The sequence below is a fragment of the Streptomyces pacificus genome, assembly GCF_011766325.1.
Lineage (GTDB): Bacteria > Actinomycetota > Actinomycetes > Streptomycetales > Streptomycetaceae > Streptomyces > Streptomyces pacificus.
The window spans coordinates 1-230,686 of the sequence record NZ_BLLG01000002.1; the positions used below are offsets into that span (position 1 = coordinate 1).

Consider the following 230,686-nt stretch of genomic DNA (forward strand, 5'->3'; position numbering starts at 1 on the left):
CGCCCAACCCACCTCCACCGAACGACCCGCAACCCCCCCCAACGCCTCCAACCCCGCATCCAACGCCCCACCCGACCGCGCCGACACCAACCACGGCACCACCCCATCCCCAGCCACCCCAGACCCAGCCACCCCAGACCCAGACCCCGACACCACCCCCTCCCCCGCAGACACCCCCTCCACAACCACATGCGCATTCGTCCCACTCACCCCGAACGACGACACACCCGCCCGACGCGGCCGCCCCACCGAAGGCCACACGACACGCTCGGCCACAAGCTCCACCGCACCCGCCGACCAATCCACATGCGACGACGGCTCCACCACATGCAACGTCCGCGGCACCACCCCATGCCGCATCGCCATCACCATCTTGATCACACCCGCCACACCCGCCGCCGCCTGCGTATGACCGATATTCGACTTCACCGACCCCAGCAACAACGGCCGCCCCGCATCCCGCTCCTGCCCATACGTCGCCAGCAACGCCTGCGCCTCGATCGGATCACCCAGCGCCGTCCCCGTACCATGCCCCTCCACCACATCCACATCCGACGCGGCGAGACCGGCACGGTCCAGCGCCTGCCGGATCACCCGCTGCTGAGCGCGTCCGTTGGGCGCGGTGAAGCCGTTGGAGGCACCGTCCGAGTTGACCGCGCTTCCGCGCACCACGGCGAGCACGGGATGCCCGGCCTCCACCGCATCGGACAAACGTTCGAGCATCAGCATGCCGGCGCCCTCGGACCAGCCGGTGCCGTCCGCGTCGTCGGAGAACGCCTTGCAGCGGCCGTCGCGCGCGAGTCCGCCGGCGCGGCTGAACTCGACCAGGGAACCGGGTGTACACATCACGTTGACGCCGCCGGCGAGGGCGAGGTCGCACTCGCCGCCGCGCAGCGCCTGGGCCGCGAGATGCAGCGCCACCAGCGACGACGAGCACGCGGTGTCGACCGTGACGGTGGGGCCTTCCAGACCGAGGGCGTAGGCGATGCGGCCGGACTCGGCTGAGGCCGCGATGCCGGTGCCGACGTCGCCGGTGGCGTCGTCGAGACCGCGGATCAGCAGATGCTGGTAGTCCTGACCGTTGGTGCCGACGAACACGCCGGTGCGGGAACCGCGCAGCCCGGCCGGGTCGATGCCCGCGCGCTCGACGGCTTCCCAGGAGGTCTCCAGCAGCAGGCGCTGCTGGGGGTCCATGGTGATCGCCTCGCGCGGTGAGATGCCGAAGAAGCCGGCGTCGAAGTCGGCGAGGGCGGTCAGGAAGCCGCCCTGGATGCTCACGCTGTTGCCGCGTTCGTCGGCACCGCCGCCCAGCAGCGAGGCGATGTCCCACCCGCGGTCCGTGGGGAAGCCGGTGATCGCGTCGCCCCCGGAAGCGACGAGCTCCCACAGCTGTTCCGGCGAGTGGATGCCGGCCGGGAAGCGGCAGGCCATGCCGACGATCGCTACCGGCTCGGTGGCGGCGGCGACCAGTTGCCGGTTCTGCCTGCGCAACCGCTCCGCGTCCTTCATCGCGGCGCGCAGTGCCTCGACAACCTTCTCGCTGGAGGTGTTCATTCATCAGCTCCGTCGTCCGCAGTCATCCGACCGCCATTGCAGCAGCCGCGGCAGTAGCGTTTTCCTCAGAGAAACGGCAGCGGACAGGCGGCCGGGGGCTGTCCGTGCGGGACGACCCGGCCGCCGGCCCGTGTCAGTCGGACTGGCCCTCGAGCGCCGCCCGCACCAGGTCGTCGACGGACATGTCGTCGATCGAGCCGGACTCCTCGGCCGAGGACCTGCCGGCAAGGTGCAGCAGCGGTTCCAGCACGCCGATCTCCCTCAGCCGGGTGAGGGGCACCTTGGCCAGGAGTTCGCGGATCTCGGTCTCTTCGCCGTCGGCCCCGGCCGCTTCCTCGGGTACGAGCTGTTCCAGGACGTGCGCGGCCAGCTCCGCGGGCGAGGGGTGGTCGAAGACCAGTGTCGACGCCAGGCTCAGGCCGGTCGCGGCATTGAGCCGGTTGCGGAGTTCGACCACGGCGAGCGAGTCGAACCCGAGGTCGCGGAACGGGCGGTCGGGGCGGACCGCGTCGGTGCCGGTCCGGCCCAGCACCTCGGCGGCCTGGGTGCCGACCAGGTCGAGCAGCACCTCGTGGCGCTCGGCGGGCGCCGTGGCGAGGATCCGTTCGCGCAGCGCGCCCGAGGGCGTTGCCTGCGGTGCCGCAGCCTCCCGGGGGCCGGCGAGTTCGCGCAGCAGCGGGTCGGGCTGGTAGCCCCCGGAGAAGCGCCCCTTGTCGACGGCCGCGACGACCGCGGTGGCCCCGTCCTCCGCGGCGAGCTGGCGCAGCGCCGTGCAGGCGAGCGCGGGGTCCATCGCCGCGATACCGGCCCGCCGGGCTCCGGCCAGGGCGTCGTCGGAGCCCGCCATGCCCGCACCGCCCCAGGCGCCCCAGGCGATGGAGGTCGCGGCCAGGCCCTGCGCCCGGCGCCGCTCGGCCAGCGCGTCCAGTACGGCGTTCGCGGCGGCGTAGTTGGCCTGCCCGGGACTGCCGACCGCGGAGGAGGCCGACGAGAACAGGACGAACGCGTCGAGGTCGGAGGTCAGCTCGTCCAGCAGAAGAGCGGAGTCGGCCTTGCTGCGGAAGACGTCCCTGAACCGTTCGGGCGTCATCTTGTCGAGGACGCCGTCGTCGAGGACGCCCGCCGCGTGGACCACGGCGGTGAGGTCGGTCACCTCGGCCAGGACGGCCGCGAGGGCGTCCCGGTCGGCCGCGTCGCACGCGGCGACGGCGGCCTCGGCCCCGAGATCGCGGAGCTCGTCGCACAGCTCCCGGGCACCGGGCGCGTCCAGGCCCCGCCGGCTGAGCAGAAGCAGACGGGTCGCGCCCGCCCCGGCGAGGGCGCGGGCGACGTGGCCGCCGAGCGCGCCGGTGCCGCCCGTGATCAGGACGGTGCCGCGCGGCTCCCAGACACGGGCCGGGACGGGAGCGGGCGCCGGGACGAGCCTTCGGCCGAACACCCCGCTCGCACGTACGGCCACCTGGTTCTCGCCGTCGAGTCCCGCGAGCACGCAGGCGAGGCCCCGCACGACGCGGTCGTCGAGTTCGGCGGGCAGGTCGATCAGGCCGCCCCAGCGCTCCGGGTACTCCAGCGCCGCCACCCGGCCCAAACCCCAGACCGCCGACTGGGTCACGTCCCCGGGTGCCTCGACGGGGCTGACGGCCATGGCGGCGCGGGTGGCGCACCACAGGGGTGCGGTCAGGCCCGCGTCACCGAGCGCCTGGACCAGCGCCGCCGTGAGCAGGGTGCCCCGCGGTGTGCCGCCGGGGTCCGGCGCGGCCAGGCCGAGCAGGGAGACCACGCCGGTGAAGTCCGTGCCCAGGGGCGCCAGGGCCCCCGCCATCACGGCGCGGTCGGGGGTGCCGAAGGCGACGGTGACCACGTCGGCGCCGAGCGCCTCGAACAGCCGGGACGCCCAGGCGTCGTCGCCGTCCGGGATGACGGCGAGCCAGCGCCCGGCCGGGACGGCGGAGCCCGCGTCCAGGGGCTTCCAGTCGATCCGGTGCCGCCAGCCGTCGACGACCGCCAGGTCGCCCCGCTGTCTGCGCCAGTCGAGCAGCGCGGGCAGTACCTGCGACAGCGCGTCCGGGTCGACGTCGAGCACCTGCTCGAGGGCGCCGAAGTCCTCGCCCTCGACCGCGGCCCAGAAGGCGGCGTCGTCGCTGCCGGGTTCCGCGGCGGCGGCCGGGCGTTTCGGCGCCGTCGCGGACGACGGCCAGAACCTCTGGTGCTGGAAGGCGTAGGTGGGCAGCGCGATGCGGTTGCCGTCGCCGAAGAAGCCGGCCCAGTCGACGGGCACGCCCCGGGTGTGGAGCCTGGCGAGCGCGGTGACGGCGGTCGTCTCCTCGTCGTGGTTCTTGCGCAGCAGCGGGACCGCCACGACTGCGGGTGCGTTGTCCTGGGCCAGGCCGCAGAGAGTGGCGTCCGGGCCGAGTTCGAGCAGCGCCGTGACGCCGCGCTCGGCGAGGGTGCGCAGGTGGTCCGCGAAGCGCACCGCCTCACGCGCATGGCGCACCCAGTACTCGGGGTCGCTCACGTCTCCCGCGGCCACGACCGGGATGCTCGGCGCGGCGAAGTCGAGAGTGGAGAGGACCGTGCGGAACTCGTCGAGCATCGGGTCCATCAGCGGCGAGTGGAAGGCGTGCGACACCCGCAGCCTGCGGTGCTTCCACCGGCCCACGACGGCGTCGACCGCCTCCCCCGGGCCGGCGACGACCACCGAGTCGGGCCCGTTGACCGCGGCGATGGTGACACCGCCGGCGAGGTGGGGCCGGACGGCGTCCTCCGGTGCCTGCACCGCGGCCATGGCGCCGCCCTCGGGGAGCGCCTGCATCAGCGCGGCCCGCGCCGACACGAGCCGGCACGCGTCCTCGAGTGAGAGCACTCCGGCGACGTGGGCGGCGGCGATCTCCCCGATCGAGTGCCCGGCGAGGAAGTCGGGCTTCAGGCCCCAGGACTCGGTGAGGCGGTAGAGGGCGACCTCGATCGCGAACAGCGCGGGCTGCGCGTTGCCGGTCCGGTCGAGCGCCTCCTCGTCGTCGCCGCCGACCACACCCGCGAGGGCCGGGTCCAGCAGCGCGAGCACCCGGTCCAGCGCCTCCCGGAACACCGGGAACCGCTCCCGCAGCCCGCGGCCCATGGCGAGCCGCTGCGAGCCCTGTCCGGCGAACAGGAAGGCGAGTTTGCCCGACCGGGCGGCCTCGTCCACCACGACGTGCGGCGCGCGGGCGTCCTCCGCCAGCGCGGTGAGGCCGGTCAGGACGTCGTCCGGGGCGCCGGCCAGGACCACCGCGCGCTGTTCGAAGGCGGCACGGCTGGTCGCCGTCGAGTAGGCCAGGTCGGCGGGGTCCGCGGTGAGCGCCGTCGCCAGCAGGCGGGCGGCCTGGTCGCGCAGCGCGGCGGGGGTCCGGCCGGAGACGAGCACCGGCAGCACCGCGCCGGTGCGCTCCGCGGGCCGCGCGGGCTCGGGTTCGACGTGCTCGACGTGCTCGACGATCACATGGGCGTTGGTTCCGCTGGCACCGAACGACGAGACGCCCGCGCGCCGGACCCGGCCGGTGTCGGGCCACGGCGTCCGCTCCGACAGCAGCGCGACGGTGCCGGCACTCCAGTCGACGTGCGTGGTCGGCTTCTCGGCGTGCAGGGTCCTGGGCAGTTCGCCCGCCCGCATCGCCATCACCATCTTGATCACACCGGCCACGCCGGAGGCCGCCTGGGTGTGTCCGAGGTTGGACTTGACCGCTCCGAGCAGCAGCGGCTCCGACCGGTTCCGGCCGTAGGCGGCGATCAGGGCCTGCGCCTCGATGGGGTCGCCGAGCCGGGTGCCGGTGCCGTGCGCCTCGACCGCGTCCACGTCGCCGGGCCGCAGCCCGGCCGCCGCGAGGGCGTGCTGGATGACCCGCTGCTGCGCCGGCCCGCTGGGCGCGGTCAGGCCGTTGGAGGCGCCGTCGGAGTTGATGGCGCTGCCCCGTACGAGGGCGAGTACCTCATGGCCGTTGCGCCGGGCGTCGGACAGGCGCTCCAGTACGAGCATGCCCACGCCCTCGGCCCAGCCGGTGCCGTCGGCGTCGTCGGAGAACGCCTTGCACCGGCCGTCCTCGGACAGCGCGCCCTGGGCGCTGAACTCGATGAACCCGACCGGGGTCGACATCACGCACACACCCCCGGCGAGCGCCATGGAGCACTCGCCCGACCGCAGCGCCTGCGCGGCCAGGTGCAGCGCCACCAGGGAGGAGGAGCACGCCGTGTCGACGGACGCCGTGGGCCCCTGGAGGCCGAACGTGTAGGCGAGGCGGCCGGACAGCAGCGAGGCGGACTGCGCGGTCTGCCACTCCAGTCCGGTCTCCTCGGGGGAGGGCCGGTACTCGCCGCTGCCGCCGCCGACGAACACGCCGGTGTCGGTGCCGCGCAGGGCGGCCGGGTCGACCCCCGCACGTTCCAGGGCCTCCCAGGCGGTCTCCAGCACGATGCGCTGCTGCGGGTCCATGACGAGGGCCTCGCGCGGCGAGATGGAGAAGAAGTCCGGGTCGAAGTCGGCGACGTCGTAGAGGAAGCCGCCGCGTCGGGTGACGCTCTGCCCGTCGACCAGTGCGGCCAGGTCCCAGCCCCGGTCCGCGGGCATGTCGCCGGTGGCGTCCGTGCCGTCGAGGAGCAGCTGCCAGAGGTCCTCGGGGCTCTTGACGCCGCCGGGGTAGCGGCAGCCCATGCCGACGATGGCGACGGGCTCGTCCTCGGCCCCGGACCGGGTTGCGGCCGTCGGTGCCCCGGGGTCCGCTTGCGTGCCGAGCACCTCCGCGAGCAGGTGGTCGGCGAGTTCGCCGGGCGTGGGGTGGTCGAACACCAGCGTCGCGGGCAGGGTCAGGCCGGTCGCAGCGCCGATCTGGTTGCGCAGGTCCAGCGCGGTCAGCGAGTCGAAGCCGAGGTCGCGGAACGGCACGTCCGGCTCGACGGCGCCGGCCCCGAGGTGGCCGAGCACCACCGCCGCCCGCTCGCGTACGAGTGCGAGCACCTCGCCGTGCCGCTCGTACTCCGGCAGCTCGAGCAGCCGCCGGGCCAGGACGGCATCGGGCTCGCCGGCCCCGTGGCGGGCATCGGTGCGGGCCCCGTTGCGCGCCTCGGGCAGGTCGGCGAAGAGGGTGCTCGGGCCGAACGCGGGCGCGAACGTCTCCCAGCGGACGTCCACCACGGCGACCGTGGCGCGGTCCGCGGCACGTGCGCCGCGGTCCGCGGCTGCCGTGGCACGGTCCGCGCCGACCGCGCGCCCCAGCGCCGACAGCGCCTGCCGGGCCGGTATCGGCGGCATGCCGCTCAGCCGCAGGTGCGCGGCCATGCCCGGGTCGGTTGCGTCGGCCCACGGCCCCCACGCCACACACAGGGCGGTGCGGCCTCGGGCACGCCGGCCGCGGGCGAACGCGTCGGCGACGGCGGCGTGCGCGGCCTGCGGGCCCTGTCCGCGGGCGCCCCAGACCCCGGCGACGGAGCCGAAGACCACGAAGGCGTCGAGGTCCCGGTCACCGAGCCGTTCGTCGAGGTCGTACAGCACGTCGAGCGGGGTGTCCTCGCCGACGTAGAGGACGGCGTCGGCCTGCTCCGCGGTGCCGGGGTCGTGGGTCACGGCGACGTCGTCACCCACCTCCTGAAGCCAGCGCACCACATGCTGTCCCATCGTGCCGCCGGCGCCGACCACGAGTACCGTGCCGCGCGGGGTCCAGGACGGCGCGGTGGCGCTCGCACGCGCCACCCGCCGGGCGTGGACGCCGTCAGCGCGGACGGCGACCTGGTCCTCGCCGTCGGGTACCCGCGCGAACCAGCCGGCGGTGGGCTCGGGGAGGTCCACCAGACCGCCCCAGCGCTCGGGGTGCTCCAGCGCGGCGACCTGTCCCTCGCCCCAGACGGCGGCGTGGGCGGGCGCTCGCTGCGGCTCGCCGCCGACCGCGACCGCGCCCGGGGTGACGCACCACAGCGGGGCCGTGACACCGGTCTCACCCAGCTTCGCCAGCAGCTCGGCCGGGCCGGTGGGCAGCAGGGAGAGCACTCCGTCGTAGTCGCCGGGGCACACCTCGTGCGCCACCTCGGCGTCCCCGCCGAACGTGGCGACCGCCTCGGCCGCCCACGCGTCGTCCTCGGGCACCAGCGCCAGCCAGCGCCCCCGCGGGGCGGCGGTCCCGGCAGCCACCGGCGCCCATGTCACGTGGTACAGCCGGTCTTCCCCGGCACCGCCGGCAGGCTGCGCACCGTCGGGGGTGTGCGGCCAGTAGCGCTCGCGTTGGAAGGCGTACGTCGGCAGGTCCACGCGGCGGGCGCCGGTGCCCTCGTAGTAGCGGTCCCAGTCGATCCCGGTGCCGCGCAGGAACAGGCGGCCGAGGGCGAGGGCGAGGGCGGCCTGCTCGTCGCGGTCCTTGCGCAGCGCCGGCACGGCGTCCTCGACGAGTGCCGAGAGTACGCCGTCGGGGCCGATCTCCAGCCATGCCGTGGCGCCTGCCTCGCGGAGCCTGGTGACGCCGTCGTGGAAGCGGACGGTCTCGCGTACATGCCGCACCCAGTACTCGGGATCGCCCATCTCACCCGCGGCGACCACCGCAATCCCCGGCTCCCCGAACGACAACCCGCCCACCACCGCACGGAAGTCGTCCAGCATCGGCTCCATCAACGGCGAATGGAACGCATGCGACACCCGCAACCACTTCACCCTGCGCTCCCCCAACCGCCCGGCGATCCGCTCCACCACCCCCGCCACAGCGGCCTCGTCACCGGACACCACCACCGACGACGGACCGTTCACCGCAGCAACCGACACCCCCTCGCACAGACACGGCAGCACCTCCTCCTCCGACGCCTCCACCGCCACCATCGCCCCACCCCCCGGCAGCGCCTCCATCAACCGCGCCCGCGCCGACACCAGCACACACGCATCCTCCAGCGACAACACCCCCGCCACATGCGCCGCCGCCACCTCCCCCACCGAATGCCCCGCCACGAAGTCGGGCCGCACCCCCAGCCACCGCACCAACCGGAACAACGCCACCTGCAGCGCGAACAACGCGGGCTGCGCCCGACCCGTCCGGTCCAGCGCCTGCTGGTCGTCCCCCCACATCACCTCACGCAACCCCGGCTCAAGCCGGGCCAGCACCTCGTCGAGCGCCTCCGCGAACACCGGGAACCGCCCGTACAACTCCCGCCCCATCCCGGTCCACTGCCCACCCTGCCCCGAGAACAGCAGCGCCGTGGCGCCGGCCCTGCGGACGGTGCCGGTGGCGATCTCGGCGCCGTCGACCAGCAGGGCGCGGTGCTCGAACGCGGTCCGGGTGGTGGCCAGGGAGTGGGCGATGTCCAGAGGGTCGCCCTGGACGGCGCCGATCCGGTCGATCTGCGCGCGCAGGGCGCGTTCGGACCTCGCGGAGACCAGCCACGGGGCGCTCGCGGCGCGGCCGGGGACGGCCGGGGAGGCAGCCGGGGACGGGGACGTGCCGGCGGGTCCCTCCTCCAGGACGATGTGGGCGTTGGTGCCGCTGAGGCCGAACGCGGAGACGCCGGACCGGCGCGGGTGCCCCGTCCGCGGCCAGCCGACGGCCTCCCCGAGCAGCGACAGCGTGCCCGAGGACCAGTCGACGTGCGGGGTGGGCGCGTCGACGTGCAGCGTCCTGGGCAGTACGCCGTGCCGCATCGCGAGCACCATCTTGATGACACCGGCCACACCCGCGGCGGCCTGTGCATGGCCGATGTTCGACTTGACCGAGCCCAGGTAGAGCGGCGCCGGCCGGTCGGCGCCGCCGAACGCGGACAGCAGGGCCTGTGCCTCGATCGGGTCGCCGAGCGTCGTGCCGGTGCCGTGTGCCTCCACCGCGTCGACGTCCGAGGGCGTGAGCCCGGCGTCCGCCAGCGCCTGCCGGATCACCCGCTGCTGCGCAGGACCGTTCGGCGCGGTGAGGCCGTTGGACGCGCCGTCCTGGTTGACGGCCGATCCGCGGACGACGGCGAGGACGTCGTGCCCGTTCGCCACCGCGTCGGACAGCCGCTCGAGCACCAGCACGCCGGCGCCCTCGGACCACGCGGTGCCGTCGGCCGCCTCGGCGAACGCCTTGCAGCGGCCGTCGGGGGCGAGGCCGCCCTGGGTGGTGAACTCCACGAACGAGTCGGGGCTCGACATGACCGACACACCGCCGGCGAGGGCCATCGTGCACTCGCCGCCGCGCAGCGCCCTGGCGGCCCAGTGCAGGGCCACCAGGGAGGAGGAGCAGGCGGTGTCGACGGTGACCGCCGGTCCCTCGAGACCGAGTACGTAGGACAGCCTGCCGGACATCACCGAAGCGGTGTTGCCGGTCGCCAGGTAGCCCTGGATCTCGGCGACGGTGTCCGCGGTGGCCCTGCGCAGCACGTTCTCGTAGTCCTGGCCGTTGGTGCCGATGAAGACGCCGGTGCGGCTGCCACGCAGCCGCGACGGGTCGATGCCCGCGCGTTCCAGGGCCTCCCAGGCGGTCTCCAGCACCAGCCGCTGCTGGGGGTCCATGGACAGCGCCTCGCGGGGCGAGATCCCGAAGAAGCCGGCGTCGAAGTCGGCCACCGCGTCGAGGAATCCGGCCTCCAGCGCGGCGGAGGCGCCCGCGCCGAGTGCGTCGAGGTCCCAGCCCCGGTCGGCGGGGAACGCGCCGACGCCGTCCCGCCCGTCGGCCAGCAGCTGCCACATCTCCTCCGGCGAGCCGACGCCGCCGGGGAAGCGGCAGCCGATGCCGACGATGGCGATCGGGTCGTCGCCGACCGGCCGGGGCGCCTCGGCGGGTGCCGCGGTGCCGGTCCCGCCCAGTGCCTCGGCGAGCAGGTGCCCGGCGAGTTCCGCCGGCGTCGGGTAGTCGTAGAGGAGCGAGGCGGGCAGCGGCAGCCGCAGGGCCGCCTGGAGGCGGTTGCGCAGCTCCAGCGAGGTCAGCGAGTCGAAGCCCAGATGCAGGAAGGCCCGGTCGGCGTCGACATCGGCGGGGTCCGTGTGCCCGAGGACGGCGGCGATCTGGCCGCGCACCAGGTCGAGCACCGCACGGGCGCGTTCCGGTGCGGGCAGTGCCGCGAGCCGGCCGGGGCCCTGCGGCTGCTCCGCCGCGGCGGCCCCCCCGGTGGCGCGCAGGCGCCTGACGCCGGGCAGGTCGTCGACCAGCGGCGCGGGGCGCAGGCCGGTGAGCGCGGGCAGATACCGCTGCCAGTCGATGTCGGCGACCGTCACCGAGACATCGCCGTGCTCGACGGCCCGGCCCAGTGCGGACAGCGCCAGGTCGGGCGCCATCGGCGCGAGTCCGCCGCGCCGCAGCCGCTCGGCGACGCCCGCACCGGTGGCCATGCCGGCGTCGGCCCAGGGGCCCCACGCGATGGAGGTGGCCGCGAGGCCCTGCCCGCGCCGGTATTCGGCGAAGGCGTCGAGGAACGCGTTCGCCGCCGCGTAGTTGCCCTGTCCTGCGGCGCCGATGGCGCCGGCGGTGGAGGAGAACAGGACGAACGCGTCCAGGCCGTGGGTGAGTTCGTGCAGGTTGCGGGTGGCGGTCTCCTTGGCTCGCAGCACGCTCGCGAAGGCGTCCGGTGCCATGGACTCGATGAGCCGGTCGTCCACCACACCGGCGGTGTGGAACACCGAGGTGACCGGGTGCTCGGCGAGCAGCGCGGCGAGGGCGGCGCGGTCGGCGACGTCGCAGGCGACGATCTCCACCCGGGGGCCGAGTTCCTCGAGTTCCGCCTTGAGTCCTGCGGCACCCGGGGCGTCGGGGCCGCGCCGGCTGGTCAGGACGAGCGTCCCGGCACCGCGTCCGGCGAGCCACCGGGCGACGTGGGCGCCGATCGCGCCGGTGCCTCCGGTGACCAGGGCGGTGCCGGGGCGGAAGTCGCGTGCGGCGGCGGGGAGGGCCCGGTGGGTGAGGCGGCGGGCGTAGACGCCGCAGCGGCGCACCGCGACCTGGTCCTCGGCGCGCTGGGCGAGGATGCCGGCGAGCCGGTGCAGGGTGTGCCGGTCCGGGTGCTCCGGCAGGTCGACCAGGCCGCCCCAGCGGGCGGGGTGCTCCAGGGCGGCGACCCGGCCCAGCCCCCACACGGCGGCCTGTCCCGGCCGGTCGAGCGTCTCGGAGCCGCCGACCGCCACGGCGCCGCTGGTGGCGACCCACAGGGGGGCGTCGATGCCCGCGTCGCCGAGCGCCTGCAGGACGAGGGCGGTGCGGGCGAGCGCGGTCCCGGTGCCGGCTTCGGTGCCTGCGTCGGCGTCGGCGTCGAGCGCCAGCAGTGACAGCACGCCGGCATAGGAGCGGCCGTCGAGCCGGGCGGCGAGGGCGGCCCGGTCCGCGCCGGCTTCGAGCCGTTCCGTCTCGAGTTGCTCCGTGCCGCTGCCGAGCGCGGCCGCGATGCCGTCCGCGAGGCCGGCGGCGACCCGGGCGGTGGTCAGCACCAGCCACCGCCCGGCCGTCGTGCCGGTCGCGGTCAGCGGCTTCCAGGTGACGCCGTAGCGCCAGGAGTCGACGGTGGAGCGGAGCCGGCGCGTGCGCCATTCGGCGAGCGCGGCGAAGTCCTCGCGCTCGACGGCCTCCCAGAACGCGTCGTCGACCCCGTCGCCCGCGGTGTTCCCCGGCTGCGGTGCGACGGGCTCCGGCCAGTACCGCCGGTGCTGGAACGGGTACGTCGGCAGGTCGACACGGCGGTCTCCGGCCCCGTCGAAGTACGCCCGCCAGTCGACGAAGGTGCCGCGCACATGAGCGCTCGCCAGCGCCCTGAGCAGGGTCGCGGCCTCGGGCCGCTCCCGGCGCAGCGCCGGGACCAGCACCGCTTCCTCGGTCAGGCTCTCCGCCGCCATGCCGCACAGCACGCCGTCGGGCCCGAGTTCCAGGTACGTCCGCACGCCGCGGCTCTCCAGGTGCCGCACCGCGTCGGCGAATCGCACCGCCTCGCGCACCTGGCGCACCCAGTACTCGGGGTCGGTGACGTCCCCGCCGGCGGCCAGGGGGATGGCGGGCGCGGCGAAGGCCAGGTCCGCGACGGCGGCGCGGAAGTCGTCCAGCATCGGCTCCATCAGCGGCGAGTGGAAGGCGTGCGAGACCCGCAGCCGCGTGCTGCGACGGTCCCCGAACCGCGCAGCGATCCGCTCCACGGCCCCCGCCACAGCGGCCTCTTCACCGGACACCACCACCGACGACGGACCGTTCACCGCCGCGAGGGACACCCCGCCCCCCAGATACGGCGACACCTCCTCCTCCGACGCCTCCAGCGCCACCATCGCCCCGCCCCCCGGCAGCACCTCCATCAGCCGCGCCCGCGCCGACACCAGCACACACGCGTCCTCCAGCGACAGCACCCCCGCCACATGCGCCGCCGCAACCTCACCGATCGAATGCCCGGCGAGATGATCCGCCGTCACGCCCCAGGACTCGACGAGCCGGTACAGCGCCACCTCGAGTGCGAAGACCGCGGGCTGGGCGTACCCGGTGCGGTCCAGCGCGTCCTGGTCCTCGCCCCACATCACCTCGCGCAGCGGCCGGTCGAGGCCGGCGTCGAGGTGGACGCAGACGGCGTCGAGTGCGTCGGCGAACACGGGATGGGCGTCGTACAGCTCGCGGCCCATTCCCGGGCGTTGTGAGCCCTGCCCGGTGAACAGCACAGCGGTACCGCCCCTCGTGGCGGTGCCGCGCACCAGGCAGGCGTCCGGCAGGTCGTCGCGGAGCGCGGTCAGGCCGCGTATCGACTCGGCGCGGTCGTGTGCCACGATCACGGCGCGCCGCTCGAAGGTGGAGCGGTGCCGGGCGAGGGATCCGGCGAGGTCCACCAGTTGCGTGTCCCGTTCCAGCAGCCGTGCCGCCTGCCGGCGCAGCGCCTCGTCGCCACGCGCCGACACGAGCACCGGGACCAGCCTCTCGGGGGGCTCCGGAGCCGGCCGCCCGGCGGGGGGTGCCTGCTCCAGGAGCATGTGCACATTGGTGCCGCTGAGCCCGAAGGACGACACCGCGCCCCTGCGGGTCCGGCCGGTCTCGGGCCACGGCCGCTGCTCGGTGAGCAGTTCGACCGCCCCGGAGGACCAGTCCACCTTCGTGGACGGGCGGTCGGCGTGCAGCGTGCGGGGCAGGACACCGGTCTGGAGCGCCTGCACCATCTTGATGACGGAGGCGACGCCGGAGGCCATCTGGGTGTGGCCGATATTGGTCTTCACCGAGCCGAGCAGCAGCGGCCGGCCCCCGTCGCGGTCCTGACCGTAGGTGGCGAGCAGCGCCTGCGCCTCGATGGGGTCGCCGAGGTCCGTGCCGGTGCCGTGGCCCTCGATGGCGTCCACGTCGGCCGGTTCGAGGCGGGCGTTCGCCAGCGCCTGGCGGATGACGCGCTGCTGGGAGGGGCCGTTGGGCGCGGTGAGCCCGTTGGAGGCGCCGTCCTGGTTGACGGCCGAGCCCCGGACGACCGCGAGGACCGGGTGGCCCTTGGCCACCGCGTCCGACAGCCGCTCCATCAGCACCAGGCCGACGCCCTCGGCGAGGGTCATGCCGTCGGCCGCGTCGGAGTAGGCCTTGCAGCGGCCGTCCTTGGCGAGGGCCCGTTGCCGGCTGAAGCCGACGAAGGCGCCCGGGGTCGCCATGACGCTGACGCCGCCGGCGAGGGCGAGGGCGCTCTCCCCTTCGCGCAGCGACTGGCACGCCAGGTGCATCGCGACCAGGGAGGACGAGCAGGCGGTGTCGAGGGTGACGGCGGGGCCCTCCAGGCCGAAGAGGTACGACACCCGGCCGGACAGCACGCTGGGGAGCGTGCCGGTGATCATGTGCCCCTCGTCGCCGGCGGCCCCGCCGGCGCCGCCGGTGGAGTAGTCCTGGTAGCTGGCGCCGACGAAGGCACCGGTGCGGCTCCCCCGCAGGGCGTGCGGGTCGATGCCGGCGCGTTCGACCGCCTCCCAGGCGGTTTCCAGGAGCAGCCGCTGCTGGGGGTCCATGGCGAGGGCCTCGCGGGGCGAGATGCCGAAGAAGCCGGGGTCGAACTCGGCGACGTCGTGCAGGAAACCGCCCTGGACGGAGTAGGCGCCGCCGGGGGCGTCGGGGTCGGGGTCGTAGAGCGCCGAGGCGTCCCATCCCCGGTCGGTGGGGAAGCCGGAGATCGCGTCCACGCCGTCGAGGACGACGCGCCACAGGTCCTCGGGCGAGCCGACGCCGCCGGGGTAGCGGCAGGCCATGCCGATGATGGCGATGGGCTCGTCGGACGCCGCCGCCGCGACGGCCGGCCGCGGGACCTCCGTGTCGGAGCCGGTGATCTCCGCGAGCAGGAACCCGGCGAGCGCGAGCGGGCTCGGATGGTCGAAGACCATCGTGGTGGGCAGGGTCAGGCCGGTCGCTGCGGCGAGCTTGTTGCGCAGGTCCACGGCGGTGATCGAGTCGAAGCCGGCCTCGCGGAACGCCCGGTGCTCGGGGAGCGCGTCCGGGCCGGCCAGGCCGAGCACGCCCGCGGCCTCGGTGCGTACCAGCTCCAGCAGCGTCCGCTTGCGCTCTGCGGCCGGCAGGGCCCGCAGCCTGGCGGCGAACCCGCCGGACTGCGCGGCCGCGGCGGTCGCCGCGGCCGCCTCGGTGAGCGCCCGCACCTCGGGCAGTTCGTCGAACAGGGCGGTGGGCCGGGCCGCCGTGAACACGGGGTGGTAGCGGTCCCACACGACGTCGGCGATGGCCAGCTCGGTCTCGTCGTCCTCGATCGCCCGCTCCAGCGAGGCGAGCGCGAGGCGGGCCGGCATGAACTCCAGGCCGCTGCGCCGGATCTGCTCGGTGTCGACCCGGCCGAGCCCGAGGTCGTCGGACCAGATGCCCCACGACACGGCGGTGCAGCGCAGCCCCCGCGAGCGACGGTGGGCGGCAAGGGCGTTGAGGTAGGCGTTCCCTGCGACGTATGCGGCGTGGTCGCCGCTGCCCCACATGCCCGAGACCGAGGAGAACAGCACGAACGCGTCCAGGTCCTCGGTCAGCAGTTCGTCGAGGTGGCGGGCTCCGTCCACCTTGGCCGCGAGGAGCTCGGCCAGCGCCTGCGGTGTGGCCCCGTCGATCGGGTGCAGGCCGATGACGGCGGCGGTGTGGACCACCGAGCGGATGTCGTGTCCGTCCGCCCGCAGGCCGCCGAGCATCCCGGCCACCGCGTCACGGTCGGCTATGTCGCAGGCCACGACCGTGGTGGGGGTGCCGATCTCGGCGAGTTCGGCCGCCAGTTCACGGGCGCCGGGCGCGTCGGGCCCGCTGCGGCTGGTGAGCACCAGGTGCTCGGCGCCCCGGTGGGCGAACCAGCGCGCCACATGCGGGCCGAGTGTGCCGGTACCGCCGGTGATGATCGTCGTGCCGCGCGGTGTCCACCCGTGCGGCCTGTCCGGGCGGGCGGGGGCGCGCACGATCCGGCGGGCCAGCGTGCCCGACGCGCGGATCGCCAGCTGGTCCTCCCGCCCTGCGCCGGTGAGCGAGGCGACCAGGCGCCGCCCGGCGCGCACGTCGAGGTCGTCCGGCAGGTCGATGGACCCGCCCCAGCGCTGCGGGTGTTCCAGCGCGGCGGTCCAGCCGACGCCCAGGGCAAGAGCCTGGGCGGGGTGGGTGACGGTGTCAAAGCGGCCGGTGGACACGGCGCCGCGGGTGAGGTTCCAGACGGGGGCGGTGATACCCGCGTCGCCGAGGGCGTTGATCAGTGCGACGGTCAGGAGCAGGCCGAGCGGCGGCCCGAGCGCGGTCGGCCGCTCGGCCGCGGGCAGCAGCGAGACGACGCCGGCGAGGTCGCCGGGTTCCTCCGCGGTGAGCCGCCGGGCGAGCGCCGCGCGGTCCGCGTCCTCCTCGCCGAGCGTCAGCAGGCGAAGCTCGGCGCCCCCGGCCGTGAGCGCGTCGGTCACGTCGGTGATGCCAGCGCCCGGCCGGTCGTCGGCGCCCGGGGCGCCCTGGGCGGCGACGACCAGCCAGGTGCCGGCGAGCCGGCCGCCGTCCAGGCCGCGGAGCGGCTTCCACGCCGCCCGGTAGCGCCAGGCGTCCGTGGTGGAGCGGTCGCGGCCGGCCTGACGCCAGGTGCTGAGTGCCGGCAGGACGGCGGTGAGGGTCTCCTCGTCGAGGTGCAGCGACCGGGTGAGCGTGGCGAGGTCCGATTCCTCGACCGCCGCCCAGAACGCGGCGTCCGCCGGGTCCCAGGTGCCGGCCGGCTGCGGCGGCACGGCGGGGCCGGTCCAGTACCGCTCGTGCTGGAAGGGATACGTCGGCAGGTCGACGCGGCGCGCGCCGGTGAACTGCTCCTTCCACTTCACCGGGATGCCGCGCACCCATACCTCGGCGACGGAGGCGAGCACCCGGGCCGCACCGCCGTCGTCCCGGCGCAGCGTGCCGGTGACGACCGCGCGCCGGCCCGCGTCGGACACGGCGTCCTGCACTCCCGGCGTGAGCACCGGGTGGGGGCTGACCTCGATGAACGCCTCGTGTCCCGCCGCGATGAGCGAGTCCACGGCCTCCGCGAGGCGGACCGTGCGGCGCAGGTTGGTGTACCAGTACTCGGCATCGGCGGTGGCCTGGTGCCACTCGCCGGTGGCGGTCGACAGGAACGGGATCACCGGTTCCCGGGGACGGACCGGCGCGAGTTCCCGGAGCAACTCCTCGCGCAGGGCCTCGACCTGCGGGGAGTGCGAGGCGTAGTCGACCTCGATGCGCCGCACCCGGACGCCTTCCTCGGTGAGCGCCCCGCACAGGGCGTCCAGGGCCTCGCGGTCGCCGGAGACGGCCGTCGAGCGGGGGCCGTTGGTGGCGGCCAGGGAGAGCCGCTCGCCCCACTCGGCGAGGCGCGGCCGGATCTCGCCGGCGGGCAGGGCGACGGACACGATGCCGCCGGCTCCGGACATGGTGCGGCCGATGGCCCGGCTGCGCAGTGCGACCACCCGGGCGGCGTCCTCAAGGGACAGCGCCCCGGACACCGCGGCGGCGGCGATCTCGCCCTGGGAGTGGCCGATCACGGCGTCGGGGGTGACGCCGTACGCCTTCCACACCTCGGCGAGCGACACCATCATCGCCCAGGAGGCGGGCTGGACGACGTCCACCCGGTCCAGCGCTCCTCCGCCGCGGATGACGTCGAGCAGCGACCAGTCGGTGAAGGGCTCCAGCGCGGCGGCGCACTCGGCGAGCCGGGCGGCGAAGGCCGGCGACTCGTCGAGCAGCCTGGCCCCCATGCCGACCCACTGGGTGCCCTGGCCGGGGAAGACGAACGTGACCTTGCGTTCCAGGTCGGCGACGCCGCGGGCGATCTCCACGCCGTCGAGCAGCACCGCCCGATGGTCGAAGGCGGACCGGTGGGCGAGCGTGAACCCGATGTCGTGCGAGCTGCCCGGCGCCTCGCTCAGCCGTGCCACCTGGGCGCGCAGGGCGGCGTCGGACTTCGCGGAGACGATCCACGGCGCGGCGGTCGCGGCGCGGGGCGCCGGGGCTCGCTCGGCGTCCGGCCGTCCGGCTCCGTCCGTTCCGTGCCCGGTGTCCGGCCGTCCGGTCGCGTCCGGGTGCTGCCCGACCGGGGCGTCCTCGGCCGGCGCCTCCTCCAGGATCAGATGGGCGTTGGTGCCGCTGATGCCGAACGACGACACGCCGGCGCGCGCCGCCCGGCCGGTGTGCGGCCACGGCGTCGGCTCCGTCAGGAGCGACAGCGCGCCGGAGCCCCAGTCGACGTGCGTGGACGGGGTGTCCAGGTGCAGGGTCCGCGGCAGCACCCCGTGGCGCAGCGCCATGACCATTTTGATCACCGAGGCCACCCCGGCCGCCGACTGCGTGTGGCCGATGTTGGACTTCACCGAGCCGAGCAGCAGCGGCCGGTCCTCGTCGCGGTCCCGTCCGTAGGTGGCGAGCAGCGCCTGCGCCTCGATCGGGTCGCCGAGCGCGGTGCCGGTGCCGTGCGCGTCCAGGGCGTCCACCTCGGCCGGCCGCAGCTCGGCGTTGGCGAGGGCCTGCATGATGACGCGCTGCTGCGAGGGGCCGTTGGGCGCCGACAGGCCGTTGGAGGCCCCGTCCTGGTTGACGGCCGAGCCGCGGACGACCGCAAGCACCGGAAGTCCGTCGCGGCGGGCGTCGGACAGCTTCGCGAGGAACAGCATGCCGATGCCCTCGGACAGGGTGAAGCCGTCGGCGGAGTCGTCGAACGACTTGCAGCGGCCGTCCTTCGCCAGGGCGCGCTGCCGGGAGAACGCGATGAGCGGCTTCGGGTTGGGCATCACGGTGGCGCCGCCGGCGACGGCGTACGTGCTCTCCCCGGACCGCAGCGACTGGCACGCCAGGTGCATCGCGACCAGCGACGACGAGCAGGCGGTGTCGACGGTGACCGCCGGTCCCTCGAACCCGAACACATAGGACACCCGGCCCGAGAGCACCGACGGGCTGCTGCCGGTGACCGCGTAGCCTTCGCTGCCGCCGCCGTCACCACCTCCGTACTCGATGTAGCTCGATCCGATGAACGCGCCGACGCGGCCGCCGCGCAGCGTGGCGGGGTCGACCCCGGCCCGTTCCACCGCCTCCCAGGTGGTCTCCAGGAGCAGCCGCTGCTGCGGGTCCATGCCGGTGGCCTCGCGCGGCGAGATCCCGAAGAACGCCGGGTCGAAGTCGCCGGCATCGGGGAGGTAGCCGCCGGCGGTGGTGTACGTGGTGCCGGGCCGGTCGGGGTCCGGGTCGTACAGCCGGTCCAGGTCGAAGCCGCGGTCGCCGGGGAACTCGGTGACCGCGTCGGTGCCCGCGAGCACCATCTCCCAGAATTTCTCCGGGGTGTCCGAGCCTCCGGGGAAGCGGCACGACATGCCGATGATCGCGATCGGTTCGTCGGAACCGTCGCGCTGGGCGGTCCAGACCGCCTCCTCGCCGGTGGCGCCGAGCAGTTCGCCCAGCAGGTGGTCCGCGAGCACGGCCGGCGTGGGGTAGTCGAACACCAGTGTGGCGGGCAGGGTGAGACCGGTGGCCTCGGAGAGCCTCTTGCGCAGTTCCACCGCGGTGAGCGAGTCGAAGCCGATGTCGCGGAACGCCCGGTGCTCGCCCACCTCGTCGGCGCAGCTGTGGCCCAGCGTCGCCGCGGCCCGGGCCCGGACCAGGTCGACGACGCGGCGCCGCCGGTCGTCCTCCGCGAGACCGCGCAGCCCGCGTACGAAGTCGGAGTCGTCACGCGGCGCCTCGACGGCCGCGGTGAGCGCCTTCACCTCGGGCAGGTCGGCGAGCAGCGGGCTCGGCCGCACGGACGTGAAGACGGGGAAGTAGTTCTCCCAGGCCACGTCGGCGACGGTGACCTGGGTGTCACCGTGCACGAGCGCACGGTTGAGCTCGCTGATCGCGCGCTCGGGCGGCAGGAGGGTCAGACCGCGGCGCGTCAGGCGCTGCGACATCGCCTCGTGGGTCGCCATCCCGACCTCGGCCCACGGGCCCCAGGCGATCGACGTCGCCGCACGTCCGCGGGCCCGGCGGTGCTCCGCGAGGGCGTCGCCGTACGCGTTCGCGGCGCCGTAGGCGGCCTGGCCGCCACTGCCCCACACGCCGGCGATCGAACCGAACAGGACGAAGAAGTCGACGTCGCCGACCAGTTCGTCGAGGTGGCGGGCGCCGGCCACCTTGGCGGACAGCACCTCCGCGAAGGCCGTCAGGCCGGTCTGCTCCAGTGGCGCCTGCTGGGCGGTGCCGGCCGCGTGGACGACGCCGGTCAGGTCCTCGATGCCGGCCAGGACGCGTTCGAGGGCGGCGCGGTCGGCGACATCGCAGGCGACGATCTCCACCCGGGGGCCGAGTTCCTCGAGTTCCGCCTTGAGTCCGTCGGCACCCGGGGCGTCGGGGCCGCGCCGGCTGGTCAGGACGAGCGTCCCGGCACCGCGTCCGGCGAGCCACCGGGCGGTGGCGGCGCCGAGGCCCCCGGTACCACCGGTGATCAGCACCGTGCCGCCGGCGGGCAGGTCGGCCGGGAGCGCGTCGACCGGCCTGCGGGCGAGGCGGCGGCCCAGGATCCCGTTCGAGCGGACGGCGAGCTGGTCCTCGTCGGGACCGGCGAGACCGGCGAGGACGGCGGCCAGGCGGCGCAGGGCACCCTCGTCGGGGCTGCCCGGAACGTCGACCAGGCCCGCCCACGTCCGCGGGTACTCAAGCGCGGCACACCGGCCGAAGCCCCACACGGCCGCCTGCGCGGGAGAGCTGACCTCGTCGCCCGGGCCGGCGGCGACGGCCCCGGAGGTGACGGTCCACAGCGGCGCGTCGAGGCGTTTGACGAGTTCGACGGTGAGCGCGAGGCCGACGGTGAGCGCCGGGTGCGGGCGCTCGTCCAGCGCGAGCAGCGACACCGCCAGGTCGCAGTCGGGCAGCTCGCCGAGGGCCGCGCCACCGCCGGCGCCGTCGGACCCGGCAGCACCGTCCGGATCGCCGAGGACGACCACGGTGACGTCCGCCCCGTGTGCGGTGAGGGCGGCGCGATAGGGCTCCGGGTCGGTGGCGCCGGTCGTGAACAGGGCCACGCTGCCGGAGAGCACCGGGGCGGTGCCGGACCTGAGGGGGGACCACAGCACCCGGTAGCGCCATGAGTCGAGGACGGACTTGTCCTGGTTGCCCTGCCGCCAGGAGGACAGCACCGGGATCAGCGAGTCCAGCGAGGTCCGCTGGTCGGCGTCCAGCCCGAGCAGTGCGGCGAGTTCGTGGGCGTCACCGCGTTCGACGGCGGCCCACAGCGCGGCGTCGGCCGGGCCGGCGCCTGCCTCGGCGAGGACCGGCAGCGGTGCGGCGCCCCGTGGCCAGTAGTACTCGTGCTGGAAGGCGTACGTGGGCAGCGCGGTCTCGCGGGCGCCGGTGAACCACGTGCTCCAGTCGATGCGCACGCCGGACGTGAACATCCGGCCGAGTGCGGTGCGGACCGCCGCCTCCTCGCCGCGGTCCTTGCGCAGCAGCGGGAGGGCCCCGTCGACGAGTGCGGAAAGGGCGCCTTCTGGGCCGATCTCCAGGAAGGTGGTGACGCCCCGGTCGCGCAGCGCCTGGACGTTGTCCGCGAAGCGCACGGGCTCGCGCACCTGGCGCACCCAGTACTCGGGGTCGGTGACATCGCCGGTCGTGAGCAGGGGGGTCCCGGGCGGGTGGAACGACAGCCCGGCGAGGGCGGCGCGGAAGTCGTCCAGCATCGGCTCCATCAGCGGCGAGTGGAAGGCGTGCGAGACCCGCAGCCGCGTGCTGCGACGGTCCCCGAACCGCGCAGCGATCCGCTCCACGGCCCCCGCCACAGCGGCCTCTTCACCGGACACCACCACCGACGACGGACCGTTCACCGCCGCGAGGGACACCCCGCCCCCCAGATACGGCGACACCTCCTCCTCCGACGCCTCCACCGCCACCATCGCCCCGCCCCCGGGCAGCGCCTCCATCAGCCGCGCCCGCGCCGACACCAGCGCACACGCGTCCTCCAGCGACAGCACCCCCGCCACATGCGCCGCCGCGACCTCACCGATCGAATGCCCGGCGAGGGCTCCCGGCACGACGCCCCAGGACTCGACGAGCCGGTACAGCGCCACCTCGAGTGCGAACAGGGCGAGCTGGGCGTTTCCGGTCCGGTCCAGCGCGTCCTGGTCCTCGCCCCACATGACGTCGCGGACGTCGAGATGCCGCAGCACTTCGTCCAGGGCCTGCCTGAACACCGGGTGCCTGCCGGCGAGTTCGCGGCCCATGCCGAGACGCTGGGTACCCTGGCCGGAGAACAGGAAGGCCACCCGGCCCGGCGCGGCCTCGCCCTCGACGAGCGCGCTGTCGGTGTCTTCGGTGGCCAGCGCCGTCAGCGCCCGCAGCAGCGCGTCCCGGTCGTCGGCGGCGACGGCCGCCCGCTGCTCGAACGCCGAGCGGGTGGTCGCCAGGGAGTAGGCGAGGTCGTTGAGGTCCGCGGAGGGTTCGCCGGCCACGAAGGAGCGCAGGCGGGCGGCCTGGTCGCGGAGCGCGCGCCGGGTGCGGGCGGACAGGACGAAGGGCCCGCGCACCTGCCCCGGGGGCTCGCTGCGCGGTTCCTCGGCCTCGACGCCCTCGAGGATGAGGTGGGCGTTGGTGCCGCTGATGCCGAACGACGACACGCCGGCCCGGCGCGGGCGGCCGGTGCTCGGCCACGCGGTGCTGCCGGTGAGCAGCCGGACCGCTCCCTCGGACCAGTCGACGTGCGAGGACGGCGCTGTGATGTGGAGGGACTCGGGCAGCACGCCGTGCCGCATCGCCATGACCATCTTGATGACGCCGGCGACGCCCGCCGCCGCCTGGGTGTGGCCCATGTTGGACTTCACCGAGCCGAGCAGCAGCGGCCGGCCCTCGTCGCGGTCCCGTCCGTAGGTGGCGAGCAGCGCCTGCGCCTCGATCGGGTCGCCCAGCGTGGTGCCCGTTCCGTGGGCCTCGACCGCGTCCACCGCGTCCGCGGTGAGTCCGGCGGAGGCGAGGGCCGCCCGTATCACCCGCTGCTGGGCCGGGCCGTTGGGCGCCATGAGGCCGTTCGACGCACCGTCCTGGTTGACGGCCGAGCCGCGGACGACCGCGAGGACGCGGTGGCCGTTGCGCACGGCGTCCGACATGCGTTCCAGCACGACCACGCCGGCGCCCTCGGACCAGCCGACACCGTCGGCGGAGTCGGAGAACGCCTTGCACCGCCCGTCGGGGGACAGGCCGCGCTGCCGGGAGAACTCGATCAGGGCCGTCGGGGTGGACATGACGGTGACACCGCCGGCCAGCGCGAGGGAGCACTCGCCGGCGCGCAGCGCCTGCATCGCCCAGTGCATGGCCACCAGCGACGAGGAGCACGCCGTGTCGACGGTGACGGCGGGCCCTTCGAGACCGAGGGTGTAGGAGACCCGGCCGGACACGATGGACGGCGAGGTCCCGGCGCCCTGGAAGCCCTCGAAGTCGCCGCCCCCGAGCCGGGCGCCGTAGTCGTTGTACATGACGCCGGCGAAGACGCCGGTCTGGCTGCCCCGCAGCGAGGTCGGGGCGATGCCGGCGTTCTCGACGGCCTCCCAGGCGACCTCGAGCAGGATGCGCTGCTGCGAGTCGGTGCCCAGGGCCTCGCGGGGCGACATGCCGAAGAATCCGGCGTCGAACTCTCCGGCGTCGTGCAGGAATCCACCGGAACGGGAGTAGGTCGTGCCGGGGTGCTCGGGGTCGGGGTGGTACAGGTTCTCCAGATCCCAGCCCCGGTTGGCGGGCAGGCCGGTGACGGCATCGCCGCCCTCGGACACCAGCCGCCACAGGTCGTCCGGAGAACCGATGCCGTCGGGGTAGCGGCAGCCCATGCCGACGATGACGATCGGGTCGTCGGAAGGCCCGGCCGGGGCGGCGGGCGCGAGGGCGTCGGCCGCGTCGCCGAAGAGGTCTTCCCGCAGGTGGCCGGCGAGTGCTGCGGGGGTCGGGTAGTCGAACACCATCGTGGCGGGCAGCCGCAGACCGGTCGCTGCGGTGAGCCGGTTGCGCAGTTCCACCGCGGTGAGCGAGTCGAAGCCGAGGTCCTGGAACTGCCGCGACGGCTCGATCTCGGCGCCCGAGGCGTGTCCGAGGACCGCGGCGGCCTGGCTGCGCACCAGGTCGCGCAGGGCGTCGTCGCGCTCGTCCGCGGGCAGTGCGGCAAGGCGCCGGACGAGGGCGCCCGCGGTCTGCGAGCCGGTGGCGGCGCGCCGGACGCGGGTGCGGATCAGGCCGCGCAGCAGCGGCGGGACCTCGCCGCTTCGGCGCAGCGCCGCGAGGTCGAGACGGGCGGGTACGACGGTGGCGTGGCGGACGGCTGTCGCGGCGTCGAACAGCCGCAGTCCCTGCTCGGCGGTGAGCGGCGGCATGCCCGTACGGGCCGCTCGCTCGGTGCCGGTGCCGGTGCCGGTGCCGGTGCCCGCGAGCATGCCGGCCTCGGCCCACGCCCCCCAGGCGAGCGACACCGCCGGCAGGCCCTGTGCCCGGCGGTACTCGGCGAGCGCGTCGAGGAAGTGGTTGCCCGCCGCGTAGTTGGCCTGGCCGGGGGTGCCCCAGGTGCCGGCGAGGGACGAGAACAGCACGAAGGCCCTCAGGTCCAGGTCCCGGGTGAGTTCGTGCAGGTGCCACGCCGCGTCGACCTTGGGGCGCAGTACGGGGTGGAGCCGTTCGGGGGTGAGGGAGGACAGCACGCCGTCGTCGAGGACCCCGGCCGCGTGGACGACCGCGCTGACGCGGTGGGTGCGCAGCAGTTCCGCCAGTGCCGCGCGGTCGGCGACATCGCATGCGGCGACCGTCACCTCCGCTCCCAGCGCCCGCAGCTCGGAGACGTCGGCCGTGCCGGTGCGGCTGACCAGCAGCAGTTCGCCGACGCCGTGCGCGGTGACGAGGTGCGCGGCGATCAGCCTGCCGAGGCCGCCGGTACCGCCGGTGATCAGGACCTTGTCGCCCCATTCGGCCGGTGGCTCGGTGCTCTCGGCGCGGACCAGGCGTGCCGCGTAGGCCTCGCCGTCGCGCAGGGCGAGTTGCGGTTCGTCGGAGCCGGCGGCCAGCGCGAGGGCGGCCAGCGAGGCGTCGGTGCCGTCGAGTTCGACGAGGGTGTGGCGGCCGGGGTGCTCGGACTGGGCGGAGCGCACCATGCCCCATACGGCGGCGGAGGCGAGGTCGCCCGCGGCGGTGACGAAGACGAGCCGTTCCTCGCGCTCCTCCTTCAGCAGGCCCAGGACGCGTTCGGTGAGCGTGTGCGCGGAGCCGGTGACGTCGGCATCGCCGCGCAGGGGCACGACGAGAACACCCGGGCCGTCGGCGCCGCCCGCGGTGCCCGGGCCGTCGGCGCCGCCGAGCCCGAGCATGTCCTCGCCGAGCACGGCGTATCCGGTGGGCTCGGCGGGCAGCGGCACCGGCACCCAGTCGACGGCGAACAGCGCATCTCTGTCAGTGGCGGGGGCGGTGGCGGGAGCGGCGACGGGCCGGACGGCGAGGGAGTCCACGGTGAGGACCGGCTCGCCCGAGCGGTCGGCGGCGGCGATCGCGTAGGTGCCGTCACCGTCCCGGGTCAGGCGCACGCGCAGTTCCCGCGCTCCGGTGGCGTGCAGGGACACGCCCTCCCAGGAGAACGGAAGGCCGGCGTCGCCCTGCCCGGCGGCGAGCGCGGCGTGCAGCGCGGCGTCCAGCAGGGCCGGGTGGAGGCCGAAGCCGCCCGCGTCGGTGTCCTCGGGCAGACGCACCTCGGCGTAGACGGCGCCGTCGTCGCCCTGCCAGACCGCCGTGAGCCCCTGGAACACCGGCCCGTAAGCGAAGCCCATGGCAGCGAACGTGTCGTAGCAGCCCTCGATGTCGAGAGGGCGCGTGCCGGCGGGGGGCCATTCGGCGGTGTCGAGGGGCGTGGTGCGGGCCGGCGAGGTGAGGACGCCGGTGGCGTTCTGCGTCCACGGCTCGTCCTCGTCCCCCTCGGAGCGGGAGTGGATGGTGACGGTGCGGCGGTCGTCGGCGTCCGGCTTGCCGATCCACAGCTGCACCTGCACGCCGCCGGTCTCGGGCAGCGCGAGGGGCGCGGTGAGGGTGAGTTCCTCGACACGGTCGCAGCCGACCTCGTCACCTGCGCGGACGGCGAGTTCCAGGAAGGCGGTACCGGGCAGCACGACGGTGCCGCGCAGGGCGTGGTCGACCAGCCACGGGTGGGTCCCGCGGGTGAGGCGGCCGGTGAGGAGCACACCGTCGGAGTCGGCGAGTGAGACGGCTGCGGTGAGCAGCGGGTGGCGGGCGGCGCCGAGGCCCGCCGAGCGGGGGTCGAAGCCGGGTCCGCCGCCCTTGGGCCAGTACGGCCTGGTCCGGAAGGCGTACGTGGGCAGGTCCACCCGGCGGGCGCCGGTGCCGGTGAAGTACTCGTCCCACTTCACCGCGGTGCCGCGTGTGTGCAGTGCGGCCAGGGCCGCGGTGACGGTGTCGTTCTCGGGGCGCCCGGCACGCAGCAGCGGCAGCGCGGTGACGTCCTCGGTGCCGGCCTGCACCAGGGCGGACAGGACACCGTCGGGGCCGATCTCCAGGAAGGTGGTGACGCCGTGCTCGCACAGCCAGCGGACGCCGTCGTGGAACCGCACCGCGCGCCGGACGTGGTCCACCCAGTAGTCGGCGGAGGTGACCTGTTCGACGCGGGCCTGCTCCCCGGTGACGTGGGAGATCAGGGGGATGAGCGGAGGATGCAGGGTGAGGCCGGCGACGACGGCGCGGAAGGCGTCGAGCATCGGGTCCATCAGCGGCGAGTGGAAGGCGTGCGACACCTTCAGCCGTTTGGTCTTGCGGCCCTCGGCGGTGAAGTGCTCCGCTATCGCGGCCACCTCCTCGGCCGCCCCGGCGACGACGAGCGAGCGGGGGCCGTTGACGGCGGCGATCGAGACCAGGTCCGTCAGGCGCGGGGCCACTTCCTCCTCGGTGGCGTCGACCGCGAGCATGGCGCCGCCCGGGGGCAGCGCCTGCATCAGGTCGCCGCGCGCGGTGACGAGGCGGGCGGCGTCCTCCAGCGAGAGCACCCCCGCGACGTGGGCCGCGGCGATCTCGCCGATCGAGTGCCCGGCGACGAAGTCGGGTTTCAGGCCGAGGGATTCGACCAGGCGGTAGAGGGCGACCTCGATCGCGAACAGTGCGGGCTGGGTGCAGCCGGTTCGGTCCAGCCGCGCGGCGTCGGTGCCCCAGATGGTGTCGCGCAGCTCGGGGTCGAGATGGGCCGAGGCGGCGTCGAAGGCGTCTCGGAAGACGGCGAACCGCTCGTACAGTTCGCGTCCCATGCCGAGGTGCTGGGCGCCCTGGCCGGTGAAGAGGAAGGCGGACCTGGACCGGGCCGCGGTGGCCTGGAGCAGCCCGGGGGCGCTCTCCCCGGCGGCGAGGGCGGCGAGACCGGCCCTGACGTCGCCGACGACGGCGGCTCGGTGGTCGAAGCTCGCACGGCCGGTCGCCAGCGAGTAGGCGAGATCGAGGCCGGAGTGCCGGTCGACGACGTCCAGCAGCCGCGCGGCCTGGGCTTGCAGCGCCTGACGGGAACGGCCGGAGACCAGGACCGGCACGGCGCCTGCGGGTACTGCGGCCTCTTCCCCGGTCGGCTCCTCGACCGGCGGGGCCTGTTCGATGATGGTGTGCGCATTGGTGCCGCTCAGTCCGAAGGAGGACACCGCGGCGCGGCGCGGCTGCCCGGTCTCGGGCCACGGGAGGTTCTCCCGTACCAGTTCGACGGCGCCGGAGTCCCAGTCGACGTGTGTGGAGGGCGTGTCGACGCCGAGAGTCCGCGGGACGGTTCCGTGGCGGATCGCCATGACCATCTTGATGACGCCGGCGACGCCCGCCGCCGCCTGGGTGTGGCTGATGTTGGACTTCACCGAGCCGAGCAGCAGCGGCCGGCCCGCGTCGCGGTCCTGACCATAGGTGGCGAGCAGCGCCTGGGCTTCGACGGGGTCGCCGAGGGTGGTGGCGGTGCCGTGCGCCTCGACGACGTCGATCTGGTCGCCGGTGAGCCGGGCGCTGACGAGGGCCTGCTCGATGACGCGCTGCTGCGAGGGGCCGTTGGGCGCCGAGAGGCCGTTGGAGGCACCGTCCTGGTTGACGGCGGAGCCGCGGAGGACTGCGAGGACTTCGTGGCCGTGCCGCCGGGCGTCGGACAGCCTTTCCAGCACGAGCATGCCGACGCCCTCGGCCCAGCCGGTGCCGCCGGTGGAGTCGGCGAACGCGCGGCAGCGGCCGTCCGGGGACAGCCCGCCCTGCCGGGAGAACTCGATGAACGTCGCCGGGTTCGCCATGACGGTCACACCGCCCGCCAGGGCGAGGGAGCTTTCGCCTGAGCGCAGTCCCTGCATCGCCAGGTGCATCGCCACCAGCGACGACGAGCATGCGGTGTCGAGGGTGACGGACGGGCCGACGAGGCCGAGGGTGTAGGAGATGCGTCCGGAGATGACGCTGTTGGAGCTGCCGAGCAGGAGCATGCCCTCCCCGCCGTCCTGCGGGCCGAGCTGGTAGTCCTGGTTCATGGCGCCGGCGAACACCGCGGTCCGGGTGCCCTTGAGGGTGTGGGGGTCGATGCCGGCGCGTTCCAGGGCCTCCCACGTCACCTCCAGCAGGACGCGCTGCTGGGGGTTCATGCCCAGTGCCTCGCGCGGCGAGATGCCGAAGAAGTCCGCGTCGAACTCGCCCGCGCCGTCGAGGAATCCACCCTGGTCGGTGGCCGAGAGGGCGAGCAACTCCGGTTCCCAGCCGCGGTCCTGGGGGAAGGGGCCGATACCGTGCTCGCCGGCCTCGACCATGCGCCACAGGTCTTCGGGACTCCTCACGCCGCCGGGGAAGCGGCAGCCGATGCCGACCACCGCGATGGGCTCCTGGGCGGCCGCCTCCAGGTCCTTCAGTCGCCGTCGCGTGCGCTGGAGGTCGGTACTGGCCCGTCGCAGGTAGTCCCGGAGCTTGTGTTCGTTGTCCATCTCTCAACCCATCTCGACAGGCGACGGCGATGTGCTGCAAAGTCTCCTCGGGCAGGGGCTGGCATCCCCCTAGTGCGTGTGGCGAAAGTCCCTCCCGGGCGGCAGGGCCCCGCGGGCAGGTCCGCCGAATCACCGGTTCGCCCGGCTGCATCCATGTGCCTCCGGTTTCGGGGATGGTCTGCGGGCTGCGGGCTGCGGGCTGCGGGCTGCGGGCTGCGGGCTGCGGGCTGCGGCCACGCGTACCGGACGCCGCCGGCCCGGACCCGGCGGCCGGGCGGAGCCGGCTTCGTCACCCGCTCCCGTACCCCGGCAGCGCGGGCCCGGGGGAGCCGGGCCCGCGCCGGGTGACGGAGGCGCGCGGACGGAGGCACGCGGACGGAGGCACGCGGACGGAGGCACGCGGACGGACGGACGCGGCTCACCAGGTGACGGGCAGCTCCCGCAGGCTGTAGACGACGGCCCCGTCCCGGAAGCGCAGTTCGTGCGCGGGCTTGGCGAGCCTCATCGTCGGGATGCGGGTGATCAGAGTGAGGACCGCGACCTGCAGTTCCACGCGGGAGAGGAACTTCGCGACGCAGCTGTGCACTCCATGGCCGAAGGCCAGCGGGGTGCTGTCCTTGCGAGTGATGTCGAGCCGGTCCGCGTCGGCGTAGACGCTCTCGTCGCGATCGGCCGAGGAGAGCAGGGCGATGACGCCTTCGCCCGCCTTGATCAGCTGGCCGGCGATCTCCACGTCCTCCTTGGCGACCCGTCCGACCCCGCACTGCATGACGTTCTGATGGCGCAGCAGTTCCTCCACCGCACCGACCACCAGGTCCGGGTTCTCCCGCAGCTTGACCAGCTGGTCGGGGTGCTCCAGCAGCGCGAGAACGCCCAGGGCGATGGAGCTGGCGGTGGTGTCGTAGCCTGCCGACAGCAGCATCATGCCGATGACCACGGCCTCTTCGCGCCTGATCTCGCCGGTCTTGACCTGGTTCTCGATCAGGAGGCCGAGCACGTCGTCGGCGGGCTCGCGCTCCTTCCGCGTCACCAGCTTGGTGAGGTAGCCGAAGAGGGCCCCGGCGGCGGCGTTGCGATGGGCCTGGCTGGAGGTGGACTCGACGAGGGTGCCGATCCACCGGCCGAAGGCGAGCCGGTCCTTGTAGGGGACGCCGAGCAGTTCGCACACCACCGTGAGCGGGATCGGCCGGGCGAAGCCGGTGACCAGGTCCGCGGACCGCGGGCCGGCCAGCAGTGCGTCGATGCGTTCGTCCACCAGCTTCTGCACAGCGGGCCGGATGCTCTCGGCCTTCTTCTTGGTGAACATGCTCATGATCATGCGCCGGTAGCGGGTGTGCTCCGGCGGGTCGACGGCGACGAAGGCGCCGGGCTGCGGGTCGACCGGGAAGAGGTAGCGGGGGTAGCCGGGATTCCTCACCTCGGCGCTGAAGCGCGGGTCCGCCAGCAGGGCGCGCACGTCGGCGTAGCGGCTGACGACCCAGGCGATGTCGCCGGCCGGGGTCTCCACCCTGCGGACGGGTTCCTCCTCGCGCAGGCGCCGGTACTCGCCGGGCAGGTCCAGCGGCAGGCGGGGATCGCGCGGGGAGGGGAAGGGGGGGAGGGGGGGGAAGGGGCACCCACCCGGTACGGCTGCTGTGTCGTTCATGCTAAGGAGGCCCCGTCCTCGGAGGTCCGGAACCGGTTGATGGCCTCCAGGTTGCGCCTCCGCAGGCCGTGGTCGCGCACGCCGAGCCCCTCGGCGGGGGCGAGGCACAGCACCCCGACCTTGCCCTGGTGCACATTGCGGTGCACGTCGTAGGCGGCTCTGCCGGTCTCCTCCAGCGGGTACACCCGGGACAGCGTCGGATGGATCCGCCCCTGGGCGACGAGCCGGTTCGCCTCCCATGCCTCGCGGTAGTTGGCGAAGTGGGTGCCGATGACCCGTTTGAGGTGCATCCACAGATATCTGTTGTCGTACTGATGGAGATAGCCGCTGGTGGAGGCGCAGGTGACGATGGTGCCGCCGCGCCGGGCGACGAACACGCTGGCCCCGAAGGTCTCCCGTCCGGGGTGCTCGAAGACGATGTCCGGATCCTGACCGCCGGTCAGTTCGCGGATCCTCGCACCGAACCGCTTCCACTCCCCGGGGTCCTGGGTGTGTTCGTCCCGCCAGAACCGGAACCCCTCGGCCGACCGGTCGATGACCAGCTCGGCGCCGGCGCTGCGGACGGCGTCAGCCTTCCTCGCCGAGGAGACCACGCACACCGGAGTGGCGCCGCCGTTGAGGGCGAGCTGCGTGGCGTAGGAGCCGAGCCCGCCGGAGGCGCCCCAGATGAGGACGGTGTCCCCCTGCTTCATGTGCGCACCGTTGGCGGAGACGAGCTGCCGGTAGGCGGTCGAGTTGACCAGCCCGGGTGCCGCCGCCTCCTCCCAGGTGAGGTGTTCCGGCTTGGGCATCAGCTGGTTGGCCTTGACCAGGGCGAGTTCGGCGAGGCCGCCGAAGTTCGTCTCGAAGCCCCAGATGCGCTGGTGCGGGTCGAGCATGGTGTCGCCGTGGCCGTCGGGATGCTGCAGGTCGACATCGAGGCAGTGCGCCACCACCCGGTCGCCCGGCTGCCACACCGTCACTCCGGCGCCGACCCGCAGGACGACTCCGGCGAGGTCGGAGCCGAGCACATGGTGGGGCAGGTCGTGCTTGCCGCCGAGGCGCCGCAGAAAGGTGAAGGTGGAGAGCGGCTCGAAGATCGAGGACCACACCGTGTTGTAGTTGACCGAGGACGCCATCACGGCGACCAGCGCCTCGCCCGGTCCGACCTCGGGCGTTCTCGTCTCCCGGACGCGCAAGGAGGCGCGCGGGTCCTTGTCCCGTGACTCCAGCCCCTCGAACATGCCGACGTCCTCGCGGTGCACAGCCACCCCGAGATAGGTGTCCGGCACCCGCAGTGCTGCGAAATCCCCCGATCCCGCGTCCTCGGATTCGATGGCGCTCAGGATCTCGCTCATCCGGGCTCTCCTCACGATGGCCTCAGGGTCTGCCAGTCACCGTAGGAGCCGAGGCACTAGGGATTCTGCGAGTCCTTGCCGGTGCCCGGGTCCGTGGCGCGATCCCGCGCACGGCCGCGACGGCCGGCCCGTGGTCTCCGCCGCTCCACCCGCACCACCGGTCGGCCGGCCCACCGCACCACCGGTCGGCCGGCCCACCGCACCACCGGTCGGCCGGCCCACCGCACCACCGGTCGGCCGGCCCACCGCACCGCCGGTCGGCCGGCCGTCTCTCGGCGGCGCGACCGGGACCGGGGAAGTCTAGTGATCCCCACGCCCCGGGTGAGGTCTGCTGGGCGCGCAAGACGTGTGGACCCGGAACCTTGGGGAGTGCCGTGTGCTGATCGGATTCCTGAACACCCAGATGCGGCCCTATCGCCGGGGTCTGTCGGCGCTGGTGGTGCTGCAACTGGTGCAGACCTCGGCCTCCCTGCTGCTGCCCACCCTGAACGCCGCCGTCATCGACCACGGCATCCTGCAGGGCGACGTGGAGTACATCGCCTCCGTCGGCGCGCTGATGCTGGGCGTCGCCGTGATCCAGATCCTCACCGCGTCCGGCGCCGTGGTACTCGCCGCCCGCTGCGCCGCGCGCCTCGGACGCGACCTGCGCCGCCGGGTCTTCCGCAGGGTGCTCGCCCTGTCGGCGCGCGAGGTCGGCGATCTCGGTGCGCCGTCGCTCCTCAACCGCACCGTCAACGACGTCCAGCAGGTGCAGAACATCGTGCTGACGACGGCGGACGTGGCGGTGCCCGCGGTCGTCATGTGCCTGGGCGGTATCGTGCTCGCGGTCTTCCAGGACGTCGCGGTGTCCCTGGTCATCGTCGTTCTCGTGGTCGTCGTGATCGCCGCTCTCGCGGTGACGCTGGGCCGGCTCGGCCCGCTCTACACCCGCATGCAGAGGTCCGTCGACCGGATCGGCCATCTCCTGCGCGAACGGATCAGCGGGGTGCGGGTGATCAGGGCGTTCGTCCGCGACGATCACGAACGCGCCCGCTTCGACCGCACCAACGCCGAGTTGTCCGAGGCGGCGCTGCGGGTGGGCCGGATCATGGCCGGCATGCCGGTGATGGTGACGATCGTGATGAACATCCTCACCGTGGTGATCATCTGGATCTCCGGTCGGCGGATCGACGACGGCGAGATGCCGCTGGGCGCGCTGACCGCGCTGCTCACCTACGTCACCTTGATCATCGTCTCGATCATCATGGCGGTGATGGTGTTCTCCGAGGGCTCACGCGCGGCCGTCTCCGCCGGGCGTATCCAGCAGGTGCTGGACACCCGGACGAGCGTCCCGGCGCCCCGGCGCCCGGTGCGCGCCCTGGCCGCCCCCGGCGAGGTGGAACTGCGGGGCGCCACCTTCGGCTACCCCGGAGCGGAGAAGCCCGTACTGCGCGACGTCGACCTCGCCGTCCGGCCGGGACAGACCGTGGCGATCCTCGGCAGCACCGGCAGCGGCAAGTCGACCCTGCTCAACCTGGTGCTGCGGCTGTACGACGTCACCGCAGGCACTGTCCGGGTCCATGGCGTCGACGCGCGCGACATCGACCCCGCCCTGCTGTCCCGGACCGTCGGCCATGTACCCCAGCGGCCGCATCTGTTCAGCGGAACCGTGGCCTCGAACCTGCGCTTCGGCCGCCCGGACGCCACGGACGCCGAACTGTGGCAGGCGCTGGAGGTCGCGCAGGCACGCGAGTTCGTCGACCGGATCGGGCTGGACGCACCCGTGGCGCAGGGGGGGGCGAACCTGTCCGGCGGCCAGCGTCAGCGCCTGGCGATCGCACGGACCCTGGTGCGGCGCCCGGCCGTCTATCTGCTGGACGACTGCTTCTCCGCCCTCGACCACGGTACCGAGGCGCGGTTGCGGGCCGCGCTGGCGTCCGAACTGTCCGGCGCGACGGTGCTCCTGGTGACGCAGCGGGTCGAGGCGGCCGAGAACGCCGATCACGTCCTGCTGCTCGACGACGGTCGGGTGATCGGTTCCGGCACGCCCGACCGGCTGTCGCGGGACAACCCCGTCTACCGGGAGATCGCCCTCTCCCAGCCCGTCCACCAGGAGGTCAGATGAGCGCCCCGGCCCGTGCGGCACTCGCGCCGGCCGCACCGGCCCCGAAACCCCCCTCCACCACCGGGCGCGTGCTGGGCCTGCTCCTGCCCCATCGGGCCAGGCTCGTCCCGATGGCGCTCCTCGGCGCCGCCTCGATCGCACTGAACCTGCTCGGCCCCCTGCTGCTGGGACGCGCCACCGACCTGATCTTCGCCGGGCTCGTGGGCCGCTCGCTGCCCGCCGGCGCGACGCCGCACGAGGTGCTGGAGCATCTGCGCGCCGAGGGCAAGGGGACGCTCGCGAACGTCATCAGCACCGTCGACGTCGTCCCCGGCCGTGGCGTGGACATGCGGGAGCTCGCCGTGCTGCTGGCGGTCGTCGTCGTCCTGTACCTGGTGGGTTCGCTGTGCATGCTGGGTCAGGGGCGGCTCGCCGCGGTGGTGGTGCAGCGGGCGGTGCACCGGTTGCGCGCGGACGTCGAGGCCAAGCTGGCCCGCCTGCCGATGAGCTATTTCGACGCCAACCCGCGCGGTGAGGTGCTCAGCCGTGTCACCAACGACGTCGACAACCTCCAGCGCACCCTGCAGCAGACCATCGGCCAGGTGGTCAACTCGGTCCTCTCGGCCGTCGGTGTGCTGGCCGTCATGCTGATGATCTCCGTCGAGCTGTCGGTGATCGTCCTGGTCAGCGTGCCTGTGGCAGTGGCGCTCGCGGCCCTGATCGGCAAGCGGGCCTGGCCCCGTGTCCAGCAGCAGTGGAAGAGCACCGGCGAGCTGAGCGCCCATGTCGAGGAGATCTACAGCGGTCACTCCCTGGTGACCGCCTTCGGCCGCCGGGAACTCGCCGAGGAGCGCTTCGACGAGCACAACGAGGCGATGTGCCACTCCGGTCACCGCGCCCAGGCGGTCTCCGGTCTCGTCGCGCCCGCGACCCGCTTCGTGCTGGACCTCAACTACGTGCTGGTGGCGGTGGTGGGCGCGCTGCGCGTCGCCTCGGGCACCATGACCATCGGGGGCGTGCAGGCGTTCATCCAGTACTCGGGCATGTTCGGCCGCCCGATCGTCGACGTGGCGAGCTTCTCCGCCCAGCTCCAGTCCGGCATCGCCTCCGCCCACCGGGTGTTCGAGCTCCTCGACGAGCCCGAGGAGCCGCCCGCCCCGGCCGTGCCCGAGCGCCTGTCCGCGGTCCGGGGCCATGTCGAGTTCTCGAACGTCTCGTTCCGCTATCTGCCGGACGAGCCGCTGATGGAAGGGCTGTCACTCACGGCGGAGCCGGGCCGGCTGGTGGCGATCGTCGGCCCCACCGGGGCGGGCAAGACGACGCTGGGCAACCTGCTGCTGCGCTTCTACGATCCCGACGGGGGCCGCATCCTCCTGGACGGTGTCGACACCACCGCCATGACCCGTGAGGACCTGCGCTCCCGCATAGGCCTGGTGTCGCAGGACACCTGGCTGTTCCACGGCACCATCGCGGAGAACATCGCGTACGGGCGCCCGGGCGCCACCCGCGAGGAGATCGTGGCCGCCGCCCGCGCCATGTGCGTGGACAGGTTCGTCCGCGCTCTTCCCGACGGCTACGACACCGTCCTCGACGACGACCACGGCGGCCTGAGCGCCGGAGAGAAGCAGCTGATCACGCTGGCACGCGCGTTTCTCGCACAACCCGCGATCCTGGTCCTCGACGAGGCCACGTCCTCGGTCGACACGCGCACCGAGGCGTTGATCCAGCAGGCCATGGTGTCGCTGCGGGCCGGCCGTACGAGTTTCGTGATCGCGCACCGGCTGTCCACCGTCCGCAACGCCGACCTGATCGTCGTCATGGACGGAGGCGACGTGGTGGAACGCGGCACCCACACGGAACTCCTCGCCCGCGGCGGCTTCTACGCCCGGCTCCTCCACCACCGGCTCGACACACCGTAGCGGTCCCGCCGCGCGGCACACCGGCGGGGAGTGGGGCGGGGCGCCCACGGGGGACGGCGCGGGCGGCGGCGAGCGGGGCACGCACCGGGTGCGTGCCCCGCATCGGGATGCCGCGGGCCGGTCGCGTCGCGCCGGGTGGTGCATCCGTCCACATACGCGGAAGGCGCAGCCGGCCACCGCATCGACTCGCCCCGAAGCGGCCGGAGAGAGACCGACGGCAGACCGGCCGAGCATGCCCGGGGAGCAGCGAACCCGCCCGCGGCGGCACCGGCGCGCCGCATGCCGGAACACGTCGGGCACGCTCGTCCACGGCACGGGGCGGGACACGGCCCGCGGGCCGCTCCGGGCCGCTGCGGGGGCGGGCCTACCAGCTGGCGGCCGCCAGCAGGTCGCCGTACTCGTGCTCGGTGGCGACGTGCTTGAGATCGGCGTCCACCATCATCCGCATCAGCGAGGCGAAGTCGACCTCGGGCTTCCAGCCCAGCTCCTCGCGGACCCGGGTGGTGTCCGCGCACAGGATCTCCACCTCTGCGGGGCGCACCAGGGCCGGGTCGATGTAGACGTGGTCCCGCCAGTCGAGCCCGACGTGCTCGAAGGCGGCGCTCATGGCATCGCGCACCGAGTGCATTCTGCCGGTGCCCACGACGTAGTCGCCGGGCCGGTCCTGCTGCAGCATCAGGTGCATGGCCCGTACGTAGTCGCCGGCGAATCCCCAGTCGCGGAGCGCGTCGATATTGCCGAGCGCGAGCTTGTCCTGGAGTCCCAGCTTGATCCGGGCGACGCCGAGGGAGATCTTGCGGGTCACGAACTCGGACCCGCGGCGCGGGGATTCGTGGTTGAACAGGATACCGCCGACGGCGTACATGCCGAACGACTCGCGGTAGTTGCGGGTGATGAAGTGGCCGTACGCCTTGGCGACACCGTAGGGGCTGCGGGGGTGGAAGACGGTCGACTCGCGCTGCGGGGTCTCGGCGGCCTTGCCGAACATCTCCGAGGACGACGCCTGGTAGAAGCGGATCTGCTTCCCGGTGGCGTACCGCGAGTTGGAGAGGCCCGAGACCATCCGGATCGCCTCCAGCATGCGCAGCACGCCCATGGCGTTGACCTCGGTGACGAGTTCGGCCTGCTGCCACGACATCGGCACGAAGGAGATGGCGCCGAGGTTGTAGACCTCGTCGGGCTGGACGAGGTCCACGGCCGACACCAGGGAGGCCTGATCCATCAAGTCGCCGTCGACGAAGGACAGTTCGGACACAAGCCGGGAAACCCGCATCTTGTGCGGGTTGGCCTGGCCTCGCATCAGTCCCCACACCTGATAGCCTTCCCTGATCAGGTGCTCTGCGAGATACGACCCGTCCTGCCCGGTGATTCCGGTGATCAGCGCGCGCTTGGTCATCCCGTCTCCTCGTCATCGCCGGAAGGTCCGCGACGGGACGGACCCGTAACTGCCGTCACCATAGAGTTCTAGGCACTAGGTGTTTCGCCGGAAAGCAGCTCCACGACCGCCTCGCTGTGCTCGGCGAGGAAGAAGTGGCCTCCGGGAAACACCCGCAGCCGGAACGGACCCGTTGTCCGCTCCTCCCAGCCGGCAGCCTCCCCGACCGTGGTCTTGGGGTCGCGATCTCCGGTGAGGGCCGTGACCGGGCACGTCAGCGGCGGTCCCGGGAGATAGCGGTAGGTCTCGGCGGCACGGTAGTCGCCGCGGATCGCGGGCAGCACCATGCGGACCAGTTCCTCGTCGTCGAAGACGCGCGAATCGGTGCCGGCCAGCCGGCGCACCTCGGCGATCACACCCGCGTCGTCGAGGCGGTGCACCTTCTCGTCGTGGGGGTACTGCGGCGCGCGGCGCCCCGAGACGAAGAGGTGCGCCACGTCCGACGACCCGGCCTGCAGCGCGGTCGCGACCTCGAACGCCACCGAGGCCCCCATGCTGTGGCCGAAGAGCACCAGTGGACGGTCGCGCAGCGGGGCGACCACCTCGGTGATGCGCCGGGCCAGGACACGCACGTCGTCGACGAGGGGCTCGCCTCTGCGGTCCTGGCGGCCGGGGTACTGCACCGCCAGCACCTCTGCGCGCGGCGCCAGGGCGGTGGCGAGGGGCATGTACCAGCTGGCCGCACCACCGGCATGCGGGAAGCACACCACGCGTGGCGCGGCGCCTTGGGGCGCGTCGTGGAAACGGCGCAGCCAGAGATCGGTATCCGATACAGGGAGCATGTTCCCGGATCCAATCAGCACCGGGCCGAGGAAAGCCCTAGTTGTCCGCGGACCGGCCGCCCGTGAGCGGGTCCCTGGCACCCGGCTCGCGCCCTCCCTCCCGCCGGCCGCTCCCGGCATCCGCCGCGACCGCCGCGCGCCCTCGGCGACACCTCCCGATCAACGAGCCGGGCGCACGGTCGGCAGCCCGGATCCGGCCGCTCCCGGCGATCAGGGGATCGCCCGCGCGGGGGCGCACCGGAGGGGACCGGCGCGGACGGTGCACCCGCCGCCCCGGGCGCCGGCGCCCGGTCCGGTGCCGTCAGCGGTGCCGGAGTAGGGCCGGTCGGGCCGGTCGGGCCGGTCGGGCCGGTCGGGCCGGTCCCAAAGTGCCCGGATCGCCACCGACTTGTCCCTGACATGCCGTCACCAAGGCTTCCACGCTCAGTGTCGTCACCGTAATGAAACATTTTGCAACCTAGCGGTAACCCGCTGCCCTGTGCGACCTTTTGCGACGCCACCGGCCGGTGTCCATCCCCAACCCCCACCCACGCCGCTCCCGCACGGGACGCGGTGTGGCCGAACGCTGGAGACAGCCCTATGAAGCGCTCCGTTCGCACCGTGGCTCTCGCCGCCGCGGCCGCCGCCGTCACCCCCCTCATCTCGGCGTCGCCGGCACAGGCCGACACCCGCAACCCGGTCATCTTCGTCCACGGTCTGAGCAGTTCGTCCAGCACCTGGAACACCTGGGTGGGCAAGTTCAAGGCCGACGGCTACGACTCCTCGGAGCTGTTCACCTGGTCCTACAACTGGAAGCAGTCGAACAAGACCACCGCGTCCCAACTCGCCACCAAGGTCGCACAGGTACGCGCCGCGACCGGCGCGGAGAAGGTCGACATCGTCACCCACTCCATGGGGGCCCTCAACGCCCGCTGGTACGTCAAGTTCAACGGCGGCACCTCCTACGTCGACGACTTCGTCTCGGTGGCCGGTGTCAACCACGGCACGGACATCAGCGCCCTGTGCGCCTTCTACACCTCCTGCTGGGAGATGGTCCTCGGCAGCAGCTTCCTCAAGACCCTGAACTCCGGGGACGAGACCCCCGGCAACGTCGACTACCTGGCGCTGTACTCGACGTGCGACGCCCTGATCAACCCGGACTCGTCGGCGAAGCTGAACGGCGCGACGAACGTGTCCGTCGGCTGCATCGGCCACAACAGCATGAACGACAACGCGAGCAACTACACCAAGGTGCGCGACTTCATCGCCTGAGCCGGGTTCCCCGCGGGCGCCGCCCCACCGCGTCCGCCGGGGCGCATGGACGTCCGCTCCGGGAGGGGTGGGGGCGGCCTGGTCCCAGGCACCGGAACCGCCGCCCGTCCCCTTCGCGGCTCCGGGTGCCGGCACCTCCACCGGTCCACCGGGGTGCCTCCCGGGCTCGGGAGCCCTCACCGACGAGGCGGCCGCCCACGGGGCCCCGGCATGGGCCCCGTGGGCGGCCCGTCGACGAGGGCGGCCTCGTGCCCTTCCCCCTCTGCCGTCCCCTCCGCCCCGCGGGGCGGAGGGGACGGCGATCACGGGCAGGCGGCTACACGGTCGGGGATCCGGGCGGTCCGCAGACCGCCCCGGCCACCGACGGCGTCGTGAAGAGCCCGGCCAGGGTGTCGCTGCCCGGGGTGGCCGAGGGGTCGGGCAGCCGTCCGAGCGCGGCGGCACCGAAGACCACCAAGGACGCCGTGTTCGCGGCGTAGGTGTCCAGGTCGTGCGGCCACATCTCGGGCGGCTGCGGTGCGAGCAGGGCCACCGCTCCGTGAAGTCCGGCGCAGAGAGCGCGAGTCAGCTCTCCCACGTCGCCGCGCAGAGCGCCGGCCGCGACACACGGCTCGACCGCCTCGGCGAGGTAGCGGAAGCAGTCCGCGGCCACCTGCCGGCTGGCCTCGGTGGCACGGCCGTTCATGACGAGGCGGTACCGCAGGGGGTGCTCGAGTCCGAAGGCGATGTAGGTGACGCAGCGGCGATGGAGCGCAGAGAACGGGTCGTCGACATCGGAGGCGGCATCGCTCATACACCGGCCCAGTTCGTCCCAGACGCCCAGGCACACGGCGTGCAGCAGTTCGAGTCTGCTCGCGAAGTGCAGATACACCGAGGGCGTGGTCACCCCCACCGCGGCGGCCACCCCGCGTACGGTCACCGCGTCCTCCCCCTCGGCGTCCAGGATCCGTTCCGCGGCCGCGAGGAGTTCGGTGCGCAGCCGCGCCCCCTCCCCGGGCCGTGCCCGCTTGCGCCCGCCGGCGCGGGTCACGGGCGGCTCCCGACGAACACCGGCTTGCCCGCGGGAGGGTCGAGCAGGACATCGGGCGCGTCGTCGTAGTCGTAGGTGGCGATGAGCGGGCTCGGGTCGAGGGTTTTGGAGTCGATCAACCGCAGGACCTCCGGGGCGAAGGGGGTGATGTGCGGAGGCCCCGTCACGAAGGTGACGCCGCTGGAGTAGAGCTCCAGGTAGGGCAGCGCGGGTTCGGCGAAGAACACCGACCGGGACACGCAGGTCCCGCCGGGCCGGGCGGAGACCAGGGCGCAGCGCAGTCCCTTCGGGTGGGCCGAGGCGTCCACGGTCAGGTCGTAGATTCCCGGGATCCGCTCGGAGTAGGAGTCGATCAGCGTCGTCCTGGCACCCAACGCGGCCGCCTTCTCCACGGATCGGGGGTCGCGGTCCACATAGTGCACCGCGGTGCTGCCCAGTGCCGTGCAGGCGAGGACCGTCAGCAGCCCGAACGTGGGTGTGCCCCCGACGACCAGCACGCCGGCGTCCGGATCGGCCTGGAGGGTGGGGCTGACCGCGCGGTGGGCGTCGACCAGATTGTCCGAACAGGACGCCGCCAGCACCGGGTCCAGGCCGGGCGGCAGCGGTACGAGGCTGTGCCCGGCCCACGGCACGCGGACCAGCTCGTCGAAGAGCCCTCCCCAGGAACCGCCGGCGGGGGTGCCGTAACTCGCGAAGGGGGGCACGGCGCTGCACGCGCCCGGCATCGACCGGCTGCACTCCGGACACACACCGCAGTTGATGTGGCAGGGGATGACGACCCGGTCTCCCGGACTCAGGCCGCTGACGTCGCTGCCGACGTCCACGACCTCGCCGACCGCCTCGTGCCCCAGGGCGTAGGGCGGTTCGAGCGGGCTCGCATGCACCAGATGGCGGTCCAGATCGCATACGGCGGAGGCGATGGGACGTACGAGCGCGTCCGTGGCCTCCCGCAGCGAGACGGGCGGCAGGTCCCTCCATTCGACCCGCCGCGGACCCAGCACAGTCAGACTTCGCATCGCGATCACCCGAGCCCTTCGGCAGCAGCGGGGCACCGCCCCGTCCCATGGCACGCCGCGCTCCCGCCGACGGGCGGGGCGCGGTCGCCGATGACTAGGTTGACATGTCAGGTTGACGGTGACAAGTAGCGCGCCGCCGAAACCCACCGGGAGTGCGGGCCGCACCGCGCAGGACCCCGGGGGGGAAGACCCTGCGCACTTCGCGCCCCGGATCCCGCCCGCGCCCGGCGACCCGCGGCAGCGGGAGCGCCCCACCGGCTCCGGGCGGTCCCCGGGTGGCCCCCGGGTGCCGCCCGGCCCTTTGGTACCCTCTGGTGGTCCGTCCCGAGGGGGCCCGTCCATAGCCGGCGGCTCCGAGGCCCGCACCTCCCCCACCGGTGGACAGCCGGGAGAATCACCGGTCCCGGCGTTCGCCCGAGCGTCCGGCCGGGGCGGTTACGACTCAGGGAGAGAAGGGAGCGGCCGTGTTCCGCGACGGCGCAGCACTGCCCACCCGGGAGCCGTCGGACTCTCCGCGGGATCTGCCGGGGAAGCTGGGCTGACGTATGGACGCCGACCGGCTCTCCGAAGTCCTCGATGCCACCTACGCCTGCCTGGTCCGGCACGGAGTACGGCGCACCACGATGGACGACATCGCCTCCGCGATGGGAGTGTCCCGGTCCGCGGTCTACCAATACGTCCGCAACAAAGACGACGCCTTCCGCAAGCTCGCCGAACGCCTCCACACCCAGGCACTCCAGCGCGCCCGGCAGGCAGCAGCCGAGGACGCCCCCGACGCCCACCGCATCCGGGGCGTCCTCGCCGCCAAACACGACCTGGCCCTCCAACTCATCGGCGACTCACCCCACACCGCCGAACTCATGGACGCCAAAGCCCGACTCTTCGCCGAGACCTGCTCCACCTTCACCACCGAGCTACGCACCCTGCTCACCGACCTGTTCACCCAAGCCGGCACCACCGACCCCACACGAGCCACCGAAGCAGCCGACATCTGCCTCGCCCTCGTCATCGGACTCGAGACCGCCCCCGACAGCCGCCGCCTCCTCCCCCGCGCCACGGACGCCCTCATCACCGGCCTCCTCCAGCAGACCGCCCCGCACCCTCCCCCCGAACCGGACGACAAGAACCCCGGACCCTCCGGGGCCCTCACCGCCCGGGCGTAGCAGGGGCACGGCGTGCGGCCTCCGCCCGGCCCGGTGGCGCCGGGCGGACGGGCAGAAGGTCCGGGAGACCGAGGGCCTGAAGCCCCTGGGGCGCTTCAGCCGATGCAGGAACGTTCCGTGCCGGCGGCCGCCGGGGATGCGATGGCCGAACCGGTGCGGTGTGCGGGGGTACGGCGGTCGGCGAGGAGGCCCGCGAGGGCGAGGACGGCGAGCGCGATGACCGCTGCACCGTATCGGGCCGCCGTGGCCGGCAGGTCTCCGGAGCGCACGACGGCCGCGCCGCCGAGCACCGCCGGTAGGCCCATGCCGAGGTAGGACACGGTGTGGAGCAGGGACAGTACGCCTGCCCGCTCACCCGACGCCGCCAGGGGGACGACCATGCGGATGCCGCCGTGCAGTCCGCCGCCGAAGCCGATCCCGGCGATGCCTGTGCCGATGAGGAATCCCGCTGTCCAGCCTGCGGTGGTCGAGGCGATGGTGATCGCCGTCCCGGTGATCACGGCGATGACCGCGGTGCGGAGTACGACAAGGGCCGGCAGACCGCGGAGCAGCAGGACGGAGACGGCGGCGGCGGCCGCGAGCGTGAACAGGCTCAGCCCGCGGTAGACGGCCGAGTCGGAGTGAGCCAGTCGGGTGGTGAGGGCCGGCCCGAGTGAGCCGTGGAAGCCGGCGAGCGCCCAGACCGCGAGCAGCACCGGAGCGGTGATCGCGACGGGGCGCAGAAGATGCCGCGGAAGCGCCGGCCGGGGCACAAGGGACGCGAGTGCGCCCGGTTTGGGGCGCACGGTCTCCGGCAGGAGGAGAACACCGACCGCTTGCAGCGCGAAGACGGCGAGGAGCAGCACGTAGACCAGATGACCGGGGGCCGGCAGGTACTGGACGATCAGGGCGGAGGCCAGGGAGCCGGTGGCGGTGCCTGCGAGCGGGGCGACGGCATTGGCGAGGGTGCCCTTGGGCCGGTCGACGTCCACCATGGCCGCGCCGACGGCCGCCATCGCGCTGCCGGTGGACAGGCCTTGGATGATCCGGGCGACGAGCAGGGCCGTCACGTTTCCGGCGGAGGCGAAGACGAGCATGGCGATGGCCTGGCCGCCCAGCGCCGCCCACAGCACGGGGCGCCGCCCGAGGTGGTCGGAGACTTTCCCGAACACGAGCAGTGCGGCGAGGACGGCGATGGCGTAGGCACCGAAGACCACGGTGGTGGTGAGCGGAGTGAATCCCCATTGGGCCTGGTAGTGGGCGTACAGCGGGGTAGGTGCGCTGGACGCCGCCAGGAAGGACACGATGATCGAGGCCAGCAGGACCAGGGACGCGGTGTTCGGGAGCCGGCGGGGGCCGGGCGCCTGAGTGGGGGACTCGGTGAGGACGCCGGGGACGCGGGTGGGGCTCTTCATGGCAGCGGCTCCAGGCGGGCATTGGCACGGGTGGGGCCCTGCCGACGGGCGGTTGGGATGGGCGGGCGGGCGCGTCGCAGGTGCCTGGCGGGGGTTCCGGGTCAGGGCCTGCGGTACCCGGCGGAGGGTGCGTCTCGACGTGGCGGGGCGTTCGACGCGGCCGGGCGTGTGGGTGGCGGGCCGGTCGCTCCGGTCAGTGGGCGGCCGCATGCGGACGGGCGCCGCTCCCGGCGGGTCCGGGGTTCTTGTCGTCCGGTTCGGGGGGAGGGTGCGGGGCGGTCTGCTGGAGGAGGCCGGTGATGAGGGCGTCCGTGGCGCGGGGGAGGAGGCGGCGGCTGTCGGGGGCGGTTTCGAGTCCGATGACGAGGGCGAGGCAGATGTCGGCTGCTTCGGTGGCTCGTGTGGGGTCGGTGGTGCCGGCTTGGGTGAACAGGTCGGTGAGCAGGGTGCGTAGCTCGGTGGTGAAGGTGGAGCAGGTCTCGGCGAAGAGTCGGGCTTTGGCGTCCATGAGTTCGGCGGTGTGGGGTGAGTCGCCGATGAGTTGGAGGGCCAGGTCGTGTTTGGCGGCGAGGACGCCCCGGATGCGGTGGGCGTCGGGGGCGTCCTCGGCTGCTGCCTGCCGGGCGCGCTGGAGTGCCTGGGTGTGGAGGCGTTCGGCGAGCTTGCGGAAGGCGTCGTCTTTGTTGCGGACGTATTGGTAGACCGCGGACCGGGACACTCCCATCGCGGAGGCGATGTCGTCCATCGTGGTGCGCCGTACTCCGTGCCGGACCAGGCAGGCGTAGGTGGCATCGAGGACTTCGGAGAGCCGGTCGGCGTCCATACGTCAGCCCAGCTTCTTCAACAGTTCCCGCGCGGCGTCGAGGGAGGAGGCGGGGTTCTGGCCGGTGACCAGGTTGCGGTCGACGACCACGTTCGGCGCCCAGGCGTCGCCTTCCTGGAAGTGCGCGCCGATCCCGGTCAGCCGGTCCTGGAGCAGCCAGACGGCCTTGTCGGCGAATCCGGCCTGCTCCTCCTCGACATTGGTGAAGCCGGTCACCCGGAAACCGGTGAAGACGTTGGTGCCGTGCTCGTCGACGGCGGGGAGCATCGCGGCCGGGCCGTGGCACACGATGCCCAGCGGCTTGGCCGACCGCATGGCGGACACCAGCAGGTGGGCGGAGTCCTTGTCAACCGCCAGGTCCTCCATCGGGCCGTGGCCGCCGGGGTAGTAGACGGCCGCGTAGTCGTCCAGGGCGACGTCCTCGATGCGGATCGGGTTCTGCAGCTGGGCGATGCCGGCGAGCCGCTGCCGGAACCTGTCGGCACTCTCCTGCCCACCCGCCATCTCGGGGGTGAGGCTGCGCTGGTCCACGGTCGGGATCACGCCGCCCGGCGTGGCGACGGTGATCTCGTGCCCTGCGGCCGTGAACTCGTCGAAGGGGGCCACGACCTCCTCGGCCCAGTAGCCGGTCGGGTGCTTCGAGCCGTCCTTGAGGGTCCAGTACTGGGCCCCGCTCACAACAAAAAGGATCTTCGACATGATCGAACCTTCCTCTGACGCGGACCTCGGCGATCCGTCGTGCCTCCACCTTACACAATGACACTCTGAGCTCAAAACGTCAGACCGTCAGGCGCCGTGGGTCCGGAACGCCAGAGCCGCCCTGCACCTGGACGGCGCCCCGGCCCTGACGCACCCGGAGCCGGGCCCCTGCCCGGGCCGCGCCCGTCCGCTCCGGCCGGACGGGGCCACCCCGCCGGGCCGGGACCGCCCTCACCGCCACGGTGGACGGGGAACGCCTCGGACGGATCGCCCGCACCGGGTGATCCCCGGGAGCGGACAGTCCGCCGTGCGGGCGCCGGAGCACCGGGGCCCGCACGGGCCGGCGGAAAAGCCGCGGACTGCCGCGCCCCGCCAACGGCGCCTCGCCGCATGCGCTGGCGGGGAACGGCCCCGGCGGGCCGGGTACGAGGCGCGGCCGGGGCCTCGTACCCGCGGGCAGGACACCGCCTGCCCGCGGGTCCGCGCAGACGACGGCCTCACCGACGAGGGCGGGCGGCGCCACCGAGCCCGCCGCACCCATGCCGCCCCGCCTGGGCGAGGTCGACGAACCGTCCGGCGGCAGACGGGAGGTGACGGGTGGGGACGTTCCCCACGCGGTCGGGGGTGCGGGGCCACTCCCCCTCTGCCGTCGGCGACGGCCGAGGGCGGCAGCGGCAGCGGCAGCGGCAGCGGCAGCGGCAGCGGCAGCGGCAGCGAGAACGACGACGGCGTCCGTCCAGGCGCGGAAGGTCGGCGAGCAGCCCGGGGGCGGACGCCCCCTGTCGTCAGAGCAGTACTCAGAAGAGCGACTGGCCCTCGCCGTCGCTGTCCGCGATGACCGGCCGGAACCGGGTGGGGAGGCCGTCCAGGCTGTCCGGCCCGGCGGCGGCGGCCACGGCCGGGGCGGTCTCGGCCAGCCAGGCACCGAACCGCTCGACGGCCTCGCGGTAGGGGATGCGCGCCAGGACACGGTGCTCACCGGAAGGGCAGAAGTCGACGGAGACGGTGAGCAGGCAGGAGCGGGGCGCGTTCTGGCTGCCCGTCCAGGACACGCGCAGTACGCCGCAGGGCTTGCGGGCGCGAGAGCCCTGGGGGGCCCGATGGGTCGGGCGCAGTGGTCCGCAGGATATGCGGGCGGTCCAGGCGGCGAGGTGCGGCAGCGGAAGGGTGGTGCGGGCGCGGCAGCCGGGGCAGCGGTGCCAGTGGCGGAGCCAGTCGGCGGCGCGGGTGTGGAAGAGGGGGGTGTAGTGGTCGGCCACGCGGATGTCGTTGTCGTAAAGGCGGTCGGGCCGCTCTTGTGCGTTGCAGGAGTGACAGACGGGGGCGCGCACGTAGCCGTGCTCGTGGCAGTGGTCGAGTACGGAGGCGGGCGCGGTGCGGCAGAGGGCGCACATCCAGCCGGCCACCTTGCGGGAGATTCCGGGTCTCCTGCTGAGTACCGAGTAGACATGGCCCTGCAGTTCCCCGTGGTACGCACGCGGTGGGGCGATCGGGTGCCGCGGTTCCCCGGTGATCTGACGGCCGCCGGCAGCCGGCAGCCGCAGGTGACGGGAGGGCGGCTCGGCGGGCGCGGAGCCCTCCCGGCGGGTTCGCGCGGCCCGCGGCCACCGCGCTTCGGTGTGCTCGGCCGCGTCCAGCAGCCTGACCACGGCACGCGGCAGCCACCACGTCTGCTCCGTGCCGCCGCGGGTCCGCACGACGAGTACCCGCCGCCAGTCGATGCCCGCCAGATGGCACGGCCGAACCCCCTCAGACCGCGCTGTCTGCTCAGGGGCGCCCGACTGCCGCGGTTCCCCGGTGATCTGACGGCGCCATCGCAGCGGCGGCCCCTGTACGCACTCCTGCCTCGGTGCGCCGCGGAAGGGACGGAAGGAGCCGACGCGGACCAGGTCCCGTCGGTCCACCTCCACCGCGTTGAGCGCCGCTGCCGCCCGGCGCACCTCGGCCTCCGGGACGTTCCACCGCCCGCCGTCGGTCTGCACCGTCGCCACCGCACGGGCGCCCAGCAGGACGTACCCCACCCTGGCATCGGCAGGAGAGGAGGTGAGCGCTGCGGGAGCCGTCGGCACGGCGCTGCCGGTCGTCAGGCCGGCCCACAGAGTATCGGCGTCGCCCAAGGTGATCAGACCGCCCGCACAGCCCGGGATGACACGCTTTGACATACCGACAGGCTAGCGAGGGGCACCGGCATTTCGACAGTCGGCGGCGGACGCACCCGGGCACGGTCCGTGTCGTTCGGGCACCGGCATCTTCGGGGCTCTGCCACCGGCACTCCGGGCCCTCCGGCACCGGCGCCGTCCGGTTCTTCCCCGCCTGCACCACGCGGTCCCCCGACGGCGGCGCCGTCGGGGGACCGCGTTCCCGGCGTGGCGCGGTTCCCCCGCAAGAGGGGAAGGGTCAGCGGGAGTAGACGCCGTCGAGGCGGCCGCGCGCGAGAGCGGGGCCGCCCACCGCGTCGAGCACGTCCCGCGGGCGGGACGCCTCCAGGTCCGGCCGGCCGGGGACCGAGATGACGGCGGTGCGCAGCGCGAACAGCTGGAAGGCGTAGCGGTGTTCGCCGTGCCCTTTGGGGGGCTGAGGGCCGAGGTAGCCGCGGCCCATGCCGGAGCGCAGCACCCGGACGCCCTCGGCGGCGGTGTCCGCGTTCAGGGCCCCCGCAGCCAGTTCCCGCCGTGCGGGGGAGATCAGGGCCAGACAGTGGACGAACGGCCTGCTGGTGGGGGCGTCGGGGTCTTCGACGACCAGGAGGAGCTGGGCTGCCCCCTGGGGGGTGCCGGTCCAGGCGAGGGCCGGGGAGAGGTTCCGTCCTCCTGCGCGCGGGCCGGTGTGGACGGCGGGGATCGCGTGGCCGTGCGGGAAGTCGGCGCTGCGCAGGTCGAGTGTGTCGGGTCCGGACAGGTTGGGGTGGTGCCAGGCCAGGTGTGTTTCGCCGGCGCGCTTGTTCTTCAGGAGCGTTCCGAGAGTCAGCATGTCGTCGTCCCTTTCTCCGTTGGTGCGTGCGTGTCGCCGGATGCGGGGCGGGGCGCGGGCTGGTCCGGCACGCGGCCGGTCCGGGGTGCGTCCCGGACCGCCGGCGGCCATCGCTTGCATCCGTGACTCACTATATCTAGACTGACACTCAGTTCCACATCTGAAATACATATTCAACGCCGGATCGCGATTGCATCGATGGGGGATGCGGCGCGCGAGGAAGCTTCCTGAGGAGTTCACGATGAGCGACAGCAGCAGGGCCGACTTCACCGGCCGCACAGTGGTCGTCACCGGCGCGAGTTCGGGGATCGGCGCCGCGGCGGCCCGGCGCTTCGCCGCGCTCGGGGCGACGGTCGCCGTCGTCGGCCGGTCGCACCAGAAGACCGGCGCCGTCGCCGCGGAGATCGGCGCCGAGGCCCACCTCGTGGACTTCGGGCGGCTGGACGACGTGCGCCGCCTGGCCGGGGAGCTCCTGACCCGCTACCCGCGGATCGACGTCCTGGCCAACAACGCGGGGGGATTCTTCACCAGCCGCAAGGAGAGCGCCGACGGCCACGAGCTGACCTTCCAGGTCAACCACCTGGCACCGTTCCTGCTGACCAACCTGCTGCTGGACCGCCTCACGGAGGCACCGAACGGCTCCCGGGTGGTGAACACCGCCAGCGTGGAGTACCGCAAGGGCCGCCTGGAGCTGGACGACCTCGACCGTACGCGCGGCCGCTACCGCTGGCGGGAGACGTACGCGGCCGCCAAGCTCGCCACCGTCGTCTTCACCCGGGAACTCGCCCGCAGGGGCCAGGGCACGGGGGTGACCGCCTCGGCCTTCCACCCCGGCTCCATCGCCAGCGACGTCGCCCGGGACAGCACCATGATGCGCGCGTTCATGGGTTCACGCCTGGTCAAGAGCATGATGGCCACACCGGAGCAGGGCGCCGAGCCGCTGCTCCGCCTCGCCGGCACGCCGGACGCCGCCGCGGTCGACGGCGCCTACTTCGACCGCCTCGATCGCGAAGAGCCCCGCAACCCGCAGGCCACCGACCTCGCGTTCGCCCAGCGCCTGTGGGACCGCTCGGCACAGCTGACCGGTCTTGCGGCCACCGCCCCCGGGTGAGGAAGAACGGTCCGAGGCACACACTGCCCGCCGAAGTCGGCCCGGCGTCCTGCGACGCCGGGCCGAAGTCCTTTCCGGCACCTCGGCGGCCGTCCCACCGCCCACTTCCAGTACACCGCCGGCCTCCGCCAGGGCCGGTCACCGCCCGTGGCCGAACCGGTCGCCCCCCGCAGGGAGCCCCCGCCTCCGGCACATCGGCGGAACCGCCCCCCACCCCCCGCGCGCCGTTATCGCGAACCGCCCGCGACCGGTCGCGGGCGGTTCGCGATAACGGCGGTGACCACCGGCTCCCCGGACATCGCCCCCCGGCGCGGTCTGTCCGGGGAGGGCGAGGTGGGCGCGGCCGAAGCCGTCAACCGCTGCGCACGGGCGGGCCGGGCGCTTCCCGGGCGTGGCCACCGAGCACCAGCCGGGCGACGCCGGTCACGGCGAGAGGGCCGCGAAGGCCTCGTCGAGCAGGGCGATGAGATCGAGAGCGCCGTCCGACGCGGTCCAGTGGTCGACGGCCATGTTCAGGCAGTCCAGCGCCGCGGCGGCTTTCACCGACAGCGCGAGGACCGAGGCCCCGGAAGGACCCGCCCGCTCGGCGAGGGCCTGCTCCAGCAACGGGTGCCACGCGCGCTGCCTCTCCAACTGCCTTGCACACAGGGCGGGAGTCTCCCGCACAAGGCGGGCCAGCGCCAGCGCCCTCTCCGGATCCCGGCGGTAGGGCTCGACGACCGCGTCCATCGCGGACCGCAGCGCGCTCCAGTCGCCCTCGGCGGCCGGGCGGGCCCGCAGGGCCGCGGCGATCCGCTCGCCATGTGCATCGAAGGCGCTCAGGACCGCGTCCTCCTTGGTCCCGAAGTAGCGCAGGAACGTGCTGCGGGACACCCCAGCCGCAGCGGCCAGGTCGTTCACCGTGACATTGTCGAAGCCCTGCCGCCGGAACAGACCGAAGGCCACCTCGGCCAACTCGGCGCGCACGGCCTGCCGAGCGATGTCCCTCGTGTTCGTACGCGGTGCTCCACTCACCGGGCGTCCCGCCTCCCGTTCGGCATTCGACTCCATGGCACTTAGTACCACATATCAAACCTCATTCCGAATACAACATCAATGCCCATAGGTGAACCTCTTCCGCGCGGGATCCGTGGGCGGCTGCCACTCCGTCGCCTCCCGCCTCCGCGGCGCCGGCGGCGCGCGCCCGGCGCTGCGGGCGGGTGGCCGGGCGCGCTCCAGGCCGGCTGCGCCCGGTCACGCGCCACCCGACGCGCACTCCCGCCCGCGCCGCGGCGAGCGCCACCGGACCGGTTCCGGCATCGAGCAGGCGGCGTGCGGTGGGGCCCGAGGCGACACCGGGCCCCGCCGGCACCCGGGCGACCGTCCCATCCGCGGCACGGGCCGAGGCGTCGCCGACCGCGGCGCAGTCGCCGCCCTGCCAGGGACCGCTCACCGCGCGGCCCCGGTGACCGGCTGGACGGCACCGCCGTGCGCGGCGAGCCGCTCGGGCAGACCGGCCAGCGCGGGAAGTTGCTCGATGTGGTGGACGCCCGCCGGGACACGGCCGGTGAGCAGTTCGCGGGCCGTGTACGCGGCCATCAGACCGGTCGCACGGCTCTGTCCCCGCCCGACGAGGGCGCGTACGGCATGCCGGTCGCCGCGGTAGGCATCGACCCGCACCGCGAAGCCGTCACCCCCGACCCGCACCCGGCCGAAGGCCCCGGTCAGCAGCCGCCGCAGGCCCGGACGCCGGCCCCCGCGCAGCAGTCCGGTGCGGCGCAGCGCGAAGAGCGCGCCCGTCATCGTCCGGGAGTCCAGGCACAGCCGGGTCGCCGCTTGCGGGACGCCGAGCGTGCGGCGCAGGGTGTACTGATCGGAGAACGGGAACGGGTGGACGGTCCGCTTCCCGTAGCCCGGCAGCACCGCCCTGCACGCCGGCGCCGGGGCCGGTTCACCCAGTCCGGCGACGACCCAGCGCACCGCGTCCGCACCGTGGTGCTCCCCGGAGCCCAGGAGCACGGTGAGATCCAGCCGCTCGGCGCCCCCGACCGCCTCGTGGGCGCGGTGGGCAAGCAGGTTGGTCAGCCCGGGGGCCACGCCGACGCTGAGCACGGCCGCGGCACCCGCCGCGGCCGCGAGAGGCTGCAGGTCCTCCACGGCGCCGAGCAGCCGAGGCGTCGCTCCGATGTCCACCACATGGACACCGCGCTCCAGGCACAGGCGCGCGACCGCGGCGTCCCCGGGCTCGACGCACAGCACCACCGCCGCCACGTCCTTCAACTCGTCCAGCACCGAGCGGAAGTGGTCCGGGTCTCCGACGTCGAGCCGGACACCGCCCAGCCGCCGCGCCCGGGCCCCGTCCCGCCCGCCGGGCACCACCCGTCCGGGGAACCACTGGGCCAACGTCCGGCTCACCCCGGCTCCGACCGCTCCGTACCCCCCGGCGACAAGAATCCGCCCGGTCCCGCCACCCATTCTCACTGTAGTCATACTCCAATGAATACACTGTAGTCTTACTACAGTCAAAATGGACCAAGCGAGGAGGCGAACCCGGTGCCCGCACCCCTGACCCGCGCGGAGAAGACCCGACGCACCCGCCGCAGGATGCTCGACGCCGCCGCCCGGCTCTTCACCGAACGCGGCTGGGTGGGCACCACCGTCGAGGACATCGCCCGTGCCGCCGAAGTCGGCGTGCAGACCGTCTACTTCACCTTCGGGAACAAGCGGGCCGTGCTGAAGGAGGTCCTGGACACCATGGTGGCGGGCGACAGCGACCCGGTCGCGACACTCGACCGCCCCTGGGTCCGCGAACTTCTCGCGGAGCCCGATCCGGCCACCCAGCTCGTCCACCAGGCGGCCGGTGCCCGCCGCATCCTGGAGCGCGCGGCGCCCGTCCTCGAGGTGGTGCGCGGCGCCGCCGCCGCCGACCCCGAGCTCGCCGCACTCTGGCGCACCTCCCTGAACCAGCGCCACGCCGTCCAACTGCGTTTCGCCCAGGCCCTGACGACCAAGACCGGCGGCCGACTCCGCGACGGTCACGACGCCCGGGCGGCCGCCGACATCGCCATGGCCGTCCTCGGCCCGGAGACCTGGGCGCTCCTGGTCACCGAACGCGGGTGGTCACCCGCACGCTGGGAGCGATGGGCCTCGGACGCCCTGGCGTGCCAGCTCCTTCCCTGAGCGGTACGGCGCGGCACAGCGCGGTACGGCGCCATGCCGCGGGTGCCGGAGCGCGGGGCCGCCGCCTTGCGTCCGCGCGCTGCGCGCGGACGCGCCACGGCGGACCTCCCGCAGCCGGTGCCGGACGGGGCGTCAGGCCAGGCTGAACTTCTCGGCGTGCACCTGCCGGCCGGGAACCCTCAGCGTCCGCAGCGCGCCGAGCACCGCCGAGGTCATGGCCGGCGGCCCGCAGACGTACACATCGCGCTCGGTGATGTCGGTGACCAGGGCCCGGAGGCCGTCCGGCTCGAAGGGCCCCGCCCCCTCGGCGGTCCGGCCGGTGAGCAGATGCAGCCGGCCGCCGCGGGCGCCGAGCAGTTCCCGCACCTCGCCGATCAGTACGGCGTCCTCGGCGCTGCGCACCCGGTAGAGCACCACGACATCGCCGGATGTGTGCTCCTCCAGCAGGGCCCGGACAGGTGTGATCCCCACGCCGCCCGCGATCAGCAGGGCGCCCGGACGTGTCCGGTGCAGCGAGGTGAACGCCCCGTACGGTCCTTCCATGAAGACCCGGGTCCCGACGGCGAGATGCCGCAGGCCCGCACTGGTCGTGCCGGCCGCTCTCGCCGTCAGCCGCAGGGACCGCCCGTCGGGCGCCGCCGAGAGCGAGAACGGGTTCGCCGACCACCAGTGGTGGTGCCCGGGGAAGCGCCAGACGCAGAACTGGCCGGCCCGGGCGGGGAGCCGGTCCAGATGGCGTCCCGTGACGTACACCGACACCACCGCGTCCGACTCGGGCACCACGGCCGCGACCCGGAACCGGTGGTAGGAGTTGCGCCACACCGGCACCACGAGCCGCCCCCACACCAGAGCGCCGAAGGCGGACGACCACAGTGCCCACCAGTAGGCCAGGGCGGACCCGGACGCGCCGAAGGTCGTGGTCTCCAGCAGCTGGTGGGCGAACGACAGCCCTACGGCCAGGTACAGCAGCAGATGGAGGGCGTGCCAGGTCTCGTACCGCAGCCGTCGGCGCAGATATCCGGTGGAGACCGCGGCGACCAGGACGACGACGGCCGCGGCGAGCATGCCCAGCAGGGAGGCCGGCACCCCGCCCAAAGCGAGGAAGGTCTCCGGCATCGACGCGCCGTCGAGCCTCGCGTATCCGAGCACCACCAGCACGGCATGGGTGAGAAGGGTCCACAGCAGGGTGAAGCCGACCCACCGGTGCCACCGCGTCAACCGGTCCATGCCGATGCGGCGGTCCAGCCACGGCAGCCGTGCCACCAGCAGCAGCTGAAGCAGCATCAGCAACGCGGCGTGCAGGCCGAAGAACCTGGCGACCGTGAGAGTCCCGTTCTTGCCTGGACCGGCGGTGAGGAACAGCGCCTCGACGACCACCACGTTGACGACGGCGAACGTCCACAGCGCCCACTGCCCCGCGACACGCGGAGCCACGCTGCCCCGCCGGACCCGATGCCCCTTCGCCGAATCCCCCACCACTGCCTCTCCCCTCCGTCGCCGCGCCGCCTCGTCCCGGTCCCCGCCCCCGGTACCTCGGCCCGGGGCCCTGGCCTTGCCCCGTGGTGGAACCCTGCCGGCTCCACGGCACCGGGCCCGGTCGCGTCCACGGTACTCCCGACGCTCCACCCCCCGAGGGGGTTCTACAACGCCCTCGGGTGCTCGCACACGACTTCCGGCACACCGGGTGTCGCGCGCCCCTGCTCGCACATTCCGGGTCGGCGCCATGCGGGGTGCGAGAAGGCCGCATGCCCCCTCACACCCGGTAGAAGGCCGCCGCGTTGCCGTACATGACGCGATGCAGGTGCTCTCCCGCCGCCTCCGCCACGAGTTCGAGGTCCCGCTCGGCGAAGGGGCGCCGGGCCCGGGTGGAAGGCAGGTCGGTGCCGGCCATCAGAGCGGTCGGGTCGACGTCCAGCACGGCGCGGAGCGCCCGGGGGACGTCGAGTTCGACCCGGCCGAAACCGGTGGCCTTCACCCGGACACCGCGTTCGACGAGCGCCAGCAGGTGCGGCAGGCCGGCCGCGTGCAGGCCCAGGTGGTCGACGCTGACGGCCGGCAGTGCGGCCAGGACCCCTGCGAGCTCGGGCAGGTCGCGGGCGTCGGCGTAGAGTTCGATGTGCATGCCGGCCACGTCGTGGATGCGGCGCGCCAGGGCGTCCAGGTGCTCGACTCCGGCGGAGCCACCACGGCGCAGGTTGAAACGGACCCCGCGCACACCCCGTTCGGCGAGCAGGGCGATCTCCTCGTCGGGGAGGTCGGGCGGGATCTGGGTGACGCCGACGAAACCGGGTCCCAGCTGCGACAGCGCGTCCGGCAGCCAGGTCTGGTCGCAACCCTGGAACGACCCCGAGACGACCGCGCCGCCGGCGACGTCCAGTGCGGCGGTGCGTTCCCGGTACTGCCGCACCGTGAAGTCGCCGGGCAGGTAGCCGTCCCGCTCGATCAGCGGGAAGCGGCTGTCGATCACATGGAAGTGTGCGTCGAAGAACGGGCCGGTGCCGGTCATCACGCCTCCCGGTCCTGGGGTCCCGGCCGGGAGCCGGGAGCCGCTTCGAGCAGCGCACCCGGCGCCCGGTGGTCCGGGCGGGCGAGCCGGCGAGCCCTCACGAGGAGGAGTCCCTGAGGAGCCCCCGCCCACCCGCGAGCACCCCGGCGAGCAGCAGGGCGGATCCGATCTGGAAGACCGAGCGAACACCGGACACATGGGCGGTGAGCCCTCCGGCGGCCGCTCCCACGGTGGCCGCGGCGCGCACGATGGTCCTGTGCGTCATGGTCACCCGCCCCATGTACTCCAAGGGCACGCGGTCCTGGCGTACCGTCGTCACGGTGACCGCCCAGAGGGTCATCGACGCGCCGTAGACAGCGGCGAAGCACCCCGCCTCCCAACCGGAGTCCGACAACCCGACGCCGAGAGCGGCGGCAGCGGCCGCGACCAGGGCCGCGTAGAGGACTCGCCCCCTGCCCAGGAGGAAGACCAACCGCCCCTCCAGCAGGGACGCCAGCAGACTGCCCACCCCGAACGCCGCCGCCAGGGCCCCGTAGACGGTGGGGCTCAGCCCCAGGGTGTGCCTGACGAACAGCACACCGACCGCGAGCTGCGCCGCCCCGACGAAGTTGAAGAGCACGGCCAGGAGGACGATCCGGCGCAGCAGCGGCAGTTTCCACAGCAGGCCGAACCCGGCGGCCGCCTGCCGGCGGAGGCCGGCCGGAGCACGGGGACCGGCCACCCGCTCCGGCCGGAAACTCCCCCTGAGGAGGGCGATCAGGACGGCCGCGACCACGTAGGACGACGCATCGAAGGTGAACGGCAGCGCCGGGTGCACGTCGTACAGCGCCGCGCCCACCGGGTTGCCGACCACCAGCCCGGCCGCCACGGCCCCGCCCTTGAGCGCGGCGTTGCCACGGTCCCGTGCGGGGGGCGGCACGATCGCGGGCACGATCCCGGCCCAGGCTCCGAGGTAGAACCGCTGGGCGAGGTCCAGCGTGGCGGCGACCGCCATGAGGAGGAGGAGCGTCGCGTCCCCCAGGGCGACGGCGGTGGCCAGCGCCCCGGCCACCGCGGCACGGACCGCGTTCACGACGTACATCAGACGGCGCCGGTCGACCCGGTCGGCGAGCACCCCGGCCGACAGCATGACGAGCGGCCAGGGCAGCTGGCCGGCGAGGAACACCAGGGAGACCTTGCGGGGGTCCGCTGTGAGGTCGGCGGCGAGCAGGGGCAGCGCCACATAGCGCATACCGCTGCCGAGGCCCGAGACGACCACGGAGGCCCAGAGCAGCCGGAACCCCGAACCGCAGTCGGGGCGACGTCCCCGTTTCACCGATCTGCAACCCCTCCTCCGCGGGCGGCGAGCTGCGACTGTAGTGCCTCGGGCCCCCGGTCGCGGCGTTGCCGCGCTGAGGGCTCACCCCCGGACGGGCGCCGCGATACGGCCGGAGTGCGCCCTCAGGGCGCGTCCACGGCTCGCTGCGGGTGGCCGCCTCACCCTCATTCCGCGGAGACGAAGCCGGACTCGTATGCCGCGATGACCGCCTGTGTGCGGTCCCGTGCGCCGAGCTTCGCCAGTACGGCGCTGACGTGCGACTTCACTGTCTCGGTCGAGACGACAAGGCACCCGGCGATCTCCGCGTTCGACAGGCCTCGTGCCATGAGGCGCAGCACCTCCCCTTCGCGCCCGGTCAGGGCGGCCCGCTCCACGGTGTCCCGGGCCGAGGTGTCGCCGTGGCCCCGTCCGTGGGAGACGGCCAACCGCCGCACCGCCGCCGGGAACAGCAGCAAGTCGCCCTCGGCCACCAGCCGTACGGCGTGCGTGATTTCCGCCGGCCGTGCCCGCTTGAGCAGGAAGCCGTCGGCGCCCGCGCGCAGCGCCCCGTACACGTACTCGTCGTTTTCGAAGGTCGTCACCACCACGATCTTCGGCGGGTCCGGCACGGTGCGCAGCACCGTCCGAGTGGCTTCGATGCCGTCCATCAGCGGCATCCGTACATCCATGACGACGACGTCGGGGCGCAGCCGCCGTACCAGGGGAATCACGGCGGCCCCGTCGGCGGCCTCCCCCACCACCTCGATGTCCGGCTGGGACTCCAGCACGGCACGCAGACCGATGCGCACGAGCGGTTCATCGTCGACCAGGAGAACGGTGAGCGGCATCCGGTCAGCCTAGGGTGGGTGGCACAGCTCCGTCCGTCCGACCGCAGGGCGGGTCCCGCGGCGTCCTGCGGGTGCGACTGCACGGCGGAGGGCCGTCCTCGTACCGGACGTGCTCTGAATCAACGCGAAGGAACACGAAGGAACGCGAAGGAACGCGAGCGCATCCGACCCCGCGCCGCGGGGGTCTCCCCTCCCCGAAAGGACCACGGGGAGTGTGCAGCAGGTGTCGCGGGCCGCGAAGGACGTGCGCCCAAGGCCCCGAGTCACCGCAGCGGCAGCTCAACACGGAGCAGCCAGTGGTCGCCGTGGCGTCCCACACAGGCCTCTCCTCCGAGCAGCGCGGCACGCTCACGGATCCCGCGCAGACCGCTACCGCCGCCCGTCGCGGCCTCCGCGGCCCGCGCGGGCAGTGGATTGCGCACCTCAAGCCGCAGCCGCGCAGGCTCGACGGCGATGCGCACGCCGACGGGGACAGAACCGGCGTGCCGCAGTACGTTGGTGAGGGCCTCCTGGAGCATCCTGTAGGCCTCGCGGGAGACCGGCCCCGGCAGGTGCTCCAACGCCCCGGTCACCCGAGCGTCGACCTGCGCGCCCGACGACCGTGCGGAATCCAGCAGACGGGCCGCCTCCTGCAGAGCCGGACGTGTACCGGGCGGCTGCCCTTTCTCCCTCAGCACGAGCAGGACGCGGTCCAGGTCCTCCAGCGCCGTCCGCCCCGTCTCCTCGATGGCTTGCAGTGCCCGGTCGGTGAACGCCTGGTCGCCTGCCGTGCGGGCGGCAGCCGCCTGAACCACGGCGAGGGTCAGCGCGTGCCCCAGAGTGTCGTGCAACTCGCGTGCGATGTTGTTGCGTTCGAGCAACTGCTCGGTGCGCTGCTCCAACTCGGCCAGCCGCTCCCCTGCCGACGGCCCGAGCAGCCGGCCGGCGGCCCGGGCCATCAGCTCACCCGCTCCTGTGGCCACCACGAGCAACACCGCCACGGGCACCGGTACCAGCAGGACACGCGCCCAGCCCGGACCCGGAACCTGCAGATGCGCGCCGGCAAGACCCTCCGCGGTGCCCGACCCGGCGAGCGACAGGGCGAGCGTGAGGCACTGATCAGTCACCAGTGCGACGGCGAGCCCCACTTCCAGACGCAGGACCAGCCAGACACCGGTGCGGACCCAGGTCGGTGCCCGAAGTGGAGGGAGCGGTCGAGACGGCTGACTCGTCGTCGCTCCCCGCGGGCGGCTGGGGCACGGGAAACAGCATCAGCCGCGCCTGCAGCCCCTCCGCCCGGCGGACCGAGGGCACCAGGGCGGCGGCCAGAGCGAGCGGGACGGGGAGGGTGGCGACGAGTAAGCAGTCGCGAAGCGACAGGCCGCCGCTCAGCCCCGGATAGACCATGGCGCAGGCGAACGGCACGATCGCGCCCACAAGCATATGCAGCCAGCGGGTGTAGGTCACCGCGCGTATCAGCGGCAGCAGAAATCCGGGCATGCCCGCATCGTGGCAGACGGGCCGAGGAGGCCGTCTCCCCCGCGCGGGGGAGACGGCCTCCTCGGCCGGGGGATGACCGTCGGCCGCCGGGCGACCACGCTGAGCCCATGACCAGCATCGACGTCAAAGACCTCAGCAAGACTTACGGCGGCAGACGGGACGCCTGAGCGTCCGCGCCCCTCGCACCACACCCGTCGCCGCGCTCGGGGCCGGGGCCGGGTGCACACCGGGACTCCTGCCTCGTCAGGGCTCCCCGCCAGGCCGTGCCGGGCCGCCATGGCACGGCCCGGTGCTCCCGGTGCCCGAAGCCCATGAGGACGGGACGCGGAGACGAGCGCGGACCGGGAGCACGCCGCCGACGACGGCGGCGGCGGCGCCCGGAGCCTTCCCCGTGCGCCGGGGGGCCGATCGCCGGGCCCCGCCTCCGCGGTGCGGCAGCCCGACGGTCCCGCCGCAGGCCGTCCGGCCCTGCGGCGGGACCGCGTGTCCACAGCTTGCCGCGGTGCCGGCTCTCAGCCGCGCCCGCGCCCCGGTCCCCCGCCGGGGCCCATGGGCAGCACACCCTCCTTCGCGGCCTCGAGAGCGGCGTCAGCCTGCTCCTGGGTGAGCTTTCCCTCCGAGACCGCCTTCTCCAGGCGTTCCGAGAGCCGCTTCTCGCGCTCCGCCTCGCGCTCCTGCTGCTTCTCGCCCCGGATCTTCTCCAGCGCCGCCTTCACCTTGTCCTCGGACACACCGAGTTCTTCGGCGAGGCCTGCCGCCAGCTCGTCCTGCCGCTCCTGGAGGCGCTCCTTGCGCGACTCGCGCCGCTCCTCCCGCGGGCCGTCCGCGTCACCGGCCCCGTCAACGGCCCCGTCATCGGCCGTGTCACCGGAGGATGCGGCCGTCTCCTGCGCGGTGGCCGGCGTGCTGTCCTGCGCGAGGGCCACCGCCGGGAACAGCAGTCCGATGCTCGCGATTCCTGCGGCGGCAAGACCCACTCGCGCTTTCTTGGTCACCATGGAACGTTCCTTCGTATCCGGGGCTGTGTCACGGTCGAGCCTCGGACGCCTGCATGTGGCGAAGCTGGGAACAGGATGAGAATCCTCTGGGAACCCTGCCTTGTCCCGCACCGCCGCTCCCCGTCACGCTGGTCGTCCGGGTACGCGTCACGTCGGCGACCGTGTCGGACGGCGGCCGGGAGGCGGGGTGCGCCCCACCGCCGGCCGGGATCCCGGCCGGTCGGGCCTGCTCCGGTGATGGGGCAGACTGGGGCGACCCCCCGGCCGGAGCCGCGGGGCGATCCGACCGTGAGGGGGGAAGGCAGCATGAGCACGCCAGTCTGGGAGGGCAGACTGCGGCGGACTCTCGTATCGGAGACCGACGAGCCGTTGCTCGTCCTGGCGGCGGGAGCGGCCGGCACCGGCAAGAGCCACCTCGTGAGCCGCCTCGCCGCCCTCCCCGAGGCCGCGCATGCCGAAGTGAGGACATGGGTCTGCGGCGAGGGACGCCCCGTGCCCGAACTCGTCGGTGACGGGCCTGCCCTGCTGCTGGTGGACGATCTGCACCGGGCAGACGCCGCCGAACTCGGCGCACTCCGCCGGTTGCTGGAGCAGCCCCGGCCCCCGCTCGCCACCGTGCTGCTCTACCGGCCCGAGGAACTCCCCCGGCCCGGTCTGCCGCTCGGCACCCGGCCGGTGCGCTACCCGCGTGAGCTGCTCGTCCTCGAACACCGGATCCCCTCCTGGACCGCAGAGCAGGTACAGCGGGCCGCGGTGAACGCCCTCGGCGAGCGCTGCGTACCGGAGGCCGTGGGGCGGCTGCACGAGCAGTCCGGCGGGGTCGCGCAGGTGGTGGTCGACCTGCTGGCGGTGCTGCGGGAGGGCGATCTGCCGCGCTACACCGCCGCCGACGTCGACAGCGCAGGTGTGCCCGTTCGCCTGGCCGAACTGGCGCTGGGCCGCGCGAGTTCGCTGCCCGAGCCGGGGCGCACCGTGGTATGGGCCGCGGCGGTGCTCGGCGAGCCGGTGACGCGGGAGGAACTGCTGGCGGTCGCCGCGGGAGCGGTGCCTCGCCGGGCGCCGGGCGGCACCGCCGGGGAGCGGGCCGGGCGGATCCGGGCACTCGACGACGCGCTGGTGGCGGCGCTCGCCGCGGCAGTCCTCACCGAGTGCCCCGGTCGCAGGTACGGGTTGTTCGTGCCGCTCGCGGCCCGCGCCGTGCGGAGGGTGCTGCCCGGTCCCGTACGGCAGGAACTGCACGCGCGAGCCGCCGACGTGCTGGTGCGCAGGCAGCCCGTGCCGTGGACGGCGCTCGCCGGGCACCGCCGGGAGGCCGGCCGGATACGGGCCTGGCTGCGCGCCGTCGAGCGGGCCGCCGCCCTGGCCACCGGCGCCGGAGACCACCAGCAGGCCATCACCCTGCTCGAGCAGGCCCTGGCGTCCCCCGACATACCCCGGGACGCCAGGGCCGAGCTGGCGCCGCTGCTCGCCGACATCGCTGTCAACGGGCTGCGTTCGGATCAGACCGTCGAGGTGCTGTCGCAGATCGTGGAGGACGAGAGCCTTCCCGCCGTGCTGCGCGGCGAGGTCCGCCTCGACCTCGGGCTGCTGCTGTGCAACCAGGTCGGAATGGGCGGCAGCGGCTGGACCGAGCTGGAGCGGGCCGCCGCCGAACTCCGCAGCGAACGGCCGGGACTGTCGGCCCGCGCCATGTCGGCCCTCGCGATGCCGTACTGGCCGGGCTCCTCCATCGACGTGCACCGCGCCTGGCTCGAGAGCGCGGCGGTGGCCGCAGAGGACAGCGGAGACGAAGTGGTCCGCACGGCGGTTCGGGCCAACCGCGCCGGACTGGCCATGAGTTGCGGGGACCCCGAGGGCTGGGAGATGCTCACGTCGCTGCCCACCGACCACCCTGACCCCGGCATCCGGCGGCACGCGGCCCGGGGGCTGTGCAACGCGGCCGATTCGGCGGTGTGGCTCGGCCACCTCGAAGGGGCCGAGGACCTGCTGCGCGAGGGGCTCGAGCTGTCGGCCCGCAGCGGCGCCCCGTACACCGAGCACACCGCCTTGGGCGCGCGACTGCTGCTCGAGTGGTTCACCGGACGCTGGGCCCATCTGGCGGAGCGCTGCGAGGAGTTCGTGGCCGCGACCGCCGACATGCCGGTGATCAGTGCGGATGCCCGCATGGTCCGCGGGATGCTCGCCCTCTCGCAGGGCGACTGGGGCGCGGCGCTGTCCTGGCTGGCGGGCCCGGACGCCTCGTCTGCCGAGCATGCCGCAGCCCCGCTCGCCGCTGCCACGTCCGGAGCCCTGGTCCGGTTGGCGCTGGCCCGCCAGGATCTGCCCGCGGCGGCCGAGGAGTCCAGGAACGCCTGGAACAAGGCCGCGGCGAAGGGCGTGTGGGTGTGGACCGCGGAACTGGTTCCCTGGGCCGTCGAGGCGGTGGCCCGCACCGGCGACACGGCAGGGGCCCAGGCCATGCTCGAGGAGCTGACGTCCGGTCTGGCCGGGGTCGACGCGCCCTCCGCGACGGCCGCGGCGGGCTGGGGCCGGGCCGTGCTCGCCGAAGTGGAAGGCCGCCTGCCGGATGCCGAATCCCTGTACCGGGAGGCCTCGGCCGTGTTCGCGCGCGCGCCGCGCCCCTACGCACAGGCGCTGACCGCCGAAGGGGCGGCGCGCTGCGCGCTCGAGTCCCTCGCGGCAGGCGGCCGGGAAGCGGCCGGGCTGCAGACAGGGGCAGGCGTGGACGCCGCCCGCGCCACCGCCGAACTGGCGGACTGCGCCACCCGGTTCACCGAGCTGGGGGCGGTGTGGGATGCCGCGCGCGCCCGTGCCGAACTCCGCCGCCGCCAGCCGGCCAGGGAAGGCCGTCCGCCGGGGCGCCCCGCGTACGGCGGCCTGCTCTCCCCGCGCGAGGGGGAGGTCGCCGAACTCGCGTCGGCAGGGCTCACCAACAAGGAGATCGCGGCGACGCTGCATCTGTCGCCGCGGACCGTCGAGCAGCATGTCGCCCGGGCCATGCGGAAGCTGGGCACACCCTCACGCCAGGAACTCGCCGAGCGGCGGGAGGCGGCCGGGCCGGAGGCACCGGAGCGGATGGCGACCACTCCGATCGGCGCAGACGGCGCGGAGTGACCGGATCCCGCCCGTATCCGCGCGCATCCACGCGCGTCTGTTCACATCCGTTCGTTCCCGCCACCGCCTCCTTCTGCCCCGCGCCGCCCCGGGGCGCCGGCTGAGCGAGGAGTCAACCCGCACACCAGGTGATCAATCGGACGGGCACGTGCCTGTTCAGGGATTAATCACGTATCCGTAGTACCCGGCTTCCGGATGTTCACGTGTGGACTACCGGCCATACGTTCCCTTCTGCTTACCCAGTCGGCCCGCACATCCGCCGCGAGGCGTTCCCCGATGTGCGCACCGACCGGACAGCACCGCGTGCGGGGGCCTCCCGAGGGGCCTCCGCACGATCCGGCCGCCCCCCACCCCACCCTGACGCGGCCGCAGGGCGGCTTGTCATGAACCGAACCGACACGCGTCAGTTCATGGCGAGCCGGAAACAGACCGGAAAGGCAACACCTTGAACGGTTCAAGAACCTTTCGCATATCCGTGCTCGCGGTGACCGCCACCGCACTGCTCGCCACGGGAGCCGCAACCTCCGCCGCCGCACCGTCCCCGGCATCCGCCGCGTCCCCCACACCCGCCGCCTCCCCGGCGACGCCCCCCTCCGCCGCCGCCGACGCACCCGTCGAAAGGCTGATCGTCGGCTACAAGTCCCGTGCGGAGGAGGCCGCATCGGACTCCGCGGCGGACAAGGACGCCCGGGCCAAGGGGAAGAAGGCCGGGGAGTCGCTCGGCTTCGACCGCCGCCTCGGCACCGGCGCCGCCCTGCTCGACCTCGGCGGCAAGCTGGACAAGGGCGATGCCGCCGACGTCATGGAGGCCTTCCGCGCCGACCCCGACGTCGCTTATGTCGTGCCGGACACCCGCATGTACGCCACGGCCGTCTCCCCGAACGACACGGACTACGGGCGCCAGTGGGACCTCTTCGAGAGCACCGCGGGCATGAACGTTCCCGCGGCCTGGGACAAGGCCACCGGACAGGGCGTCAAAGTCGCCGTGATCGACACCGGTTACGTCGCGCACTCGGACCTCGCCGCCAACATCATCAGCGGGTACGACTTCATCTCCGACCCGTTCATCTCCCAGGACGGCGGCGGCCGCGACAGCAACGCGGCCGACCCGGGCGACTGGACGAGCGCCGGCGAGTGCGGGGTGGACGAGGACGGCCAGCCCGTGCCGAAGGAGACGTCCGACAACTCCTGGCACGGCACGCATGTGGCCGGCACGATCGCCGCCGCCGCGAACAACGGCAAGGGCGTGGCGGGTATCGCCTACGACGCGACCATCCAGCCGGTGCGCGTCCTCGGCAGGTGCGGCGGGATGACCTCCGACATCATCGACGCGATCACCTGGGCGTCCGGGGGCTCCGTGCAGGGCGTGCCGAGCAACGCCAACCCCGCGGACGTCATCAACATGAGCCTCGGCGGTGAGGGCGGCTGCGACGCCGGCACCCAGAGCGCCATCAACTCCGCCGTGGGCCGGGGTACGACGATCGTCGTGGCCGCGGGCAACGACAACGCCAACGCCGCCTACTTCAACCCGGCGAGCTGCAGCAACGTCATCACCGTCGCCGCCAGCGACCGCCAGGGCAACCGCGCCTACTACTCCAACTACGGCAGTGTCGTGGACATCACCGCACCCGGCGGTGAGACCCCGGTGAGCAGCTCCAACGGCATCCTCTCCACGCTCAACAGCGGTACCCGCAGCGTCGGCAGCGAGAGCTACGCCGCCTACCAGGGCACCAGCATGGCCGCGCCGCACATCGCCGGCCTCGCCGCGCTGATGATCGACGCGGACCCCTCCCTGACGCCGGCGCAGATCGAGTCGACGATCAAGAGCAAGGCCCGTTCGCTGCCGGGCTCGTGCTCCGGTGGCTGCGGCTCAGGCCTCGCCGACGCCGGGGCCGCTCTCGGCGCCGGCGGCACCACGTCCACGGGCTCGAACGTCTTCCGCAACACCACCGACGTCAGCATCCCCGACACGGGCTCCTGGGTGACCTCGTCCGTGACGGTGACCGGCCGCAGCGGAAACGCGCCGTCGAGCCTGAAGGTCGACGTGGACATCAAGCACACCTACCGCGGTGACCTGATCATCGAGATCGTCGCTCCGGACGGGTCGTCCGCGCGCCTGAAGGACTCCTCCGACGACAGCACGGCGAACCTGCTGACCACCTACACCGTCGACGCCTCCGATGTCGCAGCCAACGGCACCTGGAAGCTTCGGGTGGCCGATGTCTACTCCGGCGACACCGGGTACATCGACTCCTGGGGCCTGACCTTCTGACGATCGCGCACACCGATCTGCCGGTGCTCGGGGGGGCACCGGCAGATCACGCGTTCCCCGCCCGGCGAAGGGCCGCCCACCGGGTGGGGCCCAGTACGGGAGGGACGCAGTACGGGCGGAACGCAGTACGGGAGGCCGGGGGCGGCCATGCGAAAGCACCGTCGTCACCCGGATGCTGCGCCCGCTCCGTCCGGCCCCCGGCGCACACCCCGGTCGGCCGTCAGCCGGCCGGCCCGCTCTCGACCGCCGCAGCGAGAGCGACCACGGCGCTGCGCGTCCAGGAGTACCGCGCCTTCCCGCGCGCCGCCGGGTCGTCGGAGGCCGGGTAGCCGAAGGCTCCTTCGGCGTCCTGCTGAGCGACCAGGAAGGCCACGGCGTCCCGGGTGATGCGGTGGAGGCCCCAGCCGCCCTTCACCAGGACGCGGACCGTCGCCGCGAGCTGTCCCAGGTGGTAGCTCTCGCGGGCCTCGCACAGGGAGACGGCGTCCTGGAAGGGAAAGGCGTGCCGCCCGCCGGTCTGGGCCCGCCCGGGAACAGCCGGGGCCTGCCGGGGAACAGCCGGGGCCGCGCCCGGGCGGAGGACACCGAGGCCGACCAGCCGGCGCACACCCGCGGCGGCATCGGCGGGAACGTCGTCGAGCGAGGCGACCACCTCCGCCGTGGCCCTGAGATAGGCGTCCAGGGAGGGGCAGCAGATATCCGCCTGGTGGAGCGCCAGGGCGAACTCCCCCGCAACCTCCGCTCCCTGCTCCTGCCAGAAGGACGGGGCGGCATCCGCGAGCTGTGCCGCGTAGTGCGCGAGCCCCGGTCGGGCGAGGCCGCGTTCCCGCAGCGCCGACGCCCCGAGGGCGGCCGCCGTGACCCCGGGAAGGCCGGCACGGTGGTCCTCCGCCAGGCTCGCGTCGCACAGCCATGTCACCGCCCGCTGCAGATGCGGCCCGAGGGGAACGGATTCGGCCGTCGGGGGCGACGGTGGCTCACCACGGCGGGGGCTTCGCTCGAGCAGACCGGCGAGGGCGGCGACGACGGTGGTGTGGTAGCCCTCGGCCCAGTGCCGGAAGTCGGCTTCCATCGCCTCGGCTTCGGGGTGGAGGATGCCTTCCGGGCCGGCCACACGGCCGTTGTCCTCCTGGACCGACTCGAGGAAGGACCAGGCGCGGTCCGTCGCGTGCGAGTCGGCGACACCGAGGCAGTACAGGCAGCACAGCAGCTCCCCCACCAGGTCGGCGTTGGCGCGGGCCTCGGCCAGCACGAGGAGTGCCTCGAGGAGTTCGACTCCCTCTCCGGGGCAAAACCCGCTGGGCCATGCCGGCTCGCGCAGACCGAAGTCGGTGGCGTAGAACAGCGTGTGAGTGACGGCGTAGACGTCGCGATCGGTCAGCTTCAGGACGTTCGGCCGCCGGCACAGCAGGGTGAAGGGCAGGACGGCGTCCATGGAGGACGGATCGTGCTCGATTCCGCACAGGTACAGGGTGTGGAGCAGGTCGAGCTGCCGGTACGGGACACGTTCGAAGGCAGCGGCGTATCCGCCTGCCACGGCCTGCCGGATGACGCGCCCGAACTCCGGGGCGTCGCGGCCGCAGAGCCGAAGCGCCGCGTAGGTCCCCGCGTAGAGCAGCAGTGCGGTCTCGTCCCGGGCGGTCATCTCCCGGTAGGAGGGCTGCCGCGCCGCGTCCTCGACCTGCTCGAGGATGGCGGCGTAGTCACCCGTGAGCGGCGCGTCGTCGAGCCGGGCGCGCAGGCCCGCCAGAAAGGCCGTCTCGATCAGTGCTTTGCGAGCGAAGAGGACTCTGTCCGGCCGAGCGCCGCGCGGGTCCAGCATGGCCCGGCGCGCAGCGAGCCAGGCGACCGCCCGGTCCTCCACCGCGCGCCTTCGAGATGACCTGGCGCCGGGCCGTTCCGTGCTCACCGTGATCCTCCCGGCAGTCATCTTGCCTCACTCGTTCAGCTGTCGGTGGACGCCTCGGCGTCCGCTACTTCGTTGGCGACGACCAGCACATAGCGCTCCCAGGCCAGGACATAGCCCGCGACATCATCCAGCTGGCTGACCTGGCCGACCACACGCTCCAGCGGAACGCTGAGATCGACCAGACCACTGGTCCTGAGGAAATCGAGCGCCTTGCGCGCGTCGACCGATGGTGGACAGGGCATGGCGAACCTCCTTTTCGGAGTCCGGATTCGAGCATTTCCCCCTCACTATCCGCCGATCCGGCAGAGCAGAGGAATGGGTGCGCAATAACTCATACAGTCAGATTTCACTCGACCCGGCTTCCGGCGAACGGGGCGGTCGCGGCGAGGCGCGCCACGAAGACCTCGGGATGAGGGAGACGAGCTACCGGCCCGCCGGGCCCCGCCGGGAACGTGGCCTGGCCGGCTGGCCCGAAGTCGGGGGGCGCAAGCGGCAAGGACCGGGTGCCCGGGCGGACTTCGGCCGGGATCGACCCGCGGTGGCGGGACGGCGGGACGGCGGGACGGCGGGACGGCGGGACATCTGAACAGCTCCGGCAGCTCTGTACGACACCGAACCGCGCGAATGCCGGGGCAGGGCGGCCCGACGGCAGGGATGCGCGCGGCTCCGCGGGGCCATCCTCGGACGGGTGCCGGGCCGGCCGGCCCCCTACCGGCCCGGCACCCTCGACCCCCTGCACGGTGGCTCCCGGCGGGCCGGCATATCCCGAACAGGACCGCCGAGGCGTGACGCGGCCGTCGGACCCACCCGCGGCGCCGCCACGCCACATCCCCACATCCCCACATCCCCACATCCCCACATTCTCGCTGTCAGCCGCTGCCCGGCGGCCGCTCCTGCCGGCCTCGCCGCTCGAAGCGGGCGCGAGCTGCCTCGTGGGCGTCGCGCAGCAGCCGCAGGACCGTGTCCCGCGTGCCGGCTCCGGGGTTGACGACCGAGATCCAGCCCAGTGCGCCGTACACCGGGTGCGGCATCACACGGTCGGTGGCCGCGTAGTCACGAGGCCGGCCGGGGTTGCGCGGCTCCTCTCCGGTGAGTTCCTCGAACACCGCGCGGTCCACCCGCACGTTCACCCGCCATCGGTGCGGCGGGTCGAGGTCGGAGGCCGTGTCGCCGGGCTGGTTCCTGGTGACGGCCGTTGCATACGGCTGCACGTTCCGCGGCAGTTGCCCGTCGGGGGCGTAGTAGCAGAAGGCGTCTCCCCATGCGGGCTCGGGGAGATCGCCGCCCGGCTCGGCGACGATGACGAGGGCGCCGTCGAAACCCCGCACGACGGCGATGATCTGTTCGATACTCATGGTTCAAGCATGTCCCTCAAGTGCTTATGTGGGGTTGACGATGGACAAGCCGCCGATTCGCCCGCGCCGGGGACCGCTCAGGACGGCCGATGCCGCAAGGGAGTCGGGCTATTCGCCGCAGCAGGTCCGCGACCTGGAGCGGCTGGGAGTCATTCCCCCGGCCACCCGGTCGGGCAACGGCTACCGCTGCTACACGCCGACCCATCTGCACGCCCTGCGCGCCTACCGGGGGCTCGCGGCAGCCGTCGGGCCTGTCGCGGCGCGCAGGATGCTCCCGGAACTGCGGACCGCGACGCTCGCGCAGGCGGCGTCTGCGGTCAGCGCGCTGCACGTCCGGCTCGCCCGGGAAAGGGACGAGGCCCTGCACGCTCAGGAGGCTCTGCTCGCGGTGCGGGCCGAGGCGAGCGGATCCGCGTGCGCGCGGCAGAGCGACGCCATGACGATCACCGAACTCGCCGCAGCGCTTGCGGTGCGCCCGTCGACCCTGAGGTTCTGGGAACAGGAGGGGCTGCTCTCGCCTGAGCGTGTGACCTCACTGCGGGCACGACGGTACGAACTCCCGGCCATCAGGACGGCACGGATCATCGCGGCGCTTCGGGGCGCGGGCTACGGCGTCCCCGCGGTGCGCGACATCGTCGGCTCTCTGCACGGGCCCGCCGGTCTGGAGGAGACCCGGCGCCTCCTGGGGCACCGTCTCGACCGGATCGCCGCGCGGAGTGTGGCCCTGCTCCGAGCCGGCTCGGACCTGGCGGCCGTCGTCATGGCCGAGCGGGAGCCGCCGCGGGCATGACCGGTGACCGGTACGGGTGTGCGGTTCGCGGCGCGCCGGAGGCCGCCCGCCACCTCGCGCGTACGCCTACTCACCGTCGCCGTACCGGATACCCGGATCGGCGGCTCCGGCCGCGGCCGCGTGCGCCCCCGGGCGAGGGAGCGCGGCGGCCGGGTGCGCTCCCTCGCCCGCGAAGGCCCGGAGGGGGTGCGATCGCCTCGCGAGGCCGTGAGTCGCCGGGCAGCTGCCCGCCGAGGTGACAGGGTCAGCGGCCACCGGATGCGGCCGGGGCTCCGGTACCGATCCGGAGGGTCGCGGGGGCGGTGGCGCAGCAGCCGCTGCCATCGCCCGCCGAGGCGGCGTCGGGCTCGTCGAAGAGACCGGTTCCACCGCAGACGCCCGTCTCGGGAAGGGTGAGTTCGACGCGTGCGGCGGCCTCGTGGTCGCCGGCCAGCGCGGCGGCGACGGAGCGGACCTGCTCGAATCCTGTCATGGCGAGGAATGTGGGGGCGCGGCCGTAGGACTTCATGCCGACGAGGTAGACGTCCTTCTCCGGGTGCGCGAGCTCCGCCGCGCCGTGGGGGTAGACGGTTCCGCAGGAGTGGACGTTCGGGTCGATCAGGGGTGCCAGCTCGACGGGGGCCTGGAGGCGCTCGTCGAGTCCGAGACGGAGTTCGCCGAGGAAGGACAGGTCGGGGCGGAAGCCGGTGAGGACGATGACCTCGTCGACCGGGTCCAGCCGGCGGCCGTCCTGCGCGACGATCACCAGCCGCCCACCGCCCGTCCCGGTGCCGGTGCCGGTGCCGGTGCCGGTGCCGGTGCCGGTCTCGATCGCGACGGCCCGGAATCCGGTGACGGCGTCGGCACGTCCTTGATCGACGGCGGCCTTCGCCGCAAGGCCGAGGGCTCCCCGGGCGGGGAGCTGGTCGGATGCGCCGCCGCCGAAGGTGGAGCCGGAGAGGCCGCGCCGCAGGAGCCACACGGCCTTGGTGTCCGGTGCATCCTCGGCCAGGCCCGCCAGCAGGGCCAGAGCGGTGAAGGCGGAGGCCCCGGAGCCGATGACGGCGGTGCGCCTGCCTGCGTACCGGGCGCGCTGGGCCTCGTCGCGCAGGTCGGGCACGCGGTAGGAGATGCGGGCGGCGGCCGAGTGCTCGCCGAGGGCAGGAAGGCCGTCGCCGCCGAGGGGGCCTGGTGTGGACCAGGTGCCGGAGGCGTCGATGACCGCGCGGGCGGTGATCCTCTCCTCGGTGCCCCCGGTGCCGAGGACCCGGACGGTGAAAGGCTGCCTCTCGCGGTCGGCGTCCACGACCCGGTCGCGGCCGAGGCGGGAGACGCCCGTGACGCGTGTACCGAAGCGGACCCTGTCGCCGAGGGCGTCCGCCAGGGGCTCGAGGTAGCGCCGCACCCAGTCTCGGCCGGTGGGGTAGGTGCCGCCGTCCGGCCTCACCCAGCCGGCGGTGGCCAGGAGCTTCTCGGCGGCGGGGTCGATCACTTCGCCCCAGGTGGAGAACAGCCGCAGATGGCCCCACTCCCGCACCGCGCTGCCCGCACCGGCGCCGGCCTCCAGGACCAGCGGCTCGAGGCCGCGTGCGATGAGGTGGGAGGCGGCGGCCAGACCGATCGGGCCGGCCCCGATCACCACGACGGGAAGGCCGGCGTTGGGCTCGTTCACGATGACCCCGATTCCATTTCGATAACTGTCGATTCCTTGCCTCGTCAGCATGGCAGCTGATTCGACATGCGTCAACATAGGTAGATATCGAAACAATGAACGCTGCATCGACCACCCAGCCGGCCGACCGCGGACGGGGCACCCGCCGCCCGCCGCGACCCCGGACAACGCCTCCGCAGGTCACGGCGACCGCCCGGCAGGCGGCCGCCGCACACACCACCCGCCCGGCAGCGGCGGTAGCGAACGCACCCGATCGTGTTTCGATATGTGTCAACATAGACTCATGTCGTATACGAAGGCGCCGCCTCCGCCCGAACCCGCCGGACAGGGCGCGGTGCCCTGCTGCCCGCCACTGGCCGAACGCCCGATGACGGCCGAGGAGGCCGAGACGGCCGCGCGCATGTTCAAGGCACTCGGCGACCCGGTCCGGCTGAGGCTGTTCTCCTCGGTCGCCTCGCACGAGGGCGGGGAGGCGTGCGTGTGCGACATCTCCGACGTCGGGGTGTCCCAGCCGACGGTCTCCCACCATCTGAAGAAGCTCAGGGAGGCCGGCCTGCTGACCTCGGAGCGGCGCGGCACCTGGGTCTACTACCGGGTGCAGCCTTCGGTCCTCGCCGCGATGGGCAGACTCCTCGCCCCGGCCTTCGCCCCGGCCCCGAGCCAGGACCAGAGCCCGGCCCCGACGCCGGCAACGTGACCACCTGACCGCGAGAACCGCGAGAACCGCCGCCGGGACGCCAGGCGGGGCGACCGGTCGAGGGATGCGCGGCGGCCCGGGACCTCCCGGCGGCGGGACGGCGGAACCCAGCCCATTCGGCCGTTCCGCGGGACGGCGGGACCCCGGGCGCTCCGGCCGCCGAACCAGGCCCTCGGGACGCCGCCCGAACCTCCCGAGGAGACCGCCCCGACGCCCGGGGCACCCGCACGGGGCCCTCGCTCCGCACGGCCGGGGCGGACGGGTGCGAGCGCGACTCCGCACACTTATCCGGACAACAGGTGCATCGGCGCATACTCGGTAGTGAGCAGTGGGACGACGACTGGAGGGTGAGCCGGATGCCAGGACCCCGTTCTCGTTCGCGGTACGCACCCGACCGGGGACTGACGACCCGCATGGTGACGACGATGTTCCTGATAGGACTGCTGTACGTCGTCTTCGTCGGCGTGCTGCTGGCCATCCTCCGGGACTCCTGGTTCCTGGTCCTGGTGATCGCCGGTGGTCTGTTCATCGTGCAGTTCTGGTTCAGCGACCGGATCGCCGCGTACAGCATGGGCGCCCGCGAAGTCACCCCCGAACAGGCACCCGAGCTGCACGGAGCCGTGGACCGGATCTGCGCCCTCGCCGACATGCCCAAGCCCCGGGTGGCCATCGCCGACAGTGACGTGCCGAACGCGTTCGCCACCGGTCGCAGCGAGAAGACCGCCCTCGTCTGCGCCACCACCGGTCTCCTCCGCCGCCTGGAGCCGGAGGAACTCGAGGGCGTGATAGCACACGAGATGTCGCACGTCGCCCACCGCGATGTCGTGGTGATGACCATCGCCTCCTTCCTCGGCGTACTCGCGGGGCTGATGGTCCGGGTCTGGCTCTACAGCGGGCTCAGCCGCGGCGGCCGCGATGTCAACACGGCCGTGGCCGTGCTGGTGGTACCGCTGGTGAGCGCCGCCGTCTATGTGATCAGCTTCCTGCTGACCCGGCTGCTGTCCCGCTACCGCGAGCTGTCCGCCGACCGCGCCGCCGCGCTGCTGACCGGCCGCCCGTCGGCACTCGCGTCGGCACTGACCAAGGTGACCGGCCAGATGGCCAGGATCCCGACACGGGACCTGCGCAAGGCGGAGCCGTTCAACGCGTTCTGGTTCGCCCCGGCGTTCTCCTCCAAGGAGAGCCTCGGCCGGCTGCTCTCCTCCCACCCGACGCTGGAGCAGCGCCTGGACCAGCTGGGCAAGATCTCGCTGCAGCTCGGCCGCCCGTGACCGGGCCGGCAACCCACCGGCCGTCGTCCGAGTGACAAGGACTCGACCCATGGGACTCCTCGACGTCATCCTCGGCCGCAGCAAACCGGTACGGCCCGACCTCGACCGGCTCTTCGGCTTGCCCGCGGCGGCGATCACCCTCCAGGCGGGAGCCGGGTTCGCCCCCACCGGCTCCGGCTCGGTGTGCTTCGCCGGAGTCGAGGGTGCGGCGTTCACGAGGATCCGGGAGGAGGTGCGCGACCTCCTCGACGCCGACACCGGACGCGGCGGGACGCCCGTGGAGTTCACCCGGGACGCGTACGGATACACCTGGCTCCTGTCCCGCCATCCGGCCGACGACACCGCCTCGCTGGTCAATGACCTGCATGCCGTGAACACCCTCCTCCAGGACGCCGGCTTCGGCCCCCACCTGCTGTGCTCGCTCGTCGGATTCCAGGACACCGCGACGGGGCGGGTGCTCGCCCTGGTGTACCTCTACAAGCGGGGTACCTTCTATCCCTTCGCGCCCCTCCCGGGAGAGGCCGAGAAGCGCGACAACGCACTGGAACTCCAGGTCAGGAGCCTGCTCGCGGACGATGTGCCGATCGAGGAGGAACTGGGCCGGTGGTTCCCCCTCTGGGGCGCCCCGGGCATCGCCGACGCTCCGGGGGAGGGCGGCGGGCAGCGGTGACCCGGGTCGGCCTGTGCCGCCCGGGGCGGCACAGGCCGACCCGGACAGCTCGGACGGCCCGGACGGGCACCGGCAGAAGCAGACCGGCGCAAGCCGGCCCAGACCGATACAGACCGACGCAGACCGATGCAGACCGACACAGAGGCCGACCCCTGCAGACCGCGACGGGCCGCCTCACGGCGCGTCAAGGCGCGTCAGGGCGACACTGCACCCGAGCACCGCACGGCCGAACCCCGCGCAGGCCCGGCGGGATTGCCGGGGTCGGGGAGACCCGGGACACCCAGGGAATTGCCTCCGAGGCAAGAAACTTGCCCGAGAGGAAATCATATGGCTCAATGGCGGCATGCCCGAGGACACCACCGCGCAGGGCACCGGGGGGACGAGTGCCGCCCTCTACGGTGTCGCGTCACAGCTGAGGGACCTGCGCAAGCGCGGCGGTCTCACCGTCGAGGCGGCCGCGGAGCGGCTGGGGTTGTCAGCGGCACACCTGTCCCGGCTGGAGACCGGGCAGCGGCAGCCCTCACTGCCGGTCCTGCTGACCCTGGCCCGTGCCTACGGCACCACGGTCTCCGACCTGCTCGGGGAGACGTCCCCCGAACGGAACCCGGTGATCAGGGGCGCGGGGGTGGCGTCGGTGGGGGCGGACGGGTGGACGTACCGGCAGGCGGGCGGATCCCGGCGGGCGATGCAGGCGCTGCGCGTGCACGTCCCCCCGGGGGTCCGGCACGAGTCGGTCCGCGTCCACACCGGCGAGGAGTGGCTCCATGTGCTCAAGGGCCGGCTCAGACTCTCGCTCGGGGGTGAGGAGTACGTCCTCGAACAGGGCGATTCCGCGCACTACGACAGTCTCACCCCTCACCGCATCACCGCCGTGCCGCCGGCGGGCGCGGACCTTCTCTTCGTCCACACCCTCCTGCAGAGCCATGCGAGTGAGCTGTGCATGGGGGGCGGGGGCGCTCCGACCCTGCTCGGCGCCGACCGGCGCACGAGCCCTTCCGAAGGTGACGATCATGCTGAGTGAGAAGACCGGTGTCGAGCGCGGAGACGGACGGTTCCCCAAGGGGTTCGTCCTGCGCCTGTTCGCCTACATCGTGGCCGGGCACCTCGTGGCGGGCTTCCTCTACCTCCTGTTCTCCGTCGGCGCACAGTAGGCGCACAGTAACGGAAGGAGACGAGGCGGGGGCCGCGAACCGGCACGCAAGGCCCCCGGGGGCACCGCGGCACCCCCGCGTCCGTCCGGTGCGCACCCGGCTGATCCGGCGGTGGTCCATCCGGCCCCGGGCGGCTCTCACCGCCGTGCCCGCCCCGTCCCGGCGACGCACCGGACGGGCGACGCCTCGCCGGGTGCGGCCTCCGGGCAGCGCGGCGGCGCTGTGCCGGCCGCGCACGGCGGGGACACCGGGGTTGCCCCGCGCGGTCAGCGGGCGCGGACCGCGGTCACCGTGAAGCGCTCGACGGAGGCGACGTGTCCTCCGGTGGACGCGACCACGGTGAGCACGGGGTCCCGCGCCCCGGAGAAGGGGACCGTCACCGACCAGGGCCGGCTCTCGCCACCCGCGGGGGTACAGCATGCGGATGTGCCCAGCGGCGTGTCGGAAGAAGGCTGGCGCACCTGTACGTGGATGCTCTCGTCGACTCCGGTGATCCGGCCGCCGGTCTTCAGCGGGGAACGCACCAGCGCGCCGTAAGCCGGTGTGGTGAGGGAGAACGTCGTGTCGTCGGTGCCGACGACCTCCCAGGGGGCGTCCGGGCCGGTGCCGAACCGCACCAGGTGGACGACGGCGGCGGTGCCGCCCTCGGACCCCGTGGGCGCCACGCCGACACGGGCGTGCCGGCCGCCGACCCTGGTCGAGGAGACCCTGTCGATGTCCTCGAAGCCGAGGTAGTCACGGGTGAACGCCAGCGCCGTCTGGCCGGGGTCGAGGTGCCACGGCCGGTGGCCGCCGGACCGGTAGGAACGCTGCCATGCCTCGGCCTGGGCGAGCGTGCTGAACGGCCAGAGCGGCTGGAGGCTCCACGAGCCGAGCGGTGGGGTGCCCTCGGAGGCCGTACCGGGCTCGGCCGTGGCCCCCGGGGATGTCCGTGCGCCGACCACCGGCGAGGGCTCGGGCGTCGCGGTTGACGGTGCGGCCGTCACCGATGCGGCCGTCACCGGTGCGGCCGTCACCGGTGCGGCCGGAGTCGATCCCGGCGCACCCGGGGGTTCGGGTTCACCGGAACCCCCGCACGCGGTGAGGGCCAGCACGGCCGCGGTCGCCGCGGCGAAGTGCCTCGGCGGGAGCCAGATGTTCATACGTGCGCCCCCAGGGGAGGTGGAGCCGGCCATGGGCGGTGGGTACGGCCATCGTGCCACCGGTTCCGTCCGCGTCACAGGGCGCCCGCGGACGACGGACACCCCCTGTGGGTGGTCGCGCGCGGGCAGTTCCCCGGGCCGCGCTCCGGGGCGTGCGTGGGAAGGGTGGCGTGCTCCGGCGCGCGACCGGGAAGACGGGGTTCATGACCGTCTACGTCGTCACCGTGCCCGGCACGTTCCTCAGGGAGTTCCCCGCATCGGCGCGCAAGGAGCTCGTCCGGGTCCTGAGGCCCGCCGACCCGCGCACCACCGAAGGGGGCGCCTCCGCGGATCTCGACATCCTGACCTGCTATCCGGACTCCCCCGCGTTCAGCCTCCGTCTGGAGGTCGAGGCCCCTGACAGGGCTTCCGCCGAGGCCAGGGCGCGCGAGCTGGTCGCCGCGGCGCTCAGGTCGGCGGGGCTCTCCGAGGAGGAGGCCCCCCTCGGGCAACCGGTGATCACCGGTATCGACGCGAAGTAGGCCGCGGCCCGGACGGCCGGGCGGCGGCCTGCCGCCCTCCGTGCCCCGCCGGGTCCCGGAAGGGGAGCACGGTCCTCGCGAGGCACGCGGGTCAGCACGGCACCAGGGTCGTTTCGGTGGCCTTGACGCTGGTCCACACCGGCGTGCCCTCGACAAGGGCGAGTTCCGCTGCGGCCTGCGGGGTGATCTCGGCCACCAGGTCGGGTGCGGCATCCGAGGTGATCAGGACCCGGAGCCGGCTGCCGCCGGCGGTGATCTCGCGGACGGTGCCGGGCCACACGTTGCGGGGACTTCCGGATGGGCGCTTCGTGTGTACGGAGACGGCTTCCGGGGCGATGATCGCGAGGGCGTCGGTGCCGGGCGGGAGGGGTTCGGAGACGACCAGGGTCCCGCCGTCGGGGAGCCGGAGCCCGTGCCGAGTGGTGGTGCCCGGCCAGGCGTTGCGGCCGAGCATGCGGGCGACCCATGGGGAGCGGGGGTGGCGGGTGACCTCGGCGGGCGGCGCGTCCTGCAGAGCGCGGCCGTCGTCGAGCACGAGGACGCGGTCGGCGAGTGCGACCGCCTCGACGGGATCGTGGGTGACGATGAGGCAGACACCGCCGAATCCGTCGAGGTGCCGGCGGAGGGTGTGCCGGACGCGGGCGCGGGTGGTCTGGTCGAGGGCCGCGAGGGGTTCGTCGAGCAGCAGGGCGCGGGGGCGTGCGGCGAGGGCCCGGGCGAGGGCGACCCGCTGGGCCTGGCCGCCGGAGAGTTGCGCGGGTCTGCGGTGTGCGAGGTGCCCGACGCCGAGCCGGTCCAGCCAGTGCTGGGCTTCGCGGCGGGCCTCGGTCCTGGGGGTGCCGCGGGCGCGGAGCCCGTAGGCGGTGTTGGCGAGGGCGGTGAGGTGCGGGAAGAGGGCGCCGTCCTGGGGGACCCAGGCGACTCCCCGGTGGTGGGGCGGGAGTTCGGTGACGTCCGCGCCGCCCAGTGTGAGCCGGGCGTGGGCACGGTCGGTGAGGCCGAGGAGCGCGCGCAGGAGGGTGGTCTTGCCGGCGCCGTTGGGGCCGACGACGGCGATGGTGGTGCCGGCCTCCGCCTCGAGTGTCAGCTGGTTGAAGCCCGTGAGCCGGGCGCGCAGCGGCCAGCGGCCGCCGGGGCCGGCCTGGGGGGTGTTTGTGGCCTGGGGGGTGTCGGTGGGGTCGGCTTCGGCCGCCGCGGGGGACTGCACGGCCCGGCCGCGGACGGCGGGCCTGCCGCTCCAGCGGCCCCTGAGCGCCATGAGCACCAGCATCGCGATGGCGAGCAGGAGCAGGGAGACGGAGGTGGCGGCACCGGGCTCCTCCTGCAGCAGCAGGTACACCTGGAGGGGCAGGGTCTGCGTGGTGCCGGGAAGGTTCCCGGCGAACGTGATGGTGGCGCCGAACTCGCCGAGGGCCCGGGCCCATGCCAGGGCGGCTCCTGCGGCGAGCCCGGGTGCGACCATGGGCATCGTCACGGTGAGGAACACCCGCAGGGGTGAGGCACCGAGAGACGCCGCGGTCTCCTCGTAGCGCGGCCGCAGGCCGCCGAGGGCCCCCTCCAGACCGATCACCAGGAACGGCATCGCGACGAAGGCGGCGGCGAGGACGGCTCCCGAGGTGTGGAACGGCAGGGTGACGCCGAACCGGTCCTCCAGGAAGGGCCCGAGCAGGCCGCGCCGGCCGAAGGCGAGCAGCAGCGCGACGCCGCCGACGGTCGGCGGCAGCACCAGGGGCAGCAGCACCAGGGAGCGCACGAACGCCTTGCCGCGGAACGGCACGCGGGCCAGGACCCACGCCAGCGGGACTCCCAGCAGCAGGGAGAGGCCGAGCGCCCAGAACGAGACCAGGAGGGAGAGGCGCAGGGCCTCCACCGTGGCCGGCGCGGTCAGATGCGCCGTGAGTTCGCCCCACGGGGTGCGGGCGAGGATGCCGGCCAGAGGCAGCAGCAGGAACACGACGGCGGCCAGCGCGGGGATCGCCAGGGTGAGCGGTGCGCGGGGGCGGTGGCCTGTGCGGCGGCGCGGTGGCGGCATGGGGAGGTCCTGGGACGGGGATGCGGGGCTGGGGACGGGAGCTGCCGCGGCACGTGACCGGGCGGGCCTCATCACGGCGGCTCCGCGGGTCGGGGTCAGGGCTGGTGGAAGCCGGCGTCTTGGAGGATGCGCTGCGCCTCGGGCGAGGAGAGCCATGACACGAACGCCGCGGCCGCCTCGGCGTGCTCCGAGGATTTCAGGGTGGCGGCCGGGTATGCGGCGACGGCGTTCTGCGCGTCGGGGATCTCGACGGCGTCGACCTCGTCCGGCGCGGTGGCCACGTCGGTTGCGTAGACGATCCCGGCATCGGCCTCGCCGAGTTCTACCTTGCTCAGTACGGCGCGCACGCTGGGCTCCGCGGAGACCGGCCGCACGGTGATCCGCTGGGCGTCCAGGATCTTCCTGCTGTAGCGCCCCACCGGGACCTCGGGTGCCGCGAGCACGACCTTCAGCCTGGGATCGGCCAGGTCCCGGAGGCCGGCGATCCGCTCGGGATTGCCCTCGGCGGTGGCGATCACGAGCCGGTTCCTCGCGATGATCCCTGGGGTCCCGGTGTCGGCGCCGAGGCCGTCCATCGTGCGGGTGTCGGCGGTGACCAGCACGTCGGCGGGCGCACCCTGCCGGACCTGTGCGGCGAGTTCCTGCGACCCCGCGAAGGAGAAGGTGACCGCGGTGCCGGGGTGGGACTTCTCGTAGGCCGGTCCCGCGGTCCGGAACGCGTCGGTGAGGGAGGCGGCGGCCAGCACGGTGAGGTGCGCCGCCGGCCGGCCGGACCCGGCCGGTGCGGCCGTGGCGCCGCCGGCGGCGCCGGGACGGCCGCCGCACGCGGCGAGGGGCACGGCGAGGGCCACCGCCAGGACTGCGGCGGCGGTGCGGCGCAGGGAGAGGCCGGCGGGCGTCATGGTGGGGGTGGCTCCTGGTGGACGGGGCGGGCTGGGCGGCCTTTCGTACGGGGCCGTCCCCGCGGCAGTGCGGGGCATCGGCGGGTGTCCGTGCGGGTGGTGGTGAACCGTGGCGGGACGGCGACGCCGCCGTGGCGGCGGGGCCGGGGCGGTGATGCGGTCCGGCGGTCGAGCGCCACCCCCTGCGTCGAAGCCGGATCGGGCTTCTCGCCCGTGGACGCGATCCAACCGGGCCTCAGGTGCGGTCGATGTGCACGCTGGTCGACTTCACCCGGGCGGTGGCGCGCATACCGACCTCGAGTCCCAGTTCCTCGACGGCCTCTCTGGTCAGCAGCGACACCAGCCGGTGCGGCCCTGCCTGGACCTCGACCTGGGCAGCGACATCGCCGAGTTTCACCGCGGTGACGATGCCGGGGAACGCGTTGCGCACGGAGGTGCGGGGGGTTTCGTCGTCTCCGCCTCCGGACTGTGCGAAGCCGACGGAGAAGGCGGCCAGGTCGCGGCCGTCGACAAGGCGCCGCCCGCTCTCGTCGCGGTGGGTCGCGATCCGGCCGGCGTCCGCCCAGCGGCGCGCGGTGTCGGGGCTGACGCCGAGCAGTCGCGCCGCCTGCCCGATGCTGTAGGACTGCATGTGCGGCACTGTAGGGCTGCATCCCTCGTGACTGCAAACCTTCTGCGCACCCTGCTTGGCATTTGCGGTTCCGATCGGAGGAGGTAGGGACGATGCCGCGGGCAGGCCGGGGGCTGCGCGGGATCACCGCGCGACTCGCCCGCGCGTCCCGACGCGGCCCCCCACGCTTCGGCAGCGGCCCGCCTCCACCGGTGATCCGGCGCGCCCGTCCGCCTAGCTCCTGGCGCACGCTGGGAGGTGACGGCCGTCGCGCGTGCGGCCACCCGCCGGTACCGGCCCGGGGCTCCCGGCCTATTCCCCTTGCCCTCGCGGGGCTTCGGGCGGGGCCTGCACCGCGAGAAGGTGCGGGCGCTTCGGCGTACACCCGTCACCCGACGATCGGCCGCGCAGCCTTCTGCCCACCCAGGGGCCGAGATACGCGGCGGCCCAGCGGAGTTCCGCGACCGCGGCCCGCCGGCCCGTGCGGAGAGGGGCGGCGGGAGGGAGCAGCGGATGGCTCCAGGTGTCGTCGCTGCCCGGCAGCGCGAGGGCGTGCGCCATGGCGGCGGCGATCCGCTGATGGCCCAGCGGGGAGGCATGGAGCCGGTCCGGGCTCCACATCCGCGGGTCGGTGACGACGGGATGGTGGCCGGTCTCGGCGAGGATCACGCCATGGCTCCGGGCCGCATGGCGGATGCGGTCGTTCAGGGCGGTGACGCGTGAGCCCAGCGGCCGGGCGATCGGGATGACGCGCGTGATGTCGGGGAAGGTCAGGGTCGCGACGCGGGCACCCTGCGCGGTGAGCGCGGCGAACATCGCCTCAAGATGGCCGGCGACCTGATCGGCGTCGAACCGGGGACGCAGCAGGTCGTTGACTCCGGCGACCACGGTGACGAGGTCGGGGCGGAGGGCGAGGGCCGGGCCGAGCTGCTCGGCGCGGACCTGGGAGGCGAGACGCCCCCGCACGGCCAGGTTCGCGTACCGCAGCTCGGGGTCGTGGCGTGCGAGGTGCTCGGCGAGGCGGTCGGCCCAGCCCCGGTGTCCGGCGATGTCGTCACCGTCGCCGAGTCCCTCCGTCTGGCTGTCGCCGAGCGCGACGTAGCGGAGCCCGTGCGCTTCAGCGGCGGTCATGGACGCCCCGCCCCCCGCGGTGACCGGCGATCGCGTGCCCGCCGCCGTCCGGGCGCGACCGCCGCCGTGCCCGCGACCGCCGCCGCGCTCCCGGGCGGCGGCATGACCGGCGCGGCGGCCACGGACCGATCAGCGGATCCGGGCCCCTCCCCAGGAAGCACATCCCGCAGCACCATCCGAACCCCCTCCTCGTGCCCGGTCCCACACCTACCGGTGAACCGGTGAACCGGTGGACCGACCTCAGCATACTCATGAGTATGACTATTCACACGGGCAATTGATCACCTGATCGATCACCGTGGGGGGGGCCGGTCACCGGCACGGGTCACCCCGCAGGTAGTCCTCGCCCCGCGACGCCCCGCGACGCGGGGCGGGGCGGGGCGGGGCGGGGCCCTGGCCGAACGGGGCGGCGGGACGGCGCGGCGGGCGGCGATGCCCCTGGCAGCCGGGGACGAACCGCCGGACATGCGTGCGCCGGGCGATGGGGGGCATACGGACTGCGGGATCCTTCGGAAAGGGACAGTGATGGAAATCTCCGGCATCTTCAGCGCGATCGTGATCGGCGTCGTCGTCGGTGTGCTCGGGCGGCTCGTGCTGCCCGGCCGCCAGCACATCGGCGTCTTGTGGACGATCGCCGTCGGTATCGTCGCCGCGCTGGTCGGCACGGCGGTCGCCGCGGCTTTCGGGGTCGCGGACACCAAGGGCGTCGACTGGATCGAATGGCTCATCCAGATCGCTCTCGCCGCAGGCGGCGTGGCCGCCCTGGACCGCGCCAAGGCACCGCGCTGAGCACTCCCCCGCGTGTGCACCAGCGGCGTCGAGCCGGGGCCGCCTGGGCGGGCGGGGCCGGGAGCGGAGCCGGTGTGCGCCGCCCGCCGGCTCCCGCCCCGGCTCCCGGCCGGTTCCCGCAGGTGGTCCTGGGCGACCGCTCACCCGCAGGGCGGCCGGTACGGGACGCCGGGCAGGTGGCGCCGCCAGGTGCCTCGGGTGAGGGAAGGGCGGCGGCCGTCGCAGGCCTGTGCGACGGCCCGCCCGAAGTCGGTCGGCAGCAGGCGGAGGGTTCCGTCGAACACGCCGGTCAGCAGGGTTCGGCCGTCCGGGGTGTAGCGGACCCCCATCACGGCCGTGGCGTAGGCGGTGAGCACGGCCTTGCTGCGGGGGGCGGACGGTGTGCCGACGTCCCAGATCGCCACTGACCGGTCGTCACTGGCCGTGGCGAGGGTACGGCCGTCCGGGCTGAAGGCGAGATGGCCGACGACGTCGCTGTGCCCGGTGATACCGGAGGTCCGCAGTGGGCGGTCCGGGTTGCTGACGTCCCACAGTCTCACCGCCTCCCGGCCGCCGCCCGCGGTCGCCAGGAGGCGGTCACGGGGGTGGAACTCCGCCCAGAAGACGCCCAGGTCGTGGGCGTTCCAGGTGCCGCGCGACGAAGGCCGGCCGGGGTCGCGGAGGTCCCACAACCGGACCGCCCCGTCCTGACCGGCCGTGGCCAGGAGCCGCCCGTCCGCGCTGAAGGCCACCGACCGGACCGTGTCCGTGTGGGCGTCGAGCGCCGCCCGGCGCCGCGGCCGGCGGGTGTCCTCGATGCCCCAGACGCTCACCGTGCCGTCCCGGTGGCCAGCGGCGAGCAGCCGGCCGTCAGGGCGGAAGGCAACGGAGTGGACAGCGCCGCCCGGGCCGGTCAGGACGGACAGCGCCGCGGGGTGCGCCGGCCTGGCCGCGTCCCACAGCCGCAGGGTCCGGTCGGCGCCCGCCGTGGCGAGGGTCCTGCGCCCGGGGCCCAGGGCCACGGCGTGCACCTCCTCCGCGTGCCCCGTCACGGTTCCCGCCCGCAGGGGGCGCCGGGGATCGCGGATGTCCCACAGACTGACGGTGTGGTCGCGGCTCCCCACGGCCAGCAAGGCGCCGTCGTCGCTCACATCGAGCGTGTAGGCCTCCGCGCGGTGCGCAGCCCACGTGGTCATGAGGGTACTGAGCAGGGCGTCGCGGGTGGTGCGCCGGGGTCTCAGCCGGTAGGAGGCGAGGGCGAGTTGGACGGCGAGTCCGGGGTCGGCCGCGTATGTCCGGGTCGCCGCCGCCGCCGCGTTCAGCGCGACGGCGTCGTTGCGCTGCCGGGTGATCTCGTGGTTCGCCCGTACCGAGAGCACCGTGGCCACCGTGGCGAGCACCGTCATCAGCGCCAGCGTGGCCAGGAGGACGCGCAGCCGCCGGGTGCGGCGTGCGGCGGACCGGATCTCGGCCGCTTCCGCGGCGAGGCTCGAACCGAGGAAGGCCTGCTCGCGGGCGCTGAGCCCCAGGTCGGACTCCGCCAGCCGGCGGGCCGTCCGCAGGCGCGCACCCCGGTAGAGGGCGCCGGGGTCCTCTCCTGCGGCCGCCCACACCTCGGCGGCCTCGGTGAGCCGCAGGTGCGCGCGGCGCTGGTCCCGGTCGGCCGAGAGCCACTCCCGCAGCCGGGGCCAGCCGCTGATCAGCGTCTCGTGTGTGATCTCCATCCGGTCCTCGTCGAGGCTGACCAGCCGGGCGGCGGCGGCCCGCTCCACGACGGCGAGGGTGGCGGCGTCCCCCTCGAGTTCCCTGTGGTCCATGCGGCGTTTGGTGTCCTCCGTGCCGACGCCGGGTGCGGTGAGCCGCAGCATGAGGCGGCGGGCGGCGGACTGCTGCTCGGCGTCCAGGGCCGTGTAGAACGCCTCCGCGCTCTTGACCAGCGCGCCCTCGATCCCGCCGACGGCTTCGAGACCGGCGAGGGTGAGCAGGTTGCCGCGCCGGCGGTGCCAGGTCTCCAGCAGGGCGTGCGACAGCAGCGGCAGCACTCCTGACCGGCCGTGTGCCTGCGCCGTGAGGGTGGCCAGCAGCGCGCCCTCCACGGTGAGCCCCGCCCGCTGGGCCGGTTGCACCACCGCGCGCCGCAGCTCGTCCAGGCTCATCGGCCCGAGCGGTACCTGTGCCTCGCGCATGGCCTCCACCAGCGCTGCGTTGCGGGTGCAGTGGGCATAGAAGTCGGCCCGCACGCCGAGCACCACCCGGCAGCCGCCAGGCAGGCCGGCGGCGGCGACCAGCGCCTCGATGAAACGGTCGCGTTCATGGTCGTCCTGACACAGTGTGAAGACCTCTTCGAACTGGTCGACGATCAGCACGGAAGGGCCGCCGGGACGGCCGGAGCGGGCGGAGGCCAGCCGCAGCGACCGGCCCAGGTCCTCCGGGTCCCGCCGCAGTTCCCGGTACAGCCCGCCCGGGGCGAGTGCCGCCAGTGCGCCCAGCCGCACCGCGCACTCCTCCAGTGGCCGGGGACCAGGGGTCAGCAGCACCGGTGCCGCAGACGGCCGCAGCGCCGGCGCCAACCCTGCCCGCAGCAGTGAGGACTTGCCCGATCCCGAGGCCCCGAGCAGCATGACGAACCGCTGCCGTGCCAGCCGTCCTACCAGGTCCGCCACCAGTTGCTCCCGGCCGAAGAACCACTGCGCGTCCTGCTCCCGGTAAGGGCGCAGGCCCGCGTACGGCGGGGGCGCCTGCGTGTCGTGTGCCGTACCGGGCCCCGGCCGCTGCCCGTCGAGCCGTCCTGCGGTGTCCCGCCAGCGGCGCTCCCACTCCCCCGGGTTGCCCCCGCAGGCGCTGACGTACGCCAGCGTCACCTCCAGTGTCGGCAGGCGCAGACCGGACGCCGCCGAGGAGAGGGTCGAGATCGAGTAGTGGGCCCGCTCCGCGAGCTTACGGTACGGCGGGCTGCCGGCCGATCTCCGCAGTTGCCGCAGACCGGCGGCGAACTCGAGGAGCGGACCGCCGCCCCCGCCGAGCGGGGTCTCCCTGCGTGGCACCGGCACTCCTCCGCCCGTCGTCGCCTCATTCCGCCGCCTGCACGGCGGGATTGATTTTTCAGGAGTTGTTTGTTCGGCGCCAGGGGGCCGAGCGCGAACAACGCAGGCCCGGTAGTCCTGGAGCGACCGACGGTGCGGAGCGTGGCCGCCAAGGGGGAACATCCGTGTACTACTTCTGCGAGCTGACCTCACATGCCCGGACGGCGTTCCCGTCGCGTCCCGGCTCCCCGCATCTGGTCGTCCGCACGGAACTCGCGGGCCGGTTCGTGTCCCGTGAGGTCGAGGCGGCTCTGCAGGCGGCCCGGTCGCTGCTGGTGCGGCGCGGTGGGTCACGCCCGTCCGCCGTGTCCCGGGCCCCCGTCGTCGTGGTCACCGACAGCGCGGCGGCCGCCGGGCGTTCGGGCTCCACGTCCGTGCTGGTGGCACCGGCGGCCATGACCGATGCCGAACTCGGCGAGCTGGGGCATGCCGAGGTGGCCGGCGTCGTCCTGCGCCCTGCCCTGCCCTGGGAACTGGTCACCGCGATCGTCAGCGTGGGCTCCGGGGGCCGCTGGGTCAGTCCCGCAGTGGGGGCCCGGCTGCTGCGCCGCCTGCCGACCGCCCCGCACCCGCTCCCCGCCTGTCTCACGGCACGTGAACGACAGGTTCTGGAACAGATCGCCCTCGGCTCGCCGAACGCCGAGATCGCCGAGGACCTGGCGATCAGCGTCCGCACGGTCAAGCACCATGTGACGAACCTGCTGATGAAGCTCGGGGCCCGGGACCGCGCGCATGCGGTGGCCATGGCCCGCCGCGGCGGTGCCCCGCGCGTCGGCGGCGGGTGAGGGCGGCGGTTCAGCACCGCAGCGCTGCCGCCGGCCGCACCCGGGACGGCACCGTCCGTGTCGCAGCCGGACGCGGCCGCAGAGCGTGCGAGGACCCGGCCGGGATCCCGGCGTTCGGGGCCAGGGCCGGCGACCCGGGCGACGGGCGGACCCGGGGTGGGCCGGGGACCGGACCGGGCCGGACCGGAGGCGGAACGGCCGCTGCGGCCGACAGGGCCGCGCCGCGCGGCCTTGCGGACCGGGCCGGGGTGCTCAGGACCCGGCCAGCTTCGTCGCCGCCTTCACCAGCTTCTCGACCCTGGGCCGCAGTGCGGCGATTTCGGACCCGTGTGCCGCGACGGCCTTCTTCATGATCCGCGCCCGCTGGGCGGCGGTCCTCTCCCCGAACCCGGTCTGCCGCGCGCACCGGGCGGATGCGACGGCCAGCCGTGACTCGTCGGCCGTCGGCACATAGCGCCGCTCGGGTACGGCCGGGAGTACCTCGACGGTTCCGGGAACCCTCTTGGGCTCCGCCGGCTCGGCGCCCTCGTGGCGGCCCATGGGGAGGCCGATCCCGAAGCTGTCGAGCGTCTGCGCACCGGGGGTCCGCTGGCGGAAGCCCTTGGCCTCGACGCAGGCGAGCAGGGGCCGCAGGGCAGCCGCGGCGACGGCGGCCTCTTCGGGGGTCTCCAGCAGTGCGTCGCGTTCGTCGGCGATGACGTTGTAGAGCCGGTAGCTCTGGTTCTGGATCTCGGAGAACTCCGTCCCCAACCTGCGGACGGCGGCGTGCCTGCATCGCTCGAACTGCTTGTCGAAGTCCCGGTCGTAGCTGAGGACACTGGCGGCTTCCGGCCGCCTGTGCTCCCCGAAGCCGAGCAGCATGGCCTGCTCGTCGGTACGGGTGGCGAAGAGCGGCTGCCGGACGTTCATATCGGTGAACGGCCGGGACCGGCGGGACAGTCCGGTCCGCTTGAGCTGCGGGTAGCCCCGCCGGTCCATGCAGTCGCCGGTGAGCCGGTTCCTGACGTATTCGATCAGATCGATGTCGCCGGCCCGGAAGATCTCGTCGGCGACCTCGTCCGCGCGGACGGCGGTCAGGTCGGGGGCCTCGGCGGCCCCCGCCGCGCAGGCCGTGAGGACCGCCGCGGCAGCCAGGCCGCACAGGGCCGTTCGGGTTCGTCGTTCTCGCATCGCTGCCTCCCTTGGGGGCAAAGGACGGGGGGACGGGGCCGGTCGCCGACGATGTGGACGGTCGGCGACCGGCCCGGCCCGGCTAGCAGAGTCGCTCGTGGCGGTCGTTGCGGTTGTTGATGTCGCCGAGGTGGTACCGGGCGTTGTCGTTCGGGAACTCCCGCCAGGTCCACAGCCCGCCGGAGTAGTTGCCCACCCGGATCCGGCACCGGGTGTCACGGTTGGTGACCTGCAGCGCGTTGTCCTGCACCGGCTTGCTGGAGACCCGGTAGCTGTACTGGTCGTAGTACATGAAGTTGTTGCCACCGTGGTTCGCGGTGTACCAGAACTGCTTCTGGTACGTGTCGCCTGCGCTGTACCAGAAGCAGATCTCGCCGTGGGCGCAACCGGGCTTGCCGTCCCCGTTGTCGGCGTGCGCCGCACCCGGCATGAGCGCCGGGGCCACGACCGCGAGGGCGGCCGCCGCGGCCACCAGGCGGAAGGTACGAACGTTCATGGTTCTCCTCCCTTCCGGGCCGGGCCGTCAGCAGACCCGCTCGTGGCGGTCGTTGGTGTTCCTGATCTCGCCGAGGCCGCGGCGCACGTGGTCGTTGGGGAAGTACCGCCACGTCCACAGTCCGGTGGCCGGACTGCGGTTGCCGACCCGCACATCACACTGGGTGTCCCTGTTGGTGATCTCGACCGCGTTGTCCTGCATCCGGATGCCGGTGGGCTGCCCGGCCCACCAGGTGTAGTCCCCATGGTTCGCCGTGTACCAGAACTGCTTGGTCCACAGCACGGCACCGCTGTAGCGCCAGAAGCAGATCTCTCCCGAGTTGCACGCGGTCCTGCCGTCCCCGTTGTCGGCGTGCGCCGCACCCGGAGTGGCCAGTGCGCCCACCACGGCCAGTGCGACCGCGGCCGCCGCGGCGTGCCGCCCTCTCTTCGAACCCACCGGTACCTCCCTGTTCGACTGCGCCCACGTCCGGACGCGACGCAGTCGACGATAGGAAGGCGGGCCGGCGGACACATCGGACCCGGGTACAGGGCACGGTTCCGCTCACCGGTGCGCCGGGCGCCGGGTCCGGGGCACGGTGCCCCGGACCCGGCGCATCGTCGTGGGTGCCGGGCCTTGCCGTGCCGTGCCGCGTTGTCACGGTCGTCGCGCCGGGCGCGGGAATATCCGTCACCCGGGCCCCGGTTCGCCCCACCTGCGCCCCGGCCGTCCGCCCGGCGCCGCGGGAAGTGGGGCCGGGCCGACTCGGGCGCCGCTCGGCCCGGCGGCGCCGGGGCCCCGGCGCCGCCGGGCCGGGTCGGGCGCCTGCCCCGGAAACATCCGCACCGACATATCGGAGGGCGCCTGCCCGCACGGAAACGTGTCACAACACCTGTATTCCTAGGAGCAGTTCAGTCCCCCACGCGCTCCCTCGCATGTCGCGCCCGCCGGTGATGCCGGGACCAGATGCCCCGAACTCCGGGCAAACGGCGTACCCTGCATCACACCATTCCCACCACCGGCAGCAGGCACAGCCTCGTCAGGAGAGCACGATGACATCGACGCCCACCGCAACGCACAGCATCGAATCGACAACTGCGCTGCTTCAGGCGGAGCTTCCTGAACTGGAGCAGCAGCAGGTCGCACTGCAGACGGAACTCGCCGCGGTCTCGGACCGGCTGGAGTCGGTGCGCGCGGCCCTGGCGGCGCTCAGCGCGCTGTCGGCGACCGTGGTCCCGGCGCCGCGCGCCGCCGAGCCCCCCGCCGGCGCCCCCGCGGCGCCGCAGGCTCCAGCGGAGCCCGTCGCGGACATCGACATGGAGGCGTTCCCCAGCGAATCCGCCGCCGAGGTTCCCACGCCGGATGAGAGGACCGCTGAGGCCGCCGTGGAGAACGCCGCGGAGAACGCGGTGGAGACCCCGGATGAGACCGCCGGGACCAGGTCCGTGACCGGCTCCGGCACCTCCCGTACGTCCCGCAGGACCGCTACCGCCCCGAAGTCCAAGGCGAAGAAGCCCGCCGCCGCCTCCAGGCGTCGCCCGGCGGGGAAGGCGCCCACCGCACCGGGCAGGTCCGTGAAGTCGAAGGCCAGGACGCAGTCCGCGGACTCGGCGAGGAAGACGGCGGACGAGGTGGCGGCGGCCGGGGCGGCCCCGGAGTCCGGGGGGCTGACGGAGCAGGTGATCGCCGTGCTGTCCCGCCAACTCGGCACCGCCCTGCGGGCCCGCGACGTGGCCCAGGCCCTCGGGCGTGACGACAGCGCGGGGAACATCAACACCGTGCGCAGCACCCTCGACCGGCTGGTCGCCACCTCCCGTGCGCGCCGCGCGGGCCGCGGCCTCTACCAGGCCCCGACCGGCTGAACCGTGCACCCCGGCGGCGCGGCGAAACGCCTCGCGGCGCCACCGCCCGGACGGCCGCACCCGTCGGCAGGGGTCCCGGCAGGCAGGTCCCTGCCGGGGCCTGCCTGCCGGGACTCGCCGGGGCCTCCCGGGGACCGGCTGAGCACCTCTGCGGAGCGTGGCACGGACGGCCGGGGCGGTGCGTACCGGGTCGGGTGACGGGCGCGAAGCGACTCGCCCGAGGGCCCCGCGCCTGCGGGCCGTCGGCGGCGCCCTCAGCCGTAGCGGCGCAGTTCGTGGAAGAAGTCGTCGATGATGTGCAGCCGGCCGGCGCGGACCGTCTCGTCGTACACGTACTTGCCGACGGCCAGGTCGAGGACCCCGAGGCCGAAGGGCGAGAACACCACCGGCCGGTCACCGGGTACCCGTGCCCGACCGGACATGACGTCGGCGAGGGTGCCGGTGAGGAACTCCCGGTTGCCGGTCTGCTGTTCGGCCAGATGCGGGGAGGTGTCGGCCTTGAGGCAGTGCTCGACGTCGTCGACGACGTTGGCCGAGGCGAGGATGATCTCGGGGGCGAGGTCGCGCAGGGAGACGTGCAGCACCAGCGGGTTGTGCCCGAGCCAGGACGGGTCGGTGACGTGCGGTTTCGCGGCGATGGTGGCGAAGACCACCATGTCGCTCGAGCGGATGAGGTCCTCGGGGCCGTCGTGGACGGCGACCCGGCCCGGGGTGCCCGCCTGCTTCAGATAGCCGGCGAATCCGGCCGCGCTCTCCGGCGCGGTGTCGTGCACCCCGATCTCGTCGAAGGACCAGCCGGTGCCGGCGAGGAAGGTGTGGATGTAGCGGGCGATCAGCCCGGTGCCGAAGAACCCGACCCGTGACGGGCGTTCGGGCCGTTCTCGGCCGAGCCGGTCGGCTGCGAGGGCCGCCATCGCGGCGGTTCTCGTGGCGCTGATGATGGAACTCTCCAGGCAGGCGAACGGGTAGCCGGTGTCGTGGTCGTTGAGGATCAGCACCGCCGAGGCCCGGGGGATGCCCGCGGCGACGTTGTCGGGGAAACTGGAGATCCACTTGAGGCCGTCCACGCGGACCTGCCCGCCGACGGAGGCCGGCAGGGCGATGATCCGGGAGTTGGGGCGGTCGGGGAACCTGAGGAAGTACGAGGGCGGATTCACGGAGTCACCCGTGGCGTGCAGCCGGTAGGTGGCTTCGACCAGGTCGGTGATCTGCTTCTCTCGATGCTGCAGGGCGCTTTGCACCTGGGCGCCGGAGATCACGGCGAACGGTGGCACTGCGGTCGGCTGGGACATTGGGAGACTCCCGGGTACGGAGCGGATGGCGGATGGCGGATGCGAAGTCGCCGGGGGGAGGCGGGGCCGGACCGGCCGGGCCGAGGGGGGCTGGCGCAGGCCGCGGCGGTCGTCATCCGGCCGGTCCGCCCACCGGCCGGGGCCGGCGCGCCGTTGCGGGTGGGCCGGCCCGACGAGGATCCCGCGGGGGACCGTCGCACGGTTCGCGGCAGTGGGCGGTGCGGATGCCGCCGACGAGCCTCAGGTCGCCGGGCTGCCAGGGTTCGCGGACCGCGTGGGCCTCAGAGACCCCGCACACCCCGCAGGCCCCGCAGAGGGTCTGGCGGAGTCCCGGCCCGTGTCCGTTCGTATCTCCATCGTGTCCCTCCTCGGTTCCTCAGGTCGTGTGGGGCGGCGTCACAGCGCCGTCCGTCGGCGGGCGTATGTGTCATCCGGCGCCACGGTGTGAGGGAGGCACCGGGTACGCCCGTGTGCGGGAGCCCTGTGGTCATCTTCCCTGACCGCGCCGCCGCGCCACCGTGCGTTAGGGGGAACTTCGGCGGCGACCGGCACAGGATCACGGTGTGTCACGCAGACCGGGGCTGCGCCGATCCGCTCCGACCGGGAACCGGACCGGTACCCGCTGCGGGAACCCCGGTGGGCCGAGGCCGTACCCGCGTCCCGGTGGCGGAGCCGCTCATACGCGTGTCGCACACCGCCCGTCTGCGCGGCCGCACGGCTCTTCTCCCCGGAACCGGCTGTTCGAGGGTCGCCCTTGGGGACCACCGCGGCGGCGGATGGGGACCCTCCCTTCGGCAGGCACCGAACAATCGCCCGCAGACAGGATCGGACACGCCGGGCCCCGCCAGCGGGATACACAAGTCGATACGGCGGTCGGTTTCCGCCGCTGGTGGAGGCCCTGGGCACCGAGGTCCGCACGCGTCGTCACCGCAGCACCACCGGAGCCGGCGCGGGCGGATCCCCCCAGGGAGCGCATCGACGGTGTGCGGAGGCCGTGGGCGCCGGACGGCCGCCGCGTAGGGCTGAACCAGTACCTGAACCCGCACGACGGCACGGCCCGTGCCGAGGGACGGCATCGAACTCCGCGCGGCGGTTCCCGGCCTGGGCGTCCGCTGCGCCGGCGCCGGCACCACCGGCGCGCCGACGGGATGCGCGCGCCGCCTGCGCCCGTGCACCGCCCGCTGCCCATGGCGGCCGTGCACAGCTTCGGCTCGCTCACCTTCGGCGCCACCCCGGGCCGGATCACTGGCGACGGCCGGATGCGGTGGCCACCGCCCGCCGGGGTGGGTGGAAGCGCTCTACCGGAGCAACCGGGGCGACGGCCGCGCGGGAGGCGGTCGCTCGCCCGTCGGAGCGCCTGTCCCCGCCCCCTCCCCCGCGCTCGGCCCCCACCGGGCGTCCGCGGAACAGCCCGGCACGGCGCCCCGGGGAACCGCACCGCCGGACGAGGCTCCGCGGCGCGGTGAGGCGGCAGGTACCGCGGGTCACCAGTTCCGCAGGCGCTCCCGCAGTTCCTCCGCGCCGGTCACGAACCACGTCTGGCGACCCCGGTTGCACTCCCGGACGAAGTCGCCGAGCGCGGAGGAGCCGTCCGCACGGGTGGAGATGTCGCCGGATACCGCCAGGCCCAGCCGGTAGTTGACGAACTTCTGCACGATCTCCCCGGCGACGCGCGTGCGGAGTCTGAAGAACGACTCGTCGAAGCGCTCCACGGGGACGACGACCCAGCGGGCACCCTGGTACAGGGCGTCACCGATGAGGTCAAGGGCATCGGCTTCGCCGCCGACGGGCGTGCCTTCCGCGCCGCAGAACAGCACGGGGACGCCGTGGATCTCCTCCAGGGTGGTCATGAGACCCCAACGTAGCCCCCGCGCGGGAGGGTGTCGACGGCGATACCCGGGTGTGGCGGCAGCCCGGCCGGCCGCGGTGCGGCACCGCGGTCGGCCGGGCTGCCCGGTACCGCCGGCCGGGGGCGGCTACGGAGCCATCTCGTACGTCCCGGACAGCGCCGCTACCCGCTCCCAGACCCGTGCCGAGCGGGCCTCGTCGACGGCGGGCCGGCGCACGGCGTCGAGCGCCCAGCGCTGCTGCCGCTCGGTGGCGGAGTCCTTGCCGTGCAGTTCGACGGCGTAACCGGAGAAGTCGCGGACCAGGACGGCGAAGAGCTCGTCCAGCACGTCCTGGTCGAGTCCGGTGGTCCGGGCCTGCTCGAGGATCAGCTGGCCGTACACCACCAGCGCGAAAAGCTGGCCTACGGCGAGGAGGAGGTCCAGGTCGCGGCTCTGCTCCTCGTCGGGGGCGGCCGTGTCGGCGAACGCGCACAGCGCGTCGGCCTGTTCGCGCAGGCGGGCGACGTTCGGCACCGCGGCGTAGGTATCGAAGGCGGCCCGCCAGTCATGGAAGCGGATGGAGCCGAGGCCACGGGCCGGACCCTGCCGGAAGAGGAACTCGTCGTCGGCCGCGTCGAGCCGAGCGGGCACCTCGGGGTAGTCCGCCGGGTCGAGCAGGTGGTTGCGCATGAACTTCAGGATCAGCGCGAGGTTGACGTGGACCGTCCCCTCGAGCTTGGGCAGGCCCCGGATCTCGGCCGCGGCCTGGGCGAAGTAGTTGTCCTTCTCGAAGCCCTTGGCCGCGATGACGTCCCACATCAGGTCGATGACCCTCTCGCCCTCGGTGGTGACCTTCATCTTGGTCATCGGGTTGAAGAGCAGATAGCGGCGGTCGTCCGGGCCTGCGGAGCGGAAGTAGTCGACGGCGCGGTCGCTGAACAGCTTCATGCCGGCGAGGCGTACGTAGGCGTCGGTCAGTTCGCGCCGCACGTGCGGGAACGCGGTGACGGGGCGGCCGTACAGGATGCGGTTGTGGGCGTGGGTGACGGCCTCGTACATCGCGTGCTCGCAGATACCGATCGAGGCGGTGCAGAGGTTGAACTTGCCCACGTTGACGGTGTTGAGGGCGGCGTCGAAGGCGGCACGGCCGGTGTGGAGGACGTCCTCCGGCGCCACCGGATAGTCCTCGAGCCTGAACTCGCTGACATACTTGGAGGAGTCGACGACGTTCTTCACCAGGTGGTAGGCGGGATGACGGCTGTCGGCGGCGAAGAAGACATAGCCGTCCGGGCCCTCGACATCGGTGCGGCGGCCGAAGACGGAGACGAGCCCGGCGGCGTTGCCGTTCCCGATGTAGTACTTGGACCCGGAAGCCCGGAAACCGCCGTCGCCGTCGGGGTCCAGCAGCATGTCGGTGGAGTAGATGTCGGCACCGTGGGTCTTCTCGGAGAGCCCGAACGCGAACACCCGGCCCTGGGCGAGAAGTTCCGCCGCACGGGCGCGGGCGGCGGCGTTGCCGCTCTGCCACACCGGCCCGAGGCCGAGGACGGTGACCTGCCAGGCATACCAGTAGTCGAGGCCGTAGAACCCGAAGATCTCGTTGAGGGCGGCGATGCGGGCGGTGTCCCAGCGCTGGTCGGACCGGGCGGCGTCGGCCGCCGGAGTCAGGAAGGTCGCGAACAGGCCCTCCTTGGCGGAGAACGCGAGGAAATCCTCCAGCCAGACGCGGGAGCGGTAGTCCTCGATCAGCCTGCGCTTGCCGCGGGCCTCGAACCAGTCGACCGTGGCGCGCAGCAGCCTGCGGGTCTCGGGGTCGAAGTGCGCGGGGTCGTAGGTGCGGGGGTTGAACAGGAGTTCGTCGGCCATCGGATACGCCTTCCGGAGATCGGGGGTCGGAGCTCGCGGGTCGGAGGTCGGAGGTCGGACGGGTGAGCGCGGGTGGCGCGGCTCGCCGCGAACCGTCACCACCGCACGGTGCGTGCGTTCGCCGCGGGGTGGGCGGGGCACAGGGGCGGACCCGATGCACGTGCCCGCTTCAGGCGCCCGGAGGTGCGGCGCCGAGCCGGTGGAGGGTGGCGAGGACGTCGTCGAGCCAGGCGATGGTCATCCGCTCGTAGGCGACGCCTCCGCGGAGCACGACATGCTGGAGCTCCTGGCGGATGCCGGGCGGCTGAGGCGCCCCGGGCCCGGTGAAGTCCCGCTGCTCCCCCGACAGGTAGTGCGCCAGCCGAGCCCTGTGAGCCTCGCGGTGCCGCTCGACCTCGGAGATCAGCGCCGCCGGGTCGTCGAAGGCGGCACCGCGGATCTTCACGGCGAGTTCATGGCGGATGCTCTCCGGCTCGACCGGTTCATGCAGCCACTGCGAGAGGGCGGCACGGCCCGGGGCGGCGACCTCGTACTCCTTCTTGTCCGGCCGGCCCTGCTGGGCCACTTCGCGGACCCGCAGCAGGCCGTCGCCCTCCATACGCTTCAGGACGCGGTAGATCTGCTGATGGGTGGCGGTCCAGAAGTACCCGATGGACCGCTCGAACCGGCGCGCCAGCTCATAGCCGGAGCCCGGTTGCTCCAGCAGGGAGACGAGGATCGCGTGTTCGAGAGCCATGCACCCGATCCTTGTGTGCAACTCGTTGCATAGGCAAGTGGAGGGGCGCGGATGAGACGCGACTCACCCGGGCGGGCCGCTGCGCCGCCGCTAACGGGGCCGAGGGCGCATCCGCCCGGGGCGGACGGCTGCCGCGGCACGGTGAGCCGCTCCCGTGCCGCGCGGATACGGCCCGGGAGCCCACTCCGCCGGGCGGGTGCGCACCGTCTCGGCGACGGGAACCAGACCGGCGCCGAACGGGTGCCCGCGGCGGCTGCGCCGGTGCGCCCGGGCGCGCCCCTTCCGGGGCGCGGGCACACGGCGGGGCCTCTTCGTCCCGCGCTGTGTTGCGTTGCGCTGCCTTGTGCTGCGTTGTGCTGCGCTGCGCTGTTCCGCTAGAAGGTCAGGTTCCAGGCGTCGATACGGCCGGTGTCCTGCGCCGCGGAGTCCCGTACGCGCAGCTTCCAGGTGCCGGCGGCCACTTCCGACGAGGCGTTCACCGTGTACGTCTTCACGACGTCGTCTGCGCTGTCGCCGTCCGGGAAGTCCTCCAGCAGGTACACCGTCCCGTCCGGAGCGACGAGGGAGAGCACCAGGTCACCCCGGTACGTGTGCGTGATGTCCACACCCACGACAAGCGCGGCGGGGGCGTTGCCGGTGATACCGGTGACCGTGATGGGCGACTCGACGGTGGCGTTGTCGCGGACGGCCACATCCGCGGTGTTCTCGAAGTAGCGGCCCGCGGGCGGTGCGGCGCCGACCGCCTTCAGTGCGTCGACCTGCCCCTCGCCGAAGAACGCGTTGTCAGCGGTCGTACCCGTGCAGCGGCCGTCGGACGGGCAGGCGGTGTCGTTGGCCTGCGCGGCGAGGCGGGCACGCAGCTCGGCCGGAGTCGCGGCCGGGTCGGTGCTCACCATCAGGGCGGCGACACCCGCCACGTGCGGGGAGGCCATCGACGTGCCGCTCTTGCTGCCGTAGGTGCCGCCCGGGACCGTCGAGTACACCCCGTGCACGCCGTCACCGCCCGGCGCGGCGATGTCGATGACGTCACGGCCGAAGTTGGAGTACGACGCCTTGGCGTTGCCGTTCCCCGTCGCGGCGACCGTGACGACCCCCGGGAGCTCCGTCGGGATGTCGATGCAGGCGTTGGTGATGGTGCGGGTCACCGGCGTCGAGTCGTTGGGGCTGGACCTGTCGATCCGCTTGTTCGCCAGGTCGTAGTTGGAGTTGCCGGCGGCGGCGACCTGGAGCGATCCCTTGCCCTCCGCGTACTGCTGGGCGCGCTTCACGCCCTCGATGATCGCGGCCTGGTCGGTGTCGTCCGGGCAGTTGAACATCCACGGATCGGTGTAGTAGCTGTTGTTGGTGACCCTGAAGCCGTGGTCGCCGGCCCATACGAAGCCGCAGATGGTGTTCTCTGCGAAGAACATGCCGGTGCCCGGTTCGGCGATACGGACGGACGAGATCCGCACCCCGGGGGCGACACCGACGACGCCCCTGCCGTTCCTGGCGGCGGCGATGGTACCCGCCACATGGGTGCCGTGGTCGCCGATGTCGCGCCAGGCACCGGCTCGGGTGTCGGGCCGGCCATAGGCGCAGGAGACCGAGTCCGCCGCGTTGAAGTTGGGCGCGATGTCCTGGTGGAGGTCGTCGACACCGGTATCGAGGACACCGACCTTGACCGCGGCGGAACCGGTGCTGACCTCCCACGCCTTGTCCGCCCTGATCTGGGTCATGTCCCAGCGGTTGGCCTCGGCGATGGTGGTCGGCACCTGGGACGGCGCAGCGGGCAGCGCGGGGTTGTACGCGTCGGCGGGAACGTCCGACGTACGGGTCGCTCCGACCTGCTGCACGCCCGGCACGCCGCGCATGGTGCCGGCGAAGGACGAGGACGCGGAGTGGGCCACGATCACACCGATGGCATCGTAGTCCGCGAAGACCGTACCGCCGTTGGCTGTGACGGCAGCACGCACGGCAGATGTGCCACCGGGCGCGGTGATCACCAGATAGGCGCGGGTCCCGGCGGCACGGACGGCCTGCGGGGCGGCGGGAGCCGCCGACACGACCGGTGCGCTCGCGGCCTGGGGCGCGGCCTGTGCGGCGCTCGTGGGAAGCGCCGCCACCAGGGCGGCGCCTATCGCGGCACACGCGACGAACGGACGTCTCAGTCGGCTGGATATGAGGGGGGTGGGCAAGGCATCCTCCGAAAGCCCGGTCACACCGAGGCGCGCGCGGGCGTGCGATGAGCGGAATGGACGCAAGATCTCAGACCGCGGCGCCGCGGGGGAAGGTGTCTTTCGCGCCCAACTTCTGCCGGGGCAAAAGTGGTTGGCGAGTATTCCGCCCGTTATGGAGGCCCGTCGGACGGCTTGTCTCATCGGCGGCCGGCATGTACTGCCCGGCGGTCTCGTGGCGCGGGAGCCGCCCCCGCGGAGGATGCGCTCGACGCGTTGGACGCAGTGTGGAGCGCCGACCGGATCACCCCGGACCCGGCGCGGAGCGCGCCCGATCCTCCGTAGCCCGGAGGCCGGGGGCTCCATCGCGATCCGGTGCGGGCCGCAGCGGGCGGCGACGGCCGACCACTCGCACCGGCCGCCGAGGCGGGGCAGCGGGTCCCGGTGCCGTCCCGGCCGGGACGAGTGGTGCGAGGCGAGCGGTACGGCATGCGGGGTGCGGTAATGCGGAGTGCGCCAATGCGGGGTACGGGGCGAGCGGTACGGAACCGGCCCGCCGCTGCGACGTCCTCGCTGCCGAGTCGCTCCGCCCCGCGCGGGCCGGCTGACCTGCGCCGCCCCACCGGTCCGTGCGGCACGACCGACCCGGTGCGGACCTCCGGCGCGGGACCCCTCGACCGGCGCGGGCCGTCAGACGGCGGGAACCGGCCGCGGGCCGGGGACGGCGATCCAGTGGAGGACGGTCTCCACCGTCCGGTCGTCGAGCGCGCTGAGGACGTCGATCGCGTCCAGATCGCCGGGGAGCGGAGCGACGCCGTTGGCGGTCAGGGCCGAGTGCAGGTCCAGTCGCCGGCGGTCGTGCGCTGCGATCGGGAGGGACAGCCGCTGCTCCGCGACGGGTGGCCGGAGGCCGCCCTCGACATCCGCCGCCGCCGGGTTCGGCCCGGCCGCGGAGTGCACCCCGTCGATGTCCAGCGCTCCGAGAGCCCGGTAGGGCCCGGCAACCGCGTCCGGCACCACCGACGACGGCGAAGGAAGGGGCTCAGCGGTCATGAAAGCCTCCAGGGTTGCGTCACTGACACCACGCAGGGCGCTCCCCGGTGGCCGGATGGTTCCTCTCCGTCGCGCACATCACCCGTACGCCCCCAAAAACCACGTCATCACACCATCTCCCCACCGAGGGCCGCAAACGGCCGGGCGCCCGCCCCCTCCCCCTCGCCCCTCCCCTACGGACAGTGCGCCCCGCCGTACGGGCAGTCCGTTCCGGCGAGTCACAGAGCTGCCGGCCCCCGAACTCCCGGCCGGCGCGCCGGCCGCTGTCCACGGGACCTGCCGCGACAGCCCAGGAGGGTGGAGGGCAGGGAGGGCGGCGGAGCGCCGGCTCCGGGGCCGTGACACGACCGGGGCGCCGAACAGGATCACCGAAACCCTGACAAGGGTGGATGAACCAGGCGTAGGCTGGTCGGAACGCCGCAGCGCAGTGCACAGGGACGACGGAGGCGGCGCATGACCGACCCACGTGGCTTCCTCAGCATCCCCCGGCGGCCCGTCCCGCCGCGCCCGGTCGAGGAGCGCCTGGGCGACTGGCGGGAGGTCCACGCGGGGCAGGCGCTGCTCCCGCTCGTGTCCGAGCAGGCCAAACGCTGCATGGACTGCGGCATCCCGTTCTGCCACAGCGGCTGCCCACTGGGCAATCTCATCCCCGAGTGGAACGCGTACGCCTCGCGCGGAGACTGGCGTGCCGCGGCGGAACGGCTGCATGCGACCAACAATTTCCCCGAGTTCACCGGGAGGCTCTGTCCGGCACCCTGCGAGGACGCGTGCGTCCTGGCGATCAACACCGATCCGGTGACGATCAAGAACGTCGAACAGGCGATCGCCGACGAGGCGTGGGCGCGGGGATACACACCGCCGCAGCCACCACAGCGACTGAGCGGCAAGACCGTCGCCGTCATCGGGTCCGGTCCGGCGGGACTGGCGGCGGCGCAGCAGCTGACCCGCACCGGTCACACCGTGGTGGTCTACGAGCGCGAGGACCGGCCGGGCGGGCTCCTCCGCTACGGCATACCCGAGTTCAAGATGGAGAAGCACCATCTCGACCGCCGCATCGAGCAGATGCGGGAGGAGGGCACCAAATTCCGGACCGGTGCGGACGTCGGCGGCGAGCTGGACGCCGCCGAACTCCGGAGGCGCCATGACGCGCTGATCGTGGCCGTGGGCGCGACCGAGCGGCGCGAGCTGCCGGTGCCGGGCCGCGAGTTGGACGGGGTCCACCAGGCCATGGACTATCTGACCTGTGCGAACCGGGTCCGGGAGGGCGACTACGCCGCTCCCCCGGTGAGCGCCGAGGGCAGGCACACCGTGATCGTCGGTGGTGGCGACACCGCCTCCGACTGCCTCGGCACCGTTCTGCGCCAGGGCGCGCGCTCCGCGGTGCAGCTGGACATCAATCCGGAACCCGGGGGGACGAGGCCGGACATCCAGCCGTGGCCCGTGACCCATCCGAAGGTCTACCGGATCTCCCATGCCCATGCGGAAGCACGAGGCCGCGAGGGAGTCGATCCCAGGCTGTTCTCGACGGCGACCCTGCACTTCGAAGGCGATGACGCGGGGCGGGTACGGGCCCTATGCCTGACGGCGGTGGAACCGGCGGCGAGGAGCCCGCTACCGGGAACGGAGCGGGCGCTCCCGGCGGACCTCGTCCTGATCGCCCTCGGCTTCTCCGGCCCCGAGCAGGGCTCGGGGCTGATGACGCAGCTGGGGCTGACCGTCGACGACCGCGGGAACTTCGCCCGGGACGGCACGTTCGCCGCGCTGCCGTCCCGGCCGGACGGCCAGGACGCCTCCGCCGAGCAGGACGCCTCCGCCGAGCAGGACGCCTCCGCCGAGCAGGACGCCTGCGCCGGGCGGGACACCCCGCCGGGCGAGGAGCACGGCCCGGTGGTCTTGCCGGAGCGCACGACCGGGCGGACCCCGGCGGACGGGGTGTTCATCGCGGGCGACGCGGGGCGCGGGCAGTCCCTGGTGGTATGGGCCATCGCAGAGGGACGCGCGGCCGCCGCGGCGGCAGATCGCTATCTCTGCGGGTCCACCGTGCTGCCGTCGCCGATCGCACCGCGGGACCGGCCCCTGGCTTCCTGACACTGCTGCCGGGCGGGCGCGGCCGCAGCAGGCCGACCCGGCAGCACCGCCGATCACGGATCATGACCCGCGGGACGTCGACGCCTCGGCGTGCCAGGGCGAGCGCGACCCGGACCCACCTGGCCCGCCCCGCAGCAGGGCGAGAAGTCGCGGGCCGGCCGACTCCCGCAGTGAGGACTTCCGGCAGCAGGGCCGGCCGGCGGTCCGGCGGCGAAGGCGCCCGCACCCCTTGGAGAACCCATAAGCCTGACTTATGAGGTCATACATTAGGGCCCCCTTACCTGAGCAGGTCATCCGGGTGAGAGAGTATCCGTCATACCGCCGTCGCCGTTCGAAGGGAAATCCGTCATGCCTCGCCCCCTGCGGGTAGCTGTCGTAGGAGCCGGACCCGCGGGGATCTACGCCGCCGATGCCCTGCTGAAGTCCGAGGCCGCCGCCGACCCGGGCGTGTCCATCGACTTCTTCGAGCGGCTGCCCGCCCCCTTCGGCCTGATCCGGTACGGCGTGGCGCCCGACCACCCGCGGATCAAGGGGATCATCACCGCGCTGCACCAGGTGCTCGACAAGCCGCAGATCCGGGTGTTCGGCAACGTCGACTACCCCGGTGACATCGGCCTCGACGACCTCCGCGCCTTCTACGACGCGGTCGTCTTCTCCACGGGAGCCAACGCCGACCGGGCGCTCGGCATACCCGGTATCGACCTCGACGGCTCGTACGGCGCGGCGGACTTCGTGTCCTGGTACGACGGCCACCCGGACGTGGCCCGCACCTGGCCGCTGGAGGCGGAGAAGGTGGCGGTGCTCGGCGTCGGCAACGTCGCTCTCGACGTGGCGCGCATCCTCGCCAAGACCGCCGACGAGCTGCTGCCGACGGAGATCCCGCCGAACGTGTACGGCGGTCTGGCCGCGAACAAGGCCCGCGAGATCCACGTGTTCGGGCGTCGCGGCCCCGCGCAGGCGAAGTTCAGCCCCATGGAACTGCGCGAGCTGGACCACTCCCCCAGCATCGAGGTCATCGTCAACCCCGAGGACATCGACTACGACGAGGGATCCATCGCCACGCGCCGCGCCAGCAAGCAGGCGGACATGGTCGCCAAGACCCTGGAGAACTGGGCGATCCGCGACACCGGCGACCGGCCGCACAAGCTGTTCCTGCACTTCTTCGAGTCCCCGGTTGAAGTCCTGGGCCAAGGCGGCAGGGTGTCGGGGCTGCGCACCGAGCGGACGGCCCTGGACGGCAGCGGGAACGTCACCGGTACGGGAGAGTTCCGCGACTGGGACGTGCAAGCGGTGTACCGCGCGGTCGGCTACCTCTCCGAGGAGATCCCCAAGCTGCCCTTCGACCTCGGCAGCGGCACGGTGCCGCACGAGGCAGGCCGCGTCGTCGAGGCCGGACGGCATCTGCCGTCGGCATACGTCACCGGATGGATCAAGCGCGGCCCCGTCGGCCTCATCGGCCACACCAAGGGCGACGCCAACGAGACGGTCGCGAGTCTGCTCGACGACCACGCCAACGACCGCCTGCACACACCGCCCGCGCCGGAACCGGAGGCTGTCCTCGCCTTCCTCCGGGAACGGAACGTCCGCTACACCACCTGGGACGGCTGGTACCGGCTGGACGCGGCAGAACGCGCGCTGGGCGAACCCGAGGGCCGCGCACGCGTGAAGATCGTGGACCGGGAGGGGATGCTCCACGCGAGCGGTGCCTGACACTTGATCGCGCACCCGTCGCGGGCGGCCTTGACGGATACTCCGCGCCAGTGACGCCTGACCAGGTCCGGGGCCTGTGCCGGGTCGGCCCGGCGGCCGGGGAGCCGCCGGGCCGCACCGCCGCCCGGTTGCCTGCGCCGTGCCCGGGGCACCCCGGGCCGGGCGACCGGCCTGCTGACCCGCCGCGCGGTCCCACCGGGAAGCGGCCCGGCATCGGACCATATGGCGATCCCGGCTGCCGGGAGGTCGCGCGGTGGCGTTTCCCACCGGCCCCGGCGTGGCACCGCGCACGGAACCGCGCACGGGCAGCCTCCTCGGCGCGACTTCAATATCGCGTTCGCCCGGCGCAGTTCCTTCACCTCCCGCTCCAGCTCGGCGATGCGAGCGGCGTCCTGGCTGGTGGTACCGGGACAGGAGCCACCGTCGGTCTCGGCCTGCTTGACCCAGGTCCCCAGGCCACAGCACCCACACATACGGCAGGAGGGCCCTCATTCTGTCGTCCACAGGCCCGCCTATCGGGCGGTGGGTCCAGGCTCAGGAGCAGCAGAGAATGATGTTATGGCTGGTCGGGCACACAGCGGGCCATTGACATATGCCAGGTGCACCACCGTATCGAGTGTTGCCAAATCCCTTACACACCCCCGTTACCTGTGCAACAGTCGTAACCGGTCTTTTGCCGAGACCTGGCCATGCCGCGCCTGCATCGGAGTACGACATGCCGTCCCATCTGTTCGCGGACCGTCCCGCCCCGCAGCCTCCACGGCGTGAATCGGTGGACGAACTCATCTCGCAGACCCGGCGGCTGCGCGGAGACGTGGACGCGGTCCGGCGGGACGCAGCGGTGGATGAGGACGATCCTCAGGGACGCTGGCAGCGGGCCCTGTGCGACCTGGCGGTGCACCAGCTCGACGATCTCTGGGGTCACTTGGGACAGCTCAAGGAAGGGCTTCCCGCCCTGCCGGAGCCCCAGGACCCGCCCGGCAGGGACGAGCAGCTCCGGTACGGGGAACCGCCGCGGCGCCGGGACTCACTGCTCAGCCGGGTGGGCAGTGCCGAGTGGAACCTGCTGACGGACGAGGTGAGTTGGTCCGAGGAGCTGCACCGGATCTTCGGACGCCCCGCCGCCGGCGACCCGATGACGCTGGACGAGCTGCCGTCCGTGGTGTTCGCCGAGGACCAGGGCTTACTCACCGGGATGGTGACGGACTGCCTGGTCGACGGAAAGCCGATCGACGGGGAGTTCCGCATCGTCCGCGCTGACGGACGCGTCCGTACGCTCCATATGATGGGGGAGCCGGTCCTCGACGCCGACGGCTGCACGGCCTCGATGTGGGCGGTCCTCCGCGACGTCAGCGAACTGCGGAGATCCCAGAGGGCGGTGCGCGAATCGCAGGACACGCTCAGCCGACGGCAGCACATCGACCGGACCGAGCGCCGTGTGGCGACGGAGGTGCACGAAGCGGTCCTCCCGCCCTGGCGCGGAGTGCGCGCACTCCCCGGGAGCGGTCCGGCGGCACTGGAACTGGCGGGTCACCACCTGGCGTCTCCACGGGAGGCATTCACCGGCAGCCAGTGGCTCGACGCCCAAGAACTTCCCGAGGCGCGGGCACTGTTGAGCGTGGGGGATCTGACCGGGCAGGGGATCGCCGCGACCTCCACCCTGGCGATGCTGATGGGTGCCCTGCGGGCGCTCGCCGCGGCGGGCATCCGTCCCGGACCGCTGATGGGCCGGCTCAACGCGCTGCTGGACTCCTCCGCGCAGCCCACGCTCGCGAGCACCGTCTGCTGCCAGTACGACCCTGCGAGCCGGATGCTCACCTGGGCACAGGCGGGACACCCTGCCCCGCTGCTGTTCCGCGGCGGCACGGGGCGCGCGCTGCCCCAGCAGGACGGCGCCCTGCTGGGAGCGAGGACCGCAGGGGTGTACGGGCAGGCCGAGATCGTCCTGCTGCCCGGCGATGTGCTGGTTCTCCACACGGACGGGCTGACCAGGGGGACGGGATCCACCGATGACAGCCCTGGACACGAGCGTCTGCTCTCCCTCGCCCCCGGCCTCACCGTCGCCCGGAGCGCACAGGACTGCGTGCGGCTGATCATCAAGGAGCTCGACGCGGCCGAACGTCAGCACGACGCCTCGGTGATGGTGGCCAGGGTCGCCCGATAGACGTGAGGAAACCGCTCGACGGGCCGACTCACCCGTCAGAGTGGGGGCGGTGTGGGTGTCTTCGTTGTTTGGGCTTCTTCGGGCGGCACGCTCCCTCCACCGCGACCCGCAGCGGCGGTCGCGCAGGAATACCCAGTCGCTCGGGCACGGCCTCTCTCGCCGACTTCAGCCGTCAATCGCCATCCGCCGGCAGTCAGCAGTCAGCAGTCAGCAGTCAGCAGAAGCGTGCCCGTTCCCCGGCACGGCTCAGACCCTGACGCTCCGCGCCGTCCTGGAGGGGCTGTTGGGCAGCGCAAGCTCGATTTCCTCACGCAGGTTCTCGATCTTCGCATAGCCCGAGAACTGACCGGTGAGGCGGTACATCTCCCGTAGCCGGTCCCAGGTACGGTGCGACGAGGTCTCGCCCATCGACACCAGCGCCAGCCGGGCGTATCTGTCCGCCTGTTCCGGGTCGTCGGCGATGAAGCACGCCGACGCCATGGAGATGTAGTCGAAGATCTTCGACCGCTGGCGACCGCTCTCCCTGATTTCCAACGCCCGCTTGGCGTGGCGCTGAGCGATACCGGCGACAGCCGGATCGTGCTCGGCAAGCGTGCGGTAGGCCAGCGCCTGCATGCCGTGCAGGTCCGCCTCGTCGAACATCTGCATCCAACTCGGCGGCGGCACGTCCCCCTTGTCGGAGACGAACAGGTCCTCCGCCTCGCCCAGGGCCCGGCGCATGGCCTGGGCACGGCCCATGGAGGCCTGTGCCCAGGCTTCGATGGTGTGCAGCATCGCCCGTGTGCGGGGCAGCGTCGTCTCGCCGGAGCCGGACCTGGCGAGCTTCATCAGATCGAGGGCGTCGTCCGGTCGGCCCAGATGCACCATCTGGCGGGCGGCCCTGGAGAGGGCCTCCCCGGCGCGGGGCCGGTCGCCGCCCTCGCGCGCCGCGTGAGCGGCGATCACGAAGTACTTCTGGGCAGTGGGCTCGAGGCCCACATCGTGGGACATCCAGCCGGCGAGCACGGCGAGGTTGGCGGCCACACCCCACAGGCGGCGCTGGAGGTGGTCGGGGTGCCGGTAGGCGAGCATGCCGCCCACCTCGTTGAGCTGGCCCACCACGGCCTTGCGCTGGAGCCCGCCGCCGCGGGAGGCGTCCCAGGCGCGGAACACCTCCACGGAGCGCTCGAGCGCGTCGATCTCCTGCGACCCGATGGGAGCGGCCTCGTAGCGGTCGAACCCGGCGGGGTCCGCGTGCAGGAGGTCGTGGGCACGAGGGGGGTGGGTGGCGAGAGCGGGGTCGGTGTGCAGCCAGTCGTGCATGGCGCTGCTGAGTGCGGAGCCTGCGGCGAGCGCGGCGCCCGCGCCCACCAAGCCGCGTCGGTTGAGCATGAGGTCCATTCCCGTGAATTCGGTGAGGACCGCCGCCGTACGCTCGGGTGCCCAGGGCAGTTCGTCGGGGTGGCCGGGGCCCCCGGCCTCCCTTCGCTTGCGCGTGCGCCCGTGCCGTACGAATCCGAGGTCCTCCATGGTCACGACACGGCCGAGTCGCTCGGTGAACAGGGCCGCCAGCACCTTCGGTACGGGATCGCGCGGGGATTCCCCCATGTCGATCCATCTCCGGACCCGCGAGGTGTCGGTCGCCAGTTGCGGGTGGCCCATGGCCGCCGCCTGCCGGTTCACGAGCCGCGCGAGCTCGCCCTTGGACCAGCCGGCGAGGCCGAACAGGTCCGCGAGACGGGTGTTGGGTTCTCCGGTCACGTCAAGCCCCCAGGATCTCGGCTGAGTTGACAGTAGCCCCCTGTCAGATGCGCCGCGACTATTCGCCAGGGTTCGCCAGGGTTCGCCACATGGTGTGCCACCCGTGGGTCGGTGTCAGGTAGGAAAGCGCCACCCCGCCCCGGGAGCACCACGCATTCCCCAGGGTGCCGAAGGCTTCCGGGGCGGGGCCGCGCACGCGAGTTGTCGGCACACGAAGGGATCTGTATCGCCCATGTACACAGCATCGTCCTCCGTGTCCGCCCCGCCCCGGCCGCGCACCCTCCAGGCAGGCGGCGGGCCGTTGCTCGAGCCCTCCACGACCGGCAGGAACCGGCGGTGGCCGGGAGCATCCGGCCAACCGCTCAGCGGGAGAATCGACCTGTCCGGACCGCAGGGCGCGCAGCTGCGCATGGCGATCGCCTCGGTGCACCGCATCTGCCCGGAGTTCAACCCGGTGCAGGTGCTGCGCAGGAGCGGTCGCTCGGTGCTGCTCGTCGGCATGACGGGGCGGACCACGGCCGTCGCGAAATGCTTACTGGACCAGTCGCCGGCCTGGGCGGAGCGCTTCCGGCACGAGATAGCGGCATACCGTGCGTTCGTCCGGCACCGGCCACCGGTGCGTGTGCCCCGGCTGATCGCCGCGGACCCGGAGAACTGCACGCTGGTCGTCGAGCGGATGCCGGGACGCCCCGCGGCCCTCGCCCGGCACCCCTCCGAGGCACCGCCGCGCGCCGACGTCCGTGCCGCGCTCGGGGCCGTCGCCCGGCTGAACGCGTGGCGGCCGCCGGCCGGGACGTTCGACGCGCCGCTGGACTACGCGTCGCGGTTCGCCCGGTACCACGAGCTCGGTCTGTTCACGGACCGTGATCTGGGTGATCTGCAGAAGTTGCTGCACGGGCTCGCGCACCACGGTGGGCGGCAGGGTGGACTGGGGCAGTTCTGCCACGGCGACGCGCTGCTGTCGAACATCCTCCTCGCGCCGACGGGTCCGGTACTCGTCGACTGGGAGCACGCGGGCTGGTATCTGCCGGGGTACGACCTGGCGACCCTGTGGGCGGTACTGGGCGACGCCCCGGGGGCACGGCGCCAGGTCAGCCAGCTGGCCCAGCAGTCGGGCCCGGCGGCGCGCGACGCCTTCCTGGTGAACCTGATGCTGGTGCTGACGAGAGAGATCAGAACCTACGAGACGGCGGTGCAGCGGACGATGCGGGAGGCGCCGCCGGCCGGCACCGTCCCGCCGCCGCACACCGGACTCTCCTCCGGAGAAGAGCAGCGGCTGCTGTTGCGGCGGTTGCACGACGACTGCGCGCTGGCACGGCGGGCCGTGCGCGCGGCGGTCGGCACGCGCTGACCGCGACGAGGGGGAAGAGCGCTGTGCGCCCGCTGCCGACACACCGGGCGCGCAGCGCTCTGTCGTCTGCCCGGGGCGCGTCGCCCCCGGGCATGCGGCGGCTTCCGTACGGTTTCCCGTGCCCGCCGCGACAGGCATAGCGCTGCACCTGCCGTCCCCACTATCCGCACTATCTGTCCGCCGCCCTCGCCGCAGGCAGACTCCGGCGGTGAGTCCGCGGCTCTCACCTGCGGACGGATCGCGGGGGCTGCCCACCGTGGAGCGCGAGGCGCGGTCCCCGGTCGCGGTCAGCCGTGCGAGGCGTCCCGCACCGGGAAACGCGTGACGGCCCCGTGGCCGGTTCCGGCGGCAGGGCAAGCCGGCTCCCGGCACGGCTGGTTCACCCCTGTAGGGTCGGGTGCGGCTGGACCGATACGCACAGGGCGGCCGCTCGGCCGACCCCGGACGGAGGCACGACCCCCATGGCCCGATGCATCACCGCAGGAGTGGACGGATCGCCGGAGAGCCGGGCGGCGGTGTACTGGGCGGCACGCGAGGCGGCCCTCCGCGGGCTTCCCCTCCGGCTGGTGCACGCATGGCTGTGGCAGCCGCTCGACGTTCCGATCGTTCAGGACCGGGAGGCCCAGGCAGAGGCCGCCGAGGGCCTGCTGCGGGAGGCGGAGTCGGAGATCGTCCGGCAGTTCCCCGAGGTGCCGGTGTCCGCCGAGGTGGTCCAGGAGACCGCGGTGGCGGCGCTTGCCGGGGAGGCCGAGCACGCGACGATGCTGGCGCTGGGCTCGCGCGGGTACGGCGCGGTCGTCGGTTTCCTCGTCGGCTCCTACGGCCAGCAGGTGATCGCCTCCGCTACCTGCCCCGTCGTCGCCGTGCGCGCACCCGCCGGGGAGGATCAGGACGCGGTCCCCGAGGCAGGCGGGGGCGACGAGGTCGTGGTGGGGCAGCAGGGCTCGCCGGAGGACTGCGACGCGGTCCTGGGTTTCGCTTTCGAGACCGCCGCCGCACACGGAGTGGGACTGCGTGCGGTGCGGGCATGGAGCCTGCCGACCCTCTACACCTACAGCCCGGCGTCGATGGCGCTCGCCGACGCGGCAGGGGGCCTGGAGCCGTTCGAGCGCAAGGCGCTGGCGGAGGCGCTGCAACCCTGGCGGGAGCGCTACCCGGAGGTGCCGGTCACGGAGCATGTCGAGATCGGCAGCGCGGGGCAGGTGCTGGTGTCCGCCACCGCCCGTGCGCGGCTGCTGGTGGTGGGGCGCCGAGCGCGCCGCTCCCCCGTCGGTTCGCGGATCGGGTCCGTCGCCCATGCAGCGCTGCACCACGCGCCCTGCCCCGTGGCGGTCGTGCCGCCGGCCTGAGCCCGGTGCGACGGCGGGCGGAACTCCGCTCGCGCCGGCCGGTCCGGCACCGCCCGCCCGGCCGCGGTGCCTGTGTCCGGAGCGTCCGGCCGCGGTGCCCGAGGAGGAGAAGCGGGTGCCGTCCGGCCGTGTCGCGACGACCCGCCCCCCAGGGACCGCCGGCCCACTCCACCGACGTGCCGTACGGCCGCGTGCCCGCCGTTCCCACACGGGCCGGCACGGGCCGGCACGGGCCGGCACGGGCCGGCACGGGCCGACGCCGACTGCCCATGGCTGAAGCCGACCGACACCGGCCAACGCCGACCGACGTGACCGATTCGCCTGGGTGCGGCCGCCGAAGGCCGGGATCGGCGGGGCTGAACGCCGACCGAAACGCACAGAAGCGCACAGGCACACACAGACGCGCATTTCGCTGTCGCCGAGCCTCTTTGACGGATCGTCCGGGAGCCGCTACCCCTGTACGGGTCCCTCGGGCACCATCCGCCACTGGAGGCTGCATTGCAGGCGTCCGTACCCCTACGAACGAGGCATGCCGGCAGGCGGGGGGCGGTGGTCGCGGTGCTGCTGATGACCCTGGCCTCCGCCGTCCCGTCCACCGCCGCGGGGCAGGCCGCTCCGTCCGGGGGACTCCAGCGCGCCTTCACCAACGCCGCCGCAGAGTACCGGGTGCCGCCGCAGGTGCTGCTCGGCGTCTCCTATCTGCAGTCGCGCTGGGACGGGCACGGCGGCGCGCCGAGCGTCACCGGCGGCTACGGTCCGATGCATCTGACGGACGCCGCGACGGCGCTGGCGGAGGCCCCCCACCACTCGCACGGCACGGAGGATCCCCGCGGCGACACGGCCCGGGTTCTCCGGGCCGGCGCCGGCCACCCGCTCGAGAGGCGTGCAGCGCTTCCGGCCCGGCTGAGGACCCTGGAGCGTGCCGCGCACCTCAGCGGCATCCCCGCCGAGCGGTTGCGCGCCGACCCGGCCGCGAACATCCGGGGCGGCGCGGCGCTGCTCGCGGACGCCCAGCGGGAGCTGGGCCGTTCTCCGGGCGGCGGCGCGGCGGACTGGTACGGGGCGGTCGCCCGGTTCTCGGGCGCCGATGACACGGCGACCGCGACGGCCTACGCCGACGACGTGTTCGACGTGATCAGGACGGGGCGGAGCCGGACCACGGACGGCGGCCAGCGGGTGTCGCTGCGGGCCGAGGAGGGGCTGCGTCCGGACCGGTCGGCCGTGGCCCGGCTGGGTCTGCGCACCGCCGACCGGACGCCGACGGAGTGTCCGGTGACCGTGGCCTGCGAGTGGATCCCCGCTCCGTACGAGGAGTTCGGTGAGGGTGACTACGGCAACCACGACAGGGGGGACAGGCCGGCTTCGCAGTCGGTCGAGTACATCGTCATCCATGACACCGAGGCGACCTGGGACACCACCCTCCGGCTGGTCCAGGACCCGGAGTATGTGTCCTGGCACTATTCGCTGCGGTCCTCGGACGGGCATGTCGCCCAGCATCTGAGGCTGAGGGACGTCGGCTGGCACGCCGGCAACTGGTTCGTCAACGCCAAGTCGATCGGGCTGGAGCACGAGGGCTTCCTGGCCGACCCCGACGCCTGGTACACGGAGGCGATGTACCGCAGTTCCGCCCGGCTGGTGCGCTATCTCGCCCTTCGGTACGGCGTCCCGCTGGACCGGCAGCACATCATCGGCCATGACAACGTGCCGGGCACCCTGCCGTCGACCATCCCGGGCATGCACACCGACCCGGGTCCGTTCTGGGACTGGGCGCACTACTTCACGCTGCTGGGGCGGCCGTTCGTCGCCACCGCGGGGCCGGGTGCCGCCGCGGTGACGATCCGTCCCGACTACGACGGGCACCGGCCGGTGTACACGGGCTGCGCCGGGGCGGGCGGCCGTTGTGCGCCGCACGGCTCGGGCGCGGTCCGGCTGCGCACCGCCCCGGACGCCTCGGCGCCGCTGGTGAAGGACGCCGGGCTGCACCCGGGCGGCGGCGACTCGACGATGGGCGTCAACGACACGGGCGCGCGGGCCTCCACGGGCCAGCGCTTCGCCGTCGCGGAGCGCCGGGGGGACTGGACGGCCGTGTGGTACCTGGGCCGCAAGGCGTGGTTCCACAACCCGCGTACCCGGCCGGTCGCGGTGGGCACGCGGGCCGTGCTGGTCACCCCGCGCGCGGGGCTGCCGGAGGTTCCGGTGTACGGGCGCGCCTATCCGGAGGCCTCGGCGTACCCGCCGGGTGTGCCGGTGCAGGCGGTGACGCCGCTGCCGTACAGGCTGCTCGCGGGGCAGCGGTACGTGACCGCCGGCAGCACTCCGGGCGAGTACTACCGGGCGACGGCGTTCGACGCCGCGCAGCACACGGTGGTGCGCGGCGAAGAGCGGTACCACGAGATCCAGTTCGGTCACCGGGTGGCCTTCGTCAAGGCCACCGATGTGCGGGTCGCCAGCCGTTAGGGGGCGGGACGGCAGGGCGGCGGCGCGCCTCCGGTTCATTCGGACGGGTGATCAACGGCGTTGCGTGGCCCGGAACGGCGACGGGTAGGGCTGGCCGTACGCCGACCGATCCGCGCGACTCGCGCGCGGACGCTCACCGAAAGGCCGGGCACGTATGGCACAGCCCTTCGAACTGCCGGACTTCTACGTCCCCCATCCGGCCCGCCTCAATCCCCATGTCGACGCGGCGCGGCGGCACACCAGGGAGTGGGCGCGGCGGATGGGGATGCTGGAGGGCTCGGGGGTCTGGGAGCTCGAGGACCTCGAGGCGCACGACTACGCCCTGCTGTGCGCCTACACCCATCCCGACTGCTCCGCGGAGACGCTCTCGCTGGTGACGGACTGGTATGTGTGGGTGTTCTTCTTCGACGACCACTTCCTGGAGGTCTTCAAGCGCCCGCGTGACATCGCGGGCGGCAGTGCGTACCTCGACCGGTTGCCCGCGTTCATGCCACCGGACCCCGGGCAGGACGTGCCGGAGCCGGGCAACCAGGTGGAGGCGGGGCTCACCGACCTGTGGAGGCGGACGGCACCGGGCATGTCCGCGGCCTGGCGGGCCCGTTTCGCCGAGGCCACCGAGCATCTGCTCAACGAGTCGCTGTGGGAGCTGCGCAACATCGACCGGGGCCGGATCGCCAATCCGGTCGAGTACATCGAGATGCGGCGCAAGGTCGGCGGAGCGCCGTGGTCGGCGGGGCTCGTCGAGTTCGCGGCGGGCGCGGAGATCCCGGAGCGGGTCGCCGGTTCCCGGCCGCTGCGAGTGCTGAGGGACGCGTTCTCCGACGGGGTGCATCTGCGCAACGACCTGTTCTCGTACGAGCGGGAGGTCGGTGACGAGGGCGAGAACAGCAACGGTGTGCTGGTGCTGGAGAAGTTCCTCGGCTGCTCCACGCAGGAGGCGGCGGACGCGGTCAACGACCTGCTGACGTCGCGGTTGCAGCAGTTCGAGAACACCGCGCTGACGGAGGTCCCGGCGCTGTGTGCGGAGCGGGGGCTGGATCCGGCGGAGTGTGCGGCGGTCGCCGCATACGCCAAGGGGCTGCAGGACTGGCAGTCCGGTGGTCATGAGTGGCATCTGCGTTCCAGCCGGTATATGAACGAGGGCGCGGTGGCGGGGCCGTCGCCGTTCGGGGGAGTCATCGGGACGTCGGCCCTCGACGTGAGAAGCCTGTTCGGCCGTCCGGCGGCGGCCCGGCTGAGGGCCCTGACGCATGTCCCGCACCAGCCGACGGGGCCGTCGCTGCTGCCGGAGTTCGACTGCCCGTTCCCGCTGACGCTCAGCCCGCACCACGAGGAGGCGCGGAGCCGGTCGATCGCCTGGGCGGAGCGGATGGGGCTGCTCGGGGACGTCTGGGACGGGGCCATGCTGGCCGGCTTCGACTTCGCGCTCTGCTCTGCGGGCATCGACCCGGACGCCACCGCCGGGGAGTTGGAGCTGAGTGCGGAGTGGCTGACCTGGGGTACGTACGGGGACGACTACTACCCGCTGGTGTTCGGCCGCCGCCGTGACCTCGCAGGGGCGAAGGCGTGCACGGACCGGCTGATGGCGTGTATGCCGCTCGACGACCCGGCGTCGGGCGCGGCGGCCGCGGTGAGTCCGATGGAGCGGTCGCTCGCGGACCTCTGGGGGCGGACGGCCGGGCCGATGGGCCCCGAGGCGCGTGCGGGGCTGCGGCGTGCGTTGGATGTGATGCTGGAGAGCTGGCTGTGGGAGCTGCACAACCAGGCCCAGCACCGGGTTCCCGACCCCGTGGACTATCTGGAGATGCGGCGCTGCACCTTCGGTTCCGACCTCACCATGATGCTCAGCCGGCTGCGGCACGAGGGGGAACTGCCGCCGGAGATCTACGGGACGGGGGCGATGCGGAGTCTGGAGAACTCCGCCGCGGACTACGCCTGTCTGATCAACGACTTCTTCTCCTACCAGAAGGAGATCGAGGTCGAGGGGGAGGTGCACAACGCGCTGCTGGTGGTGCAGAACTTCTACGGCTGCGACTACCGTGCCGCCGTCGTGATCGTCGACGATCTGATGCGGTCGCGATTGAGCCAGTTCCTCCATGTGAAGGAGCATGAACTCCCGCTGCTGCACGAGCAGTTCTCACTGGACTCGCGCGGCAGGGCGGCGCTGGACGCCTTTGTCCGGGAACTGGAGGACTGGCTCGCGGGCATTCTGCACTGGCACCGGAAGGCGCGCCGCTACGGTGCAAAGGACGTGCGGTCGGGGGCCGGTTCGGCGCTGCGAGTCGACGGGCCCCTGGCGCTGGGGATGTCGGCGGCGGATGTCGCCGGTCTGCTCCGGTCGGGTGGGCGGACGGGGGCCGGTGGTCCCCGCCCCTGCGCGGGTGCGGCGGGCCCCGTGCGGCTCTGACCCTCGCACAGAAGGATCCCTCCGGTCCGGAGGGATCCGGCCGCTTCCTTCGGATCCGCCCGCCCTGGCCGGGGCCGTCGCACGGTGCCCCGATCCGGGCGGGCCGGGTCGGGGCACCGGCCGGGCGGGCCGGGTCAGCCCTGCTGGAAGAGTTCCGCGGGCAGAGGCTTCAGCAGCGCGTACAGGTCGTCGGTGATCGGCCGGTCCCAGCTCGCGATCGTGACGAGGACATTGTCGCTGCGGTCGAACTGCACGCAGGAGATCCGGCTCTGGGAGAGCTTGACCCTGCGGACGATCAGCAGGTTGTCGCCCTGCATGACGGGGACGTCCTCCGTGCCGGCGACCGTGACCTCCTCGTCGTCCTCGAGCGCCGCGAGCAGCTGGGCGACTTCGAAGGGGGCCTCCCCCTCGGCGATGTCGCGGGCGGGCGAGCCTTCCGGCAGATTGCCGATGATCATCGCGGGGCCCCGGCCGCCGAACAGGTCGTAGCGCAGGAAGACGCCCTGGCAGCTGCCGTCGGGCGCGGGAAGCAGCCCGGCTCCCAGATTGCCGGGCCAGTCCCCCGGGTCCATGGCCAGGACGTCGAAGTCCGGGCCCGCGGGAGTGGAGGCGCTGCGGCGGCGGAGGAAGGACATGCCGACATGGTACGTGCCCGGGGCGCGATGCCGCCGACGGGGCGCACGCCCGCGCGACGCCCCGGTGTGACTGCGCCGTGCCGCGTGACGCACCGCAGCGGGCGGGCCGGGGTGGCGGTCCCGCGGTGCCACGCCGGGGCCGCCGCCGGAGGGGCGGATCAGGTGAGGTCGAACTCGCCGTGCCGGGCGTTCATGACGAAGGCCCGCCATTCCGCAGGACTGAAGATCAGTGACGGGTTCTCCGGGCGGCGGCCGTTCCGCATGGCGATGAAGCCCTCGACGAAGGCGATCTGCACGTCGCCCGCTCCCTGCGACCCCGACTGCCAGTCCGCCTGGCTGAGGTCGAGGTCCGGCTTGTCCCCACCCGAAAGCGGCTGCTCTGTGGTGATGATGTCGGCCACGTCCGTGCTCCTCCCGGTTCTTCGTCCGGGGTCAGCCTAGCGATCGGGGCCGGTCGCGGACAGGCTGCCGCGGCGGGAGTCGCCGCCGGAAGGCCGGGCCGGGCCCTCGAGGGGCGTCACTCCTCGCCGCGCCGCGGCCGCCGACACGCCGCACTCTCCCACACGCCACAGCCGCCGACACGCCGCACCCGTGGCAGGCCACACCTCCGGCAGGCGGCCTCCTCTCCCGGAGCGGCGCGACCGCGGCCGGGCCCGGCGCTCAGGTCTCCGGCGGCCCGGCCCCGACCAGCCACATGGAGAAGAACTGGGAGCCGCCGCCGTAGGCGTGGCCGAGGGCCTTTCGGGCCCCCGCCACCTGGTGCGCACCCGCCCGGTCCCGCACCTGGAGGACCGCCTCGGCGAACCGGATCATCCCGGAGGCGCCGATGGGGTTGGTGGACAGCACCCCTCCGGACGGGTTCACCGGCAGGTCCCCGCCGAGTTCCGTCACACCGGACTCGGTGAGCTTCCACCCCTCGCCCTCGGCCGCGAATCCCAGGTTCTCCAGCCACATCGGCTCGTACCAGGAGAAGGGCACATACATCTCGACGGCGTCGATCTCGCGGCGCGGGTCGGTGATACCCGCCTGCCGGTAGACGTCCGCCGCGCAGTCCTTGCCGGCCTGCGGCGACACGAAATCCTTGCCGGCGAACAGCGTCGGTTCGCTGCGCATCGCGCCGCCGTGCACCCAGGCCGGGGGGTACGGCGCGCGGGAGGCCCCGGCCCGGTCGGCAAGGACCATGGCGCAGGCGCCGTCGGAGGACGGGCAGGTCTCCGAGTACCGGATCGGATCCCACAGCATCGGCGAGGACTGCACCTTCTCCAGGGTGATGCCGTGCTCGTGGAGATGCGCGTAAGGGTTCCGCAGCGCGTTGCGCCGGTCCTTGTACGCGACCAGGGAGCCGACGGTGCCGGGCGCGCCGCTGCGGCGGATGTAGGCGCGCACATGCGGGGCGAAGAACCCGCCCGCGCCCGCGAGCAGCGGCTGCTGGAACGGGACGGGGAGCGACAGGCCCCACATCGCGTTCGATTCGGACTGCTTCTCGAAGGCGAGGGTCAGCACGGTCCGGTGGACCCGGGCCGCCACGAGACCTGCGGCGACCAGTGCCGTGGAGCCACCGACCGATCCCGCCGTGTGCACCCGCAGCAGCGGCTTGCCGACGGCGCCGAGGGCGTCGGCCAGATAGAGCTCCGGCATCATCACGCCCTCGAAGAAGTCGGGGGCCTTGCCGATGACGACGGCGTCGATGTCGGCCCAGTCGAGGGCGGCGTCGTCCAGGGCACGGCGCGCGGCCTCCCGGACCAGCCCGGCGATCGACACGTCGCGGCGGGCTGCGACGTGCTTCGTCTGGCCGACGCCGACGACGGCCACCGGCTCCTTAGCGGGCATGCGGTTCTCCTTCGAGGACGGCGACCAGGTTCTGCTGCAGACAGGGGCCGGAGGTGGCATGGGCGAGGGCGCGGTCACAGGTGCCGCGGTGGACGGCCGCGGCGGCCTCGCCCACGCGGATGAGGCCCGCCGCCATGACGGGGTTGGCCGCGAGGGCACCTCCCGAGGGGTTGACGGTGACGGAGCCGCCGAGGCGCAGGGCCTTGCGCAGTACCACCTCCTGGGAGGTGAACGGGGCATGCAGTTCGGCGGTGTCCACGGGCCGCTCGAAGGCTCCGGCGCGTTCGGCGGCGAGTCGGGTCGACGGCGAGTCGGTGAGGTCCCGCACGCCGAGGGCGTGCGGTTCGACGCGGTGGTCCATGCCGCGGATCCAGGCGGGGCGGGCGCACAGCTCCCGGGCGCGGTCACCGGCGGCGAGCACCACCGCGGCCGCTCCGTCGCCGACGGGCGGGCAGTCGCCGGTGCGCAGCGGCCGGACGACGTACCCGCCCTGCGGACGGGGCCCGCGGAGCTGCGCGTGCGGGTTGCCCTCGGCGGCGGTCCTGCTGCGCTGCGCGATCGCGGCCAGGGCCGGCTCGTCCGTCTCCCCCGAGTCGATGAGCGCCTGGGCCTGGAGGGCGGCGAGCGCGATGGAGTCGGGCCACAGCGGCGCGAGGTAGTACGGATCCAGCTGGCGGGTCAGCACATCCCGCACGGAACCGGGCGAGGACTTGCCGTACGCGTAGACGAGGGCCGTGTCCGCCTCGCCGGTGAGGAGCTTGACCCATGCCTCGTAGAGCGCCCAGGCACCGTCCATCTCCACGTGCGACTCCGCGATGGGCGGCCAGGCGCCCACCCCGTCGAGGGCCATCGTGAAGGAGAACGCCCGGCCCGCCAGGTAGTCGCACGAGCCGGAGCAGGTGAAGCCGATGTCGCCGGTGCGCAGCCCGGTCCGCCCGAGGACGTCGTGGAGCACGGGCATGAGCATCTCCACCTCGGAGACCTCCTCGCTGCTGCGTACGTGGTCGGTCTGGGAGAAGGCGACGATCGCGACGTCTCGCATGGCTACAGCAGCTCCCGGTAGGTGTCGTAGTCCGCGTCGGGTTCGCCGGTGGGGCGGTAGTGGTCGGGGTGCCGGCCGCCTTGCGTCCACACCGGTTCGACGCGCAGGCCCATGCGCACCCGGTCATACGGGATGCCGGCGATGCGTGCGTGGAGCGGCAGGTCGGCACCGTCGAGCGCGATGTGCGCGTAAACGTAGGGCACTTCGATATCGAGGTTCTTCGCCTTGATGTTGACGATGCAGAACGTGGTGACGGTGCCCCGAGGACCGACCCCGACCTGTTCCGAGGTGGCGACGCCGCAGGTCGGGCAGGCACCGCGGGGCGGTACGTACACCTTGCGGCAGGAGGGGCAGCGCTCGCCGGTGATCCGGCGCTCCGCGAGGGCGTTGATGAAGCGGCTCTGGGCGCGGCCGGGTGTGTAGGTGTAGTCGAGCCGGGCCGGGGCCACGACACCGGTCACGGGGTCGTCGAACGCACCGCTGTGGGGACGCGGTCCGGCCGCCGCACGCCTCCCGGCACCCGGGGCCGCGGGATCCACCCGCCTCCCCTCTCCGTTCGCGGGCCCGCCTGCCTTTCCGTGTCCGGCTGCGTGTCCGGCTGCGTGTCCGGCTGCGTGTCCGGCTGTGTGGCGGTTCCCGCCTCCCCCTTCGCGGTTCCCGCCGCCGCTCTCACCGCCGCCTTCGTCGCCGTTCTCGTACGGCTCGAAGCAGGCGATGTCCGTGATGGCCCCGCCCCGGTCCTGGGCCCACCGGACGCGGACGCGCATGCCCGTGCGCACGGCGTCGGGGCCGGGGGCGTCGAGAGCGTGGAGGAGGCCGGTGTCGGCGCCGTCGAGCCTCACCAGCACCCAGGCGAAGGGGGTCCGGAGCGGCTGGCCCCGGCGCGGGTCCGGGTTCCAGGCCCAGGTGGTGACAGTGCCGGCGGTGCCGACCTGGACGAGGTCGCCGATCTCCTCGGAGGTCTCGGGGTCGTACTCGACGGGCGGTACGAGGACCCGGCCGCCGGCGGTCCTGACACCGAGCACGGTGCGTTCGCGAAGTCCCGTGAGGAAGGCGGACTGCACGGGGCCGAGGGAGCGGGTGAACGGGAACTCGACGACGAGAGGGGCGCGCGGCACTTCCGGTGCCGAGGGCGCCCCGGACGCGGGGGTGGCGGACATGGGACTCCTTCTGCCGCTTGTGCTGCCGGACGTTCTGCCGCGCCCTCTGGCGCATGCTCCCCTCTTGTGCGGAGGCCGCCGTGTCTCCCGCCGGCACCGCGCCGCCTCTCGCACCCGCTGCTCCACGGCTGCGCGGGCCGGCCCCGGCCCGTCCGCGGACTGCCGTGGTTCTCCCGCGCGGCGTAGCCGGGTCGGGTCACCGGGTGTGACAGCCGGTTTCGGCCCGCCGGGGCCGGGCCGGCGGGGCGGTGGCCGCGGGGCCGGGGGCTCCGCCGCGCGCGACCGGGCGGTGGAGCGGTCAGGCCCTGCGGTACTGCGGTGAGCGGTTCTCGGCGAAGGCGCGGGCGCCCTCCTTGGCGTCGGCGGTGTCGAAGACCGGCCAGCCGCGTCTCAGTTCTGCGGCCAGCCCCTCGGTCTCAGTCATCTCGGCCGTCTCGTACACGGACGCCTTCACCGCCTCCACGGCGAGCGGTCCGCAGGCGTTGATCCTCTCCGCGATGTCGAGGGCCCGCTCCAGAGCGGCGCCGTCGGGGACGACACTGCCGACAAGGCCGATGCGCGCCGCCTCCACAGCCGTGTAGGAGCGGCCGGTGAGCAGCATCTCGAGGGCGTGGGTACGCGGGATCTGGCGCGGGAGCCGCACGGTGGAGCCGCCGATCGGGAACAGGCCCCGGCGGACCTCGAACAGCCCGAACACGGCGCTCTCGCCGGCCACGCGGATGTCCGTGCCCTGAAGGATCTCGGTGCCGCCGGCGATGCAGGGGCCCTCGACCGCGGCGACGACCGGCTTGCGGGGGCGGTGGTGGCGGAGCAAGGCCTTCCAGTGGAGGTCCGGGTCGGCCTTGAACCGGTCGCGGTACCCCTCGCCGTCCATCCCCTTCCCCGCGAGGGCCTTGAGGTCCATCCCCGCGCAGAACGAGCCGCCGGCGCCGGTCAGGACGACCGAGCGGACGCCGTCGTCCGCGTCGGCCTCCAGCCAGGCGTCGTACAGCCCCACCAGCATGGACAGCGACAGCGCGTTCCTGGCCTCGGGTCTGTTCAGCGTGAGCACCAGCGTGGCGCCTTCGCGCCGCACGGTGAGGTGTTCCGTACCCGCCATTCCCTTCCTCCCGTCTCGAGACCTAGAACAGGTTGCAGGAGCGGGCGGAGCAGTTCAATAGTTTTCTGACAGTCAGTCAGATTTGTTGGGTGAGGGCCCTTCCCAGTTGCGGACGGTGGCGCTCTAATGACCGCTCCGAGGCGGACACGGTGCGGCCGGGGTCAGGAGGAACGGTGGAATACAACCTTGCCGACCTTTTCGAGTCTGTCGTCGACGTGGTGCCCGACCGCGAGGCGCTCCGCTACGTCGACCATCCCGGAACGGGCGCGCGCCGGACGCTCCGCTACGCGCAGCTCGACGCAGCGGCGAACCGGATCGCCCACCACCTCGCCGACGCGGGGCTCAGGCCGGGGGAACATCTCGGGCTGCACCTCTACAACGGCGTCGAGTACCTGCAGACGCTGCTCGGCTGCCTCAAGGCACGTCTCGTCCCCGTCAACGTGAACTACCGCTATGTGGAGGAGGAGCTGGTCTACCTGTTCCGCGACGCCGACCTCGCGGGCCTCGTCTTCGACGCCGAGTTCACGGGGCGGGTGGCGGTCGCGCTGCCGCGGGCCGAGAAGCTGCGGTACCTCCTGCGCGTCGGTGAACCGGAGCGGGACGCGCCGGCGCTGGACTGCACGGCGTTCAGCGCCGCCGAGGCGTCCGGCTCGCCGGAGCGCGGTTTCGCCGAGCGGTCGGCGGACGACCGGTTCATCATCTACACGGGCGGCACGACCGGACTGCCCAAGGGGGTGCTGTGGCGCCAGGAAGACCTCTTCTTCGCCGGGCTCGGCGGCGGCGCGCCCACCGGTGAGCCGGTGCACCGGCCCGAGGAACTGGCGGAGCGGGTCGCGGCGGGCGGCGGCGGCCTCACCTTCTTCCCCACTCCCCCGCTGATGCACGGCACCTCGACGCTCACCGCGTTCATCGGCTTCGGTTTCGGCCAGCGGGTGGTGCTGCACCGCAAGTACGTGCCCGAGGAGGTACTGCGCACGATCGAGCGGGAGCGGGTGACGTCCGTGTCGCTGGTGGGTGACGCGATGCTGCGCCCGCTCGTCGACGCGCTGAACGGCCCGCTGCAGGACACGGACCTGTCGTCGCTGCACAGCGTGTCGTCGTCCGGCGCGATCCTGTCCGAGACCGTCCGGGAGCAGTTCAGGGCGCTGGCGCCGCATGTGATGCTGCTGGACAACTTCGGCTCGTCGGAGTCGGGCTTCAACGGCACCGCCGCGGGGGACTCCGGCCGGGGCCGGGGGCTCCGGCTGCGGGTCAACCACCGGACACAGGTGGTCGACCCGGTCACGCACGAGCCGGTCGCCCCCGGCCAACCGGGCCGCATCGCCCAGCGCGGCCATGTGCCGCTCGGCTACTACAACGACCCGGCCAAGACCGACGAGACCTTCTTCCGCAGGGGAGGCGAGCGCTGGGTGCTGCTCGGTGACATGGCGACGGTGGACGGGGAGGGCGTCGTCACGGTGCTGGGGCGCGGCTCCCAGTGCATCAACACCGGCGGGGAGAAGGTCTATCCGGAGGAGGTGGAGCAGGCCGTCAAGGCCCATCCGGACGTCTACGACGCACTGGTCACCGGGGTGCCCGACGCAAGATGGGGCAACCATGTGGCCGCTGTCGTGCAGTTGCGCCCGGGGGCAGCCGCCCTGGACCTCGAGTCCGTCCAGGCGCACTGCCGCGGCCGGCTGGCGGGGTACAAGATCCCGCGGCAGCTCGTCCTCGCGCCCGTCATCCAGCGCTCGCCGAGCGGCAAGGCGGACTACCGCTGGGCACGGGACGTCGCCACGGCCGACGACGGCCCCGGTACCGGGGCCGGTACCGGGGCCGGGTGAACCGAGCGGGGCACCGGGACGTCACCACCGCCGACGGCGAGACCGGCGCGGAGCGGACCGAGCGGGGCACCGCGGCAGGCTCCCGGCCCGGCGGCCCGGCGCCGCGCGGGCAGCGGTCGCCCGCGCATCCGCAGACGACGGACGACGGACGACGGACAAGGACGGCAGGCGGCAGGCGGCAGGCGGCAGCCGGCGGACGGCGGACGGCGGACGGCGAGGGCGACGGAGCGACGGAGCGACGGAGCGACAGCCACCGACCCACCGAGCGGTGGCTCACCCGCTCCCGGCCCGTCCCGCAAGGCGCCCATGCGGCCCTTCTCGGGCACCCGGCGGCTCGATCCCGTTGAGCAGAGTGGATCAGCCGTACGTAATCCCCGGCAGGGAGCACCAAGCCACCTCCGGAGGACCCCCATGGCCGAAGCCGGCAGCAACGTCACCGAGCTCTTCCGCGCGTCGACGGCACACAGCCCGTCGTTCGCCGCACTGAGCCGGGCCACCGGCGACCACCAGCCGATCACCGACTTCTGCATCCCCTGCAACCCGTACTTCCCTCCACCGGAGATGTTCGAAGAACTGGGAGACCGGCTGCGGGACATCCTCACCTACTACCCCAGCAGCGCGGACACCATCACCGCTGAGCTGTGCTCCGTGCTGGGTCTCAACCCGCAGACCGTGGCCATGGGCAACGGCTCCACCGAACTGATCACCTGGATCGATCATCTGCTGGTGCGCGAGTCGCTGGCCGTGCCGGTGCCGACCTTCGGCCGGTGGACGGACCAGCCGATGGAGACGGGCAAGCGCGTCGACATGTTCCCGCTGCCCGAGTCCAGCGGATTCGCGCTCGACCCGGCGTCGTTCGTCGACTTCATCCGCGCGCGCGGCTCCCGCACCGCCGTCATCTGCAATCCGAACAACCCGGACGGGGGCCTGCTGCCCCGGCACGGCGTCCTCGCGCTGCTCGACCAGCTCCAGGACCTCGACCTGGTGGTCGTGGACGAGTCGTTCCTGGAGTTCGCCGACGCCGAGGCGGACTCCAGCGTCGTCGCCGACGCGGTGCTGCGCCCCAACACGGTGGTGCTGAGGAGCCTGGGCAAGAACTTCGGGCTTCACGGGGTGCGCTTCGGCTACCTCGTCGCCAACCCGGGCCTCGCCGGCCGGGTGCGGGCGGCGCTGCCCAAGTGGAACCTCAACTCCTTCGCCGAAACAGTGGTGTTCATGCTCAAGGAGTACCGGATGGAGTATGCGCACAGCCTGCGGCTGGTGCAGCGCGACCGCCAGGAGATGATCTGGCACCTGAGCCGGCTGCCCGGGCTCACCGTGTACCCGTCCCAGGGCAACTTCGTGTACGTACGGCTCCCGGAGGGCGCCGACGGCGCCCTGCTGCGGAACCGGATGCTGGAGGAGCACGGCGTGCTGGTGCGGGAGTGCGGCAACAAGATCGGCAGCTCCAGCAGCTTTCTGCGCCTCGTGGTGCGGCCGAAGGCGGATGTCCAGCGGCTGGTGGCCGGGCTGGAGCGGACCCTGTACGCGGCACCCGCGGCACCCGTGGCTCCCGCGATACCGGGGACGCCCGCGATACCCGCTGCGCCAGGGGTACCGGGGATGCAGGGGGCGCATGAGGCATCCGGGGCGGCCCTGCCTCCCGGCCAGCACCTGGTGCCCGCCGTTCCGGCTCCCGGCCCGATGCCCATGCCCATGCACGCGCCCGCCCGCCCCGGACCAGCACACGCACCACACGCGCCGGCGCACACCCCGGCGCACGCACTGCCCTACGGCTCCGGCACGGCTGCGGTGGACCGGCTGGTGCAGGGGGCCTGAGCCCGCTGCGGCCCCGCGGTCACCCCCCGTCCGCCCCGGCACGATCCCGCCGGCCTTGCGGCCTCCCGGTGCCGCACCGGCCTGATGGAGACGGGCGCCCCGGGCCCGTCAGCCGGCGGCGGCACCCGCCGCCACGCCCCGGGGCGGCCGCCCCGCACGCGCCCGTCAGCCGGTGGACAGTCCCGCCGCCGCCCCCGACAGCGCCTCCAGGACGGGGCTGAGCAGCGGATGGCTCTCCGCCCCGCGCCGGACCGCCGCGAAGACCCGCCGGGTGGCGGCGGGACCCGCGACCGGCAGGACGACCGTGTCCTTCAGCTCCATGCCGCGCAGCGCCGACCGGGGTACGAGGGCCACTCCGGCGCCCGCCCCGGCCAGGGCCACCACGGCCCGGAAGTCGTCGGAGGAATGCGTGAGGCGGGGCGTGAAGCCGGCGAGCTCGCAGGCCAGGAGCATGACGTCGTGGCAGGGGTTGCCGGGGTAGGGGCCGATCCAGTCGCCGTCGGCGAGGGCCGCGAGCTCCACCTCGCCGCCGTCCGCGAGGGGGTGACCGCAGTGCAGCACCGCGTCGAAGGGCTCCGCGTACAGCGGGACCCGCGCGAGGCGCAGGTCGTCCTCGCGCGGGGCGCCCCGGTACTCCACGGCCAGGGCCAGATCGGCCTCCCCGTCGAGGACCATCGGCAGGCTCTCGTCGCCCTCCGCGTCCCGTACGCGCACCCGGATACCGGGGTGGTGCTGGGCGAGCCGTCCGAGCGCCGGGGCGAGGACCTCCGCGATCCCGGTGGCGAAGGAGGCCGCCGTGACCTCGCCCGCCGCGCCGCCCGCGTACGCGGCGAGCTCGGCCTCCGCCCGCTCCAGCTGGGAGAGGACCGCGTGGGCGTGGCCGAGCAGGATCTCACCGGCGGCGGTCGGCGTCACGCCCCGGCCGCTGCGGATGAGCAGGGTGTGGCCGGTCTCCTGCTCCAGCGCCGCGAGCTGCTGGGAGACGGCCGAAGGGGTCAGATACAGCGCCGCGGCCGCGGCGGTCACCGTACGGTGGTCCGCCACGGCACGCAGAATGCGGAGCCTGCGGGGATCGATCACCCTGCCATTGTCACCCGGGCGTCCGCGAACGCCGCCACCGCCCGCTCCACGTCCTCGGTGGAGTGCGCCGCGGAGAGCTGGACCCGGATGCGGGCCTGGCCCATGGGGACGACCGGGTACGAGAAGCCGATCACGTACACCCCGCGCTCCAGCAGCAGCTCCGCCATGCGGCCCGCCTCGGCGGCGTCGCCGATCATGACGGGGGCGATCGGGTGGTCGCCGGGGAGGATCTCGAAGCCCTCCTCGGTCATCCGGCGGCGGAACAGGGCGGTGTTCGCGGCGAGCTTCCCGCGCAGGTCGCCCGCGGACTCCAGCAGGTCGAGGACCTTGAGCGAGGCGGCGGCGATCACCGGGGCGAGCGAGTTGGAGAAGAGGTAGGGGCGGGAGCGCTGGCGCAGCAGCTCGACGATCTCGGCACGGGCAGCGACATAGCCTCCGGAGGCGCCGCCGAGGGCCTTGCCGAGGGTTCCGGTGATGATGTCGACGCGGTCCATGACGCCGTGCAGCTCGGGGGTGCCGCGGCCGCCGGGGCCGACGAAGCCGACGGCGTGCGAGTCGTCGACCATGACCATGGCGTCGTAGCGGTCGGCCAGGTCGCAGATCTCCGGCAGCGGGGCCAGATAGCCGTCCATGGAGAAGACGCCGTCGGTGACGATCAGCTTGCGGCGCGCGCCGCCGTCTGCGGCCTCCTTGAGCCTGGCCTCCAGCTCGGCCATGTCGCGGTTGGCGTAGCGGAAGCGGGCGGCCTTGGACAGGCGGATGCCGTCGATGATGCTGGCGTGGTTGAGGGCGTCGGAGATGACGGCGTCCTCGGGGCCGAGGAGGGTCTCGAAGACACCGCCGTTGGCGTCGAAGCAGGAGGAGTAGAGGATCGTGTCCTCCTGGCCCAGGAACACGGACAGGCGCCGCTCGAGCTCCTTGTGGACCTCCTGGGTGCCGCAGATGAAGCGGACGGACGCCATGCCGTAGCCCCAGCGGTCGAGGGCTTCCTTCCCGGCGGCGACGACCTCGGGGTGGTCGGCGAGCCCGAGGTAGTTGTTGGCGCAGAAGTTCAGCACCTCACCGGGGGCGCCGCCCGCGGTGACGGCCACCGAGGCCGACTGGGGGGTGCCGATGACCCGCTCGGGCTTGTGGAGGCCGGCGGCGCGGATCTCGTCGAGGGTGGCGCGGAGGTCGTCGCGCACGGAGGCGTACATACGGGGTGCTCCCTTGGGGGTGTGGCTGCGGGCGGCTGATACGAGGCGCTGCGGGGACCCGCCGCGTGCCGGGTCGAGGGGGTCAGGCGGTCCAGTCGAGAATGATCTTGCCACTGCGGGCGGTGGCGGCCTCGTCGAAGGCGGCGTCGAAGTCCCGGTAGCCGTAGCTGCCGGTGATCACGGGACTGAGGTCGAGCCCGCCCTCCAGCAGCACCGTCATCGCATACCAGGTCTCGAACATCTCGCGGCCGTAGATCCCCTTGATCGTGATCATCGAGGTGACGATCCTCGACCAGTCGACGGCGAACTCCTCCGCGGGCAGGCCCAGCATCGCGATCCGGCCGCCGTGCGTCATGTTGCCGATCATGTCGCGAACGGCCTCGGGGCGGCCGGACATCTCCAGGCCGACGTCGAAGCCCTCCCGGAGACCGAGTGCACGCTGCGCCTCGGCGATGCCGGACTCCGCGACATTGACGGTGAGGGTCGCTCCGGCCTTTCGGGCCAGTTGCAGCCGTGGCTCGCTCACATCGGTCACCACGACGTTGCGGGCGCCCGCGTGGCGGGCGACGGCCGCCGCCATGACACCGATCGGGCCCGCTCCGGTGATCAGGACGTCCTCGCCGACGAGCGGGAACGACAGCGCGGTGTGGACCGCGTTGCCGAAGGGGTCGAAGATGGCGGCGACGTCCAGGTCGACCCGGGTGCGGTGCACCCAGACGTTCGACGCGGGCAGGCTGACGTACTCCGCGAACGCGCCGTCGCGTCCCACGCCCAGCCCCACCGTGCTGCGGCACAGATGGCGGCGGCCGGCCAGGCAGTTGCGGCACTTGCCGCAGACCAGGTGGCCCTCGCCGCTGACCAGGTCGCCGACGGCGATGTCCGCCACGGCGGCACCGACGGCGGCGACCTCTCCGACGAACTCGTGGCCGGCCACGAGCGGGGTGGAGATCGTCTGCTGCGCCCAGCCGTCCCAGGAGCGGATGTGGAGGTCGGTCCCGCAGATACCGGTGCGCAGGACCTTGATCAGCACATCGCCGGGGCCGTACTCGGGCTCGGGGACGTCCATGAGCCACAGCCCGGGCTCGGCGTGCTGCTTGACGAGTGCCTTCATGACTGCGGCTCCAGGCGGGGCGAGGGGGGTGACCAGGCATGACGTCCCGGCGTGGGGTGATGTGCACCAATCTGCCGAGCGTCGGGCGTTCAGTCCATCGAGATCTTCTTAAGCGGGCCGACAGCGGAGCTTCACGGCGGGGGGCCGCCGATGAGGAGGAAGCCCGCCACGGTGCGGCGGAAGGCGCCGGGGTCGTCCAGCCACGGGTAGTGGCCCGCGCCGGGCTGCACGGCCGCCGCGCCGTGCGGGAACACGGCGGCGATCTCACGTGCGCGGGCCGGGGTGGGGGCGCCGTCGTACTCGCCGGCGAGCACGAGGACGGGCGCCTCCAGCGCGGCGAGCGCCCTGCGCGCGGCGTCCGGGTCGAAAGCGCCCTCGGTGTAGTAGCCGCCGCGTGCGTGCGGGTCGGTCTGGTGCGCGTCGTCCGCGGCGTGCTTCCGGGCTGCGGCGTCCCAGCGGCCGTACATGAAGGGCACGGCATCCGGCCAGAGGTCGTCGGGTTCCGCCCCGCCGAGGAGCGCCTCCCAGGCCGTGCGGCCGGCCTCGTACCAGGGCTCGCCGCGGCGCAGTGCGACCGCGCCCCGCCAGTCCTCCCGAGTGGCGGCGATCCCGAGGGCGCGGGCGCCGGGGGTGACGAGGACCAGGGATTTCACCCGTGCGGGGTATGCCGCCGCGTACAAGAGGGCGAGGTTGGCCCCCGCCGAGTGGGCGAGTACGTCGGCGCGGTCGAAGCCGCAGTGTTCGCGCAGCGCCTCGACATCGTCGACGAGCCGGTCGCAGCGGTACGTCGCATCGTCGTCGGGGACCGCGGAGTCGCCGCTGCCGCGCAGGTCGAGCCGGATGAGCCTGCGGTCCGCGGTCAGCCCGCCGAGATCACCGAGGTACGCCGAGGCCCGCATGGGCCCGCCGGGCAGGCAGACCAGCGGCTCGCCCTCGCCCTCGACGTGGTAGGCGAGCACCGTGCCGTCATGCGCGGGGAAGGTCGGCATACGGTGATCCTCACCGGGCGGCGGCGATCCCGCCAACGGATCGGCAGACCGCGGCCCGCCCGGCGCCCGCACCCACGACCGGTCGGGGCCGAAGCCCCATGCGCCCGGTGGGGGGTGACGGGAGTCCCGGGCTCCCGCGCTCCCCGGCCGAAGGGCCCGCCGCGCGCGTCGCGGCTGCGGCTGCGGCTGCGGCTGCGGCTGCGGCTGCGGCTGCGGCTGCGGCTGCGGCCAGGCTCGACGAGCCGCGCACCGGACCTCGCCAACGGCGTGGCCCCGGTCCGGGGACACCGGAGCTGTCCGCCGGCAAGCTTGAGCGGATCGTCTGCCCGACCTGCGCTGAGCCCGGTCCGCCCGCACCCCGCCGACTCCGTGGGCGGCCGCGCGATGCGCGCTGCCCCGCAGCACCCGGTGCGGGGCGTGGAACGCCGCCGGATCCCGTCCCGTACCGCTCGGGCACCCCGCACCGCTCGGGCGAAGAGGCCCTGCGGACCGGCCCCGGGGCCGCGGACCGGGTACTCAGCTCGTCATGCCCGGTCGTCGACCGGGGAGTTCGGCATTCCGTACCGCGTCCGAGGCCAGGGCACTGGCCGCGCCCAGGCCGGCGAGGACACCGCAGGCGGCGAACACCGGGGCGGCGCCCCAGGCTCCGATGGCGGCGCCGACCAGCGGATAGCCGAGGGGGGCGAGACCGACCATGGTGAGCATGACGACGGAGGTGACCCGGCCGAGATAGGCCGGGTCCGCCGCGGTCTGGATGAGTGCGCTGTCCAGGCCGCCGAAGACGCCCGCGCACAGCCCGATGGCCGCGGCCAGCACCACGGCGAGCCACAGGGCCGGCACCAGGGCGATCGTGGCGGCGCCCGCGGAGCCCGCGAGCAGCGTCCCGACCATCAGCAGGCCGGCGCGCGGCAGCCGGCCGGCGATCGCGAGCAGCGCGGCACTGGCCGCGGCTCCCGCACCGAAGCCGCCGACGATCCAGCCGTAGCCGGAAGGGCCCCAGCCGCGTTCGGCGTTGAGGAGGACCATGCCGACGTTGAGGGTGGCTGCGAGGCCGAGTTCGCAGACGGCGCCGACGGCGACGAGCGGGCCGATGAGGCGGTGGCGGCGGATGTAGCGCAGGCCGTCGAGCAGGTCCCCGCGCGCGGTGCCGGGCTCAGAACGCGCGGTGCGGGGCTCGGGACATGCGGTGCCTGGCTCGGGACATGCGGTGCCTGGCTCGGGCCGTTCGCCACCGGGTGCCCCGAGGGGCCGTATCCGTACGGTCAGCAGGAGCGGCAGGGACAGGGCGATGAGCAGCCCGGCGACGGTGAAGGCGGCCGCGGGTCCGCCCAGTCCCATGGCCAGGCCGCCGACCGGCGGGCCGGCGACCTGGCTGAGGCGCGTCGACAGGGAGCGCATTCCGGTGACCCGGGCCAACTGGTCGGGGGTGGTGATGCGGGGCGGGAGGGCACCGACAGCAGGCACGAACAGCGCGTCGACGGCGCCGAAGGCGAGCGCCACCGCGACCAGGATCCACAGGGCCGGCGCCGTCGCTGCGAGGGCGACGGCCATGGCCAGGACGAGGAGGCAGCGCAGCGTGTCACTGCCGAGGATCACGCTGCGGGGGCCGAACCGGTCGGCCACCACGCCCCCCGCGAGCATGAACAACGCTCGTGGCAGCGCCCCGGCCGCCATGACGAGGCCGACTTCGGCCGGGCCGGCGGCCTTCTGGGCCGACCAGCCCAGTGCGACGAAGTACACGCTGTCGCCGACGAGGGAGACCGTGTAGGCGGTGAGCCAGCGCAGCACGTTGCCGTCGCGGTGGGCCGGTGTACCGGCGTGTTCGGGCAGGTCGGTCTGCGCGGTGGTCATGGGCGGCTCCGGTCGCGTGGGAAGTCCGGCCGTGTCAGGGCCGGAAGGGAAAGCCGTAGAGGTGCACCGACACCTGCTCGCGGTCCTCGGCGCCACCGGCGGCCTCGGCGGCCTTGCCGCGCTCCCGCCAGCGCCGGGCGATCGCCGCGAACTCCTCGCTCATCTCGGCGAGTTCGGCAGGGGTGAGGCGGAGCAGCCACTCGGCGCTGAAGGACGCGTCGGTCCATGCCCTGCCCCAGGCGGGCTTCTGGTCGAGATACGTGCGGTACTGGGCGACGCGGGTGTCGAACATGCCCCGGGCCACCGCACCGGCGGCGGCGGCACCCTCGGGCGTGTCCGCGAAGTCGGAGGCGCGAAAGCCCCAGCCGTCCTCGGATGCCACCTGCCACCACCGCTCCCGGCCGTCGGCGCCCCGGCCGCTGGCCTCGCTCACGAAGCCGTGCTCGGCCAGCTTGCGCAAGTGGTAGCTGACCAGCGAGGGCGTTTCGCCGACCTGTCGGGCGAGTTGGGAGGCGGTCGCGGTCTCCGCCGCGTACAGCAGCCGGTAGAGCTGCATCCGCAGCGGGTCCATGAGCGCCCGCAGTCGTGAGAGGTCGGTGATCTGCTCGGGTTCGCGCTTCGACGGCATGCGCTGAGCATAGATATGAAGTACCCACTTCGCAATAATCGCTTCGGAGTTGTCGCGGTGCCGCGCTCCGGCACGCCCTCGCGACCCTCGACAGGCCAGTTGCCTCGGCGGGACCCGACGCCTCCTTCGCGCAGGTGGACACGGACGGGGTCCTCGCGGGGCTCCGCAAGAACAGGGAGCGGCAGCAGGGGCGGACGGGTGGCTTCGGCAGACCGGTTTCGGGAGGGCACAGGGGACCGGCTAAGCTCGGCAGCCGCCTCCGGTACCGGGGGCGCAACTCGTGTGGGGAAAGGGCTGGTTGACTGTGTGGCAGGAGGCGCCGATCTACGACCGGCTCGTCACCGAACGCGGTGATGTGCCCGCTCAGGTGCGCCAGGAGGCCGAGCAGACCCTGCGCGGTCTGGAGCAGCTGATCCGGCCGAGGGCGGCGTCTGCCGGCCCGCACACCCAGCAGGCGCAGCAGTTCCCGCCCGGCCGGTAGGCGCGCACTCCGGATCGCGGTTCCCCACCCGCCCGCAGCAGGGCCCGGGCGGCGCGGCACGAGCCTCGCCGGGCGGGTGGCGTCGCCGAGGACCGGCGCTCCGGGGAGGTCGCACCGAGGCGTGCGCGATCGCCCGGACGGTCCGCCGATGCCGGCGACGGCCGCGCCGGCTCCGGCGTACCGTCACACCGGGCGGTCGCGTCCCTCCCAATACGGGTCGCGAAGGCGGCGCTTGTACAGCTTGCCGTTGGGGTCGCGCGGCATCGTGCCGACGAAGTCCACGCTTCTGGGCCGTTTGTAGCCGGCGAGGCGGTGCTCGCAGTGGGCGAGGATGGCGGCGGAGAGCCCGGGTCCCGGGGCATGGCCCTCGGCCGGCTCGACGACGGCCTTGACCTCCTCGCCCCAGTCTGCGTGCGGGATGCCGAACACGGCGGCGTCGGCGACGGCGGGGTGGCCGAGCAGCACGGACTCGATCTCGGCGGGATAGATGTTGACGCCGCCCGAGATGATCATGTCGATCTTGCGGTCGCGCAGGAAGAGGTAGCCGTCCTCGTCGAGGAGTCCGAGGTCGCCGACCGTGAAGAAGTCGCCGATGCGGTTCCTGCGGGTCTTGGCCTCGTCCTTGTGGTAACTGAAGCCGCCGGTCGACATCTTCATGTAGACGGTGCCGACCTCGCCGGGCGGCAGCCGGTTGCCGTCGTCGTCGAACACGGCGAGCTCGCTGATGGGCCAGGCCCGGCCGACCGTGCCCGGCTTCTTCAGCCAGTCCTCGGCCGTGGCGAAGGCGCCCCCGCCCTCGCTGGCCGCGTAGTACTCCTCGACGCAACCCCCCCACCAGTCGATCATCGCCCGCTTCACCTGGGCGGGGCAGGGCGCGGCGCCGTGGACTGCGTGCCGCATGGAGCTGACGTCGTATCGGGCCCGGACGTCCTCGGGCAGCGCGAGCAGCCGGTGGAACTGGGTCGGGACCATATGGGTGTGGGTGCAGGCATGGGTGTCGATGAGCCGCAGCATCTCCTCGGGCGCCCACTTGTCCATCAGCACCAGCCGGTGGCCGATGTGCAGGGAAGCTCCGGCGAACTGGAGCACGGCGGTGTGGTACATCGGCGAGCACACCAGGTGGACGTTGCCGTCGAAGGGCCTGATGCCGAAGATGCCGAGGAACCCTCCGAGGTGTGTCTGCTCCGGTGGTGTGCCGGGCAGAGGCCGGCGGATGCCCCGGGGCCGGCCGGTGGTGCCGGAGGTGTAGTTCATGACCCAGCCGAGGGTGCGGTCGGCGGGCGGCACCGCGGGCTGGCCGTCGAGGAGCGCGGTGTACGGCCGGAAGCCGTCCACACCGCCGACGCCGTAGCGCCTGTCCGCTGGCAGCCCCGCCTCGTCGGCGGCCGCGGCCGCTGCGGCGCCGAAGCGCGCGTGCGCGATGATCACTCGGGCGCCGGAGTCGGCGACGATCCAGGCGATCTCGGGGCCGGTGAGATGGTGGTTGACGGGGACCAGGTAGAAGCCGGCCTGGGTGGCGGCGAGGTAGGCGGTGAGGAACTCGACGCCGTTGGGCAGGACGACGGCGAAGGCGTCGCCCCGCCGCAGCCCCGCGGCACGCAGCCCGTGCACGAGGCGGTTGACATCGCCGTGCAGCCGCCCGGCGGTCCACTCCTCGCCACCGGGGGCGATCAGCACCGTCCGTGCCGGATCGGCGGCGGCCTGCGCCCAGAAGCCCCCGGGGGACTCCGGCCGCGGGTCTCCCGACACCCGCCCACTCATGATCCACTCCTTCCGGCGATGCGCTGGACGCGGTCCACGGCGCGCTCGAAGCCGCGGGTCAGGTCGTCGAAGACCTGCTGGACGCTCCGCTCCGAGGTCATCCGGCCGACGATCTGGCCGACCGGAGTGCCGAGGAGCGGTTCGGCCTCCCACTTCTGGATGCGGGAGACGGCCTCGGCGACGAGGAGCCCCTGGAGGGGCATGGGCAGGGGGGCGGGTCCGTCGGGGCCGTCCCAGGCGTCGGTCCACGCGGTACGGAGCTGACGGGCGGGTTTGCCGGTGAGGGCGCGGGAGCGGACGGTGTCGCCCGAGCCCGCGGCGAGCAGCTTCGCCGTGAGGGCGCGGGAGTGCAGTTCGGCCTCGGTGGTGGTGAGCCAGATCGAGCCGAGCCAGACGCCCTGGGCTCCCAGGGCCAGCCCGGCGGCGATCTGCTCGCCGCTGCCGATACCTCCGGCGGCGAGCACCGGCAGCGGGCCGACGGCGTCGACGACCTCCGGGGTGAGCACCATGGAGGCGATCTCGCCGGTGTGGCCGCCCGCCTCGTAGCCCTGGGCGACGACGACGTCGATGCCGGCCTCGGCGTGGCGGCGGGCGTGCGCGGCGCTGCCCGCGAGCGCGGCGACGAGCACTCCGCGGTCGCGGGCCCGGGCGACGATGTCGGGCGGCGGGGAGCCGAGTGCGTTGGCGAGGAGACGGATCGGGTAGTCGAAGGCGATGTCGAGCTGGCCGCGGGCGACGTGCTCCATCCAGCCGGTGATCCGCCAGCCGGACGCCTCGCCCTCGGGCAGCGCGGGTACGCCGTGCGCGGCGAGGAGTTCCTCGACGAAGCGGCGGTGCCCTTCGGGGATCATGGCCTCGACCTCGGCCTCGGTGGCGCCTCCGGCTTTCGAGGCCGGCATGACGACGTCGAGTCCGTACGGCCCCCCGCCGGTGTGCTCCTCCATCCAGTCGAGGTCCCGTGCGAGGTCGCCGGGCGCGGTGTAGCGGACCGCGCCCAGGACGCCGAAGCCGCCCGCCCGGCTGATGGCGGCGGCGACCGCGGGGAACGGGGTGAAGCCGAAGATGGCGTGCTCGACTCCCAGTCTCTTGCTCAGCTCCGTCTCCATGGGCGCAGGATGCCGCAGCGGAACGGCCGAGGGAAGAGATTTCCTGATGCTGTGTCAGATTATCGTCGGCCCCGACGCCCTTCGGCGCCCGGGATCCCTGCGGCGACCCGGATCGGCGGCCGGGATCCCTGCGGCGAGCCGACTCCGTTCGGTGACCGATGCCGCTTTGCGGGACCCCGGCGCACGCGGGCGACGACGCGTCCCGCGGCATGGGCCCCGAGGGCGAGACCGGGTGGACCGCGGGGCGCGGGTCACGCGCCCCTGCCATCCTGTAGGGGTGTCCGGACGGAAGAGCCCACCCGGCGGCCGGTGGGACGCCGCCTCCGAACCCGGCCCCCAGGACCGGGCAGCAGGGACGGAGCAGGGACGTGACGGAGGCCTCGAGAGGCGGAGGGACCAGCCGCCGCCGAACCGGCGGCGGGCTGCTGGCACGGGGAGCGGCCGGAGTGGTCGGATCCGTTCCGGGTGCCGCCGCGGCGGCACCCGCCCCAGGCCGGGCCGGCGCGCGCCGCCGCACGACGCTGCGCCGCGGCACCCCCCGGCAGGCCGGGCTCCTCGCCGGTCCGCTGGAGCGGCTGGTGGCGGACGCCGAGGCATTCCTCTCCCCCTCCCCGCGGCGCCCCTGGTACGCCGGGGCCGTCCTGCTCGCCGGCCGCGGTGGCACGGTCGCCCTGCACCGGCCGATCGGCAAGGCCGTGCGCTACGCGGCCTACGACGAGAGGACCGACACCGGCGTGGAGCTCCCCCCGGAGCGGCAGATCGCCATGACCGAGGACACCGTGTTCGACCTGGCGTCGGTGTCCAAGCTGTTCACGTCCCTCCTCGCCGTCCAGCAGATCGAGCGGGGCGCGCTGGAGCTGGAGGAGAAGGCCGCCTCCTATCTGCCGGACTTCGGGACCGCGGGCAAGCAGGACGTCACCGTACGCCAACTGCTCACCCACACCTCGGGGTTGCGCGCCTGGATACCCCTCTACAGGGAACCCTCCCACGAGGACCGGCTCCGGCGGCTGTGGAACGAGGCACCCGCGATCCCTCCGGGCACCGGATACCGCTACTCCGACCTCAACCTGATCGCACTCCAGCTGGTCCTGGAGACGACCACCGGCCGGAGCCTGGACACCCTGCTCACCGAGGACGTCACCGCGCCGCTCGGTATGGACCGCACCCGGTTCAACCCGCCCCCCTCCTGGCGCCCCGGGATCGCCGCCACCGAGGACGCCCGGCAGCCGTGGTCGGGACTGGACCGCGGGCTGGTGTGTGGCGAGGTGCACGACGAGAACGCCCACGCGTTCGGCGGGGTCGCCGGGCACGCCGGGGTGTTCTCCCGCGCCTGGGACCTCGCGGTGCTCGCGCGCACCCTGCTCAACGGCGGCGCCTACGGCCGGGCCCGCATCCTCGCCCCCGAGTCCGTGGACCTGCTGTTCACCGACGTCAACACCGCGTTCCCCGGCGACGCACACGGGCTCGGCTTCGAGTTGTACCAGCACTGGTACATGGGCGCGATGGCCACTCCCCGCACCGCCGGACACACGGGTTTCACCGGCACCAGTCTCGTACTGGACCCCTCGACTGACTCCTTTCTGATCGTCCTCGGCAATTCCGTTCACCCGGTGCGGAACTGGCGCTCCGGCAGCGCACCGCGCGTCGCCGCCGCGGACCACCTCGCGCGCGCCGTGCCGGTACGTCCCACGCACGGCCGTACCGCCTGGTTCTCCGGGATGGCCGCGGCCGCCACGGCGACACTGGCGCTGCCCGAGGTCACTCCGTCCACCGGGCGCGCCCGGCTGCGCTGCTCCCTGTGGTGGGACACCGGGCCCGGTTCCGACGGGGTGTTCCTTGAGGTCTCCGACGACGGTGGCGCGAGCTGGCGCGCCGTGCCGTTCGAGACCCGGCGGCGAGGCGGGGACGCCGTGCCCCGGCCCGAGGGCCGGGTTTCCGGCTGGTCGGGCCGGGCCTGGCACGGCGTCGGGTCCGAACTGCCCACCGTGGGCGGCCGGCCGATCCGGCTCCGGTGGCGGTACACGACGGACCGGCGGTACCCCGGGCGCGGCGTGTACGTGGACGGCCTGCGGCTCACGGACGGCGGCGGGACGCTCTTCGACGGGGCGCGGCCCGGCGACGCGGCACGGATCGAGGCCGCCGGCTGGACCCGCTCGAGCGACTGAGGCCCGGTGAAGGACCCGAGCGCCCCCGGGCTCCGCCCTTCCCCCGTCGCGGCGGTCGGCCGCGGCGCCTGGGCGGGCCGGCGCCCCGCCCGCGCCCCGCACCTGCCGGACCGATCGGTCACCCGCCGCGCGCAAGGAGCGCTGACAACCGGAGGACAACCTGAGGACAACCGGAGAAGGAGCGGAGGGGGAGCGCGGGTGCCGCCCGGCGGACGGGCGTGGAGGGCACAGGCACAGGCACGAGCACGGAGCACAGGCGGAGCGAGGGGTTCCGCACCCGCGAGGGGCACCCGCGGGGAGTTCCCGAATCAGACGTCCGCGACCGTGAGCACGATCTTCCCCCGGGTGCGTCCGTTCTCGCCCAGCCGGTGGGCGTCGGCGGCGCGCTCCAGCGGCAGCACGGTATCGACGACGGGACGCAGCCTCCCCTCCGCCACGAGCGACGCGAGGGCGCGCAATCCCGTGGAGTCCGGCTCCACGAGCGTGAAACCGGTGCGGATACCCCTCGGCTCGGTCTCCTCCGGAGCGGGCACATCGTCGGGTGAGGGGAGTGTGACGAGCGTGCCGCCATCGCGCAGCACCTGCAGGGACCGGTGCCCGTACTCTCCACCGATCGAGTCCAGGACCACGTCGACGGCCTGGTTCCCGAGCACGGCCGTGAAGTCCTGCCGGGTGTAGTCGATGAGCTCGTCAGCGCCGAGTTCCGTCAGCAGAGCGTGCTTCTCCTCGCGGGCGGTGCCGATGACGTACGCGCCGCGGGCCGCGGCGATCTGGACGGCCAGATGGCCCACCCCGCCCGCTGCCGCGTGGACGAGCACCCGCTGACCGGAGGCGAGTCCCGCGGTCTCCACGAGGGACTGATAGGCGGTGAGGCCGGCCAGCGGCAGGGCAGCAGCCTCCACATGGCTCAGCTGAGGGGGCTTGGGCACGAAGTGCCGGGCCGGTCCTGTGACGTACTCGGCGTATCCCCCGGCCTGGCGCGGGAACTCCGGCATGCCGAACACCTCGTCGCCCGGGCGGAGGACGGTGACGCCCGGCCCCACCGCCTCGACGACGCCGGAGACGTCGTATCCGAGTACCGGCGGCTCGCCGTGCATGCCGAAGCCTCCGGTGGCCCGTGTCTTCCAGTCGACCGGGTTGACCCCGGCCGCGTGCACCCGCACCAGGATCTCGGTGGGGCCGGGAGCGGGCCGGGCGAGGGTCACCACGCGCAGCACCTCCGGTCCGCCCCAGCCGTCCGGGCTGATCGCGCGCATCGTGCGGCCGGTGCCGCCGTCGGTGCCATGGTCCCTGCCACCGCCCGCGTCCGGGCCGGTGCCGGTGTCAGTGCCTGAGCTGGTGCCGCGGTCGCTGTCGTGCATGAGAGGTCCTTCCGTTCTCGGTACACCTCCACCCTAGGCACTCGCGACCCGGACCACAGTGGCTGGATGGCCATGATGTGACAGAATCTGGCCATGACTCCTCGGGGCCGGAAGACGGAACACACCGCGGACCGCACGGCGGTAGGGCGGAAGGCGAGCGGCGAGTGGGACGTGCACGGCGGCTGCGTCGCGCCGCCCGGGCCGAATCCGCATCGTGTGGCGGTCCTGGCCCTCGACGGCGTGATGACCTTCGAACTCGGCATCCCCGCAAGGATTTTCGGCAGTGCCCGGTCCCCGGACGGCGCCGCGCTGTACGAGGTCGTCGTCTGCACCCCGGACGGCGGGCCCGTCCGCACCGAGGCGGGCTTCTCGATCGAGGTGGCGCACGGCCCCGGGGCGCTGGAGCGGGCCGACACCGTGGTCGTCGCACCGACCCACCGGCTCGGGAGCATCGCCCGGGAGGGGCTGCTGCCCGCGCCCGTCGCGGGAGCCGTCGCGCGGATCCGGCCGGGCACCCGTACGGTGTCGATCTGCACGGGCGCCTTTGTGCTCGCCGCTGCGGGACTGCTCGACGGCCGGCCTGCCACGACCCACTGGGCGGAGGCGGAGCACTTCCGGCGGTTGTTCCCGCTGGTGCGGTTCGACGAGGACGTGCTCTTCGTCGACGACGGCGACCTGCTCAGCTCGGCCGGCGCGGCTGCCGGTGTCGACGTGTGCCTGCACCTGGTGCGACGCGACCACGGCAGCGCACTCGCCAACCAGGTGGCCCGCCGCTGCATCGTCCCGCCATGGCGCGACGGGGGCCAGGCCCAGTACATCGAGCGGCCCGTCCCCGAACCCACGACGGCCACCACCGCGCCCACCCGGGCCTGGGCGCTGGAGCGGCTCGACCGCCCGCTGACGCTGGGCGAGCTGGCCGCACACGCCCGGATGAGCGTCCGGACGTTCACCCGGCGGTTCCGCGACGAGGCGGGAGTCACCCCCGGCCGGTGGCTCACCGCACAGCGGGTCGAGCTGGCCAAGCAACTGCTGGAGACCAGCGACCTGTCGATCGACCTGGTGGCCGACCGCGCCGGGTTCGGCAGCGCCAACTCACTGCGGCAGCACATGCGGGGACTCGTCGGTGTCTCTCCCGCCGTCTACCGTCGTACCTTTCACACCGCGGCTGCCTCCGACCGGGCCGGGACCGGGTTCTGAGCACCGCGGGGCAGCGGGCACCGCAGGGCAGCGAGCACCGCAGGGCAGCGGGGACGGAGCACCGGTTCCGGGCAGTCGCCCACCGACCACGACGCCACCGCCTGCCGCCGTCGGCGGTCCGCAACCGCCGACGGCGGCAACCAGCAGGCGACAGACGGCAGGTGACAGGCAGTCAGCGCCCCAGCGCCGCCATCGCCGCGTTGTGGCCGGGGATGCCGCTCACTCCGCCACCGCGCACCGCTCCCGCCCCGCAGAGCAGCACATGGGGGTGGGCGGTCTCCACGCCCCACCGGCCGGTGGTGGCACCGGTCCAGGGGAAGGCGAGATCGCCGTGGAAGATGTGCCCGCCCGGCAGCCGCAGCTCATGCTCCAGGTCCAGCGGGGTCCTGGCCTCGATGCAGGGACGTCCCGCCTCGTCCAGGGCCAGGCAGTCGGCGATCGGCTCGTCCAGATGGGCGTCGAGTTCGGCGAGGGTGGCCTCGAGCAGAGTGTCGCGGGTCGCGTCCGGCGCCTCGTGGAACAGCCGGGCGGGTGTGTGGAGTCCGAAGAGGGTCAGCGTCTGGTAGCCCTGGGCGGCCAGTCCGGGTCCGAGGAGGGACGGGTCGGTCAGCGAGTGGCAGTAGATCTCCGACGGCGGCGCCTCGGGCAGGTGCCCGGCCGCGGCCTGCGCGTACGCCGCCGCGAGCTGGCCGTAGCCCTCGGCGATGTGAAAGGTGCCGGCGAACGCCTGCCGCGGGTCGACCGAGTGGTCCCGCAGCCGGGGCAGCCGGCGGAGCAGCATGTTGACCTTGAGCTGGGCACCCTCCGCAGGGGGCGGGGAGGGCTCCCCGAGAAGGGCGGACAGGGCCTGCGGTGACGCGTTGACCAGTACCTTGCGGGCAGCGACCGCGCCCTCGCGGGCATCCGTGCGGAAGACGACCTCGGCGGCCGACCCGCCGGTCTCGATCCGGATCGCCTCATGGCCGGTGACGATCTCGGCGCCGGCGGCCCGGGCGGCCCCGGCGAGCGCGCCGGTCAGCGCGCCCATCCCACCGACGGGCACGTCCCAGTCGCCGGTGCCGCCGCCGATGACGTGGTAGAGAAAGCAGCGGTTCTGCACCAGCGAGGGGTCGTGGGCATCCGCGAACGTGCCGATGAGCGCGTCGGTCAGGACGACACCGCGGACCAGGTCGTCCGTGAAGTTCTCCTCGATCGCGGTGCCGATGGGCTCCTCGAAGAGCATCCGCCAGGCCGTCTCGTCCCCGACCCGCTCCCGCAGCTCCCGGCGGGTCGGCAGCGGCTCCGTCAGGGTGGGGAAGACCCTCTCGGCGACCTGCCTGGTCCTGCCGTAGAACGCCTCCCACGCCGCGTACTCCCGGTCGGAGCCGGTGAGCGCCGCGAACGAGTCGCGCGTGCCCCCGCCGCCGACGAGCAGTCCCGTGGCCCTGCCGTCGCGCACGGCGGGGGTGTACGAGGACACCGTGCGCTTGCGGACCGAGAAGGACAGCCCGAGGTCGCGGACGATGCCCGCGGGCAGCAGGGACACCAGGTACGCGTACCGGGAGAGCCTGGCGTCGACCCCGGCGAACGGGCGGGTGGAGACGGCCGCTCCCCCGGTGTCCCCCAGGCGCTCCAGGACCAGGACGGTGCGCCCCGCACGGGCCAGGTAGGCGGCGGCGACCAGCCCGTTGTGGCCGCCGCCCACGATGACGGCGTCGTAGACGGACCGGCTGAACGAAGCGGAGGAGGCTGCAGACATGCCTCTTGGTAGCACGCGGTGATCGCGCGGGCCAGAGAGCGGTGTCACGTTTGCGATCCCCGAGCGCGGAGATCCCCGGAGCCCACCGCGCCCCGGCTCCTTCAGGACCCGCCGGGTGGCGACCGGTCCGCCCCGCCCTGGCGGCGCAGTGCCGCCACCCGGCGGTACAGTTCGGCCGCCTCGCCGCCCCGGCCGAGTTGCTCCAGGCAGTGGGCCTGGTCGTTGCGGCTGGCCAGCGCGTCCGGGTGCCGGTCCCCCAGCACGCGTTCACGGGCCTCGGCCACCTGCCGGTAGACGGCGAGCGCGTCGCTCCAGCGGCCCAGCCAGCCCAGGCCGACCGCGACCTCCCGGAGGCTGACGAGGGTGTCCGGGTGATCTGGGCCCAGGACCCGCTCCCGGACGGCGCAGACGTCGCGGGCCTCGGCCAGGGCCTCCTCCCAGCGAGCGAGCCGGCCCAGGTTGACGCCGAGACCGTGGCGGGCCCGCAGGGTCTCGGGGTCCGCGGCGCCGTGGGCCCGGGCGCGGTCGGCCACCAGCGCCCGGTACTGCTCCACCGCCTCGGCGCTCCGTCCGAGCCGGCCGAGGCTGGTCCCGATCTCGTAGCGCGCGGCGAGAGTGTCCGGATGGTCCGGGCCGAGCGCCAGCGCACGGGCTGCCGCCACGTCGCGGTAGGTCCGCAGGGCCTCGCTCCAGCGCCCCAGCCGGCCGAGGGCGTAGGCCACCTCGTACCGGGTCGTGAGCGTGTCCGGATGCCCGGCGCCCAGCACCCTGCTGCGGGCCTCGGCGACCTCCTGCGCTGTGCGGTGGGAGTCCTCGAGCCGGCCGAGGCGGCTCAGGTTGAAGGCCAGGTTGTGACGGCATCGAAGGGTGTCGGGGTGGTCCGGCCCGGCCGTGCGTTCCCAGGAGCCGAGCACCGAGGTGTACACCTGGTGCGCCTCGAAGTGCCGGCCGAGCCGGCCGAGCACGTACGCCATCTCCTGCCGGGCGGCCAGCGTCTCCGGGTGGTCGGGGCCCAGGGTGTGGTCACGGCCCTCGGCGACGCGGCCGAACTCGCGGAGCGCGTCGGCCGCCCGGCCGGTCCTGCTGAGCGTGAAACCGACCTCGTAGCGGCTCGCGAGGGTGTCCGGGTGGTCGGGGCCGAGTGCGTGCTCACGCTCGGTGGCGACCGCGCGGTGCACCTCGCCCGCCTCCTCCCAGCGGCCGAGCCGGCCGAGGCTGAGGCCCGCATGGTGGCGGCCGGTGAGCACGGCGAGCAGTTCGGGCGACGGAGTGGGCCGCTCCGGCCGGGGGAGCTTCACGGGCGCGGGGCCGCGCAGATCCGCCCCGGTGGTCCACTCGCCGGTCAGGCCCGCCGTGAAGTCGGGCGGCGGGGTCCGCGGCGTGGAGCCGGTGATCGCCTTGTGGCCGAGGGTCATGCCGCGGGTCCAGAAGGGCAGCCCCGGTTCCCCTCCCCCGGGGAGGGGCGGATACGGATACCGGTGCGGGTGCGGCGGTCCGGTACCGGCGGCGGGCGTGGTCGCGCGTCCGGCCCCTATCCTGCGGCGCAGGTCCTTGGCGTCGGCGGGCCGCTCGTCCGGGGCCTTGGCGAGCAGGCCCAGGACGATCTCCTCGATGAACCCGGGCAGTTCCGGCCGGTGGCTGCGCAGCGGACGGGGCTCGGTGTCCCGGTGGCCGACCAGGACGGACCACGCGTCGCCGAGGTCGAAGGGCGGCACTCCGGTGGCCATCTCGTACAGCACGCACCCCAGGGAGTAGAGATCGCTGCGGTGGTCGACGGAGCCCCCGGCGATCTGCTCGGGCGACATGTAGTGGGGGGTGCCCATGGCGATGCCCGTGCCGGTGAGACGGGACGAGAATTCGATGTCGTGGCCGAGCCGGGCGATGCCGAAGTCGCAGATCTTCACCGTGCCGTCGGTGAGGCGCATGATGTTGGCGGGCTTCAGGTCCCGGTGGACGACGTCCTGTTCATGGGTGTAGGCGAGGGCGTCGGCCACCTGGTCGGCGATGTCCACGATGTCGGACACCGGCAGGGGGTGCTGCTCGCCGTCCTCCATCAGCTGACTGAGGTTGCGGCCCTCAAGCAACTCCATGACCAGGTAGGGCAGTCCCCGGTGCTCCCCGAAGTCGTGGACGACCGTCACCCCGCGGTGCTGAAGGGCCGCGGCGACCCGCGCCTCCCTGCGGAAACGCTCCCGCAGGACGCGTGTGAACATCCTGTCGTGCTGCGGCCCGGGGGGTTTGAGGCACTTGACGGCGACCCGCCTGCCCAGTGACTCGTCGCGGGCCCCCCACACCTCGCCCATGCCGCCCCGGCCGATCAGTTCGAGCAGTCGGTACCGGCCCTGGATCAGCCTGGTGTCCGCCATCGCGTGCCGTCGCCCCCGTCGCTTCGCTGCGCCCTCCCCGGCCCGTCCAGTATGGCCGCCTCCCTGCGGAGTGTGCACGGCGCGGGCCTGCTGCCGGGCCCGAGTCGCGCCATCGCCCTCACGATGCGACCCGGCGGCAGCCGCCGGCGCACGCGCGGCGGACGCGGCGCAGGGCGGCCCCGGTGGCGGCGGGCCGCCGGGTGACTCGGGCGGGTTTCCCGGCGTGGCGGTCAAGGAGCAGACGCCGGTGGGACCGGGCCGGCCCGGTCCCACCGCCCTTCACTCCGCGGCCGGCCCCCCTGCCCGGAAGGTCCTCCAGTACTGGCGCCGCCTCTCGTCCCGCACCACGACGCCGAGACGGGCCAGTTCCCCGCGGAGCTCCCAGAGGTCCTCGTGGGAGGACCCCTTCTTGTCCAGCGACTCCTGGCGGGCCTCGAGAAGGGCGTTCGCGCCCTCCGGGAGGCCGGGGGCACCCGGCACCCAGCGGCGGAACTCCCCCTGGTGCGGATCGGCGTCCGCCCACGCATAGCCGTGCGCGGTGAACGCCTCCGCGACGCGGCCGGTGTCCAGGTCGCACTCCTGCCGCGTGAGTTCGCCCCCGTCGTGGCCGAGCAGGACGAGGTGCTTGCCGTCCCGGAACACCGTGGCGACGACATCGCGCGGGAACTCCCGTGCCCTTCCCTTGCCTGTGAGCACCACGCACTCCCCCGACAGGCGGATCGCCAACTGCTCGTGCTGGGCGACCAGCCCGAGGGCCAGCCCGGCCACCGCGCCCGCGGCGGGCAGCACCGGGGCGGGGGCGGAGGCAGCCAACTCGGCCGGTCCCTGCATCGGTGCCCACGGCAGTGTCACCAGCCAGTCGGCAAGGAAGCCGACGAGCCAGCCGGCGCCCACCCCCATGAGCACGAAAACGGCGTAGACACCCGCGGTTCCCACAGCCGACTGCCGGAGCACGACGGGGCGGCCCTCCCGCGACTCCCGCCACGCTTCCTTGCCGCCCTTGCCCATGTCCTCGTCCATGTCCCCCTCACTTCCCTCAACACCGCGCATAATAGACCGAGCACTCAGTCTATTATTCTCGGACGAGACGGGAGCCGAGAGTCGGCAGGAGAGGAGCTCCGGTGAGAACAGTCGACCCGGCCAGGCACCAGGCCAGGCGCAGGCACATCATCGACGCCGCGGCCGGACTCTTCGCCGCCAAGGGCTTCGAACGCACCACCACGGCGGAGATCTGCAAGGCAGCCGGCATGAGCGCGGGCAACCTGTTCCACTACTTCCCCAGCAAACGGGCGGTCTTCCACGCCGTCTTCGAGGGCGACGAGCACGACGGCGCCGCCAGGGCCGAGCGTTTCGCCGCCGCCCGCGCCGCCGACGACCCGTGGCGCGCCCTCCTCGACACCGTGGACCTCCTCGCCGCGCCCGCCGCGGAGCCGCTGGTCCCCGCGCTCGTCATGGAGGCGATGATCCAGGCCCACCGCGACCCCGAGCTCGAGGCGCTGCTGAGCCGCGACAACGACGAAGAGCGGTCCACCCTCACCGCCCTGCTGCGGAGTGCGGCCGCGGCAGGCCAGATCGACCCCGCCCTGGACCCGGACGACACCGCGGCCTGGGTCATGGCCCTCATCGCCGCCCTCTACACCAGCGCCGCCACCGACCCCGCCTTCAGCCCGGCCGACCAGCTCCCCACCCTGCGCCTGATCGTCCACCGCTTCCTGCGGCCCGACGCCCACCGGCCGCCGGAGCGATGAGGGGGCACCTGCGGGACCCGTGCAGCGGCGGGCGCACGGGGCGGCCTTCCGGCTCTGCCGGCGTCACCTATGCGGCACCTCGTACCCCCCGGGGCGGGGGCGGGGGCCGGGGCCGGGGAAGCACTGCCAAGCCCGACCGGGTGCGGGCCTGCCCGGCTCCGCGGAGCCGGGGCGGCCGGGCCGCCGCTCCACCCGCCGCGAGTGGCGCGGCGATCGCGCCCCGCCGGTCGGCCGCGGTCGGCGGTCAGCGTCTGACCCGCGGCATCCCCAGGCCGATCCAGGAGATGATCTCGCGCTGGATCTCGTTGTTGCCGCCACCGAAGGTGAAGATCACGGCGGACCGGTAGCCGCGCTCCAGCTCACCGTGGAGCACCGCTCCGGCCGAGCCCTCCTTGAGCGGGCCCGCCGCCCCGACGATCTCCATCAGCCAGGCATAGGCGTCACGGCGGGCCTCGGACCCGTACACCTTCACGGCCGAGGCGTCCTGCGGAGTGAGCGTGCCGTCCTGTACGGCGCCCACCATCCGCCAGTTGAGCAGTTTCATCGCGTCGAGCCGGGTGTGCGCGCGGGCCAGGCGCCCCCGTACCCAGCCGAGGTCGATGACGCGCCGGCCGTCGGCGAGCTTGGTTCCCGCCGCCCAGCGCTGGACGTCGTGCAGGGCGCGGACGGCCATGGTGCCGTGGGCGGCGAGGGTGACGCGCTCGTGGTTGAGCTGGTTGGTGATCAGCCGCCACCCCTGGTTCTCCTCGCCCACCCGGCGGGACACCGGTACGCGGACGTTCTCGTAGTAGCCCGCCGTGGTGTCGTGGGAGGCCAGGGTGTTGATCACCGTGAAGGAGTACCCCGGGTCGGACGTCGGCACGAGCAGCATGCTGATGCCCTTGTGCGGCGGGGCGTCCGGGTCGGTGCGGACGGCGAGCCACACCCAGTCGGCCGTGTCGCCGTTGGTGGTCCAGATCTTCTGGCCGTTGACGACGTAGGTGTCGCCCTCGCGTACGGCGCGGGTCCTGAGCGCGGCCAGATCGGTGCCGGCGTCCGGCTCGCTGTAACCGATGGCCACATCGATCTCCCCGGACAGGATCCGGGGCAGGAAGTACGCCTTCTGCTCGCCGGTGCCGTACTGCATGATCGTCGGGCCGACGGTGTTCAGCGCCATGAGCGGGAGCGGCACACCCGCCTGCGCCGCCTCGTCGAAGAAGATGAACTGCTCCATCGTCGTCAGCCCGCGTCCGCCGTACTCCCGCGGCCATCCGACGCCGAGCCAGCCGTCGGCGCCGAGCCGCCGGATCGTCGCCCGGTAGAAGCGCTTGCGCTCGGCATGGTCCACGTGGCGGGCGTAGGCGTTGTCGGGGACGAGCCCGGCGAAGTAGGCACGCAGTTCGGCGCGCAACCGCCTCTGTCCCGGTGTGTACTCCAGGTGCACGGTCCCTCCAGGCGTCTCGTGCCGGTATGCGCCCCCGCGGCGGCACAGAGTAGAACGCGTTACAGGAATTGGGAAGAGACATGCGGGGCCGGACGGACCCGTGCCGCGGGACGCAAGGCCCCGCGGCACCCTCCGGCTCCGCCGCCGCCCACCCGGCACCACCCTCCAGCGCCCCCGGGACCACTCGCGCCCCGGCCCACCCGGCGGCCGCGCGAGCGCACTGGGCCCCGGCCCGTGCGGCCTCCGGTGACCGGAGACGGGCTGGCGGCACGCCGCCGAAGAGGGCGGTGCGGCCGCCGGGCACGGCGTTCCCGCGGTGCCGCGCCCTGCCCGGTTCGCCGGGGGCCGGCCCCTCCCCGCCCGGCCTCCCCCTCGTCTGCCCCGTATGCCCCGCCTCCGTCCTCGCCTCCGCCCCCGAAACCGCTGCGGGGCGCCCCGCCCCCTCGGCCGCCCTTTCCGGCGACTGGCTGAAACTGCGTCAAAATCCGCTCGTGGCACGGCGTTTCCACAGAAGGTGCTGGCCATCCTCTAGGGAACGGTCCGCACCCCCTGGGAGACTCACATGGAACGCAGGCGGCTACTGCATGCCGGAGCCGGGCTCGTCGCGGCGTCCGTGGTGGGCCCCGCACTCACCCCGGCCAGGGCTCTCGCCCGCACAGCCGAAGGCACGGGCGCCCCCGGCGCCTCCCCACCGGCGAACGGAGCGGCCGCGGCCGGCACCCCCGGCCCCTGCTCGGATCAGCCGGTCTCGACGTACGGCACGGCGACCTACACCGCGGCGATCGTCGGCATGACGGTACTGGGCGGTCACGCCTATGTGGTGGCACGCGGTCAGAACCCGCCGCTGCTGGGCGAGATCGAACTCGGACCGGGGAAGCTCACCAGGACCGTGCGGCTGGCACGCGGCGAGGGCGGCTGGGCGGCGACGGTCTCCGGCGGGCAGGTGTACGTGGGCACCTATCCCGTCCCCGACCTCTACCGCTTCGACCCGGCGACCGGTGCGGTGACCCGGCTCGGCACGATCGGGCCGTCGGGCGGCTTCGTCTGGTGCCTGACCACCGCGCCGGACGGGACCGTGTACGCGGGCACCTATCCGCGCGGCGAGGTGTGGGAGTACTCGCCTGCGACCGGTGAGCTGCGCAACCTGGGTGTCGCAAGGCCCGGCGAGCAGTATGTGCGCGCGATCGCGGCCGACGACCGCCATGTCTACGCGGGTACGCTCCCGCGCGGCCATGTCGTCGTCTACGACCGCTCGACCGGTGCGAAGGGCTCCATCACACCGGCGCCGTACGGCGGGGCCGCCTGCCTGCTCGCCAGGGGCGGTCGGGTGATCGGCGGATTCGGCAGGTCCGTCGTGGACCTGGCGCCCGACGGGAGTGACGCCCGGGTCATCCCGATGCCGGCCGCGGAACGTCTGGTCGACGCGATCACCTCGACCGGCGACGGCACGGTGTACTGCGTCGGACGGCCGACGGGGACGGTCTACCGGCGCGACGGCGACGCCCTCGTGCCGGTCGCCGCGCCCACCCCGCAGGACGAGCACCGGGCGCTCTTCCCGCTCCCGGACGGCAGGCTGCTGGGCGGGGCGGGCAGCGGCCGGGTGTGGTGGCTGGACCCGAACGGCGGCGGGTCGACCACGCTGGAACTGATCGACACGGCCATGGCGGGCCCGGACCCCGTACAGTCCCTGGCCCTGGGCCCGGGCGGGACGGTGCACGTCGGCGGCCACTTCTCCATCACGACCCACCGGCCGGCCCAGGGCACCAGCCGGCGGATCCCGGTGTCCGGGGAGCCGAAGCAGCTGCGCACGGCCGGCGGCCGCGTCTACGCGGCGCTCTATCCGAGCACGGAAGTGCTGGAGCTCGACCCGGACCGCGGCACGATCCGGTCGCTCGGGTTCATCGGCAACGACCAGCAGCGGCCGACGGACATGCGGTACGCGCGGACGATCGACCGATTCCTCATCGCGTCCGCACCGCCGGCCGGACGGCTGAAGGGCGCGCTGACGGTGGCGGACCGGGCGAGAGGGCGGCTGGCGGTCTACCACGACGTGATCACGGACCAGAGCGTGATGTCCCTGGCCCTGGACGACCGGCTGAGCAGCGGGATCGCGTACCTCGCCGGTGACACCTGGGGCGGCGGAAGCGTGCCCCCCGCCCGGCCGAGCGCGACGGTCGCCGCCTTCGACCTGTGCAGCCGCACGGTGCTGTGGGAGGTCGCGCCCCTCGAGGGGTACGCCAGCCTGCAGCACATCGAGGTGCTCGACGGAGTGCTGTACGGCGTCTACAAGCGGCTGGCGGGCGCCTGGTTCGCCATGGACCTCAGGACCCGCACCGTGCTGCGGTCGGGGAGGCTGCCGAGCTACGGCGAGCTGACCGTACACCGCGGGCAGGTGTTCGCCTCCGTCTTCGGCGGGCTGGTGTACCGGATCGGGCCGGACCTCGACGAGGCCCAGCCGGTGCTGTCCGGTCTGGGCGACGGCTGGTACAACCCGCCTCAGCTGGCCTGGGAGCAACGACCGTCGTGGCACGCCTGGGGCGTCGCGGGCAGGGAGCTGGCGCGGCTCCGCCTCGACCCGGACTGCACCCTCGCCAACCGGGCCGGAACCACCCCGCCGGACGCCGCGGTGCTGGAGTCGCTGCTGGCCAACTGAGCCTCGGCGGCATCAGGCGCCCGACCGGCGGCAGCCGGCGGCAACCCGGGGCGCGCACCCCGGACAGGCCGTGCCTCGAGCCAAGCGCGGTCCGCCTCGCGGGTCAGCCCGTGCCGGCCCCGGCGCCGCCACCCACGCTCACATCCGGGCGGACGATCACCACGGGACAGGGCGCATGCTGGCTGACCTGCTGGCTCACCGAGCCGAGGAGCATCCGGGCGAACCCGCCCCGGCCGCGGGAGCCCACCACCAGGACTTCGGCCCCCTCGGCGGCGGCCATCAGGGCTTCGGCCGGATTGCCGTGCACCAGCCGCTCGTGCACCTGGGTCTCGCCCGTCTCCCCGAGTACCTCGCGCACCTCCTCCACGAGGCCGCGTCTGGCCTCCCCGGCGTCGAACTCCGTGTCGACGGCGGGGGCCGACCAGCCGTGCGCGCCCGGCAGCTCGTACGCGGCCACCGCGTCCACCGTCGCTCCGATCAGGCCGGCGTGCCGTACGGCCCAGCGCAGCGCGGCGTACGACGAGGGCGAGCCGTCGATGCCCACGACCACGCGGGGAGCCGGATCGCTCGTACTCATGCCCTTCCACCTCTCTCATGGCTTCTCATGGCTTCTCGTGCCTTCTCGTGCCTTCTCGTGCCTTCCTGCGGGCCCCGTCATCCACGCTGCGTGACCTCGCGCCGTTCCGCGAGGCGAACACCGCCGGGGTAGCGGTGCCCGGCCGCCGGCGCGTCCCGGCCGCCGCGGCCGGATGGCGCCGCCGACCGGGCGCCGGGCCGCCGGAAGGCGGGGCCGGACCGGGTGCGCGGGTGCACGGGTGCACGGGTGCGGCGGCCGGTCCCCCCGGCCTCCCCGTCCCGGGCGGGAGAGCCGCCGACGGGGCCTGCCACCGCCCCGCCCCGTCCCGTCCCGGTCCTGGTGCCCGTGCAGGCGATCGGACTTATGGTGCTAGGAGTCGGTCTCCGCTCGTCGCACTTCTGTGCTGACAGCCCGGCCCTCCAGTGCACATGTGCGCGGAAAGGGTGGTCCCGATGCACCCAGCCCTCAGTTCCGACGACCTGGCCCGGCTTCGCCGGCAGCGGCCCTATCCCGCGGTGTCGGTCCTGATGCCCACACACCGGCGGGAGCCGGACAACGCGCAGGACCCGGTCAGGCTGCGCAATCTGATGGCCGCGGCGAAGGAGCGGCTCAGGGCCGATCCCGCCGTCACCCGAGAGACCAGGATCGACGTGTCCGAGCAGCTCGACCGGGCGCTGGCCGGGATCGACCTGGGGCACGCGGAGGACGGGCTGGTGGTCTTCGCCGCTCAGGGCGAGCACGAGGTGTGGACGCTGGGCCGTCCCGTGCCCGAGCGGGTGGTGCTCTCGGACACCTTCCTGACCCGCAACCTCGTCTCGGCCCAGGCCTCCGAACGCCCGTTCTGGGTCCTCGCGGTCGCCTCCGACCGCGCCGCGCTCTGGAGCGGTACGGCGGACCGGGTCACCGAGGAGCACGCGGACCCCTTTCCGATGTCCCGCAGCACCGAGAACTTCGACGCGGAGCGCCGGGAGCGGATCGGCGATGTGCCGAGCACGTTCCGGGACGAGGCCACACGGCACTTCCTGCGGGAGGCCGACACGGCGCTCACCGCGGTCCTCAAGGCGGACCCCCGGCCGCTGTACGTGACCGGCGAACCCGCGGCGCTCGCGCTCCTCGACGGCGTCGGCACGGCCGCCAAGGGCCAGGCCGTCCATGTCCCGCAAGGCGGGGTGGCCGGCGCCTCGGCCGACGCGGTCTGGCAGGCGGTGCGCCCGTTCGTCGAGGCACGAGCCGAGCAGGAGGTATCGGGCGTCCTTCAGGAACTGGACAGGGCCCGGGGCAGGCGTGCGTTCGCCGCCGGGGTGGACGAGATCCGCGAGCATGTGCAGACGGGCCGGGTCGCGCTGCTGGCCGTGGAGGAGAACTACCGGGCGACCGTACGGGACGCCGGCGAACATCTGCTGCCCGCCGAGCCGGGGGACTTGGACGCGGTGGTCGACGTCGTGGACGAGATCGTCGAGAAGTCCCTCGACACGGGGGCGGACGTGCGGTTCGTGCCGGACGGAGCCCTCGCGGGGATGGGCGGCATCGCCAGCGCGCTGCGCTACTGACCGCCTGCCGGACGGCGGTCCCGCCGGGTGGTCGCCCGCCGGACGCCTCCACCGCTCGGCCACCGCCATCGGCTGCCGAGCGGACGCCCACCGGACAACCGCCGGACAACCGGTCTGCCCGGGTGATCGTCCGCCCGGCGGCCCTCGCGAAGCCGCGGGCCGCACGCGGGCACCGTGCCGGCGGATCCACCGGAGCGCGGTGCCGGACGGGCCGTTTGCGCGGATACTGGCAGAGGGGGTGCGGCTGTTCCGACACGGCCCGTCTGAGAGGACACCGTCCGGAGCGGACGCCGCCGGTCCGGTCCTCCCGTCAGGAGGTTCCCATGAGGATGCTCATCAACGTCCCCGAGACGGTGGTCGCCGACGGCCTGCGCGGACTGGCCGCCGCGCACCCCGGGCTGAACGTCGACGTGGAGAGGCGGGTCGTGGTCCGGGGGGACGCCCCGGTCGCCGGCAAGGTGGGCCTGGTGTCCGGCGGCGGGTCGGGGCACGAGCCCCTGCACGGCGGGTTCGTGGGGGTCGGGATGCTCTCGGCGGCGTGCCCCGGCGAGGTGTTCACGTCCCCGGTGCCGGACCAGATGGCCCGGGCCGCCGCGGCGGTGGACAGCGGGGCGGGTGTGCTCTTCGTGGTGAAGAACTACACCGGCGACGTGCTGAACTTCGACATGGCGCAGGAGCTCGCCGAGGACGAGGGCGTCCGGGTGGCCAGGGTGCTCGTCGACGACGACGTGGCCGTCCGGGACAGCCTGTACACGGCGGGCCGGCGCGGTACCGGCGCGACGCTCTTCGTGGAGAAGGCCGCGGGCGCCGCGGCCGAGGAGGGCGCCCCGCTGGAGCGGGTCGAGGCGGTCGCCCGCCGGGTCGGGGAGCGGTCGCGCAGCTTCGGTGTGGCGCTCGGCGCCGTCACCACCCCCGCCAAGGGCACCCCGACGTTCGACCTGCCGTCCGGGGAGCTGGAGTTGGGGATCGGCATCCACGGCGAGCCCGGCCGTGAACGGCGGCCGATGATGACCTCGCGCGAGATCGCGGACTTCACCGTGGAGGCGGTCCTGAACGACCTGCGGCCGTCGGGTCCGGTGCTGGCGCTGGTCAACGGCATGGGCGCGACACCGCTGCTGGAGCTGTACGGGTTCAGCGCGGAGGTCCACCGGGTGCTCGCCGAGCGCGGTGTGCCGGTGGCCCGGACCCTGGTCGGGAACTACGTCACCTCGCTCGACATGGCCGGTTGCTCGGTGACGCTGTGCGAGGCGGACGAGGAGATCCTGCGGCTCTGGGACGCCCCCGTGGAGACGCCCGCCCTGCGCTGGGGCCGCTGAGCCGTGCCCGGCCCGGCCGGTGACGGCGGTGCCGCGTCCGCGGGCCGCGACGACGCACACAAGGGAGCCGATGTGCCACGAGACGCAGACGCCGTGCTCGACGCGGAGTTCTTCCTCCGCTGGATGGACGCCCTCGCCCGGGCGGTGGACCGGGAGGCCGCGCGGCTCACCGAGCTGGACGCCGCGATCGGGGACGCCGACCACGGGGCCAATATGCGGCGGGGTTTCGCGGCGGTGACGGCCGCACTGGGGAAGGACGCGCCGGACACCCCCGGTGCCGTACTGATGCTGACGGGGCGCCGGCTGATCTCGACGGTCGGCGGGGCCTCGGGGCCGCTGTACGGGACGCTGCTGCGGCGCGCCGGCAAGGCGCTCGGCGACGAGGCCGCGGTGTCGCGGGCGCAGCTCGCCGAGGCGCTGCGCGCGGGGACCGCGGCGGTGGCCCGGCTCGGCGGCGCGAAGGCCGGGGACAAGACGATGCTGGACGCGCTGGAGCCGGCGGCGGCGGCACTGGAGGAGTCCTTCGCGGCCGCGCGCCAGGCCGCGGAGGACGGTGCGGCCGCGACCGTGCCGATGCTGGCCCGCAAGGGCCGCGCGAGCTATCTGGGCGAACGCAGCATCGGGCACCGGGATCCGGGGGCGGCGTCCTCCGCCCTGCTGATCGGCACCCTCGAGGAGACCGCGCGGTGACCGGTGTGGTGGGGATCGTCCTGGTCTCGCACAGCGCGCAGGTCGCCGCTTCGGTCGCCGATCTCGCGCGGAGGCTGGCCGGTGCCGGCGACGGGGTGCCGGTGGCTGCGGCAGGCGGCACCGCGGAGGGCGGTCTCGGCACCAGTGCGGAGCGGACCGTCCGTGCCGCGCACGGGGTGGACCGGGGCGCGGGGGTGGCCGTGCTGGTGGACATCGGCAGCGCGGTGCTGACGGTGAAGACGCTGCTGGCCGAGGGCGGCGAACTCCCCGAGGGGACCCGGCTCGTGGATGCGCCGTTCGTCGAGGGGGCCGTCGCCGCGGTGGTCACCGCGGCCACCGGAGCGGATCTGGACGCGGTGGCGGCGGCAGCGGAGGAGGCGTACGGCTACCGGAAGGTGTGACCGTACGCATCCGAGGGGCGGCTTGTGATGCACCTGGTCAACGCACTAGTGTCGCAGGGCCTTGGTGAACGGGAAACCGGTGGAGTACCGGTGCGGCCCTCGCCACTGTGATCGGGAAGTCCGGCTCTCTCCGCGAGGAAGCCACTGGACGGCCGCGGGGGACCGCGGTGTCCGGGAAGGCGGAGCCCGGGCGGCATGACCCGTCAGCCAGGAGACCGGCCGGGGCGCGTTGTCCATCCACGAGGTGCTGGAGAGGTCTCCCTGCCCATGCATATAGCCGAGGGGTATCTGCCCCCTGTGCACGCGGCCGCCTGGGCCGCCGCGTCCGCCCCCTTCGTGATCCACGGCATGCGGGCGCTGACCCGCGAGGTCAGGGCGAACCCCGAGTCCACGCTGCTGCTCGGCGCGGCCGGCGCCTTCACCTTCGTCCTGTCCGCGCTCAAGATCCCCTCGGTGACGGGCAGTTGCTCCCATCCGACCGGCACGGGACTGGGCGCGATACTGTTCCGGCCGCCGATCATGGCGGTGCTGGGCACGATCACCCTGCTCTTCCAGGCGCTGCTGCTGGCCCACGGGGGGCTGACCACGCTCGGCGCGAACGTCTTCTCCCTGGCGGTCGTCGGGCCCTGGGCCGGGTTCGGGGTGTACGTGCTGCTGCGGCGGTCCGGGGCGCCGCTGATGGTGGCCGTGTTCTTCGGCGCGTTCACCGCCGACCTGTCCACGTACTGCGTCACCAGCGTGCAGCTGGCGCTGGCGTTCCCCGACCCGGGCAGCGGCGTGGTGGGCGCCCTGGCCAAGTTCGGCGGCATCTTCGCGGTGACCCAGATCCCGCTGGCGGTCAGCGAGGGCCTGCTGACCGTCCTGGTGATGCGGCTGCTGGTGCAGTCGAGCAAGGGTGAGCTGACCCGGCTCGGGGTGCTCCTCCAGGGCGGGGCGGAGAAGGAGGCCGCGGTCCGATGAGCCGCAACGCGAAGATCAACACACTGCTGCTCGCGATCGTGGCGGCGCTGGCCGTGCTGCCGCTCGCGCTGGGTCTGGGCGACCACAAGGAGGAGCCCTTCACGGGCGCCGACGGGGAGGCGGAGACCGCGATCACCGAGATCGCCCCGGACTACGAGCCCTGGTTCGCCCCGTTGTACGAGCCGCCGTCCGGGGAGGTCGAGTCGGCCCTGTTCGCCCTCCAGGCCGCCCTGGGCGCGGGGGTCCTCGCGTACTACTTCGGGCTGCGCAGGGGCCGCCGGCAGGGCGGGGCCCGGGCGGCGGCCGCGCGGGGCGCCCGGCCGCCGGCCGCCGGCGCGGGGGACTCCCCCGGCGCGGGGGCGTAGTCGCCGATGCTGCCGATCGACGCGGCGGCACACGGCAGCCGCTGGCGCGGCCGCCACCCGGGCGAGAAGGCGGCACTGGGCCTGGGACTGACGGTCTGCGCCGTGGCGCTGCCGCCGTGGCCGGGTGCCGTCCTGGTGGCGGCGGCCGCCGTCGCGGTACTGCTCGGGCCCGCCGGGGTGGCGCCCCGGCAGCTGTGGCGGGCGTGGCGCATCCCGCTGGGGTTCTGCGTCACGGGCGCGGTCCCGCTGCTGTTCGCGGTGGGCGGCCCGGACGGCTTCGTGGCCCTCGCGCCCGACGGGCCCCTGCACGCGGTCCGGCTGCTGCTGCGGACGTCGGCGGCCTCGCTCGGGGTGCTGCTGTTCGCGTTCACCACGCCGATGTCCGACCTGCTGCCCCGGCTGACCCGGGCCGGGGTGCCGGGGCCGGTCGTGGACGTGGCGCTCGTGATGTACCGGATCGCGTTCCTGCTGCTGGACGCGGTGCACCGGATCCGCCAGGCGCAGGCCGCCCGGCTCGGCCACACCTCCCGGGCGGCGGCCTGGCGGTCCCTCGCCGGCCTCGCCGCGACCGCGTTCGTGCGCGCCTTCGACCGGGCCCAGCGGCTGCACACGGGGCTCGCCGGGCGGGGCTACGACGGGACGCTGCGGGTCCTGGTGCCGTCGGCGGCGGTGTCGGTGCGCTTTCTGGCGGCGACCGCGGGGCTGCTCGCGGGGCTCGTCGCCCTCACCCTCGTACTGGAAAGGTCCGTGCTGTGAGCAGTTCCGTGGAGTCGGGCGGGGGCGGGGGCGCGGTCCCCGTGGTGGAACTGGCCGGCGCCGGGTTCTCCTACCCGGACGGCCCGCCGGTGCTGCGCGGTGTCGACTTCGCGGTGGCGGGCGGGCGGTCCCTGGCGCTGCTGGGCCGCAACGGGAGCGGGAAGACGACCCTGATGCGGCTGCTGAGCGGCGGACTGCGCTGCGGCGAGGGGCGGCTGCTGCTCGGCGGAGAGCCGGTGGCGTACGACCGCGCAGGGCTCACCCGGCTCCGGACGACGGTGCAGCTGGTCGTGCAGGATCCGGACGACCAGCTGTTCGCCGCCTCCGTCGCCCAGGACGTGTCGTTCGGGCCGATGAACCTCGGGCTGCGGGAGGCGGAGGTGCGGGCGCGGGTCGCCGAGGCGCTCGACGCGCTGGACATCGCGGCGCTCGCGGACCGTCCGACCCATCTGCTGTCGTACGGGCAGCGCAAGCGGGCCGCGATCGCGGGCGCGGTGGCGATGCGGCCGCGGGTGCTGGTCCTGGACGAGCCGACGGCCGGGCTCGACCCGCACGGCCAGGAGAGGCTGCTGGCGGTGCTGGCGCGGCTCCGGGAGTCCGGCACGACCGTGGTGATGGCCACGCACGACGTGGATCTGGCGCTGCGCTGGGCCGACGACGCCGCCGTGCTCTGTCCGGCGGGGCTGCGGACCGGGCCGGTCGCGGAGCTGCTGGCGGACCGGGGGCTGCTGGATGCGGCCCGGCTGCGGCGGCCGTGGGCGATGGCGGCCGAGGAGGTGCTGCGGGCGCACGGGCTGCTGGATGCGGGCAGTCCCGGCCCGCGGACCCCGGAGGAGCTGGACCGATGGGCCGTACCGGCGTAGCGCATCTCACCCGGAACCCGTTGTGCAACTAGTTGCATAGCGAGCTCTCCGGGGTCTACAAAGGGGGCGACGCTAATCGCGCGAGGAGGCGCCCCGATGACCCCGACCCCGTACCCCCATCTGCTCAGCCCGCTCGACCTCGGCTTCACCACCCTGCCGAACCGGGTGGTCATGGGCTCGATGCACATCGGTCTCGAGGAGGCCGAGAACGGCTTCGAGCGCATGGCCGCCTTCTACGCCGAGCGTGCCCGCGGCGGCGTCGGGCTGATCGTCACCGGCGGCATCGCCCCCAACGACGCGGGGCGCCCGTACGAGGGCGGCGCCAAACTCACCACCGAGGAGGAGGCCGCCCAGCACCGCACGGTCACCGACGCGGTGCACGCGCAGGGAGGCCGGATCGCCCTGCAGATCCTGCACTTCGGCCGCTACGCCTACCACCGGGACCTGGTGGCGCCGAGCGCGCTGCAGGCCCCCATCAGCCCGTTCGTCCCCCACGCCCTCACCGGCGAGGAGGTCGAGCAGACGGTGGAGGACTATGTCCGCGCGGCCGGGCTGGCGAAGGCCGCCGGGTACGACGGCGTCGAGATCATGGGCTCCGAGGGCTACCTCGTCAACGAGTTCATCGCGAGCGCCACCAACCACCGGGACGACCGCTGGGGCGGCTCCTACGCGAACCGGACCCGCTTCCCCCGCGAGATCGTCCGCCGCACCCGGGAGCACGTCGGCGACGACTTCATCATCGTCTACCGGCTGTCGATGCTCGACCTCGTGCCCGGCGGCTCCTCGCTCGAGGAGGTCGTCGCACTCGCCAAGGAGATCGAGGCGGCCGGCGCGACCCTCATCAACACCGGCGTCGGCTGGCACGAGGCGCGGATCCCGACCATCGCGACCTCGGTGCCGCGTGCCGCGTACACGTGGGTGACCGAGAAGCTGATGGGCGCGGTGTCCGTGCCCCTGGTGACCAGCAACCGGATCAACACGCCCGAGGTCGCGGAGCGGGTGCTCGCCGAGGGGCGCGCGGACATGGTGTCCATGGCGCGGCCCTTCCTCGCCGACCCCGACTTCGTCGCCAAGGCCCGCGAGGACCGCGCCGAGGCGATCAACACCTGCATCGGCTGCAACCAGGCGTGCCTGGACCACACCTTCAGCGGCCGGCTCACCTCCTGCCTGGTCAACCCGCGGGCCTGCCACGAGACCGAGCTGGTCCTCTCCCCCACCCGGCTGCGCAAGCGGCTGGCCGTCGTCGGAGCCGGCCCGGCGGGCCTGGCGTTCGCGGTCGCGGCGGCCGAACGCGGGCACCAGGTGACGCTGTTCGACGCCGCCGACGAGATCGGCGGGCAGCTCAACATAGCCAAGCGCATCCCGGGCAAGGAGGAGTTCGAGGAGACACTGCGCTACTTCCGCACCCAGCTGGAGCTGCGCGGGGTGGAGGTCCGGCTCGGCACCTCCGCCACGCCGGACCTGCTGACCGGGTACGACGAGATCGTGGCCGCGACCGGGGTCACGCCGCGCATCCCCGACATCGAGGGCGTCGACCACCCCAGCGTCCTCGGCTACCTCGACGTGCTGCGCGACGGCGCGGAGGTCGGCCAGCGGGTGGCCGTCGTCGGGGCCGGCGGGATCGGCTTCGACGTCGCGGAGTTCCTCACCGACGGCGGCGAGGGCGCGAGCCTCGATGCACAGACGTACTTCCGGCAGTGGGGCGTGGACACCGGGTACGCCGAGCGGGGCGGTCTGATGGCCCCGGAGCGGCCGAGGCCGCCGCGCTCCCTGCACCTCATCCAGCGGAAAACCTCCAAGGTCGGCGCGGGGCTCGGCAAGACGACGGGCTGGATCCACCGCACGGAGCTCAGGCACCGGGGCGTCACGATGGTCGCGGGGGCGGCGTACGACCGGATCGACGACGACGGCCTGCACATCACGGTGGACGGTACGGCGAGGACGATCCCCGTGGACACGGTGGTGCTGTGCACCGGCCAGGAGCCGAGGCGCGGGCTGTACGAGGAGCTGGCCGCCGCGGGCCGCACCGTGCACCTGATCGGCGGCGCCGACACGGCCGCCGAGCTGGACGCCAAGCGCGCGATCGACCAGGGCACCCGGCTGGCGGCGGAGATCTGACGCCGCCTCCCTAGGATGCCGGTCATGTCCCTCCCGCACGCGATCCTCACCGCCCTGCTCGAGAAGCCGTCCTCGGGCCTGGAGCTCACCCGCCGCTTCGACCGGTCCATCGGCTACTTCTGGTCCGCGACGCACCAGCAGATCTACCGCGAACTGGGGAAGCTGGAGGAGGCGGGGCTGATCCGCGCCCTGTCCTCCGCCCAGCCGGCCAGGGGCAGGCGCAAGGAGTACGAGGTGCTGCCGGCCGGCCGCGCGGAACTGACCGACTGGGTGGGCAGGAGCGAGGATCCCAAACCGGTCCGGGACGCTCTGCTGCTCCGGCTGCGCGCGGCGGCGGTGGTGGGGACGGAGGGGCTAGAGGCGGAACTGGACCGCCATCTCGACTGGCACCGCGGGCAGTTGGCGGAGTACGAGGACATCGAGAAGCGCCACTTCCCACCGGAGCGGGACGCGCCGGGGGACCGTATCCGGCACGTGGTGCTGCGCGGCGGGATCGAGCTGGAACGGTTCTGGATCGGCTGGCTCACCCAGGCGCTGGCGGAGGTCGGGGAGCCGCCGCCCGCTCCCCGGCCGCGGTAGGCGCCGCCGCGCCCCGGCCGCCCGTCCCCGGGCGAAACCCCTCGGGGCGAGCCGCGGGAGTCCCCCGCCCGGTGCGCGGACGGAGTCGCCCTCCCAGCACGCCCTCCCAGCACGCCCTCCCAGCACGCCTTACCACATCCGGCACCCGCAGCTCACGGCCGGTGACCCTCGCCTCCCGCCGCGGGGATACTGGTCGGCCGTAGCAGGACTCGCCGACCACGAGGGGCGGACATGGCGGACCACGCGCGGAAAGAAGGCGGCCGGCGGCCGCACGGGGACGGGCGGCACGCCGTCGTGATCGGGGGGAGCCTCGCCGGCCTGCTCGCGGCGCACGTGCTGGCCGGCCACGCCGACCGGGTGTCCGTCGTGGAGCGCGACCGGATCCCGGACGGCCCGGAGCCTCGTCCCGGCGTCCCGCAGGGCAGGCACGCCCATGTGCTGCTGGAGAGCGGCCGGCTGGCGCTCGACTCCCTGCTGCCCGGGTTCACGGCCGAGCTGCGGGCAGCCGGGGCACCCCGGGTGGGCATGCCCGAGGACATGGTGGCCTGGAGCGGCGGCTGGATCCGGCGGACCGCCCCGACGGCCCATATCCACACCGGCTCCCGCGCCCAGCTCGAGCATCTGGTGCGCAGGCGTGTGCTGGCCGATCCGGCGATCAGGACCGTCGAGTCCACGGAGGCCGTCGGGCTGACCGGCGACGCCTTCCGGGTGCGAGGTGTGCTGCTGCGGGAGCGCGGCGGCACGAACGGCACCGGGGGCGGCGGCGCCTCGGGGCACCGGCAGCGGACGCTCGCGGCCGACCTGGTCGTGGACGCCTCCGGGCGGGGCTCGCGCGCCCCGCGGTGGCTGGCCGCCCTCGGCGCGGAGCCGCCGCAGGAGGAGTCCATCGACACCGGCCAGGCGTACGCCTCGCGCGTCTACCGCGACGCCGGCGCCCACCTCGGCACGGAGGCCCTGGCGTACTGGTTCTACCCGGACCCCTCGCAGACGTACGCGGGCGGGGTGCTCCCGCTGGAGGACGGCAGCCACCTCGTGGCGCTCGCCGGTCTCCGCGGCCAGGAACCGCCCACGGACGACGCGGGGTTCACCGCCTTCGCCGCGCGCCTGCCCCACCCGCTGCTGCACGAGTGGCTGCGCACCGCCGAAGCGCGGACCCCGGCATACGGCTTCCGGTCGACGGGCAACCTGCGGCGCAGATACGACCGTCCGGGCCGGCGCCCCGCCGGGTTCCTGGCCACCGGCGACGCGCTGTGCACCTTCAACCCGATCTACGGGCAGGGCATGTCCGTCGCCGCGATGAGCGCCCTGGCGCTGCGCGACGCCCTGGCCGACCCGCGCCGCAGGCCGACGACCCTCCGGGTGCAGCGGGCCCTCTTCGACGCCTCGCGCCAGGCGTGGGACATTTCCGCGGGCGCCGACCGGGCCATGCCAGGAGCGGTGGGGAACGCGGTCGCCTCCCGGGCCGCCGACGGCCCGGTCGGCTGGTACCTGGGCCGCGTCCAACGGCGGTACGTGAGCGATCCGGTGCTCGTCGGCCCGGTGTTCCGCTCCGTGCTGACGCTCACCAGGCCCCTGAGCGCCCTGTTCGCCCCGAGAGTGGCCCGGGCGGTGCTGTTCGGTCCCGCGGTCCCGCCGCCCGCGGCGCCGCCGATGCGGGCGGAGATCGCGGGCTGAACCGGCCGGGCGGCGGGTGCCCGCGGGGGGCCGGCTGCGGGCGGCGCTCCCCGGCCCTCAGGGCGCGGTCCGGGGCTCCTGGGCGTTCTCGCAGTGGAGGAAGGTGTTGAGCAGGTCGCCGACGGGGTGGCCGGCCTCATGGGGGTGGCGCAGCGCAAGGGTGGCGTCGACGGCGTAGCGGTTGCGGCGTCCGACGCGGGTCCGGGTGAGGTATCCGGCGCTCTCCAGGTCGGCGACGATGAGCTGGACGGCGCGCTCGGTGATGCCGATCGCGGCCGCGACATCGCGCAGCCGGGCCTCGGGATCGCCGGCCAGGCAGAGCAGGACGCGAGCGTGGTTGGTGAGAAACGTCCAGGTGCCACCGCGGGCCGGGGAGGCGCTCATGGGGTCCATCGTACCCTCTCACCTGAACCCAGATTGACGAAAATTTTTTCGCGTAAACATTGACGCTCATAGCTTCTCGGGTGACCCTGGAGGTGTCGCACCACCTACCCCGAAGGGGTGATGGCCGTGAACCTCCCGCCGACGCGCCACCGGACGCCCGCTGCCCCCGCGCCGGGCGGTCCCCACCTCCCCACCTCCCCGGGTCTTTCCCTGCGGCGTTCCCCGCGGCGTTCCCCGCGTCACTTCCGCGGCCGGTGACCGCCGTGCTCACCGACCGGCTCGCTCGATGACCGCACGCCCTCCCCGGCCGGGCCGCTTCCGCCACCACGACGAGGAAGCCGTATCCATATGAGCGACCTGTCGTTCCCGGTTCCGCTGTGGGTGTGGGCGGCGGTGACCCTCGGCATCGGTGCGATGCTGGCCGTCGACCTGCTCGCCCACCGCGACAACCACGTGATCGGCTTCCGCGAGGCCGCGGTCTGGAGCGGCGTCTGGATCGCCGCCGGTCTGGGCTTCGGCCTGGTCCTGCTCGTGTGGCAGGACGGCGACGTCGCCACCACCTACTACGCCGGCTACCTGATCGAGAAGGCGCTGTCGGTCGACAACGTCTTCGTCTTCGCTCTGGTCTTCTCCTTCTTCGCCGTACCGGACGCCTACCAGCACAAGGTCCTCTTCTGGGGCGTCATCGGAGCCCTGGCGGCCCGTCTGGTGTTCATCTTCGTCGGCGCGGAGCTGCTGCGGGTGTTCTTCTGGACCGCCTACCTCTTCGGCGCGTTCCTGATCTGGACCGGCTGGAAGATGGCCGCGTCCAAGGACGAGGAGGTCCACCCCGACCGCAACCCCGTCGTCCGCCTCGTCCGGAAGGTCGTCCCGACCGACGCCCGGTTCCACGGGGACAGGTTCTTCACCCGTGTCGACGGCCGGCGGGTGGCGACCCTGCTGTTCGTGGTCCTCGTCGCGATCGAGGCCACCGACCTGGTCTTCGCCGTCGACTCCGTCGCCGCGATCCTGGCGATCACCACCAACACCTTCCTGGTGTGGACCGCCAACGCGTTCGCCGTCCTGGGTCTGCGCAGCCTGTACTTCTGCCTCGCCGGACTGCTGCGCCGCTTCCGGTACCTGCACTACGGCCTGGCGGTGCTGCTCGCCTTCGCCGGGGTCAAGCTGATCCTGTCCGAGACGCCCGTCGGCAAGCTGCCCATCCCCCTCACCCTGGGAGTCATCGCCGCCACGATCACCGTCTCCATCACCTGGTCCCTGATCGCCACCCGCGACCGGCCCGGCGGTGACGACGGCCCCGCCGCGGCGCCGAGCACCGCGGGCACCACCGGAACGGCGCCCGCCGAACACGGCCCCGACCCCGGCGCGTCGAGCACCCGGAGCCGTACGGACCGACCGCCGCCACGACCACGGTGAACCGGGAGCGTGGGGCCGGGTCCACCGGCCACCCGTGCCCGCACGCCCGTCGCGGGCTCCCCACCCCGCGCGACGGCGACGGCGTCCCGGCGTCGTCGCCCGCCCCGACCCCTCGGCCCCGCCTGCTCACCCCTGACCCCTGACCCCTGACCCCTCAGCCCGGACCGCCGCCGCGGCCCGACCCCCGCGCATCCACCCGGACCGGGCGGGCCCTGAGCGGACGGCGGGGCCTCCCGCATCCACGGCGCAGACCCGGGCCCGCGCCCCGCACCGGGCGCGGCCGCCCTCCTCAGGAGGCGATCCAGACGGTCGTGGTGTTGCAGAACTCCTTGATCCCGTGGTCGGACAGCTCACGCCCGTACCCGGACCGCTTCACCCCGCCGAAGGGCATCGCCGGATGGGATGCGGTCATCCCGTTGAAGAAGATCCCGCCCGCCTCCATGTCCCGGACGAAGCGCTCCATATCGCCCGCCTCCCGGGTCCAGACGTTCGAACTCAGGCCGAAGGGTGAGTCGTTGGCGACCGCCACGGCCTCGTCGAGATCGGAGACGCGGTAGACGGTCGCGACGGGGCCGAAAGCCTCCTCATGGTGGATCCGCATCGCCGGGGTGACCTCCGTGAGGACCGTCGGCAGGTAGAACCAGCCGGCCGGGCGGCCCTGGGGGCGGCCCGCGCCGCACAGCACCCGCGCTCCGCGCCGTACGGCGTCGTCGACCAGCTCCTCCAGGTCGGCGCGGCCCTGCTCGGTGGCCAGCGGTCCGACATCGGTGGACTCGTCCATGGGGTCGCCCACGGCGAGCGCCTCCATCCGTGCGGTGAAGCGCTCGGTGAAGGCGTCGTGGACATCCTCGTGGACGATGAAGCGCTTGGCCGCGATGCACGACTGCCCGTTGTTCTGGACCCGGGCGGTGACCGCGACCCGTGCGGCCCGGTCCACGTCGGCGGACGGCATGACCACATACGGGTCGCTGCCGCCGAGTTCCAGAACGGTCTTCTTGATCGCGTCACCGGCGATCGACGCGACGGAGCGCCCGGCCGGCTCGCTGCCGGTCAGTGTCGCCGCGGCCACCCGCGGATCGCGCAGCACGCCCTCGATCGCCCCCGCGCCCACGAGCAATGTCTGGAAGCAGCCGGCGGGGAAGCCGGCCCGGTGGAAGAGGTCTCCCAAGTAGAGAGCGGTCTGCGGGACGTTCGACGCATGCTTGAGCAGTCCGGTGTTGCCGGCCATCAGCGCGGGTGCCGCGAACCGCACCACCTGCCAGAGCGGGAAGTTCCAGGGCATCACGGCGAGCACCACGCCCAGCGGGCGGTAGCGGACGGTGACGCCGGAGGCGCCGGAGTCCTTCACGTCGTGGTCCGACGGGTACTCGTCGGCGAGCAGTTCCTCGGCGTGGTCGGCGTACCAGCGCATCGCCTTGACGCACTTGGCCGCCTCGGCCCTGGCCGAGGCCAGCGGCTTGCCCATCTCGCTCGTCATGGTGCGCGCGATGTCCTCCCGGTCCTCCTCGAGCAGCGCAGCGGCCCGCTTCAGGAACCGGGAGCGCTCCGGGAAGGACGTCGTACGGTATGTGCGGAAGGTCGCGTGGGCCGCAGCCAGGCGGTTCTCGATCTCCTCAGGGCCGTTGGCCTCGAAGGTCCTGAGCGTTTCGCCGGTCGCGGGATTCACACTGGCGATGGCCATGGCGGGGTCCTCCTTCGGCCGCACCTACGACCCTGCCGCGCCCGGAGCGGCGGCGCAACGCGACCGTCCCGGACCACCGCGCTCCCCCGCGGGGCCGCGTCCCGGACCCGCGCGCCGCATATCCCCGCCGTCCTGCGGCACTTCACCCGAACGGGCGGTGGGAGCCGCCTCGGCGTAGGCTCGGGAGCGGGCCACCCACCGGGCGCACCTCCCGGGAGGCGATCGTGAGCGCACACCACCGGACCTGGACCCTGGCGCCGTCCGCGGCTCTTCTCTCGGTCGCACTCGCGGCCGGCGGCACCGCGTACGCGGACGACGACATCGAGACGCTCACGGCCCCGCAGATCGCTCAGAAGGCCCGCGAGGCCCTGCTCGACGCGGAGTCGGTACGCATCACCGGCAAGGGCGACCTGCGGGGGCCGGGCTCGCCGAACGAACTGGACCTCGCCCTCGACCGCTCGGGCAACTGCGCCGGGACCGTCGGCATCGGCGGCGAAGGCTCCTTGGAGATCATCAAGCGCGGTGAGACGGTGTGGCTGAAGCCGGACGCGGCGTTCTGGAAGAACCAGGTGCCCGGCGGCGGCGAAGCGCTCAGGGAGCTCGTCGGGGACCGCTATCTGCGCGGCACCACCGACATCGGACTGCTCAGAGGACTGGCCTGGGTCTGCGACCTGGGCACCTTCGTCGACCGGCTCGCCGGCGTCCCCCTCAGCGGTGTCCCCCTCACCAAGGGGGAGAAGACGGAGGTCGACGGCGTCGAGGCCATCCCGGTGACGGGCGGTCTGGGTGGCGGGGCGGTCACTCTGTACGTCGCCACCGAGGGCGAGCCCCATCCGGTGCGCCTGGTGGTGACGAGTACCGGCGCGGCGAAGGCGACCGTGGACTTCGTCGACTACGACAAGCCCGTCCCGACCGCGACTCCCCCGGCCGGGGACAGCGTCGACCTGAACACTCTCCTGGGCTAGACACCTCCGCCCTCCTCCGCCGGGCACCGGCGCGCCGTCCGGACCGGCCGCTGCCGGGAGTGAACCGGCGGGGGACCCGGCCAGGGCCGGGTCCCCCGCCTGCCGGCACCCCTTCGGTCCGATGGCGACGGCCATGAGCCCCCCGCAGACTCGGCAGCATGTCGGGCAAGCGAAGCGCCGGGCTCCTGCTGTTCCGGGGCACCGCGGCGGATCTCGAGGTGCCGATCGGGCACATGGGAGGCCCCTGCCGGGCCGCCGGGGACGAGGGCGCGCGGTCGATTCCCCGGGGCGGGTACGGCCCGGAGGAGCAGCCTGAGGCGGCGGCGCGGGAGTCCGGGGAAGAGCTCGGGCCGCCCGCCCCGCAGGGCGAGCGCATCGCGCCCGGTGAGAGCCGCCAGGGGGGCGGCAAGACCGTCACCGTCCGGGCGTTCGAGGGCGACCTCGGTCCCCGTTCGGTGGTGCCCGGCACCTTCACGATGCAGTGGCCGCCGCGGTCCGGCGCACCGACGGAGTTCCCCGAGGTCGACCGGGCCGGCTGGGTCCCCCTGGAGCGCGCGGCCGAGCTGCTCGCCCCGGGCCAGCGGATCTTCCTGGAGCGGCTCGCCCACCACATACGCGGCGGCCGCTGACCGCGGCCGCACCCGAAACCGGAGGAAAGCCCCGTGTTCCGTTGCTCCAAGACCGCCGCCCTGTCCGGCGCGGCGCTCCTCGTCGCCGCCGCTCTGCCGGCCACCGCCACCGCCCGTCCCGCCCACGAGGGCTCCGTGAGCGCACGCGAACTCCTCGCCAAGGTCAGGAGTTGCACACGGATATCCGACGGGCTGTTCCGCTCCGACGCGGACCAGGAGGAGTCCATACCCGTGTGCGGCACCAGTTCGGTGGTCCACTGGAAGGCGGACCTCGACATCGACTGCGACGGCCTGGGCAGTCCGGAGTGCAACCCTTACACCGACGAGTACTGGCAGCCCGAGACCGCGTACTGGGACTCCGAGGGGTACCCGCTGGACTCCGCCGACCTGCCGTTCATCGTCGTACCGGCGATCAGTTCCGTCTGGGACTACAACTACTCGCGCATCCGCGGCGGCACCGTCGCCGCGGTCATCTACCGCAACCGGGTCGTGTACGCGGTGGTCGGCGACGTCGGCCCGACCGACCTCATCGGCGAGGCGTCGCACGCCACCGCCCGGGCGCTGGGCATAGACCCCGACCCCACCACCGGAGGCGTCAACTCCGGGGTGACGTACATCCTGTTCCGGGACTCCAAGGTCACCCCCATCGAGTCGCACCGGGCCGCGGTGAGGCTCGGCGACAGGCTCGCGCGGAAGTTCGTCGGTCGCTCCTGACATACGGCGGGAGCACCATGGAAGGGACGGGACCGGCGGGGAAGGGCGGTGCGATGACGGCCGACGACAGGGCGCCTGGCGCCCGCCCGACCCCCGGGGCGGCGTCCGGGTCCCGCTCGCGCGGCGCCGGCCGGCGGCGCCCCGGGGCGGGCCCGGCCGCGGATCCGGCCAGGGGCCCGGTGACGGGCCGAGCTTCGGACCCGGAGACGGGCCCGAAGGCGGACCCGAAGGCAGACCCGGTGGAGGCGCTGGACCGGATCGCCTTCCTCCTGGAGCGGGCCGAGGCCCCGACGTACCGGGTGCGTGCCTTCCGTACGGCCTCGGCGGTGGTCGCGGACCTGGGCGAGCGAGAGGTGGGCGAGCGGGCCGCGGGGGGGCTCCCTGGAGTCGGTGCGGGGTCTCGGGCCCAAGACCACCCAGGTCGTCAGAGAAGCCCTGGCCGGTCGGATACCGGCGTATCTGCGGCGGCTGGAGGAGGAGGCGGGTGCGCAGGCCCAGGGGAACGTTCCCGGAGCCCGGCTGCGCGCGGCGCTCCGCGGGGACTGCCATCTGCACTCGGACTGGTCCGACGGCGGCAGCCCGATCGAGGCGATGGGGCGCGCGGCCGCCGCCGTCGGGCACGAATGGGCCGTGCTCACCGACCACTCCCCCAGGCTCACGGTCGCCCGCGGACTCAGCCCGGAGCGGCTGCGGGAGCAGGTGGACACGGTCGCCGCGCTCAACCGGACCTGGCGGCCGTTCCGGCTGCTGACGGGCATCGAGTGCGACATCCTGCCGGACGGTTCGCTCGACCAGGAGCCGGAACTGCTCGACCGGCTGGATGTGGTGGTGGCGTCCGTGCACTCCCTGCTCCGGATGGACGCTCGGCCGATGACCCGGCGGCTGGTCGCCGCGGTGACCGATCCGCTCGTCGACGTCCTCGGGCACTGCACGGGACGGCTGCTGAAGGGACGGGGCGGAGGCCGCGGACGGCCGGAGTCGGAGTTCGACGCGGACGAGGTGTTCGCGGCCTGCGCCGCCTCCGGCACCGCGGTGGAGATCAACTGCCGTCCGGACCGGCTCGATCCGCCGCGTCCGCTGCTGCGGCGCGCGGTGGAGGCGGGGGTGCTCTTCGCGATCGACAGCGACGCCCACGCCCCGGGCCAGCTCGACTGGCAGATCAACGGCTGCGCCCGGGCCGAGGAGTGCGGGGTGCCCGAGTCGCGTGTGGTCAACACCCGCAGTGCGCGGGACGTGCTGCGCTGGGCTCGGACGGGGGACCTGCCGAACGCGGGCTGAACGGTGCGCACCGCGCACACGGCCGACCGCCTGCGGACGCCCGCCCCGTACCGGGTGCACCGCCGGCGTCTTCGGCGCGGGGCGGGGCGCCATGAGGCGCGGCGGCCGTGGAACCGCTCCCCCGGCCGCGTGCCGCCCGGTCCGGGAAGTGCGACCTTGGAATGGGACGTCCCGGTGCGGCGGACATCCCCGTGTGAGAGAGGACGCGATCACCATGGCCGTCATCGACAGGCACGAGGAAGTATCGGTGCAGCTGGTCGGCGCGCCCGAGGACGCCGACGCCGTCTTCGCCGCGCTGCTCGCGGCCTACCCCTGCGACCGGGCCGCCGGGGAACACCCCCACCCGGAGGGCCGGGGCTACCACACCACCGTCTGGTCGGCGACCTACGACGTGGCGTCGCCGCCCGCAGCCGGCCCCGTGGCGGCGACGTCCCTGCATGCTCCGGTGGGGGCGGAGCTTTCGGGCTCGTACGCGGCGGTGGACCGGCTGGCCCGGGCCATGACCGCGGGCTTCGCGGTCGAGGTGGAGCACGCGGTGTCGGGGGACGGTGAGCAGCAGTTGCGGCTGCGGCTCGAATCGCCGCGCGCCGGGGACGGCTGAGCGGAACGCGGGAGCGGACACGGACGACCCGCGCGCCGGCCGGGACGACCCGCGCGCCGGCCGGGACGGCTCTCGCAGACGCTCACGGACCCGTCGCGCCCGCGTCGCCCGCCGACCCGAGCCGGCGGTGGCCGTCCCCGGTGCCGGTGCCGGTCCCGGTCCCGGTGCCGGTCCCGTCCGTCCCCGGGATACAGAACGGCCGCGGGCCGGTGAAGCGGACGGGGAGGGCGGTGAGCCCCCTGCGCCACGGCGAAGGCACCCAGGCGAGCTGCGACGGCTCGACGGCCGGTTCCATGTCGGGCAGGTGGTGCCGGATGGCGTCCACCGCGGTACGGGTGATCAGCCGGGCCGGGTCCTGGGCCGGGCAGGTGTGCGGTCCCGCGCCGAACGCGAGGTGGGAGCGGTTGCCGGTCGCGGGACCGCCCGGGGGCAGCACCGCGGGATCGGCGTTGGCGGCGGCGAGCCCCAGGATCAGCATGTCGCCTGCTCCGATGGACTGCCCGCCGAAGAGCAGATCGCGGTTGGCATAGCGGGCGGGGAGGTTCTGGGTCGGCGGGAAGCGCCACAGGACGAGGTCGAGTGCGTCGTCCGCGGTGAGGTGGCCGCTCGTCGGCGAGGAGCGGAACGCCGGTTCGCAGAGCAGCACGCACAGGGTCGTGGCGATCCAGTCGACGGTGCTCTGGTGGCCGACGACGAACATCACCAGCAGGTTGTGCAGCACCTCCTCCTCGGTGAGGCGCGCCGGGTGGTGCAGCAGGGCGGAGGTGATGTCGTCACCGGGGCGGTACCGCTTCTCCTCGATCAGGGCGAGGAGGATGGCGTTGATCCTCCGGCTCGCCCTGGCGGAGTCCGCGGTCGCGGCGCCCATCCGGCCGATCGCTTGGACGAGGCGCCTGCCGGGTCGTTCGTCCAGCCCGAGCAGTCGGTTGATGACCAGGAGCGGGAGCCTGCGCGCGTAGCGGGGCAGCAGGTCGGCCCCGCCGTGGCCGGCGAACGACGCGATCAGCTCCTCCGCCGCGGACCGCACCCGTCGTCGCAGTGCGTGTCCGTCGATCCGGGCGAGGGCGTCGGAGACGGCGGCCCTCATCCGGCGGTGCTGCTGGCCGTCGGCGAACAGCAGCGCCGGCCGCCAGCCGACGTAGGGAAGGATCGGCGAGTCGGGCGGTACCCGGCCGTCGCGCAGCGTGTTCCAGCGGCGCGGGTCGTGGGAGAAGTCCTGCTCGTCGCCGGCGGCCCGCAGTAGCTCGCGATGGCCCAGGACGAGCCAGGCCTCGACGCCCGGCGCGACGGTGACGGGTGCCACCGGGCCGTAGGTCCCGCGGAGTTCCTCGTACAGCGCGGGCATGCTGCCGCCGTCGAGGTGCGGCCCGTACAGCGCGGTGGCGGCGGGGCGCCGGCCGCCGAAGCCGGGGGGCGGCGGTGAGTAGCCGTGCGGGGTGGCCATGGGACTCCCTGATCGCGAGGGCTCCGTGGTGACCGGCGGATTCCGCGGTCACGGGGACTTCCGCGGTGGCGTGAACGGGACGTTGCCGAAGGGCGCACGGCCCCGCTGCGCCCCGGGCACCGCACCGGGGACCGACGCGTGAGACGTCTCGGGGGACAGGGGGCCGCCCGGGTCCTGAGGGGGCGCCGCGCCGCGGCTCTGCTCGGGACCCGGGACCTCGGCGCCGGGCTCCCCGCGCCCGCCGCGACGCCGGCCGGGTACCCCGGACGGGGGCGCGGGCCCCCCGGCGGACGCCGGACCGCCGCCGGGGACCGCAGAACCCGGCACCGGATGGCCTGACGCGGGTTCCCGGCCGGGCGCCGGGTAGTCGGGCACCGGACCGGTTGCGGCCGTCCCCCGGACCACCGGGCCCCGGCCGTCCTGCCGGGGGTGCGGCTCCCCTTCCCCGGCAGCCGGCCGCGACGGCTCGTGCCCCGGTACCCGTGGACCGGCCGCCGGCTGGTGGCGGTGCGGAGCGGGACGGGACGGCGGATCGGTGAGCAACCGGTTCGGTACGAACGTCACGGCCCGGGTTCCGCCGTCCGCGGAGGCGGCCGCCAGCTCCACACTGAAGCCCAGTTCACGGCTCCACCGGCCGGCGCAGGCGAGCCCGAGGCGCGGCACCGCGCCGAGCCGGGCCAGATCGGGGTCGTCCCCCAGCCGGGCCACGGCCTGCGCCAGGACGTCGGGCGGCATGCCGAGTCCGGCGTCGTCGATCTCGACGACCGCCCCCGCAGCCACCTCCCGCACGGTGACCACGACCGTGGTGCCGGACGGCGAGAACACCGTGGCGTTGTCGAGCAGTTCGGCGATCGCGTGCACCAGCCCCTCGACGGCGGGCGGCGCGACATGCACGCTCTGGCCGCCGCGCACATCGACACGGCCGAACTCCACGATGCGCGAGCGGGCACCGGTTACGCAGTCGTGGAGGGACACCGGCCCCTGCTCCCGCCGCACGGGCCAGGTCCCGCACAGCACGAGCAGGGTCTGGGCCCTGCGGTTCATCCGGGCGGCCGCGTGGCCGGCCCTGACGACCTCGGCCATCAGCCGGGGGTCGTCGAGGGAGTGTGCGACACGGTCCAGCGCCTCCTGCTGCACGGTCGCCATGGCGGACACGGTGCGGGCGACGGACTCGAGAGCGGACCGCACGGAGTCCCGTAGGGCACGCTCCCTGTGTACGGCCTCGTCGGAGCCGAGGGCGGTGACGACGGCGGCCAGGGACCTGGCGAAATCCGTGCCCGTCTCGGAGTCCGGACCGATCGGGCCCGGTACGCCGTCCAGCAGGCGCCCGGTGCGCGTGCGTTCGGCGATGGCCGGGGCCCGGACCGAGGCGAGGTGCGCGATCTCGGCCTCACGCGCGGACGCGAGCCGTTCCGCCGCCGCCCGCGCCCGTTGTTCGGCCCCGAGGCTGCGGCGCAGCGACAACGCCCAGATAAGCATGGCCAGAGCGGCGGCCCCGCCGCCCCCGGCGATCAGCAGCCCGAGCATGACACGACGCTTCCGGATAACGCGACCACGCCAGAACGAGTCCCTTCCAGATCGCCTACGGGGCTCCCCCGGCGATCGGGGGTATCCAGATCTTACGGTCAACCAGCCCATCTTCGAACGCCCGTTGTGCGGCTCGCGTCACTTTCCGCCAACGCGGCTGCGGGGGTGCGACGGCTTCCCGGGCGGTCTGTCGCGTAGGGTGAACCCGGCACCGCCCTGCCGCCGCGAGCGCGGAAGGGCCGGACGACAGGGGGCGGTTCATGCGTGCGCAGCGCGTGCCGTCCGCCCCCGGCGCCCTGCTCGTCGCCTTGCTCTTCGCCCTCCTCTGGTCTCTCGCCGGTGCTCCGCAGACCGCTGCGCCGATCGCCGCGGATACCCCGGCGCCCGTACCCGTATCGGTACCGGTATCCGTGCCGGTATCCGTGCCGGAAGCGGCCCCCGCTTCCCGGCACACCGCGCGTGCCGCGCGTGCCGCGCGTGCCGATGTGCGCTACCGGCAGGACGCGCGGTACCTCGTCGACGGGCCGCTGCGTACGACGGCCGAGGAATCCCACGGCGCACGCCCGTCGCCGCTCCCTCCGACGCCCGGCGGGCACCCGTCCGACGCCGACTCGCCCGCGCCCGCCGCACACGGCACGGTCCGGCCGGCATCCGCCCGCGACGCGGTACGGACGTCCACGCGTGCCCGGCTCCCCGATGTACGGGGGCCTCCGGGGACGGCAGGCCACCGGTCCCGTCCCACATCACCGCCGGTGTGCCCCTGCTGAGGGCGCCCGGCGCCCTCAGGAGGAAGCTTGTGACTCGCACCACCGCGGTGCGGGCAGTTCTCGCCGTGCTCGTACTGCTCGCATCCCTCTTCGTCGCACTCACCCAGTCCCCCAGACTCGGTCTGGATCTCCAGGGCGGCACCCGTATGGTGCTCGAGGCCCGTGACACCGCCGCCGCGAAGGCGGACGCCGGCACCACCGACCGCGCCATCGAAGTGCTGCGGCAGCGCATCGACGCGCTGGGCGTCGCGGAGCCGGTCCTGGCCCGCTCCGGCGAGAACCGCATCGTCGTGGAGCTGCCGGACGTCCAGGACCCGCGCCGTGCCGCCGAGGTCCTCGGCCGCACGGCCCAGCTGACCTTCCATCCCGTCGAGGAACCCCCAGAAGAGGGGACGGCCGGGCGGCGGGTACTGCCCGACGAGCAGGGGAGACCGGTCGCCCTCGGCGCCACGGCGCTGTCCGGAGCCGGGGTGGAGGACGCGGAGGCCCGGTTCGACTCCCAGCAGGGCACGGGCTGGCATGTGGCCCTGGACTTCCGGGGGGACGCGGCACGCGACTGGGCCGGACTGACCGGGCAGGCCGCCTGCCACCCCGCTGGGGACGACCGGCGCCGGGTCGCGATCGTGCTCGACGACAAGGTGATCTCGTCGCCGCAGGTCGATCCGTCGGTCGGCTGCCGCTCCGGGATCGCCTCCGGTGCCACCCGGATCACCGGTGCGTTCGACGCGGCGGAGGCCAGGGAACTGTCCCTGCTCATCAAGGGCGGCGCGCTGCCGGTCCCGGTGGAGATCGTCGATCAGCGGATCGTGGGGCCGACGCTCGGCGCGGCCGCGATCAGCGCCAGCGCCCGGGCCGCCGCTGTGGGGGTGTCGCTCACGGCCCTGTTCGTCACGTTCGTCTACCGGCTCTTCGGCGCCCTGGCCGCCGTGGCACTGGCGGCCTACGGAGTGATCTCGTACGCCGCCCTGGTGGCCCTCGGCGTCACGCTGACACTGCCGGGACTGGCCGGGTTCGTGCTCGCGATCGGCATGGCCGTGGACGCCAACGTGCTCGTCCTCGAACGGGCCCGGGAGGAGTACCCGAAGCGGTCGCGCAGATCGCGCCGGTCGCTGCGCGGCACCATGTCGACGGCCTCCCGCAAGGCGTGGAGCGCGGTGGCCGACGCGAACGCGACCACGCTCCTCGCGGCGGGACTGCTCTTCCTGCTGGGCTCGGGGCCGGTGAAGGGCTTCGGTGTCACGCTGGCGATCGGCGTCGCCGTGTCGATGTTCTCGGCGCTGGTCGTGGCACGGGCACTGACCGACACGGCCGCGCGGTTCCCGTTCGTGGACCGGTTCCGGACCGTCAGCGGCGTGGGGGGTCCCGGCCGGGTCAGGACGTTCCTCACCCGCCGCGCCCCGCGGCCCATGCGCACCCCCCGGCGCTGGCTGGTGCTGTCGGCCGTGCTGGTCGCGGTGGCCGTCACGGGCATCCTGCTGCGCGGGCTGAACCTGGGAGTCGAGTTCACCGGCGGCCGGCTCGTCGAGTACGCCACTGCCCGGACGGTGGACGCCGACACCGCCCGATCGGCCGTCGCGAAGGCCGGCTTCCCCCACGCGGAGGTCACCATCGCCGACGGCCGGGACGTCTCCGTGCGGGGCGCGGGCATCGACGACGACGGGGCGGCGGCGATCGGCGACGCGCTCGCCGGACAGGGCGGAGGCACCACGGCCAAGGTCCGCGACGAGCTGATCGGCCCCAGCATGGGCGAGGAACTGCGGCGCAACGCCATGATCGCCCTGGGCATCGCGGTGGTCGCGCAACTGCTCTATCTCACTGCGCGGTTCCGCTGGACGTTCGCGGCGGGCTGCGTGGTGGCGCTGGTGCACGACGTGGCCGTCGTGGTCGGCGCGTTCGCCTGGCTGGGCCGGCCGGTGGACGGCGTCTTCCTCGCGGCGCTGCTCACGGTCGTCGGCTACTCGGTCAACGACTCGGTCGTGGTGTTCGACCGGGTCAGAGAGCTGTGGCGGAGAGAGCCGCGCGGTGCGCTGCCGGCCCTCGCGGACGCGGCGGTGCTGCAGACGGTGCCGCGCACGGTGAACACGGGCGCGGGAGCCCTGTTCATCCTCGCCGCCCTGGCGGTACTCGGCGACGGTGCCCTCGCGGACTTCGCGATCGCGCTGCTCGTCGGGGTGTGTGTGGGCACGTACTCCTCCGCGCTCACGGCCGTTCCGGTGGCGCTGCTCCTCGAGGCGGGCCGGCCCGCGCCCACCGGCGCGGGCCGCCCGCGCACCGGCGCCGCCCGCCGCGGGGAGCGGGACAGCGGCGCGGTGGTCTGACCGACCAGGCGCCGGCCCGACCCGGCCGCCCGGCCGGAAGGTACGTAAGGTGCGTAAGGCACGGGTGCGCCGCCGAGTAAAACGGATGCGCGACAGCGGAGGGCGGCCCGCCGGGAGGTGTCCACCGTCCGGCGGGCGGCCTCGCGGGTCCGCCGCGAGGCCGCCCCCGGGGACGGCGGGCGCGCGCCGCGCTCAGGAGGTGGCGGCCGACTCGATCGCCTGCGCGAGCTTGGCGGTCTGCCGCCCGTGCAGGTCCTCGGGGAGGTCGGCCTTCTTCGGGTCGAGGAGGTTGAGCGTGAAGAACACCGCCACGTTGCGCCCCTGGCGGACGGCGGTGATCTGCATGGGCATCGATGTACCCTGCGCGGTGCCGGTCATCCTCCAGGAGACGGCCTCGTCACCGCCGTCGGGGGCTTGTTCTGCCTTCACGGACACGTACTTCACCGCGGAACCCGCGCTGCTGCCCGTGGTGGTGAAGCCGGCGCCGCAGGTGGCGAGGGCCTTGCGGACGTCCGCGAAGGTGCGCCTCGCGTCGTCGCCCTCGTAGGAGAAGAGACTGACCGTGGTGGTGAGGCCGGGTGTGGCCGTGGAGACGAAGGAGCGGCCCGCGAAGTCGACGGCCGCGGGAGTGCGGGCCGTACCCGAAGCGGTCATGTCGGCGAGGGGCCGGCACTCCTCCCGGTCGGAGGTGGGCCGCGTGCTGGGCGGGCTGATCTCCTGAGCCTGGTAGGAGCGCAGTTCGGAGTCGGTGACGAGGGCCTTCCTGATCGTGTCGCCGCGGAGCACGGCCATGCCCGCGCCGGCCTTCTGCGGGCCTGCGAGCGGTTTGCCGGTCGGGGAGGCGGAGCCTTCCCGGTCGCCGGAGGAGGTGCAGCCGGTCAGCAGCACGGCGGCGAGCGCGAACGCGGCGGCCTGCCCGAGCGTCGGGCGTGTGGTGAGAGGCATGGGAGTCCTGTCGGTTCGGTACGGCGGCGGGCGGCTCGCGGTTCCCTTGGCGCCGGGCGTCTGTTCCCTCGGATCCGCTCCACCGCCGGCATGAGGGCGGGTGGCGGGGAAAGTGTGTCCGAAATCGCCCGGTGAATCCGGGAGGGGCCGGGCGTCGTTGCGCCGTTCGGTGGCTGCGCGAGCCGGTTTTCACCGGACCCGCCGTACGGCGCCCGGCGGCCGCTCCCAGGGCCGGCCGCCGCGGGGAGCGGGGCCGTGACGGCCGTCGGCATGGGGCCCGGCCCGCGCCCGCGCCCGCACCCGCACCCGCACCCGTGAGACGGCATGGCCGGTGCGCACCGTACGCACCTCAGCAGGTCCGGTGCCCACCGGCCCGGCCGGACCGACCGGCTATCCGACCGGTGCGGGCTCCCCCGCGTCGCGCAGGACGACGATCAGCGCGGTGACCGTCCCGGCCATCGCCCGGCGCGCGAGGGACAGGTACTTCCGCGAGTCCACGGCGTCGGCGTTCGCGGCCAGATAGTCCCGGATGGCGGAGGTCATGGCGAGGTTCAGGGCGGTACCGATGTTGACCTTGGCGATGCCTCCGGTGACGGCGGCGGCCAGTTCCCCGTCCGGTAGGCCGGACGAGCCGTGCAGCACCAGCGGTACCGCAAGGGTCCCGGCGAGCCGGGCCAGGAGCCCGTGGTCGAGGGAGGCCGTACGGGAGGTCATGGCGTGCGAGCTGCCGATGGCGACCGCGAGGGCGTCGACCCCGGTCCCGTCGACGAACGCCCGTGCGTCCTCGGGGTCGGTGCGGGCCCCGGGTGCGTGGGCGTCCAGCGGTGGGGCGCCGTCCTTTCCGCCCACCTCGCCCAGTTCGGCCTCGATCCAGAGCCCGTGGGCGTGCGCCCAGTCGGCGGCGGACCGGGTCGCGGCGAGGTTCTCCGCGTACGGCAGGTGCGCGGCGTCGTACATCACGGAGCTGAACCCGGCGTCGGCCGCCTCGCGGAGCAGCCGGCCGCTCGTGACGTGGTCGAGGTGGAGGGCGACGGGGACCCCTGCCTCCGCCGCAGCCTGGGCGGCGGCCCTGGCGAGCGGCCGGACCCGGCCGTGGCGGTACTTCACCGCGTTCTCGCTGATCTGCAGGATGACCGGGGAGCCGGCGCACTCCGCACCGGTGACGACGGCTTCGGCGTGCTCCAGCGTGATGATGTTGAAGGCTGCGACGGCACGGTGTCCGGCAGCGGCAGCGGCGACGAGTGTCCCGGTTTCGGCGAGCGGCATGGATCAGGCTCCGGAGAGGATCACGGAGCGGGTGAGGTGGCGGGGGTTGTCCGGGTCCAGGCCGCGTGACCCGGCGACGGCGACCGCGAGCCGCTGGGCGCGCACCAGCTCGGCGAGCGGGTCGAGTCCGCCGGCGACCCACATCCCGCCGGTGGCGCGCACCTCCTCGGCGAGTCCGACGGGCGCGTCGCCGATCATCCAGGTGGCCGTGCCGCGGGTGGTGACGCTGATGGGGCCGTGCCGGTACTCCATGGCCGGGTACGCCTCGGCCCAGGACGCCGACGCCTCGCGCACCTTGAGCGCGGCCTCGCCGGCCAGTCCCACCGTCCAGCCGCGGCCGAGGAAGGTGAACTGCGAGCAGGCCGTCAGCCGTTCGGGAAGCGGTGCGGCGAGCGCCTTCGCGCAGTCGTCGAGGACGGCACCGGTGTGCAGGCCCCAGTGGGCGCGCAGCAGGGTGAGGGCCGTGGTGGCGAACCGCGTCTGGACCACGGACCGCTCGTCGGCGAAGTCGAGGACCATCGTCCGGTCCGCCGCGGTCATGACCGGCGTGGCGGGGTCAGCGGTGATCGCGGTGGTAGGGGTGCGTCCGCGCAGCCGGCCGAGGAGTTCGAGCACCTCGGTGGTGGTACCCGAGCGGGTGAGGGCGACGACCCGGTCGTAGGAACGGCCGGCGGGGAACTCGGAGGCGGCGAAGGCGTCCGACTCGCCCTGCCCCGCGCCCTCGCGCAGGGCGGCGGCCGCCTGGCCCATGAACAGGGAGGTGCCGCAGCCGACGAACGCCACCCGCTCGCCGGCGACCGGGAGCGCTCCCCGCTCGGCCGCGGCGAGCTCCGCGGCCCGGTTCCAGCACTGCGGCTGGCTCGCCAACTCCTGTGCGACATGGCTCATCTGCGTACCCCTTCGTCCGAATGCGCCCGCGTCTTCGCAACATAGCGTGAGTTCAGCGTGACGGCCCGTCTGCACGGGGCCCGAGCGCCGAGCCCCCGGGCGGGCAGGAGCCCAGGTGCCGGGGCGCCGACTGCCCGGCGCCGGCCCGTTCGTCCGCCCGCCTGTTCACCTGTCCGCCCGCCCGTTCGTCTGCTCGTTCGTCTGCTCGTTCGTCTGCTCGTTCGCCCGCCCTTCAGTTGGTTCGCGCCCGTCCGTCCGTCGGGTGCACGTCCCCCCAGGGCTATAACTGACGCATGATCATGCATGTGGTTCCGCTCGACGACTGGCTCGCCATCCCGGAACGGCCTTACGCACCCGCTTCGCTCTCCGCCGAGGGCTTCGTCCACTGCTCGCCCGACGAGGCGACCACGCTCGCGGTCGTCGACGCCTTCTACCGCGACGTACCCGGTCCGCTGATGGCACTGCTCATCGACGAGACCCGGCTGCTCGCGCCCGTCCGGCTGGAGCCCGCGGCACCGCTCCCACCGCCCGGGGTCGCGTCCGGCACCCTGTTCCCGCACGTCTACGGGCCGATCGACCGCTCGGCGGTCGAGGGCATGCTGGAGGTCCAGCGCGATGAGAGCGGACGGGCGGTGGGCTTCGCCCCCTGGGCCTGAGCCAGGGCGGCGCCGGGCCGTCCCGTCCGGCGCGGAGGCACCGCGCCCGGGCGGCGCGGGCCACGGTGGCGTGCGCTCTCCGGCTGATCCTGCGCAAAAGCCCCCGCTCCGCACAACGGCCCGTTCGTCCGGCCCGAGGGCCCCCGCTCCGTGCGAGGGCCGCCGCCCTCGCCGTACCGGCCGGAGGGCCCGGCCGGGGCCCACCCGTTCCGCGCGGGGCAGGCCGTGTCGGCCGCGAGCGGCGGAGTCCTGCCCCGGATCCCGTCCGGCCGTCATAGGTCCTCCCGAGCCGGTCGCCGGCGCTGCGGCGCGTCGCCGCCCGGTACCAGCCGGTCCACCAGCTCGGCGAGTTCACCGCAGGCCAGCTCGATCTTGCGGCGGACCGTGATCTGCTCGGTGACGATGGCGGAGAGCAGCAGTCCGGTCAGTGCCGCCGAACCGTTGAGGGCCTGGAGGACGCTTGTCACCCCGAGCGCCTCGAGTCCGCCGAAGAGCCCCAGCTGCTCGGTCGCCGCCGTGACCGCCATGACGGACACGATCAGCACACAGGGGGCGGCGCCGGCCAGCTGGAACCGCAGCGCGGCCCACATCAGCAGCGGGAAGACGAGGAACAGCAGCGGGATGAGCGAGCGGGTGACGGTGAACGCCACGGCCGTGACCGTCACCACCAGGCACACGGCCTCGGCCCAGCGCCAGGGGGACACAGCACCGGGCCACCGGATCGTCCGGAGGACGATCAGCAGGGGGGTCACCACCAGCACGCCCATGGCGTCGCCGGTCCACCAGGCCGACCAGATCGGCCAGAAGGCCCCGGCGGGGATCTCCCCGGCCAGCAGCAGCACCGCGGACCCCACCGTGGCGCTGATCAGCATGCCGGCCAGCGCGCCGAGGAAGACCAGCGCCAGCCCGTCCCGCAGCCGGTCCAGCTCGGTGCGGAAACCGACCCGCCGCAGCATCAGATACGCACACAGCGGGGCGAGGCTGTTGCCCGCGAGGATGGCCAGGGAGTGGGCGGGGAAGGTTCCGATGGCCAGGAGGACGAACAGCGCGCCGAGCACGATGCCGGGCCAGGCACGCAGACCGAACCAGAGCAGGCCGGCCAGCGCGATCCCGGTGGGCGGCCAGAGCGGTGTGACGATCGCCCCTTCCACGACCAGCTGCCGCGTGAGCCCGACGAGGCCCGCCAGGTAGTAGGCGGCGGCGACGCAGAGCGTCAGGAGGACGGTCGAGCCGGTTCGAAGGAGGATCTGGTGACAGGCCACAGCAGCCATCACACAACGCCGCAGCGTGCCGGCGCGCCGTGACACGCACCGGGGGCCCGCCCGATCGGGCGGGGCGGATCGGGGCGGATCGGGGCGGGGCGGATCAGACGAGCGGCCGGGCGAGGCAGCCGGCCGGATCAGACGGGAGGCCGGATCAGACGGGAGGCGGGGGCGGCGCCCGTTCGCCCGCCCCGGCCTCATGGCTGAGGACGAGCACCGCCGCGTCGTCGGTGTGGCTGGTGGACTCGGCCGCGTTCATCACCTCGGCGGCCAGCTGCCCGGCGGTGGCCGAGGCGGCCGCTGCGGACCGCACGACCCTGACGACCCTGGCGAGTCCGCTCTCGATCGGGACGGAGGGCCCCTCTATCACCCCGTCCGTCAGCAGGACGAACGACCCGGCCTCGGTGAGCCTGCGCCTGGCCACCGGGTACGCCTCCCCCGGTTCCACGCCGAGCGGGAGGCCACCGGGGTCCTGCACAAGCTCGCAGTGGCCGTCCGCCGTGGCCCGGACCCCGGGGACATGGCCTGCGCGTGCGCTCTCCACCGCCCACTCCACGGGATCGAAGCGAAGGAAGGTGCAGGTGGCGAACAGGTCGCGGCCCACGGACACCAGCAGGTCGTTCGCCCGCGCGAGGACTTCGCCGGGGTCGGTGGCCGCCAGTGCCACGGCCCGCAGCCCGATCCGGACCTGGCCCATGAACGCCGCCGCCTCGACGTCGTGGCCCTGGACGTCGCCTATCGAGAAACCCAGCGATCCGTCGGCCATCACAAAGCCGTCGTACCAGTCGCCGCCGATGTCGAGCCCGTCCCGGGCCGGCGTGTAGCAGGCGGCGGTCTGGAGCCCCGGCATGCAGGGCAGGGTCTCGGGCAGCATCTCCCGCTGGAGGGCTTCCGCGAGATCCACCCGGGCACGCTGGTGATCCGCGCCCTGCCGTGCCTTCGCTGTGAGGAGTCCGAGCGTCGTCAAGAGGTCGTCGGCGCTCGCCGAGCGTGCAGGACGACGCGGCGTCATGGGTGTCTCCGGGGCATCCGTGCTTACCGAATTCCGTCGTTCATGCTACGTGCGGCTCCGCCGGGCCGCCCGGCGGACGGCCGGCGAAAGGCCGACGGGCGGCCGACGAACGACCGATGGATGACCGTCGGACGACCTCTTACTCAAGGAGATGACCACTCATATTGTTGAGTACACACGGGTCGGGTCGCCGACCCGGCCCGCAGTCCTCCGAGAAGGGAAACCCGATGGAGACCACCGACCGTTTCCGCGCCGCAGTGGAGCAGCGCGACCTTTCCGCGCTGGACGACCTGTTCACCGAGGACGTCCGCTTCTACAGCCCCGTGAAGTTCACCCCCTTCGAGGGGAGGCCGATGGTGCTGGGGCTGTTCGGCGTACTGCTGCGGACCTTCGAGGACTTCCGCTACCTCGGGAGGCTCGACGGCACCGCCGAGACCAGCGCGGACGGCGACGAGGCGCCCTCGGAGATCCTGCCGTTCCGGGCGGCGGTCGGCGGCAGGGAGGTCCATGGAATCGATCTGCTGCAGTACGACGAGACCGGGCGCATCAAGGAGTTCACGGTGATGGTCCGCCCGCAGTCGGCGCTGCAGGCCCTGAGCGAGGCCGTGCTCGCGGGCCTCGTCGCCGACGGACTGGTACCCCGCCCCGCCTGAGGCCGGGAAGGGCCCCGGGGGCCTGCGGCCCGGCCGGACGCCCCGGGGCCGGTGGAACGGCCGCCGGGCACCCGGCGGTTCCCGCGCCGGCTCCTCCCCCCCGCAGCGGCGGGAGCGGCCGGGGCTCTTCACCACGCCCGGCTCGACCGGCCCGAGATCCGGCGGTCAGCGGGTGCCCGGCGGGCTGAGGGCCTCGGCCGCCGTTCCGCGCCGGACCAGGCGCTCGTGGTACAGGCGCCCCACGAGCGCCCCTCCGTACACCACGAACCCCACGCCGACCAGCCAGGACTGCACCACGAGCACCGTCCCGATCGGTCCGTACGTCACCGCGTTCGCGGCGATCAGGGGCGAGAACACGAACTGGGAGAACACCCGCAGACCGAGCAGCCCGAAGGCGGTGAAGGCGGCCCCCGGGGCCAGCGCCCGCCAGCGCAGCCGGCCGCACAGCAGCAGCCGCTGCGACCACCAGAAGAAGAGGAAGGCGCCGACCAGATCGGCGGCGGGGATCAGCGCCTGCACCGCGATCGGGGCGCGGGGCGGGGTGGGCGTCCTGACGAAGATCAGCAGCACCCCGACCAGTACCGCCAGCCAGACGACATGCCGCCACATGGTGTGCCAGCGCGCGGTGGGCAGGTCCCACACCCGTTCGTAGCCGGTCTGCACCGCGGAACCGAACGTCACCCCGAAGGCGGCGAGCGCGGCGAGGCCGAGCGCCGTGGTCCGCTGCAGGGCCTCCCCCGGCCGGCCGAAGAGCTCCTGCACCTCCTCCTGCGAGACCTCCGACACCCCGAGGCCCTGGATCAGCCATCTGGCGAAGCCCTTTCCACTCGCCGGGTCGGCAGCGGCGACGACCACCAGCAGCGGCACCAGGGTGAGGAAGCAGAGCGCCGCGAAGCCCATGGCGCGGTGCAGCAGCTCCATCTCGCGCCCGCGGTCCCAGGCGAGCCCGAGCACGGAGGTCCGCACCCGCCGCTGGAACCGTGCGAACCAGCGGCCTGTCCGGCCACCGTCCGGCTCACCGCATCTGAAGGGCATGTGCCGTGGCTACCCGCAAGTGCACCGCAGGCAGCCCGGGGTGCCGCCGAACGGGTGACCCGGCCCCACCTCGCGGCCCGGGTGCCCCGCGACGCTCCCGAGACGCCCCGCCCGAGCGCCCGGCACCGCCCCACAGCACTCCCCGCACCACCCCACCCGAGCCTCTCGGCCGCCCGCAGCCGGCCCGGGGCCGCGACCGGTCGCCCGGGAGGGCGGCCCGGTGCTAGAACTGGGGACATGATCGGACGTCCCCGCCGGTCCTGGCTGACGGCAGTGCTGCCGTCCGACCGCCCGCGAACGCCCGGCCGGCTTGAGCGCCCCGGGTGGCGCGGGCGTCTGCGGTCCCTGCTCGACGTGCACAGCCTGGCCACCCAGGTGTTCCTGCTGCAGGCCCTGGTGATCCTCCTGCTGGTGGTCGCCGCGACCGTCGCCCTGGCCCTGCAGGCGCGCCACGACAGCTACGACGACGCCCGCAGCCGCTCCCTCGCCGCCGCCGAGGCGTTCGCATACGCCCCGGGCACGGCAGCGGCCCTCGAATCCCCCGATCCCGGGGCCGCCCTGCAGCCCACGGCCGACATGGCCCAGCGGGGCGCCGGGGTGGACTTCATCTCCGTGCTGAGCAAGGACGGCGTCCGGTACACCGATCCCGACCCGCAGCTGATCGGCCGGCGGGTGGCGGGGGACATCTCGAGGGCGGCGGCCGGCGAGGCGTTCACCGAGACCTTCGAGGGCGACCCGCAGGACGCGGTCCGGGCCGTCGTCCCGGTGCCGGACAGCAGCGGGCGGGTCGTCGGCCTGGTCGCCGCCGGCATCCAGGTCGAGAACGTCGGCGAGCTGCTGCACATGCAGCTGCCGATCGTGCTGGGCTCGGCCGTGGGCGCCCTGCTGCTGGCCACCGGCGGGGCGGCCCTGGTCAGCCGACGGCTGCGGCGCCAGACCCATGGACTCGGACCCGCCGAGATGACCCGGATGTACGAGCACCATGACGCCGTCCTCCACGCGGTGCGCGAGGGTGTGCTGATCATCGGCGGGGACGGTCGACTGCTGCTCGCCAACGACGAGGCCCGGCGCCTGCTCGACCTCCCGGCCGACGCCGACCGCCGGCCGGTGACCGAGCTGGGCCTCGGCCCGGGCATCACCGGCCTGCTGGTTTCGGGCACGGAGGTCTCCGACGAGGTGTTCCTGTCCGGGGACCGGCTGCTCGCCGTCAACACCCGGCCCACGGCACCGTACGGCGGTGTGACGGGCCTGGTCGCAAGCCTCCGCGACACCACCGAGCTGCGTGCCCTGTCAGGCCGGGCGGAGGTGGCCAGGGAGCGGCTGACGCTGCTGTACGAGGCCGGGGTGCGGATCGGCACCACCCTGGACGTGCGCCGTACCGCTCGGGAGCTGGCCGATGTGGCCGTACCCCGCTTCGCGGACTTCGTCACCGTGGAACTGCTCGACCCGGTACTGCGCGGCGACGAGCCCTCCGGCCTCGGCACCATGCGGCGCACGGCGCTCAGCGGCATCGCCGGCGACCATCCGCTGCAGCCGGTCGGGGACGCCGTCCGGACCAACGTCAGGCCGATGAGCACGGCGCTGGCGAGAGGCCGGGCGCTGCTCGAACCCGACCTCGCCGCATCGGCGACCTGGGGCGGCGAGGACCCGGAAGGGCGGCGGCGGGCGCTCGAGTACGGCATCCGGTCGCTGATCACGGTCCCACTGCAGGCGCGGGGCGCCGTTCTCGGGCTGGTCAACTACTGGCGGGCGGGCGGCACACCGCGGTTCGACGAGGACGACACCTCGTTCGCCGAGGAGCTCGCAGCACGCGCTGCCGTGGCCATCGACAACGCCCGGCGGTACACCCGCGAACACGCGATGGCCGTGACGCTGCAGCGGAGTCTGCTGCCGCGGGACCTCCCGGAACAGGATGCGCTGGAGGTGGCCTGGCGGTACCTGCCGGCGCGGGCCGGCGTCGGCGGCGACTGGTTCGACGTCATCCCGCTGCCGGGGTTCCGGGTCGCCCTGGTCGTCGGGGACGTGGTGGGGCACGGGATGCATGCCGCGGCCACGATGGGGCGGCTGCGCACGGCCGTGCTGAACTTCTCGTCCCTGGACATGCCGCCCGCCGATCTGGTGGCCCGCCTGGACGACCTGGTGCTGCGCATCGACGCGGACCAGCCCCCGGGAACCGACGGCGAGCGGGCGCCGGTGACGGGTGCGACCTGTCTGTACGCGATCTACGACCCGGTGGGCGGGCACTGCACCCTCGCCCATGCCGGCCATCCGGCACCGGCGATCGTCGATCCCGGGGGCCGGGTGGTCTTCCCCGAGCTGCCCGTGTCACCCCCGCTCGGCGTGGGAGGGCACCCGTTCGACGAGACCGGGCTGGACCTCGCGGAGGGCAGCCGGCTCGTCCTGTTCACGGACGGTCTGATCGAGGACCGCTCCCGGGACATCGACGAGGGGCTGGCCGGACTCCGCGACGCTCTGGCGCGGTCCGGACAGACGCCCGAGGAGACCTGCTCGGCCGTGACGGACGCGCTGCTGCCCGGCCAGCCGAGCGATGACATCGCCCTGCTGGTCGCCCGCACACGGCTCCTCGACCGGGCCGGTACCGCGGAGTGGGACGTGCCGCTCGACCTCTCGGCCGTGTCCCGCGTGCGCGCCGAGGCGGGCCGGCGCATCTCCGAGTGGGGCCTGGCGGACTCCGTCTTCGTCGCCGAACTCGTCCTCGGCGAGCTGCTCACCAACGCCATGCGGTACGGGGCGGAGCCGGTGCACGTGCGGCTGCTGCTCGGCCGGACGCTGGTCGTCGAGGTATCCGACGGCAGCAGCACCTCTCCGCATCTGCGACGTGCCGCCGCGACCGACGAGGGCGGCCGGGGGCTGTTCCTGGTGGCCCAGTTCTCACAGCGCTGGGGAACGCGCTACGTCGGCGCGGGGAAGATCATCTGGGCGGAGCTTGCGCTGGGCGCAGGACCGCCGGGGGAAGCGGTGATGGCGCCCGGCGAGGAGGCGGTGACCTGAACGGGGTCCGTCGGCCTCCGGGGAACGGGCCGGGCGGCCGGCCCCCTCGAACGCCCGCCGGCGCGTGGGCCGGCGGGCCGGCCGCTGCCGGCCCGGGGCTTCGGCGGAAGGCCGGGTGTGAGCGGCGCCCGCCGAAGTGGCGGGCGCCGCTCACGAGGCCCGGCGCCCTGTGGGGCCGCCTTCAGGGCTGGATCACGGGCCTTGCCTCGACGCCGGACGCCGGCTGCTGGTGCCCGCCGCTGGCGATCATCCGCACCTCACCGCGGTCACTGATCTCCGCCTGGACGATTCCGGTGTCGTCGGCGTAGATCGGGTGTCCGCCCGGCCCCTTGCGGTCGGTGGGGTGGACGACCACCGCGTCCTCGCCCTCGGCCGCCGAGGCGGCACCGCCTGCGAAGACCAGTTCGAAACCCTCGTCGCGACCCATGTGGCCTCCTCTGCGATACGCCGCACTTCGCGTCCGGCTGCAGCATCGAATGGCCATTATGCGACTTTTATCCGCTTTGCTCATCACCAGGCCGGATCGCCCACCGAAGGACCCCACCCCCACCCCCACCCGCCGTGAAGCCGCACCCGCCCTGGGGCGCCGGCCCGTCCGCGGCGATTCCGGGCGGGCCGCCGAAAGCCCGCACCCGGCCGCGCCGGGCGAATCCTGCCGCGCCGGGCGAATCCGGCACACCCGCACGAGGTGACGGGACCGCACCCGGAGGCACCCATATACCCCGGGGGGTACTCATGCTACGGTGAATTAATACCCCAGGGGGTAATTTCCGTCCGAAGGGAGTCTCCGCGTGTTCTTCGTCGACACCATCGAGCTGGAAGGGCTCGGCAACCGCAGCTATCTGGCAGGCGGTGGACTGACGGCGGTGGCCGTCGACCCACCGCGCGACATCGACCGGGTACTCGGCGCGGCCGCCCGGCGAGGTGTGCGGATCTCCCATGTGGCGGAGACCCATGTCCACAACGACTACGTCAGCGGCGGCCTGGAGCTGGCCCGGATCACGGGGGCCGCGTATCTGGTACCGGCGGGTGCGCGCGTCTCCTTCGCGCGCATCGCGGTGTCCGACGGCGACGCGGTCGGAATCGACGCCGGAATCACGCTGCGGGCGATGGCCACGCCCGGTCACACACCGCACCACACCTCCTATGTGCTGCACGACGGGGACCGGCCGGTGGCCGCGTTCACCGGCGGCTCCCTCCTCATCGGCACGGTCGGCCGACCGGACCTGGTCGAGCCGCGGCTGACCGAGCGGCTGGCCAGGGCGCAGCACGCCTCGGCGCACCGCCTGGCCGCCGAACTGCCGGACGCCACCGCGGTACTGCCCACACACGGCTTCGGCAGCTTCTGCTCCTCGGCGCAGACCGGGGCGGGCGCGACCACCATCGGCCGGGAGAAGGCCGGCAACCCGGCGCTCGGCGTCGACGTGGACGCCTTCGTCGCGGACCTGCTGGCGGGCCTGGACGACAGACCCGCGTACTACACCCACATGGGCCCGGCCAACACAGCCGGCCCCGCGCCGGTGGACCTGACCCCACCCGCCGTCGCCGGCGCCGAGGAGATCGCCGCGCGCCTCGCGGCCGGAGAGTGGGTCGTGGACCTGCGCAACCGGGTGGCATTCGCCGAAGGGCATGTGGCCGGGTCCTTCAACTTCGAGGCCGGCGGCAAGCTCGCCACCCATCTCGCCTGGATGGTCCCGTGGGGCAAGCCGGTGACCCTGCTCGCCGAGTCGGCGGAGCAACTGGCCGGCGCCCAGCGCGAACTGGTCAGGGTCGGCATCGACCGCCCGGCCGCCGCGGCCACCGGAGGTCCCGGCCGGTGGATACGGGACGGTGAGGCCGCCGCCTCGTTCCCCCGCTCCACCTTCGCCGGGCTCGCCGGGCGGGACGGCGGGCGGGATCGCGGGCGCGTGGTGATCCTCGACGTACGCCGTGACTCCGAGCGTGCCGGCGGCTGGATCGAGGGCTCCGTGCACATCCCCGTCCACGAACTGCACGGCCGCCTCGGCGAGGTCCCCGGCGGAACGGTGTGGGTGCACTGCGCGGGCGGCATGCGGGCGGCCATCGCCGCCTCGCTGCTGGATGCCGCCGGCCGGGACGTGGTCGCCGTGGACGACGGCTTCGACGCCGCCCGCGCGGCCGGACTGCCCCTGGCCTCCGGCTGACTCCCGGATCCGCCCCCGAACCGAGGAAGGAACGCGATGCCCCTCTTCCGACCGCATCCACCACGCGTCACGGTCGACACGGCCCTCCGGCGAACCAGCGGTGACCGGCCCGGCGCCGTACTGCTGGACGTCCGCGAGCAGCCCGAGTGGGACGACGGCCACGCCCCCGACGCCGTGCACCTCCCGCTGTCGCGGCTGCTCGCCGGAAGGGCCCTGCCGCCCGGAGCGGCCGGCCGGACCCTGCTGGTGATCTGCCGCAGCGGGCGGAGGTCCCGGGAAGCGGCGGAGGTCCTCGCCCGACGCGGAGCGCGGGCGGCGGACGTCGAGGGTGGCATGATCGCGTGGGCCGCCGCCGGGCACCCGGTCGTCGGCGAGCGCGGGAACGGCGGCCGCACGGCGTGACCCCGCTCGTCCTCGCTCTCGCCGCCGGAGCCGTCGTCGGCCTCTCGCTCGGGGCCCTCGGTGGTGGCGGCGGCGTCCTCGCCGTACCGGCACTGGTCTACCTGCTCGGATTCACTCCGGCGGCGGCCACCACGGCCGCCCTGGTCATCGTCGCCGTCACCGCGGCCACCGCCCTCTATGCGCATGCTCGCGACGGAGATCTGGCGTGGCGGACCGGGGCGCTGTTCGCCTCGGCGGGTGTCGCTCCCGCCTTCCTCGCCGGAGCCGCGGCCGAACGGCTGCCCGCGGCGGTCCTGACCGGGGCGTTCGCGGCCGTCGCCACCCTCGCGGCCCTGCGGATGCTCCGGCCCTCCACGGCCGCGGCACCGGCCCGGATCCGTCCCGGCGGGGTGGCCGCGGCCGGGGCCGGGCTGGGGGCCGTGACCGGGCTGCTGGGAGTGGGCGGGGGATTCCTCGCCGTCCCGGCGCTGGTGAACGCGGTGGGGCTGCGGATGCGGCAGGCGGTGGGCACCAGTCTGCTCGTCATCACCGTCAACTCCCTCGTCGCGCTCACCGCGCGCACGGGGACCGGCGGGGATCTGCGCTGGGAGCTGGTCGCGCCCTTCGCCGGGGCCGCGACCCTCGGCGCATGGGACGGCAAGCGGCTCGCCGCGAGGCTCTCCGGCGCCCGGCTGCGGAAGATTTTCGCCGTCCTTCTGCTGGCGGTGGCCGCGTTCATGTTCGCCGATGTGATCGTCTGAACGAACCGGCTGCCCGCGGAGCCGGTCAGGCCAGGGACAGGAAGAGCTTCTCGAGCCGGCTCCGCATCTCGTCGCGGTCCTCCACGGAGCCTCGGCCGTCCTCGATGCCGGTCAGGCACTGCTGAAGCCCGGTCGCGATGATCGCGAAGCCGGCCCGGTCCAGCGCACGGGACGCGGCGGCCAGCTGGGTGACCACCTCCTCGCAGTCCCGGCCCTCCTCGATCATCCGGATCACTCCGGAGATCTGGCCCTGCGCCCGGCGCAGCCGGTTGAGGACCGCCTTCAGTTCGGCTCCCGCCAGATCAAGCTCCACCGCAACTCCTCAAGAAATACCCCCAGGGGTAATATAGAGCCCCTGGGGGGAACCGTCGACACCCAAGGATGACACCCGCCATGACCCCACCCACCGCCCTCGCCGTGGACGAGGCCCGCGCCCGCCTGCACGAGTTGACCGTCATCGACGTACGCACACCCGGCGAGTTCGCGGGAGGCCACCTGCCCGGCGCCCTCAACGTCCCCCTCGACCGGATCCGGCGTGCGCTCCCCGACATCCGGCACGCCGCCGCGAGGAGCGATGTGCTGGTCGTCTGCGCGTCCGGCGCCCGGTCGGGGAACGCCTGCAGGATCCTCGCCGAGAACGGTGTCGCCGCCGCCACGCTCCTGGGAGGGACGGCGTCCTGGGCAGCCGGCGGCAACGGGCTGAGCCGCCCCGAGGGGACCGCAGGCGCCACCTGGGGCATGGAGCGACAGGTCCGCTTCACCGCCGGCACCGTCGTCCTGCTCGGGCTCCTGCTCGGGCTCCTCGTCCACCCCGCCTTCCAGCTCGTGTCCGCCGCGATCGCCGCCGGGCTGGTCCTCTCCGCCCTGACCGGCACCTGCGGCATGGCGGCGGTGCTGGCCAGACTGCCCCACAACCGGCCCCGTGCCGCCGACCTCGACGCCGCACTGGAGGTGCTGCGCGGCCGCTGACCACCCACCGGGAAGGCCCGGGGCGGACGCGCGCCCCGCCCGCGCCCCGCCCAGGTCTTCGGCGGAGGCTCCGGCTGCTGCCGGCACTCGCACGGCGCCCCCTTCGCGGGGCGGGACGGGGGCGAGCACCGCGACCGGGACCCCTGGCCCGCGGGCCGAGCAGCCAGGTCAGTGGGGGAGGCACCCCGTCGGACCGGGGCGCGCTCGCCCCCGTGCCTGCCCGCGCCTCAGCTCCCCGGACGGGAGGCGCCCCCGGTCAGATCCAGACGTATGTCCCCCACGCCCTCGACCGCGCGCACGGCCCTGGCCAGCACGGGAACCAGACCATTGTCCCTTCCTCAGGCCTCCATGGAGCGTGAACCGCGGGCGCCCGGGTCTCCCGGTCCGGCTCAGGTGCCGGACGCGGCCGGGTCTCCCGCCGAACCGGCCCCCGGCCGTCCGGCTGCGCGGGTGCGGGGCGTCATGGGCCAGGGGCCTGCGCGCGCCCGGTCATCCGCGGAACCAGGCATGTGTGGCGAGTTCGGGGCGCACACCGCGCCTCACCCGGGCGAGGACGACCGCGGTGGACATCAGGCCGACATGGCTGATCGCCTGGGGGAAGTTGCCGAGGAAGGAACCGTCGGACGGGTCTATCTGCTCGGGCAGCAGCCCGAGCGGGCTCGCGTAGGAGCACAGCTGCTCGAAGAGTTCCGCGGCCTCGTCGACCCGCCCCTGCCCCACCAGGTTGTCCGCCATCCAGAAGCTGCACAGGAGGAAGGCTCCCTCCGGCTCGTCCAGGCCGTCAGGAGAGACCTCCGGGAGGTAGCGGTAGAGCAGGCCGCCTCCGGCGCCGAGGGTCTCCGCGACGGCACGCGCGGTGGCGGCCATCTTGGGGTGGTCGGCCGCCACCACTCTTCTGAGCGGGAGGGCGAGCAGGGAGGCGTCCAGTCCGCCACCGCCCAGATGCTCGGTGAGAGCTCCCGCCTCATCGTCCCAGGCCTGCTCCAGGACCCGGTCGGCGAGACTCCGGGCGTCCCGCCGCCACCCCTCGACATCGCCGGGCAGACCGAGCTGCCGGGCCAGGCGTGCCGCGCGGTCGAGAGCGACCTGGCACATCGCGGCGGAGTAGGTGAAGGGTCTCCCCGGAGTACGGACCTCCCAGATTCCCTGGTCGGGCCGGCTCCATTCGGTACGGGCGCGTTCGGCGAGCAGGGCGAGGTGCTCCCACCGGTTCGGGTCGAGGCGGCCGCCCGTCGCCGCCCACTGGAACGCGCAGTCGAGCAGCTCGCCGTACACGTCGTGCTGCACCTGCCGGGCAGCGGCGTTGCCCCACCGCACCGGAGCGGACCTGCGGTAGCCCTCCAGATACGGATCCTCCACCTCATCGGGCGGCGGCAGCCCGTCGATGTCGTAGAGGACCAGGGGATGCGTGCTGCGGCTCGCCGCGTTCAGCGCCCAGTTCAGGAAGCCCCTGGCCTCCATGGGCAGTCCGATGCGCCGGAGCGCGAAGACCGCGTAGGCGGTGTCCCTGATCCAGGCGTACCGGTAGTCCCAGTTCCGGGTTCCTTGCAGGTGCTCGGGAAGGGAGGAGGTCGCGGCGGCGATGATCGCTCCGTTCTCCATGTGGTCCAGGAGTTTGAGGGTGATCGCCGACCGCCGCACCAGGCCGGGCTGAGGCACGTCCGTCACCACATGGGAGGCCCATCGGCGCCAGACCCGGGCCGTGGCCTCCAGCTGTTCGCGGGCTCGGGACACCGGGTCACCGGTGGGCCGTCTGCCGTTCCACACCAGGGAGACGACCAGCTCGTCGCCCGCCTGGAGCAGGACCGTGCCCGAGGGACCCGGCAGGGGCCGGGAGGCGTGGAACCATGCGGTGGGAACCCGGTCCGGGCCCCGGAGGACCCATCCGTCGCCGCTCGGATCGACGGCGTTGCCGGGCCCGGGCCGAAGCTCCCAGCGCAGGTCGACGACGCCCTGGGTGACGCGCACCCGGCGCAGCAGTTCCCCCCGGCCGGCACGCGCATCGTCCTCGATCCTGGCTCCGGGCTCGAGCAGGAAGGCATCGGTCAGTTCGACGGCGCCTTCGGGCCCGCACATCTCCGTGACGAGGACGGCCGTGTCGGGCAGGTATCTCTGCCTGCTCGCCCTCAGCGGCGCCGGAGCCAGCAGCAGTGCGCCGCCCCGGCGGTGGTCCAGGAGGGAGCCGAAGAGCGGAGGCGAGTCGAAACGCGGCACGCACATAAAGCTCACCGCGCCGTCCCGGCCGACCAGCGCACACGTGCGGCCGTCGCCGACGAGGCCGTGATCGGCGATGGGGAGGTAGCCCTGGGTGCGTTCCACCGGGCGCCAATTCTCCATGAAGAGGACATACCCACAATCGGCCTCGCCGCCCCGGCGGTCCGCCAGGGCGTTCCCTCCCGGCCGTTCAAACGGAGAGGGCGGAGAGGGCGGGGCCGGCGAGGCAGGGCTCGCGAGGCGACGGACGGCAGGCCGAGCACGAAGGGACCGGGCAGCACCGGGCAGCACCGGGCAAGGCCGGGCAATGACGGGCAAGGCTGCGGGCCGAGTACCGGCGAGCGAAGGGCGGCAGGGAAGACGGCGGAACCGCTCCGGGCCCCGCCCTTCACCGCACGCCGCACCCCGCACGCCGCACGCGTCCAAGGGGACGGAGGACGGGGCGGTGCGGGCCGCCGGCGGCGGAACCTGCCGGTCCGCCGGCACACCGCCCGCCCCGGAGACGACCCCTGCGCGTTCCGGACGGGTTCCTCCGCCACGGTCTTTCGGACAGACGGGCGGCGGCACTGGTCGGGGCCTCCTCCCGGATCTCCGGACAAGCCGCAGGTCACGGCCCAGCGGCCGGCGTCCGATCTTCGACCCACCAAAGACGCACCAAAGGGGCATGCGCTTGCCCGTGGCGGATACGGGCTGCGAGCATCCCAGCGCGCGCTGCGGCGGCCGGAGCACGGGCCAGACTCCGGTCGGCCCCCACCCGCTGGTTCTTGCCCGTCGGATGACAACACAGGAGTGCTTTCCCATGCTGCGCTCGAAACTCCGGTCCCTGTTCGTCGGCGCCGGCTCGGCCCTCGCCATGGTGGGTGTCGCCCTCGCCCCCACCACGGCATCCGCCGCACCGGCGCTCCCCTCGCACAGCGCCGCGAGCGCGCCCGATGCCGCGGTGGCGTCGTCCGCCGCCGGGTTCTGGTCGTGCACCATCCCGGCCGGTTACACGTACACCAACACGCAGAACACACTGAACTGCTCCACCAGCGGCGGCTTCCGCACCATGTACTACGTGCAGCCCCCGGCGGACGGCCTGTGGGCCTGCACCACCATGCCGGGCTACACCTACAGCAACACGCAGAACACACTGAACTGCTCCACCAGCGGCGGCTTCCGCACCATGTACTACCTGCGCGCGCCCCAGACGGGCCTGTGGGCCTGCACGGTCCCGTCCGGCTACACCTACACCAACACGCAGAACACACTGAACTGCTCCACCAGCGGCGGCTTCCGCACCATGTACTACCTCAAGGCCCTGTGACGGCCCGTTCCACGGCGCAGTGACGTCAGGCTCCGCGCGCTGTTCCGGGCCGCGCGCGGAGCGGGGAGCCGCCGGGAGCGGTGCGGGAGCCCGGTGGGCGTCGGATCGGCGGCGGCCTCCCGCATCGTCAGGCCCCGGGCTCCCTCGGCAGCCCCCGCCCGCACCGCCGGGAGCGGTGCGGGCGGTGCCCGATCTCCCGCTCGCCCTTGCACGCCCTTCCGGTCGACGGCGCCCCGACCATGACGCGGGCAGCCTGCTCCCGGGCACGGAACGCGACGGGCTGAACGGCTGCACGGCTGCACCACCTGGCGGGCACGGAGCCCGCCGCGGTTCCGGGCATGCGCCGCGGTTCCCCCGAGGCCGGCCGCGCGGGATGCTTTCCGGGCCGGGAACCTGCAGCACGCGGCGGAGAGCACCGGCACCCGACCAGGGGCTGCAGCCTGCCGGCGGTTCCGCGCCCGGCCTTGCCGAGCGCCCGGGCGGCAGGCTGCAGACCCGGCCGTCCGCGATGCCACGCCACCGCCCGGGCCCGCTCCGGCGGAACGCGTCCCGGGGGCTCCGCCCCACCTCCGCACGGACGCCCTGCCGCGCGGCGGCAGCGTGCATACGGATCAGACGGCCTTCTCGGCGTACACGTGAGATCATCGACAGAGCGGCAGGGGGAGAGCCCCTGGCGAGCGAGTCCGGGGGCTGCACGGGGCTCACCGCTCGGCGCAGCAGCTCCCGACGGCCTCTCCCGCCGGGCACAGCGGCGTCACCGGCCGGCGGCCGGGGCAGGCCCGGGGGGCGGGAGACGGACTCTGCCGCGAACGGCCGGTGCCGGACGCGAGCCCGGCCATCAGCCGCCGAGCCGACGGCGAAGACGCGGACCGCGGCACCGCCGCTACGCGGCGGGCCCGTGATCCATGAGCCGGGAGGTGCTTTCCATGGATTGGTGGATCTGGCTGATCATCGCGCTCGCCGTGCTGGCCGCGGTGGCGTCCTCGGTGGTCGCCTTGCAGGCACGGCGCCGCAGCGGCAGTGTCATCGTCGCCGGCCGCAGGTCCCAGGCAGGCAGGAAGGGCGGACGGACATGAGCACCTATCTGCGCGCGCGGGAGATCAGCCAGGAGCCGGTGGTCACGCTCGCGGGCGAGGACGTCGCCCGGGTCAAGGACGTGGTCTTCGACCCGATGCGCGGCTCCATCACCTGCTTCACGCTCAGCGGCCGGGGACTGCTCGCCGGCCCGCTCAAACGCGCGCTGCTGTGGAAGAAGGTCCATGCCCTCGGCCCGGACGCGGTGATGATCCGGGACGAGAGTTCGCTGGAGGAGGACGACGAGGCGGCGAGGGAGCGGATCGAGGCGCCGGGCGGCGGCAGCGTCATCGGCGCCCGGGTGATGACCGAGGAGGGAACCGCCCTGGGCACGGTCAACGACGTGATCATCGAGACCTCGGGGACTCCCAAGGTGATCGGGTACGAGGTCGGCCCCGCCACGCGCACCGACCGGACGGTCTTCCTGCCGGTGATCAAACCGAAGTCCGTCTCGGGGGAGATGATGGTCGTACCGGCGGCCACGGCCGATTTCACGGCCGGGGATCCCGCCGGCCTCCCCGCCGCTGCCGAGGGCCTGCGGCGACGACTCGAGCAGGAGGCATGATGCTGTTCAGCACCGCTCAGGGGCGCACCGTGATCGCCCTGTCGACCGCGGAACGGCTCGGGACCATCGCCGCCTGCACGCTCGCGCCTTCGCCCGCGCATATCTCGTCCCTCCACCTCAGGACCCGCGGACGCCACGGCCACATCATGCTGTGGAAGAACGTCCAGTCCTTCGGCGAGGATGCCGTGACGATCCGTTCGGCGGAGGGGCTGAAACCCGAGAAGGAACTGGAGTCCACCGAGGAAGCGCACAAGAGTCACGACCCGCTCGGCAAGCGCGTCCTCACGGAGTCAGGCGAGAGCATGGGCATCGTCGAGGACATCGACTTCGACGAGAAGGACGGCAGCCTCCGGGCGCTCCTCACCACGGAAGGGAAGGTACCGGGCGACCGGCTCATGGGGGTCGGCAGCTACGCCGTCGTCGTCCAGCGCCCCGAGTGAGCCGGGCGGTGGGCGCGCCACCACGCTCCCACCGCCGCCCGCACCCGGCCTGCCTGACGCGGCACCCTGGGCGGGGGACGGTTCGCGGCAGGGACCGGACTTCCACCGGGTCCCATGGACCCACCCTCTGGTGCCGCCGTGCCGCCGTGCCCCCGCGGTGACGGGGCGGCGGCAGACGGGACGGGGGGCGCGCACCCGCGGTGTCGTCGCATGCTCGATGCCGGCCACGAAGCGACGACAGTGCGCGGGACGGGCGCTCTCCTCACGAAGGGGAGTTCCCGCCGTCCGGTCGCCGGCCCCTCCCCTCTCGCGAATCGCTCTCCTCCCGCGACGCCATCCCTTCCCGCGGATCCCCACCATGCTGTGCGTCCCGCTGCGCGGAAGGCGCCTCGTCCCCGGGCTCACCGCGGGCAGGAGGGCGCCGCAGACTCAGCGCGACGGACACCGCCAGCACCACCGCGATCACGGCCAGGTTCACGGACGACGGGATCTCGGGGATACCGGTGCTGATCAGTTCGTGGGACGCCTGGAGGATCAGCTTCACGGCGATGAAGGAGAGGATCAGCGCGAGGCCCGTGCCAAGGTAGTGGAACCGGTCCAGCAACCCGGCGAGCAGGAAGTACAGGGCGCGCAGGCCGAGGATGGCGAAAGCGTTGCTGGTGTAGACGATGAAGGCGTCATCGCTGATCGCGAGGACGGCGGGGACGCTGTCCACGGCGAAGACGAGGTCGGCCGCCTCGATCGCGACGACGACCGCGAGGAGCGGGGTGGCGACCCGCCGTCCGCCCTCCCTGACGGTGAACCTCATCCCCGCGTACTCGTCGCTCACCGGCATGAACCTGCGCAGCATGCGTACGGCGATGCTCTGGCCCGGGTCGAAGCTGTCCTCCTCCTTGAGGATCTTGTAGGTGCTGTAGAAGAGGACCGCGGCGAAGGCGTACAGCACCCCGGTGAAACGGCTGACCACTGCCACGCCGGCGGTGAGGAAGAGTCCTCGGAACACCAGGGCGCCGATGACACCGAGGAACAGCACCCGGTGCTGGTAGGCACGGGGCACCTTGAAATAGGCGAAGATCAGGGCGAAGACGAAGAGGTTGTCGACCGAAAGGCTCTTCTCCAGCAGCCAGGCGGTCGTGTACTCCACGCTGGGCGTCGTGCCCAAGACCAGGAAGACGACCCCGCCGAAGAGCAGGGCGAGACCGACCCACACGCCGCTCCACACGGCGGCTTCCCTGAACCCGATGACATGAGCCTCGCGGTGCGCCAGCAGGTCGACGGCCAGCGACACCACCACCGTGACGGCGAACGCCGCCCACAGCCAGATCGGTACGTCCAGCACGAAGGCCCCCTCGCACGGGCGGGGGTTGATGTGTGTCCTCGTGAAGAGTCTGACGCAGGGGCCCTGGCTTGTCGTGCGCGCGGCGTTGCCCCCGGCGGCTCAGGCGGTCCCGTCTCCGCGCAGCGTGCGGCGCTGGGCGAGTCGGTCGATGTCCCCCGCGGTGATGACGCCCACGAGTCTCCCGCCGTCCACCACCAGGATCGGCAGGCCGGCGCTCCGGGGCCGGATGTCCCTGACGACTTTCTCCAGCAGGTCATCCGGTGCGCACGTGGTGCACAGGGACAACGGGACGGCCACGTCGCGCAGGCGGAGCGTGTCCCGTCGGGCCGCCGGGATCGCGGAGAGTCCGGGCAGTTGGAGGAGGCCACTGGGACGGCCCTCGAAGTCCAGCAGCGGTACGGCCGCGTGGCGGCCGTGTGCGGAGAGACCGGAAGGGCCGGAAGGGCCGGAAGGGTCATCGAAGTAGCGCTGCACGGTGATCCAGTCGGGGGCCGTCTCGACAGGCCCGGCCATGATGTCCGAGGCGCGTACGCCTCCGAGGGCCGTGGTCAGGGAAGCCTGCCGCCGCTCGGCATTGGCGACGACGACGACGAAGAACCCGAGCACGGCCAGCCACAGCCCGCTCCACGAACCGCGCAGCACGGCCAGCCACCCGACGGCGATCAGCAGGATGCCGAGGATCTGCCCGCCCCGTCCCGCCGCCCGCTCGGCACGCTCCCGGTCTCCGGTGCGCCACCACATCAGGGCCTGCACCACCCGGCCGCCGTCGAGCGGTGCCGCCGGCAGGAGGTTGAACACGGCGACGAGCAGGTTGACCCAGCCGAGCCACAGCAGCACGGCGGTGGGGACCGCCCAGCCCGGTCCCGCGGCCAGACCCATCCCGGCACCGAGTGCCGCTCCCCCGACGGCCAGGCTGGTGAGGGGCCCGCTGACCGCGACGAGGAAGGCCGCTCCCGGGGCTGACGGCCGGTCCATCCGGGTCACGCCGCCGAGCGCCCACAGGGTGACGTCGTGGACCGGGATGCCTTTGCGCCGTGCGGTGAGCGCGTGTGCGGTCTCATGGGCCAGCAGGCTGAGCAGGAGCAGCATGGCGCCGGCGAGTCCGGCGACGGTATAGGCGGTCGCGGAGCGTCCCGGGGTCCAGGCGGGGAGCGTCTGGCTGCCCAGGCTGTACCCGAAGAGGACGATCAGCAGGGGCACCGTCCAGTGGACGCTGAGTGGCACCCCGAAGACGCGTCCGATCCGGAGTGAGTTGTTCATGGCCGCCTCCTGCCCGCCCGGGAGGGGTCGGGTCGCGACCGGACGGGTGGGCAGGCGTCTGCAGCGGTGCGCCGGCGGCGCCCGCGAAGCGGTGCTCCCGGCGCGTGGCGGGGCTCGCTCTGGGTCGGCACTCCAGCACCGGGTCCCCTCGGGGTCCCCGGGTCGGGATCGGCCCTGTCCGGACTGCCGCTGAGCAGCGCGGTGAGGAAGAGGCCGAGGACCGCTGTGACGGCGATCAAAGCGAGAGCGGTGATCTTGCGGTTGCGCCGCTTCTCGGTGTCCGCGGGGCCGGTTCCCGGGTCCGGCTCCCTCACGTCGGCGGACTGCGCCCACGGCTCCTCGGTGAACTGCCGGTTGAGGGCGTCCATGGTGGCCGCCAGACCGGGGTCGTCCCGGGCGAGGCGCCGTTCGAGGTGCGCGAGGATGCGTCCGTCGTCCCTACCGGAGTTCATGCGACACCCCCCGGGAGGTGGCGGACGAGCTCGGGGGCGGACCGGGTCCGGGGCAAGGCATGGCATCCCCTCGCACAGGGTTGTCCACTGGCTCTACTCACGGGCTACCCGTGCGCCCGTGCCCGACCCGCGGTGCCCGTGGGGTGGGGAAGGCGGTCTCAGCCACCCGTTCTTGCCGAACCACGGCAAGAACCACGGCAAGAACGGGCAGGGAGGCGGTCTCCGGTCAGGCCGCGTTGCCCTGCGCCGACGGGCTCGGGGCCGGCCGGATACAGGCACGCACATCGCCCGGGCTCCCCGCGCCCAACGGCCGGTGCGCCCGGCGCACACCGTGTGGTACGGCCTCGTACCGCGGCGGGCGGCCGGCCGCCCGGGAGCGATGACCGTCCGTACGTTCGCCGGTGGCGCGCCCGCGCGGCACCCGCGCCGCTGCCGCCGGCGCCCGTGTGGTCGAGGTTCCGGAGCCGCTGACCCCCGTCCGGCGGCTCCGGAACCCCCGGCCGCCCACGGGGCGGCCGGCTTTCGGCGGCGCCGCTGGGTGCGGCGGGCCAAGGCGGTGGGGCGGGCCCCATGCGGTCGCGGGCTCCACCCTGCGCAGGTGGCGGGCCGCGCCCGCACTCGACCGGGGCATCGGCGGGTTCCGAGCCCGCCGGTGCCGGTGGGGGGCCGCGCCCTCCCGCCCGGGCTTCGACGGCCCCGCAGCCCGCCGGGTGCCGCACACGGGCGGTGCGGACCGGGCACCTCGCCCTGCCGACCTCTGCAACTCGGACCCGCCTCCCTTCCCGCCTCCCTTCCCGGCACCCGCACCCGCACCCGCACCCGCACCCGCACCCGCACGGACGAACTCCGGTGTACGGGCTTGGCTTCCCCGGCTTCCTTTCACGGCACCAGTGAACGGAACCTCTTGCCACCGGCACACGGCTGTTGCCCGTGCCCGGCAGCGAGGATCGCCCTTCGCCTGCGCCGGTCAGACTGTGACAGGCCGAGCACGCTTCCGGCATTGCCGGATCCCGGCAATCTTTATGTGCCATTGATTCCTATGCCCGCTCATGGCACCTGCCCATGAGGTCGTACTCCCGCCACGGGGCAGCCGGCCCACCCGCCGCAGCAGCGGGACCGCCGCGCCAGGGCCGGCCACCGACCTGCCGCACCGCCGCGGGATCACCCCGGCGAACGGGCCCGCCACTCCTCCTCGTACGGGATCCCGCCCGAGCGCGCACCGCCGCAGACGACGTGCCGCGGCGCCACCACGGCGACGGGCCGTGAGGACCGGACGACCGGCACGGCTCCGCTGGAGCACGGCTCCTTCCGAGCCGTGGGCGACGGTGTTCGCCGCGATCAGGCGAGAGAAGACGAGGTGCGGGTCGGGACGCGGCACGAGGGCTCCGGCGGCGCGCGGGAGCGCCCCGGCAGCAGCGCGGCCCAGGCTGCCGCCGAGGGCGATCGTGCGGGGAGCCCCACGGGTTCAGCGCGGTGATCACGATGGCGGCCGCGGTTCCCGGCAGCGGCGTGGAGACGGCCTCCCGCCTCCGCCCGGGTACCCCGGGCCGGGGCCGGCGCCGGGGTGCCCCAGCCGGCCTGGCTAGCGGTCCGCCCAGCCCAGGGGGTACATCGCACTGTCCGCGGCAGGTGCGTTCGGCTCGCCCCCCGCCTCGTTGAAGGCGTTGAGCGCCCCGACCAGCGCGGCGCGCTGACCGCAGGCCATCCTCTCCACGATCGTCGCGATCTCGCGTCGGCGCCGGTCCGTGACGTCCTCGACGAGAGCGCTGCCCTCGGGTGTGAGTCGCAGCACCGTCTCCCGCCGGTTCTCCGGGTTCGTCTGCCGGTCCGCCAGGCCTGCCGCGATCAGGCGGTCGATCATGCGCATCGCCGTGGAGGGGTTGACGCCGAGCCGCTCGGCGAGCACCACGAGCTTGGCCGGCCCGTGCATCGAGAGCACCACCAGGAGGCGGAACTGCGGCAGCGTCACCCGGTCCTCGACCGCGGCCAGGGAGCGGGCGGAGACGGCGACCAGCAGCCGGGACGCCGTGAGTACCGCGCGCGTCACGGCGTCGACGTCGTCGACATGCTGTTGCCCTTGTTCGGTCATAACCCTTTTCTACCCTCCACGATCGGTGTGGCGGCCGCGCCCGGCACCCGGGGGACCGTGCCGCCGATCACATCCGCTCGGTGGTAGCGGAGCAGCAGCATGGCCGCGTCGTCGTGGAGTGGCCCCTCGGCATGCTGGACCAGGTCGCCGCGCAGCGCCAGCAGGGCGGACTCGGGATCGGGGTCCCTGAGCAGACCGGCACGTTCGTCCAGGGGGTAGAAGCGGTCGGCCGGGTCGCGGGCCTCGGAGACACCGTCCGTGTACAGCAGGATCTGGTCACCCGGCGCGAAGTCCGCCCGGTAGGGTTCGGGGCCCTTCGCCCCGTGCAGCCCGAGCCCCAGCGGCAGCGCGGGCACCGGCGGCTCCGCGAAGCCGACCCGGCCGTCGGGCCGCAGGAGCATGGGTGCGGGGTGGCCGTAGTTGAGCAGCGTCACCCTCCCGTCGTTCCCGACCTCCGCCAGAACGGCCGTGACGAACCTCTCGCCCTGGAGTTCCCGGTCGGCGACCCGCTCGAGTCGGGCGCCGACACCGGCCAGGTCCGGCTCGTCGTGCGCGGCCTCGCGGAACGCGCCGAGCACGAGGGCGGCCGTCTCGACCGCGTCCAGCCCCTTGCCCTGGACGTCCCCCACGATCACCCGGACGCCGGTGGGTGCGGCCACCACCTCGTACAGATCGCCGCCGATGCGCGCTTCGGCGACAGCGGAGGTGTACGAGACCGCCACCCGGAGGGGGCCGGCGCTGCGCGGAACCGGCCTCAGCAGCACCCGCTGGGCGACCTCGGCGATCGACCTGACACTGGCCAGTTCGGCCTCCCTGCGCTGCCTCATCACCGCGGCGACCAGCCCGGCCACGGTCACTCCCGCCACGGACGCCAGCGCCGTCCAGCCCCTGCGGGTCTCGAACAGGCCGTCGTACAGGCCGAGCGTGAGGCACAGCAGCATCGCGAGTGCGCCGATCATGGCCGTCCTGCGCCAGCCCCCGACCAGCCCGGCGAAGGCGGGGCCCAGGGAGACGAGGGGGAGGAACCCCGTCGAGGGGCCCGCCGTCACGTCGACGGCGGTGACCACGGCCATGACGCCGTACGGGAGGACGGACAGCACGGCGGAGCGCCGCGGAGTCGCTTCGGGCATCACGGGATCCCACGGTGTACGAGGGGCGGTGCGGGCGGCTGCGAGCGAGGGGTCCGGCACCACCGCGGACCGACGCTTGATTTAGCCTATGCAAAACTTACCCTCCCGAAGCATTTCGGTGGGATCTCGTTACCGAACCGACAGCCACCACGGCGCAGCCGCTCGAACCGGAGGTGCAGGTGGATTCCTCGGCCCCCGCCCCCGGACGGCCGCGCGCCTACCCGGGGCTGCGCACCGATGGGACGTCCGAGGGGGACCGCGAGGCCGGACGGCTCAGCCCGTTCGTCCGGCTGGAGTGCGACCCCGCGTGCCACCGCCCCCGCGGCCGCGGGCGGACGGCCGGCGGATGACATGGGGCCGGTCGGCCGGAGCCCGCGGCCGGGGACGGCTCCCCGCCATCGGTGAACGCGCCCGCCGCCTGATCCGTACTGCTGACTGCGTGCCGTGCCAGCCGCCGTACAACAGCTTCCGGGCGAATTGAACGAGCACGAGCAAGTACTCCATGCCGACCGGGAGGCATCATGCGTTCCAATCGAAGCGCAGCCGCATCCACCACTTCGAGGACGATAGGGGTGGTCCTGGCCGTCTGCGCGGTCATCGCCACCGCCCTCATCGTCACGCGGGGAGGCGACGAGGAGGCGTCGGCCTCGCAGGCGCCCGCAGGGACCACCGCCCAGAACGGCTACGGCCAGTCCGGAACCGAGGGGTACGGGCACTCGTCCGACGCCGGGCATGACACCGGGGCCGAAGGCTCCGATGCGGAAGCCGAGGGCAGCGCGGCCCAGGGCGGCAAGGCGGAGCGGTCCGGGCCCCAGCCGGTGACCGAGGTGGACAAGACGTTCCTGGTCGCGGTCCGGCAGGCGGGCCTGTGGGAGATCCCCGCGGGCCGGCTCGCCCAGACGAACGCGTCCAGCGAGGCGGTCAAGCGCGCCGGACTGCACCTGATGGACGGGCACAGCAAGCTCGACCAGCTGGTCCGCGAGGATGCCGAGATCCTCGGCGTGCCGATCCCCGACCAGGCCACACCGGAGCAGCAGGGCTGGGTCGAGCAGATGGAGAACGCCCGGGGAGCCGAGTTCGACCGCATCTTCGCGAACCTTCTGCGGGCGTCCCACGGAAAGATCTTCGCCACCATCGGCGAGGTCAGGGCCGCCTCGCAGAACGACCTCATCCGCCGCCACGCCCGGCAGGCCAACCAGACGGTGCTGGACCACCTGGAGGTCCTGGAGGACACCGGCCTGGTCGACAGCGCGACCTTCGCCGAGGTGGAGGAGGCCGTGACCGCGAAGTAGACGCGGCCACGCGGCCGGCCCGCGGCGGTGCTGGATCATTCCTTTGCACTGTGCAATCCTTCGGGGGGCGGCGCCGACTCGCCGGAGGAGCGGACCCGCTCGCCCGTGAGGCGCGCGAGCGGGTCCAGCCGTGACGCTCGGCGGCTCTGCGCCACCCCCGGCTCCGGACACGCACACCGGCCCCCTCCGGGTCGGCCGCAAGGAGGTGCGGTCCGGAGCCGGCCGCCGCGCAGAGGCCCGGAAGAAGGCACCGGAAGAAGATGAAGAAGATGACGGCACCATGCCTCTGGCACAGGATTTTGCACTGTGCAATAATCTCGGCAGAGGAGGGCCCGTCAACAGGCAGGCCCATGCCTGGGAGCTGAGGCACTGGCACGGTGACGCAGTCTTCACACGCCCGTCTGCTGCCGGCGGCCCTCCTCGCCAAGTGCGTTCTGCCGTCCTTCGGCAGAATGGCGGTATGGCGATGGGCGGAGAGTCCCGAGCCCCGCGTTCCGCGGAGCGCCCCGACGCCGCCCCACCGAAGGCCGTCCGGGGCGGAGAGGCACTGAATCGCCACCACCGGCTCCTCGCCGAGGCGGCTCTCAGCGGACGGCGGCTGTCCGAGGCGTCCCTCCGGGACCTGCGGGAGTGGGGAGCGGCCGCGGCCGACCGGGGCACCCCGCTCCACACCGTGCTCAACGACCACTTCACCGCTGCCCGCCGGATCTGGGCCACACTGCGCTGTCCTCAGCGCGACGGCCGGCCCGACGGGCTTCACGACGTGGCACAGGCCTTTCTGCGCGCCGGCGGCGACTCGGCCGTGGCACTGAGCGAGGGCTACGAGACCGCCCACCGGGCGGCGATCCGCCGGGAGGAGGCGAGTCGGCGCGAGTTCGTCGACGACCTGCTCGAGGGGCGCACACCGCTGGGCCGGCTGGCGGAGCGGGCCGAGCGCTTCGGCCTCCGGCTCGCGGGACCGCACACCGTCAGCGTCGGCCGTGCGCAGGGGCGCTTCCAAGCGGGCGACGCCACGACCCGGTACGTCGAGGACGCGCTCACCACCCGGTTCGGGGGGGAACAGGTACTGATCACCACCAAGGACGGCCTGCTGGTCTGCGTCGCCTCGGGGTCGGGCACACAGGTTCCGGAGTTCTTCGCCGGACAGGCGGCACGTGCGGTGGCGGGGCCATGCCGGATCGCCGTGAGCAGACCCGGTACGGGACCCAGCGGCATCGTCCGCTCCTACCAGGAGGCCCGCAGAGCCCTTGATGTGGCGCACCGGCTGGGCTTCACCGCATCCGTGGTGCGGGCCTCGGACGTCCTGGTCTTCCAGGTGCTGGAGCGGGATCGCGCGGCGATCACAGATCTGGTGGGCACCGTTCTCGGGGGCCTCGAACACGCCCGCGGAGGCCCGGGCACACTGCTGGAGACCCTCGCCGCGTACTTCGCGACGGGCTGCAGCAACACCGGCACGGCCAGGCGGCTGGGACTGGGGGTCCGCACCGTCGGGTACCGGATCGCCCGCATACGCCAGCTCACCGGCTACGACCCGATCGACCCCGACCAGCGGTACGTCCTGCAGACGGCGGTGCTGGGAGCCCGCCTCCTGGGCTGGCCGGCGAACCCGCTGCAGTCCGCCGACTGAGCGCCCCGCGGCGGCCCGCGGGCAGAGGGGCCCCGTGCCCCCGGTACTCCGCGCCCGGACACCGGACGCGGAGTACCGCCGGTGCTGCCCGTAGTGCCCTTGCGGCGGGCGCCCCCGGGGCGGGGTCCCCGCCCCTGCCACGTGCCGGCTCGCCCCCGGGCACCGGCCGGGGTGGTGGCGGGCCCTGGCCGGTGCCGTCGTCCCGGGCCCCGCCACCACCCCGGCGCCGCGGTCAGCAGATGCGCGGCAGTTGCTCCCCGAGCGGCAGGTCCACCACCCGTGTGCCCCCCAGCCCGGTGCGGGCGACCACCATCCCGGGGTGGTCCGCCACCGCCTCGCCGATCACCGCCGCCTCCCTGCCGAGGGGGTGGGCGCGCATGGCCGCGAGCACGGCGTCGGCGTGCGGGCGGGGGACGAAGGCGACGAGCTTGCCCTCGTTGGCGACGTACATCGGGTCCAGTCCCAGCACGGCGCAGGCGTTCGCCACCGGCGCGGGGACCGGAACGGCCCGCTCCCGGACGACGACTCCGGTTCCGGAGGCCGCGGCGATCTCGTTGAGCGCGGCAGCCAGTCCGCCGCGGGTCGGGTCGCGCAGGACGTGCAGGTCCTCGGTGACCGCGAGCATCGTCTCGACGAGGCCGGCGAGGGCGGCGCAGTCGCTCTCGATCTCGACCCCGAACTCCAGGCCCTCGCGCACACTCAGGACGGCCACCCCGTGGACGCCGATCGGACCGCTGACGATCACGACGTCACCGGGCACGACGCGCTGCGGCCGCAGATCGACCCCGGGCGGAACGAGGCCGATACCGGAGGTGTTGATGAAGACCCCGTCGCCGTGGCCCGCCTCGACGACCTTGGTGTCGCCGGTCGCCACCTCCACTCCCGCCGTGCGGGCCGCCTCGCCGAGGGCTTCGGCCACCCGCCGCACCACCTCGGTCTCGACGCCCTCCTCGAGGATGAACCCGCAGGAGAGGAACGCGGGGCGGGCACCGCTCATGGCGAGGTCGTTGACGGTGCCGTTGACGGCGAGGTGCCCGATGCTCCCGCCGGGGAAGAACAGCGGGCGCACCACGAAGGAGTCGGTCGAGAACGCGAGCCGGGCACCGCCGAGTTCGACCGTCGCGGAGTCGCCCATCGCGGACAGCGCGGGCCCTCCGTAGGCGGGCGCGAAGACATCGCGGACCAGTTCCGCCGACAGGGCGCCGCCCCCGCCGTGGCCCATCACCACCCGGGGCTGGTCGCGCAGGGGAAGAGGGCACGTCCAGGCGAGGACGTCCGGCGCTTCGGTGGTCTCAGACAACGGGACTTCCCTCCAGGGGACGCGACGCGGCGGACGGCAGGTCCAGCCGCCGGTAGAGGTAGTAGGCCGCGCAGGCGCCCTCGCTGGAGACCATCGTGGCCCCCAGCGGCGAGCGCGGGGTGCAGACGGTGCCGAACGCCTCGCACTCGTGCGGCTTCAGCAGGCCCTGGAGCACCTCTCCGCTGCGGCAGGCCGCCGGTTCGCGGGTGTCGATGCCGGTGACCTGGAAGCGGTGCTCGGCGTCGTACTCCCGGTAGCGGGGCGAGAGCCGCCAGCCGCTGTCGGGGATGACGCCGATCCCGCGCCAGGCGCGGTCGGTGACCTCGAAGACGTCGTCCAGCATCGCGCGGGCCGCCGGATTCCCCTCCGGCCGGACGGCGCGGGGGTAGGCGTTCTCCACGGAGTGCTCGCCGCGCTCCAGTTGCAGCACGGTGCGGCGCACGCCCTCCAGGATGTCCAGCGGCTCGAAGCCGGTGACCACGATGGGGACCCGGTGCCGTGCGGCGAGTCCGGGGTACTCGCCGGTGCCCATCACACTGCACACGTGCCCGGCGGCGAGGAATCCCTGCACCCGGCAGTTCGGGGACCGCATGATCGCCTCGATGGCGGGTGGCACCCGCACATGGGACACCAGCAGGCTGAAGTTCGGGATGCCGAGCCTGCGGGCCTGGTACACCGTCATGGCGTTGGGCGGCGCCGTGGTCTCGAAGCCGATGCCGAAGAACACCACCTGACGGCCGGGGTTCCGCCGGGCGATGCGCAGCGCGTCGAGCGGCGAGTACACCACCCGTACGTCACCGCCCTCGCCGCGCACCTGGAAGAGATCGCGGCCGGTTCCCGGCACCCGCAGCATGTCGCCGAAGGAGCAGAAGATCACCCCGGGGCGGGAGGCGATCTCCAGGGCCTTGTCGATGACCTCGAGCGGGGTGACGCAGACGGGGCAGCCGGGGCCGTGGATCAGTTCGACCTCGTCCGGGAGGAGCTGGTCGATGCCGTGCCGGATGATGGTGTGGGTCTGGCCCCCGCACACCTCCATCAGCGCCCACGGGCGGGTCACGGCGGCGCGGATCTCGCCGAGCAGCCGTTCGGCCAGCGCGGGGTCCTGGAACTCCTCGATGTACTTCATCGCCGGGCCTCCTCGGGGGACCGGTCCGACGCTTCCGGCCCGTCCGGCCCGTCCGGCTCGTCGGGGTCGCCGAACTCCTCCTGGAGCAGACCGAGGTTCTCGAACAGCTCCAGGGTCCGCCGGGCCGACTCCTCGTCCAACCGCTGCAGCGCGAATCCCACGTGGACGACGGCGTACTCACCGACCCGGAGATCGGGAAGGTACTCCAGGCACACCTCCTTGACCACCCCGCCGAAGTCGACGGTGGCCATCCGGGTGCCGTCCCGGTCCTCGACGTCCAGCACCCTGCCGGGTACCGCCAGGCACATGCCTCTCTCCTCGCTGTCGTGCCGTGTACCGCTGGTTCATCCGGCGTCTGACGCCGCACGTGCGGCGACGACGAGCTGGCCGAGCGCCAGTCCCCCGTCGTTCGGCGGGATCCGGTGGTGCCGCAGTACGGTGAAGCCGTCCTCCCGCAGGCCCGCGGCGCACGCCGAGGAGAGCACCGCGTTGGCGAACACGCCCCCGGTGAGTGCGGCGGCCGCCAGCCCGTGGCGCTCCCGTGCCAGGGCGCAGACCCTGCGGACCAGCACGGCCACCGCGGCGTGGAAGCGCGCCGCGATCACGGGCACCGGGGTGCCAGCCCGCACATCACCGGCGACGGCCGCCAGGACGGGGGCGGGATCGGCGGTCAGCGCGGCCGCTGACGCGCCGCCCGCCGGCCCCAGTCCGAAGGCGTACGGCTCCCCGTACCCGCCGTCCGCGAGGACGGCGGCCGCTTCGAGCTCGACCGCGCCCTGCGCCTCGTAGCCCGCGATGTGGCACACGCCCGCGAGGGAGGAGACCGCATCGAAGAGGCGGCCCATGCTGGAGGTGGGAACGCAGTTGAGATTCCGCTCCAGTTGCCTTCCCAGCAGCGCGAGTTCCTGCTCGGGGCAGGCCGCGGTGCAGGGCAGCTCGCCGCTCCAGCCGATGCCGGCCGCGCGCAGATGGGCGAGGGCCATGCGGTAGGGGCGCCGTACGGCCGCGTCACCGCCGGGCAGGGGGACGTAGGCGAGGTGCGCGAAGCGGTGGAAGCCGTCGTAGTCGGCGAGCAGGAACTCGCCGCCCCACACAGCACCGTCGTCGCCGTGGCCGGTGCCGTCGAAGGCGACGCCGATCACGGGGCGGCTGCCGTCGAGCCCGTGCTCGGCCATGGCGGAGGCGATGTGCGCGTGGTGGTGCTGGACGTGCACGACGGGCCGGCCGTCGGCGGCGCGGCCGGCCCAGCGGGCGGAGCGGTAGCCGGGGTGCCGGTCGGCGGCGAGCAGCTCCGGCCGCACTCCCGTGACCGCCTCCAACTGCTCCTCGGCGCGGGCGAAGGCGTACTGGGTGGCGAGGTCGTCCATGTCGCCGATGTGCGCCGACAGCCACGCCTTGCGGTCCCGACCCAGGCAGAAGGTGTTCTTGAGGTCCCCGCCGACCGCGAGGGCGGGCCGGACCGGCACCGGCAGGGTGACCGGCAGCGGGGCGTATCCCCGGGCGCGGCGCAGGGTCAGGAGTTCCCCGTCGCAGACCCGCACCACCGAGTCGTCGCAGGGGACGTGGATGGGGCGGTCGTGCAGCAGCCAGGCGTCGGCGAGGTCCGCCAGCCGCTCCAGCGCCTCCCCGTCGTCGGTGACGATCGGCTCCCCCGCCATGTTGCCGCTGGTCATGACGAGGAGCCGGGGACCGGTGTGCTCCTCCCCCGGAAGGCCGAGCAGCAGATGGTGCAGTGGGGTGTACGGGAGCATCACGCCGAGGTCGGGGCTGCCGGGCGCCACCCCTCGTGCCGGCCACGGGAGTCCGGACGGGGCGTCCGCGGGCGGTACGCGGCGGCGCATCAGGACGATCGGCCGCACGGGGCCGGTGAGCAGTTCCCGCTCCTCGGCACCGAGGTGGACGAGATGCCCGATGTCCCCGATGTCCCGGGCCATGAGGGCGAAGGGCTTGTCGCCGCGGGACTTGCGGCGGCGCAGGAGCGCCACGGCGCCCTTGTTGCCGGCGTCGCAGGCGAGGTGGTAGCCGCCGAGGCCCTTCACGGCGAGGATCGCCCCGTCGGACAGCAGTTCGCGGGCCTCCAGGACCGGGTCGGCTGCGACGGGCGGCCCGCCGAGGCTGCGGTCGTCGGGATGGGGCGCGACCACGTGCCGGGGGCGCAGCCCGGGGGCCGCCGGGGCGACGACCATCCGCAGCCGCGGCCCGCAGGAGGGGCAGGCCACGGGCTGGGCGTGGAAGCGCCGGTCGCCCGGGTCGGCGTACTCCCGGGCGCAGTCGGGGCACAGGGGGAAGCCGGACATCGTTGTGTGTGCGCGGTCGTAGGGCAGGCCGGTGACGATGGTGAAGCGCGGGCCGCAGTGCGTGCAGGTGATGAACGGGTGCCGGTGGCGGCGGTCGGCCGGATCGGCGAGTTCCCTCAGGCAGTCGCCGCAGGTGGCGGTGTCCGGGGAGACCAGGGTACGGACGGGCCCGTCCCGGTCCGAGGCCACGATGAGGAATCCGCTGCCGCCGGCAACGGGGACCTCCTGGTCGTGGACGGACTCGACGACCGCGAGCGGCGGGGCGTCCTCGGCGATCCGGGCGCAGAAGCGGGCCACCGCGAGCGGGGCGCCTTCGACCTCGGCGACGACGCCGTCGCCGGTGTTGGTCACCTGGCCGGTCAGCCCCAGCCCGGTGGCGAGGCTGTGGAGGAAGGGACGGAAACCCACCCCCTGTACGACTCCCCGCACGGTGACCCGGCGCCGCTGGACCGGTGCGGGGGCGGCGAACCCCGGCCGGGAGGCGGCCGGGCCCGGCGCTGAGGTGGTCACGCCCGGGCCTGGGCCATCACCGGCATGTGGACCGCGGTACCGTCCGCAGCGGCAAGGGCCCGGTCGAGCAGCACCCCCGTGCCGGCGCCGGTGCGGGCGGAGCAGAGGGCCACGTCCACGCCCGGATTGACCTGCTCGACGTTGGCGCGGAAGGCGGCCTCGTCGAAGCCGACGGCCTCCGCGATATCGGTCTTGGTGACGATCACGAGGTGGGCGAGGCCGAAGGCCGTGGGGTACTTCAGCGGCTTGTCCTCGCCCTCGGTGACGGATGCCAGCACCACCCTCAGCGTCTCGCCGAGGTCGTAGGAGGCGGGGCAGACGAGGTTGCCGACGTTCTCGACGAAGACCAGCCGGGTGTCCTTCGCCGGCCAGCCGCGGAGGTGTCCCGCGAGCATGTCGGCCTCGAGGTGGCAGAGCCCGTCGGTGAGCACCTGCTTGACGGGGAGTCCGGAGCGGGCCAGGCGCATGGCGTCGTTCTCGGTGGCGAGGTCGGCCGTGAGGGCCGCGGCGGTGACGCCCCGCTCCCGCGCCAGCAGGAGTTCGGCCTCGAGCAGCGCGGTCTTCCCGCTGCCGGGGCTGGAGAGGATGTTGACGACGCTCGTCCCGCGCGCGGCCAGTTCCCCGCGCAGGATGCCGGCCGCCGCGTCGTTCCCGGCCAGCACCGCCTGTTGCAGTTCGACGACACGGCACATGCGTCAGCCCTCCTGGGAGATCGGTTCGCGGACCCCGGGGTCCGCGGGGTCGTCGTGCCACTCCACGGCGGCGATCCGCAGCTCGCGGCCGGACACCAGCTCCACGGTGGCCCGGCCGCACAGCGGGCAGGCCAGCCGCGGCGGCACGCCCACCGCCCACTCGCCGTCGCACGGGGCGCAGCGGGCGCGGGCCCGGACGGTCTCGATGGCGAGTCCGGCGCCTTCCACGGCGGTTCCGGCGCAGGCCAGTTCGAAGGAGAAGGCGAGCGCGTCGGGGACCACTCCGGCCAGCTCGCCGATCAGCAGGCGCACGGTGCGCACCGCGGTGACGCCCTGCGACCGCGCCGCTTCCCCGACCTGGTCGACGACGGCGAGCGCGATGGACATCTCGTGCATCGGTCTCCGTCCTGGGCGGCGGTGGTCCGCCTGCGCCCGGGGCGGGCGCGGCCCCGCCCATTAGAGGGGCCCCCGCCGGACCGTACCGACCGGCGCGCCGACGCCGCCCGGCCGCGTCCGCCGTTCGGTGCAGCGGCCCCCGCGGCCGGGCGGGGGCCGGTCCCCGCCCGGCCGCGGGGGCCGGGATCGCCCGGGTCGCGCCGAGCGACCCGCGGGGTGACGACCATGGCGACTCTGCCGGGGCCGCGAGTCGCGCCCGTCCCGGCGGTCCCGCCGAGCGGGGCGGGGCGGGGATTCGGGGGGGCGAGCCCCACGGGACACACCGTGCGGGCACGGGGACCGGACCCCGCGAGCCGCGCCGCCCGGACCACACTGCCCGCCCGTACCGCCCTGGCCGGGCGGGGCGGGGCGGGCGGGCCGGGGCGGGCGAGGACGTGCGGGCCGGGGAAGGCAGGGCCGGCAGGGCCGGCCGGGCGTCACATCCTGCGGATGCGCAGATAGCGCCTGAGGTCCGGGAGGAATCCCCTCACGAGCGCGATGACCGCGGTGGCAGCCGCGGCTCCGCCGATGACCTTCTTGATCATGGGTGTGCTCCTCCTGTGTGGCCGGTCCGTGCCGGGGCTGACTGGTGCACCAGGTCCGTGATCATGCGAACGGCCCCGGGCACGGCGGCGGCGACCCGCGGGCTGAGTCCGATCCCCTCCTCGACGCAGGCGGGCTCGCAGCCGACGACGAGGACCCGGCGCGGCGGCTGTGCGCCGGTGCCGGCGCACAGCGTGTCCAGCAAGGCGAGTACGGCGTCGGGGGACATCCCGTGTCCGTCGAGGGCGCCTGCGTCCGTGCCGGTGTGCGGGGGGACGCCGGCGCCGCCGCCGGGATCCGGCTCGATGAGGTAGAGCGTGCCGGGTTCCCCGCCGCGCGCCGTGGCGTCGGCCAGGACGAGGGTGTCGTAGCCGTCCAGCAGCCGGTAGGCGAGGTGGACTCCGCGGATGCCGATGTCCGCGACCTCGACGTGGCCCGGGAGCGGCCGCCCGGCCAGCGCGCGCACGGTCTCCACGCCGAAGCCGTCGTCGCCGAGGAAGATGTTGCCGGCACCGGCGACCAGGGTCCGGGGGCCGTCCTGCGGGGGCGCGTTCACGCTGTCTCCAGGGGTTCGACCTCGTCGGGCTGGAAGTAGAGGAACCGGCCCTGCTCACGGCGGATGTCGGCGCCCGGGTCGCCCTCCACGGTGACCGCGAGGTGCACACCGCCGTCCACGTCGTGGAGAACGGCCTCGACCAGGGCGGTCCGGCCGTGCAGGAACAGGTCCTGCGCGTCGCTGCGCCGCAGCCCGGGCCGCAGTACGACCCGGCTTCCGGCCCCGAGGGCGGCGCCGTCCACCACCACCCGGTCGTGCTCCGGGTCGACGCCGGTGTCCCCGCCCGGATCCCACCAGGGGGTGTCGGGGCGGGCGGTGCCGTGGTCGCAGGGGGCGAACGGAGCGAGGGGATCCTCCTGCGGCGCCGGGCCGGTGGCCTCCCGCAGGCTGCGCACGGCGCCGTGCAGCCGCTCCAGTACCTCCGCCGGCATGGTGTCGGCGAGTTCGACGACGGCGGCCGCACGCTCGTCGGTGCCCCTGGCCTCGCGCTTCTCCTCGTCCGTGAGGGCCGCGGTGCGCAGGGCGAGGATCTCGTCGATCTCGGTGGCGTCGTACAGGGCGCCGGGGCTCTCCGGCGCGATGGCCGGATGGTCCTCGAGGATGATCGGGGAGGACAGCACGAGGTCGGTGCGGCCGGGTTCGCCCGCGAGCACCGGCCAGGTGCGGAGGTTGCGGCAGGCCGCGACGGCCCCCTTGGCCCACTCCGGCGGGCCGGTCATGGACAGGAACGCGCCGCGGTCGAGGCAGAGCAGCAGATGGCTGGCGAGCAGCGAGTGCGCCAGGGCCGCGTCGCGGTCCCCGCCCGGTCCCGGCACCCAGTCGCAGGTGTTCTCCACGACGGCCGTGAGCCGCGTCGTCCGGTAGGGGCCGTCGAGTTCGGCCGCGGACAGCCGCACCACCCCGCTGATCTCCCCGCGGCGGCGCAGCAGGCGGCCGGCGGTGCGTCCCTCGCCGTCCAGGACCGGTTCGGTCTCCCGGCGGGCCGGCCGGGTGAAGGGGACGGCGACGCCCTCGCCCGCCAAACCGGCTACGGGCACGGTCAGTTCGACGCGTTCCTCCACACCCTCGTCCCAGGGGACCAGGATCCGGTCGTCCAGGTGGAGTCCGGGGACCGTTTCGAACCCGCCGTCCGGGAGGACTCGTTGGACGGTGCGCCGACGGGCGTGCAGGAAGCGGACCTCCACCGCGAGGTTCGCGCCGGGCCGGGGTTCCATCAGGCATTCGGTTTGCTGGAAGGAGTGCTCCCCGCCGCGTGCGCTCCACGCGGGCGGCACGAGCACCCCGAACTGCCAGCGCAGCCGGTTCTTGGCCGCAGAGGCCCGGTACGGGTACAGCACATAGCCCTCGAACAGGACCGCGTCGGCGACCTGTCGCGCGGTGGCGAGCCGGGCCTCGACCGCGGGGGCGAATGCGGCGGAGGAGGAAGCGTCGGAGGCGGGGGCGGTCACGGGGCGGTCCTCCCGCCGGAGGCGTCGAGCAGGGCCTCGACCGTGGACTCCCAGGACGGCAGGGCGCGCCGGGAGCGGAAGGCGAGGAGGGCGTCCATGGTCGCGCGGGGCAGTCTGAGCCAGCCGCAGCCCGGGAAGTGCTGCTCGAGCATCTCCTGCCACACCTGCACGGGCATCCGGAACTCCGCTTCCCGGTCCCAGGGAACCGGTTCGACGTGGAATCCGCCGGCGCCGGTGAACGCGGTGCCGGAGAAGAGCATCAGCAGCGGCACCTCGCCCTCGGCCAGGGCGCGGGTGTAGCGGGTGGCGGCCACGTCCGTGTCGTAGGTGCAGGGGACGCACAGTTCGGTCTCGGTCTCGCCGGTGAAGCCGGGCACCATGTGGGAGACCTGTGCGAACTGCACCGGGTGCAGGGAGCTGCCCCAGCGGGAGCGTGTCCCGAAGAGGTCCTTCAGTCCCTCGGCCTCGGAGTCGGTGTAGCCGCGCCGGGCCGGTTCGATGCGCAGCTGGCAGCGCAGGGCGAGTGCGTGCACCCGGGTCCCGGGGGTGGCGGTGATGCGCAGCGTGAAGACGAGCGTCGGGCCGGCGGCGTAGGGGTCGGCCCGTACGCCGGTGCAGTGGAAGGTGAATTCGGTCATGCCCGGCTCCCCCGGAGCGGTGCGGCCCGCTGCCGTACGCGGTCGAAGAAGGCGTCGAGTTCGGCGCGGGCCCGGGGGCCGCCGTCGAAGCCCTGCCAGGTGAGCCGCATCCGGCCCACGAGTTCGTAGGTGGTGTCCACCGGCACCAGGTGGCACTCGGTGCGGTCGCCGGAGCGGCGCAGCAGCAGCGCCTCCACGTCGGGTTCGAGCATCCCGGCCAGGCCGGTCGCGGCCAGCACCGCCTCCCAGGCGGACGGTTCCGGTTCGCTCTCGGTCGCGCCGGCCGGGCTCGGGTAGAGCGCGACGGGACGTCCGAGTGCGGAGTTGTGGAAGAAGAAGGCGACGCTCACCGGGATCCGCAGCAGCTCCCAGGTGGTGTCCTCGATGCGGTGTCCGGGGTCGGTGAGATGGCGCGAGGGCACGGCCCGGAAGCGGCCCCGGGAGGTGCCGGGCCGGTCGAGGAGCCGGGTACAGGGATCGCAGGCGCAGGCCAGTGCCCGTTTCTCGGTGTCCACGAGATGCCGGTGCGGTGTGCCGGGGAGGGCGGAGCCGCAGAGTTCGCAGCGTTCCTCGCGGGGTGCCCGGGGCGCCGTGAAACGGCGCAGTCCGCGCGGGCCCGGGGCGGTGGGAGGCCGCGCCGGACCTGCCGGGACGGCGCTCACCGCGCGGAGGCCGGAGCACGGCCCGCGGCGGAACCGCCGCCCGGCGGCCGGGCGGCGATCTGCAGGAGGGCGGGTTCGCGGGTGACCGGCTCCAGTTCGACGGCCGTCACCTCGGGTGCGAAGCAGGCGAGTGCCTCGACGGCCGCCTGCCGGGCGACCTCCTGGGTGCTGGGGCAGCCGCATCCGGTCGAGCCGGTGAGGCGGAGCCGCAGGACTCCGGTGGTCTCGTCGAAGCCGGCCGATTCGAGGGAGTGCCGGACTCCGCGCAGCGCCCGGGCGATCCGGGTGGGCACGTCCTCGGGGTGCAGATCGTGCAGGACCAGCAGGCTGCTGACGAGTTCGTCGCCGAGCAGCCCGGTGAGCGGCGCGGGGGGGTGCCCGCCGCCGGGAGTGTCGCCGCCGGGGCTGCCGAGCAGCTCCACGGTCCTGGCCAGGGCGGCGCCGTAGAAGTCCATGAGGACCCGGACGAGTTCCTCGGCGGCCGCGCACGCCCGCTCGTCGCCGCCGGCGGCCAGCCGGTCGAGGATCTCCTCGACCCGCCGGCCCGCCCGCTCCGCGCTGACCGTGCCGGTGTGCGGGCTCATCCGGCGAGGCCGCTCAGACCGGTGGGCACGTGCATCGACTTCACGGTCCTGCCGTCGCCGACGTACATGTGGACGCCGCAGGGCAGGCACGGGTCGAAGCTGCGGACGGCCCGCATGATGTCGATGCCCTTGAAGTTCTCCGGGGTGTTCTCCTCGAAGATGGGCGTGTTCTGCACCGCGTCCTCGTAGGGGCCGGGGGTGCCGTAGCTGTCGCGGGTGCTGGCGTTCCACGGGGTCGGCGGGTACGGGTGGTAGTTGGCGATCCTGCCGTCCCTGATGACCATGTGGTGGGAGAGGACGCCCCGGACGGCCTCGGTGAATCCGGCGCCGATGGACTCGTCGGGCACGTCGAACTTCTCCCAGGTCTGGGTGCGTCCGGCGCGTACCTCCTCCAGGCCCTTCTCCGCGAAGTGCAGCGCGACGGCGGCGGCGTACGCCTGGAAGTAGGTGCGGGCGCGGTTGCGCTCCAGGGCGTTGCTCCACTGCGGGATCTTCCACTCGAAGGTGGTCTCCGGCTTGGTGAGCGAACGCGGCAGGTTGATGACGACGCTGTGCCCGGTGGCCTTGACATAGCCGATGTCGACGAGGCCGGAGAGTGCGGTGGACCAGAGCCGGGCGATGGGGCCGCCGCCGGTGTCGAGCGGCAGGTGGTCCTTGCCGTCGAACCAGCGCGGGGACATCACCCAGCTGTACTTGTCGGCGAAGTCGCGCTTCTGGGGGGCGGGGATGGTGTGCTGGTTCCACGGGTGGCGCGGGTCGACGGGGTTGCCGAGCGGGTCGTGGGTGACGAACTGCTCCTGGCCCTCCCAGTCCTCGTAGTACGAGCTGCCGAGCAGGATCCGGATGCCGAGGTTGATCTGGGTGAGGTCGTTGGTGACCAGCTTGCCGTCCACGACGACGCCCGGGGTGACGAACATCCTCCGTCCCCAGTCGGTCATGTTGGCGTAGGTGAAGTCGCAGTACTCGGGGTCGTTCAGGGCGCCCCAGCAGCCGAGCAGCACGCGGCGGCGGCCGACCTCCTCGTAGCCGGGCAGGGCCTCGTAGAAGAAGTCGAACAGGTCGTCGTGGAGCGGGACGACCCGCTTCATGAACTCCACGTACCGCATGAGGCGGGTCAGGTAGTCCGTGAAGAGCTGGACGGAGGCGACCGTGCCGACGCCGCCCGGGTAGAGCGTGGAGGGGTGCACATGGCGGCCCTCCATCAGGCAGAACATCTCCCGGGTGTAGCGGCTGACCTGGAGGGCCTCGCGGTAGAACTCGCCTTCCAGCGGGTTCAGCGAGCGCATGATGTCGGCGATGGTGCGGTAGCCGTGCTCGGCGGCGTGCGGGGCCTCGGTGCGCTCGGCGAGTTCGAGGACGCCGGGATTGGTCTCGCGGACCATCTTCTCGCAGTAGTCGACCCCGACCAGGTTCTCCTGGAAGATGTTGTGGTCGAACATGTACTCGGCGGACTCGCCGAGGTTGATGATCCACTCACCGAGGTGCGGCGGCTTCACCCCGTACGCCATGTTCTGCGCGTAGACGGAGCACGTGGCGTGGTTGTCACCGCAGATGCCGCAGATGCGGCTGGTGATGAAGTGCGCGTCGCGCGGGTCCTTGCCGCGCATGAAGACGCTGTAGCCGCGGAAGACCGACGAGGTGCTGTAGCACTCGGCGACCCGCTTCTGCTTGAAGTCGATCTTGGTGTGGATGCCGAGACTGCCCACGATCCGGGTGATCGGATCCCAGGACATCTCCACCAGGCCGTCGCCGGCCGCCTGTGTCTTCGGTGCCATCGTGTGTGCGGTGCCCTTCTTGACGTCGTCATGTCGTCGCGTCTTCACGTCTTGCCGGCTTCACGTCGTCACTCTTGCCGTCTTCACGTCGTCGAGCAGGAGGGGGTGCCGGGGCCCCGGAGCGGGGTCACATGGGCCACGGGGGCCGGTAGCCGGTGGTGATCCGGTCGCCCGTGTGGCGCCACTTGGGCTCCTTGTCCACGGCCTTGGCGGTGATGTCGCGGAGCCTGCGGATCACGGCGCCGTAGGCGCCGCTGGCGGTGCTGGAGAGCTTTCCGCCGGGCGGCTCGTCCATGAACGGCATGAACTTGTCGGGGAAGCCGGGCATGGTGCAGGCGATGCAGATGCCCCCCACGTTGGGGCAGCCGCCGATCCCGTTCATCCAGCCGCGCTTGGGCACATTGCACTTGACGACGGGCCCCCAGCAGCCGATCTTCACCAGGCACTCGGGCGAGTCGTACGTCCCGGCGAACTGGCCCTGCTCGTAGTAGCCCGCCCGGTCGCAGCCCTCGTGCACGGTCTGGCCGAACAGCCAGGTGGGGCGGAGCTTGTCGTCGAGCGGGATCATCGGCGCGGAGCCGGCCGCCTGGTACAGCAGATAGGTGAGGGTCTCGGCGAAGTTGTCCGGCTGGATCGGGCAGCCCGGCACGCACACGATCGGGATGCCCGCCCTGGACTTCCAGTCCCAGCCGAGGTAGTCGGGCACGCCCATGGCGCCGGTGGGGTTGCCCGCCATGGCGTGGATACCGCCGTACGTGGCACAGGTGCCGATCGCCACCACTGCCAGGGCGTTGGGCGCCAACCGGTCGATCCACTCGCTGGTGGTGATGGGCTGGCCGGTCTCGGGATCGTCGCCGAAGCCGCACCAGTAGCCCTCCTGCTTGATCGCCTCGTTGGGCACGGAGCCCTCGACGACCAGTACGAAGGGGTCGATCTCCCCGCGCTCCCCCTTGAAGAACCACTCGATGAAGGTGTCGGCGCCGCCCACCGGACCGCACTCGAAGTCGATCAGCGGCCAGTGCACCTGGATCTTCGGCAGGCCCGGCAGGGCGCCGAGGACGATCTCCTCGATGCTCGGCTGCATGGCCGCGGTCAGCGCGACCGAGTCCCCGTCGCAGCTCAGTCCGGCGTTGATCCAGAGGATATGGATCGGCTTGTCTTCGGCGGTGGCCGCGCCGGACGAGGCCGCGGCGTCGACCGTGGTCGGCGTTCCTGCATCCATGGGGGCGTCTCCTGGGGATGTGCGGGCGAAGATCCGTCGCGGGCTTTCGTCCCTTGCTAACAGGCGGCCGTCACCGCTGCCACCGAGGCCTCCTCCGGGCGGGTGTCCCCCGCGGGCTCCTTCCGTACGAAGGCCCGCCGCAGCCGGTGGTAGGGCGCGGCCGGGTCCGAGAACGTCCGCCGCATCCGGGCCAACTCGTCGGCGCGGTAGGCGGCCAGGGGCCGCAGGTCCTCGTCGCGCTCCCGCGCGGCCGTCTTGGCGGCGATCCGGGTCCGGGTCGCGGGGTCGGGAGCGAGGCGTGCGGCCATCCGGGTGACCTCGCCGGCGAACTCCTCGGGACCGCAGGCGACGACCCGCTCGACGAGGCCCTGGCGAAGCGCCGCGGTCGCGGTCAGCGGAAGGGCCTGGGAAGTGAGGAGTTCGGCCATGGGGCCGCCCACGCGGCGGGGCAGGGAGTACGTCCAGTACTCCGATCCGTACAGGCCCATGAGCCGGTAGTGGGGGTTGAGGACCGCTCCCGCGCGGCACCACACCTCGTCCGCGGCCAGCGCCAGCATCACCCCGCCCGCGGCCGCATTGCCGCCCACGGCGGCCACGACGAGCCGGTCCGTGGTGGTCAGCACGGCCTCCACGAGATCGTCCATCGCGTTGATGTTGGCCCACGACTCGGCCGCGGGATCGGCCGCGGCCTCGATGACGTTGAGGTGGATGCCGTTGGAGAAGAAGTCCCGGGCCGCCCCGAGCACCAGCACCGAGGTGGGCCGGGAGCAGGCCACCCGGTAGGCGTCGAGCAGCCGCCGGCAGTGGTCGGTGCTCATCGCGCCGCCGGGGAAGGAGAACGACAGCACCCCGACCGGCCCCTCCTCCCGGTAGCGGATGTCGCTCCAGGTCCGGCGGTGGCCGCCGAGGGGCGCGGGGAGCTCGGGGAGCGGCGGCAGCCGCTCCCCGAGCGCCAGGGTGGCGGGCAGCTTGAAGGACCGGCCCCCGGTGCCGCGGCGGGGACGCAGCTCGGGGATCCACACCGCACCGTCCGCGGTGGCCCGGCACAGGGCGCCCGCCCTGGTGGCCAGCAGTTCACCGGGGCGGCCGCGCAGCCGGTCCTCCGGATGGCCGCCGTGGAGGAACCACTCGCCGCCCAGCAGCCCGTCGAGCACCCCCGGCTGGGAGTCCGCGGCGCGCAGCTTGCGCAGCACGGTCTCGGTGGAGTCGTCCGCCCAGGAGATCCGCCGGAACTCCTGGCGGACGTACGGCCTGGCGCACACCCGGCCGCCCCCGGCGCTCTGCGGCCGGGGCGCATAGGTACCGGAGGCGAAGCGGTCGACGGCGAGGAGGACGGCGGTGACGGCGGCGTCGGAGACCTCGCCCCGGTAGAGGTCGCTCTTGGCGAGCGGCGGGAGGGCGACGTTCGCCGTGGCCCAGACGTCTCCGGCGTCCATCTCCCCCTCTGCCTGCAGGACGGTGACGCCCCAGACCCCGGCGTCCTCCTGGACCGCGTAGTCCAGGGACGACGGGCCCCGGTCGCCCACCGGGCCGGGGTGGACGACCAGACAGGTGTGCCGCATCCAGACGTCGGCCGGGATGGCCGCCTTCAGCAGAGGTGCGAGCACAAGGGCCGGCTCGTGCCGCCGGACCGCCTCGCGTACGGCGTCCCCGTCCGGGGTGCGCTCGACGGCGACGGTGTGGCCCCGGTCCCTCAGCTCGGCGTGCAGGCGCTGGGTGAGGCTGTTGTAGGCACTGGCGACAAGGAGGATGCGCATGAGGGCCTTCCACCGGATCCGGCGGCTGGGCCGCGCCGTGCGGCGGTTCCGCCCGCCCGGAGGGCCTGGCGGGACCCGGCGGACGCGCCCCAGGGCCGGCGGGGAGTCCGGCCGACTGCGATGCTCCGGCACGGCGGCGCCCCGGAGCAGCTACGGAGCCGCGGGGGTCACTCGAAAGCGGACCCCGGCGGGACCGATCGGCGGCGCGGGGACGCGGTGTACCGCCGCGGCACGGGCGGCTCCGCGGCCTCCCGGTCCAGGGCCCGGCCGGGCTCCGCCCGGGGCGGGTGGGAGCCGGACGACGGGCCCGGACGGCGCAGGCGCCAGACGCGCACGACGGGCGCGCACGACGGGCGCGCACGACGGGCGCGCACGACGGGCAGCAGGTGCAGCCACCGGACGACGGGCGCGCGGACCGGGTCGCCGGTCGCCGGTCGCCGCTCGCCGGGAAACGGACCACTGGACACCGCCGTGCCCGTACCCGGCTCCGGCGATCGGCGCTCACCCGGCCGCCGGCCGGCACCGTCCGGTTCCCGACGGCGGGAACCGGACGGTGCCGTTCGTGTGTCCCCCGTGGGGAGGACGGCTCGCGGGGCCGGGCGCGAACGCCGGCCGCGTCCGCCGAGGGGGTGGGATGAACGCATGGACGGTCCCGGGGTACACCGAGTCCGGGGAACTCGGCTCGGGCGGCAGCGGACGGGTGGTCCTGGCCGTCCACGACGCCACCGGCACGCCGGTCGCGGTCAAGTACCTCACCGAACGGCTGCGCCGGGACACCGCCTTCGTCGGCGCCTTCCGCGCGGAGGCGAGGCTGCTGAGCGGGCTGGACACCCCGCACGTGGCCCGGCTGTACGAATACGTCGAGTGCCCCGACGGCGCGGCCATCGTCATGGAGCTGGTCGACGGGATACCGCTGCGCACCCTGCTGGCCAGGGAGGGGGCGACCGGCGCCGCACCGGCCCTCGCGGTACTCAAGGGATCCCTGCTGGGGCTCGCGGCGGCGCACCGGGCGGGGGTCGTGCACCGGGACTACAAGCCGGAGAACGTGCTCGTGGCGCTGGACGGCTCGTCGAAGCTCGTCGACTTCGGCATCGCCGCGGGCCGGGGCAGCACGCCCGGGGTCGCGGGCACGCCCTCGTACATGGCACCGGAGCAGTGGAGCGGCGGTCCGGCCTCGCCGGCCGCCGATGTGTACGCCGCGACGGCGACGTTCTTCGAGTGCGTCACGGGCCGCAGGCCGTACTCCGGCGAGAACTTCGCGGAGCTCGCCCTGCAGCACACCAGCGCGCCCGTACCGGTCGAGGGGGTGCCGGGGGAGCTGCGTCCGCTGGTCATGCGCGGGTTGGCGAAGACGCCGGAGGAGCGGCCGGAGACCGCGGAGGCGTTCGTCGCGGAACTGGAGGCGGTCGCGTGCGCGGCCGCCGGGCCCGACTGGGAGGAGCGGGGCAGGGGCGAACTCGCTGCGCTTGCGGCACTGCTGCCGCTGCTGCTCCCGTCGGCGGTCGCCGCTCCCGTCTCGGTCTCGGCGCGGGCGTCGACCTCGGTGGGGCGGGGCCACCGGCTCGGGGGGCTCCGGCCGGACCCGGGGGGCCTCCTCGCCGCGTCGCTCGCGCTCGTCGTCGGGCTGCTGCTGGTGATCGCGGCGCGGCCGGCCGGTGGGAGTCCCGGCGGCCCCGTGGCAGAGGCGGTCGCCACGACCAGCGCCCGGCCCCCCGCACCGGACGCGGCCGGCGGTCCCGCCTCCGCCGCACCGTCGCCGGCCCCGTTCTCCCCCGTCCCCTCCCCCTCCCCCTCCCCCGTCTCGCCTCTTCCCTCCGGCTTCCCCACGGCCTTCCCGTCCCTCACCGCCCTCCCCCCGGCTCCGCCGTCCCAGTCCCAGGCACCGCCCGCGGCGACCGGCAGCCCGTCCGGCCCCAGCAGCCCGCCCACCGGACCGCCGGCGACGCCCCCTCCGGGCACCTCCGGCCCGCCGACGACCCCGACGACCCCGAAGTCCCCGGAGCCGCCGACGGGCTCGGTGACGTCCGTGTCGATCGAGTCGCTGCGTCTGTCGGGTACGGAGACCGCCTCGGCCACCGTCCGGGTCGTCACGGACGGCACCGGACCCGTACGCATCGCCCTGGAGTGGGCGACCGCGGCGGCCAAGGGCGGCCCCGGCACCCCGGACGGAGCCCCCGGCAGCATCGAGCGCAGTGGCGCGACGCGGTACACGCTCGCCGTCGAGCACGTCTTCCGGAACTCTGGGGCCTGCTACTGGCGGCTCACGGCCGCCGGTTCGCCCGGCACCGGGAACGGCGGTTCGCGGCAGGAGATCCCGACCACGAGATGCAGGATCGGATGATCGGATGAACGGCCCGCGCCCACCCTCCGGCGACCCCTCCTCGCCCTTCCGGGGCCCGTCCGCGCCCCTGAGCGGCCCGTCCGCGTCCCCCGGCGGTGCGGGAAGCGGCCTGCCGCCGGACGAGGACTACAGCGCCACCGCGCTGGCCAGTCACTGGTCCGAACTGCCCGGCACCCCCCCCGGACTCGGTCGAGGGCACGGTGCTGCGCTTCGGCCCCGGAGTCACGGCGGCCGCACGGGAGGGGTACCGGCGGGACGGGGCGGCCGCCGTATGGCGCCCGGGCACCCTGCCCGGCACCCCCCCGGACTCGGTCGAGGGCACGGTGCTGCGCTTCGGCCCCGGAGTCACGGCGGCCGCACGGGAGGAGTACCGGCGGGACGGGGCGGCCGCCGTATGGCGCCCGGGCACCCTGCCCGGCACCGCGGCGCGGCCGGACGCCGCCGGAGCGTCCCGGCCTCCCGGAGCGCGCCGCTACGCCCCGGCGGCCGTGATCCTGCTCGCCGTCTTCCTCCTCCTCTGCTGGCAGCGGTACGGCCCCGGCCCCGCGGTCCGGGGCGTCACGGTGGACACCGACCCGGCCGGCCCGGGCTGCGACGGCACCGCCGTCGTCACGGCCGTGGTGCGCACCGACGGCAGGCCGGGCGCCCTGACGTACCGCTGGGTGCGCAACGACGGCACCGCCTCGCAGGAGCTGACGGAGCGGCTGGCGCGCGGACAGGACCGGGCGACGCTGCGCCTGCTGTGGACGTTCCGCGGCGAGGGCGCCTACCGGGCCCGTGCCTGGCTGCGCCTGAGCCCTCCGTCCGGGCCCGTGTCCGGGCCCGTGTCCGGGCCCTCGTCCGGGCGCGACGCATCGGCCGGGTTCACCTACACCTGCGGCTGAACCGCCTCTGCCCGCAGCTGCGGCTCGGCCGCCTGCCCCGCCGGAGCCCGGGACGGCGCGCGGTGCGGGGCATCGGGGCCGCACGTCTTGCGGGACGCGTATGGCCCGATGGGGCCAAGCGGTGCTAGAAAGGACAGCGTGATCAGGCCCGTCGACCGATTGCGGGGCGTGTCGGTGCGGCAACTGATCGGCAAGCGCCCCAGGAGCGTCGCCGGGCAGGTATTCGTCCTCCAGGTGGCGGTCGTCGTGCTGCTCGTCCTCGGCACGATCCTCGCCCTGTTCCTGCAGACCCGGCACGACGCGGACCGTGAGGCCCGCAACCGGTCCGTCGCCGTCGCCGAGGCGTTCGCCCACTCCCCCGGCCTGCTCGCCGCCCTGCAGTCGCCCGACCCCGCCGCCGTCCTCCAGCCGATCACCGAGGAGGCGCGGCAGCGTGCCGGCGTCGACTTCATCGTTGTCATGAACACCGACGGAATCCGGTACACCCACCCCCTGCCCGAGCGGATCGGCAAACGCTTCGTCGGCACCATAGAGCCGTCCCTGCGGGGCGAGGTGCTGCTGGAGAGCGTGGACGGACCCCTGGGCAGGGAGGTCCAGGCGGTCGTTCCGGTCAACGGCCCGGACGGCACGGTCGAGGCGCTGGTCTCGGCCGGTCTCACCGTCCGCAATGTGACGGGCGCGGTGAACCAGCAGCTGCCGGTGATCCTGGGCGCGGGAGCCGCCGGTCTCGCCCTGGCGACCGCGGGCACCGCCATGGCCACCAGGCGCCTGAAACGCCAGACCCGCGGACTCGGCCCCGTCGAGATGACGCGTATGTACGAACACCACGACGCCGTCCTCCACGCGGTCCGGGAAGGCGTCGTGATCGTCGGCGGGGACGGCACGCTCCTGCTCGCCAACGACGAGGCCCGCCGGCTGCTCGGTCTCGGCCCCGGCTCCGAGGGGCGGCCGGTGCGGGGGCTGCCCGGCCTCGAGCCCTCGACGGCCGAGCTGCTGGCCTCGGGCAAACCGGCCACGGACGAGGTGCTGACCGCCGGGGACCGGCTGCTGGTGGTCAACCAGCGCTCCACCGACGGTCCCAGCGGCCCGCTGGGCACCGTGGCGACGATCCGCGACTCCACCGAACTGCAGGCGCTGACGGGCCGGGCCGAGGTGGCGCGCAAGCGGCTCCAGCTGCTGTACGACGCCGGTGTGGGGATCGGCACGACGCTGGACGTGGTCCGGACGGCCGAGGAACTGGCCGGGGTGGCGGTCCCCACCTTCGCGGACTACGTCACCGTCGACCTCGCGCGCCCCGTGCTCGACGGGGAGGAACCGAACGGATCCGCGGGCGACATGCGCCGCATCGCCGTCAGCGGCATCCGCGACGACCACCCGCTCTACGAACGCGGCAGGCAGTTCGCGTTCCTGCCGTCCACGCCGCAGGCGCGCGGGATGGGCACCGGGCGGGCCGAGGTGGTGCCGGACCTGTCACGGGCGCTGGGCTGGCGCGCGCAGGACCCCGAGCGGACGAAGGCGATCGTCGAGTACGGCATCCACTCGCTCATCACCGTGCCGTTGCAGGCCCGCGGTGTCGTCCTGGGGGTCGCCAACTTCTGGCGCTCGGAGAAGCCGGGCCCCTTCGAAGACGACGATCTGTCCCTGGCCGAGGAACTGGTCGCCAGGGCCGCGGTGTCCGTGGACAACGCCCGCCGGTACACGCGCGAGCACGCCCTGGCCGTGACGCTCCAGCGCAGCCTCCTGCCCAGGGTGCTGCCGGAGCACAGCGCCGTCGAGGTGGCCCACCGCTATCTGCCGGCCCAGTCCGGGGTGGGCGGGGACTGGTTCGACGTGATCCCGCTGCCGGGCAGCCGGGTGGCCCTGGTCGTCGGCGACGTGGTGGGGCACGGGCTGCACGCGGCGGCGACGATGGGGCGGCTGCGCACCGCGGTGCACAACTTCTCCACACTCGACCTGCCGCCCGACGAACTCCTGGGCCACCTCGACGATCTGGTCGGACGCATCGACCAGGACGAGATGGGTCCCGGCGGCAGTCCCGACGGTCCGGCGATGACCGGTGCCACCTGCCTGTACGCGATCTACGACCCGGTGTCGAGGCAGTGCGCGATGGCCCGCGCCGGGCATCCGCCGCCGGCGCTGGTCCGCCCGGACGGCAGCGTCGACTTCCCGGACCTCCCCGCCGGTCCGCCGCTCGGGCTCGGCGGCATGCCGTTCGAGAGCGAGGTGCTCGACATCCCCGAGGGCGCCCGGCTCGTGTTCTACACGGACGGGCTCATCGAGGACCGCAGCCGCGACATCGACGTCGGCATCGAGATGCTGCGCAGCGCTCTCGCGCACACGGACGGGACGCCGGAGCAGATGTGCCGGGGGGTCCTCCAGGCACTGCTCCCGGCCCGCCCGAAGGACGACGTGGCGCTGCTCATCGCCCGCACCCGCGCCCTCGGCCCGGACCGGGTGGCCGAGTGGGAGGTGCCGTCGGATCCGAGCGCGGTCGCCGGGATGCGCGCGGCCGCCATCGCGAAGCTGGCGGAGTGGGAGCTGGAGGAGATGGCGTTCGGCACCGAGCTGATCCTCAGCGAACTGCTCACGAACGCGATCCGCTACGGCATCCAGCCCATCCGGGTGCGGCTGCTGTACGACCAGGGCCTCACCTGCGAGGTCGCCGACGGCAGCAGTACCTCGCCGCACCTTCGCTATGCCGCGACGACGGACGAGGGCGGGCGCGGGCTGTTCCTGGTGGCCCAGCTGTCCGAGCGCTGGGGCACCCGGTACACCTCCGATGGCAAGATCATCTGGGCGGAGCAGCCGCTGCCGGGCGGCACGCCGGGCAGGGGTGCCGACGAGGAGGCCCTGCTGCGGGTCTTCGACACCGAGGTGCTCTGAGGGTCCCCGGCCGCGGCCCCGCGGGAGCGGGGCCGCTGCGGTGGCCTGGCAGGGCGCCGCCTGCGGCATCCCGGCCCCGCTGACCCCCGTGCCCGCCCGGGGAAGCCGCACAGATGGCCCGCGTCGACGGCCGGGTGGCTCTGCGGGAGACGACCGCCGTCGATCACATGCCCCTCGGTGTCCCGGGTATCGCAGGCGTCCCGGGCGCCGCGGGCGAAGGCCGACGCGCCGGCCGGGCCGAAGATCTCGTCGGTGCGGCCCCGCACGGCGAGCGGCGGGACGCCGCTGGTGCGCCGGAACGCGTGCCGCGGCGGGGAGAGCGGGCGGTTGTCGCGGTAGGCGCGGAACAGCGCGCGCCATGGCCGTCTGCAACAACCCGGAGAAGGCGCGCCGCCCCTGCGCACGCACCCGCTGACGCCGCCGCCGGGGACCGCCGAGCGGGGCGGCCGGCTGCGGCAGGCGCGGGGCTCAGGCCACCGCGCCGAGGGTGTCCACCAGCCGGCGGCGCGCGGCACGGGCGGCGGGCAGCACCGCCAGCGCGATCGCGCCGAGGACCGCGGCGGCCGCGAGCAGCACCAGGTGGAGCGGCGACGGGGCCTGTGCGATACCGGCGCCGATGCCGCTGGAGCGGCCCTCGGCGTCGATCAGCCACCGCGCCAGGGGAACCCCGAGGCCCGCACCCGCCACCGCGGCGGCCAGCGCCGTGCAGCCGACCGCGGTCACGGTGACCGCGGTGATCTGCCGGGGTGACAGACCGATCGCCTTCAGGGCGAGCAGGTCGCGCTCACCGTCCCGGACACTCCCGCCGATCGCCGTCGACAGCTCCGTGAGACCGATCAGGGCGAGCACGGCGACGAGTCCGGCGACGACCGTCCGCATCGTGGCGAGCCGGTCGGCCGGGCTGGCGACCTCGTGGATGTCGAGCCGCCCCTGCGACGCCTCGGTCAGTTCGGCGCGCACCCCGGCCGGGTCGGCACCCGGCCGCAGCTGGAGCCGGTAGAGGGTCGCCCGCAGGGCGGGGTCGTTCTCGCGGAGCGTGTCGAGTGAGGTGGAGATGGTCCGGCCGCCGTTCTCCGGTTCGATGCTGCGGCCCACGATGTGCAGGACCTGGGGGTGGCCCCCGACGGTCATCCGCACCCAGTCGCCGACCCCGACTCCGAGCAGATCGAGCAGGCCCTGTCCGGCCACCGCCTCGTCGCGGCCGTCGGGGGCGCGGCCCTCGACGACCGTGAAAGGGTAGGGCCGCTCGCGGGTGCCGAGGCCGCGCAGTGCGATCGTGCCGGTCTGGCCGGGTACCAGTGCCGCCACCTCAAGGCCCGGGTGGGCGGCCACGACCTGCGGATGGCCGTCGAGGAGCGCCGCCGCCCCGCGCCCGGCGGGGCCGCCGTCCACCCGGGCGGTCAGGGCCGAGGCCAGTCCCAGCTGCTCCGGTTCGCTGTCGAAGCGCGCGATGGTGGTCCATGCGCTCAGCGCCACGGTGATCAGCAGCAGTGGCAGGGCGAGCCGGACGATGGTGGCGGGGGTCTGCGGTCCGCGGGCGAAGGCCCGGTGCCAGCCGAGGACGAGGGCCGGGGGCAACCCGAGCCCGAGGGCCCTTCGGGCGGGGCCGGACAGTCCGCCGCCCGGGGCCTTTCCCGGGCGGAGCACGGGCACCGGTGGCACCCGGCCGGCCCGCCAGGCGGCGAGTCCGGTCGTGGCCCCGATGAACAGCACGGCGGCGACGGGTACGGCCGTCAGCGCGGCGTGGTGGCCCGGCAGCCCCTGCCAGACGGCGACCGCTTCGCCGAGCCGGCCGGGCAGGGCGCTGCCCAGGGTCTCGATCAGCACCGCGGCGACCAGGGCGCCGAGGACGGCGAAGGCGAGGTGCTGCACCAGGAAGACCCGTACCACCTGCCCGGGGGTGAAGCCGATGGCCTTGAGTACGGAGATGTCCCCGAGGTGGCCGCGGACCCGGGTGCTGATGGCACCGAAGACGGCGAGCGCTGCCGCGAGCAGCGCGCCCAGCCCGAAGAGCCCGAGCACCTGGCCGAGCAGCCGGGTGTCCCCCTGGGCCTTTGAGCGGGCCTGCTTCCAGTGGGAGACGTCGGTGACCGCCCCGGCGCCGAGCATGGTGACGGCGCGCTGGACGGCGTAGTCGGTGTCCTCGGGGTCGGCGAGCCGCAGTCCGACGATCTGACCTGGTCTCTCGCCGGCGGCGCGTACTTGGGCGGGCAGGGCCCAGACGGTGCCGGGGCGCTCGCCGGGCCGGTAGCGCGGTTCGGCGCTGTCGGCGACGCCGACGACGGTGAGGGTGCGGTCGGTGCCGGGGAGGGTGAGGCTGTCGCCGGGGCCGGCGACGAGCGCGCGGGCCAGGCTGCTCTCCAGGACGACGCCGTCCGGGGCCGCCGGGGTGAGCCAGCGGCCCGAGGTGATCAGGGGGCGCCCGGTGGCGGGCGGTTCGGCACCGCTGCCGCGGAGTTCGACGGACGCCCGGGCGCCGGGGGAGGCCACGGTCGCCGCGGAGGTGGGGAAGGGGCCGGACACGGCCCGTACCCCGTCGAGGGCGGCGAGCCGGGCGGGGTCGGCCGAGGGCCCGGTGCTGATCCAGACGTGGGCTCCGTGGGACTGGGCGAAGATCCGCTGCCAGGGGTTGGTGGCGTAGCCGAAGAGGGCGGCCGCGAGCAGCAGTGCCGCGACGATTCCCGCGGTGGCGGAGACGAGGAACAGCGCCTCGCCCCGGTGGGTGCGCAGATCGGCGTGCGCCCAGCGCAGGGTGGCCCGCACGGTCAGTCCTTCAGTTCGAGGACGCCGGACAGTCCGGTGCCCCGGGCGGGGGCGCCGCCCAGTTCGGCGTCGTCGGCTATGCGGCCGTCGAAGAAGCTGACGACCCGGTCGGCGGCGCTGGCGAGCCGCGCGTCATGGGTGACGAGGAGGATGGTCTGGCCGCGCTGGTGGAAGCGGGACAGCAGGCGCATGACCTCCCGGGTGCCCTTGCTGTCGAGGCTGCCCGCCGGCTCGTCGGCCAGCAGCAGCCGGGGGTGGTTGACCAGGGCGCGGGCGAGTGCGACCCGCTGCTGCTCACCGCCGGACAGCTCGCCCGGCATGCTGCGGGCCTTGCCCTCCAGCCCCAGCTCGGCCAGCAGCTTCTCGCGTTCGGCCCGCGCCTGGCGGGTGCCGGTGCCGGCCAGCAGGGCGGGCAGTTCGACGTTGTCGGCGACCGTGAGGTTGGACACCAGGTTGAAGAACTGGAAGACGATGCCGATCCGGCGGCGCCGCTCCGTCGCCCACCGGGCCTCGCTGTAGGAGTCGGTGCACTCGCCGTCGAGCCGGATGCTCCCGCTGTCGGGCCGCTGCAGCCCGCCGAGCAGGTGCAGCAGGGTGGACTTGCCGGCTCCCGAGGGGCCCGTGACGGCGACGAACTCCCCGTGGCGCACGGACAGGTCCACTCCGCGCACGGCATGGGCCGGGGCGCCCTCGCCGTAGTGGGTCTTGACGAGCCCCTCCGCGCGCAGGAGCGGGATCCGTGGGGCGTCGTCCGGGTCGGCGGTACGGCTCATTCCAGCCCCTCCAGCTCCTCCTGGCAGCGCTCCAGCCAGTCGAGGTCGGCCTGCAGATGCAGCATGGCTCCCTCGATCAGCAGCTGGGCTATGCGGTTGTCCCGGTCCTCGGTCGCGGAAAGCTTCGACAGGTTGCGCATGGTGTTCAGGTACTCGCGTCGCTGCTTGTTGATGAGGGCGATCTGGTCGGCGAGCCCGGTCCTCGGGGCGAGGGCGAGTTTCATGAAGAACTCGTCCCGCACCCGCGGCTCGTCCGCCGTCTCCTCGAACCAGGCGCGCAGCGCCTCCGTCCCGGCCTCGGTGAGGCGGTAGATCCTCTTGTTGGGCCGGCTCGACTGGGCGATCTCCTCGCCCTCGATCAGCCCCGACTTCTCCAGGCGCCCGAGCGTCACATAGATCTGGCCGATGTTCGGCTGAGGGTACGCGGCGCCCAGCAGTTGCTCAAGGTCCTGCTTGAGCTCGTAGCCGTGCGCGGGCCCCCGGGACAGCAGTGCGAGCAGGGGCAGACGCACGCGCGCTCCCCTCCTCCCTGTCGTCCCCCGCCGGCCGGGCGCGGCCCGCCGCCGTCCGGCGGTGTGGCCCGGATCGCTCTCGTCATCCGATACGGGCCTAGTATCGCTTATGCCTAACGGGTATACATGCCGTGGACGCGGTCGACGAGGACCGCGCCGGTGCACGGGAGGAACCCATGCGGTGGATACGTGCCGCCGGCAGGGGGCTCCTGGTCGCCGCGGTGGTGCTCGCGGGGCATGTCTCGGCGGGCGCCGGGGCGGCCCCGGGCCCCGCCCGGGGCGACGGGCGGGGCCCGATGACGCTGGCCACCGCCGGGGATCTCACCGGCTACCTCGGCCCGCTGCTGGAGGGCTGGAACCGCGGCCACCCGGACGAGCGGGTCACCCTGGTCGAGCTGCCGGACTCCGCGGACGAGACGCGGGCGCAGCTGACCACGAGCCTGCGCTCCGGCGACGGCCGGTACGACGTCCTCAACATGGACGTGACGTGGACCTCGGAGTTCGCCGCCGCGGGCTGGATCGCCCCGCTGGAGGCGAAGCACTTCCCCGTCGGCAGCTTCCTGCGGCCGGTGCTCGACACGGCGACGTACAGGGAAACGCTGTACGCCGTCCCCTACGTCACGAACGCCGGGATGCTCTACTACCGCAAGGACGTCCTCGACCGTGCGGGCGTGAGCCCGCCGTCCAGCTGGGCGGAGCTGGAGAAGCAGGCGAAGACGCTGGCGCCCCGGTTCGGGCTCGGCGGTTACGCCGGGCAGTTCCTGCCGTACGAAGGCCTCACCGTCAACGCGACGGAGGCGGTGTACTCGGCCGGGGGATCCATCCTCGACGGCGAAGGCCGGGTCGCCGTGGACTCCCCGGCGGTCCGCACCGGTCTCGGCTTCCTGGCCCGCGGGGTGCGCGACGGCTGGATCCCGAGGGAGGCGCTGACCTACACGGAGGAGGAGTCCCGGCAGGCGTTCCAGGACGGCAGGCTGCTCTTCCTGCGCAACTGGCCGTACGCATACGCCGGGGCCTCCGGCGCCGACTCGCGGGTGGCGGGGAAGTTCGGCGCGGTACCGCTGCCCGGGCCCCGCGGGTCGGGGACCAGCGTGCTCGGCGGTTCGAACCTCGCGGTCAGCGCCCGCGCCCGGCACCCGGAGTCGGCTCGCGACCTGATCGCCTATCTCACCAGCGCGCCCGTGCAGCGCAAGGTGCTCACCGAGGGTGCGCTGCCGCCGGTACGGGCGGAGCTCTACCAGGATCCCGAACTGGTCCGGCGCTTCCCCTATCTCCCGGCCCTGCGGGCCAGCGTCCTGTCCGCGGCCGCCCGGCCCAAGAGCACGCGCTACGACCAGGTGAGCCTGGCGGTGCAGGCCGTCGTGCACGACGCGATGGCGCAGCACCAGAACCCCGGCGATTCGGTGCGCCGGCTCGCCCGCGAGCTGTCGGCGATCACCGACCGGGGCTGACACCTCTCACCCCATCCCTCACTTCACTTACCTACATGTTAGGTAACGGGACCACATCATCATGGTCTCGAGCAGCAGGGACATTTCCGACATACACCCCAACTACCCTGCCATTCCTGCACGACTGTTGACATCTTCTCGGGACCTTTACCTAACATGTATGCATAACCGCTGGCCTTCTGGTCAGGGGCACCCTCCACGGAGAAACAGGTCAACGGGTGACTCTCACAGCCACGGCCGGCCTCGGCCTCTCGCACCGCCTCCCGCACCGCTGGTGGCGCGACGCGGTGATCTACCAGGTGTATGTCCGCAGCTTCCTGGACAGCACCGGCGACGGCATCGGCGACCTCGCCGGGGTGCGGGCCGGACTGCCGTATCTGAAGAAGCTCGGCGTCGACGGCATCTGGCTGAGCCCCTTCTACCCCTCACCGCAGCACGACCACGGCTACGACGTCGCCGACTACTGCGACGTGGACCCGGTGTACGGCGACCTGGCCGAGTTCGAACTGCTGATCACCGCCGCG

The 230,686-nt window shown here is 73.8% G+C and carries 163 protein-coding genes, 4 pseudogenes and 1 riboswitch (1 of these 168 cut by a window edge); of the genes and pseudogenes, 68 read left to right on the forward strand and 99 right to left on the reverse strand.

Annotation, left to right across the window (positions count from 1 at the left end):
• The 4 genes from SCWH03_RS03085 to ccrA all read right to left on the reverse strand — a co-directional run.
• On the reverse strand, window positions 1–1,554 hold a 1,554-nt coding region (locus SCWH03_RS03085; protein WP_254076526.1), incomplete at its 3' end, for a type I polyketide synthase.
• 133 nt (window positions 1,555–1,687) lie between these two features.
• Window positions 1,688–28,885 carry a type I polyketide synthase gene (locus SCWH03_RS03090; RefSeq protein ID WP_173261463.1) on the reverse strand — a complete coding sequence of 9,066 codons (27,198 nt, stop codon included), beginning with the start codon at window positions 28,883–28,885 and terminating at the stop codon, window positions 1,688–1,690.
• 418 nt (window positions 28,886–29,303) lie between these two features.
• Window positions 29,304–30,530: a cytochrome P450 gene (locus SCWH03_RS03095; RefSeq protein WP_173261465.1), complete on the reverse strand. Its 1,227-nt coding sequence runs from the start codon at window positions 30,528–30,530 to the stop codon at window positions 29,304–29,306.
• Window positions 30,527–31,867: a crotonyl-CoA carboxylase/reductase gene (ccrA, locus tag SCWH03_RS03100; RefSeq protein WP_173261467.1), complete on the reverse strand. Its 1,341-nt coding sequence runs from the start codon at window positions 31,865–31,867 to the stop codon at window positions 30,527–30,529. Before ccrA ends, SCWH03_RS03095 begins: the two co-directional genes overlap by 4 nt.
• A gap of 376 nt (window positions 31,868–32,243) precedes the next feature.
• On the opposite strand from ccrA, the gene SCWH03_RS03105 reads away from it, so the two are divergent.
• Both SCWH03_RS03105 and SCWH03_RS03110 read left to right on the forward strand, forming a co-directional pair.
• Window positions 32,244–33,971: an ABC transporter ATP-binding protein gene (locus tag SCWH03_RS03105; protein WP_173261469.1), complete on the forward strand. Its 1,728-nt coding sequence runs from the start codon at window positions 32,244–32,246 to the stop codon at window positions 33,969–33,971.
• Window positions 33,968–35,869, forward strand: coding sequence for an ABC transporter ATP-binding protein (locus SCWH03_RS03110; RefSeq protein ID WP_173261471.1), 1,902 nt, complete (start codon window positions 33,968–33,970; stop codon window positions 35,867–35,869). Before SCWH03_RS03105 ends, SCWH03_RS03110 begins: the two co-directional genes overlap by 4 nt.
• Before the next feature lie 364 nt (window positions 35,870–36,233).
• On the opposite strand, the gene SCWH03_RS03115 is transcribed toward SCWH03_RS03110, so the two are convergent.
• Together SCWH03_RS03115 and SCWH03_RS03120 are read right to left on the reverse strand one after the other, a co-directional pair.
• Entirely contained in the window at window positions 36,234–37,265 is a 1,032-nt protein-coding gene (locus tag SCWH03_RS03115) for a GDP-mannose 4,6-dehydratase (RefSeq protein WP_173261473.1), read from the reverse strand.
• A gap of 68 nt (window positions 37,266–37,333) precedes the next feature.
• Entirely contained in the window at window positions 37,334–38,086 is a 753-nt protein-coding gene (locus SCWH03_RS03120; protein WP_173261475.1) for a thioesterase II family protein, read from the reverse strand.
• A gap of 579 nt (window positions 38,087–38,665) precedes the next feature.
• On the opposite strand from SCWH03_RS03120, the gene SCWH03_RS03125 reads away from it, so the two are divergent.
• The gene (locus SCWH03_RS03125) at window positions 38,666–39,337 is read left to right on the forward strand and encodes an esterase/lipase family protein (protein ID WP_173261477.1); all 672 of its coding nucleotides are present in this window, start codon (window positions 38,666–38,668) and stop codon (window positions 39,335–39,337) included.
• Window positions 39,338–39,653: 316 nt separating this feature from the next.
• Here SCWH03_RS03125 and SCWH03_RS03130 read toward each other — a convergent pair whose 3' ends face one another.
• Both SCWH03_RS03130 and SCWH03_RS03135 read right to left on the reverse strand, forming a co-directional pair.
• Window positions 39,654–40,367, reverse strand: coding sequence for a TetR/AcrR family transcriptional regulator (locus tag SCWH03_RS03130; protein WP_173261479.1), 714 nt, complete (start codon window positions 40,365–40,367; stop codon window positions 39,654–39,656).
• Window positions 40,364–41,383, reverse strand: coding sequence for a zinc-dependent alcohol dehydrogenase (locus SCWH03_RS03135; RefSeq protein ID WP_173261481.1), 1,020 nt, complete (start codon window positions 41,381–41,383; stop codon window positions 40,364–40,366). Before SCWH03_RS03135 ends, SCWH03_RS03130 begins: the two co-directional genes overlap by 4 nt.
• Before the next feature lie 545 nt (window positions 41,384–41,928).
• On the opposite strand from SCWH03_RS03135, the gene SCWH03_RS03140 reads away from it, so the two are divergent.
• Entirely contained in the window at window positions 41,929–42,546 is a 618-nt protein-coding gene (locus SCWH03_RS03140; RefSeq protein WP_173261483.1) for a TetR/AcrR family transcriptional regulator, read from the forward strand.
• A 95-nt stretch (window positions 42,547–42,641) separates the two neighbouring features.
• On the opposite strand, the gene SCWH03_RS03145 is transcribed toward SCWH03_RS03140, so the two are convergent.
• From SCWH03_RS03145 to SCWH03_RS03165, 5 genes are all read right to left on the reverse strand, one after another.
• Window positions 42,642–43,940 carry an MFS transporter gene (locus SCWH03_RS03145; protein ID WP_173261485.1) on the reverse strand — a complete coding sequence of 433 codons (1,299 nt, stop codon included), beginning with the start codon at window positions 43,938–43,940 and terminating at the stop codon, window positions 42,642–42,644.
• Between the two features lie 193 nt (window positions 43,941–44,133).
• Window positions 44,134–44,763, reverse strand: a complete 630-nt coding sequence (locus SCWH03_RS03150; RefSeq protein ID WP_173261487.1) for a TetR/AcrR family transcriptional regulator — start codon at window positions 44,761–44,763, stop codon at window positions 44,134–44,136.
• 3 nt (window positions 44,764–44,766) lie between these two features.
• Window positions 44,767–45,462: a type 1 glutamine amidotransferase domain-containing protein gene (locus SCWH03_RS03155; RefSeq protein ID WP_173261489.1), complete on the reverse strand. Its 696-nt coding sequence runs from the start codon at window positions 45,460–45,462 to the stop codon at window positions 44,767–44,769.
• A gap of 797 nt (window positions 45,463–46,259) precedes the next feature.
• Window positions 46,260–47,624: an endonuclease domain-containing protein gene (locus SCWH03_RS03160; RefSeq protein WP_173261491.1), complete on the reverse strand. Its 1,365-nt coding sequence runs from the start codon at window positions 47,622–47,624 to the stop codon at window positions 46,260–46,262.
• Window positions 47,625–47,859: 235 nt separating this feature from the next.
• Window positions 47,860–48,432 (reverse strand): YbhB/YbcL family Raf kinase inhibitor-like protein, encoded by a 573-nt coding sequence (locus tag SCWH03_RS03165; RefSeq protein WP_173261492.1) that lies wholly within the window; start codon window positions 48,430–48,432, stop codon window positions 47,860–47,862.
• A gap of 241 nt (window positions 48,433–48,673) precedes the next feature.
• On the opposite strand from SCWH03_RS03165, the gene SCWH03_RS03170 reads away from it, so the two are divergent.
• Entirely contained in the window at window positions 48,674–49,543 is an 870-nt protein-coding gene (locus tag SCWH03_RS03170) for an SDR family NAD(P)-dependent oxidoreductase (protein ID WP_173261494.1), read from the forward strand.
• Between the two features lie 423 nt (window positions 49,544–49,966).
• Here SCWH03_RS03170 and SCWH03_RS03175 read toward each other — a convergent pair whose 3' ends face one another.
• Both SCWH03_RS03175 and SCWH03_RS03180 read right to left on the reverse strand, forming a co-directional pair.
• Window positions 49,967–50,593 (reverse strand): TetR family transcriptional regulator, encoded by a 627-nt coding sequence (locus SCWH03_RS03175; protein ID WP_173261496.1) that lies wholly within the window; start codon window positions 50,591–50,593, stop codon window positions 49,967–49,969.
• Window positions 50,594–50,971: 378 nt separating this feature from the next.
• Window positions 50,972–52,012, reverse strand: a complete 1,041-nt coding sequence (locus SCWH03_RS03180; RefSeq protein ID WP_308788855.1) for a saccharopine dehydrogenase NADP-binding domain-containing protein — start codon at window positions 52,010–52,012, stop codon at window positions 50,972–50,974.
• Window positions 52,013–52,075: 63 nt separating this feature from the next.
• Between SCWH03_RS03180 and SCWH03_RS03185 the strand changes: the two genes are divergently transcribed.
• Window positions 52,076–52,702, forward strand: coding sequence for a TetR/AcrR family transcriptional regulator (locus tag SCWH03_RS03185; RefSeq protein ID WP_254076528.1), 627 nt, complete (start codon window positions 52,076–52,078; stop codon window positions 52,700–52,702).
• 132 nt (window positions 52,703–52,834) lie between these two features.
• Here the strand turns inward: SCWH03_RS03185 and SCWH03_RS03190 are convergent, their stop codons facing one another.
• From SCWH03_RS03190 to SCWH03_RS03215, 6 genes and pseudogenes are all read right to left on the reverse strand, one after another.
• Window positions 52,835–54,136 carry a ferredoxin reductase family protein gene (locus tag SCWH03_RS03190; protein ID WP_254076529.1) on the reverse strand — a complete coding sequence of 434 codons (1,302 nt, stop codon included), beginning with the start codon at window positions 54,134–54,136 and terminating at the stop codon, window positions 52,835–52,837.
• Between the two features lie 319 nt (window positions 54,137–54,455).
• The gene (locus SCWH03_RS03195) at window positions 54,456–55,208 is read right to left on the reverse strand and encodes an amidohydrolase family protein (RefSeq protein ID WP_173261500.1); all 753 of its coding nucleotides are present in this window, start codon (window positions 55,206–55,208) and stop codon (window positions 54,456–54,458) included.
• Window positions 55,209–55,305: 97 nt separating this feature from the next.
• Window positions 55,306–56,523, reverse strand: a complete 1,218-nt coding sequence (locus SCWH03_RS03200; RefSeq protein ID WP_173261502.1) for an MFS transporter — start codon at window positions 56,521–56,523, stop codon at window positions 55,306–55,308.
• 167 nt (window positions 56,524–56,690) lie between these two features.
• Window positions 56,691–57,353 (reverse strand): response regulator transcription factor, encoded by a 663-nt coding sequence (locus SCWH03_RS03205; protein ID WP_173261504.1) that lies wholly within the window; start codon window positions 57,351–57,353, stop codon window positions 56,691–56,693.
• Between the two features lie 263 nt (window positions 57,354–57,616).
• A pseudogene (locus tag SCWH03_RS03210) lies at window positions 57,617–58,832 on the reverse strand (sensor histidine kinase).
• 512 nt (window positions 58,833–59,344) lie between these two features.
• Window positions 59,345–59,830 carry a hypothetical protein gene (locus tag SCWH03_RS03215; RefSeq protein WP_254076530.1) on the reverse strand — a complete coding sequence of 162 codons (486 nt, stop codon included), beginning with the start codon at window positions 59,828–59,830 and terminating at the stop codon, window positions 59,345–59,347.
• A gap of 306 nt (window positions 59,831–60,136) precedes the next feature.
• On the opposite strand from SCWH03_RS03215, the gene SCWH03_RS03220 reads away from it, so the two are divergent.
• Together SCWH03_RS03220 and SCWH03_RS03225 are read left to right on the forward strand one after the other, a co-directional pair.
• Window positions 60,137–62,944, forward strand: coding sequence for a LuxR C-terminal-related transcriptional regulator (locus tag SCWH03_RS03220; RefSeq protein WP_173261506.1), 2,808 nt, complete (start codon window positions 60,137–60,139; stop codon window positions 62,942–62,944).
• Window positions 62,945–63,428: 484 nt separating this feature from the next.
• Window positions 63,429–65,216, forward strand: a complete 1,788-nt coding sequence (locus SCWH03_RS03225) for a S8 family serine peptidase (RefSeq protein ID WP_503827448.1) — start codon at window positions 63,429–63,431, stop codon at window positions 65,214–65,216.
• Between the two features lie 220 nt (window positions 65,217–65,436).
• Here SCWH03_RS03225 and SCWH03_RS03230 read toward each other — a convergent pair whose 3' ends face one another.
• The 3 genes from SCWH03_RS03230 to SCWH03_RS03240 form a co-directional block, all read right to left on the reverse strand.
• A complete protein-coding gene (locus SCWH03_RS03230; protein WP_254076531.1) occupies window positions 65,437–67,125 on the reverse strand; it encodes a DUF6895 family protein in 1,689 nt (562 codons plus the stop codon).
• 35 nt (window positions 67,126–67,160) lie between these two features.
• Window positions 67,161–67,367 (reverse strand): hypothetical protein, encoded by a 207-nt coding sequence (locus SCWH03_RS03235; protein WP_173261508.1) that lies wholly within the window; start codon window positions 67,365–67,367, stop codon window positions 67,161–67,163.
• Between the two features lie 627 nt (window positions 67,368–67,994).
• Window positions 67,995–68,480 (reverse strand): DUF6194 family protein, encoded by a 486-nt coding sequence (locus tag SCWH03_RS03240; protein ID WP_173261510.1) that lies wholly within the window; start codon window positions 68,478–68,480, stop codon window positions 67,995–67,997.
• A gap of 40 nt (window positions 68,481–68,520) precedes the next feature.
• On the opposite strand from SCWH03_RS03240, the gene SCWH03_RS03245 reads away from it, so the two are divergent.
• Window positions 68,521–69,270: a MerR family transcriptional regulator gene (locus tag SCWH03_RS03245; RefSeq protein ID WP_173261513.1), complete on the forward strand. Its 750-nt coding sequence runs from the start codon at window positions 68,521–68,523 to the stop codon at window positions 69,268–69,270.
• A 244-nt stretch (window positions 69,271–69,514) separates the two neighbouring features.
• Here the strand turns inward: SCWH03_RS03245 and SCWH03_RS03250 are convergent, their stop codons facing one another.
• Window positions 69,515–70,921, reverse strand: coding sequence for an NAD(P)-binding domain-containing protein (locus SCWH03_RS03250; protein WP_254076532.1), 1,407 nt, complete (start codon window positions 70,919–70,921; stop codon window positions 69,515–69,517).
• Between the two features lie 283 nt (window positions 70,922–71,204).
• Between SCWH03_RS03250 and SCWH03_RS03255 the strand changes: the two genes are divergently transcribed.
• The 5 genes from SCWH03_RS03255 (at window position 71,205) to SCWH03_RS03275 (ending at window position 74,710) form a co-directional block, all read left to right on the forward strand.
• Window positions 71,205–71,618, forward strand: a complete 414-nt coding sequence (locus SCWH03_RS03255) for an ArsR/SmtB family transcription factor (protein ID WP_173261517.1) — start codon at window positions 71,205–71,207, stop codon at window positions 71,616–71,618.
• A gap of 356 nt (window positions 71,619–71,974) precedes the next feature.
• A complete protein-coding gene (gene htpX / locus SCWH03_RS03260) occupies window positions 71,975–72,889 on the forward strand; it encodes a zinc metalloprotease HtpX (protein WP_173261519.1) in 915 nt (304 codons plus the stop codon).
• 49 nt (window positions 72,890–72,938) lie between these two features.
• A complete protein-coding gene (gene pspAB / locus SCWH03_RS03265) occupies window positions 72,939–73,559 on the forward strand; it encodes a PspA-associated protein PspAB (RefSeq protein WP_173261521.1) in 621 nt (206 codons plus the stop codon).
• Between the two features lie 343 nt (window positions 73,560–73,902).
• Window positions 73,903–74,580, forward strand: a complete 678-nt coding sequence (locus SCWH03_RS03270) for a helix-turn-helix domain-containing protein (protein WP_173261524.1) — start codon at window positions 73,903–73,905, stop codon at window positions 74,578–74,580.
• Window positions 74,570–74,710, forward strand: a complete 141-nt coding sequence (locus tag SCWH03_RS03275) for a DUF6126 family protein (RefSeq protein WP_173261526.1) — start codon at window positions 74,570–74,572, stop codon at window positions 74,708–74,710. The genes SCWH03_RS03270 and SCWH03_RS03275 overlap by 11 nt, the downstream gene beginning before the upstream one ends.
• Before the next feature lie 266 nt (window positions 74,711–74,976).
• Here SCWH03_RS03275 and SCWH03_RS03280 read toward each other — a convergent pair whose 3' ends face one another.
• Window positions 74,977–75,852: a hypothetical protein gene (locus SCWH03_RS03280; protein WP_173261528.1), complete on the reverse strand. Its 876-nt coding sequence runs from the start codon at window positions 75,850–75,852 to the stop codon at window positions 74,977–74,979.
• A gap of 203 nt (window positions 75,853–76,055) precedes the next feature.
• Between SCWH03_RS03280 and SCWH03_RS03285 the strand changes: the two genes are divergently transcribed.
• The gene (locus tag SCWH03_RS03285; protein WP_173261530.1) at window positions 76,056–76,373 is read left to right on the forward strand and encodes a hypothetical protein; all 318 of its coding nucleotides are present in this window, start codon (window positions 76,056–76,058) and stop codon (window positions 76,371–76,373) included.
• 91 nt (window positions 76,374–76,464) lie between these two features.
• On the opposite strand, the gene SCWH03_RS03290 is transcribed toward SCWH03_RS03285, so the two are convergent.
• The 4 genes from SCWH03_RS03290 to SCWH03_RS03305 all read right to left on the reverse strand — a co-directional run bounded on the left by SCWH03_RS03290 (window position 76,465) and on the right by SCWH03_RS03305 (window position 81,048).
• A complete protein-coding gene (locus SCWH03_RS03290) occupies window positions 76,465–78,405 on the reverse strand; it encodes an ABC transporter permease (protein ID WP_173261532.1) in 1,941 nt (646 codons plus the stop codon).
• A gap of 95 nt (window positions 78,406–78,500) precedes the next feature.
• Window positions 78,501–79,307, reverse strand: coding sequence for a molybdate ABC transporter substrate-binding protein (modA, locus tag SCWH03_RS03295; protein WP_173261534.1), 807 nt, complete (start codon window positions 79,305–79,307; stop codon window positions 78,501–78,503).
• Window positions 79,308–79,542: 235 nt separating this feature from the next.
• Window positions 79,543–79,938 carry a TOBE domain-containing protein gene (locus SCWH03_RS03300; protein WP_173261535.1) on the reverse strand — a complete coding sequence of 132 codons (396 nt, stop codon included), beginning with the start codon at window positions 79,936–79,938 and terminating at the stop codon, window positions 79,543–79,545.
• Between the two features lie 291 nt (window positions 79,939–80,229).
• Complete coding sequence (locus SCWH03_RS03305; protein WP_173261537.1) at window positions 80,230–81,048, reverse strand: SGNH/GDSL hydrolase family protein; 819 nt, start codon at window positions 81,046–81,048, stop codon at window positions 80,230–80,232.
• A 525-nt stretch (window positions 81,049–81,573) separates the two neighbouring features.
• Here SCWH03_RS03305 and SCWH03_RS03310 point away from each other — a divergent pair.
• A complete protein-coding gene (locus SCWH03_RS03310) occupies window positions 81,574–81,837 on the forward strand; it encodes a GlsB/YeaQ/YmgE family stress response membrane protein (protein WP_173261539.1) in 264 nt (87 codons plus the stop codon).
• Window positions 81,838–81,977: 140 nt separating this feature from the next.
• Here SCWH03_RS03310 and SCWH03_RS03315 read toward each other — a convergent pair whose 3' ends face one another.
• Window positions 81,978–84,860 (reverse strand): nSTAND1 domain-containing NTPase, encoded by a 2,883-nt coding sequence (locus SCWH03_RS03315; protein ID WP_173261541.1) that lies wholly within the window; start codon window positions 84,858–84,860, stop codon window positions 81,978–81,980.
• A 164-nt stretch (window positions 84,861–85,024) separates the two neighbouring features.
• On the opposite strand from SCWH03_RS03315, the gene SCWH03_RS03320 reads away from it, so the two are divergent.
• Complete coding sequence (locus SCWH03_RS03320; protein WP_173261543.1) at window positions 85,025–85,684, forward strand: helix-turn-helix transcriptional regulator; 660 nt, start codon at window positions 85,025–85,027, stop codon at window positions 85,682–85,684.
• Window positions 85,685–85,936: 252 nt separating this feature from the next.
• Here SCWH03_RS03320 and SCWH03_RS03325 read toward each other — a convergent pair whose 3' ends face one another.
• From SCWH03_RS03325 to SCWH03_RS03335, 3 genes are all read right to left on the reverse strand, one after another.
• Window positions 85,937–86,854 carry a hypothetical protein gene (locus SCWH03_RS03325; RefSeq protein ID WP_173261546.1) on the reverse strand — a complete coding sequence of 306 codons (918 nt, stop codon included), beginning with the start codon at window positions 86,852–86,854 and terminating at the stop codon, window positions 85,937–85,939.
• A gap of 82 nt (window positions 86,855–86,936) precedes the next feature.
• The gene (locus SCWH03_RS03330) at window positions 86,937–87,350 is read right to left on the reverse strand and encodes a hypothetical protein (protein WP_173261548.1); all 414 of its coding nucleotides are present in this window, start codon (window positions 87,348–87,350) and stop codon (window positions 86,937–86,939) included.
• Between the two features lie 27 nt (window positions 87,351–87,377).
• Window positions 87,378–87,788, reverse strand: a complete 411-nt coding sequence (locus SCWH03_RS03335) for a hypothetical protein (RefSeq protein WP_173261549.1) — start codon at window positions 87,786–87,788, stop codon at window positions 87,378–87,380.
• Window positions 87,789–88,381: 593 nt separating this feature from the next.
• Here SCWH03_RS03335 and SCWH03_RS03340 point away from each other — a divergent pair.
• Window positions 88,382–89,191 carry a hypothetical protein gene (locus SCWH03_RS03340; RefSeq protein WP_173261551.1) on the forward strand — a complete coding sequence of 270 codons (810 nt, stop codon included), beginning with the start codon at window positions 88,382–88,384 and terminating at the stop codon, window positions 89,189–89,191.
• Between the two features lie 254 nt (window positions 89,192–89,445).
• Here SCWH03_RS03340 and sbnB read toward each other — a convergent pair whose 3' ends face one another.
• From sbnB to SCWH03_RS03370, 6 genes are all read right to left on the reverse strand, one after another.
• The gene (gene sbnB / locus SCWH03_RS03345; RefSeq protein ID WP_173261553.1) at window positions 89,446–90,483 is read right to left on the reverse strand and encodes a 2,3-diaminopropionate biosynthesis protein SbnB; all 1,038 of its coding nucleotides are present in this window, start codon (window positions 90,481–90,483) and stop codon (window positions 89,446–89,448) included.
• Between the two features lie 1,484 nt (window positions 90,484–91,967).
• Complete coding sequence (locus tag SCWH03_RS03350; RefSeq protein ID WP_173261555.1) at window positions 91,968–92,333, reverse strand: DUF4180 domain-containing protein; 366 nt, start codon at window positions 92,331–92,333, stop codon at window positions 91,968–91,970.
• Between the two features lie 126 nt (window positions 92,334–92,459).
• Complete coding sequence (locus SCWH03_RS03355) at window positions 92,460–94,178, reverse strand: acyl-CoA dehydrogenase family protein (RefSeq protein ID WP_173261557.1); 1,719 nt, start codon at window positions 94,176–94,178, stop codon at window positions 92,460–92,462.
• Between the two features lie 169 nt (window positions 94,179–94,347).
• Window positions 94,348–94,914, reverse strand: coding sequence for a PadR family transcriptional regulator (locus SCWH03_RS03360; protein ID WP_173261559.1), 567 nt, complete (start codon window positions 94,912–94,914; stop codon window positions 94,348–94,350).
• A 374-nt stretch (window positions 94,915–95,288) separates the two neighbouring features.
• A complete protein-coding gene (locus SCWH03_RS03365; RefSeq protein ID WP_173261561.1) occupies window positions 95,289–97,088 on the reverse strand; it encodes a S8 family peptidase in 1,800 nt (599 codons plus the stop codon).
• 669 nt (window positions 97,089–97,757) lie between these two features.
• Window positions 97,758–98,120, reverse strand: a complete 363-nt coding sequence (locus SCWH03_RS03370; protein ID WP_173261563.1) for a hypothetical protein — start codon at window positions 98,118–98,120, stop codon at window positions 97,758–97,760.
• Between the two features lie 453 nt (window positions 98,121–98,573).
• On the opposite strand from SCWH03_RS03370, the gene SCWH03_RS03375 reads away from it, so the two are divergent.
• Together SCWH03_RS03375 and SCWH03_RS03380 are read left to right on the forward strand one after the other, a co-directional pair.
• On the forward strand, window positions 98,574–100,208 hold the full coding sequence (locus tag SCWH03_RS03375; RefSeq protein WP_173261565.1) for a glutamate synthase subunit beta: 1,635 nt from the start codon (window positions 98,574–98,576) through the stop codon (window positions 100,206–100,208).
• A gap of 348 nt (window positions 100,209–100,556) precedes the next feature.
• Window positions 100,557–101,918 (forward strand): FAD-dependent oxidoreductase, encoded by a 1,362-nt coding sequence (locus SCWH03_RS03380; protein ID WP_173261567.1) that lies wholly within the window; start codon window positions 100,557–100,559, stop codon window positions 101,916–101,918.
• A 323-nt stretch (window positions 101,919–102,241) separates the two neighbouring features.
• On the opposite strand, the pseudogene SCWH03_RS28745 reads toward SCWH03_RS03380, so the two are convergent.
• Window positions 102,242–102,373, reverse strand: a pseudogene (locus SCWH03_RS28745) (transposase); the annotation flags it as partial.
• 260 nt (window positions 102,374–102,633) lie between these two features.
• Here SCWH03_RS28745 and SCWH03_RS03385 point away from each other — a divergent pair.
• A complete protein-coding gene (locus tag SCWH03_RS03385; protein WP_173261569.1) occupies window positions 102,634–104,082 on the forward strand; it encodes a PP2C family protein-serine/threonine phosphatase in 1,449 nt (482 codons plus the stop codon).
• A 246-nt stretch (window positions 104,083–104,328) separates the two neighbouring features.
• Here SCWH03_RS03385 and SCWH03_RS03390 read toward each other — a convergent pair whose 3' ends face one another.
• Window positions 104,329–105,822 (reverse strand): DNA-binding protein NsdB, encoded by a 1,494-nt coding sequence (locus tag SCWH03_RS03390; RefSeq protein ID WP_173261571.1) that lies wholly within the window; start codon window positions 105,820–105,822, stop codon window positions 104,329–104,331.
• Window positions 105,823–106,054: 232 nt separating this feature from the next.
• Here SCWH03_RS03390 and SCWH03_RS03395 point away from each other — a divergent pair, with 232 nt between their 5' ends.
• The 4 genes from SCWH03_RS03395 to SCWH03_RS03410 all read left to right on the forward strand — a co-directional run bounded on the left by SCWH03_RS03395 (window position 106,055) and on the right by SCWH03_RS03410 (window position 113,386).
• Window positions 106,055–107,173, forward strand: coding sequence for an aminoglycoside phosphotransferase family protein (locus tag SCWH03_RS03395; protein WP_173261574.1), 1,119 nt, complete (start codon window positions 106,055–106,057; stop codon window positions 107,171–107,173).
• 461 nt (window positions 107,174–107,634) lie between these two features.
• On the forward strand, window positions 107,635–108,522 hold the full coding sequence (locus SCWH03_RS03400; protein ID WP_173261577.1) for a universal stress protein: 888 nt from the start codon (window positions 107,635–107,637) through the stop codon (window positions 108,520–108,522).
• Between the two features lie 567 nt (window positions 108,523–109,089).
• Window positions 109,090–110,979 carry an N-acetylmuramoyl-L-alanine amidase gene (locus SCWH03_RS03405; protein WP_254076533.1) on the forward strand — a complete coding sequence of 630 codons (1,890 nt, stop codon included), beginning with the start codon at window positions 109,090–109,092 and terminating at the stop codon, window positions 110,977–110,979.
• A gap of 154 nt (window positions 110,980–111,133) precedes the next feature.
• Window positions 111,134–113,386 carry a terpene synthase family protein gene (locus SCWH03_RS03410; RefSeq protein ID WP_173261583.1) on the forward strand — a complete coding sequence of 751 codons (2,253 nt, stop codon included), beginning with the start codon at window positions 111,134–111,136 and terminating at the stop codon, window positions 113,384–113,386.
• 134 nt (window positions 113,387–113,520) lie between these two features.
• On the opposite strand, the gene SCWH03_RS03415 is transcribed toward SCWH03_RS03410, so the two are convergent.
• The 6 genes from SCWH03_RS03415 to SCWH03_RS03440 all read right to left on the reverse strand — a co-directional run bounded on the left by SCWH03_RS03415 (window position 113,521) and on the right by SCWH03_RS03440 (window position 119,152).
• Window positions 113,521–114,021 (reverse strand): hypothetical protein, encoded by a 501-nt coding sequence (locus SCWH03_RS03415; protein WP_173261586.1) that lies wholly within the window; start codon window positions 114,019–114,021, stop codon window positions 113,521–113,523.
• A gap of 158 nt (window positions 114,022–114,179) precedes the next feature.
• The gene (locus SCWH03_RS03420; protein WP_173261588.1) at window positions 114,180–114,422 is read right to left on the reverse strand and encodes a DUF397 domain-containing protein; all 243 of its coding nucleotides are present in this window, start codon (window positions 114,420–114,422) and stop codon (window positions 114,180–114,182) included.
• 259 nt (window positions 114,423–114,681) lie between these two features.
• A complete protein-coding gene (locus SCWH03_RS03425; protein ID WP_173261591.1) occupies window positions 114,682–115,851 on the reverse strand; it encodes a thiolase family protein in 1,170 nt (389 codons plus the stop codon).
• The gene (locus SCWH03_RS03430; RefSeq protein WP_173261594.1) at window positions 115,841–116,893 is read right to left on the reverse strand and encodes a thiolase family protein; all 1,053 of its coding nucleotides are present in this window, start codon (window positions 116,891–116,893) and stop codon (window positions 115,841–115,843) included. The genes SCWH03_RS03425 and SCWH03_RS03430 overlap by 11 nt, the downstream gene beginning before the upstream one ends.
• A gap of 2 nt (window positions 116,894–116,895) precedes the next feature.
• Complete coding sequence (locus SCWH03_RS03435; protein ID WP_173261596.1) at window positions 116,896–118,053, reverse strand: Zn-ribbon domain-containing OB-fold protein; 1,158 nt, start codon at window positions 118,051–118,053, stop codon at window positions 116,896–116,898.
• A gap of 298 nt (window positions 118,054–118,351) precedes the next feature.
• Complete coding sequence (locus SCWH03_RS03440) at window positions 118,352–119,152, reverse strand: crotonase/enoyl-CoA hydratase family protein (protein WP_173261599.1); 801 nt, start codon at window positions 119,150–119,152, stop codon at window positions 118,352–118,354.
• Between the two features lie 173 nt (window positions 119,153–119,325).
• Here SCWH03_RS03440 and SCWH03_RS03445 point away from each other — a divergent pair, with 173 nt between their 5' ends.
• Together SCWH03_RS03445 and SCWH03_RS03450 are read left to right on the forward strand one after the other, a co-directional pair.
• Window positions 119,326–120,975, forward strand: coding sequence for an acyl-CoA synthetase (locus SCWH03_RS03445; protein ID WP_173261602.1), 1,650 nt, complete (start codon window positions 119,326–119,328; stop codon window positions 120,973–120,975).
• 411 nt (window positions 120,976–121,386) lie between these two features.
• Window positions 121,387–122,793, forward strand: coding sequence for a pyridoxal phosphate-dependent aminotransferase (locus SCWH03_RS03450; RefSeq protein ID WP_173261605.1), 1,407 nt, complete (start codon window positions 121,387–121,389; stop codon window positions 122,791–122,793).
• Window positions 122,794–122,958: 165 nt separating this feature from the next.
• On the opposite strand, the gene SCWH03_RS03455 is transcribed toward SCWH03_RS03450, so the two are convergent.
• The 6 genes from SCWH03_RS03455 to SCWH03_RS03480 form a co-directional block, all read right to left on the reverse strand.
• On the reverse strand, window positions 122,959–123,873 hold the full coding sequence (locus SCWH03_RS03455) for a LysR family transcriptional regulator (protein WP_173261608.1): 915 nt from the start codon (window positions 123,871–123,873) through the stop codon (window positions 122,959–122,961).
• On the reverse strand, window positions 123,870–125,069 hold the full coding sequence (locus SCWH03_RS03460; protein ID WP_173261610.1) for a glycine C-acetyltransferase: 1,200 nt from the start codon (window positions 125,067–125,069) through the stop codon (window positions 123,870–123,872). Before SCWH03_RS03460 ends, SCWH03_RS03455 begins: the two co-directional genes overlap by 4 nt.
• Window positions 125,070–125,151: 82 nt before the next feature.
• Complete coding sequence (gene tdh, locus SCWH03_RS03465) at window positions 125,152–126,180, reverse strand: L-threonine 3-dehydrogenase (RefSeq protein ID WP_173261613.1); 1,029 nt, start codon at window positions 126,178–126,180, stop codon at window positions 125,152–125,154.
• A gap of 131 nt (window positions 126,181–126,311) precedes the next feature.
• Window positions 126,312–127,169 (reverse strand): alpha/beta fold hydrolase, encoded by an 858-nt coding sequence (locus tag SCWH03_RS03470; protein ID WP_173261617.1) that lies wholly within the window; start codon window positions 127,167–127,169, stop codon window positions 126,312–126,314.
• 516 nt (window positions 127,170–127,685) lie between these two features.
• The gene (locus SCWH03_RS03475; protein ID WP_173261620.1) at window positions 127,686–129,020 is read right to left on the reverse strand and encodes an MFS transporter; all 1,335 of its coding nucleotides are present in this window, start codon (window positions 129,018–129,020) and stop codon (window positions 127,686–127,688) included.
• Between the two features lie 34 nt (window positions 129,021–129,054).
• The gene (locus SCWH03_RS03480; RefSeq protein WP_173261623.1) at window positions 129,055–129,648 is read right to left on the reverse strand and encodes an ArsR/SmtB family transcription factor; all 594 of its coding nucleotides are present in this window, start codon (window positions 129,646–129,648) and stop codon (window positions 129,055–129,057) included.
• Window positions 129,649–129,946: 298 nt separating this feature from the next.
• On the opposite strand from SCWH03_RS03480, the gene SCWH03_RS03485 reads away from it, so the two are divergent.
• On the forward strand, window positions 129,947–130,129 hold the full coding sequence (locus tag SCWH03_RS03485; protein ID WP_173261461.1) for a hypothetical protein: 183 nt from the start codon (window positions 129,947–129,949) through the stop codon (window positions 130,127–130,129).
• A 183-nt stretch (window positions 130,130–130,312) separates the two neighbouring features.
• Here SCWH03_RS03485 and SCWH03_RS03490 read toward each other — a convergent pair whose 3' ends face one another.
• Window positions 130,313–131,890 carry an acyl-CoA synthetase gene (locus tag SCWH03_RS03490; RefSeq protein WP_173261626.1) on the reverse strand — a complete coding sequence of 526 codons (1,578 nt, stop codon included), beginning with the start codon at window positions 131,888–131,890 and terminating at the stop codon, window positions 130,313–130,315.
• On the reverse strand, window positions 131,887–132,996 hold the full coding sequence (locus tag SCWH03_RS03495) for an NAD(P)H-dependent flavin oxidoreductase (RefSeq protein WP_173261629.1): 1,110 nt from the start codon (window positions 132,994–132,996) through the stop codon (window positions 131,887–131,889). The genes SCWH03_RS03490 and SCWH03_RS03495 overlap by 4 nt, the downstream gene beginning before the upstream one ends.
• A gap of 368 nt (window positions 132,997–133,364) precedes the next feature.
• Between SCWH03_RS03495 and SCWH03_RS03500 the strand changes: the two genes are divergently transcribed.
• A complete protein-coding gene (locus SCWH03_RS03500; protein ID WP_173261632.1) occupies window positions 133,365–135,161 on the forward strand; it encodes a serine hydrolase domain-containing protein in 1,797 nt (598 codons plus the stop codon).
• 308 nt (window positions 135,162–135,469) lie between these two features.
• Here SCWH03_RS03500 and SCWH03_RS03505 read toward each other — a convergent pair whose 3' ends face one another.
• On the reverse strand, window positions 135,470–136,417 hold the full coding sequence (locus SCWH03_RS03505) for an NADP-dependent oxidoreductase (protein WP_173262466.1): 948 nt from the start codon (window positions 136,415–136,417) through the stop codon (window positions 135,470–135,472).
• Between the two features lie 198 nt (window positions 136,418–136,615).
• Here SCWH03_RS03505 and SCWH03_RS03510 point away from each other — a divergent pair, with 198 nt between their 5' ends.
• Window positions 136,616–137,719 carry a GlxA family transcriptional regulator gene (locus SCWH03_RS03510; protein ID WP_254076534.1) on the forward strand — a complete coding sequence of 368 codons (1,104 nt, stop codon included), beginning with the start codon at window positions 136,616–136,618 and terminating at the stop codon, window positions 137,717–137,719.
• A 172-nt stretch (window positions 137,720–137,891) separates the two neighbouring features.
• On the opposite strand, the gene SCWH03_RS03515 is transcribed toward SCWH03_RS03510, so the two are convergent.
• From SCWH03_RS03515 to SCWH03_RS03525, 3 genes are all read right to left on the reverse strand, one after another.
• A complete protein-coding gene (locus tag SCWH03_RS03515; RefSeq protein ID WP_173261635.1) occupies window positions 137,892–139,457 on the reverse strand; it encodes a phytoene desaturase family protein in 1,566 nt (521 codons plus the stop codon).
• Window positions 139,458–139,558: 101 nt separating this feature from the next.
• Window positions 139,559–141,823 carry a serine/threonine-protein kinase gene (locus tag SCWH03_RS03520; protein WP_173261638.1) on the reverse strand — a complete coding sequence of 755 codons (2,265 nt, stop codon included), beginning with the start codon at window positions 141,821–141,823 and terminating at the stop codon, window positions 139,559–139,561.
• A 279-nt stretch (window positions 141,824–142,102) separates the two neighbouring features.
• Window positions 142,103–142,843, reverse strand: coding sequence for a YqeB family protein (locus SCWH03_RS03525; RefSeq protein WP_216854709.1), 741 nt, complete (start codon window positions 142,841–142,843; stop codon window positions 142,103–142,105).
• 101 nt (window positions 142,844–142,944) lie between these two features.
• Between SCWH03_RS03525 and SCWH03_RS03530 the strand changes: the two genes are divergently transcribed.
• Entirely contained in the window at window positions 142,945–143,571 is a 627-nt protein-coding gene (locus SCWH03_RS03530) for a TetR/AcrR family transcriptional regulator (RefSeq protein WP_173261641.1), read from the forward strand.
• Between the two features lie 244 nt (window positions 143,572–143,815).
• On the opposite strand, the gene SCWH03_RS03535 is transcribed toward SCWH03_RS03530, so the two are convergent.
• Window positions 143,816–144,994 carry an acyl-CoA dehydrogenase family protein gene (locus SCWH03_RS03535; protein ID WP_173261644.1) on the reverse strand — a complete coding sequence of 393 codons (1,179 nt, stop codon included), beginning with the start codon at window positions 144,992–144,994 and terminating at the stop codon, window positions 143,816–143,818.
• Between the two features lie 562 nt (window positions 144,995–145,556).
• Between SCWH03_RS03535 and SCWH03_RS03540 the strand changes: the two genes are divergently transcribed.
• Window positions 145,557–147,647 carry a PQQ-binding-like beta-propeller repeat protein gene (locus SCWH03_RS03540; protein WP_173261647.1) on the forward strand — a complete coding sequence of 697 codons (2,091 nt, stop codon included), beginning with the start codon at window positions 145,557–145,559 and terminating at the stop codon, window positions 147,645–147,647.
• Window positions 147,648–147,750: 103 nt separating this feature from the next.
• On the opposite strand, the gene SCWH03_RS03545 is transcribed toward SCWH03_RS03540, so the two are convergent.
• Window positions 147,751–148,224: a universal stress protein gene (locus tag SCWH03_RS03545; RefSeq protein WP_254076535.1), complete on the reverse strand. Its 474-nt coding sequence runs from the start codon at window positions 148,222–148,224 to the stop codon at window positions 147,751–147,753.
• A gap of 452 nt (window positions 148,225–148,676) precedes the next feature.
• Between SCWH03_RS03545 and SCWH03_RS03550 the strand changes: the two genes are divergently transcribed.
• The 11 genes from SCWH03_RS03550 (at window position 148,677) to SCWH03_RS03600 (ending at window position 159,496) form a co-directional block, all read left to right on the forward strand.
• A complete protein-coding gene (locus SCWH03_RS03550) occupies window positions 148,677–149,774 on the forward strand; it encodes a baeRF3 domain-containing protein (RefSeq protein ID WP_173261649.1) in 1,098 nt (365 codons plus the stop codon).
• 323 nt (window positions 149,775–150,097) lie between these two features.
• The gene (gene dhaK / locus SCWH03_RS03555) at window positions 150,098–151,090 is read left to right on the forward strand and encodes a dihydroxyacetone kinase subunit DhaK (RefSeq protein ID WP_173261652.1); all 993 of its coding nucleotides are present in this window, start codon (window positions 150,098–150,100) and stop codon (window positions 151,088–151,090) included.
• A gap of 93 nt (window positions 151,091–151,183) precedes the next feature.
• Complete coding sequence (gene dhaL / locus SCWH03_RS03560; RefSeq protein ID WP_173262477.1) at window positions 151,184–151,780, forward strand: dihydroxyacetone kinase subunit DhaL; 597 nt, start codon at window positions 151,184–151,186, stop codon at window positions 151,778–151,780.
• Window positions 151,777–152,181: a PTS-dependent dihydroxyacetone kinase phosphotransferase subunit DhaM gene (locus tag SCWH03_RS03565; protein WP_173261655.1), complete on the forward strand. Its 405-nt coding sequence runs from the start codon at window positions 151,777–151,779 to the stop codon at window positions 152,179–152,181. Before dhaL ends, SCWH03_RS03565 begins: the two co-directional genes overlap by 4 nt.
• A gap of 18 nt (window positions 152,182–152,199) precedes the next feature.
• A riboswitch (cobalamin riboswitch) is annotated at window positions 152,200–152,419 on the forward strand.
• 29 nt (window positions 152,420–152,448) lie between these two features.
• Window positions 152,449–153,141, forward strand: coding sequence for an energy-coupling factor ABC transporter permease (locus SCWH03_RS03570; RefSeq protein WP_173261658.1), 693 nt, complete (start codon window positions 152,449–152,451; stop codon window positions 153,139–153,141).
• Entirely contained in the window at window positions 153,138–153,506 is a 369-nt protein-coding gene (locus SCWH03_RS03575; protein ID WP_173261661.1) for an energy-coupling factor ABC transporter substrate-binding protein, read from the forward strand. Before SCWH03_RS03570 ends, SCWH03_RS03575 begins: the two co-directional genes overlap by 4 nt.
• Before the next feature lie 6 nt (window positions 153,507–153,512).
• Entirely contained in the window at window positions 153,513–154,262 is a 750-nt protein-coding gene (cbiQ, locus tag SCWH03_RS03580; protein WP_173261664.1) for a cobalt ECF transporter T component CbiQ, read from the forward strand.
• On the forward strand, window positions 154,259–155,125 hold the full coding sequence (locus SCWH03_RS03585; RefSeq protein ID WP_173261667.1) for an energy-coupling factor ABC transporter ATP-binding protein: 867 nt from the start codon (window positions 154,259–154,261) through the stop codon (window positions 155,123–155,125). The genes cbiQ and SCWH03_RS03585 overlap by 4 nt, the downstream gene beginning before the upstream one ends.
• A 96-nt stretch (window positions 155,126–155,221) precedes the next feature.
• The gene (locus SCWH03_RS03590; RefSeq protein ID WP_173261670.1) at window positions 155,222–157,243 is read left to right on the forward strand and encodes an NADPH-dependent 2,4-dienoyl-CoA reductase; all 2,022 of its coding nucleotides are present in this window, start codon (window positions 155,222–155,224) and stop codon (window positions 157,241–157,243) included.
• A 24-nt stretch (window positions 157,244–157,267) separates the two neighbouring features.
• Window positions 157,268–157,822, forward strand: a complete 555-nt coding sequence (locus SCWH03_RS03595; RefSeq protein WP_173261673.1) for a PadR family transcriptional regulator — start codon at window positions 157,268–157,270, stop codon at window positions 157,820–157,822.
• 231 nt (window positions 157,823–158,053) lie between these two features.
• Window positions 158,054–159,496: an FAD-dependent oxidoreductase gene (locus SCWH03_RS03600; protein ID WP_173261676.1), complete on the forward strand. Its 1,443-nt coding sequence runs from the start codon at window positions 158,054–158,056 to the stop codon at window positions 159,494–159,496.
• Between the two features lie 57 nt (window positions 159,497–159,553).
• Here the strand turns inward: SCWH03_RS03600 and SCWH03_RS03605 are convergent, their stop codons facing one another.
• Window positions 159,554–159,880 (reverse strand): helix-turn-helix transcriptional regulator, encoded by a 327-nt coding sequence (locus SCWH03_RS03605; protein ID WP_173261679.1) that lies wholly within the window; start codon window positions 159,878–159,880, stop codon window positions 159,554–159,556.
• A 348-nt stretch (window positions 159,881–160,228) separates the two neighbouring features.
• Here SCWH03_RS03605 and SCWH03_RS03610 point away from each other — a divergent pair, with 348 nt between their 5' ends.
• Window positions 160,229–161,296: a TerC family protein gene (locus tag SCWH03_RS03610; RefSeq protein ID WP_173261681.1), complete on the forward strand. Its 1,068-nt coding sequence runs from the start codon at window positions 160,229–160,231 to the stop codon at window positions 161,294–161,296.
• A 289-nt stretch (window positions 161,297–161,585) separates the two neighbouring features.
• On the opposite strand, the gene SCWH03_RS03615 is transcribed toward SCWH03_RS03610, so the two are convergent.
• Window positions 161,586–162,977, reverse strand: a complete 1,392-nt coding sequence (locus SCWH03_RS03615; protein WP_173261684.1) for an NADP-dependent succinic semialdehyde dehydrogenase — start codon at window positions 162,975–162,977, stop codon at window positions 161,586–161,588.
• Window positions 162,978–163,201: 224 nt separating this feature from the next.
• On the opposite strand from SCWH03_RS03615, the gene SCWH03_RS03620 reads away from it, so the two are divergent.
• The 5 genes and pseudogenes from SCWH03_RS03620 to SCWH03_RS03640 all read left to right on the forward strand — a co-directional run bounded on the left by SCWH03_RS03620 (window position 163,202) and on the right by SCWH03_RS03640 (window position 167,164).
• On the forward strand, window positions 163,202–163,942 hold the full coding sequence (locus SCWH03_RS03620; RefSeq protein ID WP_173261686.1) for a hypothetical protein: 741 nt from the start codon (window positions 163,202–163,204) through the stop codon (window positions 163,940–163,942).
• Between the two features lie 158 nt (window positions 163,943–164,100).
• Complete coding sequence (locus SCWH03_RS03625; protein ID WP_173261689.1) at window positions 164,101–164,571, forward strand: NUDIX domain-containing protein; 471 nt, start codon at window positions 164,101–164,103, stop codon at window positions 164,569–164,571.
• Between the two features lie 33 nt (window positions 164,572–164,604).
• Window positions 164,605–165,285, forward strand: a complete 681-nt coding sequence (locus SCWH03_RS03630) for a glycoside hydrolase family 75 protein (RefSeq protein ID WP_173261692.1) — start codon at window positions 164,605–164,607, stop codon at window positions 165,283–165,285.
• A gap of 53 nt (window positions 165,286–165,338) precedes the next feature.
• Window positions 165,339–166,563 (forward strand): annotated as a pseudogene (locus SCWH03_RS03635) (PHP domain-containing protein).
• A 193-nt stretch (window positions 166,564–166,756) separates the two neighbouring features.
• A complete protein-coding gene (locus SCWH03_RS03640) occupies window positions 166,757–167,164 on the forward strand; it encodes a hypothetical protein (protein ID WP_254076536.1) in 408 nt (135 codons plus the stop codon).
• Between the two features lie 82 nt (window positions 167,165–167,246).
• Here SCWH03_RS03640 and SCWH03_RS03645 read toward each other — a convergent pair whose 3' ends face one another.
• Window positions 167,247–168,608, reverse strand: coding sequence for a cytochrome P450 (locus tag SCWH03_RS03645; RefSeq protein WP_254076537.1), 1,362 nt, complete (start codon window positions 168,606–168,608; stop codon window positions 167,247–167,249).
• Window positions 168,609–168,656: 48 nt separating this feature from the next.
• Complete coding sequence (locus SCWH03_RS03650) at window positions 168,657–170,135, reverse strand: ATP-binding protein (protein WP_173261694.1); 1,479 nt, start codon at window positions 170,133–170,135, stop codon at window positions 168,657–168,659.
• 796 nt (window positions 170,136–170,931) lie between these two features.
• Here SCWH03_RS03650 and secD point away from each other — a divergent pair.
• The gene (gene secD / locus SCWH03_RS03655; protein WP_173261697.1) at window positions 170,932–173,220 is read left to right on the forward strand and encodes a protein translocase subunit SecD; all 2,289 of its coding nucleotides are present in this window, start codon (window positions 170,932–170,934) and stop codon (window positions 173,218–173,220) included.
• A 192-nt stretch (window positions 173,221–173,412) separates the two neighbouring features.
• On the opposite strand, the gene SCWH03_RS03660 is transcribed toward secD, so the two are convergent.
• The 3 genes from SCWH03_RS03660 to SCWH03_RS03670 form a co-directional block, all read right to left on the reverse strand.
• Window positions 173,413–174,165, reverse strand: coding sequence for a sensor domain-containing protein (locus tag SCWH03_RS03660; RefSeq protein WP_173261700.1), 753 nt, complete (start codon window positions 174,163–174,165; stop codon window positions 173,413–173,415).
• Between the two features lie 390 nt (window positions 174,166–174,555).
• Window positions 174,556–175,431, reverse strand: coding sequence for a class II fructose-bisphosphate aldolase (locus SCWH03_RS03665; protein WP_173261703.1), 876 nt, complete (start codon window positions 175,429–175,431; stop codon window positions 174,556–174,558).
• 3 nt (window positions 175,432–175,434) lie between these two features.
• On the reverse strand, window positions 175,435–176,319 hold the full coding sequence (locus SCWH03_RS03670) for an SIS domain-containing protein (protein WP_173261706.1): 885 nt from the start codon (window positions 176,317–176,319) through the stop codon (window positions 175,435–175,437).
• A 293-nt stretch (window positions 176,320–176,612) separates the two neighbouring features.
• On the opposite strand from SCWH03_RS03670, the gene SCWH03_RS03675 reads away from it, so the two are divergent.
• A complete protein-coding gene (locus SCWH03_RS03675) occupies window positions 176,613–176,975 on the forward strand; it encodes a DUF952 domain-containing protein (RefSeq protein WP_173261708.1) in 363 nt (120 codons plus the stop codon).
• 272 nt (window positions 176,976–177,247) lie between these two features.
• On the opposite strand, the gene SCWH03_RS03680 is transcribed toward SCWH03_RS03675, so the two are convergent.
• A complete protein-coding gene (locus SCWH03_RS03680) occupies window positions 177,248–178,237 on the reverse strand; it encodes an MASE1 domain-containing protein (RefSeq protein ID WP_173261711.1) in 990 nt (329 codons plus the stop codon).
• Between the two features lie 154 nt (window positions 178,238–178,391).
• On the reverse strand, window positions 178,392–179,249 hold the full coding sequence (locus SCWH03_RS03685) for a PP2C family protein-serine/threonine phosphatase (protein ID WP_173261714.1): 858 nt from the start codon (window positions 179,247–179,249) through the stop codon (window positions 178,392–178,394).
• Between the two features lie 227 nt (window positions 179,250–179,476).
• Between SCWH03_RS03685 and SCWH03_RS03690 the strand changes: the two genes are divergently transcribed.
• Window positions 179,477–179,902, forward strand: a complete 426-nt coding sequence (locus tag SCWH03_RS03690; RefSeq protein WP_173261717.1) for a nuclear transport factor 2 family protein — start codon at window positions 179,477–179,479, stop codon at window positions 179,900–179,902.
• 165 nt (window positions 179,903–180,067) lie between these two features.
• On the opposite strand, the gene SCWH03_RS03695 is transcribed toward SCWH03_RS03690, so the two are convergent.
• Entirely contained in the window at window positions 180,068–180,937 is an 870-nt protein-coding gene (locus SCWH03_RS03695; RefSeq protein ID WP_173261720.1) for a YhjD/YihY/BrkB family envelope integrity protein, read from the reverse strand.
• A gap of 237 nt (window positions 180,938–181,174) precedes the next feature.
• On the opposite strand from SCWH03_RS03695, the gene SCWH03_RS03700 reads away from it, so the two are divergent.
• Complete coding sequence (locus SCWH03_RS03700; RefSeq protein ID WP_254076538.1) at window positions 181,175–183,949, forward strand: SpoIIE family protein phosphatase; 2,775 nt, start codon at window positions 181,175–181,177, stop codon at window positions 183,947–183,949.
• 181 nt (window positions 183,950–184,130) lie between these two features.
• Here SCWH03_RS03700 and SCWH03_RS03705 read toward each other — a convergent pair whose 3' ends face one another.
• Window positions 184,131–184,376: a DUF6296 family protein gene (locus SCWH03_RS03705; protein WP_173261723.1), complete on the reverse strand. Its 246-nt coding sequence runs from the start codon at window positions 184,374–184,376 to the stop codon at window positions 184,131–184,133.
• Between the two features lie 364 nt (window positions 184,377–184,740).
• Between SCWH03_RS03705 and SCWH03_RS03710 the strand changes: the two genes are divergently transcribed.
• The 3 genes from SCWH03_RS03710 to SCWH03_RS03720 are packed head-to-tail and all read left to right on the forward strand — an operon-like array spanning window position 184,741 to window position 187,253.
• Complete coding sequence (locus SCWH03_RS03710; protein ID WP_173261726.1) at window positions 184,741–186,111, forward strand: MBL fold metallo-hydrolase; 1,371 nt, start codon at window positions 184,741–184,743, stop codon at window positions 186,109–186,111.
• A 36-nt stretch (window positions 186,112–186,147) separates the two neighbouring features.
• Entirely contained in the window at window positions 186,148–186,513 is a 366-nt protein-coding gene (locus SCWH03_RS03715; RefSeq protein WP_173261729.1) for a rhodanese-like domain-containing protein, read from the forward strand.
• The gene (locus SCWH03_RS03720; protein ID WP_173261732.1) at window positions 186,510–187,253 is read left to right on the forward strand and encodes a sulfite exporter TauE/SafE family protein; all 744 of its coding nucleotides are present in this window, start codon (window positions 186,510–186,512) and stop codon (window positions 187,251–187,253) included. Before SCWH03_RS03715 ends, SCWH03_RS03720 begins: the two co-directional genes overlap by 4 nt.
• Before the next feature lie 25 nt (window positions 187,254–187,278).
• On the opposite strand, the gene SCWH03_RS03725 is transcribed toward SCWH03_RS03720, so the two are convergent.
• The gene (locus tag SCWH03_RS03725) at window positions 187,279–187,566 is read right to left on the reverse strand and encodes a metal-sensitive transcriptional regulator (RefSeq protein ID WP_173261735.1); all 288 of its coding nucleotides are present in this window, start codon (window positions 187,564–187,566) and stop codon (window positions 187,279–187,281) included.
• Window positions 187,567–187,646: 80 nt separating this feature from the next.
• Between SCWH03_RS03725 and SCWH03_RS03730 the strand changes: the two genes are divergently transcribed.
• On the forward strand, window positions 187,647–188,222 hold the full coding sequence (locus SCWH03_RS03730) for a rhodanese-like domain-containing protein (RefSeq protein WP_173261738.1): 576 nt from the start codon (window positions 187,647–187,649) through the stop codon (window positions 188,220–188,222).
• Between the two features lie 489 nt (window positions 188,223–188,711).
• Here the strand turns inward: SCWH03_RS03730 and SCWH03_RS03735 are convergent, their stop codons facing one another.
• The gene (locus tag SCWH03_RS03735) at window positions 188,712–190,559 is read right to left on the reverse strand and encodes a glycoside hydrolase family 15 protein (RefSeq protein ID WP_173261741.1); all 1,848 of its coding nucleotides are present in this window, start codon (window positions 190,557–190,559) and stop codon (window positions 188,712–188,714) included.
• Window positions 190,560–191,235: 676 nt separating this feature from the next.
• On the opposite strand from SCWH03_RS03735, the gene SCWH03_RS03740 reads away from it, so the two are divergent.
• The 4 genes from SCWH03_RS03740 (at window position 191,236) to SCWH03_RS03755 (ending at window position 193,821) form a co-directional block, all read left to right on the forward strand.
• Complete coding sequence (locus SCWH03_RS03740; protein ID WP_173261744.1) at window positions 191,236–191,742, forward strand: hypothetical protein; 507 nt, start codon at window positions 191,236–191,238, stop codon at window positions 191,740–191,742.
• A 926-nt stretch (window positions 191,743–192,668) separates the two neighbouring features.
• On the forward strand, window positions 192,669–192,818 hold the full coding sequence (locus SCWH03_RS03745; protein WP_173261747.1) for a hypothetical protein: 150 nt from the start codon (window positions 192,669–192,671) through the stop codon (window positions 192,816–192,818).
• A complete protein-coding gene (locus SCWH03_RS03750) occupies window positions 192,815–193,381 on the forward strand; it encodes a PRC-barrel domain-containing protein (protein ID WP_173261750.1) in 567 nt (188 codons plus the stop codon). The genes SCWH03_RS03745 and SCWH03_RS03750 overlap by 4 nt, the downstream gene beginning before the upstream one ends.
• Complete coding sequence (locus tag SCWH03_RS03755; protein ID WP_254076539.1) at window positions 193,378–193,821, forward strand: PRC-barrel domain-containing protein; 444 nt, start codon at window positions 193,378–193,380, stop codon at window positions 193,819–193,821. The genes SCWH03_RS03750 and SCWH03_RS03755 overlap by 4 nt, the downstream gene beginning before the upstream one ends.
• Before the next feature lie 262 nt (window positions 193,822–194,083).
• Here SCWH03_RS03755 and SCWH03_RS03760 read toward each other — a convergent pair whose 3' ends face one another.
• The 5 genes from SCWH03_RS03760 to SCWH03_RS03780 form a co-directional block, all read right to left on the reverse strand.
• Entirely contained in the window at window positions 194,084–195,160 is a 1,077-nt protein-coding gene (locus SCWH03_RS03760) for a TerC family protein (protein ID WP_254076540.1), read from the reverse strand.
• Between the two features lie 99 nt (window positions 195,161–195,259).
• A complete protein-coding gene (locus SCWH03_RS03765; RefSeq protein ID WP_173261753.1) occupies window positions 195,260–196,420 on the reverse strand; it encodes a site-2 protease family protein in 1,161 nt (386 codons plus the stop codon).
• Entirely contained in the window at window positions 196,417–196,872 is a 456-nt protein-coding gene (locus SCWH03_RS03770; protein WP_173261756.1) for a DUF3040 domain-containing protein, read from the reverse strand. The genes SCWH03_RS03765 and SCWH03_RS03770 overlap by 4 nt, the downstream gene beginning before the upstream one ends.
• Window positions 196,873–198,454: 1,582 nt before the next feature.
• Window positions 198,455–198,961 (reverse strand): MarR family winged helix-turn-helix transcriptional regulator, encoded by a 507-nt coding sequence (locus SCWH03_RS03775; RefSeq protein ID WP_173261759.1) that lies wholly within the window; start codon window positions 198,959–198,961, stop codon window positions 198,455–198,457.
• Window positions 198,958–200,091: a PP2C family protein-serine/threonine phosphatase gene (locus tag SCWH03_RS03780; RefSeq protein WP_173261762.1), complete on the reverse strand. Its 1,134-nt coding sequence runs from the start codon at window positions 200,089–200,091 to the stop codon at window positions 198,958–198,960. Before SCWH03_RS03780 ends, SCWH03_RS03775 begins: the two co-directional genes overlap by 4 nt.
• A 521-nt stretch (window positions 200,092–200,612) precedes the next feature.
• Here SCWH03_RS03780 and SCWH03_RS03785 point away from each other — a divergent pair.
• Complete coding sequence (locus tag SCWH03_RS03785) at window positions 200,613–201,383, forward strand: DUF4142 domain-containing protein (protein ID WP_254076541.1); 771 nt, start codon at window positions 200,613–200,615, stop codon at window positions 201,381–201,383.
• A 460-nt stretch (window positions 201,384–201,843) separates the two neighbouring features.
• Entirely contained in the window at window positions 201,844–203,010 is a 1,167-nt protein-coding gene (locus SCWH03_RS03790) for a PucR family transcriptional regulator (RefSeq protein WP_173261765.1), read from the forward strand.
• Between the two features lie 232 nt (window positions 203,011–203,242).
• Here the strand turns inward: SCWH03_RS03790 and hypE are convergent, their stop codons facing one another.
• From hypE to SCWH03_RS03860, 15 genes are all read right to left on the reverse strand, one after another.
• Window positions 203,243–204,310 (reverse strand): hydrogenase expression/formation protein HypE, encoded by a 1,068-nt coding sequence (gene hypE / locus SCWH03_RS03795; protein WP_173261768.1) that lies wholly within the window; start codon window positions 204,308–204,310, stop codon window positions 203,243–203,245.
• Complete coding sequence (hypD, locus tag SCWH03_RS03800; RefSeq protein WP_173261771.1) at window positions 204,303–205,436, reverse strand: hydrogenase formation protein HypD; 1,134 nt, start codon at window positions 205,434–205,436, stop codon at window positions 204,303–204,305. The genes hypE and hypD overlap by 8 nt, the downstream gene beginning before the upstream one ends.
• Window positions 205,433–205,744 (reverse strand): HypC/HybG/HupF family hydrogenase formation chaperone, encoded by a 312-nt coding sequence (locus SCWH03_RS03805; protein ID WP_173261774.1) that lies wholly within the window; start codon window positions 205,742–205,744, stop codon window positions 205,433–205,435. The genes hypD and SCWH03_RS03805 overlap by 4 nt, the downstream gene beginning before the upstream one ends.
• Before the next feature lie 36 nt (window positions 205,745–205,780).
• On the reverse strand, window positions 205,781–208,243 hold the full coding sequence (gene hypF / locus SCWH03_RS03810; RefSeq protein WP_173261776.1) for a carbamoyltransferase HypF: 2,463 nt from the start codon (window positions 208,241–208,243) through the stop codon (window positions 205,781–205,783).
• Window positions 208,240–208,935 carry a hydrogenase nickel incorporation protein HypB gene (gene hypB / locus SCWH03_RS03815; RefSeq protein ID WP_173261779.1) on the reverse strand — a complete coding sequence of 232 codons (696 nt, stop codon included), beginning with the start codon at window positions 208,933–208,935 and terminating at the stop codon, window positions 208,240–208,242. The genes hypF and hypB overlap by 4 nt, the downstream gene beginning before the upstream one ends.
• A gap of 3 nt (window positions 208,936–208,938) precedes the next feature.
• A complete protein-coding gene (locus SCWH03_RS03820; RefSeq protein WP_173261781.1) occupies window positions 208,939–209,331 on the reverse strand; it encodes a hydrogenase maturation nickel metallochaperone HypA/HybF in 393 nt (130 codons plus the stop codon).
• A gap of 476 nt (window positions 209,332–209,807) precedes the next feature.
• Window positions 209,808–209,915, reverse strand: coding sequence for a DUF6893 family small protein (locus tag SCWH03_RS29810; RefSeq protein ID WP_371872602.1), 108 nt, complete (start codon window positions 209,913–209,915; stop codon window positions 209,808–209,810).
• On the reverse strand, window positions 209,912–210,469 hold the full coding sequence (locus tag SCWH03_RS03825) for a hydrogenase maturation protease (RefSeq protein WP_173261784.1): 558 nt from the start codon (window positions 210,467–210,469) through the stop codon (window positions 209,912–209,914). Before SCWH03_RS03825 ends, SCWH03_RS29810 begins: the two co-directional genes overlap by 4 nt.
• Window positions 210,466–211,917 carry a hypothetical protein gene (locus SCWH03_RS03830; RefSeq protein ID WP_173261787.1) on the reverse strand — a complete coding sequence of 484 codons (1,452 nt, stop codon included), beginning with the start codon at window positions 211,915–211,917 and terminating at the stop codon, window positions 210,466–210,468. Before SCWH03_RS03830 ends, SCWH03_RS03825 begins: the two co-directional genes overlap by 4 nt.
• Entirely contained in the window at window positions 211,914–212,555 is a 642-nt protein-coding gene (locus SCWH03_RS03835; RefSeq protein ID WP_173261790.1) for a DUF6084 family protein, read from the reverse strand. Before SCWH03_RS03835 ends, SCWH03_RS03830 begins: the two co-directional genes overlap by 4 nt.
• On the reverse strand, window positions 212,552–213,217 hold the full coding sequence (locus SCWH03_RS03840; RefSeq protein ID WP_173261793.1) for a DUF5947 family protein: 666 nt from the start codon (window positions 213,215–213,217) through the stop codon (window positions 212,552–212,554). Before SCWH03_RS03840 ends, SCWH03_RS03835 begins: the two co-directional genes overlap by 4 nt.
• Window positions 213,214–213,801, reverse strand: a complete 588-nt coding sequence (locus SCWH03_RS03845) for a NifU-related iron-sulfur-binding protein (protein WP_173261796.1) — start codon at window positions 213,799–213,801, stop codon at window positions 213,214–213,216. The genes SCWH03_RS03840 and SCWH03_RS03845 overlap by 4 nt, the downstream gene beginning before the upstream one ends.
• Entirely contained in the window at window positions 213,798–215,576 is a 1,779-nt protein-coding gene (locus SCWH03_RS03850; RefSeq protein WP_173262490.1) for a nickel-dependent hydrogenase large subunit, read from the reverse strand. The genes SCWH03_RS03845 and SCWH03_RS03850 overlap by 4 nt, the downstream gene beginning before the upstream one ends.
• Before the next feature lie 127 nt (window positions 215,577–215,703).
• A complete protein-coding gene (locus tag SCWH03_RS03855; RefSeq protein ID WP_173261799.1) occupies window positions 215,704–216,798 on the reverse strand; it encodes an NADH-quinone oxidoreductase subunit B family protein in 1,095 nt (364 codons plus the stop codon).
• Between the two features lie 56 nt (window positions 216,799–216,854).
• On the reverse strand, window positions 216,855–218,555 hold the full coding sequence (locus SCWH03_RS03860; RefSeq protein WP_173261802.1) for a hydrogenase maturation protein: 1,701 nt from the start codon (window positions 218,553–218,555) through the stop codon (window positions 216,855–216,857).
• 634 nt (window positions 218,556–219,189) lie between these two features.
• On the opposite strand from SCWH03_RS03860, the gene SCWH03_RS03865 reads away from it, so the two are divergent.
• The 3 genes from SCWH03_RS03865 to SCWH03_RS03875 all read left to right on the forward strand — a co-directional run bounded on the left by SCWH03_RS03865 (window position 219,190) and on the right by SCWH03_RS03875 (window position 224,663).
• Window positions 219,190–220,896, forward strand: coding sequence for a serine/threonine-protein kinase (locus SCWH03_RS03865; RefSeq protein ID WP_173261805.1), 1,707 nt, complete (start codon window positions 219,190–219,192; stop codon window positions 220,894–220,896).
• A 200-nt stretch (window positions 220,897–221,096) separates the two neighbouring features.
• Entirely contained in the window at window positions 221,097–221,780 is a 684-nt protein-coding gene (locus SCWH03_RS03870; protein WP_254076543.1) for a hypothetical protein, read from the forward strand.
• Window positions 221,781–221,948: 168 nt separating this feature from the next.
• Window positions 221,949–224,663 (forward strand): SpoIIE family protein phosphatase, encoded by a 2,715-nt coding sequence (locus SCWH03_RS03875; RefSeq protein ID WP_173262493.1) that lies wholly within the window; start codon window positions 221,949–221,951, stop codon window positions 224,661–224,663.
• Window positions 224,664–224,755: 92 nt separating this feature from the next.
• Here the strand turns inward: SCWH03_RS03875 and SCWH03_RS28760 are convergent.
• The 4 genes and pseudogenes from SCWH03_RS28760 to SCWH03_RS03890 all read right to left on the reverse strand — a co-directional run.
• A pseudogene (locus tag SCWH03_RS28760) lies at window positions 224,756–225,016 on the reverse strand (alpha/beta hydrolase); the annotation flags it as partial.
• A gap of 115 nt (window positions 225,017–225,131) precedes the next feature.
• Entirely contained in the window at window positions 225,132–227,426 is a 2,295-nt protein-coding gene (locus SCWH03_RS03880) for an ABC transporter permease (RefSeq protein WP_173261808.1), read from the reverse strand.
• Window positions 227,427–227,428: 2 nt separating this feature from the next.
• Window positions 227,429–228,199 carry an ABC transporter ATP-binding protein gene (locus tag SCWH03_RS03885; RefSeq protein ID WP_173261811.1) on the reverse strand — a complete coding sequence of 257 codons (771 nt, stop codon included), beginning with the start codon at window positions 228,197–228,199 and terminating at the stop codon, window positions 227,429–227,431.
• Window positions 228,196–228,711 (reverse strand): PadR family transcriptional regulator, encoded by a 516-nt coding sequence (locus SCWH03_RS03890; protein WP_173261814.1) that lies wholly within the window; start codon window positions 228,709–228,711, stop codon window positions 228,196–228,198. Before SCWH03_RS03890 ends, SCWH03_RS03885 begins: the two co-directional genes overlap by 4 nt.
• Before the next feature lie 176 nt (window positions 228,712–228,887).
• On the opposite strand from SCWH03_RS03890, the gene SCWH03_RS03895 reads away from it, so the two are divergent.
• Both SCWH03_RS03895 and SCWH03_RS03900 read left to right on the forward strand, forming a co-directional pair.
• Window positions 228,888–230,162 (forward strand): ABC transporter substrate-binding protein, encoded by a 1,275-nt coding sequence (locus SCWH03_RS03895; RefSeq protein ID WP_173261817.1) that lies wholly within the window; start codon window positions 228,888–228,890, stop codon window positions 230,160–230,162.
• Between the two features lie 218 nt (window positions 230,163–230,380).
• Window positions 230,381–230,686, forward strand: the beginning of a protein-coding gene (locus SCWH03_RS03900) for a glycoside hydrolase family 13 protein (RefSeq protein ID WP_173261820.1). The gene runs 1,365 nt beyond the window's last position; the window shows 306 of its 1,671 coding nt (coding positions 1–306); its start codon is at window positions 230,381–230,383; the stop codon falls past the right edge of the window.

Coding starts and splice junctions, on each gene's coding strand:
- SCWH03_RS03745 (WP_173261747.1), top strand. CDS start 192,669: ATGGATTGGTGGATCTGGCTGATCATCGCGCTCGCCGTGCTGGCCGCG.
- SCWH03_RS03805 (WP_173261774.1), bottom strand. CDS start 205,744: ATGTGCCTGGCGGTACCCGGCAGGGTGCTGGACGTCGAGGACCGGGAC.
- SCWH03_RS03785 (WP_254076541.1), top strand. CDS start 200,613: ATGCGTTCCAATCGAAGCGCAGCCGCATCCACCACTTCGAGGACGATA.
- SCWH03_RS03755 (WP_254076539.1), top strand. CDS start 193,378: ATGATGCTGTTCAGCACCGCTCAGGGGCGCACCGTGATCGCCCTGTCG.
- tdh (WP_173261613.1), bottom strand. CDS start 126,180: ATGAAGGCACTCGTCAAGCAGCACGCCGAGCCCGGGCTGTGGCTCATG.
- SCWH03_RS03165 (WP_173261492.1), bottom strand. CDS start 48,432: ATGCTGACTCTCGGAACGCTCCTGAAGAACAAGCGCGCCGGCGAAACA.
- SCWH03_RS03360 (WP_173261559.1), bottom strand. CDS start 94,914: ATGGCTCTCGAACACGCGATCCTCGTCTCCCTGCTGGAGCAACCGGGC.
- SCWH03_RS03120 (WP_173261475.1), bottom strand. CDS start 38,086: ATGCTCCCTGTATCGGATACCGATCTCTGGCTGCGCCGTTTCCACGAC.
- SCWH03_RS03195 (WP_173261500.1), bottom strand. CDS start 55,208: ATGACCGGCACCGGCCCGTTCTTCGACGCACACTTCCATGTGATCGAC.
- SCWH03_RS03480 (WP_173261623.1), bottom strand. CDS start 129,648: ATGCCGTCGAAGCGCGAACCCGAGCAGATCACCGACCTCTCACGACTG.
- SCWH03_RS03140 (WP_173261483.1), top strand. CDS start 41,929: ATGGACGCCGACCGGCTCTCCGAAGTCCTCGATGCCACCTACGCCTGC.
- SCWH03_RS03280 (WP_173261528.1), bottom strand. CDS start 75,852: ATGAACATCTGGCTCCCGCCGAGGCACTTCGCCGCGGCGACCGCGGCC.
- SCWH03_RS03205 (WP_173261504.1), bottom strand. CDS start 57,353: ATGCCGCTCACCGTTCTCCTGGTCGACGATGAACCGCTCGTGCGCATC.
- SCWH03_RS03215 (WP_254076530.1), bottom strand. CDS start 59,830: ATGGTGACCAAGAAAGCGCGAGTGGGTCTTGCCGCCGCAGGAATCGCG.
- SCWH03_RS03275 (WP_173261526.1), top strand. CDS start 74,570: ATGCTGAGTGAGAAGACCGGTGTCGAGCGCGGAGACGGACGGTTCCCC.
- SCWH03_RS03425 (WP_173261591.1), bottom strand. CDS start 115,851: ATGCCCGCTAAGGAGCCGGTGGCCGTCGTCGGCGTCGGCCAGACGAAG.
- SCWH03_RS03835 (WP_173261790.1), bottom strand. CDS start 212,555: ATGACCGAATTCACCTTCCACTGCACCGGCGTACGGGCCGACCCCTAC.
- SCWH03_RS03685 (WP_173261714.1), bottom strand. CDS start 179,249: ATGACGCCGCGTCGTCCTGCACGCTCGGCGAGCGCCGACGACCTCTTG.
- SCWH03_RS03650 (WP_173261694.1), bottom strand. CDS start 170,135: ATGCTCGGGCTGCTGATCGCCGGGGGCGGCGGGGCCGCCGCTCTGGCC.
- SCWH03_RS03495 (WP_173261629.1), bottom strand. CDS start 132,996: ATGGAGACGGAGCTGAGCAAGAGACTGGGAGTCGAGCACGCCATCTTC.
- SCWH03_RS03450 (WP_173261605.1), top strand. CDS start 121,387: ATGGCCGAAGCCGGCAGCAACGTCACCGAGCTCTTCCGCGCGTCGACG.
- SCWH03_RS03770 (WP_173261756.1), bottom strand. CDS start 196,872: ATGAACTCCGGTAGGGACGACGGACGCATCCTCGCGCACCTCGAACGG.
- SCWH03_RS03380 (WP_173261567.1), top strand. CDS start 100,557: ATGCCTCGCCCCCTGCGGGTAGCTGTCGTAGGAGCCGGACCCGCGGGG.
- SCWH03_RS03350 (WP_173261555.1), bottom strand. CDS start 92,333: ATGACCACCCTGGAGGAGATCCACGGCGTCCCCGTGCTGTTCTGCGGC.
- SCWH03_RS03575 (WP_173261661.1), top strand. CDS start 153,138: ATGAGCCGCAACGCGAAGATCAACACACTGCTGCTCGCGATCGTGGCG.
- SCWH03_RS03330 (WP_173261548.1), bottom strand. CDS start 87,350: ATGAACGTTCGTACCTTCCGCCTGGTGGCCGCGGCGGCCGCCCTCGCG.
- SCWH03_RS03300 (WP_173261535.1), bottom strand. CDS start 79,938: ATGCAGTCCTACAGCATCGGGCAGGCGGCGCGACTGCTCGGCGTCAGC.
- modA (WP_173261534.1), bottom strand. CDS start 79,307: ATGACGCCCGCCGGCCTCTCCCTGCGCCGCACCGCCGCCGCAGTCCTG.
- SCWH03_RS03540 (WP_173261647.1), top strand. CDS start 145,557: ATGGAACGCAGGCGGCTACTGCATGCCGGAGCCGGGCTCGTCGCGGCG.
- SCWH03_RS03395 (WP_173261574.1), top strand. CDS start 106,055: ATGTACACAGCATCGTCCTCCGTGTCCGCCCCGCCCCGGCCGCGCACC.
- SCWH03_RS03410 (WP_173261583.1), top strand. CDS start 111,134: ATGGCACAGCCCTTCGAACTGCCGGACTTCTACGTCCCCCATCCGGCC.
- SCWH03_RS03325 (WP_173261546.1), bottom strand. CDS start 86,854: ATGCGAGAACGACGAACCCGAACGGCCCTGTGCGGCCTGGCTGCCGCG.
- SCWH03_RS03510 (WP_254076534.1), top strand. CDS start 136,616: ATGACTCCTCGGGGCCGGAAGACGGAACACACCGCGGACCGCACGGCG.
- SCWH03_RS03790 (WP_173261765.1), top strand. CDS start 201,844: ATGGCGATGGGCGGAGAGTCCCGAGCCCCGCGTTCCGCGGAGCGCCCC.
- SCWH03_RS03150 (WP_173261487.1), bottom strand. CDS start 44,763: ATGGACGCCGACCGGCTCTCCGAAGTCCTCGATGCCACCTACGCCTGC.
- SCWH03_RS03775 (WP_173261759.1), bottom strand. CDS start 198,961: ATGACCGAACAAGGGCAACAGCATGTCGACGACGTCGACGCCGTGACG.
- SCWH03_RS03700 (WP_254076538.1), top strand. CDS start 181,175: ATGATCGGACGTCCCCGCCGGTCCTGGCTGACGGCAGTGCTGCCGTCC.
- SCWH03_RS03610 (WP_173261681.1), top strand. CDS start 160,229: ATGAGCGACCTGTCGTTCCCGGTTCCGCTGTGGGTGTGGGCGGCGGTG.
- SCWH03_RS03170 (WP_173261494.1), top strand. CDS start 48,674: ATGAGCGACAGCAGCAGGGCCGACTTCACCGGCCGCACAGTGGTCGTC.
- pspAB (WP_173261521.1), top strand. CDS start 72,939: ATGGGACTCCTCGACGTCATCCTCGGCCGCAGCAAACCGGTACGGCCC.
- SCWH03_RS03525 (WP_216854709.1), bottom strand. CDS start 142,843: ATGGACGAGGACATGGGCAAGGGCGGCAAGGAAGCGTGGCGGGAGTCG.
- SCWH03_RS03470 (WP_173261617.1), bottom strand. CDS start 127,169: ATGCCGACCTTCCCCGCGCATGACGGCACGGTGCTCGCCTACCACGTC.
- SCWH03_RS03865 (WP_173261805.1), top strand. CDS start 219,190: ATGAACGCATGGACGGTCCCGGGGTACACCGAGTCCGGGGAACTCGGC.
- SCWH03_RS03850 (WP_173262490.1), bottom strand. CDS start 215,576: ATGGCACCGAAGACACAGGCGGCCGGCGACGGCCTGGTGGAGATGTCC.
- SCWH03_RS03125 (WP_173261477.1), top strand. CDS start 38,666: ATGAAGCGCTCCGTTCGCACCGTGGCTCTCGCCGCCGCGGCCGCCGCC.
- SCWH03_RS03505 (WP_173262466.1), bottom strand. CDS start 136,417: ATGCGCGCGATCAGCCCGGACGGCTGGGGCGGACCGGAGGTGCTGCGC.
- hypD (WP_173261771.1), bottom strand. CDS start 205,436: ATGAAGTACATCGAGGAGTTCCAGGACCCCGCGCTGGCCGAACGGCTG.
- SCWH03_RS03765 (WP_173261753.1), bottom strand. CDS start 196,420: ATGAACAACTCACTCCGGATCGGACGCGTCTTCGGGGTGCCACTCAGC.
- SCWH03_RS03375 (WP_173261565.1), top strand. CDS start 98,574: ATGACCGACCCACGTGGCTTCCTCAGCATCCCCCGGCGGCCCGTCCCG.
- SCWH03_RS03705 (WP_173261723.1), bottom strand. CDS start 184,376: ATGGGTCGCGACGAGGGTTTCGAACTGGTCTTCGCAGGCGGTGCCGCC.
- SCWH03_RS03675 (WP_173261708.1), top strand. CDS start 176,613: ATGATCATGCATGTGGTTCCGCTCGACGACTGGCTCGCCATCCCGGAA.
- SCWH03_RS03670 (WP_173261706.1), bottom strand. CDS start 176,319: ATGAGCCATGTCGCACAGGAGTTGGCGAGCCAGCCGCAGTGCTGGAAC.
- SCWH03_RS03340 (WP_173261551.1), top strand. CDS start 88,382: ATGACATCGACGCCCACCGCAACGCACAGCATCGAATCGACAACTGCG.
- SCWH03_RS03490 (WP_173261626.1), bottom strand. CDS start 131,890: ATGAGTGGGCGGGTGTCGGGAGACCCGCGGCCGGAGTCCCCCGGGGGC.
- SCWH03_RS03180 (WP_308788855.1), bottom strand. CDS start 52,012: ATGACTACAGTGAGAATGGGTGGCGGGACCGGGCGGATTCTTGTCGCC.
- SCWH03_RS03645 (WP_254076537.1), bottom strand. CDS start 168,608: ATGGCCACCCCGCACGGCTACTCACCGCCGCCCCCCGGCTTCGGCGGC.
- SCWH03_RS03895 (WP_173261817.1), top strand. CDS start 228,888: ATGCGGTGGATACGTGCCGCCGGCAGGGGGCTCCTGGTCGCCGCGGTG.
- hypB (WP_173261779.1), bottom strand. CDS start 208,935: ATGTGCCGTGTCGTCGAACTGCAACAGGCGGTGCTGGCCGGGAACGAC.
- SCWH03_RS03845 (WP_173261796.1), bottom strand. CDS start 213,801: ATGAGCCCGCACACCGGCACGGTCAGCGCGGAGCGGGCGGGCCGGCGG.
- SCWH03_RS03605 (WP_173261679.1), bottom strand. CDS start 159,880: ATGAGCGCCTCCCCGGCCCGCGGTGGCACCTGGACGTTTCTCACCAAC.
- SCWH03_RS03780 (WP_173261762.1), bottom strand. CDS start 200,091: ATGCCCGAAGCGACTCCGCGGCGCTCCGCCGTGCTGTCCGTCCTCCCG.
- SCWH03_RS29810 (WP_371872602.1), bottom strand. CDS start 209,915: ATGATCAAGAAGGTCATCGGCGGAGCCGCGGCTGCCACCGCGGTCATC.
- SCWH03_RS03400 (WP_173261577.1), top strand. CDS start 107,635: ATGGCCCGATGCATCACCGCAGGAGTGGACGGATCGCCGGAGAGCCGG.
- SCWH03_RS03715 (WP_173261729.1), top strand. CDS start 186,148: ATGCCCCTCTTCCGACCGCATCCACCACGCGTCACGGTCGACACGGCC.
- SCWH03_RS03885 (WP_173261811.1), bottom strand. CDS start 228,199: ATGAGCCGTACCGCCGACCCGGACGACGCCCCACGGATCCCGCTCCTG.
- SCWH03_RS03220 (WP_173261506.1), top strand. CDS start 60,137: ATGAGCACGCCAGTCTGGGAGGGCAGACTGCGGCGGACTCTCGTATCG.
- SCWH03_RS03370 (WP_173261563.1), bottom strand. CDS start 98,120: ATGACCGCTGAGCCCCTTCCTTCGCCGTCGTCGGTGGTGCCGGACGCG.
- SCWH03_RS03145 (WP_173261485.1), bottom strand. CDS start 43,940: ATGAAGAGCCCCACCCGCGTCCCCGGCGTCCTCACCGAGTCCCCCACT.
- SCWH03_RS03310 (WP_173261539.1), top strand. CDS start 81,574: ATGGAAATCTCCGGCATCTTCAGCGCGATCGTGATCGGCGTCGTCGTC.
- SCWH03_RS03405 (WP_254076533.1), top strand. CDS start 109,090: ATGACCCTGGCCTCCGCCGTCCCGTCCACCGCCGCGGGGCAGGCCGCT.
- SCWH03_RS03520 (WP_173261638.1), bottom strand. CDS start 141,823: ATGGCGGACACCAGGCTGATCCAGGGCCGGTACCGACTGCTCGAACTG.
- SCWH03_RS03600 (WP_173261676.1), top strand. CDS start 158,054: ATGGCGGACCACGCGCGGAAAGAAGGCGGCCGGCGGCCGCACGGGGAC.
- SCWH03_RS03355 (WP_173261557.1), bottom strand. CDS start 94,178: ATGGCCGACGAACTCCTGTTCAACCCCCGCACCTACGACCCCGCGCAC.
- SCWH03_RS03285 (WP_173261530.1), top strand. CDS start 76,056: ATGACCGTCTACGTCGTCACCGTGCCCGGCACGTTCCTCAGGGAGTTC.
- SCWH03_RS03570 (WP_173261658.1), top strand. CDS start 152,449: ATGCATATAGCCGAGGGGTATCTGCCCCCTGTGCACGCGGCCGCCTGG.
- SCWH03_RS03155 (WP_173261489.1), bottom strand. CDS start 45,462: ATGTCGAAGATCCTTTTTGTTGTGAGCGGGGCCCAGTACTGGACCCTC.
- SCWH03_RS03860 (WP_173261802.1), bottom strand. CDS start 218,555: ATGCGCATCCTCCTTGTCGCCAGTGCCTACAACAGCCTCACCCAGCGC.
- SCWH03_RS03660 (WP_173261700.1), bottom strand. CDS start 174,165: ATGCCTCTCACCACACGCCCGACGCTCGGGCAGGCCGCCGCGTTCGCG.
- SCWH03_RS03435 (WP_173261596.1), bottom strand. CDS start 118,053: ATGTCCGCCACCCCCGCGTCCGGGGCGCCCTCGGCACCGGAAGTGCCG.
- SCWH03_RS03110 (WP_173261471.1), top strand. CDS start 33,968: ATGAGCGCCCCGGCCCGTGCGGCACTCGCGCCGGCCGCACCGGCCCCG.
- SCWH03_RS03665 (WP_173261703.1), bottom strand. CDS start 175,431: ATGCCGCTCGCCGAAACCGGGACACTCGTCGCCGCTGCCGCTGCCGGA.
- SCWH03_RS03735 (WP_173261741.1), bottom strand. CDS start 190,559: ATGGAGAATTGGCGCCCGGTGGAACGCACCCAGGGCTACCTCCCCATC.
- SCWH03_RS03115 (WP_173261473.1), bottom strand. CDS start 37,265: ATGACCAAGCGCGCGCTGATCACCGGAATCACCGGGCAGGACGGGTCG.
- SCWH03_RS03160 (WP_173261491.1), bottom strand. CDS start 47,624: ATGTCAAAGCGTGTCATCCCGGGCTGTGCGGGCGGTCTGATCACCTTG.
- SCWH03_RS03290 (WP_173261532.1), bottom strand. CDS start 78,405: ATGCCGCCACCGCGCCGCCGCACAGGCCACCGCCCCCGCGCACCGCTC.
- SCWH03_RS03175 (WP_173261496.1), bottom strand. CDS start 50,593: ATGGAGTCGAATGCCGAACGGGAGGCGGGACGCCCGGTGAGTGGAGCA.
- SCWH03_RS03590 (WP_173261670.1), top strand. CDS start 155,222: ATGACCCCGACCCCGTACCCCCATCTGCTCAGCCCGCTCGACCTCGGC.
- SCWH03_RS03095 (WP_173261465.1), bottom strand. CDS start 30,530: ATGAACGACACAGCAGCCGTACCGGGTGGGTGCCCCTTCCCCCCCCTC.
- SCWH03_RS03595 (WP_173261673.1), top strand. CDS start 157,268: ATGTCCCTCCCGCACGCGATCCTCACCGCCCTGCTCGAGAAGCCGTCC.
- SCWH03_RS03475 (WP_173261620.1), bottom strand. CDS start 129,020: ATGACCACCGCGCAGACCGACCTGCCCGAACACGCCGGTACACCGGCC.
- ccrA (WP_173261467.1), bottom strand. CDS start 31,867: ATGAGCGAGATCCTGAGCGCCATCGAATCCGAGGACGCGGGATCGGGG.
- SCWH03_RS03385 (WP_173261569.1), top strand. CDS start 102,634: ATGCCGTCCCATCTGTTCGCGGACCGTCCCGCCCCGCAGCCTCCACGG.
- SCWH03_RS03240 (WP_173261510.1), bottom strand. CDS start 68,480: ATGAGTATCGAACAGATCATCGCCGTCGTGCGGGGTTTCGACGGCGCC.
- dhaK (WP_173261652.1), top strand. CDS start 150,098: ATGAGGATGCTCATCAACGTCCCCGAGACGGTGGTCGCCGACGGCCTG.
- SCWH03_RS03270 (WP_173261524.1), top strand. CDS start 73,903: ATGCCCGAGGACACCACCGCGCAGGGCACCGGGGGGACGAGTGCCGCC.
- SCWH03_RS03750 (WP_173261750.1), top strand. CDS start 192,815: ATGAGCACCTATCTGCGCGCGCGGGAGATCAGCCAGGAGCCGGTGGTC.
- cbiQ (WP_173261664.1), top strand. CDS start 153,513: ATGCTGCCGATCGACGCGGCGGCACACGGCAGCCGCTGGCGCGGCCGC.
- SCWH03_RS03135 (WP_173261481.1), bottom strand. CDS start 41,383: ATGCGAAGTCTGACTGTGCTGGGTCCGCGGCGGGTCGAATGGAGGGAC.
- SCWH03_RS03235 (WP_173261508.1), bottom strand. CDS start 67,367: ATGCCCTGTCCACCATCGGTCGACGCGCGCAAGGCGCTCGATTTCCTC.
- SCWH03_RS03545 (WP_254076535.1), bottom strand. CDS start 148,224: ATGAGTACGAGCGATCCGGCTCCCCGCGTGGTCGTGGGCATCGACGGC.
- SCWH03_RS03245 (WP_173261513.1), top strand. CDS start 68,521: ATGGACAAGCCGCCGATTCGCCCGCGCCGGGGACCGCTCAGGACGGCC.
- SCWH03_RS03820 (WP_173261781.1), bottom strand. CDS start 209,331: ATGCACGAGATGTCCATCGCGCTCGCCGTCGTCGACCAGGTCGGGGAA.
- SCWH03_RS03440 (WP_173261599.1), bottom strand. CDS start 119,152: ATGGCGGGTACGGAACACCTCACCGTGCGGCGCGAAGGCGCCACGCTG.
- SCWH03_RS03550 (WP_173261649.1), top strand. CDS start 148,677: ATGCACCCAGCCCTCAGTTCCGACGACCTGGCCCGGCTTCGCCGGCAG.
- SCWH03_RS03415 (WP_173261586.1), bottom strand. CDS start 114,021: ATGTCCTTCCTCCGCCGCCGCAGCGCCTCCACTCCCGCGGGCCCGGAC.
- SCWH03_RS03625 (WP_173261689.1), top strand. CDS start 164,101: ATGTCGGGCAAGCGAAGCGCCGGGCTCCTGCTGTTCCGGGGCACCGCG.
- SCWH03_RS03690 (WP_173261717.1), top strand. CDS start 179,477: ATGGAGACCACCGACCGTTTCCGCGCCGCAGTGGAGCAGCGCGACCTT.
- htpX (WP_173261519.1), top strand. CDS start 71,975: ATGCCAGGACCCCGTTCTCGTTCGCGGTACGCACCCGACCGGGGACTG.
- SCWH03_RS03730 (WP_173261738.1), top strand. CDS start 187,647: ATGACCCCACCCACCGCCCTCGCCGTGGACGAGGCCCGCGCCCGCCTG.
- SCWH03_RS03430 (WP_173261594.1), bottom strand. CDS start 116,893: ATGCGAGACGTCGCGATCGTCGCCTTCTCCCAGACCGACCACGTACGC.
- SCWH03_RS03615 (WP_173261684.1), bottom strand. CDS start 162,977: ATGGCCATCGCCAGTGTGAATCCCGCGACCGGCGAAACGCTCAGGACC.
- sbnB (WP_173261553.1), bottom strand. CDS start 90,483: ATGTCCCAGCCGACCGCAGTGCCACCGTTCGCCGTGATCTCCGGCGCC.
- SCWH03_RS03855 (WP_173261799.1), bottom strand. CDS start 216,798: ATGGATGCAGGAACGCCGACCACGGTCGACGCCGCGGCCTCGTCCGGC.
- SCWH03_RS03305 (WP_173261537.1), bottom strand. CDS start 81,048: ATGACCGCCGCTGAAGCGCACGGGCTCCGCTACGTCGCGCTCGGCGAC.
- SCWH03_RS03255 (WP_173261517.1), top strand. CDS start 71,205: ATGTCGTATACGAAGGCGCCGCCTCCGCCCGAACCCGCCGGACAGGGC.
- SCWH03_RS03090 (WP_173261463.1), bottom strand. CDS start 28,885: ATGGACAACGAACACAAGCTCCGGGACTACCTGCGACGGGCCAGTACC.
- SCWH03_RS03740 (WP_173261744.1), top strand. CDS start 191,236: ATGCTGCGCTCGAAACTCCGGTCCCTGTTCGTCGGCGCCGGCTCGGCC.
- SCWH03_RS03515 (WP_173261635.1), bottom strand. CDS start 139,457: ATGTCTGCAGCCTCCTCCGCTTCGTTCAGCCGGTCCGTCTACGACGCC.
- SCWH03_RS03460 (WP_173261610.1), bottom strand. CDS start 125,069: ATGTACGCCTCCGTGCGCGACGACCTCCGCGCCACCCTCGACGAGATC.
- SCWH03_RS03695 (WP_173261720.1), bottom strand. CDS start 180,937: ATGCCCTTCAGATGCGGTGAGCCGGACGGTGGCCGGACAGGCCGCTGG.